The organism is Bradyrhizobium quebecense, from assembly GCF_013373795.3.
Taxonomy (GTDB): Bacteria; Pseudomonadota; Alphaproteobacteria; order Rhizobiales; family Xanthobacteraceae; genus Bradyrhizobium; species Bradyrhizobium quebecense.
In genome coordinates this window covers 390,864-618,582 of the sequence record NZ_CP088022.1, presented here as the reverse complement: position 1 = coordinate 618,582, position 227,719 = coordinate 390,864, and the positions used below count along the sequence as shown (strand labels likewise).

At 65.1% G+C, this 227,719-nt stretch carries 216 protein-coding genes, 1 tRNA gene and 2 pseudogenes (2 of these 219 only partly in view); 97 read left to right on the top strand and 122 right to left on the bottom strand.

The features are described from left to right. A protein-coding gene (locus HU230_RS03090; protein WP_176532993.1) for a DUF1045 domain-containing protein crosses the window boundary here: on the top strand, positions 1-498 show its 3' portion. Its footprint begins 246 nt before the window's first position; 498 of the gene's 744 nt are visible here — the last part of the coding sequence; its start codon lies beyond the left edge, outside the window; the stop codon is at positions 496-498. Positions 499-534: 36 nt separating this feature from the next. Here the strand turns inward: HU230_RS03090 and HU230_RS03085 are convergent, their stop codons facing one another. Beyond that, positions 535-1,485, bottom strand: coding sequence for a LysR substrate-binding domain-containing protein (locus HU230_RS03085; RefSeq protein ID WP_224942927.1), 951 nt, complete (start codon positions 1,483-1,485; stop codon positions 535-537). A 170-nt stretch (positions 1,486-1,655) separates the two neighbouring features. Here HU230_RS03085 and HU230_RS03080 point away from each other — a divergent pair, with 170 nt between their 5' ends. Continuing rightward, positions 1,656-2,786: an aromatic ring-hydroxylating oxygenase subunit alpha gene (locus HU230_RS03080; protein WP_224942925.1), complete on the top strand. Its 1,131-nt coding sequence runs from the start codon at positions 1,656-1,658 to the stop codon at positions 2,784-2,786. Between the two features lie 32 nt (positions 2,787-2,818). Further along, positions 2,819-3,607, top strand: a complete 789-nt coding sequence (locus HU230_RS03075; protein WP_176532995.1) for a crotonase/enoyl-CoA hydratase family protein — start codon at positions 2,819-2,821, stop codon at positions 3,605-3,607. A gap of 26 nt (positions 3,608-3,633) precedes the next feature. Here the strand turns inward: HU230_RS03075 and hemC are convergent, their stop codons facing one another. The 8 genes from hemC to cnbZ all read right to left on the bottom strand — a co-directional run bounded on the left by hemC (position 3,634) and on the right by cnbZ (position 11,080). Continuing rightward, positions 3,634-4,578 (bottom strand): hydroxymethylbilane synthase, encoded by a 945-nt coding sequence (hemC, locus tag HU230_RS03070; protein WP_234633905.1) that lies wholly within the window; start codon positions 4,576-4,578, stop codon positions 3,634-3,636. Positions 4,579-4,708: 130 nt separating this feature from the next. Next, the gene (gene pncA / locus HU230_RS03065; RefSeq protein ID WP_176535164.1) at positions 4,709-5,329 is read right to left on the bottom strand and encodes a bifunctional nicotinamidase/pyrazinamidase; all 621 of its coding nucleotides are present in this window, start codon (positions 5,327-5,329) and stop codon (positions 4,709-4,711) included. Further along, the gene (locus HU230_RS03060; RefSeq protein WP_176532996.1) at positions 5,329-6,147 is read right to left on the bottom strand and encodes an aspartate dehydrogenase; all 819 of its coding nucleotides are present in this window, start codon (positions 6,145-6,147) and stop codon (positions 5,329-5,331) included. Before HU230_RS03060 ends, pncA begins: the two co-directional genes overlap by 1 nt. After that, entirely contained in the window at positions 6,147-7,565 is a 1,419-nt protein-coding gene (locus HU230_RS03055; protein WP_210284282.1) for a M20/M25/M40 family metallo-hydrolase, read from the bottom strand. Before HU230_RS03055 ends, HU230_RS03060 begins: the two co-directional genes overlap by 1 nt. A 130-nt stretch (positions 7,566-7,695) precedes the next feature. Next, a complete protein-coding gene (locus HU230_RS03050) occupies positions 7,696-8,184 on the bottom strand; it encodes a Rid family hydrolase (protein ID WP_176532997.1) in 489 nt (162 codons plus the stop codon). Positions 8,185-8,203: 19 nt separating this feature from the next. Further along, entirely contained in the window at positions 8,204-8,533 is a 330-nt protein-coding gene (locus tag HU230_RS03045) for a c-type cytochrome (protein WP_224942922.1), read from the bottom strand. Positions 8,534-8,610: 77 nt separating this feature from the next. Beyond that, complete coding sequence (locus HU230_RS03040) at positions 8,611-10,203, bottom strand: NAD(P)/FAD-dependent oxidoreductase (protein WP_176532999.1); 1,593 nt, start codon at positions 10,201-10,203, stop codon at positions 8,611-8,613. A gap of 124 nt (positions 10,204-10,327) precedes the next feature. Next, positions 10,328-11,080, bottom strand: a complete 753-nt coding sequence (gene cnbZ / locus HU230_RS03035) for a 2-amino-5-chloromuconate deaminase CnbZ (RefSeq protein WP_176533001.1) — start codon at positions 11,078-11,080, stop codon at positions 10,328-10,330. A 217-nt stretch (positions 11,081-11,297) separates the two neighbouring features. Between cnbZ and HU230_RS03030 the strand changes: the two genes are divergently transcribed. Then, complete coding sequence (locus HU230_RS03030; protein ID WP_176533003.1) at positions 11,298-12,302, top strand: IS30 family transposase; 1,005 nt, start codon at positions 11,298-11,300, stop codon at positions 12,300-12,302. Positions 12,303-12,637: 335 nt separating this feature from the next. Here the strand turns inward: HU230_RS03030 and HU230_RS03025 are convergent, their stop codons facing one another. The 6 genes from HU230_RS03025 to HU230_RS03000 form a co-directional block, all read right to left on the bottom strand. Further along, on the bottom strand, positions 12,638-13,858 hold the full coding sequence (locus HU230_RS03025) for an ABC transporter substrate-binding protein (RefSeq protein ID WP_176533005.1): 1,221 nt from the start codon (positions 13,856-13,858) through the stop codon (positions 12,638-12,640). Positions 13,859-14,077: 219 nt separating this feature from the next. After that, a complete protein-coding gene (locus HU230_RS03020) occupies positions 14,078-15,508 on the bottom strand; it encodes an amidase family protein (protein ID WP_224942919.1) in 1,431 nt (476 codons plus the stop codon). Between the two features lie 39 nt (positions 15,509-15,547). Further along, entirely contained in the window at positions 15,548-16,966 is a 1,419-nt protein-coding gene (locus tag HU230_RS03015; protein ID WP_176533007.1) for an amidase family protein, read from the bottom strand. A 44-nt stretch (positions 16,967-17,010) separates the two neighbouring features. Beyond that, positions 17,011-17,805: a FadR/GntR family transcriptional regulator gene (locus HU230_RS03010; RefSeq protein ID WP_176533008.1), complete on the bottom strand. Its 795-nt coding sequence runs from the start codon at positions 17,803-17,805 to the stop codon at positions 17,011-17,013. A gap of 128 nt (positions 17,806-17,933) precedes the next feature. Then, entirely contained in the window at positions 17,934-19,055 is a 1,122-nt protein-coding gene (locus tag HU230_RS03005; protein ID WP_176533010.1) for an amino acid ABC transporter permease, read from the bottom strand. A gap of 1 nt (position 19,056) precedes the next feature. Continuing rightward, positions 19,057-20,193, bottom strand: a complete 1,137-nt coding sequence (locus HU230_RS03000) for an amino acid ABC transporter permease (RefSeq protein ID WP_210284587.1) — start codon at positions 20,191-20,193, stop codon at positions 19,057-19,059. 171 nt (positions 20,194-20,364) lie between these two features. Here HU230_RS03000 and HU230_RS02995 point away from each other — a divergent pair, with 171 nt between their 5' ends. From HU230_RS02995 to HU230_RS02980, 4 genes are all read left to right on the top strand, one after another. Next, entirely contained in the window at positions 20,365-21,240 is an 876-nt protein-coding gene (locus HU230_RS02995) for a MurR/RpiR family transcriptional regulator (protein WP_176533013.1), read from the top strand. Between the two features lie 17 nt (positions 21,241-21,257). Then, complete coding sequence (locus tag HU230_RS02990; protein WP_176535168.1) at positions 21,258-22,607, top strand: aspartate aminotransferase family protein; 1,350 nt, start codon at positions 21,258-21,260, stop codon at positions 22,605-22,607. A 12-nt stretch (positions 22,608-22,619) separates the two neighbouring features. Further along, complete coding sequence (locus HU230_RS02985; RefSeq protein ID WP_176533015.1) at positions 22,620-23,630, top strand: amino acid ABC transporter substrate-binding protein; 1,011 nt, start codon at positions 22,620-22,622, stop codon at positions 23,628-23,630. Between the two features lie 92 nt (positions 23,631-23,722). Next, positions 23,723-24,358 (top strand): aspartate/glutamate racemase family protein, encoded by a 636-nt coding sequence (locus HU230_RS02980; protein WP_176533017.1) that lies wholly within the window; start codon positions 23,723-23,725, stop codon positions 24,356-24,358. Between the two features lie 22 nt (positions 24,359-24,380). Here HU230_RS02980 and HU230_RS02975 read toward each other — a convergent pair whose 3' ends face one another. Next, complete coding sequence (locus HU230_RS02975) at positions 24,381-25,025, bottom strand: hypothetical protein (protein ID WP_224942916.1); 645 nt, start codon at positions 25,023-25,025, stop codon at positions 24,381-24,383. A 17-nt stretch (positions 25,026-25,042) separates the two neighbouring features. Continuing rightward, positions 25,043-27,742, bottom strand: coding sequence for an ATP-binding protein (locus HU230_RS02970; RefSeq protein ID WP_224942913.1), 2,700 nt, complete (start codon positions 27,740-27,742; stop codon positions 25,043-25,045). Between the two features lie 139 nt (positions 27,743-27,881). Between HU230_RS02970 and HU230_RS02965 the strand changes: the two are divergent. After that, positions 27,882-28,073, top strand: a pseudogene (locus HU230_RS02965) (transposase); the annotation flags it as partial. A 134-nt stretch (positions 28,074-28,207) separates the two neighbouring features. Here the strand turns inward: HU230_RS02965 and HU230_RS02960 are convergent. Continuing rightward, the gene (locus tag HU230_RS02960) at positions 28,208-29,542 is read right to left on the bottom strand and encodes an MFS transporter (RefSeq protein WP_176533021.1); all 1,335 of its coding nucleotides are present in this window, start codon (positions 29,540-29,542) and stop codon (positions 28,208-28,210) included. A 326-nt stretch (positions 29,543-29,868) separates the two neighbouring features. Between HU230_RS02960 and HU230_RS02955 the strand changes: the two genes are divergently transcribed. Next, the gene (locus tag HU230_RS02955; protein ID WP_210284588.1) at positions 29,869-31,068 is read left to right on the top strand and encodes a multidrug effflux MFS transporter; all 1,200 of its coding nucleotides are present in this window, start codon (positions 29,869-29,871) and stop codon (positions 31,066-31,068) included. A 62-nt stretch (positions 31,069-31,130) separates the two neighbouring features. Here the strand turns inward: HU230_RS02955 and HU230_RS02950 are convergent, their stop codons facing one another. Beyond that, positions 31,131-31,565: a DUF983 domain-containing protein gene (locus HU230_RS02950; RefSeq protein ID WP_234633849.1), complete on the bottom strand. Its 435-nt coding sequence runs from the start codon at positions 31,563-31,565 to the stop codon at positions 31,131-31,133. 81 nt (positions 31,566-31,646) lie between these two features. On the opposite strand from HU230_RS02950, the gene HU230_RS02945 reads away from it, so the two are divergent. Both HU230_RS02945 and HU230_RS02940 read left to right on the top strand, forming a co-directional pair. Beyond that, positions 31,647-33,023, top strand: a complete 1,377-nt coding sequence (locus tag HU230_RS02945) for an aminotransferase-like domain-containing protein (RefSeq protein WP_176533027.1) — start codon at positions 31,647-31,649, stop codon at positions 33,021-33,023. Positions 33,024-33,128: 105 nt separating this feature from the next. Further along, positions 33,129-34,427: a serine hydrolase domain-containing protein gene (locus HU230_RS02940; RefSeq protein ID WP_210284283.1), complete on the top strand. Its 1,299-nt coding sequence runs from the start codon at positions 33,129-33,131 to the stop codon at positions 34,425-34,427. Between the two features lie 121 nt (positions 34,428-34,548). Here the strand turns inward: HU230_RS02940 and HU230_RS02935 are convergent, their stop codons facing one another. Then, positions 34,549-34,752: a hypothetical protein gene (locus HU230_RS02935; protein ID WP_176533032.1), complete on the bottom strand. Its 204-nt coding sequence runs from the start codon at positions 34,750-34,752 to the stop codon at positions 34,549-34,551. 209 nt (positions 34,753-34,961) lie between these two features. Here HU230_RS02935 and HU230_RS02930 point away from each other — a divergent pair, with 209 nt between their 5' ends. Beyond that, complete coding sequence (locus HU230_RS02930) at positions 34,962-36,029, top strand: NHL repeat-containing protein (RefSeq protein ID WP_176533034.1); 1,068 nt, start codon at positions 34,962-34,964, stop codon at positions 36,027-36,029. A gap of 521 nt (positions 36,030-36,550) precedes the next feature. Here the strand turns inward: HU230_RS02930 and HU230_RS02925 are convergent. After that, positions 36,551-37,783 carry a rhodanese-like domain-containing protein gene (locus HU230_RS02925; protein WP_176533036.1) on the bottom strand — a complete coding sequence of 411 codons (1,233 nt, stop codon included), beginning with the start codon at positions 37,781-37,783 and terminating at the stop codon, positions 36,551-36,553. A 247-nt stretch (positions 37,784-38,030) separates the two neighbouring features. Between HU230_RS02925 and glgC the strand changes: the two genes are divergently transcribed. Both glgC and glgA read left to right on the top strand, forming a co-directional pair. Continuing rightward, positions 38,031-39,293: a glucose-1-phosphate adenylyltransferase gene (gene glgC / locus HU230_RS02920; protein WP_176533039.1), complete on the top strand. Its 1,263-nt coding sequence runs from the start codon at positions 38,031-38,033 to the stop codon at positions 39,291-39,293. Next, entirely contained in the window at positions 39,290-40,744 is a 1,455-nt protein-coding gene (gene glgA / locus HU230_RS02915; RefSeq protein ID WP_176533041.1) for a glycogen synthase GlgA, read from the top strand. Before glgC ends, glgA begins: the two co-directional genes overlap by 4 nt. 7 nt (positions 40,745-40,751) lie before the next feature. On the opposite strand, the gene HU230_RS02910 is transcribed toward glgA, so the two are convergent. The 4 genes from HU230_RS02910 to HU230_RS02895 form a co-directional block, all read right to left on the bottom strand. Then, entirely contained in the window at positions 40,752-41,084 is a 333-nt protein-coding gene (locus HU230_RS02910) for a hypothetical protein (RefSeq protein ID WP_176533044.1), read from the bottom strand. A gap of 151 nt (positions 41,085-41,235) precedes the next feature. Beyond that, complete coding sequence (locus tag HU230_RS02905) at positions 41,236-42,366, bottom strand: serine hydrolase (protein WP_176533046.1); 1,131 nt, start codon at positions 42,364-42,366, stop codon at positions 41,236-41,238. A gap of 529 nt (positions 42,367-42,895) precedes the next feature. Next, positions 42,896-43,384, bottom strand: a complete 489-nt coding sequence (locus HU230_RS02900) for a DUF417 family protein (RefSeq protein ID WP_176533048.1) — start codon at positions 43,382-43,384, stop codon at positions 42,896-42,898. A gap of 164 nt (positions 43,385-43,548) precedes the next feature. Beyond that, a complete protein-coding gene (locus HU230_RS02895; RefSeq protein ID WP_176533050.1) occupies positions 43,549-44,184 on the bottom strand; it encodes a TetR/AcrR family transcriptional regulator in 636 nt (211 codons plus the stop codon). A gap of 252 nt (positions 44,185-44,436) precedes the next feature. Here HU230_RS02895 and HU230_RS02890 point away from each other — a divergent pair, with 252 nt between their 5' ends. The 8 genes and pseudogenes from HU230_RS02890 (at position 44,437) to HU230_RS02855 (ending at position 53,195) form a co-directional block, all read left to right on the top strand. Continuing rightward, positions 44,437-45,747, top strand: a complete 1,311-nt coding sequence (locus tag HU230_RS02890) for a phytoene desaturase family protein (RefSeq protein ID WP_224942908.1) — start codon at positions 44,437-44,439, stop codon at positions 45,745-45,747. Positions 45,748-45,752: 5 nt separating this feature from the next. Then, complete coding sequence (locus HU230_RS02885; RefSeq protein WP_176533053.1) at positions 45,753-46,607, top strand: ABC transporter ATP-binding protein; 855 nt, start codon at positions 45,753-45,755, stop codon at positions 46,605-46,607. Further along, positions 46,604-47,395, top strand: a complete 792-nt coding sequence (locus HU230_RS02880; protein ID WP_176533055.1) for an ABC transporter ATP-binding protein — start codon at positions 46,604-46,606, stop codon at positions 47,393-47,395. Before HU230_RS02885 ends, HU230_RS02880 begins: the two co-directional genes overlap by 4 nt. Continuing rightward, the gene (locus HU230_RS02875; RefSeq protein WP_176533057.1) at positions 47,395-49,329 is read left to right on the top strand and encodes an AMP-dependent synthetase/ligase; all 1,935 of its coding nucleotides are present in this window, start codon (positions 47,395-47,397) and stop codon (positions 49,327-49,329) included. Before HU230_RS02880 ends, HU230_RS02875 begins: the two co-directional genes overlap by 1 nt. After that, positions 49,330-50,202 carry a branched-chain amino acid ABC transporter permease gene (locus HU230_RS02870; protein ID WP_176533059.1) on the top strand — a complete coding sequence of 291 codons (873 nt, stop codon included), beginning with the start codon at positions 49,330-49,332 and terminating at the stop codon, positions 50,200-50,202. After that, positions 50,202-51,247, top strand: a pseudogene (locus tag HU230_RS02865) (branched-chain amino acid ABC transporter permease). Before HU230_RS02870 ends, HU230_RS02865 begins: the two are co-directional and overlap by 1 nt. 36 nt (positions 51,248-51,283) lie before the next feature. Then, positions 51,284-52,444 carry an ABC transporter substrate-binding protein gene (locus HU230_RS02860; RefSeq protein ID WP_176533062.1) on the top strand — a complete coding sequence of 387 codons (1,161 nt, stop codon included), beginning with the start codon at positions 51,284-51,286 and terminating at the stop codon, positions 52,442-52,444. A gap of 4 nt (positions 52,445-52,448) precedes the next feature. Then, positions 52,449-53,195 carry an NAD(P)H-dependent oxidoreductase gene (locus HU230_RS02855; protein ID WP_176533064.1) on the top strand — a complete coding sequence of 249 codons (747 nt, stop codon included), beginning with the start codon at positions 52,449-52,451 and terminating at the stop codon, positions 53,193-53,195. Between the two features lie 12 nt (positions 53,196-53,207). On the opposite strand, the gene HU230_RS02850 is transcribed toward HU230_RS02855, so the two are convergent. The 9 genes from HU230_RS02850 to HU230_RS02810 form a co-directional block, all read right to left on the bottom strand. Beyond that, positions 53,208-54,401 (bottom strand): acyl-CoA dehydrogenase family protein, encoded by a 1,194-nt coding sequence (locus tag HU230_RS02850; protein ID WP_176533066.1) that lies wholly within the window; start codon positions 54,399-54,401, stop codon positions 53,208-53,210. Continuing rightward, positions 54,398-55,333 carry an alpha/beta hydrolase gene (locus tag HU230_RS02845; protein ID WP_176533067.1) on the bottom strand — a complete coding sequence of 312 codons (936 nt, stop codon included), beginning with the start codon at positions 55,331-55,333 and terminating at the stop codon, positions 54,398-54,400. The genes HU230_RS02850 and HU230_RS02845 overlap by 4 nt, the downstream gene beginning before the upstream one ends. 1 nt (position 55,334) lies before the next feature. Next, positions 55,335-56,087, bottom strand: a complete 753-nt coding sequence (locus HU230_RS02840) for an SDR family NAD(P)-dependent oxidoreductase (protein ID WP_224942897.1) — start codon at positions 56,085-56,087, stop codon at positions 55,335-55,337. Positions 56,088-56,090: 3 nt separating this feature from the next. Further along, entirely contained in the window at positions 56,091-56,885 is a 795-nt protein-coding gene (locus HU230_RS02835; protein WP_176533068.1) for an enoyl-CoA hydratase/isomerase family protein, read from the bottom strand. A 13-nt stretch (positions 56,886-56,898) separates the two neighbouring features. Beyond that, the gene (locus HU230_RS02830) at positions 56,899-57,396 is read right to left on the bottom strand and encodes an aromatic-ring-hydroxylating dioxygenase subunit beta (protein ID WP_176533069.1); all 498 of its coding nucleotides are present in this window, start codon (positions 57,394-57,396) and stop codon (positions 56,899-56,901) included. Continuing rightward, positions 57,396-58,655, bottom strand: a complete 1,260-nt coding sequence (locus HU230_RS02825) for an aromatic ring-hydroxylating oxygenase subunit alpha (RefSeq protein ID WP_176533070.1) — start codon at positions 58,653-58,655, stop codon at positions 57,396-57,398. Before HU230_RS02825 ends, HU230_RS02830 begins: the two co-directional genes overlap by 1 nt. 187 nt (positions 58,656-58,842) lie before the next feature. After that, positions 58,843-59,352 (bottom strand): hypothetical protein, encoded by a 510-nt coding sequence (locus HU230_RS02820; protein WP_176533071.1) that lies wholly within the window; start codon positions 59,350-59,352, stop codon positions 58,843-58,845. After that, positions 59,349-60,377, bottom strand: coding sequence for a phosphotransferase family protein (locus HU230_RS02815; RefSeq protein ID WP_176533072.1), 1,029 nt, complete (start codon positions 60,375-60,377; stop codon positions 59,349-59,351). The genes HU230_RS02820 and HU230_RS02815 overlap by 4 nt, the downstream gene beginning before the upstream one ends. A 29-nt stretch (positions 60,378-60,406) precedes the next feature. Next, positions 60,407-61,960: an acyl-CoA synthetase gene (locus HU230_RS02810; protein ID WP_176533073.1), complete on the bottom strand. Its 1,554-nt coding sequence runs from the start codon at positions 61,958-61,960 to the stop codon at positions 60,407-60,409. 202 nt (positions 61,961-62,162) lie between these two features. Here HU230_RS02810 and HU230_RS02805 point away from each other — a divergent pair, with 202 nt between their 5' ends. The 7 genes from HU230_RS02805 (at position 62,163) to HU230_RS02775 (ending at position 70,773) form a co-directional block, all read left to right on the top strand. After that, positions 62,163-63,386 (top strand): ABC transporter substrate-binding protein, encoded by a 1,224-nt coding sequence (locus HU230_RS02805; RefSeq protein ID WP_176533074.1) that lies wholly within the window; start codon positions 62,163-62,165, stop codon positions 63,384-63,386. Between the two features lie 54 nt (positions 63,387-63,440). Then, a complete protein-coding gene (locus HU230_RS02800; RefSeq protein WP_176533075.1) occupies positions 63,441-64,556 on the top strand; it encodes an Rv3169 family protein in 1,116 nt (371 codons plus the stop codon). Further along, positions 64,556-65,482 (top strand): acyl-CoA thioesterase, encoded by a 927-nt coding sequence (locus HU230_RS02795; RefSeq protein WP_176533076.1) that lies wholly within the window; start codon positions 64,556-64,558, stop codon positions 65,480-65,482. Before HU230_RS02800 ends, HU230_RS02795 begins: the two co-directional genes overlap by 1 nt. 211 nt (positions 65,483-65,693) lie before the next feature. Further along, entirely contained in the window at positions 65,694-65,927 is a 234-nt protein-coding gene (locus HU230_RS02790) for a hypothetical protein (protein ID WP_176533077.1), read from the top strand. 278 nt (positions 65,928-66,205) lie between these two features. Then, on the top strand, positions 66,206-68,539 hold the full coding sequence (locus HU230_RS02785; RefSeq protein ID WP_176535170.1) for a TonB-dependent siderophore receptor: 2,334 nt from the start codon (positions 66,206-66,208) through the stop codon (positions 68,537-68,539). Between the two features lies 1 nt (position 68,540). Further along, positions 68,541-69,566 (top strand): extracellular solute-binding protein, encoded by a 1,026-nt coding sequence (locus HU230_RS02780; RefSeq protein ID WP_176533078.1) that lies wholly within the window; start codon positions 68,541-68,543, stop codon positions 69,564-69,566. Further along, a complete protein-coding gene (locus tag HU230_RS02775; protein WP_176533079.1) occupies positions 69,559-70,773 on the top strand; it encodes a PepSY-associated TM helix domain-containing protein in 1,215 nt (404 codons plus the stop codon). Before HU230_RS02780 ends, HU230_RS02775 begins: the two co-directional genes overlap by 8 nt. A gap of 9 nt (positions 70,774-70,782) precedes the next feature. Here HU230_RS02775 and HU230_RS02770 read toward each other — a convergent pair whose 3' ends face one another. Beyond that, positions 70,783-71,310: a DUF4269 domain-containing protein gene (locus tag HU230_RS02770; protein WP_176533080.1), complete on the bottom strand. Its 528-nt coding sequence runs from the start codon at positions 71,308-71,310 to the stop codon at positions 70,783-70,785. A gap of 226 nt (positions 71,311-71,536) precedes the next feature. Beyond that, on the bottom strand, positions 71,537-73,174 hold the full coding sequence (locus HU230_RS02765) for an isocitrate lyase (RefSeq protein WP_176533081.1): 1,638 nt from the start codon (positions 73,172-73,174) through the stop codon (positions 71,537-71,539). A 145-nt stretch (positions 73,175-73,319) separates the two neighbouring features. On the opposite strand from HU230_RS02765, the gene HU230_RS02760 reads away from it, so the two are divergent. Beyond that, the gene (locus HU230_RS02760; RefSeq protein WP_176533082.1) at positions 73,320-74,759 is read left to right on the top strand and encodes a helix-turn-helix domain-containing protein; all 1,440 of its coding nucleotides are present in this window, start codon (positions 73,320-73,322) and stop codon (positions 74,757-74,759) included. Between the two features lie 9 nt (positions 74,760-74,768). Here HU230_RS02760 and serA read toward each other — a convergent pair whose 3' ends face one another. From serA to HU230_RS02745, 3 genes are all read right to left on the bottom strand, one after another. Next, positions 74,769-76,022, bottom strand: a complete 1,254-nt coding sequence (serA, locus tag HU230_RS02755; RefSeq protein ID WP_176533083.1) for a phosphoglycerate dehydrogenase — start codon at positions 76,020-76,022, stop codon at positions 74,769-74,771. Positions 76,023-76,409: 387 nt separating this feature from the next. After that, the gene (locus tag HU230_RS02750) at positions 76,410-76,778 is read right to left on the bottom strand and encodes a BA14K family protein (protein ID WP_176533084.1); all 369 of its coding nucleotides are present in this window, start codon (positions 76,776-76,778) and stop codon (positions 76,410-76,412) included. 43 nt (positions 76,779-76,821) lie between these two features. Next, positions 76,822-77,118, bottom strand: coding sequence for a hypothetical protein (locus HU230_RS02745; protein WP_224942893.1), 297 nt, complete (start codon positions 77,116-77,118; stop codon positions 76,822-76,824). 536 nt (positions 77,119-77,654) lie between these two features. Between HU230_RS02745 and HU230_RS02740 the strand changes: the two genes are divergently transcribed. Then, complete coding sequence (locus HU230_RS02740) at positions 77,655-78,653, top strand: helix-turn-helix transcriptional regulator (protein ID WP_224942891.1); 999 nt, start codon at positions 77,655-77,657, stop codon at positions 78,651-78,653. A gap of 33 nt (positions 78,654-78,686) precedes the next feature. Here HU230_RS02740 and HU230_RS02735 read toward each other — a convergent pair whose 3' ends face one another. From HU230_RS02735 to deoC, 8 genes are all read right to left on the bottom strand, one after another. Then, entirely contained in the window at positions 78,687-79,778 is a 1,092-nt protein-coding gene (locus HU230_RS02735) for an ABC transporter ATP-binding protein (protein ID WP_176533085.1), read from the bottom strand. An 82-nt stretch (positions 79,779-79,860) separates the two neighbouring features. Then, positions 79,861-81,300 (bottom strand): extracellular solute-binding protein, encoded by a 1,440-nt coding sequence (locus HU230_RS02730; protein WP_338077484.1) that lies wholly within the window; start codon positions 81,298-81,300, stop codon positions 79,861-79,863. Positions 81,301-81,349: 49 nt separating this feature from the next. After that, complete coding sequence (locus tag HU230_RS02725) at positions 81,350-82,387, bottom strand: carbohydrate ABC transporter permease (protein ID WP_176533087.1); 1,038 nt, start codon at positions 82,385-82,387, stop codon at positions 81,350-81,352. Then, positions 82,384-83,259, bottom strand: a complete 876-nt coding sequence (locus tag HU230_RS02720) for a carbohydrate ABC transporter permease (RefSeq protein WP_176533088.1) — start codon at positions 83,257-83,259, stop codon at positions 82,384-82,386. Before HU230_RS02720 ends, HU230_RS02725 begins: the two co-directional genes overlap by 4 nt. A gap of 7 nt (positions 83,260-83,266) precedes the next feature. Beyond that, entirely contained in the window at positions 83,267-84,190 is a 924-nt protein-coding gene (gene rbsK / locus HU230_RS02715; protein ID WP_176533089.1) for a ribokinase, read from the bottom strand. 4 nt (positions 84,191-84,194) lie between these two features. Next, on the bottom strand, positions 84,195-84,650 hold the full coding sequence (locus HU230_RS02710; protein ID WP_176533090.1) for an RbsD/FucU family protein: 456 nt from the start codon (positions 84,648-84,650) through the stop codon (positions 84,195-84,197). Between the two features lie 177 nt (positions 84,651-84,827). Beyond that, positions 84,828-87,215 carry an aldehyde dehydrogenase family protein gene (locus HU230_RS02705; RefSeq protein WP_176533091.1) on the bottom strand — a complete coding sequence of 796 codons (2,388 nt, stop codon included), beginning with the start codon at positions 87,213-87,215 and terminating at the stop codon, positions 84,828-84,830. Between the two features lie 10 nt (positions 87,216-87,225). Then, on the bottom strand, positions 87,226-88,143 hold the full coding sequence (gene deoC / locus HU230_RS02700; protein ID WP_420840926.1) for a deoxyribose-phosphate aldolase: 918 nt from the start codon (positions 88,141-88,143) through the stop codon (positions 87,226-87,228). Between the two features lie 349 nt (positions 88,144-88,492). Between deoC and HU230_RS02695 the strand changes: the two genes are divergently transcribed. Further along, positions 88,493-89,287, top strand: coding sequence for a DeoR/GlpR family DNA-binding transcription regulator (locus tag HU230_RS02695; RefSeq protein WP_176533093.1), 795 nt, complete (start codon positions 88,493-88,495; stop codon positions 89,285-89,287). Between the two features lie 80 nt (positions 89,288-89,367). On the opposite strand, the gene HU230_RS02690 is transcribed toward HU230_RS02695, so the two are convergent. From HU230_RS02690 to HU230_RS02680, 3 genes are all read right to left on the bottom strand, one after another. Beyond that, on the bottom strand, positions 89,368-90,519 hold the full coding sequence (locus HU230_RS02690; RefSeq protein ID WP_028339629.1) for a substrate-binding domain-containing protein: 1,152 nt from the start codon (positions 90,517-90,519) through the stop codon (positions 89,368-89,370). A 74-nt stretch (positions 90,520-90,593) separates the two neighbouring features. After that, the gene (locus HU230_RS02685; protein ID WP_176533094.1) at positions 90,594-91,586 is read right to left on the bottom strand and encodes an ABC transporter permease; all 993 of its coding nucleotides are present in this window, start codon (positions 91,584-91,586) and stop codon (positions 90,594-90,596) included. Beyond that, positions 91,583-93,163, bottom strand: a complete 1,581-nt coding sequence (locus HU230_RS02680; RefSeq protein WP_176533095.1) for a sugar ABC transporter ATP-binding protein — start codon at positions 93,161-93,163, stop codon at positions 91,583-91,585. Before HU230_RS02680 ends, HU230_RS02685 begins: the two co-directional genes overlap by 4 nt. Positions 93,164-93,425: 262 nt before the next feature. Here HU230_RS02680 and HU230_RS02675 point away from each other — a divergent pair, with 262 nt between their 5' ends. Beyond that, a complete protein-coding gene (locus tag HU230_RS02675) occupies positions 93,426-95,258 on the top strand; it encodes an outer membrane protein assembly factor BamB family protein (protein ID WP_176533096.1) in 1,833 nt (610 codons plus the stop codon). Positions 95,259-95,548: 290 nt separating this feature from the next. Here the strand turns inward: HU230_RS02675 and HU230_RS02670 are convergent. Then, a tRNA-Pro gene (locus HU230_RS02670) sits at positions 95,549-95,625 on the bottom strand. A gap of 79 nt (positions 95,626-95,704) precedes the next feature. Here HU230_RS02670 and HU230_RS02665 point away from each other — a divergent pair. The 4 genes from HU230_RS02665 (at position 95,705) to HU230_RS02650 (ending at position 99,286) form a co-directional block, all read left to right on the top strand. Continuing rightward, on the top strand, positions 95,705-96,691 hold the full coding sequence (locus tag HU230_RS02665; protein WP_173641297.1) for an L-threonylcarbamoyladenylate synthase: 987 nt from the start codon (positions 95,705-95,707) through the stop codon (positions 96,689-96,691). A gap of 111 nt (positions 96,692-96,802) precedes the next feature. Further along, on the top strand, positions 96,803-98,230 hold the full coding sequence (locus HU230_RS02660) for an FAD-binding oxidoreductase (protein WP_176533097.1): 1,428 nt from the start codon (positions 96,803-96,805) through the stop codon (positions 98,228-98,230). A gap of 14 nt (positions 98,231-98,244) precedes the next feature. Further along, complete coding sequence (locus HU230_RS02655) at positions 98,245-98,685, top strand: GNAT family acetyltransferase (protein WP_176533098.1); 441 nt, start codon at positions 98,245-98,247, stop codon at positions 98,683-98,685. Positions 98,686-98,704: 19 nt separating this feature from the next. Beyond that, on the top strand, positions 98,705-99,286 hold the full coding sequence (locus HU230_RS02650; protein ID WP_176533099.1) for an NUDIX hydrolase: 582 nt from the start codon (positions 98,705-98,707) through the stop codon (positions 99,284-99,286). Between the two features lie 407 nt (positions 99,287-99,693). Here the strand turns inward: HU230_RS02650 and HU230_RS02645 are convergent, their stop codons facing one another. Beyond that, positions 99,694-100,134, bottom strand: a complete 441-nt coding sequence (locus tag HU230_RS02645; protein WP_176533100.1) for a lipid-binding SYLF domain-containing protein — start codon at positions 100,132-100,134, stop codon at positions 99,694-99,696. Positions 100,135-100,393: 259 nt separating this feature from the next. Here HU230_RS02645 and HU230_RS02640 point away from each other — a divergent pair, with 259 nt between their 5' ends. Then, positions 100,394-100,648: a hypothetical protein gene (locus HU230_RS02640; protein ID WP_176533101.1), complete on the top strand. Its 255-nt coding sequence runs from the start codon at positions 100,394-100,396 to the stop codon at positions 100,646-100,648. Positions 100,649-100,735: 87 nt separating this feature from the next. Here HU230_RS02640 and HU230_RS02635 read toward each other — a convergent pair whose 3' ends face one another. Next, positions 100,736-101,134 (bottom strand): hypothetical protein, encoded by a 399-nt coding sequence (locus HU230_RS02635; protein ID WP_224942889.1) that lies wholly within the window; start codon positions 101,132-101,134, stop codon positions 100,736-100,738. Positions 101,135-101,333: 199 nt separating this feature from the next. Between HU230_RS02635 and HU230_RS02630 the strand changes: the two genes are divergently transcribed. Then, positions 101,334-102,101 (top strand): SDR family NAD(P)-dependent oxidoreductase, encoded by a 768-nt coding sequence (locus HU230_RS02630; protein WP_176533103.1) that lies wholly within the window; start codon positions 101,334-101,336, stop codon positions 102,099-102,101. Between the two features lie 169 nt (positions 102,102-102,270). Next, positions 102,271-102,531 (top strand): helix-turn-helix domain-containing protein, encoded by a 261-nt coding sequence (locus HU230_RS02625; protein WP_021076090.1) that lies wholly within the window; start codon positions 102,271-102,273, stop codon positions 102,529-102,531. A gap of 3 nt (positions 102,532-102,534) precedes the next feature. Here the strand turns inward: HU230_RS02625 and HU230_RS02620 are convergent, their stop codons facing one another. Further along, positions 102,535-103,521: a hypothetical protein gene (locus HU230_RS02620; protein ID WP_224942887.1), complete on the bottom strand. Its 987-nt coding sequence runs from the start codon at positions 103,519-103,521 to the stop codon at positions 102,535-102,537. 129 nt (positions 103,522-103,650) lie between these two features. Here HU230_RS02620 and HU230_RS02615 point away from each other — a divergent pair, with 129 nt between their 5' ends. Continuing rightward, the gene (locus HU230_RS02615; RefSeq protein ID WP_176533104.1) at positions 103,651-104,181 is read left to right on the top strand and encodes a collagen-like domain-containing protein; all 531 of its coding nucleotides are present in this window, start codon (positions 103,651-103,653) and stop codon (positions 104,179-104,181) included. Positions 104,182-104,237: 56 nt separating this feature from the next. Here the strand turns inward: HU230_RS02615 and HU230_RS02610 are convergent, their stop codons facing one another. Together HU230_RS02610 and HU230_RS02605 are read right to left on the bottom strand one after the other, a co-directional pair. Next, on the bottom strand, positions 104,238-104,465 hold the full coding sequence (locus tag HU230_RS02610) for a hypothetical protein (protein WP_176533105.1): 228 nt from the start codon (positions 104,463-104,465) through the stop codon (positions 104,238-104,240). A gap of 98 nt (positions 104,466-104,563) precedes the next feature. Then, positions 104,564-104,830, bottom strand: coding sequence for a DUF2277 domain-containing protein (locus HU230_RS02605; RefSeq protein WP_176533106.1), 267 nt, complete (start codon positions 104,828-104,830; stop codon positions 104,564-104,566). A 119-nt stretch (positions 104,831-104,949) separates the two neighbouring features. Between HU230_RS02605 and HU230_RS02600 the strand changes: the two genes are divergently transcribed. Next, positions 104,950-105,195 carry a DUF2188 domain-containing protein gene (locus tag HU230_RS02600; protein WP_173641286.1) on the top strand — a complete coding sequence of 82 codons (246 nt, stop codon included), beginning with the start codon at positions 104,950-104,952 and terminating at the stop codon, positions 105,193-105,195. Positions 105,196-105,212: 17 nt separating this feature from the next. Here the strand turns inward: HU230_RS02600 and HU230_RS02595 are convergent, their stop codons facing one another. Beyond that, positions 105,213-105,902: an ArsR/SmtB family transcription factor gene (locus HU230_RS02595; RefSeq protein ID WP_176533107.1), complete on the bottom strand. Its 690-nt coding sequence runs from the start codon at positions 105,900-105,902 to the stop codon at positions 105,213-105,215. A gap of 139 nt (positions 105,903-106,041) precedes the next feature. Here HU230_RS02595 and HU230_RS02590 point away from each other — a divergent pair, with 139 nt between their 5' ends. The 4 genes from HU230_RS02590 to HU230_RS02575 all read left to right on the top strand — a co-directional run bounded on the left by HU230_RS02590 (position 106,042) and on the right by HU230_RS02575 (position 107,939). Next, the gene (locus HU230_RS02590) at positions 106,042-106,443 is read left to right on the top strand and encodes a nuclear transport factor 2 family protein (RefSeq protein WP_176533108.1); all 402 of its coding nucleotides are present in this window, start codon (positions 106,042-106,044) and stop codon (positions 106,441-106,443) included. 62 nt (positions 106,444-106,505) lie between these two features. Beyond that, positions 106,506-106,853, top strand: coding sequence for an MmcQ/YjbR family DNA-binding protein (locus HU230_RS02585; RefSeq protein ID WP_176533109.1), 348 nt, complete (start codon positions 106,506-106,508; stop codon positions 106,851-106,853). A gap of 156 nt (positions 106,854-107,009) precedes the next feature. After that, entirely contained in the window at positions 107,010-107,363 is a 354-nt protein-coding gene (locus tag HU230_RS02580; protein ID WP_176533110.1) for a hypothetical protein, read from the top strand. A gap of 162 nt (positions 107,364-107,525) precedes the next feature. After that, the gene (locus HU230_RS02575; RefSeq protein WP_176533111.1) at positions 107,526-107,939 is read left to right on the top strand and encodes a hypothetical protein; all 414 of its coding nucleotides are present in this window, start codon (positions 107,526-107,528) and stop codon (positions 107,937-107,939) included. A gap of 97 nt (positions 107,940-108,036) precedes the next feature. Here HU230_RS02575 and bfr read toward each other — a convergent pair whose 3' ends face one another. Beyond that, positions 108,037-108,525: a bacterioferritin gene (gene bfr, locus HU230_RS02570; protein WP_050406821.1), complete on the bottom strand. Its 489-nt coding sequence runs from the start codon at positions 108,523-108,525 to the stop codon at positions 108,037-108,039. Positions 108,526-108,753: 228 nt separating this feature from the next. Continuing rightward, entirely contained in the window at positions 108,754-109,026 is a 273-nt protein-coding gene (locus HU230_RS02565; protein ID WP_016843730.1) for a (2Fe-2S)-binding protein, read from the bottom strand. 382 nt (positions 109,027-109,408) lie between these two features. Here HU230_RS02565 and HU230_RS02560 point away from each other — a divergent pair, with 382 nt between their 5' ends. After that, positions 109,409-109,714 carry a hypothetical protein gene (locus HU230_RS02560; RefSeq protein WP_050422015.1) on the top strand — a complete coding sequence of 102 codons (306 nt, stop codon included), beginning with the start codon at positions 109,409-109,411 and terminating at the stop codon, positions 109,712-109,714. Positions 109,715-109,950: 236 nt separating this feature from the next. Next, positions 109,951-110,235: a hypothetical protein gene (locus HU230_RS02555; protein WP_176533112.1), complete on the top strand. Its 285-nt coding sequence runs from the start codon at positions 109,951-109,953 to the stop codon at positions 110,233-110,235. A gap of 87 nt (positions 110,236-110,322) precedes the next feature. Here the strand turns inward: HU230_RS02555 and HU230_RS02550 are convergent, their stop codons facing one another. Next, positions 110,323-111,555, bottom strand: a complete 1,233-nt coding sequence (locus HU230_RS02550; protein ID WP_176533113.1) for a lytic murein transglycosylase — start codon at positions 111,553-111,555, stop codon at positions 110,323-110,325. A gap of 243 nt (positions 111,556-111,798) precedes the next feature. Here HU230_RS02550 and HU230_RS02545 point away from each other — a divergent pair, with 243 nt between their 5' ends. Beyond that, a complete protein-coding gene (locus HU230_RS02545) occupies positions 111,799-112,911 on the top strand; it encodes a toll/interleukin-1 receptor domain-containing protein (protein ID WP_176533114.1) in 1,113 nt (370 codons plus the stop codon). Positions 112,912-112,941: 30 nt separating this feature from the next. Here HU230_RS02545 and HU230_RS02540 read toward each other — a convergent pair whose 3' ends face one another. Next, positions 112,942-113,526 carry a TIGR00645 family protein gene (locus HU230_RS02540; RefSeq protein WP_176533115.1) on the bottom strand — a complete coding sequence of 195 codons (585 nt, stop codon included), beginning with the start codon at positions 113,524-113,526 and terminating at the stop codon, positions 112,942-112,944. A gap of 166 nt (positions 113,527-113,692) precedes the next feature. Then, positions 113,693-115,342 carry an energy-dependent translational throttle protein EttA gene (gene ettA / locus HU230_RS02535; protein ID WP_092124590.1) on the bottom strand — a complete coding sequence of 550 codons (1,650 nt, stop codon included), beginning with the start codon at positions 115,340-115,342 and terminating at the stop codon, positions 113,693-113,695. A gap of 271 nt (positions 115,343-115,613) precedes the next feature. On the opposite strand from ettA, the gene HU230_RS02530 reads away from it, so the two are divergent. Together HU230_RS02530 and HU230_RS02525 are read left to right on the top strand one after the other, a co-directional pair. Beyond that, positions 115,614-115,856 carry a hypothetical protein gene (locus HU230_RS02530; protein WP_176533116.1) on the top strand — a complete coding sequence of 81 codons (243 nt, stop codon included), beginning with the start codon at positions 115,614-115,616 and terminating at the stop codon, positions 115,854-115,856. Positions 115,857-115,983: 127 nt separating this feature from the next. Further along, on the top strand, positions 115,984-116,946 hold the full coding sequence (locus HU230_RS02525; protein ID WP_176533117.1) for a D-2-hydroxyacid dehydrogenase family protein: 963 nt from the start codon (positions 115,984-115,986) through the stop codon (positions 116,944-116,946). Positions 116,947-117,019: 73 nt separating this feature from the next. Here the strand turns inward: HU230_RS02525 and HU230_RS02520 are convergent, their stop codons facing one another. Next, the gene (locus tag HU230_RS02520) at positions 117,020-118,267 is read right to left on the bottom strand and encodes a L,D-transpeptidase (protein WP_176533118.1); all 1,248 of its coding nucleotides are present in this window, start codon (positions 118,265-118,267) and stop codon (positions 117,020-117,022) included. 328 nt (positions 118,268-118,595) lie between these two features. On the opposite strand from HU230_RS02520, the gene HU230_RS02515 reads away from it, so the two are divergent. Then, on the top strand, positions 118,596-119,426 hold the full coding sequence (locus HU230_RS02515; protein ID WP_176533119.1) for a hypothetical protein: 831 nt from the start codon (positions 118,596-118,598) through the stop codon (positions 119,424-119,426). Between the two features lie 10 nt (positions 119,427-119,436). On the opposite strand, the gene sseA is transcribed toward HU230_RS02515, so the two are convergent. The 3 genes from sseA to HU230_RS02500 all read right to left on the bottom strand — a co-directional run bounded on the left by sseA (position 119,437) and on the right by HU230_RS02500 (position 122,039). After that, positions 119,437-120,294 carry a 3-mercaptopyruvate sulfurtransferase gene (gene sseA, locus HU230_RS02510; RefSeq protein WP_176533120.1) on the bottom strand — a complete coding sequence of 286 codons (858 nt, stop codon included), beginning with the start codon at positions 120,292-120,294 and terminating at the stop codon, positions 119,437-119,439. Positions 120,295-120,394: 100 nt separating this feature from the next. Beyond that, entirely contained in the window at positions 120,395-120,808 is a 414-nt protein-coding gene (locus HU230_RS02505) for a rhodanese-like domain-containing protein (protein ID WP_016847778.1), read from the bottom strand. 55 nt (positions 120,809-120,863) lie between these two features. Beyond that, positions 120,864-122,039: a vWA domain-containing protein gene (locus tag HU230_RS02500; RefSeq protein ID WP_050632069.1), complete on the bottom strand. Its 1,176-nt coding sequence runs from the start codon at positions 122,037-122,039 to the stop codon at positions 120,864-120,866. 167 nt (positions 122,040-122,206) lie between these two features. Between HU230_RS02500 and HU230_RS02495 the strand changes: the two genes are divergently transcribed. The 4 genes from HU230_RS02495 (at position 122,207) to HU230_RS02480 (ending at position 127,003) form a co-directional block, all read left to right on the top strand. Next, positions 122,207-124,120: a diguanylate cyclase gene (locus HU230_RS02495; protein ID WP_176533121.1), complete on the top strand. Its 1,914-nt coding sequence runs from the start codon at positions 122,207-122,209 to the stop codon at positions 124,118-124,120. Between the two features lie 114 nt (positions 124,121-124,234). After that, positions 124,235-124,480 carry a GlsB/YeaQ/YmgE family stress response membrane protein gene (locus HU230_RS02490; RefSeq protein ID WP_176533122.1) on the top strand — a complete coding sequence of 82 codons (246 nt, stop codon included), beginning with the start codon at positions 124,235-124,237 and terminating at the stop codon, positions 124,478-124,480. Positions 124,481-124,585: 105 nt separating this feature from the next. Beyond that, entirely contained in the window at positions 124,586-125,428 is an 843-nt protein-coding gene (locus HU230_RS02485; protein WP_092124583.1) for an AAA family ATPase, read from the top strand. Between the two features lie 72 nt (positions 125,429-125,500). Further along, positions 125,501-127,003, top strand: coding sequence for a flavin-containing monooxygenase (locus HU230_RS02480; RefSeq protein ID WP_176533123.1), 1,503 nt, complete (start codon positions 125,501-125,503; stop codon positions 127,001-127,003). A 206-nt stretch (positions 127,004-127,209) separates the two neighbouring features. Here HU230_RS02480 and HU230_RS02475 read toward each other — a convergent pair whose 3' ends face one another. The 6 genes from HU230_RS02475 to HU230_RS02450 all read right to left on the bottom strand — a co-directional run bounded on the left by HU230_RS02475 (position 127,210) and on the right by HU230_RS02450 (position 136,051). After that, entirely contained in the window at positions 127,210-128,853 is a 1,644-nt protein-coding gene (locus HU230_RS02475; RefSeq protein ID WP_176533124.1) for a GMC family oxidoreductase, read from the bottom strand. Positions 128,854-128,881: 28 nt separating this feature from the next. Next, a complete protein-coding gene (locus tag HU230_RS02470) occupies positions 128,882-129,475 on the bottom strand; it encodes a GNAT family N-acetyltransferase (RefSeq protein ID WP_176533125.1) in 594 nt (197 codons plus the stop codon). A 138-nt stretch (positions 129,476-129,613) separates the two neighbouring features. Further along, positions 129,614-130,540: an SMP-30/gluconolactonase/LRE family protein gene (locus HU230_RS02465; RefSeq protein WP_176533126.1), complete on the bottom strand. Its 927-nt coding sequence runs from the start codon at positions 130,538-130,540 to the stop codon at positions 129,614-129,616. 401 nt (positions 130,541-130,941) lie between these two features. Then, positions 130,942-131,829 carry a 4-(cytidine 5'-diphospho)-2-C-methyl-D-erythritol kinase gene (locus tag HU230_RS02460; protein ID WP_176533127.1) on the bottom strand — a complete coding sequence of 296 codons (888 nt, stop codon included), beginning with the start codon at positions 131,827-131,829 and terminating at the stop codon, positions 130,942-130,944. 220 nt (positions 131,830-132,049) lie between these two features. Further along, the gene (locus HU230_RS02455) at positions 132,050-133,837 is read right to left on the bottom strand and encodes a tetratricopeptide repeat protein (protein ID WP_176533128.1); all 1,788 of its coding nucleotides are present in this window, start codon (positions 133,835-133,837) and stop codon (positions 132,050-132,052) included. A gap of 555 nt (positions 133,838-134,392) precedes the next feature. Continuing rightward, positions 134,393-136,051 (bottom strand): electron transfer flavoprotein-ubiquinone oxidoreductase, encoded by a 1,659-nt coding sequence (locus HU230_RS02450; protein WP_092124577.1) that lies wholly within the window; start codon positions 136,049-136,051, stop codon positions 134,393-134,395. Between the two features lie 192 nt (positions 136,052-136,243). Here HU230_RS02450 and HU230_RS02445 point away from each other — a divergent pair, with 192 nt between their 5' ends. Continuing rightward, positions 136,244-137,053 carry a uracil-DNA glycosylase gene (locus tag HU230_RS02445; RefSeq protein WP_176535174.1) on the top strand — a complete coding sequence of 270 codons (810 nt, stop codon included), beginning with the start codon at positions 136,244-136,246 and terminating at the stop codon, positions 137,051-137,053. Positions 137,054-137,086: 33 nt separating this feature from the next. On the opposite strand, the gene HU230_RS02440 is transcribed toward HU230_RS02445, so the two are convergent. From HU230_RS02440 to HU230_RS02425, 4 genes are all read right to left on the bottom strand, one after another. Further along, the gene (locus tag HU230_RS02440) at positions 137,087-138,592 is read right to left on the bottom strand and encodes a glycosyltransferase family 39 protein (protein WP_176533129.1); all 1,506 of its coding nucleotides are present in this window, start codon (positions 138,590-138,592) and stop codon (positions 137,087-137,089) included. 324 nt (positions 138,593-138,916) lie between these two features. Further along, positions 138,917-139,693 carry a ribonuclease HII gene (locus tag HU230_RS02435; protein WP_176533130.1) on the bottom strand — a complete coding sequence of 259 codons (777 nt, stop codon included), beginning with the start codon at positions 139,691-139,693 and terminating at the stop codon, positions 138,917-138,919. Between the two features lie 78 nt (positions 139,694-139,771). Next, positions 139,772-140,218, bottom strand: a complete 447-nt coding sequence (locus HU230_RS02430) for a VOC family protein (protein WP_176533131.1) — start codon at positions 140,216-140,218, stop codon at positions 139,772-139,774. Between the two features lie 107 nt (positions 140,219-140,325). After that, positions 140,326-141,492 (bottom strand): PA0069 family radical SAM protein, encoded by a 1,167-nt coding sequence (locus tag HU230_RS02425; protein ID WP_176533132.1) that lies wholly within the window; start codon positions 141,490-141,492, stop codon positions 140,326-140,328. A gap of 163 nt (positions 141,493-141,655) precedes the next feature. On the opposite strand from HU230_RS02425, the gene HU230_RS02420 reads away from it, so the two are divergent. Both HU230_RS02420 and HU230_RS02415 read left to right on the top strand, forming a co-directional pair. Continuing rightward, positions 141,656-142,225: a glycosyltransferase family protein gene (locus HU230_RS02420; protein WP_176533133.1), complete on the top strand. Its 570-nt coding sequence runs from the start codon at positions 141,656-141,658 to the stop codon at positions 142,223-142,225. A gap of 93 nt (positions 142,226-142,318) precedes the next feature. Further along, positions 142,319-143,260 (top strand): bifunctional helix-turn-helix transcriptional regulator/GNAT family N-acetyltransferase, encoded by a 942-nt coding sequence (locus tag HU230_RS02415; protein ID WP_176533134.1) that lies wholly within the window; start codon positions 142,319-142,321, stop codon positions 143,258-143,260. A gap of 65 nt (positions 143,261-143,325) precedes the next feature. Here the strand turns inward: HU230_RS02415 and moaB are convergent, their stop codons facing one another. The 3 genes from moaB to HU230_RS02400 form a co-directional block, all read right to left on the bottom strand. Next, positions 143,326-143,886, bottom strand: a complete 561-nt coding sequence (gene moaB, locus HU230_RS02410) for a molybdenum cofactor biosynthesis protein B (RefSeq protein ID WP_176533135.1) — start codon at positions 143,884-143,886, stop codon at positions 143,326-143,328. 187 nt (positions 143,887-144,073) lie between these two features. After that, positions 144,074-145,009, bottom strand: a complete 936-nt coding sequence (gene ypfJ / locus HU230_RS02405; RefSeq protein ID WP_176533136.1) for a KPN_02809 family neutral zinc metallopeptidase — start codon at positions 145,007-145,009, stop codon at positions 144,074-144,076. Next, positions 144,999-145,280, bottom strand: coding sequence for a hypothetical protein (locus tag HU230_RS02400; RefSeq protein WP_176533137.1), 282 nt, complete (start codon positions 145,278-145,280; stop codon positions 144,999-145,001). Before HU230_RS02400 ends, ypfJ begins: the two co-directional genes overlap by 11 nt. 108 nt (positions 145,281-145,388) lie before the next feature. On the opposite strand from HU230_RS02400, the gene HU230_RS02395 reads away from it, so the two are divergent. The 3 genes from HU230_RS02395 (at position 145,389) to HU230_RS02385 (ending at position 147,982) form a co-directional block, all read left to right on the top strand. Continuing rightward, the gene (locus HU230_RS02395; protein WP_176533138.1) at positions 145,389-146,522 is read left to right on the top strand and encodes a site-specific DNA-methyltransferase; all 1,134 of its coding nucleotides are present in this window, start codon (positions 145,389-145,391) and stop codon (positions 146,520-146,522) included. 313 nt (positions 146,523-146,835) lie between these two features. Continuing rightward, on the top strand, positions 146,836-147,162 hold the full coding sequence (locus HU230_RS02390; protein ID WP_176533139.1) for a hypothetical protein: 327 nt from the start codon (positions 146,836-146,838) through the stop codon (positions 147,160-147,162). A gap of 133 nt (positions 147,163-147,295) precedes the next feature. Further along, the gene (locus tag HU230_RS02385; RefSeq protein ID WP_176533140.1) at positions 147,296-147,982 is read left to right on the top strand and encodes a glutathione S-transferase family protein; all 687 of its coding nucleotides are present in this window, start codon (positions 147,296-147,298) and stop codon (positions 147,980-147,982) included. Between the two features lie 67 nt (positions 147,983-148,049). On the opposite strand, the gene HU230_RS02380 is transcribed toward HU230_RS02385, so the two are convergent. Next, on the bottom strand, positions 148,050-148,205 hold the full coding sequence (locus HU230_RS02380) for a DUF1127 domain-containing protein (protein ID WP_176533141.1): 156 nt from the start codon (positions 148,203-148,205) through the stop codon (positions 148,050-148,052). 2 nt (positions 148,206-148,207) lie between these two features. Further along, the gene (locus HU230_RS02375) at positions 148,208-148,651 is read right to left on the bottom strand and encodes a nuclear transport factor 2 family protein (RefSeq protein ID WP_176533142.1); all 444 of its coding nucleotides are present in this window, start codon (positions 148,649-148,651) and stop codon (positions 148,208-148,210) included. A 152-nt stretch (positions 148,652-148,803) separates the two neighbouring features. Between HU230_RS02375 and HU230_RS02370 the strand changes: the two genes are divergently transcribed. Continuing rightward, complete coding sequence (locus tag HU230_RS02370; RefSeq protein ID WP_176533143.1) at positions 148,804-149,718, top strand: LysR family transcriptional regulator; 915 nt, start codon at positions 148,804-148,806, stop codon at positions 149,716-149,718. Between the two features lie 68 nt (positions 149,719-149,786). Here HU230_RS02370 and HU230_RS02365 read toward each other — a convergent pair whose 3' ends face one another. Continuing rightward, positions 149,787-150,407, bottom strand: coding sequence for a glutathione S-transferase family protein (locus tag HU230_RS02365; protein ID WP_176533144.1), 621 nt, complete (start codon positions 150,405-150,407; stop codon positions 149,787-149,789). A 172-nt stretch (positions 150,408-150,579) separates the two neighbouring features. On the opposite strand from HU230_RS02365, the gene HU230_RS02360 reads away from it, so the two are divergent. Next, complete coding sequence (locus tag HU230_RS02360) at positions 150,580-151,848, top strand: flavin-dependent oxidoreductase (protein ID WP_176533145.1); 1,269 nt, start codon at positions 150,580-150,582, stop codon at positions 151,846-151,848. A gap of 162 nt (positions 151,849-152,010) precedes the next feature. Here the strand turns inward: HU230_RS02360 and HU230_RS02355 are convergent, their stop codons facing one another. Together HU230_RS02355 and mutY are read right to left on the bottom strand one after the other, a co-directional pair. Next, positions 152,011-152,430, bottom strand: a complete 420-nt coding sequence (locus HU230_RS02355) for a PaaI family thioesterase (protein WP_176533146.1) — start codon at positions 152,428-152,430, stop codon at positions 152,011-152,013. Positions 152,431-152,496: 66 nt separating this feature from the next. Further along, the gene (mutY, locus tag HU230_RS02350) at positions 152,497-153,609 is read right to left on the bottom strand and encodes an A/G-specific adenine glycosylase (RefSeq protein WP_176533147.1); all 1,113 of its coding nucleotides are present in this window, start codon (positions 153,607-153,609) and stop codon (positions 152,497-152,499) included. Between the two features lie 162 nt (positions 153,610-153,771). On the opposite strand from mutY, the gene HU230_RS02345 reads away from it, so the two are divergent. The 8 genes from HU230_RS02345 (at position 153,772) to HU230_RS02310 (ending at position 163,684) form a co-directional block, all read left to right on the top strand. After that, positions 153,772-154,251, top strand: a complete 480-nt coding sequence (locus HU230_RS02345) for a DUF721 domain-containing protein (RefSeq protein ID WP_176535175.1) — start codon at positions 153,772-153,774, stop codon at positions 154,249-154,251. Positions 154,252-154,373: 122 nt separating this feature from the next. Then, positions 154,374-155,030, top strand: a complete 657-nt coding sequence (locus HU230_RS02340) for a DsbA family protein (protein WP_176533148.1) — start codon at positions 154,374-154,376, stop codon at positions 155,028-155,030. A 346-nt stretch (positions 155,031-155,376) separates the two neighbouring features. Next, the gene (gene smc, locus HU230_RS02335; RefSeq protein WP_176533149.1) at positions 155,377-158,841 is read left to right on the top strand and encodes a chromosome segregation protein SMC; all 3,465 of its coding nucleotides are present in this window, start codon (positions 155,377-155,379) and stop codon (positions 158,839-158,841) included. Between the two features lie 122 nt (positions 158,842-158,963). Next, a complete protein-coding gene (locus tag HU230_RS02330; RefSeq protein WP_176533150.1) occupies positions 158,964-159,929 on the top strand; it encodes a small ribosomal subunit Rsm22 family protein in 966 nt (321 codons plus the stop codon). A gap of 246 nt (positions 159,930-160,175) precedes the next feature. Further along, the gene (locus tag HU230_RS02325) at positions 160,176-160,736 is read left to right on the top strand and encodes a LemA family protein (RefSeq protein WP_176533151.1); all 561 of its coding nucleotides are present in this window, start codon (positions 160,176-160,178) and stop codon (positions 160,734-160,736) included. A 34-nt stretch (positions 160,737-160,770) separates the two neighbouring features. Then, complete coding sequence (locus tag HU230_RS02320) at positions 160,771-162,003, top strand: M48 family metallopeptidase (protein ID WP_176533152.1); 1,233 nt, start codon at positions 160,771-160,773, stop codon at positions 162,001-162,003. Positions 162,004-162,166: 163 nt separating this feature from the next. Further along, on the top strand, positions 162,167-162,910 hold the full coding sequence (locus tag HU230_RS02315) for a P-loop NTPase family protein (RefSeq protein ID WP_173641235.1): 744 nt from the start codon (positions 162,167-162,169) through the stop codon (positions 162,908-162,910). A gap of 105 nt (positions 162,911-163,015) precedes the next feature. Then, positions 163,016-163,684: a P-loop NTPase family protein gene (locus HU230_RS02310; protein WP_176533153.1), complete on the top strand. Its 669-nt coding sequence runs from the start codon at positions 163,016-163,018 to the stop codon at positions 163,682-163,684. Positions 163,685-163,739: 55 nt separating this feature from the next. Here HU230_RS02310 and HU230_RS02305 read toward each other — a convergent pair whose 3' ends face one another. Together HU230_RS02305 and HU230_RS02300 are read right to left on the bottom strand one after the other, a co-directional pair. Continuing rightward, on the bottom strand, positions 163,740-164,279 hold the full coding sequence (locus tag HU230_RS02305; protein WP_074131621.1) for an adenine phosphoribosyltransferase: 540 nt from the start codon (positions 164,277-164,279) through the stop codon (positions 163,740-163,742). A 14-nt stretch (positions 164,280-164,293) separates the two neighbouring features. Further along, entirely contained in the window at positions 164,294-166,459 is a 2,166-nt protein-coding gene (locus HU230_RS02300; protein WP_176533154.1) for an anthranilate synthase component I, read from the bottom strand. Positions 166,460-166,790: 331 nt separating this feature from the next. Between HU230_RS02300 and HU230_RS02295 the strand changes: the two genes are divergently transcribed. Then, on the top strand, positions 166,791-167,789 hold the full coding sequence (locus HU230_RS02295; protein ID WP_224942885.1) for a VOC family protein: 999 nt from the start codon (positions 166,791-166,793) through the stop codon (positions 167,787-167,789). A gap of 218 nt (positions 167,790-168,007) precedes the next feature. Then, the gene (locus tag HU230_RS02290) at positions 168,008-168,460 is read left to right on the top strand and encodes a hypothetical protein (protein ID WP_176533155.1); all 453 of its coding nucleotides are present in this window, start codon (positions 168,008-168,010) and stop codon (positions 168,458-168,460) included. A 92-nt stretch (positions 168,461-168,552) separates the two neighbouring features. On the opposite strand, the gene HU230_RS02285 is transcribed toward HU230_RS02290, so the two are convergent. The 3 genes from HU230_RS02285 to petA form a co-directional block, all read right to left on the bottom strand. Further along, the gene (locus tag HU230_RS02285) at positions 168,553-169,227 is read right to left on the bottom strand and encodes a dienelactone hydrolase family protein (protein ID WP_092126885.1); all 675 of its coding nucleotides are present in this window, start codon (positions 169,225-169,227) and stop codon (positions 168,553-168,555) included. 165 nt (positions 169,228-169,392) lie between these two features. Then, complete coding sequence (locus HU230_RS02280) at positions 169,393-171,465, bottom strand: cytochrome c1 (protein ID WP_176533156.1); 2,073 nt, start codon at positions 171,463-171,465, stop codon at positions 169,393-169,395. Positions 171,466-171,537: 72 nt separating this feature from the next. Next, positions 171,538-172,068, bottom strand: a complete 531-nt coding sequence (gene petA, locus HU230_RS02275; protein WP_173641229.1) for a ubiquinol-cytochrome c reductase iron-sulfur subunit — start codon at positions 172,066-172,068, stop codon at positions 171,538-171,540. A gap of 277 nt (positions 172,069-172,345) precedes the next feature. On the opposite strand from petA, the gene HU230_RS02270 reads away from it, so the two are divergent. The 6 genes from HU230_RS02270 to HU230_RS02245 all read left to right on the top strand — a co-directional run bounded on the left by HU230_RS02270 (position 172,346) and on the right by HU230_RS02245 (position 175,921). Beyond that, entirely contained in the window at positions 172,346-172,861 is a 516-nt protein-coding gene (locus tag HU230_RS02270) for a tRNA (cytidine(34)-2'-O)-methyltransferase (RefSeq protein ID WP_176533157.1), read from the top strand. Between the two features lie 10 nt (positions 172,862-172,871). Next, the gene (queE, locus tag HU230_RS02265) at positions 172,872-173,504 is read left to right on the top strand and encodes a 7-carboxy-7-deazaguanine synthase (protein WP_176533158.1); all 633 of its coding nucleotides are present in this window, start codon (positions 172,872-172,874) and stop codon (positions 173,502-173,504) included. Positions 173,505-173,538: 34 nt separating this feature from the next. Then, the gene (locus HU230_RS02260) at positions 173,539-173,904 is read left to right on the top strand and encodes a 6-pyruvoyl trahydropterin synthase family protein (RefSeq protein WP_092126881.1); all 366 of its coding nucleotides are present in this window, start codon (positions 173,539-173,541) and stop codon (positions 173,902-173,904) included. Between the two features lie 2 nt (positions 173,905-173,906). Beyond that, entirely contained in the window at positions 173,907-174,803 is an 897-nt protein-coding gene (hemF, locus tag HU230_RS02255) for an oxygen-dependent coproporphyrinogen oxidase (RefSeq protein WP_176533159.1), read from the top strand. Further along, the gene (locus HU230_RS02250) at positions 174,794-175,534 is read left to right on the top strand and encodes an HAD family hydrolase (RefSeq protein ID WP_176533160.1); all 741 of its coding nucleotides are present in this window, start codon (positions 174,794-174,796) and stop codon (positions 175,532-175,534) included. The genes hemF and HU230_RS02250 overlap by 10 nt, the downstream gene beginning before the upstream one ends. A 111-nt stretch (positions 175,535-175,645) precedes the next feature. Further along, positions 175,646-175,921, top strand: coding sequence for a YodC family protein (locus HU230_RS02245; protein ID WP_176533161.1), 276 nt, complete (start codon positions 175,646-175,648; stop codon positions 175,919-175,921). 70 nt (positions 175,922-175,991) lie between these two features. Here the strand turns inward: HU230_RS02245 and HU230_RS02240 are convergent, their stop codons facing one another. From HU230_RS02240 to HU230_RS02220, 5 genes are read right to left on the bottom strand one after another with little or no spacing between them, the layout of a single operon-like run. After that, complete coding sequence (locus tag HU230_RS02240; RefSeq protein ID WP_176533162.1) at positions 175,992-176,756, bottom strand: sulfite exporter TauE/SafE family protein; 765 nt, start codon at positions 176,754-176,756, stop codon at positions 175,992-175,994. Then, a complete protein-coding gene (locus tag HU230_RS02235; protein ID WP_176533163.1) occupies positions 176,753-178,009 on the bottom strand; it encodes a CCA tRNA nucleotidyltransferase in 1,257 nt (418 codons plus the stop codon). The genes HU230_RS02240 and HU230_RS02235 overlap by 4 nt, the downstream gene beginning before the upstream one ends. Further along, positions 178,006-178,269 carry a DUF6111 family protein gene (locus tag HU230_RS02230; RefSeq protein WP_176533164.1) on the bottom strand — a complete coding sequence of 88 codons (264 nt, stop codon included), beginning with the start codon at positions 178,267-178,269 and terminating at the stop codon, positions 178,006-178,008. Before HU230_RS02230 ends, HU230_RS02235 begins: the two co-directional genes overlap by 4 nt. Beyond that, entirely contained in the window at positions 178,266-178,901 is a 636-nt protein-coding gene (locus HU230_RS02225; protein WP_420831886.1) for a CoA pyrophosphatase, read from the bottom strand. Before HU230_RS02225 ends, HU230_RS02230 begins: the two co-directional genes overlap by 4 nt. Positions 178,902-178,933: 32 nt before the next feature. Further along, positions 178,934-179,590 carry a DUF1285 domain-containing protein gene (locus HU230_RS02220; protein WP_224924287.1) on the bottom strand — a complete coding sequence of 219 codons (657 nt, stop codon included), beginning with the start codon at positions 179,588-179,590 and terminating at the stop codon, positions 178,934-178,936. A 229-nt stretch (positions 179,591-179,819) separates the two neighbouring features. Between HU230_RS02220 and HU230_RS02215 the strand changes: the two genes are divergently transcribed. The 6 genes from HU230_RS02215 to HU230_RS02190 all read left to right on the top strand — a co-directional run bounded on the left by HU230_RS02215 (position 179,820) and on the right by HU230_RS02190 (position 189,769). Further along, positions 179,820-180,824: an AAA family ATPase gene (locus HU230_RS02215; protein ID WP_176533166.1), complete on the top strand. Its 1,005-nt coding sequence runs from the start codon at positions 179,820-179,822 to the stop codon at positions 180,822-180,824. Further along, positions 180,824-181,765, top strand: a complete 942-nt coding sequence (locus HU230_RS02210; protein WP_176533167.1) for a DUF58 domain-containing protein — start codon at positions 180,824-180,826, stop codon at positions 181,763-181,765. The genes HU230_RS02215 and HU230_RS02210 overlap by 1 nt, the downstream gene beginning before the upstream one ends. Further along, positions 181,765-184,575, top strand: a complete 2,811-nt coding sequence (locus HU230_RS02205; protein WP_176535178.1) for a DUF4159 domain-containing protein — start codon at positions 181,765-181,767, stop codon at positions 184,573-184,575. Before HU230_RS02210 ends, HU230_RS02205 begins: the two co-directional genes overlap by 1 nt. Before the next feature lie 67 nt (positions 184,576-184,642). Continuing rightward, the gene (locus tag HU230_RS02200; RefSeq protein ID WP_176533168.1) at positions 184,643-186,706 is read left to right on the top strand and encodes a hypothetical protein; all 2,064 of its coding nucleotides are present in this window, start codon (positions 184,643-184,645) and stop codon (positions 186,704-186,706) included. 161 nt (positions 186,707-186,867) lie between these two features. Next, entirely contained in the window at positions 186,868-187,290 is a 423-nt protein-coding gene (locus HU230_RS02195) for a DUF2946 family protein (RefSeq protein ID WP_176533169.1), read from the top strand. 112 nt (positions 187,291-187,402) lie between these two features. Further along, the gene (locus tag HU230_RS02190) at positions 187,403-189,769 is read left to right on the top strand and encodes a TonB-dependent receptor (protein ID WP_176533170.1); all 2,367 of its coding nucleotides are present in this window, start codon (positions 187,403-187,405) and stop codon (positions 189,767-189,769) included. Between the two features lie 59 nt (positions 189,770-189,828). Here HU230_RS02190 and HU230_RS02185 read toward each other — a convergent pair whose 3' ends face one another. The 3 genes from HU230_RS02185 to HU230_RS02175 all read right to left on the bottom strand — a co-directional run bounded on the left by HU230_RS02185 (position 189,829) and on the right by HU230_RS02175 (position 191,301). Next, entirely contained in the window at positions 189,829-190,146 is a 318-nt protein-coding gene (locus HU230_RS02185; RefSeq protein WP_092124536.1) for an EthD family reductase, read from the bottom strand. A gap of 114 nt (positions 190,147-190,260) precedes the next feature. Then, on the bottom strand, positions 190,261-190,773 hold the full coding sequence (locus tag HU230_RS02180; protein WP_176533171.1) for a GNAT family N-acetyltransferase: 513 nt from the start codon (positions 190,771-190,773) through the stop codon (positions 190,261-190,263). Positions 190,774-190,812: 39 nt separating this feature from the next. Beyond that, the gene (locus HU230_RS02175) at positions 190,813-191,301 is read right to left on the bottom strand and encodes an NUDIX domain-containing protein (protein WP_176533172.1); all 489 of its coding nucleotides are present in this window, start codon (positions 191,299-191,301) and stop codon (positions 190,813-190,815) included. 147 nt (positions 191,302-191,448) lie between these two features. Here HU230_RS02175 and HU230_RS02170 point away from each other — a divergent pair, with 147 nt between their 5' ends. Beyond that, positions 191,449-192,336, top strand: a complete 888-nt coding sequence (locus HU230_RS02170) for a metallophosphoesterase family protein (protein ID WP_176533173.1) — start codon at positions 191,449-191,451, stop codon at positions 192,334-192,336. On the opposite strand, the gene HU230_RS02165 is transcribed toward HU230_RS02170, so the two are convergent. From HU230_RS02165 to HU230_RS02155, 3 genes are all read right to left on the bottom strand, one after another. After that, positions 192,333-193,097: a glycine-rich domain-containing protein gene (locus HU230_RS02165; protein WP_176533174.1), complete on the bottom strand. Its 765-nt coding sequence runs from the start codon at positions 193,095-193,097 to the stop codon at positions 192,333-192,335. The two genes, HU230_RS02170 and HU230_RS02165, sit on opposite strands and share 4 nt — an antisense overlap. Before the next feature lie 74 nt (positions 193,098-193,171). Further along, a complete protein-coding gene (locus HU230_RS02160) occupies positions 193,172-193,747 on the bottom strand; it encodes a hypothetical protein (protein ID WP_176533175.1) in 576 nt (191 codons plus the stop codon). 288 nt (positions 193,748-194,035) lie between these two features. Beyond that, positions 194,036-194,245 carry a DUF4170 domain-containing protein gene (locus tag HU230_RS02155; RefSeq protein WP_016839740.1) on the bottom strand — a complete coding sequence of 70 codons (210 nt, stop codon included), beginning with the start codon at positions 194,243-194,245 and terminating at the stop codon, positions 194,036-194,038. Between the two features lie 241 nt (positions 194,246-194,486). Here HU230_RS02155 and HU230_RS02150 point away from each other — a divergent pair, with 241 nt between their 5' ends. Further along, positions 194,487-195,929 carry a helix-turn-helix domain-containing protein gene (locus tag HU230_RS02150; protein WP_176533176.1) on the top strand — a complete coding sequence of 481 codons (1,443 nt, stop codon included), beginning with the start codon at positions 194,487-194,489 and terminating at the stop codon, positions 195,927-195,929. Between the two features lie 2 nt (positions 195,930-195,931). On the opposite strand, the gene HU230_RS02145 is transcribed toward HU230_RS02150, so the two are convergent. The 3 genes from HU230_RS02145 to HU230_RS02135 form a co-directional block, all read right to left on the bottom strand. Then, positions 195,932-196,189 (bottom strand): iron oxidase, encoded by a 258-nt coding sequence (locus tag HU230_RS02145; protein ID WP_176533177.1) that lies wholly within the window; start codon positions 196,187-196,189, stop codon positions 195,932-195,934. Positions 196,190-196,649: 460 nt separating this feature from the next. Next, positions 196,650-197,081, bottom strand: coding sequence for a hypothetical protein (locus HU230_RS02140; protein WP_176533178.1), 432 nt, complete (start codon positions 197,079-197,081; stop codon positions 196,650-196,652). 78 nt (positions 197,082-197,159) lie between these two features. Then, complete coding sequence (locus tag HU230_RS02135) at positions 197,160-197,930, bottom strand: S1 family peptidase (RefSeq protein ID WP_224942882.1); 771 nt, start codon at positions 197,928-197,930, stop codon at positions 197,160-197,162. A gap of 299 nt (positions 197,931-198,229) precedes the next feature. Here HU230_RS02135 and HU230_RS02130 point away from each other — a divergent pair, with 299 nt between their 5' ends. After that, positions 198,230-198,643 carry a nuclear transport factor 2 family protein gene (locus HU230_RS02130; protein WP_176533179.1) on the top strand — a complete coding sequence of 138 codons (414 nt, stop codon included), beginning with the start codon at positions 198,230-198,232 and terminating at the stop codon, positions 198,641-198,643. A gap of 264 nt (positions 198,644-198,907) precedes the next feature. Here HU230_RS02130 and HU230_RS02125 read toward each other — a convergent pair whose 3' ends face one another. Next, entirely contained in the window at positions 198,908-199,243 is a 336-nt protein-coding gene (locus tag HU230_RS02125; RefSeq protein ID WP_176533180.1) for a GYD domain-containing protein, read from the bottom strand. Positions 199,244-199,612: 369 nt separating this feature from the next. On the opposite strand from HU230_RS02125, the gene HU230_RS02120 reads away from it, so the two are divergent. Further along, positions 199,613-200,038 (top strand): cupin domain-containing protein, encoded by a 426-nt coding sequence (locus tag HU230_RS02120; RefSeq protein ID WP_224942881.1) that lies wholly within the window; start codon positions 199,613-199,615, stop codon positions 200,036-200,038. A 245-nt stretch (positions 200,039-200,283) separates the two neighbouring features. Beyond that, positions 200,284-201,234: an aldo/keto reductase gene (locus HU230_RS02115; RefSeq protein ID WP_176533181.1), complete on the top strand. Its 951-nt coding sequence runs from the start codon at positions 200,284-200,286 to the stop codon at positions 201,232-201,234. Positions 201,235-201,440: 206 nt separating this feature from the next. Here the strand turns inward: HU230_RS02115 and htpX are convergent, their stop codons facing one another. After that, the gene (gene htpX / locus HU230_RS02110) at positions 201,441-202,373 is read right to left on the bottom strand and encodes a zinc metalloprotease HtpX (RefSeq protein WP_176533182.1); all 933 of its coding nucleotides are present in this window, start codon (positions 202,371-202,373) and stop codon (positions 201,441-201,443) included. Between the two features lie 225 nt (positions 202,374-202,598). Continuing rightward, the gene (locus tag HU230_RS02105; protein ID WP_176533183.1) at positions 202,599-204,251 is read right to left on the bottom strand and encodes an ATP-binding protein; all 1,653 of its coding nucleotides are present in this window, start codon (positions 204,249-204,251) and stop codon (positions 202,599-202,601) included. A gap of 217 nt (positions 204,252-204,468) precedes the next feature. Between HU230_RS02105 and HU230_RS02100 the strand changes: the two genes are divergently transcribed. The 5 genes from HU230_RS02100 to HU230_RS02080 all read left to right on the top strand — a co-directional run bounded on the left by HU230_RS02100 (position 204,469) and on the right by HU230_RS02080 (position 209,983). After that, the gene (locus HU230_RS02100) at positions 204,469-205,785 is read left to right on the top strand and encodes a lytic murein transglycosylase (protein ID WP_176535181.1); all 1,317 of its coding nucleotides are present in this window, start codon (positions 204,469-204,471) and stop codon (positions 205,783-205,785) included. 456 nt (positions 205,786-206,241) lie between these two features. Then, a complete protein-coding gene (locus HU230_RS02095; RefSeq protein WP_176533184.1) occupies positions 206,242-206,745 on the top strand; it encodes a DUF1993 domain-containing protein in 504 nt (167 codons plus the stop codon). Positions 206,746-206,852: 107 nt separating this feature from the next. After that, the gene (locus HU230_RS02090; RefSeq protein WP_176533185.1) at positions 206,853-207,713 is read left to right on the top strand and encodes an SDR family NAD(P)-dependent oxidoreductase; all 861 of its coding nucleotides are present in this window, start codon (positions 206,853-206,855) and stop codon (positions 207,711-207,713) included. An 88-nt stretch (positions 207,714-207,801) separates the two neighbouring features. Further along, a complete protein-coding gene (locus HU230_RS02085; protein WP_176533186.1) occupies positions 207,802-208,905 on the top strand; it encodes an alkene reductase in 1,104 nt (367 codons plus the stop codon). Positions 208,906-209,170: 265 nt separating this feature from the next. Then, positions 209,171-209,983, top strand: coding sequence for a tetratricopeptide repeat protein (locus tag HU230_RS02080; protein WP_176533187.1), 813 nt, complete (start codon positions 209,171-209,173; stop codon positions 209,981-209,983). Here the strand turns inward: HU230_RS02080 and HU230_RS02075 are convergent. The 16 genes from HU230_RS02075 to HU230_RS02000 all read right to left on the bottom strand — a co-directional run. Then, positions 209,972-210,682 (bottom strand): hypothetical protein, encoded by a 711-nt coding sequence (locus tag HU230_RS02075; RefSeq protein ID WP_176533188.1) that lies wholly within the window; start codon positions 210,680-210,682, stop codon positions 209,972-209,974. The genes HU230_RS02080 and HU230_RS02075 overlap by 12 nt on opposite strands. A 171-nt stretch (positions 210,683-210,853) precedes the next feature. Next, the gene (locus HU230_RS02070) at positions 210,854-212,596 is read right to left on the bottom strand and encodes an ABC transporter substrate-binding protein (protein ID WP_171948230.1); all 1,743 of its coding nucleotides are present in this window, start codon (positions 212,594-212,596) and stop codon (positions 210,854-210,856) included. Between the two features lie 108 nt (positions 212,597-212,704). After that, positions 212,705-213,031 carry a DUF2160 domain-containing protein gene (locus HU230_RS02065; RefSeq protein ID WP_176533189.1) on the bottom strand — a complete coding sequence of 109 codons (327 nt, stop codon included), beginning with the start codon at positions 213,029-213,031 and terminating at the stop codon, positions 212,705-212,707. Between the two features lie 192 nt (positions 213,032-213,223). Then, complete coding sequence (locus tag HU230_RS02060) at positions 213,224-214,030, bottom strand: carbohydrate ABC transporter permease (RefSeq protein WP_021075985.1); 807 nt, start codon at positions 214,028-214,030, stop codon at positions 213,224-213,226. Beyond that, positions 214,030-214,932 (bottom strand): carbohydrate ABC transporter permease, encoded by a 903-nt coding sequence (locus HU230_RS02055; RefSeq protein ID WP_092124514.1) that lies wholly within the window; start codon positions 214,930-214,932, stop codon positions 214,030-214,032. The genes HU230_RS02060 and HU230_RS02055 overlap by 1 nt, the downstream gene beginning before the upstream one ends. Beyond that, positions 214,932-216,017 (bottom strand): ABC transporter ATP-binding protein, encoded by a 1,086-nt coding sequence (locus HU230_RS02050; protein ID WP_176533190.1) that lies wholly within the window; start codon positions 216,015-216,017, stop codon positions 214,932-214,934. Before HU230_RS02050 ends, HU230_RS02055 begins: the two co-directional genes overlap by 1 nt. Positions 216,018-216,029: 12 nt before the next feature. Beyond that, the gene (locus HU230_RS02045; protein ID WP_176533191.1) at positions 216,030-217,169 is read right to left on the bottom strand and encodes an ABC transporter ATP-binding protein; all 1,140 of its coding nucleotides are present in this window, start codon (positions 217,167-217,169) and stop codon (positions 216,030-216,032) included. After that, positions 217,166-218,710 (bottom strand): glycerol-3-phosphate dehydrogenase, encoded by a 1,545-nt coding sequence (glpD, locus tag HU230_RS02040; RefSeq protein WP_176533192.1) that lies wholly within the window; start codon positions 218,708-218,710, stop codon positions 217,166-217,168. The genes HU230_RS02045 and glpD overlap by 4 nt, the downstream gene beginning before the upstream one ends. Before the next feature lie 345 nt (positions 218,711-219,055). After that, positions 219,056-219,886 (bottom strand): DeoR/GlpR family DNA-binding transcription regulator, encoded by an 831-nt coding sequence (locus HU230_RS02035; protein WP_176533193.1) that lies wholly within the window; start codon positions 219,884-219,886, stop codon positions 219,056-219,058. A gap of 145 nt (positions 219,887-220,031) precedes the next feature. Further along, complete coding sequence (locus HU230_RS02030; protein WP_176533194.1) at positions 220,032-220,703, bottom strand: HAD family hydrolase; 672 nt, start codon at positions 220,701-220,703, stop codon at positions 220,032-220,034. An 82-nt stretch (positions 220,704-220,785) separates the two neighbouring features. Beyond that, complete coding sequence (locus tag HU230_RS02025; RefSeq protein ID WP_176533195.1) at positions 220,786-220,980, bottom strand: hypothetical protein; 195 nt, start codon at positions 220,978-220,980, stop codon at positions 220,786-220,788. Positions 220,981-221,147: 167 nt separating this feature from the next. Next, positions 221,148-221,501, bottom strand: coding sequence for an acyl-CoA thioesterase (locus HU230_RS02020; protein WP_224924806.1), 354 nt, complete (start codon positions 221,499-221,501; stop codon positions 221,148-221,150). Between the two features lie 89 nt (positions 221,502-221,590). Continuing rightward, positions 221,591-223,687, bottom strand: a complete 2,097-nt coding sequence (locus HU230_RS02015; protein ID WP_176533196.1) for a 3-hydroxyacyl-CoA dehydrogenase NAD-binding domain-containing protein — start codon at positions 223,685-223,687, stop codon at positions 221,591-221,593. Positions 223,688-223,689: 2 nt separating this feature from the next. Beyond that, positions 223,690-224,973 carry an acetyl-CoA C-acetyltransferase gene (locus HU230_RS02010; protein ID WP_176533197.1) on the bottom strand — a complete coding sequence of 428 codons (1,284 nt, stop codon included), beginning with the start codon at positions 224,971-224,973 and terminating at the stop codon, positions 223,690-223,692. Beyond that, positions 224,973-227,240 carry an acyl-CoA dehydrogenase gene (locus tag HU230_RS02005; protein WP_176533198.1) on the bottom strand — a complete coding sequence of 756 codons (2,268 nt, stop codon included), beginning with the start codon at positions 227,238-227,240 and terminating at the stop codon, positions 224,973-224,975. Before HU230_RS02005 ends, HU230_RS02010 begins: the two co-directional genes overlap by 1 nt. A 222-nt stretch (positions 227,241-227,462) precedes the next feature. Beyond that, a protein-coding gene (locus HU230_RS02000) for an SMP-30/gluconolactonase/LRE family protein (protein WP_176533199.1) crosses the window boundary here: on the bottom strand, positions 227,463-227,719 show its end. Its footprint extends 1,009 nt past the window's final position; 257 of the gene's 1,266 nt are visible here — the last part of the coding sequence; its start codon lies off the right edge, out of view; its stop codon occupies positions 227,463-227,465.

Sequence of the window (227,719 nt, the reverse complement as noted above, 5' to 3'; positions counted from 1 at the left end):
GCTGCCTTCGCCGGGCGCGGGCGGCACATTCCCGTGATCGCGCCTGTGGTCGATGCCATCAGCGGCTTCATTGCCGTGATCCCGGCGAGCCGCTCGGATGATCTGCAACAGCTTGCCGCCGATTGCGTCACCGAATTCGACGCCTTCCGTCCGCCGCTGACGCCGGAAGATCGCGCGCGGCGCAGGCCCGAACGGCTCACGGAGCGGCAGCGCGACTATCTGGATCGCTGGGGCTATCCTTACGTCATGGAGGAATTTCGCTTCCACATGACCCTGACGGGACGCCTGAGCGAGGAGCGGCGCGGCCCGATCGTGGCGCGGCTGCGCGAGCGGTTCGCGGTGATCGACCTTGCGACGCTCGCAATCGACCGCATCGCGCTGTTCAAGCAAGCCGACAGCGCATCCCGCTTCCGCATCATCGGCAGCTGGCCGTTGCGGGCGAGAGCGTTTTCGAGCGAAGTGGACACCGGTTCGCGTGAAGAAAACACGTCAGAATGAGAGAGCTTCGGTACTGATCGGATCGGAACCGAAGCGCTAGTCGGGCCTCGCGAGCTCGACCAGCAGCCACTTCTTGAATGTCTGCAGCGCGCGATTGCGCTGCGCACCCGGCGGATGAACCAGCCAATAGCTGCCGGTCACATGGCCGACCGGAAAGAGCCGGCGGATCGTACCGCGCCGCTCACTTTCCCCGATGAAGGGTTCCAGCGCGAGCGCCACGCCGGCGCCGCGTTCGGCAGCCTGCAGCGCGGCCACAAAGCTGTCGACCGAGATCGCGCGCGTTGCGGGCGGCACTGGTTCGCCGGCATGCCTGAACCAGAGCGGCCAGGCTGCGGGGAATGTCGTCACATGGATCAGGGCGGTGCGGCCGAGGTCGCCTGCGGTGCGCAGCTTCAACCGCCGCGCCAGCGCCGGCGCACCGACCGGAACGGTCCTCACCTCCATCAGGCGATTTGCGACGACGCCTTCGGGCTTGTCGGGGCCGAAGCTGATGCCGGCGTCGAAAGTCTCGGTGTCGAAATCGACATTGCGGTTCGAGGTCTCGATCGCGAGATCGATCCCGGAATGCTGGGTGAGGAACGAAGACAGCCGCGGGATCAGCCAGGACGACGCGAATTGCGGCAGCACCTTCAGCCGCAGCCGGTGCTGGCCGGCCGCCTCGACGGCCGACTCCGCCTGCGCCAGCAGCGCGAAGGCGCGGCCGGTCGCAGCGGCCAGCTTCTCGCCGGCATGGGTCGGTCTAACAACGCGATGGGCGCGGTGAAAAAGCGCGACGCCGAGATGGACTTCGAGATTGCGGATACGGTGGCTGATGGCCGAGGCGCTGACGTTCAGCACGCCCGCGGCCTCCTTGAAGCTGCCGAGCCTGACTGCGACATCGAACGCCTGCAATGCCAGCAGATGCGCCGGCCGGAGGCTTGCAGCGGCGAGGTCGTCCCTCCCCTGCGACGGTGGCCGGCGCCCCGGCCTCGGATTGTTCCTGCCCATCAGCCGATCCTAGCGGCCGGCCGACGTCGATGTCGCGCGAAAAGTAAGTTCGGATGAATGTCATTCATCCGAACCCGGCTCGTTTCGCTTGTCATGTGGGGCACAATACGAAATCCTGTCGCTCGAAGCGGACCGGCGGCAAGCCCGGCCAACACGGCGGGAGGACGGCGATGACGACACAGCTCGCGGACGAAGCGTCGATCATCGACCGCATCCTCAGGCATATCGACGCCAAATCGACCGATCTCAGCGACGGCGTCTGGCATGAAGCCGTCGAGCATTATCTGTCGCAGGAGCGCTTCGCGGCCGAGATCGAACATGTGTTCCGCCGCACGCTGACGCCGTTCTGCCCGTCGGCTGCGCTCGCGGAGATCGGCGCCTATGTCGCGCGTGACGCGGCGATGACGCCCGTTGTCGCGATCCGCGGCGCGGACGGCGTCGCGCGCGCCTTCCGCAATGCTTGCCGCCACCGCGGCGTGCAGCTGGTGGACGGCGCCGGCTGCCGGAAGGCACTGACCTGCCGTTATCACGGCTGGACCTACGGCCTCGACGGCCGGCTCCGCGGCATCCCCGATGAATACGGCTTTCCCGGCCTCGACAAGAGCACGCACGGCCTCGTGCCGGTCACCTGCATCGAGCGCGACGTCCTGGTGTTCGTCTCGCAGGACGATCCCGCCGCAACGTCAGACGCCAGCGACACGCCAGCGCTATTCGGTGACGACTGGACGCTCTACGCGACCACCTCGCAGGAGGTCGAGGCCAACTGGAAGATCGTTGCTGAAGGCTTCCTCGAAGGCTACCACATCCGATCGACTCACCAGGATACGTTCTATCCGCTGCAATACGACAATCTCAACGTGATCGAAGCCTTCGGCCGCAACAGCCGGATCAGCTTCCCCTATCGGCGCATCGAGAAGCTGCGCAATGTGCCCCCGGGCGAGCGCAGCACGACCGGCATGTTGACGCATGTCTATCACCTGTTTCCGAACGTGATGCTGTCGACCTTTCCGACCAACCGGTTGATGACGGTGCTCGAGCCGCTCGCCGCGGACCGCACCCGGCTCGTCACCTACACGCTGTCGAACCGGATCGCCGCGGAAGATGGCCGTGCCGCGGTCGCCCAGGGACGCGACTTCGTCACCGCGGGCGCGGCCGAAGATCGCGAGATGGCCCGCGCCGCGCAGCGCGGGCTCGCAGCGCGGGCGAATGCCCACTTCACCTTCGGCCTGTTCGAGGGCGCGATCAGGCATTTTCACCAGAACCTGGCTGCGATCATCGAGAGCCGCACTGGCGCCCGCTGATCCGCTCCGACACTGCGGACCGAGGACCGAGCATGCTGGACCACCCGACCGTCAAATACCGAACCGAGCAGGCCATCGCGATCGTGACCATCGATCGCTATGACGCGGCGCGCAACGCGGTCAATCCGGAGACCGCCCAGGGCCTGGCACAGGCCTTTCGTAGCTTCGATCGCGACCCGTCGCTGTCGGTCGCGATCCTGACCGGCGCTGGCGGCGCGTTCTGCGCCGGCTTCGACCTGAAGCGTACCGCGGCCGGTCATCGCGGCCACCGTGTCGAGAACGGCGATGGCCCGATGGGCCCGACCCGGATGAAGCTGTCGAAGCCGGTGATCGCCGCAGTCGAGGGGCCGGCCGTGGCGGGCGGGCTCGAGCTTGCGATCTGGTGCGATCTCCGGGTCGCCGCGCGCGACGCCACCTTCGGCGTCTATTGCCGGCGCTTCGGCGTGCCGTTGATGGATCTCGGCACCGTGCGCCTGCCGCGGCTGATCGGACACAGCCGCGCGATGGACATGATCCTCACCGGACGTGGCGTCTCCGGCGAAGAAGCCGGACGGATCGGGCTCGCCAACCGCGTCGTCGCACCTAGCACGGCGCTCGCCGAGGCGCGCAACCTCGCCCAGGATCTGTGCCGCCTGCCGCAAGCGGCGTTGCGCAGCGACCGGCTCTCCGCGATCGAGCAATGGGAGCTCGGCTGGGACCAGGCCACGCTGAACGAATTCCGTCTCGGGCTTGCGACGGTTGCGAGCGGCGAGACCGAGGCCGGCGCACGCCGCTTCGCGGCCGGCAAGGGCCGGCACGGCGATTTCGCCGACATTGCCTGAGCAATCGATCGCGACGACGGCGGACGCTACTCGTCCACCCGGGTGCGGGCGATGATCTCGGCGGCACCCTTCGCGAGCAGCTCCATCCCGACGGCGCGACCGAGTTCGCGCGGCCGGTCCGCCGGTCCGCGCCGCGTCACCTCGATGAAGCCGGCACCGGCCTCGTCGAGCACGGAGGCCCGCAGCGTCATCTCGTTTCCGGCGAGCGTGGCGTGGCCGGCGATCGGCGAATTGCAATGGCCGTTGAGCACCCACAGCACCTCGCGCTCGGCCTCGGCGGCGAGCCGCGACGGCGCATTGTCGATGCCGGCGAGGCGCGCCCGCGTCGCCCAGTCGGTCTCGACGCATTCGACCGCGACGATGCCCTGACCGACCGCCGGAAGCATCTCGTCGACGGAGAAATCATGCGCGATGCGCGCGGTCATGCCGATGCGCTCGAGGCCGGAACGCGCCATCACCAGCGCATCCGCCGGCCCCACCTCGCCGCCATCGGGCAGCCGCTGCTTGGCAGCGCGATCGAGTTTTGCAATTCGCGTGTCGGCGGCACCGCGGAAATGAATGACCATCGCCTCCGGAAACAGCCGCCGCAGATAGGCGGCGCGGCGCACGGCATTGGTGCCGATCATGAAGCCCTTGCCGCGCGAGGCGCGAAACGCATCCAACGTCAGGCCCGGCCGCAACACGAGGCTGTCATTGGCCGCATCGCGCGGCAGCATCGCGGCGAGGACGAGACCCGGCGTCTCCTCATTGCCCGGCACGTCCTTCAGCGAATGCATCGCCGCCTGCAGCGTGCCGGCACGCATGGCTTCGCGGATCTCGGCGACGAAGGCGCCGCCCTTGCCGCCGTGACGCAACAGCTTGCTGGTCTGGTCCTGGTCGCCGCGGGTCTCGAACGTGACGATTTCGACGGCAAGGTCGCCCGCCGACGCGCGCAGCAGCCGCGCGACCTCGTCCGTCTGCGCGAGCGCCATCGCGCTCTTGCGCGTCCCTATCCGCAAAACCTGTCCCGACACGAAAGCTCCGCTGGCGTGATCATCAACGGCTGGGGATTAGAACAAAAGGCCAGTCAAAACAATGGTTTTTGCCCCGGCCCGGCCGTGCTCAGGGAATCTCCTCGACGAGCGCCACGCCGGCCTCGCGCATCGCCGCCGTGGCGGCAGCAAGCGAACCGCCGAGATCGATGGCGCGGCAGCCCGGCAGCACGACCGTGGTCTCGAACCCGAGCCGCCGCGCATCGAGCGCTGAATATTGAACGCAAAAATCCGTCGCGAGCCCGGCCATCACGACGCGCTTGAGGCCGCGCTCGCGCAGATAGCCGGCGAGCCCGGTCGGTGTCTTGCGGTCGTTCTCGCAGAACGCCGAATAGGAATCGATCGCGGCCCGAAACCCCTTGCGGATCACCAGCTCGGCCCGGTCGGTTGCGAGGTCGGGATGAAACGCGGCGCCGACTGTGCCCTGGATGCAATGATCCGGCCACAGCGTCTGCGGCCCATAGGGCATGGTGACCGAGGAGAACGCCGCCGCGCCTGGATGCGAGCTCGCAAACGAGCTGTGGCCTGCCGGGTGCCAGTCCTGGGTCAGCACGACGTGATCGAAGCGCCCGGCGAGCCGGTTGACGACAGGCACGACGGCATCGCCGTCGGCCACCGCCAGCGCGCCGCCCGGGCAGAAATCGTTCTGCACGTCGATGATCAGCAAGAGATCGTCGGGCCCGATCTTCATCACGTCCCGATCCGCAAGGACGCGCGCAGCTTGCGCAGGCAGGCGATCACCGATAGCGCCGTGATGCGGCCGGTCTTGGGGTTCTCCGAGGGAATGTTCTCGATCATCATCGAGAACCGCGCGGAATCGGAATCGACCTCGATCCGGTGGGTGTTGCGTGTCACGGTCGGATCGGCCCAGATCTCGACCCTTGTGCGATCGGGGCCGATGCCGGCGAGCGACAGCGCCACCGCGACGTTGAGATTGGCCGGAAAGCCCTTTGCCGCATCGCGCGCGCTGCCCTCGAAGATGCGCAGCGGCTCGGTGATGTCATCGATCCGGATGTTGTTCTCGACCAGATGCGGCGCGCCGATGAGGCCCGCGACCGGCTTCCGCGTCACGAGCCTTGCCGAATGGATGGTCCCGACCGCAGCCGCAGTCACGGCATCGAGCCCGATCAGCGCGCCGGTCGGCACGATGATCTGGCCGCCATGCGCCTTCGCGAGGTCGACCAGATCCTCGTTCTGCAACAGCGCGCCGACGCTGAGCAGGACCGCGGTCTTGCCGCGCTCGACCACCGGCGCCACGATCGCGCGCACCAGCTTGCTCGGCGCACACTCGACCACGATGTCGGCGAGCTCGGCAAGCTCATCGATCGGCACCAGCTTCGGCGCAGATTTGAGCTCGGCGATCCAGCCGCGGTGCTTGTCCGGACTGTTCGCCGACACCGCAACCAGCGTCAGGCCCTCGATGCCCTGATCGAGCGCCTTGACGACGTCGGTGCCGATCGCGCCGAGGCCGGCGACCGCAACCCGCATCTTTGCCTTGTTGTCAGCCATCATTTCCCGCCGGCGAGCATCTTGACCAGGCGATAGAGATACTCCTCGCCCTCGTAGAATGATTTTACGAGCACGCGCTCATCCTTGCCATGGTTCCGGTTGTCGTCGACATCGGCGCCGAGCCCTGAGTGACCATAGGTCGGAATTCCGGCATTGCGCAGATAGCTGCCGTCGGTGGCGCCGGTGCTCATCACGGGGACGATTTCGGCATTCGGCCAGAACTCCTTCGACAGCTTCTCGACCGATCCCATGATCTCTTCGTTCAAGGGCGAAGGCGGGCTCAACACGGCCTTGCCGGTCGGGGTCACTTCGATCTGCTTGTCGGCGAGCACGCGCTCGATCGTCGCCTGAACGCCTTCGACCGGCTCGCCGGGCAGAATCCGGCAATTCACCTTGGCGGTTGCCAGCTGCGGTAGCGCATTGATGGCGTGGCCGCCTTCCAGCATGGTCGCGACGCAGGTGGTGCGGAGCTGCGCGTTGTAGCCGGGATTCTCCGACAATCGCGCCAGCGCCGCCGGGTCAGGCTGCGGCGCCAGGATCGCCTTGATATCGTCGGCATGCGACTTGTCGACCTCGGCCGTCTTGGTGAAATAGATCCGCGTCGTCTCGTTGAGATTCATCGGGAAGTCGTATTTGGAGAGCCGCACCAGGCCTTCGGCGAGCCGATAGATCGCATTGTCCTTGCGCGGCAGCGATGAGTGCCCGCCGCGATCCTTCACCGTGAGCTGGTAGCCGATCGAGACCTTCTCGCTGGTCTGCACGCTGTTGCGGATCGCCTTGCCGTTCTTCAGGCCGACGCCGCCGCCTTCATTGAGCGCGAACTCGGCGTCGATCAGGTCGCGGTGGTTCTTGATCAGCCACTGCATGCCGAGACCGTTGGCATCGAGGATCTCCTCGTCGGTCTCGAGCGCGACGATGATGTCGCGGTCCGGCTTGTAGCCCTCCTTCTTGTAGCGGATCAGGTTGGTGATGAAGGCCGACGCCATGTATTTGTCGTCGCTCGAGCCGCGGCCATAGAAATAGCCGTCCTGCTCGGTGAGTTTGAACGGATCGACCGACCAGTCCTCGCGGAGGGCGGGGACGACGTCGATATGGGCGACCAGCAGGATCGGCTTGCGCGCACCGGAGCCGTGCAGCCGTGCCACCAGATTGCCCTTGTGCGGGGCGGGCGAGAACACGTGGACGTCGCCCTCGGGAAAGCCCGCCGCGCGCAGCCGCACGCCCATCGCTTCCGCCGCCTTCTGGGTATCGCCGGTCGCGGTGGTCGTGTTGATCTCGACCAGCTCCTGGTAGATGCCGCGGGCAAATTGCTGCTGCTCGGTCAGTCCCTGCGCGCCGGCGCCGGACACGAGCAGGACCGGAGCGAACGCCGCCGCGATCTGCAGCGATCGAACCATGTTTCGGGCCTTGTGCGACATCGTGCTCTCCCAGAATTCCACCACCTGATTGGAGATGAATTCAGACAGGCGGCACGCGCTTTGGCAAGACGGCGAGCCCTTCAATTTCCGCGCGCATGCTCCGCGCTTTCGCGCACGCCATTTGGCGTCCTTATTTGGCGTCCTTGGCCGCAATCACCTCGATCTCGACCAGGAAGCCGGGATTGGCGAGCGCGGCGACGCCGACCACCGAGCGCGCCGGCAGGTTCGGCTGGCTACCGCCGAAGAACTGGGTGTAGCCCTCCATGAAAGCCTTGAAGTCCATCGGCGCAGCCGTGTTGTGGACCAGGAACACCTGCATCTTGACGACATCGCCCATGCCGAGCCCCTGACCTTCCAGAATGGCCTTGATGCGGTTGAGCACGCCGACGGTCTGGGTCTTGGTGTCGCCATAGGCCTGCGGGCTCGACGGATCGGCATCCTTGTTGGCGACCGGCGGCACCTGGCCGCTGACATAGACCGTCGTGGTGTTGCCGGTGACGGTCACGGCCTGCGCGATCGGGAATGTCGAGTTGGGAATCGGATGCCTGACCACATCAGCCGAGGCAGCGGTCGCCATCGCCGACAGCGCGGCGCCCAGTGCAATACCGATGAATTTCATCGAACTCTCTCCAAAGTGGTTAGCGGCGGGCGTCCTGGACGTCCTTGGTCGTCACCGCGTCCTGATAGGTGTTGCCGAAATGCGTTCGCAGATAGTTCACAACAGCGGCGACTTGACCATCGGTCATCATGTCGCCGAACGCCGGCATGCCGCGGCGGCCGTTGACGACGAGGTAGATCGGATAGCTGCCGGTCTCGAGATTCTTGTTGCCGGCGAGCGAGGGATAGGTGCCGGCGCCGCTCGCGCCCGTCGCATCCGGCATGTGACAGCCCTGGCAGACATTGCCGAACAGCTCCTCGCCGGTCATCTCCACGAAACGGTAGCCTGAAGAGAAGGTGCGCTTGGTCACCCCGCTGTCCTGCCCAAAGGCTGCGGTCGCCGACGCTAGTGCCAGCGCCGCGATAACCGATGTTCCTGTCCGCACCATCATGTCTTCACCACGCGTTCGTGCAATCGGGTAATCGCATCGAGCGCGGACAGGATTGCGCCCTCCTGCCAGGCCGGCAGTTGCGAAGCGTGCTCGCCCGCCAGCGCGATGCGGCCGTCGATCTGGCAGAGATTGCGGTAATGCTGCGCCCGCCCGGCCTCCGTCCATTCACCGGCGCAGCCGAGCGTGAACGGCACCCGATGCCACGCCACCGCGACGCCGTTCTCGAACTCGCTTTTGTACTGCGGATGGATCTTGGCGCCGAACTCGACCGCGCTGGCGACCCGCTCGGCCGGCGTCATCGCCGTGAACTCGAAGGAATTGGCGCCCTCATACAAATAGGCGCCGAGCAGGACGCCGCGGCCGCCGCGGTTGAAACCATAGTTCGGATAGCCGATGTTCCGGATCGGCAGGTCGGTGTAGCTGATGCCGCCGTAGATCGCCTCATCCTCCTCCCAGAACCGCCGCTTGAACTGCAGCCCGACCTTCACCGAGGCGGCGTAGGGCAAGGAATCGATCGCATTCTTCATCGGCCCGCCGACGTCGATGGGCAGCTGGCTCAGGATCGGCAGCGGGATGGTGCAGATGCACCAGTCGGCGGTCGCCTGCTGCACCGCGGATGGGCTGGCGGTGTCGACATAGCTCACGGTGACGCCGGAGCCGTTCTGCTGGATCTGCGTGACTTTGGCATTATAGCGGATGAGATCGCCGACTTCGTGCGCGAACGCCTTGCCGATCATGTCCATGCCGCCGACCGGCTGGAACATGGTGGTCTGGAAATCGTAGTGGGCGAAGCTCTGCACATAGCGCCACATCCGCGACCGCAGCAGTTCCTGCAGCGAGATCGGGTCGCTGGGCAGCGGATCGCCCATCAGGCCGCCGCCGGGATCGCGTGCATAACCGCGCACGTCGGCCGAGCGGAGATTGGCATTGTACTTGTAGTCGCGGTCCAGTGCGCCCCACTCGCGCAGCGCCTGCAGCAGGATCTCCTGGTCTTCCTTGCTGACGAATTCGTCGAGCCGGCCCTGCTGGCTGACTTTCGCGAGCAGCTCCGACACTCCGCCCTGGAAGTCCGCCTTGATGCTGCGAAAGCGTTGCGGCTTGCCGTCGAATGCACGCGTCGCGTGCAGATAGGCATTGTGGTTAAGCTGGATGAAGGGTTCCAGCGTCACGTTGAGCCGGCGGCAGTAATCGAGCAGCGCGCGGTGATGATAGGGAATCCGCCACGGGCCGGGATTGAGATAGAGCCCCTGCTCGAACTGGCAGGTCTGCTTGAAGCCGCCGAGCTCGGTAAAGCTGTCACCGCCGCGGATCGACCAGTTGCGGCCGCCGGCGCGGCTGTTGAATTCGAGGATCTGGACCTTGTAGCCGGCCTTGCGCAGTTCCAGCGCCGCCGTCATGCCGGCAAGCCCCGCGCCGAGAATCAGCACCGAAGCGCCCTTCACGTCGCCCGCGAGCTTGAGTGGCCCCTTGTAGGCGGACTCGGATGCGAAGCCGAGGCTCGTCATCGCCTGATACATCGCCGAACTGCCGGCGATGGTCCCGATCAGCGCCAGCAAGTCCCGCCGCCTGATCACAGATTCGTTCTGCACCCGCGTTCACCCAGCCGCTGATTTCGATGGCGAAGGGAAACGGTTGACGCGACCCGTGTCAAGAAAGCGCACGCGCTTACACATGGGCCCACACGCGCTTTTGATGCGTCACGCGACCGATACATCACACCACGCGTTCGAGTTGCACGCGCCGGCAGTCCATTTCATAGTCTAATCCAACCACCGGCGGCCGGTCGAAATGCCAGGTCAGGCCATTGCGAAGCACGCCACGGCGGCCGAGCTCGCTTTCGAGCACCGGATAGGCATCGTGCACTGTATAGAGCTGCACCGCCGTGGTGTCGCGCCAGGAGCCGCCGAACGCGCTCATCCGGCGTTCCATCTCGCCAAGCACGAATTTGGCCTTCGCCAGGATGCCGGCCGGGCTGGTGTCGCCGGGCGCGACAGTATGATCGCGATAATTGGCCTTGCCCTCGACCGACTCGCCGCTGCCGGCGACGACGAAGCTCGTCGGTGCATCCTTCGCCGCCGGCACCGTGTAGCAGAACGCGTGGAACGACGGCTCGGCGGGCGGATCGAGCTTTGGACAGACGTTGCTGCGGGCCACCGGATTGACGCCGTCGCGCATCACGCCCCAGGCGATCAACGTCTTGATGTAGATCTCGTTGAACGCCTTGAACCCGTCCTCGGTGAACGGCGCCGGCGAACGCAGTTCGCAGGCAGCGAACGCCGTCAACGGGCGGCCCGCGTCCCTGATGATCTCGGCTATCCGTTCAAAACCCGCGCTCAAGGGTACCGGTTCGGAGAACCTGACCCGCTCGATGGCATAGCCGGGCAGCGCACCGACGCCGCAGGAATACTGACTGACGCCGGGCATGAAGCGGTAGCCGCCGTCGGGAGCCTCGATGGTGTTGGTCATGTTGCCTCTCGATATGAGCGCCGTGCTACGGCCGCCACGATTACATTCCGCTTGATTTCATCACAGCCGTCGTCCCTGCGAAAGCAGGGAGCCATACTCCGCGGCGGATGTTGTTAAGGGGACTCGTCGTTCCAGCGGCGCGCAACAATAACCATTCGTGGTAATGGGTCCCTTGGGTTCACGACACAAGTGCAACACCTGCTAGGGTGTTGTGGCGATGGGACAATGTTATGGCCAGCTCAGCCTTGAAGAGCGCGTTGAGATTTACCGCCTGCATGTAGGCGGTAAATCTCAAAACGATATTGCGTCTGCGCTTGACCGCGCGACGTCGACGATAAGTCGGGAGCTGAAGCGCAACTCGCGGCCTACCAAGGTCTGGAAGGGCGGTTACGAACCGGTCCGGGCTCAACAATTGGCCGAACGTCGGCGACGGCAGGATGGCCGCTTCAAGCTGGCGCGCCAGCCGGCCCTGCGGGACTGCGTCGGCAAAAGCCTTGCGATGGGACATTCGCCGGAGCAGATCGCTGGTCGACTGGCGCGAGAACATGGTCGCGTCATGATCAGCCACGAGTCAATCTATCGTTTCATCTATCATTGTACGGCCCAGAAGGATTACTGGCACCGCCTGCTGCCGCGCCATAAACTCAGGCGAGGGCGCCGGCGACGCCCAGGCGGCAGCCCTGCCAGCTTCATTAAACAACGGCGCTCGATCGATGAACGACCCTCCGAGGTCGAAGGCCGCGGGACGCCGGGTCATTGGGAAGCCGACTTCATGCTGTTCGCGCGATATGGCCAAGGATTGCTGGTTCTCCACGAGCGACAAACCCGCTTCAGCATCGTGCTGCACCCACGCGATGGGAAAGCTGTCCTCACCGCTCGGACCATCGCCCGTCAACTCGGCAAGCTTCCACAGGCGATCCGTAAAACCATCAGCTTCGACAACGGAACCGAGTTCGCCGAGCATCACAGGCTTCACAACGCCCTCGGCGTCCAAACCTTCTTCTGCGATCCCCATAGTCCCTGGCAAAAAGGCGGCGTGGAAAACTCCATCGGGCGCTTACGACGCTCTCTGCCACGCAAAACTGACCTCAGGTTCATCACGGCAGCCGCCCTCAGGCGCCTCGCTCAGCGCCTCAACGATACCCCACGCAAATGCCTCGACTTCAAGACCCCCGCCGAGGCATTCTCCAAACTCAAATCAATCGTTGCACTTCAAACGTGACTCCATCTCCCTGCTTTCGCAGGGACGACATCGAATGCTGAAGAGGGCGCAGCGAAAGCGAAGGGGCTTGCGCCGTCGGGCAACTCAGTGGGCGCGCGTGAGGGACGCACCGGCGGCCGGGTTCCCTCCCCCCTTGCGGGGGAGGGTTAGGGAGAGGGGTGCCACACGACGGGCTCTCTCCGAATTCGTCACAGCGATGAGTGAACGCGATTGCGCGGTTGGTGCCCTGATCGTTCAGCTCGCCCGGGGCCACCCCTCTCCCCACCCTCTCCCGCAAGGGGAGAGGGAGCCTGAGAGGCGTGCTCACCTCACAGCATTCTGCGGCGTCTCGCTCCCTAATGCGCCTTGGCGACGTAGGGGCAGCCGCCTTCATCGAGCGGACGGAAGGCCTGGTCGCCCGGCACCGTCGCGAGATATTCGTAGAGATCCCACTTGCTCTTGGACTCTTCCGGCTTCTTGATGCGCATCAGATACATGTCGTGCACCATGCGGCCGTCCTCGCGTACCACGCCGTTCTGGGCAAAGAAATCATTCACCGGGGTCTTGCGCATTTGCGCGATCACGGTCTCCGAATCCACCGAGTTGGTCGCCGCGACCGCCTTGAAGTAGTGCCGCAGCGCCGAGTTGACGCCGGCCTGGTAGGCCGTCGGCATCGCGCCATGGCGCTTGAAGAATTCCTGGGCGAAGACGCGGGTCTCGGGCGTGCGATCCCAATAGAAGGAATCGGTGAACAGCAGATCGTGCGCATGCGCGAGGCCAAGCGCCGGCACGTCGGTAAGCGTCACCTGCAGCGCGACGAGCTGCATGCTCGCGCGGATGTTGAACTCGTCGGCCTGCGACACCGCGTTGCGGAAGTCGGAGCCGGCATTGGCGAGCGCCAGGATTTTTGCGCCGGAGGACTGGGCCTGCAGCAGGAAGGACGAGAAATCGGCGGTGTCGAACGGATGCCGAACCGCGCCGAGCACCTTGCCGCCGGCCGATGTCACGGCCTTGCTGGCATCGCGCTCCAGCGCCTGGCCGAACGCGTAATCCGCGGTGAGGAAGAACCAGGGCGTGCCGCCACGCGCAACCACGGCCTTCGCCGTCGCGTTCGAGGAGGCATAGGTGTCGTAGGTCCACTGCACGCTGGTCGGCGAGCATTGCTTGCCGGTGAGGTCGGATGAACCGGAGCCCGAGATCAGAAAAAGCTTCTTGCGTTCGCGGGTCACCGTCTGGATCGCGAGCGCCACCGCGGAGTTGACCCCTTCGGCGATCACGTCGACACCCTTGTTGTCGATCCAGTTGCGCACGATGCCGGTCGCCACGTCAGGCTTGTTCTGGTGATCGGCGGAGATGATCTCGATCTTGCGTCCGGCGACCGTGCCGCCGATCTCCTCCGCGGCCATTTGCGCCGCGATCACCGATCCCGGGCCGTTGCCGTCGGAGTATTGCCCGCTCATGTCGGTGATGATGCCGACACGCAGGACGCCATCCTCCGCGCGAGCAGCGCCGGCCGCAAGGGAGAGACACGCGGCGGCGATTACGACCAGGACAGGCGAGCGTTTCGTGATGGACATTTCGTTCCCAAAGGTTCGGATGGTTCGAATGATCTCCTGAAGCAATCAGGGATCGCCGACAACCCCGTGGCCGGCATGGCGCCCTGCGATTCCGCGCGAGAATTCCGGGAGGAGGAACATGGCCGGGGCGCCGACACGCGCGCGTCGCCGATCATGCGAACGCCGCGACGAGATCTCGCCGCGGCGTCCTTTACAGTGCCGGATGGTTTCGAAATCGCCTCAGCGCCGCTCCCACAATTGCCTGACTAGGATGCCGACCTTGCGCTCGATCGCCTCGGCCGCATCGAGACACATGTCCTCGCGATAGCGCGAGCCGACGATCTGGACGCCGACCGGCAATCCCTCATGCAGGCCGACCGGCACCACGGCCGCCGGCAGCCCCAGCACGTTCATCGACGAAATGAAGCGCAGGTCGTTCCAGAACAACTCCTTGACGCGCTGGTCGCCGCCGAGATCGGCATTGACCTCCGGCGTCTGGCGCACCGAGGTCGGCATCAGCACCAGCGGATACTGCTCGAGGAACATCATCCAATTCCTGATGTGGCGCGACCGCTCGGCGATCGCCTTCATGTAGCCGGCCTGGTCGAGCGGGTTGGCCAGCGCCATGAAGCCGCGGAACGTCTTCTGGAAGTCGGCACTCGTCGTCGCCAGCATCTGGTCCTGCTGCAGGACGCGGGTCTCGGTCATGATCAGATCGCACCAGAGCTGCCAGACCTTGTTGAGATCGGGCACCTCGACCTCGCTGACCGCATAGCCCGCATCGGCCAGATGATCGGCCGCCTTGCGCTGAAGCGCGATCACGCCGCGATCGGTCGCCATGTCTTCAGGGATCCTTGCGAGCGCGACCTTGACCGGTGCGGCCGGCTTCGGCCCCGTCGACGGCGCCAGCACGTACCAGGGATCGCGTGGGTCGCGCTGCGCCATCACCTCGAGGCCGAGGCGCACGTCGGCGACGTGGCGCGCCAGCGGTCCTTGCGACGACATGAACTGCGCCATCAGCGGCCGTTCTGCGGTGGCGCTGGGATTGAACGCCGGAATTCGGCCCTGGGTCGGCTTGATGGTGGCGATGCCGTTGCAATGCGCCGGCCAGCGCAACGAGCCGCCGATGTCGTTGCCATGCGCGATGGTGCCGATGCCGGCCGCGATCGACGCGCCGGCGCCGCCCGAAGATCCGCCGCAGGTCACGTCGGCATTCCAGGGATTGCGCGTCAGGCCGTGCAGCGGATTGTCGGTGAAGCCGCGGAGCGAGAATTCCGGCGTGTTGGTCAGGCCGATGATGATTGCGCCGGCCTTCTTGAGATTGGCCGTCACCGGCGAATCGCCCGGCGCGATATTGTCCTTGAAGGCGACCACGCCGTTCGAATTGGCCTGGCCCTCGACGTCGATGTTGATCTTGATCGTGACCGGCACGCCGTGCAGCGATCCGACGGCGCCGCCCTTCCCTTTGCTTGCCGTCAGCGCTTCGTCGGCCGCCTTGGCGGCCTTCAGCGCAGCGTCACCGAGATCGATGACGACGGCGTTGAGCGCCGGATTGGCCGCGTGCATGCGGTCGAGATGGGCGCGAACCACCTGCTCCGAGGTCACTTCGTTGTTCCTGATCGCCGCGGCCGTCTCGACGGCGGACCATTGCCAGATCGGTGCATTCGTCACGTGTTGTTCTCCGGTTGTGTTGAGTGCTTTGTTGTTGGTTCAGTCGCGCGGATCGATCGGCGTCAGCGTCGACGCACGCGCCTCGATCACCTCGGCGACGGCGAGACAGACGTCCTCGCGGAAACGGCGGGCGATCACCTGCACACCGACCGGCACGCCGCCGGCGGTCCCCGTCGGCACCACGACCGATGGAAAGCCGAGCGCGGGGACGGCGAGCAGCGGCCGCTGCGCATCGAGCAGCGCCCGCACCGCCGTTGCGTCCTCCTGATCCTGATCGAAGCGGAACGGCAGTTGCGCCGAGACCGGCAGAATGATGACCGGGCAACGCTCCTGGAACAGCTGCCAGGCCCGCACAATCGCCAGCCGCTGCTCGAAGCAGGCCAGCACCTGATCCCCGTCGAGCTCAGGCGCATACGCAATATGGCAGTCCAGATTGTAGCGGCTCCGATCGTCGCCGAACTTGCGGATCATCGGCGCCAGCACGCGCCGCTCCTCATTGATGACGAGGCGATGCCAGAGATCGGCAGCCTCCGCGAGCCGCGGCGGCACGGCCTCCTCCACGGCAAAGCCGGCCTCGGCGAGCCAGCGTCCGGCGGCGCGCACCGCCGCGCTGACCTCCGGCGCCTCGTCTCCGAACGGCGCCGCCGCGATCGCAACGCCGACCGGACGCTTGAGTGGCGCGCCTTGCAGAGGCACCGGCAGCCATGTGCCGTCGCGCGCGTCAGGCCGCGCCATCGCGGCGAGGCCTGTGCGCAAATCGGCGACCGAGCGCGCGAGCGGCCCCTGCACCGACATCATCTGCGCCGTGATCGGACGATCGGAAGTCGCCGATGGATTGAACGAGGGAATTCGTCCCGGCGTCGGACGCAGGCCGGCGACGCCGCAGGCATAGGCGGGATAGCGGATCGAGCCGCCGAAATCATTGCCGTGTGCGATCGCGCCCATGCCGGAAGCGACGGCCGATGCGGCGCCACCGCTGGAGCCGCCCGGCGTCAGCCGCCGGCTCCAGGGATTGTAGGTCGCGCCGTGCAGATCGTTGTTGGTGAACCAGCGGTGCGAGAACGCCGGCGTGTTGGTGCGCCCGACAATCACGGCACCCGCTTTGCGGAAATTCGCGACCACCGGGCTGTCGTCGGTCGCGATGACGTCGCGGAAGGCGACGACGCCGTTGGTGGTGGCGTGGCCGCGCTGATCGACATTGACCTTGATTGTGACCGGCACGCCGTGCAGCACGCCGAGCTCCGCGCCGGATTTCACCGCTTCATCCGCCGCATCCGCCGCAGCCAGCGCTTCATCGGCGAGCACCTCGACGATGGCGTTCAACGCCGGATTGACCTGCGCGATCCGGTAGAGGCTGGATTGCACGGCTTCCCGGCTCGAGATCACACGCGTCGCGATCGCGCGCGCCAGATCGACGGCCGACCAGCTCCACAATTCATTCTCGCGCCGCGAGACCATTGTTGTTTCCTCCAACGCGTGATGCAGCAGTCAGCCGATGCGGTTCAGTCGAGCCGCAACGGCTGGTGAAAGACGGGCAGATCCATGCGGCGATCTTCCGCGGGGACCACCACGGCTTCGGCGCTCAGCACATGGTCGAGCATCACGCGCCGAGCGCGCGCGGCATTGCCGGAGCGGAACGCGGCCATCAGGCGCTTGTGAAACTCGATGTTCTCGCAGGTGAAGCTGGATGCGAATTCCTGCACGCCAAGCTTGCCGATCAAATGCCGGATCGCCTCGTTGACGAAGCGGGCGACCAGGCCGAGCAGCGGATTGGGACAGGCCTCGATCAGGATGTCGTGGAAATCGATCTCGGCGTGGCGGTGGTGCTCCCAGTCCGCGATGCCGCCGGGATGATGCTCCTGCACCGCGATCGCCTTGTCGAGCGCCGCGAAATGCGCCGCTGTGAGGTGGCCGACCACGCTGAAGGCGAGCTCCGGCTCGATCAGGCGGCGGATCTGGTAGATCTGCGCAGTGCTGATCGACTGGAAATAGAAATAGTTGCTGAGCAGGCCGACGATCCGGTTGATCGACACCGGCGCCACCCGCGCGCCGCCGCCGGGACCGGTGGTGTTCTGCACCAGCCCCTGCACTTCCAATGATTTGAGCGCCTCGCGGATGGTCGAGCGGCTGCAGCCGAACATCTCGATCAGTTCGACCTCCTGCGGCAGCCGGTCGTTCGGCTGCAAGCCGGCTTGGAAGATGTGGCTGCGGATCAGATCGGCGACCGCGTCCGAGCGCTTGCGCTTGATCGAGGCGCGCCGCGACGGGTCTAGGGAGGGGAGAGCCAATTTATCCATTTTATGATCATAAATAGGATTGAGACGGCTTGGCAAGGGGCGATCGCCCCAAAAAGGTCATCGTACCCGGGGCTCATCCCGGGCATGACGGCCGACCCAACATTCAGGAATTGGCGAGAGACGATCGCTCAGTTGGTCCCGCGCTGTGCCTCGAGGCCGCGGCTGTAGCGCGACATCGCAAAGCAGAACACGAAGTAGATCACCCCGACGAAGACGTAGACCTCGACGCTGAACGACTGCCAGGCCGGATCGACGATTGCGGTCTTGGCGGTGGTCAAGAGGTCGAAGATGCCGATGATCAGGACCAGGCTGGTGTCCTTGAAGAAGGCGATGAAGGTGTTGACCAGCGGCGGGATCACGTGGCGGATCGCCTGCGGCAGCACGATCAGCGCGTTCTTCTCCCAGTAGGACAGCCCGAGCGCATCGGCGGCCTCATACTGTCCGCGCGGCACCGCCTGCAGGCCGCCGCGCACGACCTCCGCTAGGTAGGCGCCGGCATAGAGGATGAAGGCGATCTGCGCGCGCAGCAATTTGTCGATGTTGACGCCGTCGGGCATGAACAGCGGGAACATCACGCTCGCCATGAACAGCAAGCTGATCAGCGGCACGCCGCGGATCAGCTCGACATAGAGCACGCAGAGCGAGCGGATTGCCGGCAGCTTCGAGCGTCGGCCGAGCGCCACCAGGATGCCGAGCGGGAAGCCCAACGCCAATCCGAAGGTCGCGAGGATCAAGGTCACCGGCAGCCCGCCCCAGCGGTCCTGTGTGACAAAGGTGAGGCCGAGGAAGCCGCCCCACATCAGGCATCCGATCGCGCTCAAGGCCGCGGCCCACAGCAGGAACAGCTCCTTGCGCCAGAAGCTGCGGCGGCTCGAGACCGCGAACAGCGCGATGAAGATCAGGACCCCGAGCGCCGGCCGCCACTGCTCGTCGAACGGATAGGTGCCGAACAGGATGAAGCGGTACTTCTCGGGGACGACGGCCCAGCAGGCGCCGACGCCGCGCAGCGCCCGGCAGGCGCTGCTGTCGTTGCCGGAAACGATCCAGACCGCGTTGGCAATACCCCATTGCCAGAGGCCGATGCACGCCTTGCCGAGCACGAACAGCAGCAGCAGCGTCATGATGCTGGACGGGATCGAGGCGAACAGATTGGCGCGCAGCCACGCGGTGAGATGTCCACCGAGCGCCCGTGGTGCGGGCCGCGGCCCGATCGGCAGCGGATCCTGCGGAAGGTGCGCGACCGAGCTCATGTCAGCGCTCCACCAGCGCGATCCGCGCATTGTACCAGTTCATGAACAGGCTGATGCCGAGGCTGATGGTGAGGAACACCATCATGATCAGCGCGATCGACTCGATCGCCTGCCCGGTCTGGTTCAGTGTGGTGTTGGCGATCGAGACGATGTCCTGATAGCCGACCGCGACCGCAAGCGACGAATTTTTCGTCAGGTTCAGATACTGGCTGGTCATCGGTGGGATGATGACGCGCAGCGCCTGCGGCAGCACGATCTGCTGCAAGACGAAGCTGCGCTTCAGCCCGAGCGCCTTGGCGGCGTCCCACTGGCCGCGCGGCACCGCCTGGATGCCGCTGCGCACGATCTCGGCGATGAACGCCGAGGTGTAGGTGACGAGCGCGATCAGCAGCGCAAAATATTCCGGTGCCAGGGTGAGCCCGCCGACGAAGTTGAAGCCGCGCAGCTCCGGCAGCGTGATGCTCCAGCTCGCGCCCGAGAGCCACGACACCAGCGCCGGCAGCGCGACCACGAGGCCGAGCGCGTAAGGCCAGGCCGGCCGCGCCTTGCCGTCGAGCATCTGCTGCGCGATCAGGCGGCGCCTGACGAGATGGAGCACGACGAGGCCTACGACCAGCGCAAGGATCGTCCACCAATTGGCCTCCTGCAACGGGACCGACGGCAAGATCAGCCCGCGGTTGGAGAGGAACACGCCCTCGACCGGCTTCCACGCCTGACGCGCCGCCGGCAGCCCCTGCATCAGCACGTACCAGAACAACAGCTGCAGCAGCAGCGGCAGGTCGCGCAGCACCTCGACATAAACAGCGGCAAGCCGCGCCAGCAGCCAGTTCGACGACAGCCGCGCGATGCCGACCAGCGTGCCGATCACGGTCGCCAGCACGACGCCGATGACAGCGACGCGCAGCGTGTTGACGATGCCGACGATGAAGGCGCGCAGGTAAGTGTTCTTCGGCGAGTAATCGATCCAGGAATCCGCGATCGGCATGCCGGCTTCGCGGCCGAGGAAGGCAAAGCCGGTCGATATGCGCCGCACCGAGAGATTATGGACCGCGTTCGACCACAGCCAGGCGACGATGGCGACCGCGATGGCGACCACCAGGACCTGCCAGAACAGGCCGGCGACACGGGGATCGCTCAGCGAAAGCCGCCAGGACCGACTTGGAGCCCGGGCGGGAGTGCGTTTCGGCGTCGATGTCGTCACAGCACAAGGATCCCAGTGAGAAGCGATCTTCTGCCATGCGCAAGAGCGTATTCGGGGCTGCGCACTTCATATGTTGCACCAAATTGATATTCGTGCAACATATGTTTCATGGCCCAGGGTCAGCCGAAACCATCGCCCCTGAACGAATTGTGCAGTGCATTGCCGTCGCTGCCGATGCGTTTGCAGGAAGTCGGGCGCTTTGTCGCAGCCAATGATTTCGACGCCACCACCCGCTCGATGCGCGAGCTCGCCTCGGTCGCCGGCGCCGATCCTGCATCCTTCACCCGTCTTGCCAAGGCGCTCGGCTATTCCGGCTGGGACGAATTGCGCGCCGCACTCACCGAGGCGCGACGGCCGGCGCAGGGCTCGCCCTTCTCCGGCCGCGCCAAGGGCCGCCGCGCCGGGCCGAATGCCGATGTCAAACTGGTGCACGACAAGCTCGAGGCGGAAGCCGCGGGGCTTGCACGGATTTCCGCGAGCGCGATCGCCGACGCCGCGCGGGCGCTGCACGCCGCTGATCGGATCTGGATCACCGGCTTTCGCAGCTGCCGCAGCGTTGCGGAACTCCTGACTTACCAGCTTCGCCTGTTCCGCCCCGATGCCGTGCAGCTTGTCGGCGGTTCGGGCCCGTTCGATCTCGACCACGGCGCCTTCCGCTCCGGCGACGCCGTGGTCGTGATCGGCTTTGCGCCCTACACATTTGTCAGCGTCGAGACCGCGCGTGCGGCGCATCAGGCGCGCGCCACGCTGATCGCGATCGCCGACACGATCAGCGCGCCGATGGCCGAGGGCGCCGATCATCGCTTGCTGTTCGAGGCCGCCTCCTCGCCCGGCTTCTTCCCGAGCCTCACCGGCGCGATTGCGGTGGCGCAGTCGCTGGCCGCCGTCGCCTTCACGCTGGGCGGCGCGGGTGCGAAGCGCAAGCTGGAGGAGACCGAGGGCCGGCTTGCCGCGATGTCGCAATATTTTGTCGAGAAAGGATAAGTGTCATGGCAGTCCCCTTGGCCGCCAACAAGAGCCGCGTGATGCATCGCAGCCTGCGCGAAACCCCGCCGAAAGCGGTCGGCGGCGACGGCGTCTGGTTGATCGCGGAGGACGGCCACCGCATTCTGGATTCCTCCGGCGGCGCCGCGGTGTCCTGCCTCGGTCATCAGCATCCGCGGATTCTCGCCGCGATCGCCAAGCAGGCATCAAAGCTAGCCTATGCGCATACTGGCTTCTTCTCCTCGGAACCCGCGGAAGAGCTCGCCAAGCGGCTGGTCGGCCACGAGCCCGGCGGTCTCGGCTATGTCTACTTCGTCAGCGGTGGGTCGGAGGCGATCGAGGCCTCGATCAAGCTGGCGCGGCAATATTTCATCGAGCGCGGCGAGCCGAAGCGCGCCCGCTTCATCGCGCGCCGCCAGAGCTATCACGGCAACACGCTGGGCGCGCTGTCGGCCGGCGGCAATGCCTGGCGACGCGAGCCCTATGCGCCGCTGTTGTCGCCGGCGTTCAGCCATGTCACCCCGGCCTTCGCCTATCACGAGAAGCGCGACGATGAATCGGAGGCCGCGTTTGTGGCGCGGCTCGCCGCCGAGCTCGAGGCGGAATTCCAGCGGCTCGGCCCCGAGAACGTTGCCGCCTTCATCGCCGAGCCCGTGGTCGGCGCGACCGCCGGCTGCGTGCCGGCGCCGGAAGGTTACTTCAAGGCGGTGCGCGAGATCTGCAACCGTCACGGCGCGCTCCTGATCCTCGACGAGGTGATGTGCGGCATGGGCCGCACCGGCACGCTGCATGCGTGGGAGCAGGAAGGCATCGCGCCCGACATCCAGGCGGTCGCCAAGGGGCTCGGCGGCGGCTACCAGCCGATCGGTGCGATGCTTGCGAGCGGTACAATCGTCGACACCGTGCGCAACGGCTCCGGCGCGTTCCAGCACGGCCACACTTATCTCGCGCATCCGCTCGCCTGCGCTGCCGCGCTCGAGGTGCAGAAGGTGATCAGTGAGGAGAAGCTGCTCGACCAGGTCAAGGAGCGCGGCCGCCAGCTCGAGCAGCGGCTCACCGAGCGCTTCGGCAATCACCGCCATGTCGGCGACATCAGGGGCCGGGGCCTGTTCTGGGCGATCGAGCTGGTCGCCGACCGCGGCACGCGGCAGCCGTTCGATCCCAAGCTGAAGCTGCATCAGCGGATCAAGTCCACAGCGTTTGCCGGCGGGCTCGGCTGCTATCCGTCGGGCGGCACCGCCGACGGCCAGCGCGGCGACCATGTGCTGCTCGCGCCGCCCTATATTGCGACTTCCGGCGACATCGACATGATCGTCGAAAGGCTCGGCGCTGCGGTAGACAGCGCGTTGAAAGATGTTGGTCATTAGGAGGAGGACAGGATGAGGAAAATATTGGTCGCGGCGAGCCTGCTCGCCGCAAGCATCACGGGCGCAAGCGCGGCGACGCTCGACACCGTCAAGCAGCGCGGCACGCTGGTGTGCGGCGTCTCGACCGGGTTTGCCGGCTTCTCGGCGCCGGACTCACAGGGCAACTTCAAGGGCCTCGATGTCGACTATTGCCGCGCGCTTGCCGCAGGCATCCTCGGCGATGCCAATAAGGTGCGCTACGTCGCGCTGACCGCGCAGAACCGCTTCACCGCGCTGCAGTCGGGCGAGATCGACGTGCTCTACCGCAACTCGACGCAGACCTATCTGCGCGGCACCACGCTCGGCCTGCGCCAGGGCCCGGTCAATTTCTACGACGGCCAGGGTTTTGTGGTGAAGAAGGACCTCGGCGTGAAGGAGCTGAAGGATCTCAAGGGCGCCACGGTGTGCGTCGCGCAGGGCACCACGCATGAGGTGACGCTCGGCGATTACGGCCGCGCCAACGGCATCGACTGGAAGCCGCTGGTGTTCGACCGTCCCGACACCATGTACCAGACCTTCTTCGGCGGCCGCTGCGATGCCATGACCCAGGACGCTTCGGCGCTCGCCGGCGCGGTCGCGACCGCCGCGCCAAAGGCGGAAGATTACGTCGTGCTGCCGCAGACCATCAGCAAGGAGCCGCTCGGCCCGTTCACCCGCAACGGCGACGAGGTCTGGAGCGACATCATCACCTGGTTGCATTACGGCCTCGTCGAGGCCGAAGAGCTCGGCGTCACGCAGGCCAATGTCGACGAGATGACGAAGTCGCAGGTCCCGGCGATCCAGCGCCTGCTCGGCGCGTCCGGCGATCTCGGCAGTCGGCTCGGCCTCGACAACAAATGGCTGGTCGCCGCGATCAAGGCGGGCGGTAATTACGGCGAGATCTTCGAGCGCAATGTCGGCAAGGCGAGCCCCTTGAAGCTCGAGCGCGGCCTCAACGGCACCTGGAGCAAGGGCGGGTTGATGTACGCGATCCCGTTCAAGTAACGCTTCTTACCTCGCCCCGATTGCGGGGAAAGAGCCCCTCACCCCAACCCTCTCCCCGCGAAGAGCGGGGAGAGGGAGAACAAGAAACATCGATGCGTATCACCCTCATTCACGCACTGAAGCATTCGATCGTCCCGATCGAGGCCTCGTTCGCACGCCATTGGCCGGAGGCGCGGCTGATGAACCTGCTCGACGACAGCCTGTCGGCTGACCTTGCGCGCGACGGCAAGCTCAGCGAGCGCATGACCGAGCGTTTCCTCACGATGGGCCGCTACGCCGTCAGCACCGGCGCCGACGGAATTCTCTTCACCTGCTCGGCGTTCGGCCCCTGCATCGAGGCGGTGGCGCGCGCACACGCACCGATGCCGGTGCTGAAGCCGAACGAGGCGATGATTGAACAGGCAGTCGCGAAGGGAAAGCGCATCGGCCTGCTCTCGACCTTCCCGCCGACGCTGATGTCGATGCCGCCGGAGTTTCCAGCGTCGGTCATGCTGGTGCCGAAACTCGCCGAGGGAGCGCTGGCGGCGCTCGATCGCGGCGACCGGGCCGAGCATGATCGCATCGTGGTCGAGGCAGCCAGGGATTTGCGCGACTGCGACCTGATCGCGCTCGCGCAATACAGCATGGCGCCGGCGGCCGAGCGCGTCGCGGAAGTCACCGGCCGCGAGGTGCTGACGACACCCGACAGCGCGGTCAAAAAGCTGAAGGCGATGGTCGGGTGCGCCTAGAGGCCGTTTCGAAATTGATTTGTCAGGTGTTCAGCTCGTCCAGTAGTGCCTTGGCTTGCTTCAAATCGAGCGTATCGAAGCCCTCGGTGAACCAGCCGTAGATCGAGGCAAGAAGATTATGGGCCGCCGGTCGCTTGCCTTGGTCGCGCCAGAGCCGTGCAAGGCTTGTTGCCGTGCGAAGTTCCCATGATTTGGCCTTCTGTCCGCGCGCCACCGTAAGGGAGCGCTCGAAACAGGCTTCGGCCTTGGTCTCGTCGGCCTCAGCAAGCATCAGCGCGATCTCGCCAGCGGTACGGTGCATTTCCGACTCGGCCCATTTTTCCTGGCTCCTTTCCGCTCCTGCGATCGCATCGTCGATGTGATGCCAGGCGTTAGGGAAGTTCCCTAGTTCCGCATGGGCGCGCGCCAAGTGCAGCGACACGAAAGGCATATAAATTGTTGCCGCGGTCGATCGGTAAGCTGCGGCTGCTGTGGTGAGTATCTCGATCGCATCCAACGACCGGCCAGTCAGCGCCGACAGGCAGCCCTGCCAGATCAATCCATTCGCCTTCCAGTACAAAGAGCCTTTTTCTTCCGCCAGATCGACGAGTTCGGCTGCTCGGACGCTTGCAGACTTGTAATGACGACAGAGAATCAGGGTGGCAATCGAATGGGCCAGAGCATGCATCAGCGTGGCAGCCTGACCTATCTCTCGCGCCCCCCTAAACGACTCGTCGACGTCCTTGAGGGCAGCATCGGGGTAACCCTGGAGCCATAGCGTCCGCGAACGCCACTCCAGGATAGCGACCCTTGCGTCGGTGCCAAAACGCGTTGCCAGTGCGCGGTGCTCCGCGGGATCATAAAGCGCGAGCGCCCGATCAAGATGCCTTCGTCCTGCGACCTGGTCCCGGTGGACATCGCGGTCATTCCGACCATACGGTGCGCAAGCATCAGCGGTCCCGTAATCCGTTGCTTTTCGGCGAGGGCCATGAACTGGGTTGCAAGAGCGCCGGCAGCTTCACCGTTGAACGCGGCCACATTAAGCACCCAGGCGCCGTAGAGTACGGAGAACAGCAACAGCGGGTCCTCGGAAGGCTCACCCTGCGCCTCGGCCTTCTCGATCAGAAGGCGGGCATGATCGACCGCCGCCTTGGTATCCGGCGCCCCATAACCTTTGACATGCATAAGGACGGTCACGAGCTCGATCTGGTACTTGATCTGCTCGCGGCGCAGCGCGGATGTCTCTGGCAGGCTTGCCATCTGGCTCACCGCGCGGCTCAGTTGAGCGGCTGCCTCGGCCAGCGCAGAGCGAGAGATTGAGCGCTGGCCGGCAATTCCCCAGAGCTTCGCTGCCCGCTCGATCATTCCTGCCTCCGAGTAGTGGTGCGCCAACAACTCGGGGCGATTTTGAGCGGCTTCCGGGAAAGCGCCTTCCATGGCCCCCGCTATGCGAGCGTGCAGGTTGCGACGCGGCTCGCGCAAAAGAGAGCCGTAGGTGGCGTCGCGCACCAGCGCGTGCTTGAACAGATAGGAGGCTGCGGGCGGCACGCCCTGCCGGAATAACAGCCCAGCGTCCAGGAGTTGATCCAGCGCAGCACACAGGCCGCGCTCGTTCCGCATCGCAACGGCGGCCAGCAAGGCATGCGAAAATTCCCGCCCAATCGCTGCGCCGATTTGTGCGATCTCCTTCGCTGACCCAAGGCGGTCAAGTCGCGCCATCAGCGTTGCGTGCAAGCTTGAAGGGACAGCCAGGACCGAGGATGGGACCGCAGCAGCGGTCCCTCGTGCTTCGCCTTCGCTCTCAGCCTCCAACACCGCCTTGGTCATTTCCTCTACGAACAACGGGACACCGTCGGTGCGGTCGATGATCTCGGCCACGACATCTGCCGGCACCTGCCTGCTGCCGACCAGGCCTGCAACGATGGCGGTTGCTTCGTTCTCCGCAAGCCGGTTCAGCTTCAGGCTGGTAACATGCGATTGCCCGGCCCAGGGCGCGCTGAACTCGGGACGGAAAGTCACGATGAGCAACACCGGGAGAGTCTTGATTTGGTCCACCGTCCGACCGAACACTTCCAGACTCGTCGGATCGACCCAATGTGCATCCTCGACGATCATCAGCACCGGCTGCCGCCCGGCCAATCCGGCGAGTTGTGTCGTCAAGGCCTCCAGGGTTCTTTGCCGGCGCTGTTCCGGAGTCAGCTCAAGCGCGGTATATCGTCCATCATTCGGCAGCGACAGCATCTCGGCCAAGAGCGCGACGTCCGGGATGGAGGTTGACGTCTGCGCGAGGACGGCATTGAGCTTGTCGAGCTTAGCTTGCGGGGTGTCGTCGTGCGCTAGGCCCGCGGCGCGCTCCATCTGCCCGATGACCGGATAAAGCGCGCTGTCAGTATGCTGCGGCGAACAGAAATAGCGCAAGCGCTTGTGCGGTTCGCCGGCGAGGCTTTCCAGCAGCGCGGCCGTGAGTCGTGATTTACCGATACCGGCCTCGCCGGAAATGAGCACCACCTGGCCTTCGCCGGTCCTTGCTCTCGACCAGCGCCGTTGCAGCAACTCGAATTGTTCTTCCCGCCCGACCAGCGCGGTCAGGCCGGCCGCGTGCAGCGCCTCGAAGCGACTTGCCACCGAACTCGTCCGGAGCACGGCCCAGGCCCGTACCAGCCCGCCGATGCCCTTAAGATCCTTCGGCCCGAGGTCCGTGAGCTCAAAGCGATTGCCGAGAAGTTTTCGCGTGCTCTCCGCGATGACGACCATGTTCGGCTCGGCGATCCCCTGCAAACGCGCCGCGAGGTTCGGCGTCTCGCCAACGATGCCGCGCTCCTGTGCCTCCCCCGATCCGATCAGGTCGCCGACTACAACGAGGCCGGTTGCAATGCCGACGCGGGTTCGCAACGAAACGGGTGACTTGAGTGCGCTCACCGCAGCGACCAGTTTCAGCCCCGCCCGCACTGCCCGCTCGGCGTCGTCCTCATGCGCCTGCGGGTAGCCGAAATACACGAGCAAGCCGTCGCCCATGTACTTGGCCACGAACCCGCCAAAGCGGCGCACGGCTTCGGCGACGCATTTCTGGTAGGCGAAGATGATATCGCGCAGGTCTTCCGGGTCCATACGGGTGGAGAGGGCTGTCGAGCCGACAAGGTCCGCGAACATCACCGTGACCTGGCGGCGCTCGGCAGCATCCTGCGCCTTCGGTCCAATCAACGCAGGCTGCAGCGACACCGGAACGGCGGCAAGCCCGGCAATAGCTTCCAGCAGCTTCTTGCGATGACCAAGCGATGCGACGCCGAGGTCCTTGAGGTCGTCGTTGGTCAGCCGGCCTAGCAGCTCGATGTCGATGTCGTTGGCACGGAACATCTCGGCATACTGGGCGAGGCCGATCCCACGGAGCCAACCGTCGATGTCCAATTTCAATCCCCTGGGCCTTGTCAAAGGCAGTTCTTGAAAATGGGTTGTGTCTTTGGCACCCGCCGTGATTTCCAGGGGCTTCCCGAGCCAATCTGGATTCGCCGGGTGGACGCCAACTATTCGACACTAGCATAACCGCATTGTCACCCGGTACCAGACCGATCTGACGTACGCAGAGTGGCGCTGATCGCGCCGCACTTGCCAAAGCCTAGCGCGACAGGCAGGCCGCGCGAGATCATCAACGGCATCTTCTGTGTCACGCGAGCGGGCTGCTCGTGGCGCCTGCTGCCGAACGACTTTGCCGCCATCGAGGACGATTTACCGCTGGTTCGCGTTCAGAATGCGTACAGAAGCGACGTCCGCCGACCCTTCGAATTTGGGTTCACGCTGTAGGCAAGGGCGTAATCTACCGCGACAAGGAGGCGGATTACGCCTTGACGCTAATCCACCCCATCTACAGAGCCACTACGCGCCCGCGTCATTCACGTTGAGATCGACGCCCTGCGGATCCTTGATGGTCGACACCGTGATCAGCGAGATCAGCGACAGCACCGCGATATAAACGCCGACGCGCCAGGACTGGCCGTAGGTGCCGATGATCCATTGCGCGATCATCGGCGCGAAGGCGCCGCCGAAGATGGCGCCGAGCGCGTAGCCGATCGAGACGCCGGAATAGCGCACCTTGGCCGGAAACAGCTCGGCATAGAGCGCCGCCTGCGGGCCATAGGACAGACCGAGCGCGATGGTGAGGCCGACGGCGCTGACGAAGAACAGCAGCAAATTCTTGCTGTCGATCAAAAACCACATCGGCACCGCCCACAGCACCATCAGCCCATAGCCGATCTGGAAGCAGCGCACGCGGCCGATTTTGTCGCCGAGGATGCCGCCGAGCAGCGTAAAGATGAACCAGCTCACCGCCGCCAGCGTGCCGATCAGAAGCAGCTGTTCCGACGGCATCTTCAGCGTGTTGGTGCCATAGCTGATGATGAACGCGATCAGGATGTAACCGGCCGCATTGTTGGCCATGAAGATCAACGCGGTGCGCAGGATCTCCTTGCTGTGGTTGCGCATCAATTCGCGCAGCGGCGCCGAGGATTCCTTATGCCGGCGCTGCATCGCCAGGAACACCGGAGACTCTTCGACCGTGCGGCGGATCACGATGCCGACGACGATCAGCAGGATCGAGAGCAGGAACGGAATCCGCCAGCCCCATTCGATCATCGCCTGCTTGCCGAGCGAAGCTGTCAGCGCCCACAACACGCCGGTTGCCAGGATCATGCCGAGCGGCGTGCCGATCTGCGGGAACGAGCCGAAGAAGCTGCGCTTGTCGCGAGGCGCCGATTCCACCGACATCAGCGCCGCGCCGCCCCACTCGCCGCCGGCCGAAAAGCCCTGCAGGATGCGGAGCAGAATAAGGAGCGCCGGCGCCCAGGCGCCGATCTGCGCGTAGGTCGGCAGCAGGCCGACCAGCGCGGTCGCAGCGCCCATCAGCAGCAGCGTGACGACGAGCATGTTCTTCCGCCCGAAGCGGTCGCCGAGATGGCCGCAGACGATGGCCCCTAACGGGCGGAACAGGAATGAGAGGCCGAGCGTCGCAAACGAGACGATCTGCGCCAGCAGCGGATTGTTCGCGTTCATCGGCGCGAAGAACAGCGCGCCGAACACCAGGCCCGCCGCCTGGGCGTAGACGAAGAAGTCGTACCACTCGATCGTGGTGCCGACGAGCGTTGCGGTGAGGACCTTGCGCTCCTCATCCGACAGCGTAGCGCCGCGCGAGCGCGCGGAGACTTCGATGGACATTTGGCCTCCCCAAACCCGTTCTTGAGCCCGTTCTTGGCCGTGCGGGCATGATCGGCCGCGATGCGCCTGTCCCGCACGGAGCTGGTACCGGGATAGCAGAGCTTCCCGCGCAGGACGAGCAAAATAGTTGCAGAAGCAACGATATAGCACCAGCCGGCGGCCGCGCGGCCGGTTCCATGACCCGGCTACCTCACCCGCCGCCGACGGTCTCCCATCCCAAAACGACGATTGTGCAATGCAGCACGACCGCTATGCTAGGCATCTCCAAGAGGTTCTAAGTGTCTGACATCAATGCCGATGCCTGGGTGTCCTCAGGCCACCGCCCGATGGGCTTTCCCGAATTCGTCGTCGTCATCGCTTCCATCATGGCGCTCAACCCGCTGGCGATGGACATGATGCTGCCGGCGCTGCCGAACATCCGTTCCGCGTTCCAGATCGCCGACGCCAACCGTCCGCAGATGGTGCTGTCGATCTTCCTGGTCGGCTTCGGCGTCGGCCAGTTCGTGATGGGCCCGCTGTCGGACCGCTTCGGCCGCCGCCCGGTGCTGCTCGGCGGCATGACCGTCTACACCATCGCCGGCCTGCTCGCGATCATGGCACCCTCGTTCGAGACGCTGCTGCTGGCGCGCGCGCTGCAAGGGCTCGGCACCGCGGCAACCCGCGTGATCGCCACCTCGATCGTGCGCGACTGCTACGCTGGACGGCGCATGGCGAGCGTGATGTCGCTGGCGATGATGGTGTTCATCGCCGTGCCCGTGATCGCGCCGTCATTCGGCCAGGCGGTGATGCTGCTGACGCATTGGCGCGGCATCTTCGTGCTGCTGATGATCTACGGCGTGATCGCGCTGGCCTGGAGCGCGATGCGAATGCCCGAGACGCTGCCGCTCGAATTGCGCAAGTCGCTGGCGATCCCCGAGGTGCTGTCCGCGTTCCGCCAGACCATCACCAACCGCCAGACGCTCGGCTACGCGCTCGCCGCCGGCGGCGTGCAGGGCTCGCTGTTTGCCTTCGTGTTCTGTTCGCAGCAGATCTTTACCGAGATCTTCAAGCTCGGGCATTACTTCCCGGTCGCCTTCGCGGCGTGCGCGGTCGGCGTCGCGATCGCCGGCTTCCTCAATTCGCGCATCGTCGGCCGGATCGGCATGCGGGTGATCTCGCACGCCGCGCTGACCGGTTTTGCCGTGGTCGCCGGCGCGCTGTTCCTCGCCGTGAAGACCGACACGCTGTCGCTGCCGCTGTTCATGGTGCTGGCCGGCCTGATGATGTTCGCGTTCGGGCTGATGATGGCAAACTTCACGGCGCTCGCGATGGAGCCGCAGGGCAAGATCGCCGGCACCGCGTCATCGCTCTACGGCACCATCACCACCCTCCTCGGGATCGGCGTCGGCACCACGATCGGCCAGGATTACGACGGCACGCTGCTGCCATTCGCGACCGGCTTCTTCCTCTGCACGTTGGCCGCGCTCGCCGTCGTCCTGGTGACGGAAAAGGGCCGCATGTTCCGGCCGCATCATCATCCGATTTGATTTCGTAGGGTGGGTTAGCCGAAGGCATAACCCACCATCTTTCTCGCGAGTAGAACGGCGGATTACGCTCCGCTAATCCGCCCTACAGAGCCGGCGTTGGTCCGCGCCCGCACCGGCGCGGCGACACGCCGCGTCGCCGCAAACCCTTCCATAGCAAGCTGCCACTGCAGGCCGACGATCGCGCCCTTGGTCGGCTGCAGCAGTCCGAGCGCGCTGAACAGCGTGAACGGCAGCCAGATCGCCAGTTGCAGCCAGGCCGGCGGCGCGTAGGTCATTTCCATCCAGAGCAGCGCCGGCACCACGACGTGGCCGACCACGACGATCACGAGATAGGCCGGGAAATCGTCCGCGCGCTGCGGGGTGAAGTCCTCGCCGCACGCCTCGCAATGATCCGCCACCTTGAGGAAGCGGCCGAACAGATGGCCGCGCCCGCAGTTCGGGCACTTCATCGTGAAGCCGCGCCACATCGCCTTGGGAAGGGAAACCGTCTCGGTCATTGTCGTTGTCCTTGACCTGATCTGATGATCCATACAATATGAATTGTGGAGCATACAATCAAAGACAAATTGCCGAATTGCATGGACTGGATCCCTACAGTTTCCGAATGGCACGGCCCGATGTTCCTGCGCATCGTCGATGCGCTCGCCGCCGATATCGCGAGCGGCCGGCTGGTGCGCGGCCAGCGGCTGCCGACCCATCGCGCGCTGGCGTCGGCGCTCGACATCGATCTCACCACGGTGACGCGCGCCTATGGCGAGGCGCGGCGGCGCGGGCTGCTCGACGCCCGGGTCGGCCAGGGCACTTTCGTCTCGGAGACCACCGCGCGCGCGGCGTCCGACCTGCCCGCCCCCGTCAACATCGACCTGTCGATGAATCTGCCGCCGCAGCCGGTCGAGGCCAATCTCGATCTGCGGATCGCGCAGGGACTTGCCACCATCCGCTCCGAGGCCGGGTTCTCCGCCTATCTCGGCTATGCGCGTCCCGGCGGCACCGCTGACGAGCGCGACGCCGGCGCTGCCTGGCTGCAGCCGCGCGTGCCGCAGGCATCGGCCGAGCGGATCGTGATCTATCCGGGATCGCAGGCGATCATCTTCAACGCGCTGCTGGCGCTGACGTCGCCCGGTGATGTCGTGGTGACGGAGGCGTTGACGTTTCCCGGCATCAAGGCCGCGGCCGCGCGGCTCGATGTCCGCCTCGTGGGTGTTGCGATGGACGCCGAGGGGGCCAGGCCCGACGCGCTCGACGACGCCTGCCGCAAGCTCAAGCCGAAGGCCGTCTATCTGGTGCCGACGCAGCAGAATCCGACCACGGCGACGATGAGCGCGATCAGACGCAAGGCGATCGCCGACATCATCAGGAAGCGCGGCTGCGTCCTGATCGAGGACGACGTCTACGGCCCGCTCGAACCGCAGGTGGCACCGATCGCCACGCTGATTCCCGAACGCACCTACCTTGCCGCGAGCATCGCGAAATGCATCGCCCCGGCCTTGCGCGTCGCCTATCTGCTGGCGCCGGATGCCGCCGCCGAACAACGGATGCGCGCCGGCATGCAGGCCACCATGCAGATGCCGCCATCGCTGATGGTCGCGCTGGTGACGCAATGGCTGCGCTCCGGCGTCGCCGCCGACATCATCCGCGCCATCCGCAACGAGGCGGCCGCGCGCCAGCAGCTCGCGGCCCGCTTCCTCAAAGGCGTCAGCTACGCGGCGCGGCCGGCGAGCCACCATCTCTGGGTGCCGTTGCCAAAACATTTCGACGGCACCGACCTGCTGTCGCATCTTATGCGCAATGGCCTTGCCGTGGTCGGCGAAGACGCCTTTGCGGCCGGCGATGCCGCGCCGCGCGGCTTGCGCGTCTCGATCGGCGCCGCGCGCAATCGCGCCGAACTGAGCCAGGCGCTGCAGGTGCTGTCGAACGCCGTGCGCACGCCGGTCGGCGCCACGCAAATTGTATAAATTTCAACCATCGTGAGGGAATAAACTCGCCCGAAAATGATTATGGTGCGGGGGCGCCTGCGCTAGAACTGCGGCGTTCAGGGCATCAGGCAGGGGCGGCTTTCAATGTCATGCGGATACGATCGAGCACTCCACACTGCCGTGCGGACGCTCCGTGAGGCAGTGACCACGATCGCGTGTCTTGCACTTGTCACATCAAGTGCGGCGCGCGCCACCGAGGCCCCTGCCCCGTCGCCGGACAAGCTCGAACGCATCACCGCGTTCTTCAACAACGAGGTTGCGACAGGAACAATTCCAGGCGCCGCCATCCTGATCCAGCAGCACGGCAAGCCGGTCTATCTGAAGACCTTCGGCTATCGTGACGTCACGACCAAGTCGCCGATGCGGCCGGACACGATGTTCGCCCTGCATTCGATGACCAAGCCGATCACCAACACCGGCGCGATGATGCTGGTCGACGAAGGCAGGCTGTCGCCGCAGGATCCGCTGTCGAAATACATTCCGGCGTTCGCCGACGTGAAGGTCGGCATCGAGCCGGATGGCGGCAACGATCTCGGCAAGCTCGAACTGGTGCCGCCGATCCGCCCGGTCACCATCGAGGACCTGATGCGGCATACCTCGGGCATCACCTACGAATATATCGGCGCCGACTGGATCCAGAAGCTCTACCGCGCAGGGCATCTGTTCGACGGCAAGTTCGACAACAAGGAATTCGTCGCGCGGCTCGCCAAGCTGCCGCTGTCGCGGCAGCCGGGTACGATGTGGCGCTACGGTCATTCCACCGATGTGCTCGGCCGGGTGATCGAGATCGTCACGGGCAAGACGCTCTATCAGTTCGAGAAGGAGCGCATCTTCGATCCGATGAAGATGAACGACACCAGATACGTGCTCGATGCGGAGACCGAACGGACGCGGCTGGCCGAGCCGCTGCCCTCGGACACGATCCTGATCGCGGGGGAGAACGACCGGCGCGTGCATCCGGAGTGGGAATCCGGCGGCGGCGGCCTGGTGTCGACCATCCTCGATTATGCACGGTTCGCGCAGATGCTGCTCAACGGCGGCGAGCTTGACGGCAAGCGCTATCTCAGCCCTGCCGCCTTCAAGACCATGACGACGGACCATATCGGGCCGGGCTCCGGCGTCGGCCGCGACTATTGGTACTTTCCGGGCGACGGCTTCGGTTACGGCTACGGCATCGCCGTGCGCACCGATCCCGGCATCGCCAAGCCACCGCCGCCCGGCTCGATCGGCGAATTGAAATGGGACAGCGGCAGCGGCACCTATTTCGGCGTCGATCCGAAGCTCGACATGATCTACATCATGCTCGAGCAAACCCAGAACGAACGCCAGCGCATCACGCCGGCGTTCCGGAAGCTGGTGTACGAAGCGTTCAGCCCGGATTGAGTGAAGATCGGCAGCTCCGTCATTGCGAGCGCAGCGAAGCAATCCATCTCGCCGCATGGGGATAGATGGATTGCTTCGTCGCTTGCGCTCCTCGCAATGACGGAACCAGAAGCATTTCGCTTTACGACTTCCGCCGAACCACTTCCTGCCTGCGCCGTGCTGCTGCCGCGATCAAGCTCGCGGTGCATTCGTTGCGGACGAACGCACGCTCATCCGCAAACAGGCCGATCCGCGGTTCGAATCCGATCGCACCATCGTCGGCCAGCCCATCGATGACGCCGCCGCAGCACACGCATCGGTGGCGTGACGCCAGTTCCCACTCCATGACGCGCCCTCCGGCCGTCGCAGCTTCCCGCTCCGCAGCTTCCTCTCTCTGCAGCTTTCCTTGCGCTATATACTAGCGTATATATCGAGACGACAAGGCAGGCGGGTGAACAATCCGGTCGGGAACCCTGCAGACAACAACCATCGACCGGAGACGATCGCCTCACAATTCCTGCCTGGTCCAACCAGGTTCATTGAGGAAACGCGATCATGATAAAAAAGAACGGCGACGCGGGACATCCGCGCGCAACGGGAGAACTGCTCAAGATCCGCCGCGCATCGGCGGAGCGTTTTCGAGCGAAGTGGATGCCGGTTCGCGTGAAGAAAACGCGTCAAAATAAGAATCTAGCGCGCGCCGCGGCCACCATCCTTGCGCTCGGCATGGCCGGTATAGCCCGCGCCGAAACCGCTCCGGTCGGAGTTCCCGACAAGAGTTTCCCGGAGAGCGTGACCTCGACCTCCGACGGTACGCTTTATGTCGGCAGCTTCAACCATGGCGGGGTGACCAAGATCGCCGGCGGCAAGGCCGAGCAACTGGTCAAGCCGGGTGCTGCAGACAGCCGCTCGACGCTCGGCGTGCTCGCCGACGAGAAGAGCGGAACACTCTGTGTCTGCTCCAACGACATCAGCGCCATGGGCGTCGCGGGGCCGAGCGACGTCAAGGGCGCCTGGCTGAAGACCTTCGATCTGAAGAGCGGCGCACCGAAGGGCAGCTTTGCCCTGACCGATCCGAAATCGTTCTGCAACGACATCGTGGTCGGCGCCGACGGCACCGCCTATGTCAGCGATTCCTTCGCGCCTTTCGTCTACAGCGTGAAGCCCGGCGGCACGGCGCTCGCGACCTTCGCGACCGATCCGCAGCTCGCGCCGGCCAAGGACGGCGTCGGGCTCGACGGCATCGCGATCGGCGCCGACGGCAACCTCTATGTCACGACCTTCGTTCCGGCAAAGCTGTTCAAGATCGAGATGAAGGACGGCAAGGCCGGCGCCGTGACGGAGCTCAAGCCGTCGCGGCCGCTCGACCACGCCGACGCGCTGCGCGCCCATGGCGGCGGCTTCCTGCTGATCGAAGGCAATGGCAAGCTCGACAAGGTCACCGTGAAGGGCGGCGATGCCACCATCGACACCATCAAGGATGGTCTGGCCGAGCCGGTCTCGGTGACGCAGGTCGGCGATGTCGGCTGGGTCGCCGAAGGCAAACTGTCCTACGTGATCGGCGACAACAAGGGCAAGGACCCCGGCCCGTTCAAGCTGACGCCGGTGGTGCTGCCGAAGTGAAGACCGAGAGTATCGCGATCTCCCTCCACTGACTCACTATACCTCTCCCGCTTGCGAGGGAGGTCGACACGCGACGAACGACGCGAAGCGTCGTCCGGAGCGTGGCCGTATATCCTCGTCCATCGCTGTCATCGCCCGGCTCGACCGGGCGACCCAGTACGCCGCGGCCTATCAGTTCGAATACTGACACCTCTGGAATACTGGATCACCCGCATGAGCGGGTGATGACACTGAGCAAGCTGAGCAATCACCCCGTCACCCTGTGAGCCCGCCAACGGCGGGCGTCTCGAAGGATGGCCACAAGGAAGCGACGCGCCAAGGTTTCCCATGCGAGGGACGTGTGCCACGATTTCTGAATAATGGAAGAATGCCGCTGATTTGCCCGACGAGTCAAGTTGCCGTGTCCCCCGGCAGCCACCGGCTACTTTGCATGGGGTTGTTTTCGATATTTTGGCAGTGCGCCCCTGCGACGGCAGGCTATCGCATCCGATGCGGTCGCACCGCCGTCACCACGTCATCCGCTAGATCACATAAAACCCATGCGTGCCGTCGCGGCGCAGCTGGTCGACAAGGCCGTACTCCCAATCGAGATAGGCCTGCATCGCCTGCTCCGCGACGCCGGTGCTTTCATAGGGACGCCGGTAGCGGTGCGCGGGATCGGGCCTCGGCACGACACGCGACTGTCCGACTTCAAGCGGGCCGTTATAGCAGCCGTCGAGCACATAGACCTCCCAGCCCATCTGCGCGAGCCAGGACGCCGTCATGTCGGCGCGGATGCTCTTGTCGTCGGTCAGCACGATGCGGGCGCCGCGCACCGGCGCGGCCATATCGATTTCCTGCACCAGCTGGCCGCCCGCATAATGGCGGAAGCCGGCCAGATGGCCTGCGGCGTACTCCTCGGCGTCGCGCACGTCGAAGCGATACAGCGTGCGGCGTGCGTCCTTTTCCAGCGCGGCGAGTTCAGCCGCGCCGATGTGGCGGACGCCCGCGCGATAGGCGACCTCGCGTGCATTGTCGGCGGCCCCCGCGAACGGCCCGATGCCACCGCGCTGGCCGGCGCCGTGTTCGAGATCGTGTTTCGCGAGCGTCCAGCCGATCGTACCGTTGCGCAGCGCCCACACCTTGTTGGGCAGCGCGGCATTGATCAGCGACTGCGTGCCGATGATCGAGCGGGTGCGGCCGGCGCAGTTGACGATGATGGTGGTGTCGGGATCGGGTGCCGCGCTCCCTGCGCGCAGCACCAGCTCCGCGCCGGGCACGCTGACCGAGCCCGGGATGTTCATGGTGGCATATTCGTCGAAGCGGCGGACATCGAGGATCGCGATGTTGGCCTTGTCGGCTATCAGCGCGGCGACCTCGTCGGCGCTCAGCGAGGGCGTGTGCCGGCGCGACTCGACCAACTCGCCGAAGGCCTTGGCGTAGGAATTGACGTCCTCGAACACCTCGTAGCCGGCCGCCTTCCAGCCCTGCAGGCCGCCGGCGAGCGCCGCAACGTTGCTGTAGCCCAGCGCCTGCAACTCGCCAGCCGCGGCAGCGACCAGTCCCTCGCCATTGTCATAGAGAACGATCGGCACGTCCTTGCGCGGCAGTCGCAGCTCGGCTTCGAGCGCGATCCGGCCGGCCGCCATGTTGGCGGCAAACAGCGGATGGCCCGTGGCGAATTCGGCCTCATGCCTGACGTCGAGCAGCGCGATCTCGTGGCGCAGCAGCAGCATTGCACGGATGTTCTGGGGCGTGACGGACAAAACTGTCATGAGATGCCGGCCTTGGGCAGGAAATGCGCAGGCCTGCTCTAGGCCGAAATCGCGCGCCGTCAATAGCCTTAACCGGCCCGCAACCCCGATCTTCAGAGGCCGGGATCCGGGGAACGAAAATCCGCCATCCCGCTTTGCCCAACCGGGGCGCGCTTGCTACGTTCCGATCGGCCCCGTTGGCGCCCGATCAGGCCTTCCGGACAAGAGAAGGTAGCGGGGCCACGCCTGAAGTTCTGGGAGGATGACCATGAGAAGTGTCGGAAATGAACCATTGTCGCGTCACGCCCTCGCCTATGTGCTGGCCGGCGGACGCGGCAGCAGACTTCAGGAGCTCACCGACAGGCGCGCCAAGCCGGCGGTGTATTTCGGCGGCAAGTCCCGCATCATCGATTTCGCGCTCTCCAACGCCGTGAACTCGGGCATCCGCCGCATCGCGGTGGCGACCCAGTACAAGGCGCACAGCCTGATCCGACATCTGCAAGGCGGCTGGAACTTCTTCCGCCCGGAACGAAACGAGAGTTTTGACATCCTGCCGGCAAGCCAGCGCGTCTCCGAGACCAACTGGTATCTCGGCACGGCGGACGCCGTGTATCAGAACATCGATATCCTCGAGGCGCACGGCACCAAATACATCCTGGTGCTCGCCGGCGACCACATCTACAAGATGGACTACGAGGTGATGCTGAAGCAGCATGTCGAGAGTGGCGCCGACGTCACGGTCGGCTGCCTCGAGATGCCGCGCACCGAATCCAGCGGCTTCGGCATCATGCATGTCGACGACAACGGCCTGGTCCAGTCGTTCCTGGAGAAGCCGGCCGATCCGCCGCCGATGCCCGGCAAGCCCGACAAGTCGCTGGCCAGCATGGGCATCTACGTGTTCGACTCGCAATTCCTGTTCGACGAATTGCGCCGCGATGCCGCCGATCCGAATTCCAACCACGATTTCGGCAGGGACATCATCCCCTATATCGTCAAGCACGGCCGCGCGGTGGCGCATCAGTTCAACGATTCCTGCGTCCGCTCCGGCGACGATCCCCGCTCCTACTGGCGCGATGTCGGCACCGTCGACGCCTATTGGGGCGCCAACATCGATCTCACCGACGTCGTGCCGGAGCTCGATCTCTACGACCGCGCATGGCCGATCTGGACCTATGCCGAGATCACCCCGCCCGCCAAATTCGTCCACGACGAGGACGGACGGCGCGGCCAGGCGGTGACCTCGCTGGTCTCGGGCGCCTGCATCATCTCGGGCGCCGCGCTGCGCCGGTCGCTGCTGTTCACCGGCGTTCACGTCAATTCCTACGCCAATGTCGAGAACGCGGTGATCATGCCCTATGTGAATGTCGGCCGCGGCGCGCGGCTCAGAAATGTCGTGATCGATCGCGGCGTGCGGATTCCGGAAGGGCTGGTGGTCGGCGAGGATCCCGAGTTCGACGGCAAGCGATTCCGCACCACCGAGAACGGGATCACGCTGATCACGCAACCGATGATCGACAGGCTCCCGACATGACGCCCATCCGCGTCCTCGCGGTCGCCTCGGAAGTCTACCCGATCGTCAAGACCGGCGGCCTCGCCGACGTGGTCGGCGCGCTGCCGGCGGCGCTGAAGCAGCACGGCGTCACGACGCGGACGCTGGTGCCTGGCTATCCCGATGTGCTCAAGGCGCTGACCTCCGCGGAGACGCTGCTGAACTGGGGAGAATTTTACGGCGGGCCGATCCGCGTGCTCGGCGGTACCCATGACGGCCTCGATCTTGTTGCGCTCGACGCGCCGCATCTCTATGCGCGCCCCGGCAATCCCTATGTCGGTCCCGACGGACGCGACTGGCCCGACAACGGCATCCGATTTGCGGCGCTGTCGCGGATGGCGGCCGAAATCGGCCGGGGTGCGATCGAGGGCCTCGTCCCCGACATCGTGCATGCGCATGACTGGCAGGCCGGGCTCGCGCCGGCCTATCTGCATTACGGTGAGCAGCCGCGGCCGGGCACGGTGATGACCGTGCACAATCTCGCCTATCAGGGGCAATTCTCGCCGGACATGCTGGCTGCGTTTGGTCTTCCGGGTGAGGCCTATTCGCTTCACGGGGTCGAATATTACGGCACCATCAGCCTATTGAAAGCCGGCCTGCAATTCGCCGACCGCATCACCACGGTGTCGCCGACTTATGCGCAGGAGATCCAGAGCGACGAAGGCGGCATGGGGCTCGGCGGCCTGTTGCGCGAACGCTCCGACGTGCTGAGCGGCATTCTCAACGGTATCGACATCGATGTGTGGAATCCGGCCACCGATCCCGACATCGCCGCGCGCTTCAGCGCCGGACAAATGGTGGGGCGCGCAGCCAACAAGGCGGCGCTGCAGCAGCGCTTCGGGCTTGATCCGGCACCGGACGCGATGCTGCTCGGCGTCATCAGCCGGCTGTCATGGCAGAAGGGGCTCGACCTGCTGCTGGAGAACATTCCGACATTGCTCGGCGAAGGCATTCAGCTCGCGCTGCTCGGCAGCGGCGATCGCGATCTGCAGGATCGCTACGCCGAGCTGGCGCGCGACAACCCCGGGCGGATCGCGGTCGTGATCGGCTATGACGAGGCGCTGGCGCATCTGATCCAGGCAGGCGCGGATGCGCTCGCGGTGCCGTCGCGGTTCGAGCCGTGCGGCCTCACCCAGCTGTGCGCGCTGCGCTACGGCGCGGTCCCGATCGTTGCCAATGTCGGCGGCCTTGCCGACACCGTGCAGGGCTTCGACGAAGCCGCGGTCACCGGCAGTGCTGCGACCGGCGTCAAGTTTGCACCCGTGACCTCGGAAGCGCTCGCCCATGGCTTGCGCACAGCGAACCTGCTGTTCAACGACAAGGTGACGTGGCGCCGGCTGCAGCAGGCCGGCATGGCCACCGACGTCTCCTGGCACAATCGCGCCGGCCGCTACGCCGCGCTCTACCGCGAGCTCGCCGCCGCGCGAGGATGACGCGCGATCAATTCAACAGATCGCAGGACGCGATGCGGTTGATGTCGGCGAGGCGCCGGTCGGGATTGCCCTTGAGATCGAGGCTCGCGACCAGATCGAGCAGGCGGCCATAGGCGCGGTCGGCGACCGCGACCGGCAGCGGCTCCTCGTCAAAAGCCTCGATGTAGTTGCCGACGAGACCGCTCAGCAGCCGGCACATGGCCCGTTGCTCCGGCTGATGCCTGCTCAAGGTCTCGAGTTTTTCCTGGAGGGTCCGGTAGGTTCGCAAGCCGTGCGGCTGTTGCGAAAGCCAAGTATGCAAATCAGGGGCGTGCAAATCAGAATTTTGTAAATCAGTCATATCAGCCTCTTCAAGCAGGAGAAGAAGCTACCGGTTTGTATAGCCGATCGCGGTTCCGCGCCATGACGATTTTTGCATGCATCCCCTGCTCGGCCGCGCAGGCCGTGTCATCGGATTGGCACGCGGCATAGCTAAAGTATCTTGGTTTTGATCAAAGTCGCGCGAGTGCCGGCAGGATCCTGTAGCGCGCGATCTCGTGCGGATAGTCGCCGCGATTGGCGAGCAGCACGATGCCGAACCGGCGCGCCGGCACCAGGCCGATATAGGCCGAGGCATTGTTGAGACCGCCGGGTTTGTCGATGACGGTGACACCGTCCAGCCGCACATGCTCCCACGCCATCGCCTGCCCGAACGTCGCATCGACACGAAAACTCTCGCGCATGGTCATCTGCAATGCCGCGCGCAATTCGGGATCGATCACCGCGCCGTCGAGACAGGCGCGCAGCAGCATGCCGAGATCGCGCGCCGACGAGAACATCTGGCCGGTGCCGGAAAAATCGTAATAGCTCTGCTGATTGCCGGGTGGACCGATCGCCGTTCCGTCATGGGAGTAGCCCTGGACCATGCGCTGCATGATCTCCGGCGCCATCGCCGCGCGATTGTCCTCGCCACGATCCGGAACGAAGGTCGAGGTCATGCCGAGCGGCCTGAGGATACGGCTCTCGATCAACGTCGTGATCGGCATGCGATAGCGCTGCTCCAGCACCAGTTGCAGCAGGACATAGCCGGCGTGGCTGTAGATGCGCTGCTTGCCCGGCTGCTCTCCTTTCTGGGGCGTCCAGGCATTGAGCATCGCGATGAACTGATCGCGGCTGAAGGCCTCGTTCGGCCAGGGCGGATGATCGGTTGGCAGCAGCAGCCCCGATGTATGGTCGACAAGCTCGCCGACCGTGACGCGGCTGATATAGTCGCCGTGCAACTCCGGCAGATACTTGCCGACGGGATCGTCCAGCCGCAATTCGCCGCGCTCGGTGCCGAGGGCAACCAGTGTCGCCTCGAACAGCTTGCGCAACGAGGCGAGATTGAACAGCGTGTCCGAGGTGACCGGCCGCTTTGCGGCAGCGTCGGCGAAGCCGTAGTTGAAGAAGGCGACCCGACCGCCGGCATAGACCGCCGCGGCAAGGCCGCCCGGATCGGCCGCGGTCGCGGTTGGCGCCAGTTCCGTCGTGACGATGTCCCTGATCTGCGCATCCATGTCGGAATCAGCCCGCGCTGCCGTCAGCACGCTAGCGGCAACGGCAAGCAGGACGGCCGCGATCCGGACGAAGAGCCATTGTCTCATGTAGAACGAATTCGGGACGATGTTGCGGTATGACCCGCGGGTGGACCTGTTCAGCCATCGAGAGATGGCGACATCGCGATCCTAGCGATGGAACCCACGTGTCCGAATTCACGATCGCGCGTCTTGCACCGTGACCCGTTCCGGCTGGGGAACGGCGGCCCGATCGCTGCTCCGGCGGTCACTCCCGGAACCCGCGATCGCGACCGCCCTCCCACTCCAGCCACGGCGCGGGAACTGCAATGGAACTAAAAAATGCGGGACGTTTGAAAATACGAGAAATGTGCAGCGACGGAGAGGCAATACCGACGCTTGCCGGACTCGCCGCCGATATGTCTGACTTCGCCACATTCCGCTCCCAACCCGGGGACGGTTTCTTACTAGCAACAATTCGTCAATCAAGGGTTGCATATGCCCATGGGATTCGATTTGCAAGACACGGCTGCATGCGACGGATTGTCCTGTTCCCGATGCAGGGCGCGCGCGATGCCGTGGTTAAGCATGGCTTAACTATTGAACGCACGGCGCGCGCCTATCCGCTTCGCAACCGGACGATCGACCGCGGCAACGACGCCAGCAGCAGCACGAGGCAGACGCAGAGCAGCACGATGTCCTTGAACAGGAACTCGCCGGCCAGGTTCCAGGCCATCGGGTCGGTCGACAGGCTCCATTTCACCACCCCGGGTGTCGTAAAGAAGAACGACCAGGTCACCGCAAAGGTGATCACGCCCATCAATGCGCCGATCGCGGACAGGATCGGGCTGAACGCGCCGGCGGCAAGCAGCACGGCGATGCCGAACTCGGTGACGCCGAGCACATAGGCCTCGCCGCGAAGGCCGAACACCGACAGCCACGAGACAAACGGGCTGTTGCTGATGAATTGCACGATGCCTTGCGCCGATTGCAGCGTGAACTTCTGCATGCCGAACGACACGAAGATCACCACCATGACCCAGCGCAGGATCGTGAGCAGACGATAAGACCCCTCGCCTTGTTCGGCGATGTTGAACGACAGATTCATGCGGGATGTTTCTTCCCTCGCTGCGATGCCACCATCAGCCGCGGTTACGGCGTTCGTGGCAAACTACGCGGCGCGCCGCGCGCGCGTTACGCGCGGGAGACGCTCGCAGCCTTCACGATCATGTGCAGACAAGGTGATCAAGATCGTCGCTCGCCGCGATGGTCCTACGCGCGCTGGCGTAGCGGCCGCGCGGCGTCCTTGACCGGCACCGGCATGGTGAAGCCGTACAGGAACAGGTCCACCACCATGTCGGCGAACTCGCTGGGGTCGACGCCACCCTTCGGGTCGTACCAGGTGTGGCTGAAGTTCAGGATGCCGAACAGCATCATGCTGTAGATCTTCTTGGTCCGCCTGACGATCTTGCCTTCCTTGTCGAGCTTGACCAGAAGCTCCGAGACCGTGTCGACGAGCTGGCGCTCCAGCGCCTTGATCGCATCCTGCTCGGTCTCACCGAGGAACGAGAGGTCGTTGAGGATGACGCGCTGCTCGTCGCTCGAGCGCGCATTCAGTGCGACGATGGCCTGGATCGCGGCACGGAACTGCTCCAGCGTTGCCGCCTTGCCGGCCATCGCGACCTCCACGTCCGCGATCATCTCGCGGATATGCGCATCGAGGATCGCGAACAGGATCGCTTCCTTGGAGTCGAAATAATGATACAGCGCGCCGCGCGACAGCTTGCAGGCGTCCGCGAGGTCCGCGATCGAGGCACGCATGTAGCCCTGGCGCGCGAACAGGCCGCAGGCGGTGGTGAGAATGCCCCGCTGGATCTCGTCGTAGTTTTCTGAGCGCGTCCGCGCCATACCCGTCTCTCTCGTCCACCGCTAACGCCGCCGGAATCGGGCGGCTTCCGTCTCTCTATACTATAGCCGTCGCGCTCTCCTCCCCTTTGCGGGCACCGTCCACCAGAACTCATCAACCCTGGCGCTGCGGGATCATTGACCTGTGTCAAAAAATAATTTGAACGACCGGTCGGATTATATTATCGTGACCATCATCAAGCAAGTGGATTGCGCATGCCGGGGCCAACCCGGCGGCATCGAGGGAGGCTGCGCGTGGATGCTCATAAGGTCGATGCTGTCGTGATCGGAGCCGGCGCCGGCGGGCTGTGCGCCGCGGCGCGTCTCGCCCATGGCGGGCTTCATACCCTCGTCGTCGACGACAAGGACCGGCTCGGGGGGCGCGCCTCGACCGAGGAGATCGACGGCTTCAAGGTCAATATCGGCGCAATCGCGATCGAGTTCGGCGGCGTGTTCGAGGAGACCTTCCACACCGTCGGTGCGCCGCTCGATATCCGCGCGCCGGAGCCTGCGAGCTCATTCTTCATCGACGGCAAGGTGATCGATGTCGGCCGCGGCGGCTGGTCGCTGCTGCTCGGGCAACTGACCAAGCAGGCCTCGCGGATCCTGGAGAAATTCGCCGACGCCCGCTCCGGCAACCTGCCCGACGGGCGGCAATCGACCGAGGACTGGCTGAAGGGCTACACCAGCAACTCGACAGTGCACGCGCTGTTCCGCAACCTCTGCGCGGCGATCTTTGCCTGCAACGCCGCCGAGCTGCCGGCCCGCGCCTTCCTCACCTATTTCACCAGCAAGGGCGCTTTCAAGAAGTTCGGCTTCTGCCCGCAAGGCACGATCGGCGTCTGGAACAGCCTCGGCGGCGCGATCAAGCGCAATGGCGACATCTGGCTCGGCACGCCGGCGACCACGATCCACACCGCCAACGGCCGCGTCGAAGGCGTTACCGTTCTCAGGAATGGCGAGCGGGTGCGGATCGACACCGATCTCGTCATCAGCAACGCGGGACCGAAGGCCACTGTCGCGCTTGCCGGCAGCGAGGTCTTTCCAGCGGATTACATCGCCAAGGTGAAGAACGACCTTCGCCCGGCCGCCAATATCGTGATCAATGTCGCGAGCCGCGAGCCGCTGATCAACCATCCCGGCATCGTCACCTTCGGCAAGACGCGCCGGCTCTGCAACATGGCGAACCTCTCCGCCACCTGCCCGGAACTCGCTCTGCCGGGCTGGCATCTTTACGTCGCCTACGCCGTGCCGGTGCCGGCGCTCGGCGATTTCGACGCGGATGCCGAGGTCGCGCTCGCGCTCGAGGACCTCCGCGAGCAGTTCGCCAATTTCGATCAGGCGAAAATCCTCTCGATCCGGGTGATGCGCGACGACTGGCCGGCGCAACGCAGCTGCGCTGGTTACGATCTGCCGCGCGAGACCGGCATCGAAGGCCTGTGGTGCGTTGGCGACGCGGTGAAGCAGTATGGCAATGGCGGCACCCAGGCTTGCGCCGAGACCGCCAAGATCGTGACCGATGCGATCTTCGCCGCGCGACCGCGCCGGTCGGCCGGCCGGGTCTAAACGCGATGCCGACGACCATTCCGCATCCGACGCCGCCGGTAGCGCCCCAGGCCGCGCCGGCGCGGGAGTGCCTGCTCGAATTCCGCAACATCCGCATCGTCTACGACAACGCCATCGAGGCGATCCGCGATGTCTCGATCGCGGTGCCCGAAGGCAACATCGTCGCCCTGCTCGGCTCCAACGGCGCCGGCAAGTCGACACTGCTGAAGGCGATGTCCGGCATCCTCTATACCGAGGAAGGCGCGATCGAGAACGGCAGCATCCGCTTCCGCAATGACGAGGTGCATCACCTCGCGCCGGACGAGCTGGTGCGCCGCGGCATCGTGCAGGTGCCGGAGGGCCGCCGGGTGTTCGCGGCGCTGACCATCGACGAGAATTTGCAAATGGGCGGCTACACCAGGACCGGCGCCGAGGCGCGCGAGCGCCGCGACAAGGTGTTTGCGCTGTTTCCGCGACTCTATGAGCGGCGCGACCAGATCGCCGGCTACATGTCCGGCGGCGAGCAGCAAATGCTCGCGATCGGCCGCGCGCTGATGACCGATCCGGCGCTGCTGGCGCTCGATGAGCCGTCGCTCGGCCTCGCGCCTCTGATCATCGACCGCATCTATGAGGTGATCGTCCGCCTGCGCGACGAGCTGAAGATGACCGTGCTGCTGGTGGAGCAGAACGCGCAGCGCGCGCTCGATATCGCCGATTACGGCTACATCCTGGAGACCGGCCGCGTCGTGCTCGACGGCACGGCCGCGAAGCTCACCGCCAACGAGGACGTTCGGGAATTCTACCTCGGCGTCTCCTCCGCGGGCCGCAAGAGCCTGCGCGACGTCAAGCATTACAAGCGCCGCAAGCGGTGGCTGTCGTGACGGCGCTGCTTGCGATCGATAACCTCTCAAAACGCTTCGGTGGCCTGCAGGCGGTCGCCGATGTCAGCCTTGAAGTCGCGGCGGGCGATATCTGCAGCGTGACTGGCCCGAACGGCGCCGGCAAGACCACGCTGTTCAACATGATCTCGGGCGTGCTGCGGCCGAGCGGCGGCCGGATCACCTTCGACGGCATCGACCTTTCGACCATTTCGCCGTGGAAGTTCGCCGCTGTCGGCATCGGCCGCACTTTCCAGAATCTGGCGCTGTTCAAGCACGGCACCGTGGTCGAGAACATCCTGACCGGCCGCCACACCCATCTGCGCTCGACCGTACTCGATGCCGTTGTGTTCTTCGGCCGCACCCGTAAGGAAGAAATCGCGGCCCGCCAGCGCGTCGAGCACATCATCGAGTTCCTCGAGATCGAGCATATCAGGGACGCCGTGGTCGGCACGCTGTCCTACGGCCAGCAGAAGCGCGTCGAGCTCGCGCGCGCTCTTGCCTGCGAGCCGAAACTGCTGCTGCTCGACGAGATGGTTTCGGGCATGAATCAGGAGGAGACCGAGGACATCGCGCGCTTCGTGCTCGACATCCGCGACGACCTCGGCATCACCGTCGTCATGATCGAGCACGAGATGCGCATCGTGATGGACATCTCCGACCGTATCCATGTGCTGAATTTCGGCCGTAAGATCGCCGAAGGCACGCCCGACGAGGTCAGGCGCGATCCGGCCGTCGCGGAGGCCTATCTCGGCGGCCAGCGCGCCGAAGCGATGAAGGCAGGCGCGTGATGTCGACGATGGACAGCCTGCGCACCACGCATCCGCCGCTGCAAGCCAGCGCCGCGCACAGCGCGCCTGCGGCAGGCACCGACGCGCTGCAGGCGACGCTTGCGGATGCCGCCATCACCATCCCGCAATTGCTGCGGCAGCGCGCCGTCATGCATGGCGACGCATTGGCGCTGCGGGAGAAGGACTACGGCATCTGGAATCCCTATTCTTGGCGGTACTATTACGAGACCGCGCGCGCGGTCGCGCTCGGCCTGCTCGCGCTCGGGATCAGGCCCGGCGACCGCGTTGCCATCGCCGGCGAAAACACGCCGGAATGGTTTTACGCCGATCTTGGCGCCCAGATGATCGGCGCGGTCGCGGTCGGCATCTATCCGACCAATCCCTGGGTCGAGCTGCAATATATCGTCAAGCATTCCGGCGCCCGGGTCGTCATCACCGGCGATCAGGAGCAGACCGACAAAGTGCTCGACGCAATGGCCAGCAATGGCGGCCTGCCGGATCTGGAGGCCATCGTCTGCATCGACATGAAGGGCCTGCGGCACTACCGCCAGTCCGAGCTGATGTCGTTCGCAGCGCTTTGCGAACGCGGCAAGGCCTACGCCGACGCGAACCCGGAGGCTAACGCCACCCTCGACCGCCTGATCAGCCAGGGCGCACCCGACGATGTCTGTATCCTCGTCTACACCTCGGGCACAACGGGCCCGCCCAAGGGCGCGATGCTGACCCACCGCAATCTCGTCTACGCCGCCTATGCCTACGCCAAGACCGTCGGCATTGCCGACAAGCGGTTCGAGGCGGTGAGCTATCTGCCGCTGTGCCACGTCGCCGAGCGCTGCTACGGCACGGTGACGCATTTGGTGCTCGGCGGCACCGTGTCCTTTGCAGAATCGATCGACACCGTCGCGATCAACATCCGCGAGATTGCACCAACTTTCTTCGTCGGTGTGCCGCGCATCTACGAAAAGCTGCAGCAAGGCTTCCTGTTCAGGCTCGGCGAGAGCGGCCGGCTGCGGCAGGGCTTCACCAAGGCCTGCCTCGGCTGGGGCCGCACGCTGTCCGACCGCCGGCAGACCGGCAAGGAAGGCTGGCTCGATCACGCCGCCTACGGGCTGCTTTACCTCCTGATGTTCCGCAATTTGCAGCGTCATCTCGGCTTCGCTTACAGCCGGCACCGGCTCTGCGCCGGCGCATCGATCTCGCCGGAGACGCTGCGCTTCTTCGACATCATCGGCCGTCCGGTTTCGCAGGGCTATGGGCTGACCGAAAGCGGCGGCGTCGCCTTCATCCAGACCGAAAGCCATCACCGGATCGGCGGCTGCGGCGTGCCGTTGCCGCAGACCGAATGGAAACTCGATAGCGACGGCGAGATCCTGCTGCGCAACCCCGGCGTCTTCAAGGGCTACTTCCTCGACGAGAAGGCCTCCACCGCTTCGCTCGAACAAGGCGGCTGGCTGCGCACCGGTGACATCATCGACGTGCTCGACAATGGCGAGATCGCCGTGGTCGACCGCAAGAAGGCGATCATCATCACCGCCGGCGGCAAGAACATCGCCCCGTCGGAAATCGAGAACGCGCTGAAGGATTCCGAATTCATCAAGGAAGCGATCGTGGTCGGCGAGGCCAAAAAATACCTCGGCGCGATTGTCCAGGTCGATTACGACAATGTCGGGCGCTGGGCGCGCGATCGGGCGCTGGCCTACACCAACTACAAGTCGCTGTCGCAGCTGCCTGAAGTGCACGAGCTGGTCGAGCGGATCGTCAACGAGACCAACAAGCGCTTCGCCCGGGTCGAGAACATCCGCCGCTTCGCGATCCTCGAGAAAGAGCTCGACCACGACGATGGCGAGCTCACCGCCACGCAGAAGGTGCGCCGCGCCATGATCGAGAAGAAGTTCGCGCGCGAGCTCGCCATCATCTACCAGTCGGAGGGCTGAATGCAGTATCTCATCCAGCTCCTGATCTCCGGGCTGGCGATCGGCGCGATCTACGGCCTGATCGCGATGGGCTTTGCCGTGATCTACAAATCTACCGGGCTGGTCAATTTCGCGCAGGGCGAGATGACCATGATCACCGCCTATATCGCCTGGACGATCTCGACCACGGTCAGCGGCAATGTGTTCGTCGTCGCGGCGGGCGCGATCTTGGCCGCAATCCTGCTCGGCCTCATCATCGAGCGCCTGGTGATGCGGCCGATGCTGGGCGAGCCGGTGTTCGCCACCGTGATGGTCACGATCGGGCTCGCGGTGATCCTGCGCTCGGCCATCAACTTCATCTGGGACGCCTATCCGCACGGCCTCGATGTCGGCATGGGCCGCGGCATCGTGCATCTCGGCGGCATCGGCGTGCGCACCGGGCAAATCGCCGTCATCGTCACGCTGCTTTTGCTGCTCGCTGCGATCTGGGCGTTCTTTCGCTACAGCAAGGTCGGCGTCGCGATGCGCGCGGTCGCGGCCGACGATCGCACCGCGCTCTTGATGGGCATCAGCGCCACGAAGGTCCATGCGCTGGCCTGGGCCGCGTCGTCGGTGATCGCCGGCATCGGCGGCGTGTTCTTCGCGCTGTCCTACGACCTGTCGCCGGCGATGTTCCAGCTCGGCCTGAAGGCGTTTCCGGCCACGATCCTGGGCGGGCTCGACGCCGTGCTCGGCTCCGGCCTCGGCGGCCTCCTGATCGGCATCACCGAAAACCTCGCCGGCGGCTATCTCGGCTCCGGCATGAAGGAGGTGGCGGGCTTTGCCATGATCATCGTCGTGCTGATGATCCGCCCGTTCGGCATCTTCGGCGAACGCGACATCGAGAGGGTCTGATGCGCACCGGTGATTACAAGCAGAGCTATGGCGAACTGGTTGCGCTGATCGATTCACCGCCGGTGTGGCTATGGTCGGCCGTGCTGCTGCTGGCGCTGATTGCAGCACCTTATCTGCTGAATTCCTACGCGCTGTCGTTCCTGATGATCATCCTGATCACGGTGACCGGCGCGCTCGGGCTCAACATCCTGACCGGCTACACCGGCTTGATCTCGCTCGGCCATGTCGGCTTCCTCGTCACCGGCGCCTATGCCTACGCGGTGCTGGTCTCGAAGTACCACATGCCGCCGCTGGTCGGCTTCTTCGGCGCCGGCGTGGTGCCGGCGCTGGCAAGCCTGATCGTCGGCGCGCCGTCGCTGCGGCTGAAGGGGCTCTATCTCGCCATCACCACACTCGCCTTCTCCTTCATCATCAACACCGTGATTCTGGAGATGCGCTGGCTCACCAACGGCGCGCGCGGCATCCAGGTGCAGCGGCCGGAGATCTTCGGCATCAGCTTCGACAGCGACGCCGCCTTCACCTATCTCTGCCTCGCCTTCGCAGCCTCGACGCTATTCGCCACCCTCAACATCCGCCGCAGCCGGATCGGCCGTGCCTTCGTCGCGATCAGGGACAACGACACCGCGGCCCGCGTCATGGGGATCAACCTGCACGCCTACAAGCTGTTCGCCTTCGTCACATCGGCCTTCATCATCGGAATCGCCGGCGCGCTCTACGGCATCTACCTCTCCTTGTCAGCGTCGAGGGCTTTCCGTTCCTGCTCTCGATCGAGGCGCTGGCGATCCTCATCGTCGGCGGGCTCGGTTCGGCGCTCGGCGCCGTGCTCGGCACCGTCCTGATCGTGCTGCTGCCGGAAGCGACAAGGCTCGTCTTCAGCCTGTTCAGCGCTCAGATGGACGCGACCTTCACGACCGGCGCGCAGGAGCTGAAGAGCATGCTCTACGGCCTCGTCATCATCCTGTTCCTGCGCTTCCAGCCCCGCGGGCTGGTCGGCGCCTGGCACGACATCAAGCGGACCTGGGTGCACTGGCCGCTGCGCTACTAACCAATAAAAGAGACACAGCACCATGAGGAGGAGACAATGATCAGACATCTGGCGGCGGCTTCGCTGCTGCTTTCCACGGCCTGCCTTGGCATCGGTCCCGTTGCCGCCGCCGACCCCGGCATCACCGACACCGAGATCCTGATCGGCGACGTCGAACCCCTGACCGGCCCGCCGGCGCTGCTCGGCGTCGCGGCCTCGATCGGCCACAAGATCGCAATCGCCGAGGCCAATGCCGCCGGCGGCATCAACGGCCGCAAGATCAAATACGTGCTGGAGGACGACGGTTATGTCACCGCGCGAACCATCCAGGGCGTCAAGAAGGTGATCGACGTCGACAAAGTGTTCGCGATGATCGGCATCTCCGGCTCGGGCCAGTCGATCGCTGTGATGCCGGTGCTGGAGAAATCCGGCATCCCGACCGTGATCGACGTCGCGCCGGTGAAATTCCTGTGGGAGCCGCCGCGCAAGAACGTGTTCGTGGTCGGCCAATCCTACGAGGAAGGCATCATCCACCTCGTCAATTTCCTCGCCGACAAGAATCCCGGCAAGAAATGGGGCCTGATCACCCAGGACGACGATTACGGCATCACCGTGCGCGACGGCTTCGATACCGTCGTCAAGGCCAAGAAGCTGAACGTCGTCTACAGCGGCAACTACAAGAAGGGCCAGCAGGACTTCTCGTCCGACATGCTGCAGCTGAAGGATTCCGGCGCCGAGGTGTTCCTGGCCGGCGGCATCATCGGCGAGAACATCGCGATGATGAAGGAGCTCGAGAAGCTCAGCATCAAGCCGGTGACCGGCATTTTCTGGCCCGGCCGCATCGAACCGGTGCTGAAGCTGATGGGCCCGGCCGGCGACGGCATCTATGCGGTCGACTATGTCGAACCGTTCGCGGGCGCAGCCGGCAAGGCATTTCTGGAGAAGGCCAAACCGCTGGTGTCGGAGGCCGAGTTCAAGGGCATCAACCGCTACACCATGACTGGCTATGCCGCCGCGAAGGTCCTGATCGCAGCGATCGAGCGCTGCGGCAAGCAACCGACGTGGGCTTGCACCATCGCGGAGCTGGAGAAGACCAAAAATGTCGAGACGGGCGTGATGGCGCCGATCGGCTTCGGCCCCGGCGTCCGCTTCTCCAACCAGAAGCTGCAGATCATGCAGGCCGATACGGCGACGCTCAGCTTCAAGCCGGTGAACTAGAACGATGAAGGTCCTGATCGTCTTTGCCCATCAGGAGGCGCAATCCTTCAACGCTGCGCTGCTGGCGCGGTCGGTGGCGGAACTGACCGCGCTCGGGCATACGGTCAGGATCTCCGATCTTTACGCCATGCGCTTCAACCCGGTGGCGACCGCCGAAGACTTCGGCGAGCGGCGGTTCCCCGACCGGCTGCAATATGATCGCGAGCAGAAATACAATCTGCAACAGGAGTCGCTCAGCGGCGACATCGTCGCTGAGATCGAGAAGCTATTGTGGTGCGACCTCTTGATCCTGCAGTTTCCGCTGTGGTGGTTCTCCGTTCCCGCGATCATGAAGGGCTGGATCGACCGCGTGTTTGTCAACGGCGCGGTCTATGGCGCCGGCCGCCGTTACGACACCGGCGGCCTCGCCGGCCGACGTGCCATGGTCGTGACCTCGACCGCCGCCTATCCCGGGATGTGCGCGCCCGACGGGCTGATCGGCGCACTCGATGTGGTGCTGTGGCCGATCCAGAACGGCACCCTGGCCTATGCCGGCTGCAAGGTACTGCCGCCCTTCGTGTCGTATTCGGTGAACTTCGTCGACGAGGCGACGCGGCGCCGCTATCTCGACGGCTACGCCGAGCGGCTGCGGCAGCTCGAGACCACCGAGCCGCTGTTCTTCCATCCGCTCGCAGATTTCGGCGAGGACTGGCGGCTGAAGCCAGGGATCGCGGCACAGACGGTCGGCCAGGGTAAGGCGGCGGCGACTTAACGGCCGCCCTCTTTACATCCGCTTGGCAACCTCTTCCAGCATCACCTCGGTGGCGCCGCCGCCGATCGTCAGCACCCGCGCGTCGCGCACCATGCGCTCGATCGGGGTGCCGCGCATGAAGCCTGAGCCGCCATGCAGTTGCAGGCAGCCATGCACGACCTCGTGCAGCACCTCCGGCGACAGCGCTTTCACCATCGACACTTCGCGCAGACACTCCTGACCGGCCGCCGCAAGCTCGGCCGCCTGATAGGCCAGTGCGCGCGCCGCGGCCGCCTTCGCCGCGAGCTGGGCGAGCTTCAGCCGCACGCCCTGCTGGTTCCAGAGCGGCCCGCCGAACGCCTGTCTCGTCTTCACATAATTCGTCGTCAGCTCGATCGCCTTGGCGGACTCGCCGGCGCAGATGCCGCCGATGCAGATGCGCTCGTTCTGGAAGGTCTCCATGATGCCATAGAAACCCTTGTTCTCCTCGCCGAGCAGGTTTTCCGCCGGGACGCGCACGTCCTGGAATGAAATCTCGGCGGTATCCGAGCAGAGCCAGCCGTGCTTGTCGAGCTTGGTCGCCGTGATGCCCGGCGTGTTGCGCTCGACGATGAACAGCGAGATGCCGCGGCTGCCCTTGGCATGCGGATCGGTGCGCGCGGCGACGATCAGGATGTGGCCATAGACCGCATTGGTGATGAACATCTTGGCGCCGTTGATCACCCAGCTATCGCCGTCGCGCCGCGCGCGCGTCTTCAGACCTGCGACGTCGGAGCCCGCGTCCGGCTCGGTCACCGCGATCGAACAGACCGTCTCGCCGCGGATGATCGCCGGCAAATATTTCTGCTTCTGCTCCGGCGTGCCGCGCAGGCTGATGTGCACCGCCGACATGTCGGTATGAACCAGGATCGACGAGGTGAAGCCGCCGAAGCTCGAGCGCCCGAGTTCCTCGGCGAATACCATCGAGGCCAGCGGCCCCATGTCGGTGCCGCCATATTCGGCCGCATGGCGCATGCCGAGGAAGCCGAGCGCACCCATGCGGCGATAGATCTCGCGCGGGATCTTGCCGTCGCGCTCCCAAGCGTCGGCATGCGGCACCACTTCCTTCTCGAAGAAGCGGCGAACCTGCTCGCGCAGCATGCGCAGCTCCTCGGGCAGGTTGGGCTGCTCCGGGAAATGGAACTCGCTTTCGGTGAGGTGGCGCGGATCCGAGGTCATGACGTTCATTGTGGCGCCCTCTCATGGCCGATGTGAAGATGGTTGCGCAGAAAAACTGCAAGGGATGCGATCGCCTCTCGCGTCTGCGGAATCTCGGGGAACATCTGGAAGACGTGGATCATTCCGTCCCAGACCTGCAGCTCGACGTCGGCGCCGGCAGCCTTGGCGCGCGCGGCAAGGTCCACTGAATCGTCGCGCACGGTCTCGCGGTCTCCGACCTGAACCAGGAGGGGCGGCAGACCGTTGAGATCGGCATGAAGCGGCGAGGCCAATGGATTACGGGGATCGCCGTCCTTGCCGAGATAGTTCTTGGCGAGCGCCAGGATCATTGTGCGCTGGTGGATCGGATCGGCCTCGGCCCTGCTCTCGTAGCTCGCGCCAGCAGCGGTGAGATCGGTCCAGGGCGACATCAGCGCGCCGGCGGCGGGGAGCGGCAGGCCGCGGTCTCTCGCTGCCAGCATTGCAGCGAGCACGAGATTGCCGCCGGCCGAGTCCCCGGCGAAGGCAATATCGGCCGGACGCAGTCCCTGACCGCGGAGATACTGATAGGCAATCAGCGCATCATCGAGCGCCGCCGGAAACCGGTGCTCCGGCGCCAGGCGATAATTGATCGAAAGCACACGGCAGCCGGACGCATCGGCAATTCGCGCGGCTAGGTCGCGATGCGAGGTGACCGAGCCGATGCGAAAACCGCCGCCGTGAAAATAGAGGACCGCTTTGCCGCGCGGTGCGCCGGACGGCACGAGCCATTCGCCATCAACGCCGCCGGCGGAAACCGGCTCGCACCTCACCGGCACCGAGCAGCCGGCAAAGGCCGCATCCCAATCGCTGCGCATCTGCGCCACTGATGTGTCGCGGGTCCAGCCGCGATAGATCGCGCGCAGGCGCTCGATTGCGCGATCGACCGGCGTGATGGCGATATCGTTGCCTGTGCTGGCCATCTCAGCCGCCAATGCCCATACCGCCGGACACGCCGAGCGTCTCGCCGGTGATATAGGCCGCCTGGTCGGAGGCCAGGAACAGCGCGGCCGCCGCAACCTCCTCCGGCTCGCCGAGCCGGCCGAGCAGTGTCGCGCCGGTCATCGCCTGCAGGATCTTATCGCCGCCCTTTGCGACGGCTTGCTCCAGCATCGGCGTGCGGATCGGTCCCGGCGCGATCGCGTTCGCGGTGATGCGAAAGCGTGCATTCTCCCGCGCGATACTCCTGGTGAAGGAGATCACGCCGCCCTTGGCCGCGGAATAGACCGCGCCGCCCTTGGAGCCGAGCCGCGCAGCCTCCGAGGTGACATTGATGACGCGGCCGAACCGTGCCGCCTGCATCGCCGGCAGCGCGGCGTGGGTGCAGGCCAGCACCGAGGTGAGATTGACCGCGATCAGCCGCGCCCAATCATCCGCCGTGGTGTCGGTGAAGAATGCGTGCTGATCGACGCCGGCATTGTTGACGACGATGTCGAACGGGCCGTCCTGCGCTATCACGGCCTGCACGGCGGTGGCATCGCTGACGTCGAGCCCGGCAACCACAGCGCCCGTCTCGCGCGCAAGTTCCGAGGCCGCGGCGACGTCGAGATCGGCGATCACGACCCTGGCGCCTGCGCCGGCAAAGCTGCGGACGATCGCCGCGCCGATGCCGCGCGCGCCACCGGAGACGAAGGAGCGGCGGCCATCGAGACGCCCGAACGGCAAGGTGCCCACCACGTCTCAGCGCCCCGTGAAGACGGGCTTGCGTCGCTCGATCACGGCGGCGAGCCCTTCGCGCGCGTCGGCCATTCCCGAGAGCTCGGCAACGGTGCGCGCCTCCTCCGACAGGCACTGCTCGATGCTGGTGCCGGTGCCGGCCCAGACCAGCCGTTTGGTCGCCGCCAGCGCCTTCGGCGCGCCAGCCGCGAGCTCGCGCGCCAGCGCGAGCGATGCATCGGCAAGCTCGGCATCGGGTACGACCTTGGTGACGATGCCCATCTGCAGTGCTTCCGCAGCCGGGATCACCGGGTTGGTCAGCAGGATCGACATCGCCCGCCGCAACCCGACCAGCCGCGACAGCGTGACGGAGACGCCGGCATCCGGCGCCATCGCCACCCGCGTCGCACCGGCGAGGAATTTTGCCGACTCCGCCGCAATCACGATGTCGGAGGCGCAGACCAGGCCGAAGCCGCCGCCGCCCGCCGCAAAGCCCTGCACCGAGGCGATCACCGGCGCCTCCAGCCGCAGCAATCCGCTCACCGCATTCTGCAGATACGCGGTGGCCTGCCGGATATAGTCCGGCAGCTTCTCGCCCTTGGAGGCAAAGGCGCGGACATCGCCGCCCGCACAGAAATTCGCGCCCTCGCCGCTCAGGACCACGACACGAAGGTCGGGATGGCCGTGGCAGACCATGATGGCGTCGCACAGCGCGCTCAACAGTTCGGCGCTCATGCCGTTGGCCGCGTCAGGCCGGTTGAGCCGCAGCCGCGCGATGCCGTCGGCGATGTCGAGCAGAACGGGGCCCTTGTGGATCATGGCGAAACCTTCCCTAAACCAGGAATGACAGCGTGTAGATCGCCTTGTCGTTGTTGACGAGGATGACCTTCTTGCTGGCCATCCGCAATTCGCCATCGACATGGCGCAGCCGGTATTCGCTGCGCGCCGCCCACAGCATGTCGTCGCGGAGGCTCGATTCGAAGATCAGGCTGTTGCTGGCGACCGCGATGTCGCCATTGTCCGGCTGCTCGTCCATCAGTTCGATGTTGGAGATCAGCCGTCGCAGGTTCGACTGCGGCGTCTGGGTGAAATGCTTGCCGGTCATCAGCTGGCGGACGCGCAGCGCGATCCGCGAGCGGTTGTCGTAGATGATCGACATCTGCCGCTCCGGATCGATGTCGGCGCCGTTGGCCGGCACCCAATACACGCCGTCGTCGGTCCAGAGCTTTTCCCAGGCCTCGTATTGATGCTCGTCCTGCAATCGCGCCTCGCGATAGAGGAAGGCGGTGATGGCGCTCATCAATGTGGCGCTGCTCTCGCGCGACAGCATCAGGCTGCCTCCATCAGCTTGCGATAATGGGCCCAGATGCCGCGCGACGGCACCTCGTCGGTGACGTGGCCGACCGTGAAGCCGAGTTCGTCCTGCCGCTGGCGCTTCTCGCCGCGGCCGAGGAATATCCATTCCGGATTGCGCGCCAGCACGCCGCGATGGCAGCGCTCATACATCTCGGAATCATCCGCCAGCAGGAAGCCGGCCGGGCCGACCGAGCCCATGGTCTGCTGGCGCAGCCTCCGGTTCAGATCGGGCGCGCCTTTGAACTGCAGCGCGGTGACGTGCTGCACGCTGTCGTCGACGCCGAGCGGCTGGATGACGAACATCTGGATCTCGGCGATGAACAGGTTCGGGAAAATCATTACATGCGGCGTGCCATCGATCATGATCTCGCGCGCCGCGGTGTCGCCATAGGCGGTCTTCATCCGCGCGGTGTAGTCGGGCAGCCGTTCCTCGCTGGTGCCGAACCAGCTCATCGGCGCGTCGCGCTTGCGGAACTCGGGACGCAAATCGATCTCGGTATGGCCGTTGCCGTAATCGCGCGTCAGCGCGGTCGAGGTGCCGCCGTAGAGCTTGCCGATCATGCTGTCGGCGACGCCGAAGATCGACGTGTGCACGAAGGCCGGGTGATAGCCGTCGCACTCGTTCTCCAGGATGAACTTCCAGTTCGCCTTGACGCGGTGCTTGAGGAAGCCCGCGGTGATCTCGACCTCGCCCTCCGGCGAAGTGCGCACCAGCCGATCGATGGTCTCGGCGGCGCCGCCGAGATGCTCCTTCAGGGTCGGACCATCGGCCGCGAACGAGCCGAACACGAAGCCGCGGTAGGATTCGACGCGCGTCACCCGCCCGAGCGCGAGCTGCGACTTGTCCTGTCCTTCATAGCCGTCGGGAAAGGCATAGCCGACCAGGCGGCCGTCATTGGCGAAGGTCCAGGAGTGGAACGGACAGGTGAACGAGCGCGCATTGCCGCGCTCAAAGGAACAGACCTGGTTGCCGCGATGCGAGCAGCGGTTGAGCAGCAGATTGACCTTGCCCTGCTCGTCGCGCGTCATGATCACGGATTGCGGACCGATCGACTTGACGACGTAGTCGTTGGCGTTCGGTACCTCGCTCTCGTGCCCGACATAGACCCAGGTCCGGTACCAGATGTTCTTGAGCTCGGCCTCGAAGATCTCGGGATCTGTATAGAGCGATCCATGCACCCGGTCGGGCCGGATCAATCGCTCCCATGGCGAGACGCCGGTCATCATGTTCATCGCTCCGTCTCCCTCGCCGGCCGCTTGCGCGGATGCCTTCACCGGCCGCCAATAATAATCCGGACAACCGTTCGGTTAATTAATAACACGTGTGAGACGGGCCGGCAAGCTTCTTTGCAAACACCGCGGCTGAGTTCCGGAGCAGCGCGCAATGATGCAATTCCGGGTGGACCGCTGCGTGACTGCCTCAGCCCTGCGCCGCGCCGCCATCGCGTTCGCCGCCCGCGATCTGCTGCAACATCGACTTCGGCGTCGTCGCAAGCTCGACCTTGAGCTGGTCGCAGATCGAACGCCGTAGCAGCCGCTCGATCTCGGCCGCGGCATCGCGATTGGCCGCACGCGCGTCCGCGCCGCTCGCCCAGAGCAGAAGCTGCCCCAGCCGCCGGTCGCCTTCGTCGCGCAATGCCTCGATCGCGGCAGCGTCGGAGATGTCGCTCGCGAGGCGCGGCGTCGCTGGGATCTCCGGATGCGCCGCGCCATCCGCCAATCGCTCGACCGCAGCAAAAGTATCGTCCTGCAGACGCACCTGCTCGAGCAGCGGTCCGGCCTTCCAGTCGGCCGCGAGCTTCAGGCCATTCAGCGCGTAGATCGCGGAGAACACCTGGCCGCGGACGAAATCATCGTTGCTGTTCGACACGACGTGGATTTGCAGGGCATCGATGATGCCGTCGACCAGCCGCTCGAAGGATGCACTCATGCCGCGGCCTCCAATGCGCGCTCGAAGGCCCGCACGATCGAGGGCATCTGGCTTGCCATCACCGCAAGCCGCAGGTCGTTGAAGCGATCGACCTCGAAGGCGCGCACCGCACACATCTGGATCGCCGCCGCCTGATACAGCGCGTAGGCCTCGTAGAAGGCGAGGCTCTTGTCCGAGACCGCAATGCCGGAGGCGCGCTGATAGAGATCGATCACCTCGGTGCGCTCGAGCACGCCATACAGCTTGCGGCTCCTGGCATTGAAGGTCGGCATCATCGCCCAAGCCAGATCCTCATGGGGATCGCCGAGGTGAGTGAGCTCCCAATCGAGAATGGCGGTGATCCGCCCATTGTGCTCGATGAAGTTCCCGATCCGGTAGTCGCCATGCACGATGGTGCGGCATGGCGGCTGTGGGCAGTTGTCCTCAAGCCAGCGTCCGCCCCAATCGAGCAGCGGATAATAGCGCGCGGTCGGACGCGCCAGCGACGCGCGCCAGCCGGCGATCGCGCGAACTTCGGCGCGCTCTCCGCCCTGTTGCAGCGATGCAAAAGGGGTTGCGCTCGGGTCGATCCGGTGCAGCGACGCCAGGATCTCGACGAATTGCCGGGCGATCGAGCGCTTGTGGTCCGGATCGAGTTCGCTCGCCGTCCATGGTGCGGGCACGTCGCCCTCGACATGCTTACAGATGAAGAACGGGAAGCCGAACTCGGCGCCATCCTGTTCAAACGACACCAGCGCCGGAACCGGCACGCCGGAGCCGGCAAGCGACTGCAGCGCATAGACCTGCGACAGCACCGAATAGGGCGCAAACAGCCCATTCGGCGGACCGACGCGCAGGATCAGCATGCGGTCTCCGTCAGCCGCAGAGCGCGCCACGAAAACAAAGGTGATCCAGGAGAAGCCCGACGATTTGCGGCCGAAGCTCGTGATCTCCGTCCGGCTCCCAGATATTCGCGACAGATGCTGCGCGAGCGCCGTCCGCACGGCGTCGTCGTTCACCACGGCCGGGCGGACGGGCTCCGACACATCATCGGATCGTTTGGTAGCCTCCTGCATCAATTGACCGACCTCGTATAGCCCTGCCACTTCTCCTCGCGCAGCGCCGACTTCATGATCTTGCCGGAGCCGGTCAGCGGCAGCGGCTCGAGGCGGATGTCGACCGATCGCGGGCATTTGTAGCCCGCGATCAGGGTGCGGCAATGCGCGATCACCATGTCGGAATCGAGCCGTGCGCCGTCCTTCGGCACCACTATCGCGTGGACCGCCTCGCCCCATTGCGGATCGGGCACCGCGATGACTGCGCATTCCCTGACTTGCTCGTGCTGGAAGATTGCGTTCTCCACCTCGCCGGAATAGACGTTCTCGCCGCCCGAGACGATCATGTCCTTGAGGCGATCGACGATATAGACGAAGCCGTCCTCGTCCATCCAGGCGCCGTCGCCGGTGTGCAGCCAGCCGTTGCGCAGCACCCGCGCGCTCTCTTCGGGCTTGCGCCAGTATCCGAGCATCACGCCGGCGCCGCGGATCGCGATCTCGCCGACCGTGCCGCGCGGCACTTCGTTGCCCGCGAGATCGACGATACGGACTTCGACACCCGGCGCCGCTCGCCCTGCCGATTTGCGCTTTCCCGCCAGCGGTCCTTCCAGCGCGTGGTACTCCCACGGCAGGATCGTCGCCAGCGCCGCGCTCTCGGTCATGCCGTAGCCCTGGTGAAAGCGCCAGCTCGGCAGCACGCGCATCAGCTTGACCAGCAGCGCATCCGGCATCGGCGAGGCGCCATACTCGCAATCCCTGACGCTGCTCAGATCATAGCTGCCGAAGGACGGATGATTGAGCATCATGTTGAGCATGGTCGGCACGAACAGGCAGTAATCCACTCTGTGCTCGGCGATGGTCCGCATCGCGAGCTCGGGCTCGAATTTCGGGATCGTGACATGGGTGCCGCCGACCAAAGTCAGCGCGATCATCGGCGAGGTGCCGGCCAGATGGAACATCCCGGCCGAGTGCAGGTATCGCGTGTCTTCCCGGAACCGGAGCGCATAGATCCAGACCAGCGATTCATAGATGATATTGGCATGCGACAGCATCACGCCCTTGGGAAAGCCGGTGGTGCCGCCGGTGTAGAAGATGCCCGCGAGATCGTTATAGGCGCCCGATGCATCCTCGATCGGCGCGTTCGCAACAAGCTCGTCATAGCCCTGCATGCCGTCGGGAACCTCTCCCTCGTCCAGATAGACGATCGCGGTGAGTGATTTTGCGCCACGCAGGCCCGACGCGATCTCGCTAAAGGTCTTGTCGACCAGCAACAGCTTTGGCGTGGAATCGTCGACCGCATAGGCATTCTCGGCGACCGCCCAGCGTGTGTTGAGGGGCACTGCGACCGCACCGGCCCAGGCGATGGCATAGAGCGCCTCGATATAGAGGTCGCTGTTGTGCGCGAGGATCGCAACGCGATCGCCGGCCTCGACGCCGAGCCGCCGCAGTCCGCCTGCGGCGCAGGCGACGCGACGGCCGATCTCCTTCCAGCTTCGCGACCGTCCCGCATGGATGGTGCCGGGCGCATCCTTGCGCAACTGCACCGCCGAGATGAGCGCCTGCGTCAGCTTCATGTTTCCTCCTCACCGCCATGCGGCCGCGCGCGCCTGCGGATGTTTCCGTCATGCGTGAAGCCGATACGCTGCCCGGAGATTTCAGTTGATAATCCGGACAGACGGTCTATTATTACACAGCCAACGCGACGGGTAAAGCCCTTGAAGGCACCGCCGCAGGGATCAACGAGCCCCGCGAAAGAGGGCGTCATGGGAGGGGAAGATGCGGAAGCCAATCGTCACGCTTGCCGTGTGGGCGTTCGCGCTCACCGGCGCGCTCGGAACAGCGAATGCCCAGAAGGCTTATGGTCCCGGGGTCAACGACACCGAGATCCTGCTCGGCGCCAATGCGCCCTACAGCGGACCGGCGTCGATCTATGCGAGCTTCCCGAAGACCATGCTCGCTTATTTCACGATGCTGAACGAGACAAGCGGCATCAACGGCCGCCACATCAATTTCGTAACCCGCGACGACGCCTATAGCCCGCCAAAGACCGTCGAGGTGACGCGCGCGCTGGTCGAGAACGACAAGGTGCTCGCCATCATGGCGCCGTTCGGCACGCCGACCAACGCCGCGATCCAGAAATACCTCAACAGCAACGGCGTCCCGCAGCTCCTGGTGCAGAGCGGCGGCACCCGCTGGAACGATCCCAAGCAGTTTCCCTGGACGACGCCCTACTCGCCGACCTACGTCAACGAATCCCGGATCATAGCGCGCTACGTCCTGCGCGAGAAGCCGGACGCCAAGATCGGCGTGCTCTTGCAGGCCGACGACATCGGCAAGGATTTTGTCCTTGGCCTGAAGGAAGGACTGGGCGCAAAAGCCGACACGATGATCGTCAAGGAGGCGATGTATCAGTCGACCGAGCCCACGATCGACTCCCAGATCGTGAATTTGAAGGCGTCCGGTGCCGATACCATCCTGATCGCCGCGCAAAACAAATTTGCCTCGATGGCGATCCGCAAGATCCACGAGCTCGGATGGAAGCCGCTGATCTTCCTCGGCTCGACTGCGAATTCGATCGCCGGCGTGCTGGTGCCGGCGGGGATCGAGGCCTCGACCGGCATCCTGACTACGACCTCCTACAAGACGCCCAACGATCCGGCCTGGGCCAATGACAAGGGCATGACTGACTATCTCGCCTTCGCCGCGAAATATATGCCGGGCATGGACCCGAACGACGTGATCGCGGTGACCGGCTACACCACGGCCCAGCTCGGCGCGATCATCCTGCAGCGCTGCGGCGACAATCTCACGCGGGAGAACGTGCTGAAGCAAGCCACCAACTTGAGCGGCATCGCGCTGCCGATGCTGCTGCCGGGCATCACCATCCAGACCACGCCGCAGGATTACGCAGCGATCACCGAACGACGCTTCGCCCGATTCGACGGCAAGACCTGGGTGCTGTTCGGCGACATCGTGGGCGCGGGCCCGGCCAAAGACTGATCCTGCGCCTCGCATCCGACTGACCGAGCCGGCTCAAACACAAGGACAAGAACAATGCTGACAGCCCAGGACGATCTCATCGGCCACCAGACGCCGCAGCCGTTTGCCAAGGCAGGCGGCGGAGACATTAGATTTACCGAGCGCTACTGGTACACCGCGCATCCGATCGACAGCAGCGAACTGCTGATCGACATCGGGCTCGGCTATTACCCGAACCGCAACGTGATGGACGGCTTTGCCGGCATCACCATCGGCCGTCGCCAGCACAATTTCCGTGCCTCGCGCCGGCTCGGGGCGCGTCCGCTGGAGACGGAAGTCGGTGGGCTCAGGATCGAGATCGTCGAGGGCATGGGCCTGCATCGGCTGTCGCTCGCCGACAATCCGTCCGGAATCAGCTTTCAGCTCGAGTTCAAGGCGAGCTTTCCGGCGGCGCAGGAGAAGCAGAATTTTCGCGAGCGCAACGGCGTCGTCGAGGAAGACCTTGCGCGCGTCTCGCAATTCGGCCGCTGGCGCGGCTGGATCGTCGCCGACGGCAAGCGCACCAACATCGAACCCGAACTGTGGTGGGGACAGCGTGACCGCTCCTGGGGCCTGCGCTCCGAGATGCGCACCGACGAGACCAGGCCGCCGGTTGCAACCCATCGCAATTTCTTCTGGACCTGGTCGATGTTCCAGTTCGAGACGTCGGCGCTGTCGATCTTCATCAAGGAGCGCACGCCGGGCAAACCGCATTACCTCTCGGGCAGCGAGTTCCGCCGCGAAGCCGACGGATCTGTTTCGCATCGCGAGGTGACCTCGGTCGAGCACGCGATCGAATGGGTCGACGATCCGCTCGGCCAAACCATCGCTGTCGCCGACTTCACCTTCGGCTTCGATCGCGGCGAGCCGCGCCGCATCAGGATGCACGGACTGCCGACGCGATTTTATCTCAAGGCCGGCATGTATGGCGGCCTGCAAGGCTGGACCCATGGCGACGACCGCGGCGAGAACCATGCCGCCCACGACATCTGGAACCTCGACGACGCGGCAACGCGCGCCATCGCGCGGACGCTGTCGGACCATGTCGTCCGACTCGAAAGCGGCAACGAGACCGGCTTCGGCATCAGCGAGTACGGCGTCGCCGCCGGCTACCCGCTCTATCCGGGACCGCAGAAATTCCCGGCGATGTGATGGACGGGCAAGGCATCCGCGTCGCGGAGGAACACGGCGACACCTGCGATTCCTGGGACGACAAGGCGGCCGAGGCACTGGTCTCGCTCGAGACCATCGCGCCGCTCCGCTATCGCAGCCGCTTCGGCGACGGCAATCTCAACGGCCGTTCGTATGGCGGCCAGATCCTTGGCCAAGCGATGATGGCCGCGACGCTCAGCGCGCCCGAAGATCGCCCGGCGGCGATGCTGCAGCTCTTGTTCCTGCGCGGCGCCGATCCCACCCGGCGCATCACCTTTGACGCGGAGGTTCTGCAGGACGGCAAGCGGTTCTCCTCCCGCCATATCGTCGGCAGCCAGGGTGACGGGCGCACCGTGTTGAGCGCGCAGGCTACGTTCTGCGCAGCCCAGCCGGGCCCGCGACACGCAGAGCCGTTTGCACCGCCGGAAGATCCCGAAAGCCTGCCCGATCTGAGCGTGATCCCCGACGAGCTGATGGCGCAGTTGCGGCCGCTCGGTCCTTATTCGCCGCAAATCAAGCCGAGCATGGATTTCCGCATCCCCGAGATCGAACGTCAGCTCTCGGCCGCGACGGCAGGGCCGCGACTGCGCTTCTGGATCAGATGTCGGCAGCCGCTCGCCGCCGGTTCCCGCGCCCAGGCCGCGGTGTTCGCCTATCTCTCGGATTGGTGGCTCAACTTCTCCAGCGTCGGCGGCCATCTCCGCGACCTGCAGTCGCGCGCGCCGCTCTATCTGTCGAGCCTCAACCATTGCATCTGGTTTCATCGTGCATTCTCGCCCGACGCCTGGATGCATGTCGAAACCGAGAGCCCATGCGCCGATGGCGGCCGCGGGCTGTCGATCGCCCGCGTCCATGACCGCGATGGGTCGATGCTCGCAACCTCGATCCAGGAAACCTTGATGGTGCATCCCGATGGCGATGCGTAGGTCACGCAGCAACAGCTGAGACGGCGCCGTGATCGCGGCTGAGTTGGAGCCGCTGTTCATCACCGGTTCCATGACCTGTTGAATCCCGGCAACACCGGCAGACAAAATGCGCGATCGTGCAGATTGCGCGTTTTGAACCACGACTGTGCCGCATCTCGGTCCAATCCTGCCTGCGGGTGGCGCAACAAAAACACGATTGGGGAAAACCTACATGCAGCAGGCACCGTCGGGCGCACGGAGCGCGGAATCGTCTGGATATGTTCTCTACTTCCAGCTTGCCAGCAATGGCGCGAGACGCGCGTGCAGTCTGACGATCCAGGCGGAAAGTGCCAACGAGGCAGCGCGAATCTTCCGCGAGAACTGGAGCGCAATCGAATCGATGGCACGCGACGGCGTCAGCACGGGGATGGTCGGCTCGGCGCCCGTCCTCCTGGCGATGTCGTGAAGCGCACCGCGCCACATGAGTCATCCTGCGCTTGAGGCGTGACAGGACAACGACCGCTCACCTCATGCGAGGATCGCGCGACCATTTGACGCGCTAACGTGACATCAAGTCATGAGATGCGGAGCTCGCGCACACGCGCGAGCCCCGTTGCGTCTTAGAACGATTCAAATCCAATCCGGTTAGAGGGATTCAAGTCTGCTCCGGTTCTTTTCGCGCGCGCCGACTGCTAGAGGCGCGGCGTGAATGAATTCGCGTGAATCGGAAGTGCAAGAGTGCCTGTGATTGCCGATGGCCGGATTGTCGGCGACCGTCGAAATGCCGCCGACAAGGGCCATACCCATCTGCTGATCGGCGCAGCATTCCTGCTCGCCGACATCTCCTCGGCGGTGACGCCGGCAAGCGCCCAATCGAGCGTCCCCTTGCCGCCGGTCACGGTCGAGCAACCGACACAGAAGCGCAAGCCCGCAGCCAGTTCGGCGCGGTCGGCACAGCGAACGCAGTCGGCCGCCGCGGCACGGCAGCGCAGCCGGAATGCCCCGCCGACGCCCCCGATACCATCGGAGCGTGCGGCAGCTGCCGGCGCCGTGCTGAACGAAGCCAAGCTGCACTATCGCGCGATGCCGAGCTCAACCACCTTGCGCAGCGGCGCCTCGCCGCTCGACACCGCGCAGACGGTCAACGTCGTGCCGGAACAAGTGCTGAAGGATCAGCTGCCGCGCAATCTCTACGACGCGCTCGCCAATGTCAGCGGCGTCACCCAGGGCAACACGCTGGCCGGCACCCAGGATGCGGTGATGCGCCGCGGCTTCGGCGACAACCGCGACGGCTCGATCATGCGCAACGGGATGCCGCTGGTGCAGGGCCGCAGCCTCAACGCTGCGGTCGAGAGCGTCGAAGTGCTGAAAGGCCCGGCGTCGCTGCTCTACGGCATCATGGATCCCGGCGGCATCGTCAACACGATCAGCAAGCGCCCCGAGCTGTATCAGCATGGCTCGGTCACCCTGCTCGGCTCGACCTTTGCCAACTCGAGGACTGGCGCCGACGGCACCATCGACATCACCGGCCCGATCGGTAGTGGCGGCCTCGCCTATCGCTTCATCGGCTATGGCGTGAGCGAGGACTATTGGCGCAATTTCGGACGCCATCGCGAAATGCTGGTCGCACCGTCGCTGGCCTGGTACGGCGAGAACACCACCGTCCAGCTCAACTACGAGCACCGCGAGTTCATCACGCCGTTCGACCGCGGCACCGCGTTCGATTCCGTGACCAAGGTGCCGCTGGCGATCCCGGCGACGCGCCGGCTCGACGAGCCCTTCAACAACATGTGGGGCACCTCGGACCTGATGCAGGCCTCGGTCGAGCACCGCCTGAACCAGGACTGGAAGCTGTTCGCGGCCTACAGCTACAACACCGAGACATTCAGCGCCAACCAGCTCCGCATCACCGGCATCAACACCAAGACCGGCGTCGAGACCCGCAGCAATGACGGCACGCAGGGCTCGCTCAGCAATTCGAGCTACGGCACCTCCTACCTGCTGGGCAATGTCTGGCTCGGCGGTTTCCGCAACGAGGTGCTGTTCGGCGGTGACGGCCAGTACCGCACGATCTACCGTGACAATCTGATCCGGCAGGCGGCGCAGAGCTTCAACTTCTATAATCCGGTCTATGGGTTGATCACGCCGGGCACCACGGTCTCCGCCGTCGACGGCGCCCAGACCGACAAGCTTGGCCAGTGGTCGCTGTTCTTCCAGTACACGCTGCATCTCACCGAGCGCTTCGCGCTGGTCGGCGGTGTGCGCTACATGGACTACGACCAGATCGCGGGCAAGGGACGGCCCTTCATCACCAACACCAATGTCTCGCAGGACAAGGCGCTGCCGCTCGGCGGCGCGATCCTCAAGCTCACCGACGAGGTCTCGCTCTATGCAAGCTACACCCAGTCGCTGAAACCGACCTCGACCATCGCGCCGCTCACCGGCGGCGTCGTGATCGGCTCCAACATCGCCCCGGAACAGGGCACCCAGTGGGAGACCGGCGTCAAGTTCGACTTCAACAAGCGGATCTCCGGCACGCTTGCGCTTTACGATATCGACAAGAAGAACGTGCTGGTCTCGCAGCTCAACCCTGCCACCAGCATTGTCGAGTACCGCACCGCCGGCAAGGTCCGCTCGCGCGGCGTCGAGTTCGACGTCACCGGCCAACTGACCGACAATTGGAGCATGATCGGCAGCTACGGCTATACCGATGCGCGCGTCACCGAAGATCCGGTGCTCATCGGCAAGGCGCTGCAGAACGTCGCGCTCAACACCGCCTCGCTCTATCTGGTCTATGATTTCGGCACCACCCTGCCCGGCCGGCTGCGTCTTGGCGGCGGCGCACGCTATGTCGGCGACCGGCCCGGCGATGCCACGAACAGCTTCGTGCTGCCGGCCTACACCGTCGCGGATGTCTTTGCGACCTATGAGACCAAGGTCCAGACGTTCCCGGTGGTCTATCAGTTCAACGTCAAGAACCTGTTCGATACCGTCTACTATCCCTCGGCCGTCAGCAATCTGGCCGTGGCGATGGGCGACGCGCGGCGCTTCTCGCTTTCGGCGACGGTGAAATTCTAACATGGCTACGGCACGGACAGCGATCGGACTGCTGGCCGTCCTGGCGACGACCGCCTTCGCCTGCGTCACCGCCCGCGCCGACGAGCTCACGCTCTACTCGACCCGCGAAGCCAATCTGGTCGAGCCTGTCATCGCGGCCTTCACGGCAGCGACCGGCACCAAGGTCAACACCGTCTTTGTCGAGGACAGCCTGGTCAACCGCCTGACCTCCGAAGGCGACAATTCGCCCGCTGATGTCCTGCTCACCATCGGCCTCGACAAGACGACCCAGCTTGCCGCGCGCGGGCTGACGCAGGTACTGGCATCGCCGACGCTTGACCAGGCGGTGCCGGCGAACCTGAGCGGCAACAACGGCCAGTGGATCGCGCTCGCAACCCGTCCGCGCGTGGTGTTCGCACGCAAGGACAACCCGCTCGCCGCGATCGCCTATGAAGAGCTCGCCGATCCCAAATGGCGCGGCAAACTGTGCATGCGGCCGGCCGCTCACCAGAACAATGTCGCGCTGATCGCAGCCTATCTCGCGCATCACGGAACAGATGCGACGGAGAGCTGGCTCGCCGGGCTGAAGGCCAATCTCGCCCACAAGCCGAAAGGCAAGGACAACGACGTGATCCGCGAGATCGCGGAAGGACACTGCGACATCGGGATCGGCAACACGGTGGCGCTCGCCCAGCTCCGCGACGGCCGCGAAGGCAATGACTTTCGCACATGGGCGGACGCCGTGAAGGCCGTTCCGACTGCGTTCGCGGGCGGCGGCAGTCACGTCAACCTGACGGGCGCGGCGATTGCCCGGCACGCACCGCACCCGGCCGCGGCACGCGCGTTCCTCGAATTCCTCGTCACACCCGAGGTCCAGACGATCTTCGCCACCGCCGAGCTGGAATACCCCGTGCTTGCGACCGCAAAGCGGGCGGCGATCGTGGAGGGAATCGGATCGTTCGCTGCTGATGCTCTCCCCATCGACGAGATCGCCGCGCATCAAGCGGCCGCAATCGCACTGATCCGAAAGGCCGGATTCGATGAATGATGTCCGCCGCCCGATCAAGGCCGCGCTGCTGCAGGTCCACTCCCTCGCCGGCCTCGCGCTGGCGCTGCTGTGGGCTGTGGTCGGCATCACCGGCGCGACGATGGCGTTCGAGGACGGGATCGAGGCCAGCCTGAACAGCCACATCATGCGCGTCGACGCCAGTGCGACGCGGCGGCTGACACCGGATGAACTGGTCGCACGGCTGCAGTCGGCCGGCGACTTCGGCCGGCCCTCCGCCGTGACGATGGCGAGCGACCCGTCAGCGGCCGCACGCATCCGTTTCGCCCGCAGCGAAGGCGGCGCGCGTCCCTCCTCGGTCTATGTCGATCCCTATGACGGACATTTACTCGGCTCGCCGCGCGGCGAGGACTTCTTCGCCACCGTCCGCAAGCTGCATCGCTGGCTGCTGTTGCCCGGCGACGGCAATGGTATCGGCCGCAAGATCACCGGGTCAGCCGCGATCTGCCTGATCGTGATGCTGATCACCGGCCTCGTGCTGCGCTGGCCGCATCGCGCGCGCAGCGTGAAGATGTGGCTGAAGCCAAACCTCGGCCTGCGCGGGCGCGGCCTGCACCGCTCGCTGCACGCTGTGATCGGCACCTGGGTGCTGCCGGTCTATCTGGTGATGACGCTGACCGGCCTGTGGTACTCGTTCGAGTGGTACAAGGCCGGCGCTAACTGGCTCCTGGCGCGGCCTCAAGCCGCGGATGCGGCGATGCAGCCCAAGCCACCACGCGGCGCGGCGGCCGCCGCGGGCAAGGGCGAAGCCAAAATCGAAGCGAAGGCGGAAGCAAAGCCGCTCGCCTTCGATCGTGTCTGGACCACGTTCCTGCAGCAGGAGAACAACGATTACGGACGGGTCCTGCTGACCCTGCCGGCCGGCGCGGGCACGGCGGTACGTGTGCGGTCATGGCCGCGGGATTCGTCCCTCGAGAGCGTGCGCGACGAATTCCGGATCGACGCCGTCACCGGACGCGTCATCTCGTCGGACCGCTACGCGGACAAGACGTTTGGCGAGCGCGTCCTCGCCGGCGTGCTCGACATCCACCGCGGCGCCATCCTGGGTTGGCCCGGCAAGCTCGTCTTCATGCTGGCCGCCGCCATGATGCCGCTGTTCGCCGTGACCGGCCTGCTGCTCTATCTGTCCCGCCGCAGGCACCGGTGCCTCGCGCGACAGCCGATGGGCCACCTCGTTCCGGGTGAATGAACCTCGCGATCAGCCGACGCCGCACGCCGCGAGCCGGGCGCGCAACGAGGCGTCCGCTTCGGCAGCGAGTTCGAGCAACCCGCGATAGGGATCGCCCGGTATCCCGAGCAAGGCGGCGAACGCAGGCTCGGTCTTGAGGCCATCTGCCCGCAACTTGCCGACGGCTTGCCGCAGCCGTCCGTCATCAAGCGCGAGCAACCGCCGCTCGACCTCGAAATGGATCCAGCCCTGCTGCTGGTTTACCGGACGCAGGTCACCGAACAATTCGAACGGCCAGCCATCCCACACAAAGCGGGCAATGGCCTGCCGCGTTCCCTTGGCCCATCGGTACAGCACGAAATCATCGGCCGATTGGTAGTGGGTCCAAACGATGTCCGCGAAAGCGTTCGGATCGGGCGCATGACAAACGATATCGATGTCGCTGCCCGGCACGGCAAGGCCGAGCGGCAGCGTTCCGACGATGCGGGGATCGAACGGCTTGAGCAGCTCCATCACAGCGGAGCTGGTGACGGCGGATGCATAGTGCCCGACAGTCATCGCGTGGCATGCCCCCAATGGTCGCAGTGACGCAATACCACGCTGGCAGGGAACGGGGGAACCTCGACAGCGGGGACGAAGCCTGACGGGAACGGTCTTGCAAACGCTACGGGGCGAATTCGACCGCGTCACCGTGGTCGAAATCGCCCGGCCAAACGAGCAGACAGGCGAGACTGCTTTGCAATCCCGCCTGTCCAGCCGATGTCTAAATGACCTATTCGATCGATTAGCCGAACTGGTTCATCGTGTTGTGCGCGCCGCCCGCCTTGAGGGCGGCCTCACCGGCGAAGTACTCCTTGTGATCGTCGCCAATGTCGGAGCCTGCCATGTTCTGATGCCTCACGCAGGCGATGCCCTGACGGATCTCCGCGCGCTGCACGTTCTTGACGTATCCGAGCATGCCCTGCTCGCCGAAATACTCCCTTGCGAGATTGTCGGTCGACAGCGCAGCCGTGTGATAGGTCGGCAACGTGATCAGATGGTGGAAGATGCCGGCGCGCTTGGCCGAATCCGCCTGGAAGGTACGGATACGCTCGTCGGCTTCCTTCGCCAGCGGCGTCTCGTCGTACTCCGCCTTCATCAGCTCGGCGCGATTGTACTTGCTGACATCCTGGCCGGCTTCCTTCATCGCGTCGTAGACCTGCCAACGGAAGTTGAGCGTCCAGTTGAACGACGGCGAGTTGTTGTAGGCCAGCTTCGCGTTCGGAATGACCTTGCGGATGCGATCGACCATCGAGGCGATCTGCTCGATATGCGGCTTCTCGGTCTCGATCCACAACAGGTCAGCGCCGTTCTGCAGCGAGGTGATGCAGTCGAGCACGCAGCGATCCGCACCGGTGCCGGGACGGAACTGGTAGAGATTGCTGGGCAGACGCTTCGGGCGCATCATCTTGCCGTTCTGGTTGAGGATGACGTCGCCATTGCGCGCATTGGCAGCCGTCACTTCCTCGCAATCAAGGAAGCTGTTGTACTGGTCGCCGATGTCGCCGGGCTTGTGGCTCACGGCAATCTGCTGCGTCAGGCCGGCACCGAGCGAGTCGGTACGGGTCACGATGATGCCGTCTTCGACGCCGAGCTCGAGGAACGCATGGCGGCAGGCGCGGATCTTCGCGATGAACACCTCGTGCGGCACGGTGACCTTGCCGTCCTGGTGGCCGCACTGCTTCTCGTCGGAGACCTGGTTCTCGATCTGCAGGGCACAGGCGCCCGCCTCGATCATCTTCTTGGCGAGCAGATAGGTCGCCTCGGCATTGCCGAAGCCCGCGTCGATGTCGGCGATAACCGGCACGACGTGGGTCTGGAAGTTGTCGATCTTCTCGATCAGCGCCTTTTCCTTGGCCTTGTCGCCTTCCTTGCGGGCCGCATCGAGCGCGCGGAAGATGTCGTTGAGCTCACGCGAATCCGCCTGGCGCAGGAAGGTGTAGAGCTCTTCGATCAGCGCCGGCACCGAGGTCTTCTCGTGCATCGACTGGTCGGGCAGCGGTCCGAACTCGGAGCGCAGCGCAGCGATCATCCAGCCGGACAGATAGAGGTAACGGCGGTCGGTCGTGCCGAAGTGCTTCTTGACCGAAATCAGCTTCTGTTGGGCGATGAAGCCGTGCCAGCAGCCGAGCGACTGGGTGTACTTGGTGCTGTCGGCGTCATAGGCGGCCATGTCGGCGCGCATCAGCGCAGCCGTGTAGCGGGCGACATCCAGACCGGTCTTGAAGCGGTTCTGCAGGCGCATGCGCGCCACGGCCTCGGCGGTGACGCCGTTCCAGGTGTCCTTGGTCTTGAGCAGCGCTTCGGCCGCCTCAAGCTCGCTCTGATACGAAGCCGGTCCCTGGATGGCCCGGTCGCTGATCCCGCGCGGTTGGAAGTTCATGTCCGTGATCCCTTCGGTGACGAAATAACTGCACCATTTGTGACGCGCGGCGTCATCGGGAGCTAGACCTGGCGCGGAAAACTTGTCATAACTTACAAGAAACTGATGTATTATTGTAAGAATCTTACAAACCTTGGATGAGGCGATGGTAACCTCAAGCGCCCGTTCCGTTTTCATGGGCCCGCGGCTGCGGCGGCTGCGGCGCGATCTTGGGCTGACCCAGGCGGACATGGCAGCCGATCTCGAAATCTCGGCACCCTATGTCGCGCTGCTGGAACGCAATCAACGGCCGGTGACGGCGGATATGCTGCTGCGCCTTGCCCGGACCTACAAGATCGATCTGGCCGATCTCGCCGGCGACGGCGGCGCGGATCACACCGCGCGCATGCAGTCGGTGTTGAAGGAACCGATGTTTGCCGACATCGACATCCCCGCGCTTGAGGTCAGCGACCTCGCGGTCAGCTATCCCGGGATGACCGAAGCGTTCCTGCGCCTCTACACCGCCTATCGCGAAGAACAGCTGGCACTTGCGGAGCGACGGGCGCCAGACCTGGTGGGTGGCGGGTCCCACCCGGGGCAGGAGAACTTCGACGCCAACGATCCCGTCGCGGAAGTCAGGCGATTTCTCGCCGCCCGCCGCAACAATTTCGCCAACCTCGACGATGCCGCCGAGCGTCTCGTCCATGAACCGGCCGGACCAGCCGGATTTATCGAGCGGCTTCGCGAGCGTCACAAGCTCCAGGTCCGCTACCTGCCGCCGAACGTCATGCTCGGCTCGGTCCGGCGACTGGACCTCCATCGCCGACAATTGCTGCTCGAGGATTCGCTCGATACCGCAGGCCTCAATTTTCAGCTGGCCAAGCAACTCGCCTATCTGGAGCTGGAAGGCGAGATCGGCGCGGCGGTGGAAGACGGCAAGTTCACCAGCAAGAGCGCCGAGCTGCTGGCCCGCCGGGCACTCGCGGCCTATGCAGCGGCCGCGCTGATCATGCCGTATTCCGTGTTTGCCAAAGCGGTCGAGACGCGTCGCTACGATCTCGAGGCGCTGGCGCGCCAATTCGGCACCAGCTTCGAGCAGACCGCGCACCGCGTCACGACCCTGCAGCGGCCGGGGCTCGAGAAAGTGCCGTTCTTCCTGATCCGCGTCGATCCCGCCGGCAACATTTCCAAGCTGCTCGATGGCGCAGGGTTTCCGTTTGCCAAGCACGGCGGCGCCTGTCCGCTATGGTCGGTTCACGATATCTTCAAGACGCCGCGCCAGATCGTCACGCAATGGCTGGAATTGCCCGACGGACAGCGGTTCTTCTCGATCGCCCGCACCGTGACCGCCGGCGGCGGCGCGTTCGGGGCCATCCGCGTGGAGCGGGCGATCGCGATCGGCTGCGCCGCCGAGCATGCAAGCCAGCTGATCTACACGCGCGACGGACAGGGGCCGAACGCGGATGAGCCGACCCCGATCGGCGTCGCCTGCCGGGTCTGCCATCGCCCGCGATGCGCAGCGCGCTCGGCGCCTCCGATCGGACGCGAGATTCTTCCCGACGATTTCAGAACCTCGAGCGTCCCGTTCGGCTTCTCGGCGGATTGACGCGGTCGATCACCCCTGCGGCCGGTTTGCGTCATACAGCACCCGCACCCGGATCGTGCCGTCAATGGCTTTCAAATCGGCCAGCAGCCCCTCGCCCTCGCCGCCGACCACGTCGGTCTCGAGCACGACATAGCCGACTTCCGGATCGGTCTGCAGATATTGCGCCAGGATGTTGATCCCGTGCCGGGAGACCGCGTCGTTGACCTGACGCATGACACCCGGAACATTGCGGTGAACATGGATGAAACGCGTGCCGGTCGGTCGCGCCGGCAATTGCACCTGCGGAAAATTGACCGCGCCGAAGGTCGACCCGACATCGGAATAATCGATCAGCTTGCGTGCGACTTCGCCACCAATGCGATCCTGCGCTTCCTCCGTCGAACCGCCGACATGCGGCGTGAGGATGACGTTGGAGAGGCCCTGCAGCGGCGAGACGAAACGCGCCTCGTTCGACACCGGTTCGACCGGGAACACGTCGACTGCGGCACCTGCCAGCCGGCCCTCACGCAGGGCGCTCGCCAGCGCATCGAGATCGACCACGGTGCCGCGCGAATTGTTGATCAGATAGGCCTCGGGCTTCATCAGTTGGAGCTGGGCTGCGCCAATCATGTTGGCGGTGGTCGGCGTCTCCGGCACATGCAGCGAGACGACGTCGCTCGCTGCCAGCAGCGCGTCAAGCGATTCAGCGGGCTCGGTATTGCCGTGGCGGAGCTTGTCGGTCTGATCGAAATAGATCACGCGCATGCCCATGGCTTCCGCGAGGTTCGACAGCTGCGATCCGATGTTGCCGTAGCCGACGATGCCCAGCGTCTTGCCGCGCACCTCACGGCTGCCTTCGGCGGACTTGTCCCAGCCGCCGGCATGTGCGGAAACCGAACGCGGAAATATCCGGCGGAACAGCATGACGATCTCGGCGATGGTCAGCTCCGCCACGCTGCGGGTGTTGGAATATGGCGCGTTGAATACGGGGATGCCGAGCTTTCGCGCGGCGTCGAGATCCACCTGATTGGTGCCGACCGAAAAGCAGCCGACAACGAGCAGCCGGTCGGCAGCCTCGAGGATTTCCGCGGTCAACTGGGTCCGCGACCGAATTCCCAGCATATGGATACCCGACAGCGCTAGCCTGAGTTCTTTCGGTCCTAGCGCCTTGGGCAGGCGTTGCAGCTCGGTATAGCCGTTCGCCTCGAACATCCGGGCTGCGGAATCATTCACGCCCTCCAGCAGCAGCACGCGTATTTTGGTCTTGGGCAGCGACAACATCATCAAGATCCAGGCTCGTAGGTTCGGGCAGGTTAGGCACGAACGCAGTTTCGACGGATCAGGTGATAACATGGAAAACAATCGCGTCAGAAGCCGCCATGGGCGGCGCGCCCTGCGATTTCCGACGAAGCCCCCTCGATTCGCGCCTCCAGACACTGAACGGGAACCGATTCGGCCACTTAAGCCATATGTCTTGGTCAACACGCCGGCAGACGCGCCGCTGCGGCTCCTGGGGCGTTCGAACGCCTGCCTGCTCCGGCTCACCGGCCGGAGCGCTGCCATCCCGTTCGTGCTCAGCTCTTCGCCGAGGGGCGTATCCGGAGCGGAGGTTTGACTTCCCCGTTCCGGTACCCGCAAGCCGGCTGCAGTCGCGGCTTGCATCTCACCTGCTCACTGGCAGGGATAGCGCCGGCCGTCCTTTGCCTGGAACGTATTCGACGCCGGATCGTAGGAGCGATAGCGCTGGGCGCAAGACGTCGCGTGCTGCTGGGCGGCGGCGGCTTCCTGCTGCGCGGCGGCGTTGGCCGCACCGGCCGCGATGACGCCCCCGATCAGGCCACCGACCAGTCCGCCGACGGCAGCGCCGCCGCCATTGTCATAGCAAGACCCGTAACGGCACCAGACCTTCTCCGTCACTGCCGGCGCCGCGGCCGCAACGCCGGCACCGTGCTGTAACGGAGCCGAAATCGCGGAGGCGGAAAACACCACCGCACCGGCGGCGGCCATCAAAACCACTTTCAGAATGTGAGCGCTACGCATTGTCTCTCCTGCTTGATTGCTTGGGTTCGCCGATCGGCGGAGCTCATTGGCCGGCTGCATTGACGACACGGCAAAGGTTGTCGCCGACACCTGGAGCCAATTGTCCGGGAGGCAAGATGAACGTCGCATCGACGCGGCTACCTTTGCCGTCCTTGCGGACGACGACTTGCAACGTCTGCGGCCGGCCGGATCCGGTGGTCTCCTGCTGCGTGGTCACGGTGCCAAGCTTCTTGTCGACATTCACACCGACAAAGCCCTCGGCCAGAACGGCGCGGGACACCTTGTCAAGGGCGACACCCGAATTGACCGACGGGAAGATCATCCAGGTCTTGTGGGTCATGCCCGTCACCATCGGAACGCCAGCACTCTGGACGTGATCTGCGCAGCTATCGGCCAACGCAGCAATGGACGAAAGAACCGTGAGCGCGAATGCGCAAGTTATCCTTGTAAGCATGCTTTCATAACCCGTTTGAGTAGGTCGAAAGCATTTAGGCCAAATGGGCTATGAGTCCATGGACGGCATCGCATTCCGGATGGAGGCATTCGGATTGTGGCTAGCAAGATCGGTCGCGAACGTTGCGCATTCGCGCGTGCTCTCAAACGTCAGCGCGGCGCGACCAAATCGGAACTTTCGCACGATCCAGGCGTGCGAATGAGATCAAATGTTACCTTCCGCACCTCGATTGCGTGATCTGGATATCTCGTTCGAAAATCGGATACCGGAGGGATCACGAAGGAGAGCGCGGGCCGAACTCAGCAAAGCTGTGCTAGGGTGATGCGGTCTATGCGTGTGACGGACGCCCTGAACGATGGATACCCCATCCTGATGGATCGGGTCATTTCGCGGACAGCAAACATCTGCTGGTTGGGAATTTGATGGTCGAAGACATACTCGTTGCACCTCCGACGCGATCGGGATCATCGTTTGAGGAGCTGCTGGAAATGCTCCAGCCGCACGGGATCAATGCCCACTCCTCGCCCCGGCCTGACGAATCGTTTCGCTGGCATGCGGATATCGCAATTGGAGCGGAAATTGACGTCGTGCGGGCGGAACTGTCTGCGGGTTGGGATTGGCACTATTCGTACGAGAGTACGTCGGGTGAGCTTGCGATAAGCCTGCTGAATGCTGGCAAGGCCGAGATGCGCATTGCAGGAAAGGGCGTGCAACGAACGCCCGCCGAGATCGCGATCGTGCCGCTTCCGACGATGCAAGCACAGCGGGTGGAAGCGGTCGATGGACGATACGCGAGCGTCACGCTCACCTTGCACACGGGCATGGTGACAAAGGTGCTGTCCGCGACGTTCGGGAGCGCAGCGCTGGAAGACCTCAATCTGACACCGATCGTCGATCTGTCGACCGGCGTCGGGCAGACGCTTCTTCAGCTCGTTCGTGCGAGCGCGACCGGCTTGCATGACGGCATCCTGGCGCGCTCTCCGAAAGCGAGCGCCCTGCTGTCCGAAGCTGCGATACAGCTCATCCTTGAGAACGTCCCGCATCGGCTGAGCGACCGGTTGAATCGCCATCCGTTCGATGCGCCGCCGCGTTACATTCGGCGGGCTGTCGAGTATATGCGGGCCAATCCTCATCTGCCGCTGACGATATCAGATATTGCCGCGACGGTTGGTGTCAGCAGCCGGCTGCTGCAATTGGGCTTCCGCAAAATTCACGGCACCACGCCTGTCGCCTATTTGCGGAAGATTCGACTTGAAGCGATCCACGATGAGCTGTCACGACCGGAGAACGTGCTCCCGATCAGCGAAGTTGCGCTGAAATGGGGCTTTACGCATATGGGCCGTTTCGCTTCGGTGTACCGCTCCGCATTTGGCCTTTATCCGTCCGATACAGTGCGGCGAGCCCGAGGGTTCTGCAGCTAAGAGAGCCACTGTCGCGCTCAACGCCGCGGCAAATCAGGAAATGGCCATCCCTGACGCCCTGTCGAACAAATGCGTTCGCTCGAGATCGAGCGCGACGTCGATGACATGATCCGGCTCCGCGGCGACACCGACCGGCATTTGCGCCGTAAACGCAAAGCCAGCGACGGTCCCGATCACCAGCGTGTGCGGCCCCAGCGGCTCCACGTCTTTCACGAGCAACCGGACGGAAGACCCGTCCGGCGCGCCTTGCCGCAACACATGATCGGGCCGCACGCCGAGCACCACCGGCCTGCCGACGCTGCCCGCATAGGTCGCCTCACGCGACTTCGGCACGCGCAACGCCGTGCCCGATGGCGCGGTGAAGGTGAGCGCGCCGTCGCGAGCGATGATCTCGCCATCGATGAAGTTCATGCTGGGCGCGCCCATGAAGCCCGCGACAAAGAGATTAGAGGGCTTCTCGTAGATCGTGATCGGATCGGCCGCCTGCTCGATCCGGCCTCTGTTCATCACCACGACGCGATCGGCCATCGTCATGGCTTCGACCTGGTCGTGGGTGACATAGACGATCGTCTTGGCGAGACGGCGATGCAGCGCCTTGATCTCGGTCCGCATCTCGATGCGGAGCTTGGCGTCGAGATTGGACAGCGGCTCGTCGAACAGAAACACGTCCGGGCTGCGCACGATGGCACGGCCGATCGCTACGCGCTGGCGCTGTCCGCCGGAAAGCTGCTTGGGCCGCCGCTGCAAATATTGCTCGAGGTCAAGCACGCGTGCCACGTCATTGACGGCCTTCTCGATGCTGGCGCGCGATTCGCCCCGCACCTTCATGCCATAGCCGATGTTCTCGCCGACCGTCATGTGCGGATAGAGCGCGTAGTTCTGGAACACCATCGCGCAGTTGCGCAAGCCGGGGCGCAACTGCGTGACGTCGCGGTTGCCGATGCGGATGGTTCCGCTGGTGACGGCCTCCAGTCCGGCGATCATGCGCAATGTCGTGGTCTTGCCGCAGCCGGACGGGCCGACCAGCACGACAAATTCCTCGTCGGCCACGTTGAGGTCGAGCCCCTCGATGATCTTGTAGGGTCCGTATGCCTTGCTGACGTTCTCGATCTCGACGTGCGCCATGGAATCCTTTTCCGTCCTTTCGTCGACGGCTGGTCAAGCCCCGGATGACGCTCGCGCATCATCCGGAGGTCTCACTGGAAAGCTAGTTCTTGGGCGGGAGGCCCATCGCGGCGCGATAGGCGGCAAGCTGCTTGGCCCGGCCGAATTCGTCGGTCAGGCGATTCCACTCCTTCGCCATCGCGTCGAGCGCCGCCTGCGGCGTGGTCTGGCCGGCCAGCGCCTTGCCGAGCTCGATCTCCACCACCTCGGTGTAGGAGAAATAGCCGGGTAGACGCATGTCGAGCGCGACGTTCTTGGCGTTGATGGAGTCCGATTGCGCGCCGAGATATTCCCTGGCCTCTTCCGGCGAGAAGATCTTGCTCCACAGTTGCAGATTGGCGGTGTGCGATTTGCGATAGGGATTGACGCCGCTGCCGCCGGTGATCGCCGCCTGGCCCGACACTTCGGGGCTCGTCAAGGTCTTGACGAAGTCCCACGCCGCTTGCTGGTTCTTGCCGGCCTTCGGCACCGCGATCTGCCAGCCGCCGAATGCCATGAACGGGCCCGGAAGCACGCTCGGGAACTTGTCCCACTTCTTTGTCTTGGCGTTCCAGATCTCGTCCGAACCGGGCAGCATCGCCGAGCCGACCTTGCCGGAGATCTTCGACTGCTTCGGATCGGCCGCGATCACACCGGTGTCGCCCCAGCCGATCGATTCCGCCACCTGACCGCCGGCCACCGCAGCGTTCACCTCGCCGAACGAGAAGTTCAGCGCGTTGGGCGGCCCGAGCTTCGAAGCCCTTATGTATTCCTCGAGCCCCTTCACCCAGCCCGGGTTGTTGATCTGCGCGTCCATCGTCTCGGGGTCGAAGAACATCGCACCCGGATAGTTCGGATTGTTCGCATACGCCGCGGCATGGCTGAAGAAGAACCAGAACTGCTGACCGCCGCGACGGAACGCTTCCGCCGTTCCCCACAGACCCTTGTCGGGCCGCTGGAAGAATTCCGCAATGTCGAGATATTGTTTCCAGGTCTTCGGCGGCGCGAGGTCGTAGCCGTACTTGGCCTTGAACGCGTCCTTCTCCTTGGGATCGCTGAACAGGTCTGTGCGGTAGGTATAGGTGTGGACATCGCCGTCCATCGATTGCGAGTAGATCTTGCCTTCCCACACCATCAGGCGTTCGCGATAGGCCGGCTCGATGTCGTCCCAATCCTTGCCGGACTGCATCTCCTTCGGCATCTCGCTGAGATAGGGCACGAAATCCGGCAGCCAGGCCGGTGCGAAGCTGACGAGGTCGAACGTCGCGTCCGACGCGGTGAGCGATGTCGCGATCTTCGGATAGAGCTCGGACCATGGAAACTCGACGACGTTGACCTTGCCGCAGGTCTTCTTGGCCCATTCGTCCGCGCCGAGCTTGAGCGCGGATGCGATATAAGGTCCGGTCTGCGACGCCACCGTCAGGGTGACGCCGGTGTAATCCGGGCTACAGGCAGCATTCGCCTGGCTCGCGGCACAGGCCATCGCGAGCGAGGTGGTCAACATCAGGAACGTCCGTCGCAACATCGTCTAGTCCTCCCTACAAGGTTTTTTGCTATTTGATGGCCCCGAGCAGCAGGCCCGACCGCATCATCCGGCTGAGCAAGCCCGCCATGATCATCATGGGAACGATTGCGACGAGCGCCGCAGCTGATATCGCCCACCATTCGTCGCCGCGCTGGCTGTTCTGTCCTGCCACCAGGATGGGCAGCGTCTGCCATCTGGAATTGGTCAGGAACAGCGCGAACAGAAACTCGTTCCAGACGAAGGCCAGCGTGATCATGAACGTCGCCAGCAGCCCGTTCATCGACATCGGCACCACGATGCCGAAGAAGATGCGCCAGCTCGGCACGTTGTCGACCATCGCCGCCTCTTCGACCTCGATCGGCACGGCCTCGAAGAAGTCGCGCATCAGCCAGACCACGATCGGCAGCGAGAAGGCGACGTAGCACAGCGTCAGGCCGACGAAGCTGTCGATCAGCTGGAAGCCCAGCCGGCCGATCTCGCTATAGAGCAGATACAGCGCAAAGGCCGTGACGATCGGCGGGAACATGCGCTGGCTGACGAACCAGAACAGGATGTCCTCGTTGCCGAGGATCGGTCCGGGCAACGGCAGGCGATTGGCAACGACAGCAGCGATCAGCGCGATCGGAAACGCGATTAGCAGCGCCTGCGGCCGGGTAAATCCGAACGTCGCGTTGAAGAGCAGATAGCCGCCGAGTGCGAGCAGGAAGAACACGAGGCCCGCACCAAGGCGTACCCTGAACTCGAACCGCACCAGCGCATAGGCCGCCATCGCGCCAATCGCAGTGGCGATGGCTGCCGCAGACAGGCCGACGATGGTCGAATTCAGGAAGGTGTGGAAGAACTCGCCGCGGATTCCCTGATAGAGATCGATGAAGGGCTGCAACGTCGGCGTGAAGTCGATGAACGGCAGATAGGTCGGTCCGCCGACCACGCCCGGCGGCGTCTTGAACGCGGTCACCACCACCCAATAGAGCGGAAACACCGTGATCAGGCACCAGGCGAGGACGCCGACCGCGACCAGGCGGCGGCTCCATGGCGACAGTCCGGTCAAGCCCTGCCCGCTCATCGGCGTTTCTCCAGATGAGGCCGCAGCAGCGCCAGATAGGTGACGCCGATGATCGTGATCGCGATCAGGAACAGGAAGCTGAGCGCCGACGTGTAGCCAAGATTGAACTTCTTGAAGCCTTCCTGATAGGCGAACAATGTCAGCGTCTCGGTGTCCACGCCCGGGCCGCCGCCCGTCATCACGAACACCGTGTCCATGATCTTGTAGCTCTCGATCAGGCGGATGAAGACGATCGCGGCCGAGATCGGCAGCAGCATTGGAAAGGTGATGCCCCAGAACTGCTGCCAGGCGCTGGCGTTCTCGAGCTCGGCGGCCTCATAGACATCCTCGGGCAGCGTTTGCAGGCCGGCCAGCATCATCAGAATGACGAACGGGGTCCACTGCCAGACCTCGACCGCGATGATGCAGGCGAGCGCCCAATGTCCATTGGTGAGGAACGGCAGGTTGACCAGGCCGAACTTCGACAGGAACTGGTTGAGCGGCCCCATCGTCGGGTTGAACATCATGCGCGCCACCAGCGCGACCGCGACGGGCGCGAGCAGCATCGGCAGCAGCAAGGCGACGCGAAACAGCCGCTCGCCCGGCACCCGCGCGTTCAGCGCCAGGGCGACGCCGAAACCGATCGCGTATTGCAGTCCGACCGCGATGAAGGCAATCAGCGTCGTGGTGTAGATCGCGTTCCAGAACCGCGGCTCCTGCAACAGCGTGGCATAGTTGCCGAGCCAGACGACCCGCGGCGGGATCGGCGGAATCAGGCGGTAGCTCAGGAAGCTCGTGGTAAGCGAATAGATCAGCGGAAAGATCGAGATCGCCAGCACGACGAGCACCGCCGGCCAGATGAAGACATGCTTGATCGGATCATTCCGCATCATCGCGCGATCATCCCTTCAGCAGCGCGTCGATCTCCGCGCGCCGCGGCATCGCGGGTGCGGTGCCCGGTCGCGTCACCGAGATTCCGGCCGTGGCCGAACCGAAGCGCGCAGCCTCCTGCGGATCGGCGCCGTCGGCGAGCGCCGCCGCAAAGCCGCCGACGAAGGCGTCGCCTGCGCCGGTGGTTTCGACCACCTTGCCTGCGGCGAAGGGCGGCACGTGCACCGAGCGATCCCGCGCATGAAACAAGGCGCCGCGCTCGCCGAGCGTGATCAGCGCCGTTCCTGCGCCTTTCGCCAGCAAGGCATCGCCGGCGCGGCGGGCACCGGCGAGATCGCCGACCGCGATGCCGGTCAGCGCTTCGGCCTCGGTCTCGTTGGGGACGACATAATCACAGAGCGCAAACAGGTCAGAGTCGAACTTGATAGCCGGCGCCGGGTTGAACACGGTGATGCTGCCGGCGGCGCGCGCGATCTCGAGCCCGCGCCGCGCCGCATCGACCGGCTGCTCGAGTTGCGTCACGAACACGCGGCTGTCGCGAATGGCGTCGGCCACCGCGTCGATGTCGGCCGGACCGATCCCGCCCGCCGCACCCGGCACGACGATGATCGCGTTATCGCCGCGCGTCTCGTGGACGTAGATGAACGCAGCTCCAGTCGGCGCGTCCGCCGTCCTGGTCACGCGCGGCCGGATTCCCTCGGCCTCCCAAGTCTTGATAGCGAGCTCGCCGAAGGCGTCGCTGCCGATCCGGGAGATGAAGCTCACGCTGGCGCCGGCCCGTGCGGCCGCGACAGCCTGGTTGGATCCCTTGCCGCCGGGCCCCATTGCGAATCCCGATCCGGCGATCGTCTCGCCGATCGCCGGCATGTTGCCGGCGCGGAACGCGAGGTCGACGACGAACACGCCGAGGACGGCGACGCCCTGCTTGCTCATGTCGTCACTCCCCGTCCGGCGCAATGACGCCCTTGCTGAACAGGAAGCAGCCGTAGAAGCGGCGCTCGCCGGTCGCGATCACACAATAGGCCGTCTTGGCCTTCTCGTAGAACGCATGGCGCTCGACGCCGACCAGGGGCCAGGATCGTCCCTCGGCGCGATCGATCGCGGCCTGCACCTCGCGTTGCACGGGAGGCACTTCCTGAGGCTGTCCGACGATCTCCATCCGGATCGCGGCATCGTCGACGAAGGTATCGAGCGGCATCACCGAGAGAACGGCTTCGACCGCCCTGGCGGCACTCACATTGTCGATGCGCAGCAGCCTGCCAAGCACGCTCTGGCGCGCGATCGAATCGGCCGGAAAATTGGTGTCGCACACCACCAGGCGATCGCCGTGCCCCATCGCCCGCAGGGCGTAGAGCACGTCGGCATTGAGCAGTGGATTGATGCCCTTCAGCATGTTGCGTCCCTCCCTTGTCGTCTAAATCGCCGAACTCTGGCGGTCCGGATCCCCATCCCTATCACCGCAAGGTGACGTCTCTAGTGCCTCGTTCCGATTGGATCTGACCGGGGCACTCGATTCTTGTTTGACGCGTTTCCTGCACGCGAACCGGTACCCACTTCGCTCGAAAACGCTCTAGTCGCCATACGGAATCCAGATGTTCTTCACCTGCACGGCATGGCGGAGCAGGATCGGGCCCTCGCTCGCGGCCTTGTCGTACCAGTCGATCGCGAGGCCTTGATCGACCAGCGTGCGCTTGAGATTACCGATCGAGTATCGTTCGGCCGCCGTCGAGGCGTCCTGCGACCCGAACGCCCAGAGCGCGTCGACATCGTCATGCTCGGCAAGGACCTTGACTAGTTCGTCGCGATCGCCGGTAACGATGTTGACTACGCCGCCCGGGACGTCCGAGGTCTCGAGCACCTGGTAGAAGTCGGTCGCGGCGAGCGGATGCCGCTTGCTCGGCACCGCGACGACCCGGTTGCCCATTGCGATCAATGGCGCCACGAGACTGATGAAGGCAAGCAGCGGCGCCTCGTCCGGACAGGCGACACCGACCACGCCGATCGGCTCATGCATCGCGAGCGCCACGCCGCGCAGCGGTGGCGCATGGATGGATCCCTCGAATTTATCCGCCCAGGCGCCATAGCTGAACAGCCGCTCGATGCTGGCATCGACCTCCGTGCGCGCCTTTGCTGCCGACACGCCGGTCATGTCGGCGATGTGCCGGGCGAACTCGTCGCCGCGCGCGGAAAGGTTTTCGGCAAGATAGTACAGGATCTGGGCGCGATTATGCGCCGACGCCCGCGCCCATCCCTCGGCGGAGCGCGCCGCGGCGACCGCATTGCGGATATCCTTGCGATTGCCCTCGCCTGCCTCGCCGAGACGCCGGCCCTTCGGCGAGAGCACCGTGCGCGAATAATTGCCGTCCGGACGGACCTGCTTGCCGCCGACGAACAGTTTGGCCGTTCGATCGATCGGCGGCACGTCGAATCCGGCGCTGGCGCCGGACGCCGTCGGCAGCGGCGATGGCTTGGCCCGGGCCTTGCGCCCGCTCCAGGCCTTCGGCTTGAGATACTCATACATGCCTTCACGACCGCCCTCGCGGCCGAAGCCGGACTCGCGATAGCCGCCGAAGCCGACGCTGGCGTCGAACAGATTGGTCGCATTGACCCAGACCACGCCGGCCAGGAGTTTCGGCGCGATGTCGAGCGCCAGCCCGATCGTCTCGCTCCACACGCTGGCAGCAAGGCCGTAGCGCGTGTTGTTGGCGAGCATCACGGCCTCGTCGGGCGTACGGAACGTCATCGCCACCAGGACAGGGCCGAAGATCTCTTCGGTCGCAACCGTCGAGGACGGATGCACGTTCCAGAGCAGGGTCGGCGGATAGAACGATCCCTCCGTCGGCATCGTACAGGACGCCTGATATTTCTCGGCGCCTTCCTTCACCCCGGTCTCGACCAGCGACTTGATCCGTTCGAGTTGCACTGGGGCTACCACCGCACCCATGTCGATCGCCTTGTCGAGCGGCATGCCGACGCGAAGCGTCTCCATGCGGCGGATCAGGCGCCTGCGAAAAGTCTCCGCAATCCCCTCCTGCAAAAGCAGCCGCGAGCCGGCGCAGCAGACCTGGCCCTGGTTGAACCAGATGGCGTCGACCACCCCTTCCACCGCGCCATCGAGATCGGCATCGTCGAACACGATGAACGGCGATTTCCCCCCAAGCTCCAGCGTCAGCGATTTTCCGGTCCCTGCAGTCGACTGGCGGATCAGGCGCCCGACCTCGGTCGAGCCCGTGAAGGCGATCTTGTCGACACCGTGATTTTCGACGAGCAGCGCACCGGTGGCACCGTCACCGGTGACGACATTCAATACGCCCGGCGGCAGGCCGGCCTCGGCCGACAGTTCGGCGAACAGCAGCGCGGTGAGCGAGGTGAACTCCGCCGGCTTCAGCACCACCGTATTGCCTGCGGCGAGCGCCGGCGCGATCTTCCAGGCCAGCATCAGCAGCGGGAAATTCCACGGAATGATCTGCCCGATCACGCCGATCGGCAGCTGATCGGCGAACTCCCGGTCCTGCAACTGTGCCCAGCCGGCATGATAGAGGAAATGGCGCGCGGCGAGCGGCACGTCGAGATCGCGGGTTTCCCGGATCGGCTTGCCATTGTCGATCGCCTCCAGCACGGCGAACAGCCGGGCGTGACGCTGCAGCATGCGCGCCAACGCATAGAGATGACGCGCGCGGCCATGGCCGCCAAGCTTTGCCCAGGCTGGCTGCGCGGTGCGCGCGGCGTTGACCGCCGCCTCGACATCGGCAGCATTGCCCTGCGCGATGCGCGCCAGCGCCTTGCCGGTGGCAGGCTCGCTTGTCGTGAGGTGCTTGCCCGCATGCGGCGCTGTGAACTTGCCGGCGATGAAATGCCCGAACGTGGCGCCATGCCGCGCCAGCCAGGCACGCGCCTCGCCGTCCGCCTCGGGCGCGGGGCCATACTCCATGGTCTCGAAATAATTGGCGACGCTCATCGCTGGAGTCTCATCCCACGGGGTGGCGGTTGAAAGCCGAGTAGTGGCCGGTCACATGATGCTCGAGCTGCCGCTCGATGTCGGCGAGCAGGCTGGAGGCGCCGATGCGGAACAGATCCGGCTCGAGCCAGTCGCGTCCGAGCTCCTCCTTCATCAGGAACTGGTAGTTGAGCACGTCCTTTGCCGTCGAAATGCCGCCGGCCGGCTTGAAGCCGATCTTGTAGCCGGTGCGCTCCTGATAGAGGCGGATCATCCGCAGCATCGCCAGCGTCACCGGCAGCGTCGCGTTGACGCCTTCCTTGCCGGTGGAGGTCTTGATGAAGTCGGCGCCGGCCATCATGCAGACCATCGAGGCCTTCGCGACATTGCGCAGCGTCTTGAGATCGCCGGTGGCCAGGATCGTCTTCAGATGCGCGTTGTCGCAGACCGCGCGGAAATCCCGGACCTCGGCGTAAAGCGCCCGCCAATCGCCGGTCAGCACGTGCTCACGCGTGATGACAATGTCGATTTCCTGCGCGCCATTCCGGACCGACGCCTCGATCTCCTTCAGCTTCAGCTCATGCGGCACGAGGCCTGCGGGAAACCCGGTCGAGACCGCGGCGACAGGGATGCCGGATCCATCGAGCGCTTCGACAGCGGTGCCGACGAACCGATGGTAGACACAGACCGCTCCGGTATGCAGCTCGCGCCCGGCAAAGCCGAGCTGCTCGAGAAGGTCGCCGCGCACGGGCGCCTTCGCCTTGGCGCAGAGCCGCTTGACCCGTTCGGCGGTGTCGTCGCCGTTCAGCGTCGTCAGGTCGATGCAGGTGATCGCCTTGAGCAGCCACCCCGCCTGTGCGTCCTTCTTGACCGTGCGCCGGCCCGGCAGGCTCGCGACCCGCCGTTCGGCGGCCGACAGGTTGATCCTGATGTCGTCGACCCAATCCATCTCGAGCGCACGGCCGCTGTTGCGCGGCAGCGGATGCAAATGCTCGCCGCCCGGGGAAGGCGATTGCACGGCCAACGGGGACGGATTCTGGATGAAGACGCTCTGCGTCATGGAAACGCCTTGCGGTCCTAGCGAATCGACGAGGTGGCCAGATAGATTGAATGTGTCGATCGCAACATGTGATCCTCCCCTGACCTTGCCGCCGGGTTTGCCGCCTGCCGAGGACGATATCGTCTCGACACCGGATCAGCCCGCCGGACCGGATGTTATTATTGTAACAAATCGACGTTGATAAACTCACAACATTGTAAGATCATTGTCAATCGGATAAGCAAGCTCGGCGATCAAAATGGCTGAAACCTCCAACGCACGACCAAGCGAGACTCGCGTCCAGCGCCTGCAGAGGCTGCGCCGCGCCGTCGAATCGAGTGGTGCGCTGCACCTGAAGGACGCCGCCGAGCTCCTCAAGGTTTCCGAAATGACGGTGCGGCGCGACCTCGCTGGTCCGGAGGCTGCCCTCGCTTTGCTCGGCGGCTACGTCGTCAATGCGGCGTCGCCGACCGGCATCAAGTACACGTTCGAGCAGGAAATCGACCAGCACACCCAGGACAAGCGCCTCGCCTGCCGGGCTGCCGCCGCCTCCATCAGGCAAGGCGACACGATCTTCATCGACTGCGGCACCACGATGCAGTCGCTGGCGGACTGCCTGCCCGACGATCTGCCGCTCTCGGTGATCTGCTATTCGATGAACGTGGCGTCGATCGTGACCCGGCGGCCGGGCACGCAGGTGATGCTGATGGGCGGGCTCTATCATCCCTCGTCGCAGTCCTTTGCGTCGGAAGACGGCCTGTCCTATCTGCGGCGGCTCGGGATCAACAAGGCCTTCATCTCCGCGGGCGGCGTGCACTGGACGCGCGGCGCGAGCTGCTCGAACTTTCACGAAGTCGCGGTCAAGCAGGCCGTCATCGAGACCGCGATGGAGAGCACCCTGGTGATCGACGCGAGCAAGCTCGGCAGTCTCAAGTCGGCATTCTTCTCCGATATCGCCGCGTTCTCGCGGATCATCGTCGGCGGCACGGCGTCATCGGAGATGCGCAAGCACTTCCGCAGCCTTCCTGTCGAGTACGTGACCAGCGCAACCTGATCCGAGCGGGGGCTGGCACGCCCGGATCAGGCTGCTCACGATGCGCGGGCTCGCGGGACCGCGCATCGAACTCCTGCGGCTCAGTTGCAGGCAGGCTTTGCCTTGTTGCAAGCGTCGGTCAGTTCCGGCGGCGGCTCCTTCTTGAACACCGTCTTGTAGGATTCCAGCACGTTCGACTGTGTCACCGGCAGCGACTGCACGCCGATCCAGCCGGGCGTTTCCTTGCCGAGCAACGCGTTCATCATCGCCATCGCTTCCGCGACGCCCTGATCATACGGGCGCTGCGACCCGGTCGCCTTTAACGGACCGCCCTTGGCGATCTCGATCGCCGATTGCAGGCCGAGGTCGACGGTCGTAACCGGAATGTCGATGCCCTGCGCGCGCATCGAGCTCAGCGTATCGAGCGCCGGCTGATCCCAAACCGCGAACAGGCCCTTGATGTCAGGATTGCCGGTGAGGAAGTCACCTGCGATCTGCGACACCTTCGGCGGATCGGTGAAGTCGACCTGCTTCATCTTGATGTCGGGACGGTTCTTCTGCATCCACTCGCGGACACCCTTGGTGCGCTCGTTGGTGCTGAAGTAATCGACGCCGAAATTGACGAGGCCGATGGTGCCGCCCTGCGGCATACAGGAGGCCAGGATCTGGGCCGCGATCTGGCCATTGCCCTGGCTATCCGCCGAGATCATCGAGGCATATTCCTCCGGATGCTTGAGGCCGGTCGGAATGCTGTCCATCAGCACCAGCTTGATGCCGGCCTTCGCGATCTTCTTGTAGGTCGGCGCGGTCGCCGTGAAATCGACCGGGATCGAGATGATGCCGTCCGGGTGCTGCTGGATGGTGTTCTCGATGTCGGCGATCTGCTTGTCGACCTGATATTCGGCGGACGCGACGCCGGTTACCGTCACGCCATACTTCTTCAGCGTGTCGGTGATGCCCTGGATCTGCAGTTGCGCCCAGTCGAGGTTGACGGTCTGCATGGAGATACCGACCTTGAAATGCTTCTCCTTGATCTTGGCGGCGTCGGCGTCCGACAGCGCGAGCACCTCCGGCGACGCGGCCTTCTCGCCGTGCGGCCCCTGGCCGACGATCGATTTCGGTCCGAGCGTCGCGAGATCGACGCCCTTGACGCAGGTTGCCGGCACTTCGGCGCGGGCCGAGGGGGCGATCGAAATGGCCGTCGCCGCGATCAGCGCGGTCAGCGGCAGGGTTTGTCGCAAGATTGGCTTCATTGTTTCCTCCCTTTTTTGGCCGCCGATTGACCGGAGGCCGGCGACCTTGCCCCTACACTTTTCAGGATCGTGCTCTAGCGTTTCGTGAAGGCGACCGCGGCCACGATGATCGCTCCCTTGATGACGAGCTGCATCGGCGAGCTGACGCCGAGCAGCACGAGGCCGTTGTTGAGCGTGCCGATGATGAGGCTGCCGAACAGCGTTCCCAGGATGTAGCCGCGCCCGCCGAACAGGCTGCAGCCACCGAGGATCACGGCGGCGATGACGTCGAGCTCCATCCCCTGCACGACGTCGGGCCGCGCGGCATGTGAGCGCGCGGACAGCACCAGCGCCGCAAGCCCGGCCAGCGCGCCGGTCAGCACAAAGGCCGCCGTCGTCACCCATTTGGTGTTGATGCCGGAATAGAGCGCCGCGGTCGGATTGCCGCCGACCGCATAAATGCGACGGCCGAACACGTTGTAGTGCAGCAGCAGGATGCCGACGATCATCGCCACCAGCGTCCAGGCAATGGGAACGGGTATGCCCAGGAACGTGCCTTCGCCGAAGATCGCAAAATAGGTCTCGTTGGTGATGATGACAGGCTTGGTGTTGGTCACCATCATCGCCAGCCCCCGCGCCATGCTCAACGAGCCGAGCGTGACCAGGAAGGACGGGATCGAGAGCTGCGTGGTCAGGATGCCATTGAGCAGCCCGACCAGCGCGCCGGTGCCAAGCCCGGCAATCGCGCCGACGATCCAGCTGTTGCTGATCTGACTCATGGCGAGCGCCGCGGCCATGCCGGATAGCGCCAACGTCGATGCGACCGACAGATCGATCTGACGTGCGATGATGACGAAGGTCATACCGACCGCGATGATCGACACCAGCGTCGTCTGGCGTCCGATATTCAGGAAATTGTCGAGCGACAGGAACCAGGGCGAGGACAGGCTGAAGACGACCAGGAGCACGACGAAGGCGATGTACAGCATGTAGGGCCGCTCGCCGCGCAGCATGTTCTGCAGCAGCTTGCGGCGGCGATCGGTTCGGGTCGACGAGGCGACGACATTTGGCGCGGTCAGTTCGGTCATGCGGGCAGCTCTTGCAATACGCCTTGTCCTGAAGCTTGGTACATCTGCAGAAGATGATGGAGCTCTTCGGCATCATCGATCTCGCCGCGCGCCAGCGTTCGCGCCACGCGTCCATCGACGATCACGGAGATGCGGTCGCAGAGTTCGATCAACTCGACGAGATCCGATGAGACGATCAGGACGCCGCTACCGTCGCGGGCGGCATTGCGGATCACGCCATAGATTTCCTCGCGTGCGCCGACGTCAACGCCGACCGTCGGTTCGTCCAGCAGCAGCACGCGCGGCCGCGGATCGTTCCATTTTCCGAACACGACCTTCTGCTGGTTGCCGCCGGACAGTGTCCTGACCAGGCTGGAAGCGCCCTGCGCCTTCACCGAAAGCCGCGCGACCGCGGCGTCCGCACGCCGGGCGGCGGCGCGTTGCTGCATGAAGCCCCAGCGCGAGAAATGCGGAATCCGTGGCAGAGTGATGTTGCGTTCGATCGAATGGTCGAGCACCAGGCCTTGCACGTGCCGATCCTCCGGCACCAGTGCGATGCCCTGATCGATTGCATCCGCCGCGCTCTTCGGCAGCCATGGCCGGCCCTCGATCTCGAGCGTGCCGCTTTCGGCCGGCCGAAGTCCGAAGATGGTCTCCAGAATCTCGGTGCGCCCGCTGCCGATCAATCCGGCAAGGCCGTGGATCTCCCCCTTCATCACCGACAAGTCTACGGCCGACAGCCGGTCATTCGACACACCCGACAGCGACAGAACCGGCGATGAATCGAACGAACGCACTGCCGCGGGCGCGGCGCGCGATGCTGCCGGCGCCAATCGATCGGTGCCGATGATGGCGTTCACCAGCCGCTTCATGTCGGTATCGGCGGTGACGAACGTGCCGGCGTTGGCGCCATCGCGCAGCACCGTGACACGCTGCGAGATCTCGAACACCTCGTTGAGCCGATGGGTCACGTAGATCACGCCGACGCCGCGGCGCGTCGCCTTGCCGATCGCGTCGAACAGGATGCGGACCTCATCCGACGTCAACGAGGATGTCGGCTCGTCGAGGATCAGGAGCCGCACCTCGCCCATCAACGCCTTGGCGATCTCTGTCATCTGTCGGTAGGCGAACGGCAGCGAGCCGACCGTCGCGCGTATATCAAGGGGAATGCCGAGCTCCCCCAGGAACGCTTCGGCTTTGGCCATCAGCTCGCGCTTCCGGACAAAGCCGAACCGCGCGCGCGGCTCGCGGCCGAGCAGCAGATTGTCGGCGACGCTCAGCGATTCGACGAGGCTGAGGTCCTGGTAGACGACGGCAATCCCCGCCTCGCGCGATCTTGCCGGGCTGTCGAACGTCACTGGTTTGCCGGCGATCTCGATCGTGCCGCTGTCGGCGGCATGAACGCCGCTGAGGATCTTGATCAGCGTGGATTTTCCGGCGCTGTTCTCGCCCAGCAGCGCATGTACCTCGCCGGAGACGACCTCGAGGTTGACGTCGCGCAGCGCGCGCACGCCGCCAAAGCGCTTGCTGATGCCACCGACCGTCAAAAGCGACGCCGGCGGCCGAGGCTCTGCCGCGATCGAACCCGACAATTCCATTTTCCTCCCATCGCCGCGCGGAACGCTGATGCGATGATGACATCTTGTTATTTTTGCAACTTATTGTGTTATAATTCTATCACATCGGGCGGCCTGTCAATGGGGATCACGCCGTCAGGCGCTCGATTTGGGGGCGGCCAGTCGCGACCTGGTCCGGCACCGCCCGATACACGCCGCCAGCCTCCCCAAGCACGATGGAAGCCGGCAGGTTGTGCTACGCTCCAGTCGCTCATCTCATCAAAGCCAACGCCGGTGAACCACGATGAAACTGAGTGCCGCGATTGCCGTCGTCCTGATCTGGTCCTGCCTTCCCGCGACTGCGCAGCAAAGCGGAGCCGCCCTCTACGCGCAACGCTGTGCGCAGTGTCACGACAGCAGCAACACGGATATCCGCGCGCCGAGCCGCACCGCGCTGCAATCGAGGTCGTTCGATGAGGTCCTGGGTGCGATCACCACGGGCGCGATGTCATCCTTCGCGCAGGGGCTGAGCAATGACGAGCGGGCGGCGATCGCCTCGCTCGTCACCGGCAAGGCCGCCTCGCATGCGTCGGCCGACAGTGCAGGGCAATGCGCGCAGAGCGAGACCGGTTTCCCGCAACCGATCGATGGGCCACGGTGGATCGGCTGGGGCGCGGATCTCAACAACAGCCGGTTTCAGCCGGCCGCGATGGCCGGCCTCACGCCAGACCAAGTCCCGCGGTTGCGTTTGAAATGGGCCTTCGGATTTGCTGACACTTCCAACGCCAACGCTCAACCGACTGTGGTCGGTGGCTTGCTGTTCGTGGGTGGCGGCGACCGCAAGGTCCACGCGCTCGACGCCAAGAGCGGATGCACCCGCTGGGTGTTTCCGACCGAGGCGCCGGTCCGGGCGGCCATCAGCGTTGCCCCGCTGGATAATGGCCTGTCCGCCATTTTCTTTGGCGATGTGCGCGCCAACGTCTACGCCGTGAACGCTGCGACCGGCGCGCTCATCTGGAAGAGCAAGGTCGACGATCATCTGGCCGCCCGGATCACCGGTGCCCCAACCTTCCACGCCGGCGTCGTCTATGTCGGCGTCTCATCGATCGAAGAGGCCATCGGGTCCCGCCCCAACTACCAATGCTGCACGTTTCGCGGCAGCGTCGTTGCGCTGAAGGCCGAAACCGGTGCGCAGATCTGGAAGACCTACACCATCCCTGAAGCGCCGCATCCCACCCGGACCAACGCCATCGGGACGCAGCTGTTCGGGCCGGCCGGCGCGTCGGTCTGGTCCGCACCGACGATCGATGTTCAGCGCCAGGCGCTCTATGTCGCGACGTCGAACAGCTATGCCGACCCGGCAACCGATACCAGCGATGCCATCCTCGCGTTCGATCTCGCGACCGGGCGAATGCTTTGGCACCAGCAGGCGACGCCCAAGGACAGCTTTGTCGTGGCGTGCTTCGGCACCGACCAGACCAACTGTCCGCAGGACCGCGGCCCCGACCACGACTTCGGACAATCGCCGATCCTGGTGACCTTGCGTGACGGACAACGCGTGCTGGTGATCGGCCAGAAATCCGGCGTGGTGCATGCACTCGATCCCGACCATGAGGGCAAGATCCTGTGGCAGACGCGGATCGGCCGAGGTGGCCCATTGGGAGGAACCGAGTGGGGCTCCGCCGCGGACCAGGAGCGATTTTATGTCGCCAATTCCGACGTGCGGTTTCTGAGGGACGGCTCGAGGCGCCTCAACTCAAGCGAAGGTGGCGGCCTGTTTGGCCTCGATCTTGCGACCGGGAAAATCGCGATGCAGGTGGCGCCGGTTGCCTGTGGCGATCGTCCCCAATGCAGTCCCGCCCTCTCCGCAGCGATCACCCTCGTTCCCGGCGTCGTCTTCTCAGGTGGCGTGAGCGGTTTCTTGCGCGCCTACGCCACCGATGATGCGCGGCTGCTTTGGGAGATCGACACCGCGCGCGACTACACCACGGTGAATGGCGTACCGGCCCGTGGCGGCGCCATGGACGGCCCCGGCGCGGTCGTCGTCGATGGCATGCTGTATGTCAATTCCGGCTACGCGCAATGGGGCGGCCTGCCCGGCAACGTTCTGCTGGCCTTCGAGGTCGGCAACCCCTGACGAGCGCAATGTCAACATTTGCGACGGCACGTTGAGCACTACTCGCCACGGGCTATTCGTGCTTTGATGTCGGCCAGGATCGACTGATAGGTCCGACGGGAGGCCTTCTGGTGCTTGGTGACGTGCTACCCAACATCACGTCAGGCGGCTTTTCCCCCGCGCCCAACAATCGTCGCGCGTCAGGTTCCGAGCGGCGTCGAATCGAATCGACGGACATGGCTGCCGCGCCCGAAATCGATGCGCATGTCGTTGCGCACAAAAAACACAGAAACTATAAGTGCTTGGAAGAATGGTCGGAGTGGCAGGATTCGAACCTGCGACCCCTGCGTCCCGAACGCAGTGCTCTACCGGGCTGAGCCACACTCCGACTAAGAGGCCGGCTTATAGCGTCGGGTTACGGGGACCGCAAGGGACCACGAGGCACCCAATTGAGGAATCTAGTCACAGTGGATACAGGCCTGAAAACGCACATTTTGCCCGCCGGCGCCGCCGCCACGGCGACCGCGGCCGGGGTTCTGGCCGAGGGCGGCCTGGTGGCGTTTCCAACCGAGACGGTTTATGGCCTCGGCGCCGACGCCGGCAACGCCGCCGCGATCGCCCGGCTCTACCAGGCCAAGGGGCGGCCGGCCTTCAATCCGCTGATTGCCCATGTCGCCGATCTCGGCGCCGCGCGCCGGATCGCCCTGTTCGATGGGCAGGCGTTGCGACTGGCGGAAGCGTTCTGGCCCGGTCCCCTCACCCTGGTGCTGCCGAAGGCGCTCTCCTGCCCGGTCGCCGAGCTCGCAACCGCCGGGCTCGATACAGTCGCTATACGCATTCCGGCCCACAAGGTGGCGCGCGACATCATCAAGGCGTTCGGCGGTGCCGTGGTAGCGCCGTCGGCCAATCTCTCCGGCCATGTCTCGCCAACCACAGCAGAGCATGTGAACGGCGATCTGGCGGGCCGGATCGACCTGATCGTCGACGGCGGCCCGGTCGAGGTCGGCGTCGAATCCACCATCGTCGGCTGCTTCTCCGATCCCGTGCTGCTGCGGCCGGGCGGGCTGACGCGCGCCGAGATCGAGCGCGTGCTCGGCCATCCGCTGCAATCGCCGCCGCCCGATGCGGAAGGCGACGCCCAGCCGATCGCCCCAGGCATGCTCGCGTCACATTATGCACCGCGGACACCGGTCCGGCTCAATGCGAGCGATGTCCATGTCGGTGAAGCCTTGCTGGCGTTCGGGCCGGTCAAGGTCGGGCGGCGCGAATGCGCGTCCGTGGAAATGAACCTGTCCGAGCGCGGCGATCTCGCCGAGGCCGCCGCCAATCTGTTCGGCTACCTTCGCACGCTCGACACGAGAAACGCAGATGCTATCGCCGTGATGCCCATTCCCGAGGACGGGCTCGGCGAAGCCATCAATGACCGGCTGCGCCGCGCAGCGGTTGGGCGGTAGCAAGCATGACCCGGAAAGGTGCGAGCCGGTTTTCGCCGCGACAAACGCCAGGCGTTTGCGCAGAGGTCATGCCTCGATAAAGATCCCGACTGAGTGAAAGACCAAGAAAAAATGAACATCGTCCAATCAGCGGTGCCGCCGCTTCCGCCCGAATTGCTTGCAAGATTCCGCGCCATCGTCGGCGACAAATATGCCGTGACCGATGCCGCCGACATCGAGCCTTACGTCACCGAGGAGCGCGACCTGTTTCACGGCCGCTCGCCGCTGGTGCTGCGCCCGGGCTCGACCGCCGAAGTCGCCGCGATCTGCAAGCTTGCGAGCGAGCACAGGATCGCGCTGGTGCCGCAGGGCGGCAACACCGGCCTGGTCGGCGGCCAGACGCCGCATCATGGCGAGGTCGTGGTGTCGCTGCGGCGCCTCGACAAGATCCGCGACATCGACGTCGAATCCAACGCCATGACCTGCGAGGCCGGCGTGGTGCTGCAAATCGCGCAGCAGAAGGCGAGCGACGTCGACCGGCTGTTCCCGCTGTCGCTCGGCGCCGAAGGCAGCTGCACCATCGGCGGCAACCTTTCGACCAATGCCGGCGGCACCGGAGCGCTCGCCTATGGCGTGGCACGCGAGATGGCCCTCGGCGTCGAGGTCGTGCTCGCGGATGGCCGCGTGCTCAATGCCTTGTCCAAGCTAAAGAAGGACAACACCGGCTACGACCTGCGCAACCTCTTCATCGGTGCCGAAGGCACGCTCGGCATCATCACCGCGGCAACCTTGAGGCTGTTTCCGAAGCCGCGTGCGGTCGAGACCGCCTATGTCGGCCTGAAGTCGCCGGCGGCGGCATTGAAGCTGCTGTCGATCTCGCGCAACGAGGCGGCAGGCAGCCTGACGAGCTTCGAATTGCTCGCCGACATCGCGGTCGATTTCTCGATCCGCCACGGCATCGATATCCGCGATCCGCTGGAGGGCAAGCACCCCTGGTACGTGCTGATGGAATTGTCGTCGTCGCGCGACGATGCGCGCGACGCGCTGGAGGCGATCCTCGCCCAGGGCATGGAAGACGGCATCGTCGATGACGCGGTGATCGCCGCCAATCTGAGCCAGCGCCAGGCGTTCTGGAAGCTGCGCGACGAGATGTCGGCGGCGCAGAAGCCGGAGGGCGGTTCGATCAAGCATGACATCTCGGTGCCGGTCGCAGCCGTTCCCGCCTTCATCGCGGAGGCCAATGCGGCGGTCGTGAAGCTGATCCCGGGCGCGCGGCCGGTGCCGTTCGGCCATCTCGGCGACGGCAACATCCACTACAATGTCAGCCAGCCGGTCGGCGCCAATGCCGCCGACTTCCTGGCGCGCTGGCACGACGTCAATGCCGTGGTGTTCGAGATCGTGCTGCGGATGGGCGGCTCGATCTCGGCGGAGCATGGTATCGGCGTGCTCAAGCGCGACGAGCTGCCTGACGTCAAGGACAAGGTCGCGATCGAGCTGATGCGGCAGGTCAAGGCGATGCTCGATCCGCTCGGCATCATGAACCCGGGCAAGGTGTTGTGATCGTGCAGGCGACAATGCCCTCCTCTCTCGCCATTGCAGAGATCACCGACGCCGACGTCGCCGCTGTCGTCGCGCTGTGGCGGGTGTGCGGCCTGACGCGGCCGTGGAACGATCCGGCTGCCGACATCGCATTGGCACGACGCGGACCGAGCTCGGCCGTACTGGTCGGCCGCAACTCGGACGCGATCGTCGCAACCGCAATGGTCGGTCATGACGGCCATCGCGGCTGGGTCTATTACGTCGCGGTCGACCCCAACCTCCAGGGCAAGGGCCTTGGCCGCACCATCATGGCGGCGGCCGAGGATTGGCTGCGCAACGCCGGAGTGCCGAAGCTGCAATTGCTGGTGCGCCGGGAGAACGCCAAGGCCGGCGCATTCTACCAATCGCTCGGCTATGAGGAGTCGACCTCCGTGATGCTGGCCAAATGGCTCGACGGCCGCGAAGCCACGCCGTGACAGAGTTGAGGATCGACGCATGAGCATCGCCGACCGCGTCCGCGTCAAGGACGTCCAGCTGCTGTCGAAGCGCCGCTACGAGCTGAAGAGCGCGACCTTCGACTACCGCCGCAGCAATGGCGAATGGCAGACCCAGGTGCGCGAGGTCTACGACCGCGGCAACGGCGCCACGCTATTGCCCTATAATCTCAAGACCCGGACCGTGGTGCTGGTGCGCCAGTTCCGCTACCCAGCGTTCGCCAGCGGCTATGACGATCTCCTGATCGAGGCCGCCGCCGGCATGCTCGACGATGCCGCGCCGGAAGCACGCATCCGCGCCGAGGCGGAGGAAGAGATCGGCTACCGGCTCTCGCATGTGCGCAAGGTGTTCGAAGCCTTCATGACGCCGGGCGCGGTAACCGAGAAGCTGCATTTCTTCGTCGCCGAATACGACGCCGCGATGCGCGTCAGCGATGGCGGCGGGCTCGCGGACGAGGGCGAGGACATCGAGGTGCTGGAGCTTGCGATCGACGACGCGCTCGCCATGATCAGCGACGGCCGTATCGTCGACGGCAAGACCATCATGCTGCTGCAGTACGCAGCGCTGCATCTGTTCAGGTAAGCACCGCCGCGGTCACGCGCAGGGAGGTGCGTTGCCAAATTGTCGAAAACAACCCCATGCAAAGGAGCCAGCAGCGGCGGCCGGCGTTCGACCAGGCCACTTGACACGTCGGGCAACTCACGGCTACGATTCTAATATTCCGAAATCACGCAGGCGCGCACACTGCCCGCTAGAGCCGTTTCGTTCCGACGGGATCGCAACGCGGCTCTCGATTCCTCTTTTGACGCTTTATTTCACGCGAAGCCGGTAGCCACTTCGCTCGATAATGCTCTAGCCGCGCCATCCTGAGGTGCGAGCCTCGTCGGCGAGCCTCGAAGGATGAATCGGCCACCAGCCGGGCCGTGCATCCTTCGAGGCTCGCAAGTGCTCGCACCTCAGGATGACGGGGATAGATTGGACAAAACGCGCTACTGCATCGTGATCGCAAGTCCGCTCAGATCGGCGTTGGCCATCAGGCCGACCTGGTGGCCGGTCAATTCGAGCACCGCGCCCTTCTGATTGGTCAGCACGATCGCGCGCGCGCCGCGGCCGAGGGCAAGCCCGGCGCCCGCCGCGCCATAGACGCCGGCAACGTCGGACGGGCGGTTGATGTTGCTGACGCGGCCGCGCAGCACGGTCTTAGAGCCGCCGAACACCAGGCCGTAGTCGAGACCGCCGGTGGACAGCCGATAGGAGCGGCCGCGGAACGTCAGAACGCCACTGCCGCCGGAGCCGCCGATGAACCATCCGGCCTTGTAGATCGTGAGCGTCACGAAGCCGCTGTCGGCGCGCGCGGCGGTGGAGACAGCGAGGCCGGTGAAGGCCATCAGTGCAACCAGCGCCGCGCGAAGGGTGGATGAAAGTTTCATGTGCGGTCTCCCCGGGATTGGCTCACGTCGATTTGCTCGCGTCGCGACGCGGGCACGAATCGCAATGCGCCGACTGTAGCAAGCGCGTCGTCAGGCGCATTTTGGCACAGCAGGCGTCCATTGGTGACGGGAATGTCCGCGCAAGCGGCGTTGAACCTGTTCCCGGGGTTGCAACACTCACTGCATGTCCGGGGCGATCGGCCCCTGAGCTCCAGGATTTCCCCGCGGAGCGTTCACTTTTTCAAACCGGAGATTTTCCATGCGTCGTCTTGCGATTGCCTGTGCCGCCATGGCCGCCGCTGTGTCCATGCTTGCCGCGGCAAGCCCAGCCAGCGCCACGCCCTACCATCTGATCCGTTGGCAAGACACCGGCTTCTGCCAGATCTGGGACCAGAGCATTCCGACCACGCCTTGGCCGGCGAACTTCGCCGTCGTCAGCGAGGAGCTGCCGAGCTTCGACGCCGCGTTCAGCTACAAGACCGGCCTCCTCAACAACGGCACCTGCTCGTTCTGAGCGCCGCCCCCGATCACGCACAGGGCAGACACGCGGCAACAACGCGGCGTCCGCCCTTGTGCTGTCAGGCCGTAGCGCCATCGCGCGTCAGTGATGCTTGATCAGCGCGTCACGCGCAGCGGCGAGTTCGAGGAATGCCGGGCCGTTGCCGCCGCCGTCGGGATGCACCGTCTTGGCGGCGCGCTTGAACGCCTGGTGGACCTCGTTCGCCGCGAGGCGGCGGCCGAACGGCAGGCCAAGCAACTGCCGGTAGCGCTCTTCCTGCGTCAACGCCTTCGGCGTCAAGCCACGCCGGCCGAACTGCGGCGCGGACAGCATGTGCAGCGCATCGCTGACGATGCCGAGACGGCGCAGCGCCATCGATCTGGTCCGGCGGTCGGCCGATTTCAGCGCCGCCTGGCGCAGGATCGGCAGCACCTGCGCGGCCGCATGCCGCAGCGTTTCGTCGATGTCGGTCGTGGCGATCTCGGCGATCATTCTGGCCATTTCGCTATAGTCGGGATCAGGCGCCGCGCAGAAGCGAGCGATTGCACCTTTCCAATGTCCGATATGCGGGTCCATGATCGGTCCGTACTGTCATCCGAATCCGGATAACAGCAACGCGCAAACGCGGCTTGGCGTTTCTGTTGGCGCAGTTTTGAATAGTGTTGTCGACAACGCTCATAAATCAGAACGAGGAAACACCATGGCCCTTCTCGACAATCACATCGCCGTCATCACGGGTGCAGGCTCGGGCATCGGCCGTGCCATCGCCGCGGGCTACGGCCGCGAGGGTGCGCGCGTGGTGCTGCTCGACATGAACGGCGATGCGGCGGCGGAAGCGGCCAAGGAGATCCGAGACGCCGACGGCAAGGCGGAGAGCTTTGCGCTCGACGTGACCAATCTCGACGCCTGCATCGCGATGGCGAAGCAAATCGCCGACAAGGTCGGACCTGTCTCGATCCTGGTCAACAATGCCGGCATCGCTCGCCGCAACGGCATGCTCGGCGCCGACGAGGCCGTGATCAAGGATTGGGAAGACATCATCTCGATCAATCTCACCGGCGTCTTCAACGTGACGCATTCCTTCCTCGCACCGCTGCGCAAGAACAAGGGCCGCATCGTCAATATCGGTTCGATCCAGTCCTTCGTGCATCTGCGCACCCCGAGCTCACCGGCCTACACCGCCTCCAAGCACGGCGTGCTCGGCTTCACCAAGGCATTGGCCGCCGAGCTCGGCAAGGACGGCGTGCGCGTCAACGCGATCGGCCCCGGCTTCATCGAGACGCCGCTGAACGAGAAGGTGCGCGCCTCCAATCCCGACCTCGTGAAAGTCTTCATGGACCACACCCCGCTCGGCCGCGCCGGCAAGCCCGAGGACATCGTCGGCCCCGCGATCTTCCTCGCCTCGGACCTCTCGGCCTATGTCTCGGGATCGATCGTGATGGTCGACGGCGGCTACCGGACACTGTGACGGATGGAACCGCAATCGTGGCGATTTCTGGGTATTTTGCTTACAAAGCAGGGAGTTAGGGGCGCGTTAAGGAATTGTTAACCAAACCGGCACACCGTTGATTTACGGGGTAGTTGGTTCTCGATGTCTGCGCCTCATCGACGAGGCGGGCGTTGATCGGGAGGAGTTCATGTCTTACGCATCCACCGTACCGTCGCCGGAAGCACTGCTGCCGTCGCTGGCTCCAAATGAAATCGTTCCGCTGCTGATCGGCGCGACCGTCGATGAAGTCGAGCGGGAACTGGTGCTGCAAACGCTCGCGCGCTGCGACGGCAACCGCACCCGTGCCGCGCGCGTACTCGGACTGTCGGTGCGGACGTTGCGGAACAAGATCCGCGAATATTCGGCCGACGGCATCGACGTGCCGCACAGCGAGCACGCCGCGGCGTAGGGGTCAGATCGGCAGATCGATCGCAAGACGCCGCCAGCGCGACAGCAACGCGCTGGCATCGTCATCGAGGCAGCGTGCGAGACGCACGTCGGTCGTCGCAGTCCGTTGCAGCGTCCCGGCCACCAGTGCGGTCGCATAGTCCCAATAGTCGCGCCGGCCGTTCGGATCCGCCGCAACCAGGGATTTTGCGAGGATCTCGACATAGATTGCGGTGGCAGCCTTGTGCCAGAGCTGACCTGCGCGCAGCTCCGCTGCGGGCGCGCTGGCCCGCGCCCGCCACATCAGCCAGTAGTTTTCCTCTCCATTTGCCCAACCCGATGACGGCGGAGTCGGATCAAGACATGGCGAGCTGCACGCAAGCGGCCGCATCGTGCGCGCGTCGCAGAACACGGAATATTCGAGCTTGTGGTACCAGCTTGCGCGCAGCAATCGGCGGATCTCGTCCCGCTCATCCGTCGCGAGCTGCCGCCTGCCGGTCCGCTCGAGATCGGCGATGATCGCGGCCACGCGATCGCGATCGAATGGCTCGACCTCCAGCACCACGCCGATATTGTTCGGAAACAGCGCATCGAGCATGGCGACCATCTCGCGATAGAACGCGCGCGCCAGGCCGCCGCCGCGCCACGCCTTCGCGATGCCGACATGGTTGCAAAAGATCAGGTCGCTTGCGTGATCGTAGGTGAAGAAGCCGAGCCCGACCGCGCGCCCGGCGCCGGCGCGCAGGATGAAGCAGCGCGAGTCGAGACGATAGGACATCTCGTGGCCGCCGACGCTGAAGCGTCGCCGCTCGCCGACATCATCCGACAACAGCCAGCGCACAATGTCGTCGGGGCTGTCGCGCTCGCTCGCGGGAAAGAGCTCTTCATAGAGCTCGAGCACACCCGTGCTGCGAAAGGCGGCTTCGTCGAACACATCGTGCCGCGTCACGACGATGTCGAGCGATTGCGGTTCGCTCGCGCCTTCGCGGTACATGCCGTCCAGAACCCGCAACACGCCCTCCGTTGTCATATGCGCATGGAATTATGACTGTTGATCGGTTGCATCGGCGTCGGCAGGCAGAATTGAAGCCGTGCTCCAACCTCTGTTACAAGCGGCTTCAAATCGCGACGGAGCATATCAGTGGCTGACGAGACAACTTCCCGCCAGGGGCAACGGGGACCACAGGGGCCGCAGGGCCGTCAGGGCGAGCCGGGAAAGCCCGGACCGCAGGGACATCCGGGACGGCCCGGGCCGGAAGGTGCGCGCGGCAAGCCGGGTCCGCAGGGCAAGGCGGGCGCGGTCGGAAAGGCAGGTCCCCAGGGCAAGCCGGGAGCGCAGGGCAAGGCTGGCGTGCAGGGGCCGCGCGGCGAAGCTGGTCCACAGGGGCCGCAGGGTCCGGCCGGCCCACGCGGTGAAGCCGGCCCGCCCGGACAATTGCCGTCGATCGAGCAGGTGATGCCGTGGCTGCACATGATCTTCGACGCCTGGGAGGACTACAAGCGCACCAAGGAGCGTGAAGCCGCCGAGCTTGCCGAGCGCGATGCCGCAGAGCGCGCGGCAGCGGAGGCGATCGCCCTTGACGTCGACGCGGTCGATTTCGCTGATGATGATGACGACGAGGACGACGATCACAAGAAAAAGAAGAAGCACCGCAAGAAGGACAAGAAGTAACCCTTCTTGTCCTCACGCCGCGACTCGGCCAGCTGTGTCCGTGTCGCGCTCGATGCTCATCGCTCGGTGCCCGGATTGGCCGGAGGATCGGACGGCCGGGCGAGTTGCATGAGCTGAAAGACCCAGCGCATCGCGTAGTACCAGGCAACACCCGCGAACGCCCCGCAGGCCGACAGGATCATGACGTTGGCGAGGTCGATCGTGCCGCTCGACCACAGCATGCCGCAGGTCCAGAGCACGGCGAACGCAATCGAACAGAATGTGAGCAGGGCGGCAGGCTTCATGGCGTTTGCTCCGGGACCGGGGTGAACGGCCATGATACCTGGGGGCATGGCGCCATACCGTGACCTGCATCACGGAATGCGCGAGCCTCAGCCTGGCCTCAGCCGAACCGCAGCCGCGAACGCTCCCTCGCCTTCTCAGCCTCCACCTCGCGATCGCGCGCCGGCGACGTGGTCTGCAACGAGATCAGGAGCCTGCGCGCGGCGTCCGAGACCTCGGTCACGGCAAGGTTGAAGGCGACCTCATTGGCCTGCGACGGCTTGTTGAAGCCGGACAGTTTGCGCACGAATTGCAGCGCCGAGGCGTGGATCTCGTCCTCGGTGGCGGGCGGCTCGAAGTTGAACAGCGTCTTGATATTGCGGCACATGTCGGTTTCCCTCGCCCGCACCTCGGGGCTTGTGTCTCAAGGACGATCGGCTGCTGCAAAATACGACATCGTGGTCTATTCTGGCAGCCTCATCGTCCACGATGGAAACGAGGTTCCGGATGAGCCACGTGATCTACAAGGTCGTCCAGCACGACGGCGGCTGGGCCTATACCGTCGACGGGGTGTTCTCGGAGCCGTTTCCAACCCACGCCGCGGCGCTTGCGGCCGCCCGGCGCGCCGCCAACGAGCAGCGTGTTCCCGGGCGCACCGAGGCGATCCAGTACGAGACGTCGGACGGCAAATGGCTGACCGAAACCGCCTCCGGCAATGACCGCCCGGAGACCGAGGTCGAGGACGGCCGCTAGTATCACATTCGGCGGCTTCAGAACGGGACCTGCACGCCGAGCCGGTCGAAGAACGCCCGCCCCCGGTCGGTGATCCGCAATGCGCGCGGAATCCGATGCGGCGCAACGCCGCGCATCGTGACCAGCCGCGCCAGCACGGCATTGGCGAATGGGCCCGCGAGATGCGGCACGCGCTCAGTCCAGTCATTGCAGAGCCGCAGGTGCAGCTGCCGCGCCGGATCGAAATCGATCTCCTCGGCGCTGCACCAAGCCAGCCCCTGCTCCGTCACGCGACCATCGCGGCCGTCGATGACGACGAGGCGACGCCGCACCAGCGCATTCGACAGCAGCACGCCGAGCTGGCCCGCCAGATGATGGTAGCAGGTGCGCGATTGCCTGAGCTGCTCGGCGGGCATCGCGCGCTTGCGCCCGGCCGTGGCTTTCGCCGCAAGATCGACCAGGTTCTCGATCAGCGCCGCGACGTCGTCGTCCCTGATCCGGTAATATCTGAACCTGCCCTGTGCCCACACCGACAGCACGCGCGCATCCACCAGCTTCTGCAGATGCGCACTGGCGCCTTGCGGCGAAATGCCGGCCACCGCAGCTAGCTCGCCGGCCGGCAGCGCCTTGCCGTCGGCCAGCGCACTGACCATGGCCTCGCGCACCGGATCGCCCAATGCCTCGGCGATCCGCGAAAATCCCGTCTGCACGGATTGGGATGATCTCACCGCATCGTCCTCCAGATCGCGCAACAACGTCCTAGCCGCATTCGCCGTGCCGTGAAACTCATTTCAGTTTTTCCTGAAACGTTGCGCCGACCTTCTCCGCTCAAATCGGTGCCATCAGACGAAACGCAAGGGAACAATCATGACAGCCAACAATACCGACGCAGAACGCATCTACAGGCTCTGGGACGAGGCCCTCGGCAACAAGGACCTCGAGGCGGCGCTGGCGCTCTATGCGCCCGATGCTTCGATCGAAAGCCCGCTGGTCCAGCACCTGATGCAGACCACGGACGGGATCGTCCAGGGCCGCGCCGCGCTGCGCGCGTTCATCACGCGCGTGTTCCGCACCAACCCGCCGCAGCGGCGGCGCTTCAAGCAGGGTTTCTTCAGCGACGGCCGAATCCTCACCTGGGAATATCCGCGCCAGTCCCCGGATGGCGATCAGATGGACCTCGTCGAGGTCATGGAGATCGAGGACGGCCTGATCCAGCGTCACCGTGTCTATTGGGGATGGTATGCGCTGAACGTGCTGAGGGCGAGCTAGCTGGACACGCCTCCATCAGCAACACGTGTTAGGCTCCGCCGACGAGATCGAGGTCGGCGACCATGTCCGCAACCCGCTTCCGCCGCACAGCGCTGAGCCTGCCCGAGGTGATTGAGGGCGCGCATCACGGCACCGCCGACTTTCGCGTCGGCAACCGCATCTTTGCGACGCTCGGCTATCCCGACAAGGATTGGGGCATGGTGAAGCTGACGCCGGAGCAGCAAGCGATAGTGGTCGAGGCCGAACCAGAGATCTTCCGGCCGGTGCCGGGCGGCTGGGGCAAGGGCGGCAGCACCAATGTCCGTCTCGCGAAAGCCGATCAGGTCACGCTGCGCAGCGCGCTCACAATGGCGGGGGACAATATCGCGGCGAAGCCTTCGAAGACGACGCGCGCGAAAAAGCGATCCTGAACTCCGCGATCCCGCACTGCATCAAGCAGGACTGCGCCGCTCCGCCGATTCTTTGAGCATGCATCCCGCGTGCGGTTCGTGCCTAATCGCGCCAACACCGGATTCGCGCAGCGGACGTTGCGCGGATCACGCAGAAGTTTTCGCCGGAGGGATGCAATGCGAAGGCTCACGCATGGCGCGGTGCTTGCGTGGCTCGCCATGATGGCGGGCGCAGCGCTGGCGTTCGACAACGGCCAATACGACAACGTACCGCCCGATATCCGCGCCTGGTTCAAAAGCGTGATCGCGCCCAACGGCGTGGCGTGCTGCGATATCTCCGACGGCCATCGCACGAGCTATGACGTTCGGGGCGGCGCCTATTGGGTGCCGATCGAGGGCGAATGGATGATGGTGCCGGAGCGCGCGATCATCCGCGATCGCGGCAACCCGGTCGGCGAGGCTGTGGTGTGGTACGTGCACCACCGCGGCAACATCATAATCAGCTGCTTCGTTCCCGCGGACGCGGTCTGACGCGCCGCCACGCAATCGCATCAATTTGAAACATATACCTCCTGTTAACCTTACTTTTTAACCAATAATTAAGGATGAGTTTGCGGGCGCCCTCAGGTGCGGCCTAGCGTCTGCACAGATGCTCCGTAACCGCGAGTGGTGCCGGCCATGGCTTGTCGAACAATGGCGTATCGAACATATGGGGCGCTGATGGCGTCCCTCGGCGTTGCAGCGCTGCTGCTTGCTTCCTCGACCGCGACCCATGCGAGATCCGGGACGGCGCCGCGCGGCACGTTTTCCGCGCACCATCCGGCTTTCCGTCATCATGTGCGCGTGCCCGGCATCGTGTTGCCGGGGACAAGCGGATATTACGAGGACGCCGTCGCCGGCGTTCCCTTCGCCGCAGAGGTCCCGGCGCCGGCGTCGAACGACGTTCGCTACACCTACACCCAGGACGTGCCCTGGGATTGGGCGCATCGATATCCGCCGGCCGTCGTGCCGTCGGATCGGCCTTATGTATCGAGCTGCCCCACCGAGAGCGTGACGGTGCCTGGCCGCGGCGGCGATCGCACCATCAACATCATCCGCTGCTACTGACCGATCGCTTCATCCGGATCGCGAAAACGAAAGAGGCCGCTCGCAAGGACGGCCTCTCGCATTTTTGAAAGCCGCTCTCCGAGCGCGACGAGGCCGATCAGGACTCCTCGCCCTTCAGATGACCGACGTGCTTCTGGGTGTAGAGTTCAAGACCGATGCGCTTGATCAGGTCGAGCTGGGTCTCGAGAAAGTCGATGTGATCTTCCTCGTCCTTCATCAGCTGCTCGAACAGGTCGCGGCTGACATAGTCCTTGACGCCGTGGCAGTAGGTCGCCGCCTCCTGATAGAGCGTGCGGGCGCCGATCTCGGCGGCCAGGTCACACTCGATGATCTCCTTGACGTCCTGGCCGATCTTCAGGGGATCGAGCACCTGCAGGTTCGGGAAGCCGTCGAGGAACAGGATGCGATCGACGAATTTGTCGGCGTGCTCCATCTCCTCGATGGACTCCTTGCGCCAGACCTTGGCCATCTCCAGCAGGCCCCAATTGTTGAGCATCCGGTAGTGCAGCCAGTATTGATTGATGGCAGTCAGTTCGCTGCGCAGCCCCTTGTTCAGATAATCGATGACCTTCGGGTCGCCTTGCATGATCCACTCCACCTGTCGCGGCCAAGATAGGCCCGCACTGAATTTAGAATGCTTCTAAATCAGATTACCGGAGAGAGCAACCCGTCGCGGAAGCAGCGCGTGGATAACCGGTTTCGGGCGATTTGCGGAGGCAGAGAGCTTCCGCCGACGCGGCAGCCGGATTGCATGAAGAAAACGCATCGAAACGAGAAAGCTTCGGCTCTGCGTCGATCAGAACCGAAAATGGCCCTAGCAGGCCGCGAGCGCGAATTCGGCCGGCTCGGCGTCTTCGTTGGCGGCATGCGGATGGCCGCTGTGGGGGCAGCCGGAGCAACAGGCCTTGGCGCAGGGGCCAAGCGCCTCGTCGATGATCGCCTTGATGGTGCGCGCGCAGCGGCCGCATTCGGCGCTACAGCCGAGGCAGCCATACACCTGCTTTGCATTTCGTGTCACAGACCCGCCGCCATTGACGGCATTGCGGACATCGTGGTCGCTGAGGACGTTACAGGAACAGACAATCATCAGAGGAGGCGGGTCCAACGGGTGATGCTCGCCAATATGGATATTGTCGGCCCCGCCCGGATGCAAAAGGAAAAAGCCGTTCTTGTAGCAATTCCAAACTGATGCGGGATTCATATTGGAATGAATCTAAATCGTCCGGTCCCGCCTTTCGGGAATAAGAGATCCATCAGGCCGGTCTCCCGAGCCAATCCCGGCTTCCACCGCAAGCACCAGTTCACTGCGGCTACAAGCTTGTGCGTTGCAAGATAAGCCAAAAGCTGCAAGCATTTGGACCCGAATACGGCAGCGTCGTTCATTGATCATTCAAGCGGAATATGGAACCCTTAAGGCGAGACAGATCGCCCACGTACGCTGTCCCTGCTCCCGTGAGAAAGGTGAGGTCATGAAGAAGACATTGCTGGCGCTTTGCGCCGCCGCCACTCTGGCGGTTTCGGCTGTGGCGGTGCCCGCCCCCGCCCAGGCACAACGCGGTGTCGCCGCCGGCGTCGCTGCGGGATTGATCGGTGGCGCCATCGTCGGTGGCGCGATCGCTTCGCAGAACGGCTACTACGGTCCCGGCTATGGCTACTACGCGCCCGGTCCGGCCTATGTCGCCGAGCCCGGTTACGGTCCCGATTGCTTCTGGCAGCGCCAGCGGTTTTGGGACGGCTACACCTGGCGCGTTCGCCGCGTGCGCGTTTGCGATTGATCGCCGTTCATCTCGATTAATTCGAACCAGATGTCCCGGAAAACCGACTGTTTCTCCGGGACATCTACTGTAGAAGGCCAGAAAAAACCGCTTTTCTGCGCGATGAGCCTGCGGACGTTTACTTTCGGTTGACTGTTCTGCGCTGTTTAGCAAGACAGCAGTTCGAGATCAGCGTGTGAGTCACCTAAACCCGGCGCCGAACCACGTCGCCACCATCTTCCAGGAGAGCCAAAGACATGAAGAAGACTTTAGCTGCCCTTGTCGCCGTTACCACGATTGCCGGCTCGCTGGCGGTTGCTCCGGCTGCCAAGGCTGGTGACGGCGGCGCCGTCGCGGCCGGCGTTGCCGGCGGCCTGATCGGCGGCGCCCTGCTCGGCGGCGCGATCGCAGGCGCCCGTCCCGCCCCGGTCTATGTTGCGCCGGCACCGGTTTACGTCGAAGAAGCTCCGTGCCGCTGGGTTCGTGAGCGCTTCTGGGACGGCTACGGCTGGCGCTTCCGTCGCATCCAGGTTTGTGACTGATCGACCGACACGCTTTCAGCATCACCCTCGAAAACCCGGCCTCGCGGCCGGGTTTTTGTTTTTCGCCACCAGGCAGGCTTGTGGAGGTCAGCGCTGCCCGTTCATCGCGCGCAGCACCGCCTCGCTCGGCCAGCAATCGACCTTCAGCCCGGCCTGCTTCTGATAGGCGCCGAGCGCGGCGCGGGTCTGCATCCCGGCCTTGCCGTCGAGCTTGTCCTTGTAGAGCCCGATCTTCGTCAGCTGCTGCTGCATCGCCTCGACGTCGGCCGAGCGCAGCTGCTTCGATGCCGACCATGGCGTCGCGAATGGCTGCGGGCTCGTCATGCGGTCGGCGAGATGGCCGACGAACAGCACGTAGAGATCGGAGAAATTGTACTCCTTGATCACGAAGTAGTTCGGCGTGGTCAGGAAGGCCGGACCGTAGATGCCTTCAGGCTGCAGCAGCGAGGCCGATTGCGCCTGCTCGGTGGCGCTGAGCTTCTGCCCGCGCACCGGCACGAAGCCTGCCCGCAGCCACTGGCTGATCGGCTTGGTCACTTCAGGCACGCCCATCGTGCAATCGGCATTGCCCGGCGCCTGCACCTCATAGGCCCAGCGCACGCCGGGCTGCCAGCCCTTGTTGACAAGCTGCTGCGCGGCAGAAGCGAGCGCGTCCGGCACCGAGTGCCAGATGTCGACCCGGCCGTCGCCGTCGAGGTCGACGCCGTGCTTGTAGTACTCCGACGGCAGGAACTGGGTGTAGCCGGTCGCCCCCGCCCAGGATGAGCGCAGCTCCTTGCGCGTCACGGCGCCCTCACTGAGGATCTTCAGCGCGAGGATGAACTCGGTGCGGTACTGATCCTTGCGGCGGCCGACATAGGCCTGCGTCGCCACCACGCGCAACGTGTCGTAGGGCAGTGAATAGCGGCCATAGTCGGTCTCGCGGCCCCAGATCGCCAGCACGATGGTGGCCGGCACGCCGAACCGCTTCTCGATCGCGTCGAGCGACGGACGATACTTCTGCAGCAGCCGCTGCCCCTCCGCGGCGAGCCGCGCGATCGAGGCCTCCTTGATGTAGTCGGCCGGCACCTGCACGAACTCGGCCTGCGCCGGCGCGCCCGTCTTCGGCCGTCCCGGCAGGATCAGGTCGGGCAGCTTGTAGTCGGGCTCGAGGGAGCGCGTCTCGCGATCGAAGGTTTCGCGCGACACGCCGGCCGCCTCGGCCTCCGGCCATAGCGAGGCGATGAACTGGGTGAACGCGGCGTCGGCGGCGGATGCGGGCCGCTGCAGCGGCACACACAGCAGCACCGCGCATGCGACGATGGTGGCTGGCCATTTCATGATCGATCTCACCTGGTGTCTCGAATCCGAAGTTCGTATCATTCGCCGCACCTTCGGAGCGAACTTCGGCTTCGACAAGGACACTAGCAAACTTATGATTCTAGTGTGCTTTATGAATGCGAAGGTCGTGAAAGCGGCTGCCGCGAAATCGCACGAACTTCGCATTCAGCACACTAGCGGAAACAGGCATTGCAACGTGGATTCGGCAATGTCAGAATTCAATTCTGGGTGGTAAGTTTTGCCATGCGCATATTTTTGTCATTTCCCTCCGAATTGGAATCGCAGGCTGACAACATTGCTCAGTCCCTGCGTAATTGTGACCATGACGTCTTCTTTTCGCACGACGATCTCCCGCCGGGCGACAGCTTCGATGCGCGCGTCGAAAAAGCCATCGAAAGCAGCGATTTTATGGTGTTCCTGATCAGCCCGGCATCGGTGACCAAGGGACGCTACACCTTGAGCGAACTCGCCTTTGCCCGAGCCAAATGGCCGAACCCGAGCAATCGCGTGCTGCCGGTGATGATGGCGCCGACCCCGCTCGACCAGGTCCCGGCCTATCTCAAGGCGGTCACGATCCTGGAGCCGCAGGGCAGTGCCGCGGCCGAGACGCGCGCCGCGGTGGACCGCATGCTGGCGGCCGAGCGCGCGCAGTCGCGCGGCCGATCCAGTTGGCCCTTCGTCGTGCTGGCGCTTTTCTCGGTTGTCGGCAGCTTCATTACCGTGAGGTATGCCACCGGCGTTCTGCAATATTCGTTCGTGGATTCCACGCCGACCGGTGGAATAACGATCCTGCCCGGTGTGATATTTGGATTGGTGATCGCGACCTGCAACTTCATCTTTGGCGTCAAGGACCGGTTCCAGCTGGCACTGGTGGTTGCGGTGACGGCAGCGGCCTGGATCGCGGCCTACGATGCCAGCAGCGTCACGCTTCAGTCACTCGGCCAGTATTCGAAAGCTGTCGCCACCGCTGACGCCGGTACCGCCGACACAACCGCCACCCCCGCCGAGGTCAGGGACACGCTCGGCAATAATCCGTTCATGGGCTACGTCATCGGCAGCGTCGGAGGAGCCGTTGGCGGCGCGATCACAATTCTTGGCGTCCTGCTGACCAATCCCGGCTTCAGGCGGCTCGACAGCGTTGTCGTGAACTGGATCGCTGCCATAGCTGCCGGAGCCGTTTACGGCGCGATCGTCAAATTCCCGGACTGGCTGGCCTGGCTGGTGCTATTCGGCGTCTGGCAGACCACATTCATCCTCGCAATGGCGCGCGGATTCCCGCGCGGGGCCGAGGAAATCCCGGAATGGCTGGGCAGGATCACCACACCGGCATTGTTCGGCCAGCGCGCGGCGCGATGACGCCGCGCCAGCCATTATTAGTTGTCCCGGCTAATGCCCAACCTGCTGCTTGGCACCCTCGATCGAGTCGTTCGACAGCCTGTCGACGATGGCGATGCCGATCGCCGACAGGATGAAGACGCAGTGGATGATGGTCTGCCACATCACGCCGGTCTCGGTGTAGGTGCCCTTGCCGGACGACAGCGCACCGGCCTCGATGAAGGTGCGCAGCAAGTGGATCGAGGAGATGCCGATGATCGCCATCGCCAGCTTGATCTTCAGCACGCTGGCATTGACGTGGCTGAGCCATTCCGGCTCGTCCGGATGTCCCTGCAGATTGAGGCGCGACACGAAGGTCTCGTAGCCGCCGACGATCACCATCACCAGGAGGTTCGAGATCATGACGACGTCGATCAGGCCGAGGACGGCCAGCATGATCTGCTGCTCGCTGAAATCGAAGGCATGGGCGAACAGGTGCCACAGCTCTTTCAGGAACAGCACGACATAGACGCCCTGGGCGATGATCAGGCCGACATAGAGCGGCAATTGCAGCCAGCGCGATCCGAAGATCAGCATGGGAACGGGACGCAGCGGCCGGCCCTTCGAGCGGGCGGGCGCGTCTGATAGTGCGGACATGTTGGGGGGCTCGCGGAATTGAGAATTGCGGAGCGCTCTATCTACGCAATCCCGCGCACTTGAAAAGCGACAACTGGCCGCAGATTGCGCCGCGATGCCGTCACGATCCTGCAAACGGGGAACAGTCGAACGCGGCAAGATGGCCGCGTCGACCGCTTGAACCGATTCAACGCGTCAGCTTCTTGTACTTCACGCGGTGCGGAATGATGCTGTCCTGGCCGAGCCGGCGCATCTTGTCCTTTTCGTAATCCTGGAAGTTGCCTTCGAACCATTCGACATGGCTGTCGCCCTCGAAGGCCAGGATGTGGGTCGCGATGCGGTCGAGGAACCAGCGATCGTGGCTGATGATGACGGCGCAACCGGCAAAATCCTCCAGCGCCTCTTCCAGCGCACGCAACGTGTCGACGTCGAGGTCGTTGGTCGGTTCGTCGAGCAGCAGCACGTTGGCGCCCGACTTCAGCATCTTGGCGAGATGCACGCGGTTGCGTTCACCGCCCGACAGCGCGCCGACCTTCTTCTGCTGATCGGCGCCCTTGAAGTTGAACGACGAGCAATAGCCGCGCGAGTTGACTTCCTTCTTGCCGAGCAGGATCAGCTCGTTGTTGCCTGAGATCTCCTCCCACACCGTCTTCTTGCCGTCGAGCGCGTCGCGCGACTGGTCGACATAGCCGAGATGTACGCTCTCGCCGACGGTGATGGAGCCCTTGTCCGGCGTCTCCTGCTTGGTGATCATCCTGAACAGCGTGGTCTTGCCGGCGCCGTTGGCACCGATCACGCCGACGATGCCGCCCGGCGGCAGCTTGAAGGTGAGATCGTCGATCAGCATGCGGTCGCCAAAACCCTTGCTGAGGCCTTCGAAGTCGACAACGTTCTGACCGAGGCGCTCGGCAACCGGAATCGTGATCTGCGCGGTCTGGGTCTGCTTTTCACTGGCCTGTTTCAGCAGCTCCTCATAGCGCTGGTAACGTGCCTTGGACTTGGCCTGACGCGCCTTTGGCGAGGATGCGATCCACTCCTGCTCGCGGGCCAGCGTCTTCTGATGCGCGGCGTCCTCGCGACCTTCCTGCTCGAGCCGCTTCTGCTTCTGCTGCAGCCAGGACGAATAGTTGCCCTCGTAGGGGATGCCCTTGCCGCGGTCGAGCTCGAGGATCCAGCCCGTGACGTTGTCGAGGAAGTAGCGGTCGTGGGTCACGATCAGGATCGCGCCGGGATAGTTGCGCAGATGGCCTTCCAGCCACGACACCGACTCGGCGTCGAGATGGTTGGTCGGTTCGTCCAGCAGCAGCAATTCCGGCTGGTCGAGCAGCAAGCGGCACAGCGCGACGCGGCGGCGTTCACCGCCCGAGAGCTTGGTGACATCGGCATCGTCGGGCGGGCAGCGCAGCGCGTCCATCGCCTGGTCGACCTTGCTGTCGAGATCCCACAGGCCCTGCGCCTCGATCTCGTCCTGCAGCTTGGTCATCTCGTCAGCCGTCTCGTCCGAGTAGTTGACGGCCAGCTCGTTGTAGCGGTCGAGGATCGCCTTCTGCTTGGCGACGCCGAGCATGACGTTCTCACGGACGTTGAGTGCGGAATCGAGGTGCGGCTCCTGCTCGAGATAGCCGACGCGGGCGCCCTCGGCGACCCAAGCCTCGCCGTTATACTCCTTGTCGAGGCCGGCCATGATCTTGAGCAGCGTCGACTTGCCCGAGCCGTTGACGCCGAGCACGCCGATCTTGGCGTCCGGATAGAAGCTCAAATGGATGTTATCGAGCACCTTCCGGGTCGGATACGCCTTGGTCAGACCCTGCATGAAATAGATGAACTGGCGAGCCATCCGCTGTCCCTGGAATTGATCCGATTTGTGGAAATTTTGCTGCCGCCGATGTAACGGCCGGCCCCCGAAAGCGCAACCGCGGGGCGGTCGTTTTCCATCCGTTCACCACGTTCCGTCCATTCGCCACGGGTGATTACGGGTTCGACGCCGTGTGCGCGCCGAATCACGACAATTGAAACTATCTTTTAATAAATCAGGCCAAAACTCGTTCTCAACGCCGAAAACGGCGATTTTCGCGGCAGAACCGCGACCAAACAGTTGAGGCCACGTCATGGCTACCATCATTTCAGCCCCTCTTTCGCGCCCGACGACCAAACGCGAGGCGATGCTGTTCGCCGAATTTAGCGCCTTCTGGCGGGCTTTCGTTGCCAAGGCTTTCAATCCCTACCGGCCGGAACTGCACTATATGCGTGGCCCGGGTCCGGCCTGCCGCGCCAAGCAGATGGCGCTGTCGCCGGCGGTCCGCTCGATGCTCGCCGATATCCGCACCGCGAAGACGCGCAAGCCATCCTGAGCCATCTGGCAATCGCCTCTTTTTGAGACCGCGGCCGCTTGCGCGCCTGCCGATTGCGCGCGACCATCCAGGGCTCCCCGACGGTTGACTGGCCGCCGTCGCCCCTCACCCTGAATGGACCTTTCCGATGACGCGGCTCCGCTGTGCAATCCTCGACGACTATTTCGACATCGCGCTTTCGCTGGCCGACTGGCCGTCGATCAAGGACCGCGTCGAGGTCACCGTGTTCGACAAGCCGTTCGCGAGCGAGGCGGAAGCAGCGGCCAAGCTGAAGGATTTCGAGATCATCTGCGCGATGCGCGAGCGCACGGCGTTCCCGCGCAGCCTGCTCGACGCGTTGCCCAGGCTGAAGCTGCTGATCACGTCGGGCATGCGCAACGCCGCGATCGACATGGAGGCCGCCAAGGAGCGCAACGTGGTGCTGTGCGGCACCCAATATAGCCGCGATCCCACCGCGGCCCTGACCATGGGCCTGATCCTGGAATTGACCCGCGGCATCGGCCGCGAGAATGCGCGGATGCACGCCGGCGAGGCGTGGCAGAGCTTTGCCGGCACCGAGATCGAGGGCAAGACGCTCGGTGTCATCGGCCTCGGCAAGCTCGGCAGCAAGGTCGCCGGCATGGCCAAGGCGTTCGGCATGGACGTGATCGCCTGGAGCCCCAACCTGACGCCGGAGAAATGCAAGGAGACCGGCGTCGGCTACGCCAGCAAGGACGAGCTGTTCGCGACATCAGACATCATTACCATCCATGTCGTGCTGAGCCCGCGCTCACGCGGGCTGGTCGGCGCCGCCGATCTCGCCCGCATGAAACCATCAGCCTATCTCGTCAACACCGCACGCGGGCCGATCGTTGACGAAGACGCGCTCCTTGCGGCACTGCGCGAGAGGAAGATCGCCGGCGCCGGCATCGACGTGTTCTCGGTCGAGCCGCTGCCGTCAGATCACCCGCTCCGCAAGCTCGACAATGTCGTGATCACGCCGCACCTCGGCTATGCGACCCGCGAGAGCTTGCAGACGCACTATCAGCAGATGGTCGCGTGCATCGACGCTTTCACCAAAGGCAGCGAGCCGCCGCGGCGGCTGGCCTGAGATCGGACATCGATCGGCAAATAAAAAAGGCGCGCTGTTCGCGCGCCTTTTTCTTGAAGAATTGCCGGTTGGCCTAGCGCACCGTGACCGGCGCGGGCAGCGGCTGGACCGAGGTCGGCTGCGTGCCGGGCAGCGGCGCGGCCTGGGCCTGCGTCGGCGCGGGAGCCATCGGGTTGGGCGGCGGCGCGGCGGAAGCCGTCGTCGTTCCCGGCGGCGGGCCACCTGGCAGCACGACCACGCGGGTGCCGACCTTGGCGCGTTCGAACAGGTCCGAGACGTCCTCGTTCAGCATGCCGATGCAGCCCGACGAGACGAACTTGCCGATGGTCGATGGCTGGTTGGTGCCGTGAATGCGGTACACAGTCGAGCCGAGATACATCGCGCGGGCGCCGAGCGGGTTGCCGGGGCCGCCTGCCATGAAGCGCGGCAGATAGGGCTGACGCTCGATCATCTCGGTCGGCGGATGCCAATCCGGCCACTCGGCCTTGCGGGTGATCTTCTGCACGCCGGTCCAGGTGAAGCCGTCGCGACCAACGCGGACGCCGTAACGGATCGCCCGGCCATTGCCGAGAATGTAATAGAGGTAGGTGTTCGCCGTATCGACGACGATGGTGCCTGCCGGCTCCTTGGTCGCGAACGCCACTTCCTGGCGGCGCAGATTCGGGGACAGTTGCGCCGGACCGTCTTCCGGCTGCTCGTCCGGCGGTAGCGCCGCGATCTGCACCGGCTTGCCATTGGCATCGACCGGAGCCTGCTGCTGCGGCACCGCTCCGGTAACGCCCTCGGGCGGGCGCATGCCGCCGCGGTCGTCGCCGTAGGACACGCCGGCGGCCGGAACGCCGTTGTCGCGATTGGCCTGCTGCGCGCCCGGACGATCGCCATAGATCACCGGCGGCGGTCCCATCGGCCGGCCATAGCGCGGATCGTCGGGCGACATCACTGGACCGGTCGGCGCACCACGGTCGGAGTAGACCGGCTGGGAATTCATCGGGCGGCCGTAGCGCGGATCGTCCGGCGACATCACGGGACCGGACGGCGCACCACGATCGGAATAGACCGGCGCATTCATCGGGCGGCCATAGCGCGGGTCATCCGGCGACATCACTGGGCCGGGCGGCGGCAGTCCGGCCGAATTGCGCGGCGAGTCTTCATCGTCGAGCGAGTCGAAATCCGGCATGCTGCCCTGCGAGTAGGGCTGCGGCGCGGCCGAATAGACCGGGCCCTGGGGAGCCGGATAGCTCTGCTGCGCACGCGCAAGTGAGGTTCCCGCCACGCCGAGAGCCGCGGCAGCGCAAATCGTCAGAATGCGGTTGATCATCATTGCTCTGTTATAGTCCCCAAGCCACACCGGACTGTTAACGGCCCAATGCAGGAAGATAGCGGCGCATTCAAGACAAATCCGCGAAATCCGGGCCATTTCGGGCTTTTGTGATGTGCCGTCAGCGCTGCGGCAAAGATGTCTCATGGGTCGGGAATGTTTGTCCACCTGCCCAAAGTCATCAATCACCCGCATTTTGTAACAAACAGTCTCCGAGGGTTGCGATATCTTCGAATCGGCCTGATTCGCGCTCGCGACGCTGGCTTTCTTGTGTGGTCACCGCGTTCCCTCGACATCAAAGACCCTCCCGCAGAAGGGGGAACCCGCGCCCATGCTCCCCGGCCTTCGTTTCTTGTTCGCCGCGATCGTGCTGGCCACGTCGCTTCTGGTGTTCGGGTTAGGGGCAGCCGCGCTGTTTCGCGCGGCGCATGAGGAATTCGCCAGCATTCCGGCCCGCCGGGCCCCGCCCGAGCCGCAATTCGCGCAGCAGTCCGAGGCCCCGCCAGTGCTCGCCATGGTGCGGGTCGACCCGCCCGCGGCCGACAAAGCGACGGCCGACAGCCCGGCGCCCGCGACACCCTCAGAGCCAGTCGAATCCGAGCCGGCTGCTCCTGCCGAAGCCTCGCCTCCTACCGAGCCGGCGAAGCTCGCCTCCGTGAAGGCGGATGACGCACCGCCGGCACCGCCGAAGCTGGAAGCCCAGACGGTCGAAACTCCTGCACCAGCGCAGTCCGCTGAGGTCGCTCCACAGCCTCCGGCCGCGGATCCCTCGCCCGCATCGCAGCCCGCACCGGTTTCCACTGAAGCTGCACCGGCGCCAGCCGAGGCCAAGGTCGCCGCGGTGGCCGATCCGCCTGCCGCACCCAGCGAACCCGCGCCCGCCGCAGCGGCGCCCGCGATGGCAGCACCGGAGCCGGCACCGCCGTCGTCACCCGAGGCCATCGCAGCCGCGAGCAGGATCGCAACGCTGGGGGGACCCGAAGTTGTTGTCGAAGCGCCGAAGGCCACCGAGGCGAAGAAGCCGGAGCGCAACGCGACCGGCAAGCCGGCGCATCGCAAGGAGCGCCGGCGGGTCGTCCGCGCGCCGCCGGTGCGGCAGGCCGTTCGGCAGCAGCTCGACCCGTTTGGCAACCCGACCCTGGTGCCGCTCACCCGGCGTTAGAAGGTATTTATCAGACCGGCCCCGTCGCGATCGGCGGGCCGCTCGCCTGTCCCCATTCCGACCACGAGCCGTCATAGAGCGCGGTGTCCGTGACGCCGAGCCGGTACAGCGCAAGCGTCAGCACACCGGCCGAGACACCGGAGCCGCAGCTCGTGACAACAGGCGCGTCGAGCTTCACGCCGGCACCGCTGAACGATTTGCGCAGATCGTCGAGCGGCTTCATCTCGCCGGTCGCGGCATCGAACAATTGGTTGTAGGGCACGTTGCGGGCGCCCGGGATGTGGCCCGCGCGGATGCCCGGCCGCGGCTCCGGCGCACGGCCCTCGAAGCGTTCGGCGGCGCGCGCATCGATCACCTGCTCGGCGCGGCTTTCGACATTGGCGATCATCTGCTCGATGCTGCGCACGCGCTTCGGATCGTAGCTCGCCTTGAAGGTCGCAGGCTTCGGCTTCACCTCGCCGCTCTCGACCGCCCTGCCCTCGGCGCGCCACTTCTTCAGGCCGCCGTTGAGAATGCGCACATTGCGATGGCCATAGGACAGGAACATCCACCAGGCGCGCGGCGCGGCGACCCAGCCGCCGGCGTCATAGATCACGACTGTGTCGGTATTGCTGACGCCGAGCCCGCCGACGTCGCGGCCGAACTGCTCGGCGCTCGGAAACATGTGCGGCAGCGGATTGGAATGATCGGATACCGCGTCGACGTCGAAGAACACGGCGCCGGGCAGATGCGCGGCGAGATAGTCGTCCTTCGGCAGCGGCAGCACGCCGGGCAGCTTGAAGGTCGCGTCGAGCACTTTGACGTTGGCATCGCCGAGATGCGCAGCCAGCCATTCGGTCGAAACGAGCGGATCGTCGGTGGTCGTCATCTTACCTGTCTCTCCATCGTCATTGCCGGACTTGATCCGGCAATCCGTCTTGCTTCGAAACGATGGACACGCGGGCCAAGCCCGCGTGTGACATCTTGGCTTAGCCCTTCTTCTTCGGCTCCCACGCCTCGATCGGACCGCCGGCCTCGCGCCAGGCGGCGAAGCCGCCGCCCATATGGGCGACCGGCTTCAGGCCCATGTCCTTCGCGGTCTTGGCGGCGAGCGCCGAGCGCAGGCCGCCGGCGCAGTGGAAGATGAACTTCTTGTCTTCCTGGAAGATCGGCTTGGCGTAGGGGCTGTTCGGATCGATCCAGAACTCGAGCATGCCGCGGGTGCAGGAGAACGCGCCGGGGATCTTGCCGTCGCGCTCGATCTCGCGGGGATCGCGGATGTCGACGATGACGACGTCGTTCTTGCCGATCAGCGTAATCGCATCTGCTGCGCTGATGGTCTCGATCTCGGCATTGGCCTCGTCGATCATCACCTTGATGCCGCGGTGGATGTTCTGGGGCATGGAGCTCTCCCTGGATGTTGTTGGCGCGCCTGCCGGCGCGCGACGCGTTGTGCGTTTAGCGCACCAGCTCCCGCATCGCGTTCTCCAGACCTTCAATCGTGATCGGATACATGCGCTCGGAGAACAGGCGGCGGATGATGGTGGTCGATTCCGAATAGTCCCAGTGCTTCTGTGCCACCGGATTGAGCCACACCGCGTGCGGATAGGTGCGGGTGATGCGGTCGAGCCAGACCGAGCCGGCCTCTTCGTTGACATGCTCGACCGAGCCGCCTGGCACCATGATCTCGTAAGGCGACATCGAGGCGTCGCCGACGAACACCACCTTGTAGTCGTGCGGATACTTGTGCAGCACGTCCCAGGTCGGCGTGCGATCGGTGAAGCGCCGCTTGTTCTGCTTCCAGACGCCCTCATAGAGGCAGTTGTGAAAGTAGAAATATTCCATGTGCTTGAACTCGCTCTTGGCGGCCGAGAACAGTTCCTCGACCTGCTCGATATGCGAATCCATCGAGCCGCCGATATCGAAGAACACCAGCACCTTGACCGCGTTGCGCCGCTCGGGCCGCATGTGCACGTCGAGATAGCCGTGGTTGGCGGTCTCCTTGATCGTGGTGTCGAGGTCGAGCTCATCGGGCGCGCCGGTGCGCGCGAACTTGCGCAGCCGCCGCAGCGCGACCTTGATGTTGCGGATGCCGAGCTCGACATTGCCGTCGAGATCCTTGAACTCGCGCTTGTCCCACACCTTCACGGCGCGGTTGTTGCGGTTCTTCTCCTGCCCGATCCGCACGCCCTCGGGATTGTAGCCATGGGCGCCGAACGGCGAGGTGCCGGCGGTGCCGATCCATTTGCTGCCGCCCTGGTGGCGGCCCTTCTGTTCCTCGAGCCGCTTCTTCAAGGTCTCCATGAGCTTGTCCCAGCCCATGGCCTCGATCTGCTTCTTCTCTTCCTCGGTGAGATATTTCTCGGCGAGCTTCTTCAGCCACTCCTCAGGGATCTCCGCCTTGCCCATGGCGTCGAGCAGGCTCTCGAGCCCCTTGAACACAGTGCCGAACACGCGGTCGAACTTGTCCAGATTGCGCTCGTCCTTCACCAGGGCGGCGCGCGACAAATAGTAGAAGTTCTCGACGGTCTGTTCGGCGAGATCGGCGTCAAGCGCTTCCATCAAGGTCAGATATTCCCGTAGCGTCACGGGGACCTGGGCGTCGCGCAGCGATGTGAAGAACTGCAGGAACATATTTACTTAAATCGCCCGCCCTGCCGGTGCCGTCAAGGGCCCCTGCCCCGGTTGCGGCTGCGGATCAGCCATTCACTTTCACTTAACCACCCCGGCCAGCTTCGGCTCCCGGCGGAGAAACGTGACGTTAAGATGGGACGTTGATCACTGGAGGTAGCACGCTGCCCGTGGACCCGATCGACTTGCCCAACAGCCCTGCCAAGCTGCCGAAACTGTTCTCGCCGACAGCGATCGTCGCCGCCGTGGTGACGGCGATGAGCATATTCGTGCTGGGTCTGTTGATCTGGAAGGCGGTCGAGGCGCGCACCATGGCGCTCGCCCAGGGCGAGCGCGACATCCGCAACCTTACCCATTCGCTGGCGGAACACGCCTCGCATTCGGTCCAGGCGATCGATGTGGCCATGAACGCCATGGTCGACCTGCTGAAATACCAGAAGCCGCGCGTCGACCGCTTCAACGCGGCCTTGCGCAAGACCGCGGACGCGCTGCCGCAGATCCGGGAAATCGGCGTGATCGATCCCGACGGCAACCGGATCTACTCGTCGGCCGCGGAGTTGCCGGCCCACAACAATGCCGACCGCAGCTATTTCATCGGCCATCGCGACTCGCCGGATGCGACGTTGCATATCAGCGAGCCGTTGCAGTCGCGGCTGACCGGGCATCCGACCATCGTGCTGTCGCGGCGCGTCACCAGGGAAGATGGCAGCTTCGGCGGCGTGCTGTTTGCGACCATCGAAAGCAGCTACTTCGACAACTTCTACCAGGCCTTCAAATTCGGTCCGCATGCAGGAATTACCCTGCTTCGCCTCGACGGCATCGTTCTGGCGCATTGGCCGGCGGGCAAGTGGAACAAGGAGGTGTCCGCGGCTTTCAAGGCGCAGATCGAGCAGGACCGGGCAGGCTATACCAAAACCACATCGCCATTCGATGGACGCGTCAAATATCTCGGCTTCGAGCGCGCATCCCAATATCCGATCGTGGTCACGGTCGCGTTGCCGGAAGCCCAGGTGCTCGCTGCGTGGCACGAGGATCTGCGCAACGACCTGTTTGTCGCTGTGATCCTGATGGGAAGCGTCATCCTGTTCGCCATCCTGCTGGGCAGGGAGTTCGCCAAGCGGACCAAGGTCGCGCGGATGCTCAGGGAACGCGAGGCGCGCTACCGGCTGCTTGCCGACAACATCGCCGACGTCGTGATCCTCTTGGACCGCAACGGCCGCTTCCTGTTCGTGTCGCAGTCGGTCGAGACCATCCTCGGCCGCAAGCCGAACGATCTGATCGGCAAATCCTGCTTTGAGTTCGTGCATCCCGATCACCTCGCCGACGTCGCCAGGGCGACATCGGAATTGACCAACTGGACGACCACCAAGACCGTCGAATTCAAGACCTTCCGCGCCGACGGGAGCGAGGTCTGGGTCGAGATCAACTTCAAGCTTGCCGGGATCGCGGAAGACCATCAGGCCATCGAGGTCGTCGGCGTGCTGCGCGACGTGACCGAACGCCGCAAGATGGAGGACGAGCTCAACGCGCTGAACATCCGCCTGTCGGAGCTTGCGACGACCGACGGCCTGACCGCGCTCGCCAACCGCCGCAGCTTCGACAGCGCGCTGCCGCGCGAGTTCCGCGACCGCGAGCAGATCTCGCTCATCATGCTCGATATCGATCACTTCAAGGGTTTCAACGATGCGCAGGGCCATCAGGCGGGCGACGAATGCCTGAAGCGCGTGGCGCGCGTGATCGCGGACGCCACCATCAACACGACGGCGCTGGCGGCGCGATATGGCGGTGAGGAGTTCGCGATCATCCTGCCCGGAATCGGCGAGCAGGACGCGCTGAAGGTCGCCGAAGCGATGCGCCTCACGGTGCGATCGCTGGCGATCGCCAATCCGCCGGCGCGGCGCGGCGTGGTCTCGATCAGCCTCGGGATCGCCAGCCGGTCGGCTGCGACCGCAGACGAGAGCGATTTGCTCGGCCAAGCCGACCTAGCGCTCTACGAGGCGAAACGCTCGGGGCGCGACCGCACGGTGCTGGCCTCGTCGCTCGCGGGCGGCAATCATTCCGCAGGACGGAAACAGTACGCCTGACATACTATGCGCCGGATGCCGTTCAGGGTACCGCTGCGCTGCGGAATCCGCCCTAGACCGCCCCGCGTTTTCAATTACAACTGCGCCTGACAAGACATTGGGCAGGACGTTTGAATGGGCATCATTGCGGCACTGGTGATCGGTGCGATTGCCGGCTGGCTCGCTGGGCTGATCGTGCGGGGCGCGGGCTTCGGGCTGATCGGCAACATGGTTGTCGGCATCATCGGCGCGCTGGTGGCAAGCTGGCTGTTGCCGCGCCTTGGCGTCGGCCTTGGCGGCAGCGCGATCCGCGACATCATCAACGCGACGATCGGCGCGGTCATCGTGCTGGTGATCCTGTCGCTGATCAGGCGGGCCTGATCGAACAATTTGCATTTCCGGCGGCCGCTGCGAGAGCGGTCGTTTCATGTTGAGGCCCAAGGTGAGATCCATGCGGCCGACGAACGAAGCAAGGCAAACAGATCGATGAAATTCACGGGTACCAAGGACTACGTCGCCACCGATGACCTCAAGGTCGCCGTCAATGCCGCCATCGTGCTCGAGCGCCCGCTGCTGGTGAAGGGCGAGCCCGGCACCGGCAAGACCGTGCTGGCCGAGGAAGTCGCCAAGGCGATCGACGCGCCGCTTTTGACCTGGCACATCAAATCGACCACCAAGGCGCAGCAGGGGCTCTACGAATACGACGCGGTGTCGCGCCTGCGCGACAGCCAGCTCGGCGATGCGCGCGTGTCCGACATCAAGAACTACATCAAGCGCGGCAAGCTGTGGGAAGCCTTCACCCACGAGAAGCGCCCGGTGCTCTTGATCGACGAGATCGACAAGGCCGACATCGAATTCCCCAACGACCTCCTGCTCGAGCTCGACCGCATGGAGTTCCACGTCTACGAGACCGGCGAGACCATCAAGGCGAAGCTGCGCCCGATCGTGATGATCACGTCGAACAACGAAAAGGAACTGCCGGACGCCTTCCTGCGCCGCTGCTTCTTCCACTACATCAAGTTCCCCGACGCCGACACCATGAACAAGATCGTCGACGTGCACTTCCCCGGCATCAAGAAGCGGCTGGTGGAAGAAGCGCTGCGCATCTTCTTCGAGGTCCGCGAGGTGCCGGGCCTGAAGAAGAAGCCCTCGACCTCGGAACTGCTCGACTGGCTCAAGCTGCTGCTGAACGAGGACATCACGCCGGAAATGCTGCGCGAGCGCGATCCGCGCAAGCTGATCCCGCCGCTGCATGGCGCGCTGCTCAAGAACGAGCAGGACGTACACCTGTTCGAGCGGCTGGCGTTCCTCAGCCGCCGCGAAGTCTAGTACACGCAAGCGCCGGGGCATTCGCTCCGGCGTTTTGCTGAACCGCTCCAACCAACAAGAAGACCAGGGAAGATGAACGTCCAGACCCAAATCCGCGCCGCCGAGCCCGTCACGACAGAGCATTTCGACGTCCTGATCGCAGGCGCCGGCATCTCCGGCGTCGGCGCCGCCTACCACCTCACCACGCAATGCCCGGGCACCAGCTTCGTGGTGCTGGAGACGCAGAAGACTTTCGGCGGCACCTGGTCCACCCACCGCTATCCCGGCATCCGTTCCGACAGCGACCTGCACACGTTCGGCTACCGCTTCAAGCCGTGGACCAGCGCCCCGATCGCCAGCGCCGCCGAGATCCTGAAATACATGGGCGAGGTGATCGACGAGAACGACCTCGCCCGCCACATCCGCTATCGCCACACCATCACCGCGGCGAACTGGTCGAACGAGACCAATCTCTGGACCATCGATGCCACCCGCATCGACACCGGCGAGCAGCTGCGCTTCACCACCAACTTCTTCTGGATGTGCCAGGGCTACTACCGCCATGACGCGGGCTACACGCCCGAATGGACCGACATGGCGAAGTTCAAGGGCACGGTGGTGCATCCGCAGACCTGGCCCGATGATCTCGACTACAAGGGCAAGCGCGTGGTCGTGATCGGCTCCGGCGCAACGGCCGCGACCCTGATTCCGGCGATGGCCAAGGACGCCGGCCATGTCACCATGCTGCAGCGTTCGCCGACCTATTTCCGCACCGGCCGCAACGCGATCGAGATCGCCGAGGAGCTGCGCAGGCTGCAGGTCGACGAGGCCTGGATCCACGAGATCACCCGCCGCAAGATCCTGTTCGAGCAGGACGCCTTCACCAGGCGGACCTTCGCCGAGCCCGAGGGCGCCAAGAAGGACCTGCTGGCGGCGGTCGAGGCCGTCCTCGGCAAGGACTACGACATCGCCACCCACTTCACGCCGCGCTACCGGCCGTGGCGGCAGCGCATCGCCTTCATTCCGGATGCCGACCTGTTCCACGCCATCAAGGGCGGCAAGGCTTCGGTCGTCACCGACGAGATCGAGCGCTTCACCGAGAAGGGTATCCTGCTCAAGTCCGGCAAGGAGCTCGAGGCCGACATCATCATCACCGCGACCGGCTTCCACCTCTCCGCCAATGGCGGCATCGACTTCGCAATCGACGGCAAGCCGCTCGACTTCAAGGACACCGTGACCTATCGCGGCATGATGTTCACCGGCGTGCCGAACCTCGTCTGGGTGTTCGGCTATTTCCGCGCCAGCTGGACCTTGCGCGTCGACCTGGTCGGCGACTTCGTCTGCCGCATGCTCAAGCACATGAAGGCGACCGGCGTGAGCAAGGTGACGCCGGCTCTGCGCCCCGAAGACCACAACATGCCGCTGCTGCCGTGGATCGATCCGGAGAACTTCAACCCCGGCTACATGATGCGCGGCATGCACCTGCTGCCGAAACGCGGCGACAAGCCGGAATGGCAGCACAACCAGGATTACTGGGCCGAGAAGGACGAATTCCCGGCGATCGACCTCGAGGACAAGGCGTTCGTCTACGGCTGAGCTCCTTCAAGTTTCCCGTCATCCTGAGCTGCTAACGGCCACACACTCGCTGCTGTCGTCCCGGCGAACGCCGGGACCCATACTCCGCGGCGGGTGCCGTCGACGGGACTCGTCATTCCACCGGCACGCAACAATGACCATCGGTGGTTGGGTCCCGGCCTTCGCCGGGACGACGCTGAACGGTTATCGTCGTACGAATCAACTCCTCACGCATACTCCGGCAGCTTCGCAGCCGCCTCGGGCTGCTTGCCGCGGATCATGTCGGAGGCCTTGTCGGCGATCATCAAGGTCGAGGCGTTGAGGTTGGCTGAGATCATCCGCGGCATGATCGAGGCGTCGATCACGCGCAGGCCCTCCATGCCATGGACCCGAAGCTGGTCGTCGACCACGGCCCAGGACGCGTCGGCCGGGCCCATCCGGCAGGTGCAGCCGGGATGGAAGGTGGTGGTGCCGCGCTGGGTCGCGGCCGCGAGCAGCTCCTCGTCGCTCGTGACCTTCGGGCCGGGAAAATCCTCATAGGCGAAATACGGCTTGAGCGGCTCGGAGGCGAGCAGCCGGCGCGCCAGCTTCATGCCGGCGACGACGACGCGGCGGTCGATCTCCTCGGCGAGATAATTGGTCTGGATGATCGGCGGCGCAAACGGATCGGCGGAGCGGATCCGGACATAGCCGCGGCTCTCCGGCCGCTGCTGCCATGAGGCCACCGTCATGCCGGGTTCGTCCTCGAGCTGGCCCTGCACGCCCTCCTTGTAGCTCGCCGGCGTGAAGGTGAGCTGCAAATCGGAGCTCTCGGTGGTCTCGCCGGAATGCCAGAAGCAGTAGACCATGGTCGGCGACAGCGACAGCAGGCCGCGCCGCGTCGTCGCCCATTTGATCGCCTCGCCCCACAGGCTGAGGCCGCGGCGCAGCTCGTTGATGGTCCGGATGTTCTTGACCCGCGCCACCGAGCGCGGCGCGTAGTGATCCTGCAGGCCCTCGCCGACACCGGGCAGCGCGTGGCGCACTTCGATGCCGTGCGACTTCAGGAGGTCGGGGGAACCCACGCCGGAGAGCTGCAACAGCTGCGGCGAGTTGTAGGCGCCGCCGGAGAGGATGACCTCCTTGGTGGCGCGGATCTCGAGCGGATCGCCGTGCTTGCCGCCGCGGTTGTAGCGCACGCCGACCGCGCGCTTGCCCTCGAAGATGATGCCGGTGACATGGGCGTGCGTGCGCACGTCGACATTCGGGCGCTTTCGCGCCGGATGCAGGAACGCGGTCGCGGCGCTGACCCGAAGGCCGTTCAGGATGGTGCGTTGGCAGTACGACACGCCCTCCTGGATCTGGCCGTTGTAGTCAGGATTGCGCGGAATGCCGAGGCTGACCGCGCCCGCCATGAAGGCCTCGCAGAGCGGGTCCTGCCAGTCCATCGTGGTGACGGTGAGGTTGCCGTCGCGGCCGCGATAGGTGTCGTCGCCCTCGCCGATCCTTCTCTCCATGCGCCGGAAATAGGGCAGCACGTCGGGATATCCCCAGCCGCGATTGCCGAGCTGCGCCCAGGTGTCGAAATCCTGGCGCTGGCCGCGATTGTAGATGTGGCCGTTGATCGAGGACGAGCCGCCGAGCGTTTTGCCGCGCGGCGCGTAGATGCTGCGGCCGCCGGTGTAAGGGCCCACCTCCTGCTGGTAGGCCCAGTTCACGCTCTTCATGTGGAAGGTCTTGATGAAGCCGGCCGGCAGATGGATGTAGGGATGCCAGTCGCTCGGCCCCGCCTCCAGCACGCAAACCTTGACAGCAGCGTCTTCACTCAACCGGTTGGTCAGCACGCTCCCGGCGGAGCCTGCGCCGATGATCACATAATCGAACGTTTCCATCGTCTCGTTTCTGGCGCCGACCAACGTGTCAGCGCGGCTTTTCGTTGAGTTGATAGTTGAGATGCGCCTTCACCGTCGGCCATTCGCTGGCGATGATGCTGTAAACCACGGTGTCGCGCAACGTGCCGTTGGGCGCGATCTGATGGCTGCGCAGGATGCCGTCCTGCTTGGCACCCAAACGCTCGATGCCGCGCCGGCTCTGGTGATTGAAGAAGTGCGTGCGGAACTCGACCGCGATGCAATCGAGCTTCTCGAAGGCGTGCTGGAGCAGCAGCAGTTTGCACTGCGTATTGACCGCGCTGCGCTGCACACGCTTGGCGTACCAGGTCGAGCCGATCTCGACGCGGCGGTTCGGCGTGTCGACGTTCATGTAGGTCGTCATGCCCGAGATCCGGCCGTCGGCATCGAACACGGTGAACGGCAGCATCGATCCGGCCGCCTGCAGGCCGAGCCTCCGGTCGATCTCCTTGGCCATGTTCTCCGGCTGCGGGATCGAGGTGTACCAGAGTTGAGAGAGGTGGCCGTCCTTCACCGCTTCGACGAGGCCGTCGCGATGATCGTGCGAAAGTGGTTCGAGCCGCGCACGCGCGCCGCGAAGGGTGACCGGTTCAAGCCAGGGCATTTTGATTCCTTTCCGTCATTGCGAGGAGCGAAGCAAAGACTTGTCCGCCGAAGCCTTGGCGAAGGCGGAAGCAATCCATTCCCTCCGTGTTCGTGGCGGCATGGATTGCTTCGCTTCGCTCGCAATGACGTTCTTACGTCACTTGTTCAGAAAATTCAGCGGCAATCCCGGCCGCGACCAGTCCATCGCGATCAGTTCGCCCTTGCCGGACAGCGTGATGTAGGCGGTCTTCAGGTCCGGTCCGCCGAAGGCGATGTTGGTAGTGACACGGTCGCCGGTCGACACCTGTTCGACCACGGTGCCGTCAGGCGCGATCACCGAGATGCAGCCCGAGATCAGCGTCGCGACGCAGACATTGCCCGATGCTTCGACGGCGAGCGAATCGAACATCTGGTAGCCGCCGAGACCCGCGATCGGCTTGCCGCGCTCGCCGCGATAGATCACGTCGCGCGGCTTGATGGTGCCGGGCTCGGACACCTCATAGGCCCACAGCCGCGCCGTCGGCGTCTCCGCGATGTAGACGGTCTTCTCGTCCGGCGACAGGCCGATGCCGTTGGCGGGCAGGATGCCGTGCACGGCCTCGACGATCTCGTTCATGCCGGGCTTCAGATAATAGAACGCGCCGACATCCATCTCGCGGGCGCGGCGCTTGCCGAGATCGGAGAACCACAGGCCACCGTGCCTGTCGAACACCAGGTCGTTCGGCCCGCGCAGCTCATGCTCGCCGCACTTCGTCACGACGGTCTCGACCTTGCCGGATTGCAGGTCGACGCGCTGGATCGAACCGCCGAGATAATCCTCCGGCTGCGGTCCCGGCATGATCATGTTGCGAGTCGGGATCCAGGAGAAGCCACCATTGTTGCAGATGTACATCTTGCCGTCGGGGCCGAGCGCCGCGCCGTTCGGGCCGCCCGGCACCTTGGCGACGATCTCCTTGCGCCCGTCGGGATAGACCCGGGTCAGCCGCCGGCCGCGGATTTCGACCAGCACGACCGAACCGTCGGGCATGACGACGGGACCTTCGGGAAACTCGAGATCGGTGGCGAGAACTCGGATATTGGCCATGGCATCCTCCCGGCTCATTGGCTGCAGGCGGATTCCGAACGGTCCCGCACGCGCAACGTTGTTGTTTCATCCTGTTATGGCAAACGGGGTTTGGCTTGCCAAGCAATCAGGGGCGCAACTCTGCCCGGCGTTGGCGTCGCGGTGCCAATCTCGCTCGCTGTCACCCAGAATAGCCACGGTGTCATCACCCGCGCATGCGGGTGATCCAGTATTCCAGAGACGCCAGTGCTTGAGCCGAGAGGCCGCGGCGTACTGGATCGCCCGGTCGAGCCGGGCGATGACAGTTGAAGTTGGGGACGCGGCTTCGCGTTCTCGCCGCACCTCTCCTTCGTCATTCCGGGGCGTGCGAAGCACGAGCCCGGAATGACGATGGAGAGGAAGCCGCAGGCCGCGTGATCGCGTCAGCTCAGCGCACCCGCATGCACCCACCAACCGGGGTGAGCGGCGCGGAGCTGTTCGCCGGCGGCCTGCGCGTCGGCGTCGGTGGCGAACACGGCAAAGCAGGTCGCGCCGGAGCCCGACATGCGCACCAGGCGAACGTCCTTGGTCGCACGCAGCGCGGACAAGACGTCGCTGATGACGGGCTCGATGCGCGCGGCGGGGGCTTCGAGATCGTTGGTGCCGCGCGAAAGCGCCGTGATCCAGTCGTCGACCGCGCGGCCGGCGTCCGGCCAGGACGGCGCCTGCATCATGACATCGGTGGCGCCGATCAAAAGCTCGCCATGGCGCAGGCCGAGCGCATTGAAGACATCCTTGGTCGCAACCGGCACGCGCGGATTGACCAGCACGCAGGGCATTTTCGGCAGGTCGAGCGGCAACAGGCCCTCGCCGACACCGGTCATGTCGCAGGCGCGCGAGGCGACGCACACCGGCACGTCGGCGCCGGTCTGCAGCGCGACCTCCATAATCCTGCTATCGTCGAGCGAGAGTTCGTTGAGCCGCGCCAGCAGCCGCAGCGCAGCCGCGGCATCCGCCGAGCCGCCGCCGATGCCGGCCGCGACGGGCAGCACCTTCTCCAGCGTGAAGTGGCCGACCTCGAGGTCCGCGACGCGCTCGCCGAGCAGCCGCGCGGCCTTGAGCACCAGATTATCAGATGTATCGCCGCAGGCATCGGCCAGCGGCCCCAGCATCGAGAGCGACAGCTCAGGCCCCGGCTCGAGCGTGAGACGATCGGCGCAATCGGCAAACGCGACGACGCTCTCCAGGTCGTGAAACCCATCGACACGCCGCCCGACAACCCTGAGCGTCAGGTTGACCTTGGCACGCCCTTCTTCAATCAGCGCCGGCACGGCGATAAACCCCTAAAGACAAACATCGTGCTGCGATTAGCGTAAATCGCCTCACGATCCTATCCCTTTGTTTGCACGGAAATTCCGCCCTTGGCATGCGCTGGGCGCGGGCAAACCGTCATGGTCCGGCCATCTGCGAGTTCAGGCCAGAAACATCGATGCCCGGGACGAGGCCCGGGCATCACGGTATTTTCCGGAAATGCAGTGCGCGGACGGCCGATCAGCCACCCTTGCCGTCGTCGTCCTTCTTCTTGTCGGCGGAGGCGGCGTTCGAGGTGTCGTCCGGCAGGCCGTTATCGATCTTGGCCTGGATCTTCGGCAGCTCTTCCGGCTCGGGCTTGAGGTCGCGGGCATGCGCCCACTGGAACTTGGCTTCCAGCGTGCGGCCGACGCGCCAGTAGGCGTCGCCGAGATGGTCGTTGATGGTCGGATCTTCCGGCTTCAGGTCGATCGCGCGCTCGAGGTTCTTCACCGCCTCGTCGTAATTGCCGATCCGGTAAAACGCCCAACCGAGGGAATCGACGATGTAGCCGTCGTCAGGGCGCTGATCGACGGCACGCTTGATCATCTTCATGCCTTCGTCGAGGTTGATGCCCTGGTCGATCCAGGAATAGCCAAGATAGTTCAGCACATGCGGCTGCTCGGGCTGCAGCTCGAGCGCCTTGCGCATGTCGGCCTCGGCCTTGTTCCACTGCTTGGAGCGCTCCTCGCAGATGCCGCGGTAGTAATAGGTGACCCAGGCGTTCTTGTCGCCGCCGGCGGCCGGCAGCGCGTCGATCGCTTGCGAATAGGTGGTGGCGCAATCGGCGAACTTCTTGCGGCCGCGCTCGATGTTTCCGAGCGCCAGGATCGCCTCGATATCCTTCGGCTGATCGGAGGTGACTTCCTTGAGGATCTTGATCGCCTCGTCGCTGCGGTCGGCGGCGTCGAGATTGGTCGCGAGCTGGATCTGCGCGTTGCGCTTCAGCGGCGAGGACGCCGGCATCCGCTCATAGACCTTGATCGCCATCTGCGGCTTCTTCACCGATTCATAGAGATCGGCGAGCGACAGCAGCGCCAGCGGATGGTTGGGCTGCAGATAGAGCGCGAGCTGCAGATAGACCAGCGCGAGGTCCTCGCCGCCGCGGCGGGTCAGCGTCGCACCGATGCCGTACAGCGCCTCGGCGGCGCCGGCCTGCGGTGAATCGATCAGCGGCGGCAGCTTCTTGCCGGCCTTGGTTTCCTTGATGCCTTCCAGCACCAGCGGATGACGCGGCAGCTTCTTGTCGAACGCCTCGTACATCGCGGTCGCGGCGGCGGCATCCTTGTTGCGCGAGGTCCAGCGCGCATATTCATCGACCGTGCGAAGCATCGAATCGTCGAGCTTGTAGACCTTCTCGAAGCGGGCGCCGGCATCCTTCTCCTTGCCGGACAGCTCGTAGATCATGCCGGCGTGCAGATCCTTGAAGATCGGATACCACTCGGGGCCGGTCAGCTTGTCGATCGAGGCGACCGCGCCCTTGCTGTCGCCGGCGCCATAGGCCGCCCAGGCCGACAGCAGCGTCGCCACCAGATCGGTGATCGGGCCGCGGACCGACTGGTTGATGTTGGACTGCGCGGCGGCGTATTTCTTAAGCTTGAGGTCGCGCACGCCGACGACGAGGCGCGCGACGCGGTTGGCCTTGTCCTGGGTCAGGATGCGGTCGGCGAGCTTCACCGCCTCCTCGATGTCGCCGTCGGCGAGCGAGGAGATGAAGGCGCGATCGAGCAGCTCGGAATTCTTCGGATCGGTGCGCAGCGCCGAGCGGTAGAATGCCGCGGCCGAAGTCGCATCGCGCTCGACACTGGCGTGGCGGGCTGCAAGATAGCTGCCGGAGGTGGTCAGCGACTTCAGGTCGGCCTTGCTTGGGAATTGCGCGGTGTTGTCGGTCGGATGGTTTGGTGTCTGCGCCGACAGCTGCGCAGGCACGGCAAGCGCCGCGGCAGCAAGAACGGCAATCGTCAGGCGGTTGAAACGGGTGGACAGCATCACGGTCGCCTTGCTCCAGGGGTTTAAGGCCACGAAGGATTTACGGCCAAGATCTTCGCGACAAGATCCTGCGATCAGTCTCAAAATGCGAACCCAAGCGGCGGCATCCCGGCGAGCGACAATGCCGCTTTTGGCGTTTATCCGCAAGGATCGCCCAAAGGTAACCCATGCCGAATCGATTGGCAGATTAGGCCGTTAGGCCTGCCGATCCAGCCAGCCCACCGCAAGACCCTCCCACTATGGCGGTATCGTGACCGGCCCGGGCATATTCGCGTGCGGAAGCAAAAAGCGCCTCGGGAGGCTCGCCACGCAGCCAGTTCCACCTCTCCCCTTGCGGGAGAGGTCGGAATTCAAGCGAAAGCTTGAATTCCGGGTGAGGGGTTCAGGTCTATCCTTCGGTCGAAGTCCCTCCATGGACCGGTACCCCTCACCCGGATTGCATCTGTCGATGCAATCCGGCCTCTCCCACAAGGGGAGAGGCCAGGCGCAGGTTGCGGCACAGACGCGATCGACCTCACGCAAATTTGGTCGGCCGCGTCAGCCTCACCCTTGGCCTTACATCGCCTCGTAGTTCGGTCCGCCGCCGCCCTCCGGAGGAACCCAGGTGATGTTGCCGTTGGGGTCCTTCACGTCGCAGGTTTTGCAGTGGACGCAGTTCTGGGCGTTGATCTGGAAGCGCGGGCCGGCCGATTCCTCGACCCACTCATAGACACCGGCCGGGCAATAGCGGTTCGAGGGACCGGCGAACACGTCGTGCTCCGACGTCTTCTGCAGGTTCATGTCGGCGACCTTGAGATGGACCGGCTGGTCCTCCTCATGGTTGGTGTTGGACAGGAACACCGACGACAGTTTGTCGAACGAGATCTTGCCGTCCGGCTTCGGATAGGCGATCGGCTGGTGCTGCTTGGACGGATCGAGCGTCTTGCGGTCCGGCTTGGCGTGCGACTGGGTGCCGAACAGCGAGAAGCCGAGCGTGTTGCACCACATGTCGAAGCCGGAGAGCGCCATTCCGAGCAGGTTGCCGAACTTCGACAGCAGCGGCTTGGCGTTGCGGACCTTGAACAGGTCCTTGCCGATCGCTGAAGAACGCCAGGCATTCTCGTACTCGACGAGCTCGTCGTTGGCACGACCGGCGCCGAGCGCGGCTGCGACGTGCTCGGCGGCGAGCATGCCGGAGCCCATCGCATTGTGGACGCCCTTGATGCGCGGGACGTTGACGAAGCCGGCCGCGCAGCCGATCAGAGCGCCGCCCGGGAAGGAGAGCCGCGGCACCGACTGGTAGCCGCCCTCGGTGATGGCGCGCGCACCATAGGCAAGCCGCTTGCCGCCTTCGAACAGCTCGCGGATATCGGGATGCGTCTTCATGCGCTGGAATTCGTCGAACGGCGACAGGTACGGGTCGTTGTAGTTCAGGTGCACGACGAAGCCGACCGCGACGCGGTTGTCGTCGTAATGATAGAGGAACGAGCCGCCGCCGGTCTTGTCGTTCAGCGGCCATCCGAGCGTATGCTGAACCCGTCCCTTGCGGTGCTTGGCCGGATCGATCTGCCAGACTTCCTTGAGCCCGATGCCGAATTTCGGCGGCTCAGAGTTGGCGTCGAGCTTGAACTTCGCGATCAGCTGCTTCGACAGCGAGCCGCGTGCGCCTTCGGCGAACAGCGTGTACTTGCCGAGCAGCTCCATGCCGCGGGTGTAGGAATCCTTGTGGCTGCCGTCCTTGGCGATGCCCATGTCGCCGGTCGCGATGCCGCGCACCGCGCCCTTGTCGTCATAGAGCACCTCGGTGGCGGCGAAGCCCGGATAGATCTCGACGCCGAGCGCTTCCGCCTTTGGTGCGAGCCAGCGGCAGACATTGCCGAGCGAGCCGATATAGTTGTGATGATTGTGCATCAACGGCGGCATGATGAAGTTCGGAATGCGGAACCAGCCTTGCGACGTCGTCCAGTAGAAGCGGTCTTCCTTGACCTGCGTCTTCAGCGGACAGTCCGCGTCCTCGCGCCAGTCCGGGATCAGTTTGTCGAGCGACACCGGATCGATCACCGCACCCGACAGGATGTGCGCGCCGACCTCGGAGCCCTTCTCCACCACGACGATCGAGAGCTCGGGATTGAGCTGCTTCAGCCGGATCGCGGCCGACAGGCCCGACGGGCCGGCGCCGACGATGACGACATCGAATTCCATAGACTCGCGCGGGGGAAGGTCTTCAGCACTCATGATCTTGATCTCAGCCCATTGAGAACGCTTCTAAGCTTTTCAAAAGTCGTTGTTTCCGATTTTTGGCGGAAGGACAACCATGGAATTGCGCTTCCATGGCTTGGCACGGCCCGGATACCGCAGAGAATAATCTTTTCCGAAATCGAGCCTCCACTTTTCTCCTCCATGCTCTAGATTGCAGCTATCATGGCCCTGACGCCCGAGCCCACCCCTACACTGCAGCAATTGCTGGCCTTTTACCTCGAGGCCGGGGTCGATTGCGCGCTTGGCGACGAGCCGATCAACCGGCTGGAAGAGCCCGAGCCAGTTCCCGCCCCCGCCGCGCCGCGTCCAGCTGCGCTCAATCCGCTGCGCCCGCCACCGATGCCGGCCGTTCCGCGCAGCGAAATCACCATCGCGCCGGACGCCGCAATCGCCTCCGCGCGCGAGGCCGCACGCACCGCGCCGACGCTTGAAGCCTTGCGCACGCTGATGGAGACATTCGACGGCTGCGCGCTGAAGCACACCGCGACCCGGCTGGTGTTCGCCGATGGCAATCCACAGGCGCGCGTGATGTTCGTCGGCGAGGCGCCGGGGCGCGACGAGGACATCGAGGGGCTGCCGTTCGTCGGCCGCTCCGGCAAGCTGCTCGACCGCATGATCGCGGCGATCGGGCTCGATCGCAGCAAGGCCTATATCGCCAACGTCATCCCGTGGCGGCCGCCGGGCAACCGGACGCCGACGCCGCAGGAGACGCAGGTCTGCCTGCCCTTCATCCAGCGCCATATCGAGCTGGTGAATCCCGACGTGCTGGTGACGCTCGGCAATCCCTCGACGCAGGCGCTGCTCGGCACGCGCGAGGGCATCATGCGCACGCGCGGCAAATGGATCGATTACGACACCGGCACGCGCACGATCCGCGCCGTCGCCACCTTCCATCCGGCCTATCTGCTGCGCTCGCCGTCGTACAAGAGATTGTCGTGGCAGGATTTGCGTGCGATCGCGAAGGTGCTTGCTTCGTAGGATGGGTAACCCATCCTACAAATCTGCGGATTCTTACCCCTTCGGCCGTACGATCGCCCAGCCGATCCGCAGCACCGGCTGCCGGCCGTTGACCAGCCGATCGAATGAGCGCGGCACTTCCGGCACCAGGCCAGGGAAGCGCTGCGCGAGTTCGGGCGGCGGCGTGCCGGCGGTGTCCTGCGCGCGCCAGACCACGACGCCGCCGGTCTCGTTGAATTTTGCGACCGACAGCCACGGCGTCCGTTGCGGCGCGGCGTCGAGCAGCAGATGCGGACGGCGCCCGTTCATCGCAATCAGGCTGGCGAGTTCGGGATCACCGGCGACCGCGCGCAGGCGGTGGTTGGTACGGCGTTCATAGCTGTCGTCGAAGAAACGTCCCATCGCGGCTGCCGGCAGCGCGGTCGGCACCTCGGTGGTGCTGGTCCAGGGCAGGAACAGCGCCGCCGCCAGCGCGACCGCGGCGGGCGCAGCGACAGCGAAGGCCCACACCGAGCGCAGCAGCCGCTGCCGCCTGAGATGGATCAGGTCGCCGGTCGCGACGACGACCGCGAGCCCCGACATCAGGAGCGCCACGCCGGCGCCGCCGAAGGCGCGATCCAGATCGAACAGCCCGGAGACGAAGCTGCTCACGATTGCCGGCGCGAACGCGAAGAAATAAACGAAGTGCTGCGCCAGCGGACTGACCGGCGGACGGTAGATGATCGGGGCATCCTCACGGTCGCGGGCGAACCAGCGCGAATTGAGGATCGCCAGCAGCACGATCGCACCCGTCGCCACGATCAGCCCGCCGAGCACGACGCCCCAGCGCAGCGCGCGCGCCTTGAGATCGGCAGCCGCGGGCAAGGCCGGCAGCGCCAGCACGTCGGCGCGGACCAGCCAGATCAGATAGGGCAGCGCCAACACGATGATGACCAGCAGCGCATAGAGCGGATCGACCGCGCGCAGCGTGCGTCGCCCGCGCTCGGTTGCGAGCGCAAAGCCGACCACGAGCAGGATCATACCCAGCGCCGCCGGCGTCGTCAGCAGCAGCAGGCCGCAATCGATCGACCAGGCGAACCAGGCAGCGCGCCGGTCCAGCCCGATCAATTGCCAGGAATGCAGCAGCAGGAGCGCCCACAGCGGACGCGCCAGGATCAGCGGCCCGAACTCGACGCTTGGCGAGGAAAACACCACGACCGTCATCGACAGCAGCACCGCCAGCACGCCCTGCGGACCGCCGACGATGGCACGCGCCAATTGGTAGAAGGCGATGAAGGTGGCGATCTCGCAGACCTGCGCCAGCAGATAGACCCCGAACACGTGATTGCCGGCCGCGCGGAAGGCGATGTCGGCGAGCCAGAACGAAAGCGGCGGCCCCATGTCGGTGCCGACCTGATATTCGCGGCCGAAGGCGAGGACGGTGGCGAGATTGCCGGGCGGGCTGCCGTAGAAGATCAGCGGCACGAGCAGCCAGATCGCGGCCTGCACCAGCACCACGACCCACACCACGAGGCGCGGCCGGGCGCGGATCAGTTCGACAACCAGGGAGGTAAACCGCATGAAACGCCTGAAATGCCCCAGCCACCGCGTCAGCGGCGCCATCTGATCCCTGAAGGTTTTGATAAACGGCGGCGGCGGTCGAGGCAACCGGGCGCGGATGGATCCACGGTGCAAAGTTAAATGCAGGTGTCATGCCCCGCGAAGGCGGGGCATCCAGTACGCCGCGGCTTCTCGATCGAAAACGACTGTCTGTGGAGTACTGGATCGCCCGGTCCCCTCTCCGCCAAGGCTTCGACGAGGCCACGCACCCCTGGCGCGCCGAAGCTTTTGCGGAGGCGGCAAGCCGGGCGATGACAGCGGTGGGTGGATTGGCGCCGTCGCGCGCTATGCCGCCGCGGATGCCGCGGCTTCGCTTTCGGCGTCCACCTTGAACAGGTCAGGCTCGGCCGGGACCGGGAAGTGCTTCAGCCGCGCGGCGACGACGGGGGCGAAGAAGCTGCGGTGATGGCTGCTCGGCCCGAGCCGGTCCAGCGCCTCGAGGTGCTCGGGGACGCCATAGCCCTTGTGCTGCTCGAAACCGTAGCCGGGGCAATCCAGCGCCAGCGCGCACATCAGGCGGTCGCGCGTCACCTTGGCAATGATCGAGGCCGCCGCGATCGAGGCCACAATGCCGTCGCCGCCGATCACGGCATCACAGTCGCAGGGGGTCGCGAGCTTGTCGCGGCCGTCGACGAAGACGTGTTTCGGCATTTCCGGCAGCGCATGGACGGCGCGCGCCAGCGCCCACAGCGAGGCGCGCAGGATGTTGTCGCGGTCGATTCGCGCCGGCGAAGCCACCGCGACCGAGAACGCGGCGGTCGCGCAAATCTCCTCGAACAATTCCTCGCGGCGCTCGGCGGTCAGCCGCTTGGAATCATCGAGCCCCTTGGGAACGCGAGCAGGATCCAGCACCACGGCGGCGGCGACCACCGGACCAGCCAGCGGGCCGCGCCCGGCCTCGTCGCAGCCGGCGACCGGCCAGACGCCCCGCTTGAACAGCGCGCGCTCGCGCCGAAAGCTCGGCCGCGTCACGGCGATGACGCGCTTGTCCGGCCCGGCTGATTTGGCCGGCGCCTTTTTCGACGTGGCTTTTGACGCGCTTTTGGAGTTATCCCGAATCATGCGGGGATGGTGATCAAGCCGGCTCCCCGGCGCAACCGGGAACCCGTCGCCCTTCCCCGTTATTCAATTCGGCTCGCTCTAATCCGGGATGGACACCCGCCTGTTCTCGAGAACCTCGAAGCCTGGCGCGCGCACCACTTCCCAGGCGTGGCCGTCGGGATCGCCGAAATAGCCGCAATAACCGCCATAGCTCGTCGGTTGCGCGGGCTTGAGCAATGTGGCGCCTTTCGACAGCGCAAATGCCATCACGCGATCGACCTCGGCATCGTCGTTGCAGTTCCAGGCAATCGCAACGCCGTGGAACGCTGAAGGCCGCGGCTGATCCGGCAATCCGGCATCGGCGGCGAGCAGATGCCATGGGAACAGCCCGAGCACGCTGCCGCCGGTCTCGAAGAAGGCAACCTCCTCGCCGGTCGCGCGCATCTTTCTGGTGAAGCCGAGCGATTCGTAAAAGGCGATGCTGGCGCGCATGTCGCTGACGCCGAGCGTGAGGACGGTGAAGCGGGCGGGCGGGGCGTTACTCATGTTTACCTTTCCCGTCATTGCGAGCCAAGCGAAGCAATCCATCGTACCGCATATACCTGAGCGTGGATTGCTTCGTCGCTTCGCTCCTCGCAATGACGCCTGTGGTATCAGAACAAACTGAGCTGCAGCCCGCTGCGCTTCGGCTTGGCGAAGTGATCGGTGGTCAGCTTGGTGCGCCGCTTGTTGAGGCCGAGCTTTTCGCAGGCGATCTCGAAACGGCGGCCGATCATCCAGGCCATCGGGCCGGTGCCCTTCATCCTTGTGCCCCATTGCGAGTCGTAATCGCGGCCGCCGCGCATGTCGCGGATCAGCGTGAAGACATGACGATAGCGGTCGGGATAGTTCGCCATCAGCCATTCGCGGAACAGATCGCGCACCTCGAGCGGCAGCCGCAGCAGCACATAGCTCGCCTCCCTGGCGCCGGCATGCACGGCGGCATCGAGGATGCGCTCGATCTCGGAATCGTTCAGCGCCGGGATCACGGGCGCGACCATCACGGTGGTCGGGATACCGGCATCCGCGAGCCGCTTGATCGCCTCGAGCCGTTTCGACGGGGTCGAGGCGCGCGGCTCCATGGTGCGGGCGAGTTTCGGGTCGAGCGTCGTCACCGAGAGCGCGACCTTGGCGAGATTGCGCTTGGCCATCCGCGCCAGGATGTCGATGTCGCGGGTCACCAGCGCCGACTTGGTGACGATGCCGACCGGGTGACCGGCGCGCTCCAGCACCTCGAGGATGCCGCGCATGATCTTCCGTTCGCGCTCGATCGGCTGATACGGATCGGTGTTGGTGCCGATCGCGATCATCCGCGCCTCGTAGCCTGGCGCGGCAAGCTCCTTCTCGAGCAACTCGGGTGCGTCCGGCTTGGCGAACAGCTTCGACTCGAAGTCGAGGCCCGGCGACAGGCCGAGATAGGCGTGGGTCGGCCGCGCGAAGCAATAGACGCAGCCGTGCTCGCAGCCGCGATAGGGATTGATCGAGCGGTCGAAGCCGATGTCGGGCGAGTCGTTGCGGGTGATCACCTTGCGCGAGGTGTCGAGCGCCACGGTGGTCTGGAACGGCGGCAGGTCGTCGAGGCTCTGCCAGCCATCGTCGAAGGCAACCCGCGCCTCGGCCTCGTAGCGGCCGCTGGCGTTGGACTGCGCGCCGCGGCCGCGCCGCCGCTCGCGCTCGATCGCGACCGCAAGCTCGGGAAAAGGGGTGGCTGCACCCGCCGGGTTATCGGAGGGCGCCGTTACCGGCGGGTGCTTGAGGGCATGAGAGGATGCTCGGCTCATGCTTTGAAGCTAACACAGCCCGAGAACAAATCAAGAACGCGAGCTGAGAAAATCCACAAAGTGATGGCGTAAAAATCTGCAGGCGAAAAGGCTGCTTTGAATATGACAAGGTGATAACACGGCCGGAGTTTCTCCACCGTTTGAGCCAGCGAAGCCTCAAATCATGCTGAGCGTGATCATCCCCACCGACGGAGTCGAGCGCACCGCGGTCGCAACGCTGGCCGCGCTGGTGCCGGGCGCGGCCGCCGGCGTCATCCGCGAGGTACTGCTGGTCGACCGCGCCAATAGCGACGTGATGGAGCGCGTTGCCGACATCGCCGGCTGTCACTTCCTGCGTTTCGAGGGCACGCGCGCCGCGGCGCTCGCGGCAGGCGCCAGGCAGGCGCGTTCGCCCTGGCTGATGTTCCTGCATCCGGGCGCGGTGCTCGATGCCGGCTGGATCGAGGAGACCACCCAGTTCATCCAGATGGTGGCGGCAAGCGGCAAGGACCGCGCCGGCATCTTCCGCTACGCCCGCGCGCCCTACACCGACCCCGGTCTGCGCGACGGCCTCAAATTCGTGGCCCGGATGATCACCGGCCCCTCGGCCGAACAGGGCCTTCTGATCGCGCGCGAGCATTACGAGCGGATCGGCGGCTACCGGCCGGACGCCCGCCGCTCCGAGGCGCGGCTGCTGCGCCGGCTCGGCCGCTCCTCCCGCACCATGCTGCGCAGCAGGATCATGGTGGCGTAAGGCATAGTCAAGCCAAGCAGGCACCGGTTCGCGCCAAGCAACCGCGTTAGAAAGCGCTTGCGGATTATTTGATTCCGTCAAATAATATGTTTGATGAAATCAAACTCCCATGACGCCGCTCTCGAGAGCCAGGTCGCCGCGGTCCGCGGCTTCAGCCGGTTCTATACCCGCAAGCTCGGCATCATCGAGCCGAAGCTGCTGCATTCCCCGTTCACCTTGCAGGAAGCGCGGATCATCTACGAGCTCGCGCATCGCACGGATTGCACCGCGACCGATCTGGTGCGCGATCTCGACCTCGATGCCGGCTTCGTCAGCCGCACGCTACAGGCACTGCAGCGCCGCCAGATCGTGACCCGCAAGCCGTCAAAGGCCGACAAGCGCGTCAACGAGGTGGCCCTCACCGCCAAGGGCCGCACTGCTGCCGCCGATCTCGACCGCCGCTCGCGCAACGAGGTCGGCGCGCTGCTGAAGCAGATGGACGGCGACCGCCGTGCGGCCGTGGTGAGCGCCATGAGCACGATCGAGCAGTCGCTGGAGCCGCCGGCCGGGAAGCCGGTGGGTTTCCTGCTGCGCAGTCACCGCGTCGGCGACATCGGCTGGGTGATCTCGCAACAGGGACGCGCCTACGCGGAGGAATATGGCTGGGACATCAGCTACGAGGCATTGGTGGCCGAGATCTGCGCGCAGTTTCTGCGATCGTTCGATCCGGCCCGTGAGCATTGCTGGATCGCGGAGGTCGACGGCGAGCCGGTCGGCTCGGTCTTCCTGGTCAACGGCGGCGACGGAATCGCCAAGCTGCGGCTGCTGGCGGTGGAGGAGAAGGCGCGCGGGCTCGGCGTCGGCCGCGCGCTGGTCGAGCAATGCATCCGCTCCGCACGCGAGATGGGCTACGGGAAGATGACGCTGTGGACCCAGAGCATCCTGCTCGCCGCGCGCGGCATCTATGCACGTGCCGGCTTTCAGCGGGTTAAGGAAGAGAAGCACCACAGCTTTGGCGTCGACCTGGTCGGGGAGACGTGGGAGTTGGATCTTTAGAACTTCATATCTCGTCATTCGGGGATGCGCCGTTAGGCGCAGGCCCGGAACGACGACGGTGGTGTCTACACGCTCGCGCCCTTGGCCTTCGGGCGGCGCAAATGTTCATCCAGCCGCGGCATGATCTCGACGAAATTGCAGGGCCGCGTGCGGTAATCGAGCTGCGCGGCCAGGATGCCGTCCCAGCCGTCGCGGCAGGCGCCGGGCGAACCGGGCAGGCAGAAGATGAAGGTCGCGCCCGCAACGCCGGCGGTGGCGCGGCTCTGGATCGTCGATGCCCCGATCTTGGCATGGCTCAGCATGTGGAAGGCGATCGAAAAGCCGTCCATCCGCTTCTCGAACAGCGGCTCGACTGCCTCCGGCGTCACGTCGCGGCCGGTAAAGCCGGTGCCGCCGGTGGTGATGACGGCATCGACGCCCGGATCGGCGATCCAGCGCCGGATCAGGGCGCGGATCGCCTCGACGTCGTCGGTGACGATCTCGCGTGCCGCGAGCTTGTGGCCGGCCGCGGTGAGACGGTCGGCCAACGTGGTGCCCGACTTGTCATCCGCCAGCGTGCGGGTGTCGGAAATCGTCAGCACCGCAATGTTGAGCGGGATGAACGTTTTGGATTCGTCGATCGACATGGCTTGCTCTCTCGCTCCCTCTCCCGCTTGCGGGGGAGGGTTGGGGTGGGGGTGTCGCCGCGAGTCGGAGCCTTTGCGAGGAGAGAGCCCCCACCCGCATCGCATCTGAAGATGCGATGCGACCTCCCCCGCGAGCGGGAGAGGTGAACCGAAATCGCGGCTACACCCGGCGATCAATCAACAATGACTAGCCGTTGCCGCCGAACGTGTTGCAGGCCTGCACGGTGCCCTGCTGGTAGCCAGTCATGAACCATTGCTTGCGCTGCGCGGCGGAGCCGTGGGTAAAGGAATCAGGCACCACCCTGCCCGTCGCCTGCCGTTGCAGCGTGTCGTCGCCGATCGCGTTCGCCGTGGTCAGCGCGGCGTCGATGTCGCCGGCCTCGAGGAAGCCCGGCCGCTTCTTCTCCTCGCGGTTGACCCAGATGCCGGAGAGGCAATCGGCCTGCAACTCGACCTTGACCTGAAGCGCGTTGGCCTCGGCCTTGCTGCCCGCCTGCTGCTGCAGCCGGTTCACCCGCGGGATGATGCCGAGCAGGTTCTGGATGTGATGGCCGGCCTCATGCGCGATGATATAGGCCGCAGTGAACTTGCAGGCGTTGCCGGAGCAGCCGCGGAAGCGCGTCTCGACCTCGCGGAAGAAGCCGGTGTCGAGGAATATGGTCTTGTCCGGCGGGCAGTAGAACGGTCCCATCGCCGACTGCGCCATGCCGCAGCGGCCGCCATTGGTGGCGTTGCGGAACAGCACGATCTTCGGACCGGTGTAGGTCTGGCCCGAGGCCTGGAAGATCTCGCTCCAGCGATCGTCGATCTCGCCGAGGATGCCGGCGATCATGCTGCCCATCTCGTCGGTCGGCGCGCCGCGTTTGGCCTGCCCGCCCGACGACTGCCGATCGGTCTGATAGGTCGGAGCCTGGCCGCCGCCGGTGAGAATCTCGGCGCCGCCGATCAGGATCCGCGGATCGATGCCGAAGGCATAGCCGAGCAGGCCGAGCACGATGACCGTGCCGATGCCGAGCCCGCCACCGCCGCCCATCGGAATCCCGAAGCCGCCACCACCGCCGCCGCCGCTGTCGTCGCGACGGTCTTCGATATCGTCGCTGCGGCGGAAATCATCATAGCGCATGGCGGTTTCCCTTCATTCCAGTCGGCGCCCCAATGCGGGACACACCACCTAAAATTTCCATTCTGTTAATCAATATCCTGCCCGGCAAAAATTGCCTAGTCGTTAGACGCGCATCCTTTGCAGTGCGAACCGCTGCAAGCAGCGGCAATTTACCGGCCGAATCGTGCCGGTTTGATGATCCGCAAAATTTTTCGCCGAACGCGCTGATGTTGCAGCACAACGCCAACGACAATGCGCCACGCCGTTCGAAAGCTGCTGCAATCTTTTGCATGAACATTTCCAATTAAGTCGATTTTTACTTTGCCGGGTCAATGTGGCGCCAGTCGGTTGTTTAGTCCCGCGTCGCCGACAGCGTCGCCTGAGTCAGAGTTCTTGAGTCATGGTAGTGTCGCGTCGCGGGGCGTCTGCAAGGGCGCCCCGCACTAAATTTGAGAGTGCCCCGTCGAGCCACATCGTCATTGGCGATTGCGTGGCCGAGTTGTCGAAGCTTCAGGCCGGCTCGGTCGACCTGGTCTTCGCGGATCCTCCCTACAATCTGCAGCTCAAGGGCGATCTCAAACGCCCCGACGAATCGCATGTCGATGCCGTCAACGACGACTGGGACAAGTTCTCGTCGTTCGCTGCCTATGACGATTTCACCCGCGCCTGGCTGCTCGCCTGCCGCCGCGTGATGAAGCCGTCGGCAACGCTCTGGGTGATCGGCTCCTATCACAATATCTTCCGCGTCGGCGCGATCATGCAGGACCTCGGCTTCTGGCTCCTGAACGACATCGTGTGGCGCAAGTCCAATCCGATGCCGAACTTCCGCGGCCGCCGCTTCACCAACGCGCACGAGACCATGATCTGGGCCGCGCGCGACGAGAAGGCCAAGGGCTACACCTTCAATTACGAAGCGCTGAAGGCGTCCAATGAGGACGTGCAGGCGCGCTCCGACTGGCTGATCCCGCTGTGCACCGGCGAGGAACGCCTCAAGGGCGACGACGGCAAGAAGGTCCATCCGACGCAGAAGCCCGAGCAGCTGCTCGCCCGCGTGCTGCTGTCGTCGTCGAAGCCCGGCGATCTCGTGATCGATCCGTTCAACGGCACCGGAACGACAGGCGCGGTCGCCAAAAGGCTCGGCCGCAACTATATCGGCTTCGAGCGCGACAGGACCTATGCCGCCGCCGCCGAAGCCCGTATCGCCGCGATCGAGCCGCTGCCGGTCGAGACCTTGGCCCCGTTCATGACCGCGCGCGAGGCGCCGCGGGTGGCATTCTCCGAACTGATCGAACGCGGCATGATCGTGCCCGGCGCGAAACTCGTCGATGCCAAGAAGCGCCATGGCGCACTGGTGCGCGCCGACGGCGCCATCATGCTCGGCGACAAGGTCGGCTCGATCCACCGCATCGGCGCGGTCGCGCAGGGCTCCGGCGCCTGCAACGGCTGGACCTTCTGGCACGTCGAGACCAAGACCGGCCTAAGGCTGATCGACGAGTTGCGCGCCGAGATCCGCTCCGAGATGGCGGTGGGCTGAGCGGCCGCGAATGCGGCACCGCAGGATGGGTAGAGCGAAGCGAAACCCATCGCCTTCGTGCCGTGTGATCGATGGGTATCGCTTCGCTCCACCCATCGTACGGTCCTCTATCGCTGTCATTCCGGGGCTCGCGAAGCGAGAACCCGGAATCCATCGCGCCACATAAACTGCGGCCTGATGGATTCCGGGCTCGCCGCTTCGCGGCGCCGCGGAATGACAAAAGATGACGCCGTCTTGAACGTGGCCGCCTTGTTGCGCCGCGGCGCCGGGCCTAGATTGACGTCCGTCACTTGCCGTTTCGATTGGTCGCCCGATGCGAAGACAATCCGAGACCTTGCTGCTGGTGCCGCTGTTGCCGGTCTTCCTGCTCGGCATGTTTCCGATGCTGCTGATCGGCCTGCTCGGATTCTTCGGCCTGATCATTTTCGGCATCCTGCTGGTCTGCGTCGGCCTGACGCTCGCCCTCGAGGCGCATGGCGAGTTCAATGAAGAGATCATCGTGCACGGCTATGCCCGCGGCTCCGAGCGCGCGACGCAGCTTTCCAACCTGCACGCCGCGACCCGCTCCGCCGCCGTGCTGGACGTCGCGGGCGTTGCGCTGATCGTCGCGGGTATCCTGGGCTTCTTCTGGGGCAGTTGACCAGCGCGCCACGCGACCCTGATTCACAAACTCGTCGCTTGCGCATTGCAGCGAATTTTGCGCATGAGGGGCCAAGCGGCCTTGCCCCGCCGCGTCCCGATCTCGCCGGTCACAGAACCAAGGGAGTCCCTTCATGATCAAATTCTATTTCAACGGCGCGCCGAACCCGAACAAGGTTGCCCTGTTCCTGGAAGAATCCGGCCTGCCGTTCGAGGCGATCCCGGTCGACACCCGCAAGGGCGAGCAGTTCGCGCCGGAATTCCTCAAGGTCAACCCGAACGGCAAGGTGCCGGCGATCGACGACGACGGGGTGCTGGTATTCGACTCCAACGCCATCCTGCTTTACCTCGCCGAGGAGAACGGCAAGTTCCTGCCCGCCAACACGCCGGCCAACCGCGCCGCGACGCTGTCCTGGCTGATGTTCATCGCGACAGGCCTCGGCCCCTATTCCGGCCAGGCGGTGCATTTCAAGCATTTCGCGCCGAAGGACCTCGACTACGCCAACAACCGTTACCAGTACGAGGCGCATCGCCACTACAAGATCCTCGACGATCACCTGGCGAAACAGCGCTACATGGTCGGCGACAGCTACACGATCGTCGACATGGCGTTCTGGGGCTGGGCGCGGATGGCGCCGTTCATTCTCGGCGAGGAAGGCTACGCCAAATATCCGAACGTGAAGCGGCTGGTCGACGAGATCTCGGCGCGGCCGGCGGCGGCGCGCGCGATCGCGCTGAAGGACAAGCACACCTTCAAGGCGGAAATGGACGACGCGGCCCGCGACATCATGTTCGGCCACCTCAAGTCCAAGGTGGCGTAAGCACTGCGCAGGGTGGGCAAAGACGCACAGCGCCATGCCCACCCTGCATGCTGCGATCCTTTCGCTCTCACGGTGGCCAGTACGGCCTGCCCTTGTCATACCGGCCGTGGTCGACGACGTCGACGCGGCAGATACCGATATCCTGCAACTCGCGTTCGCTCATGGCAGCAAGCTGCCGCCATGCGCGCCGGTTCTCACGCCACTGCCTGATCCAGGCGAGCACACCTAACCCGCCGCGCGAACCGCGGCCGCCGGAAGCGGACCAAGCGCCTTCTCGGTCAGCACCGAGTCGCAATATTCCCGGATCTCCTTGATCCGGCCGCCGTCGAAGCGAAACACCAGGCAATAATCGTTGTCGTAGCGCTGGCCGTCCTTGGTGAGGTTGTTGCCCTTGGCCTCGACCGCGACGATGTCGCCGTCGGCGATGAAGCGGTGGGCGATGGTGCGGCCACGCTCCACCAGCCTGGAGCGGACGTGCCCGTGCAGGTCGTTCATGATCGATTGCTTGCCGGTGAAGGTGCGCGACCAGGAATATTGCCCGGTCACGGTCCAGATCGCGTCGTCGGCGAGATTGGCCACCAGCAGCGATTTCTCGCGCACCGCGGGATCGGGATCGCCCGCGATCGCGAATATCTCCTGCACCAGTTTCTTGTTGTCGGCTGCGCTCATGGCGCGTCTCCTTGTGTTGGATTGGCTCTGATTTTCAGGCACTTCCCCGAGCGAAGCGCTATTCGCTTCGCGTGAGAACGCCTTGCCCCCGGATCATGCGGCGCCGGCGCACATTCTTCCAATCGATAGGTGGTATGATATATATTCACCTGATGAATTTGAATTCGCTTGACCTCAATCTGCTGGTCGCGCTCGACGCCCTGCTGCGCGATGCCAATGTCAGCCGCGCCGCGATGCGGCTCAATCTGTCGCAGCCCGCGACAAGCCACGCGCTGCAGCGGCTGCGCGACCTGATCGGCGATCCGCTGCTGGTGCGCAACGGCGCGCGAATGGAGCTGACGCCGCGGGCGCAGGCGCTGCGTTCACCGCTGGCACAGGCGCTCGACCAGGTGCGCACGCTGTTCGTATCTGATGATTTCGACCCCGCGCGCAGCGAACGGCATTTCCGCCTGATGATGCCCGACCTCGCGGTCGAGCTGTTGATGCCGCGGCTGATGGAAAAGGTGACGCAGCTGGCGCCGAACGTCACCATCGATGTAGTGCCGTGGCGGAGCTCCGCGATCTTCACGCCCGAGTTCGCCCGCACCATCGATCTCGTGATTTCGATCGGCAATTCCTTCAAGGGATTTCACCGCCAGCGGCTCTACACCGATATCGATGCGCTGGCAGTGCGGCGCGGTCACCCCGCCGGCGTCAAACTCAGGAAGCGCGAGGCGTTCCTCGCCGCGCGGCATATCGCCGTGATCATCCGCGGCCACAACGAGGATCTGATCGACACCTGGCTGCGCGCCAAGGGCATCCAGCGACGGATCGCGCTGGTGGTGCCGGGCTATATCGAGGCGCTGCACGTCACGGCGCGCACCGACCTCGTCGCCTTCGTGCCGCGCCGGCTGATCTCCGCGCTGGCGAAACAATTATCGCTGGTGACGGTGACGCCGCCGCTCGATCCCGGTATCGACGAGCAGCATATGTTCTATCCGACACGAGCCCAGATGGATCCCGGCTCGATCTGGCTGCGCCGGCTGATGCTGGAGACCGGACGGGAGCTGGAGACGCGCAAGGTGTAGCGGCGCGCTCCACATCTCGTCCCGGCCTTCGCCGGGACGACACCGACTTCTTGGCTTAGCTTATCCGCTTACACCTTCTGCTCGGCCAGCACCTTCTGGACCGCCGGCCGCTGCTCCATCGCGGCGCGATGCGCCTTCACCTTGGGCAGGGTCGCGATGTCGACGCCGTCGCCATCGAGCCAGAGGGTCAGCGTGTAGAGATAGGCGTCGCCGACCGTGTAGCTGTCGCCCATCACCCACGGGCCCTTCAGCATGTCGCGCTCGATCAGGTTGAAGCAGGCGCCCATGGTCTTCGGGACCATCGACTTCATGTCGGCGAACGACGTCTCCTGGGTCGCCCAGCGCGCGCCGCGCATCTTGTGGGCGTGGCAGACATGCACCGTCGAGCAGAGGTAGGAATTGAAGGCCTGCAGCTTCGCGAACGCGAAGGCGTCGTCGAGCGGCGCGAGCTTCGCCTGCGGATAGGTCTGCGCGATGTAGGCCAGCATCGCCGGCGTCTCGGTGAGCACGCCGTGGTCGGTCACCAGCGCCGGAACGCGGCCCTTCGGATTGATCTTCAGATACTCCGGGCTGTTCTGCTGGTTGATCTTGAAATCAAGCCGCTCGACCGAATAGGGCGCGCCGGCCTCGGCCAGTGCAATGTGGGACGCGAGGGCGCAGGTGCCGGGGGCGGTATAGAGCTTGAGCATGTCGTTGTCCTCTGCGGGCCTTGTCGGTTCGGTGCGAACCCGGCCTGGCTTGTTTTGGGATGCGGCGGACGTTAGCGGCAGCCCCCCTTGCCGTCCACCCCGCGCGGTGCCGCGGACCTTGCCCGCAGCGGGGCCGCCATGCGATGACCATGACCAATCGAGGGGGGGGGTCATGACTGTACTGATTGCAGGTGGCGGAATTGGCGGGCTGACGCTGGCGCTCAGCCTGCACCAGATCGGCGTGCCCTGCCGCGTGTTCGAGAGCGTGCCCGAATTGCGGCCGCTCGGCGTCGGCATCAACGTGCTGCCGCATGCGGTGCGCGAACTGATCGAGCTCGGCCTGCACGATGTGCTCGACGCATCGGCGGTGCGCACCCGCGAGCTCGCCTATTTCTCCAAGCACGGCAAACCGATCTGGAGCGAGCCGCGCGGGCTCGAGGCCGGCTATAAATGGCCGCAGTTCTCGATCCATCGTGGCCGGTTGCAGCAGCTGCTGCTTGACGCCGCGACCGAACGGCTGGGACGTGAGAACATCCTGACCAGCCATCATCTCACCGGCTGGACCGAGACCGCTGACGGCGTCCGCGCCGACTTCATCGACAAGGCGACCGGCAAGCCCGCCGGCAGCTATGACGGCGCGGTGCTGATCGCCGCCGACGGCATCCATTCGGCGGTGCGCGAGAAGCTCTATCCGCAGGAAGGGCCGCCGATCTGGAACGGCCGCATCCTGTGGCGCGGCATCACCCGCGGCAATGCCTTCCTGACCGGCCGCACCATGATCATGGCCGGCCACGAGACCCTGAAATTCGTTTGCTATCCGATCTCGAAGGAGGCCGGCCCCGACGGCAAGTTCGACATCAACTGGGTCGCCGAGCGCCACATGCCGCCGACCTATCAGTGGCGCCGCGAGGACTATAACCGCACGGCAAAACTCGACGAGTTCCTGCCGTGGTTCGAGAGCTGGAATTTCGACTGGCTCGACGTGCCCGGTTTGATCCGGAACTGTCCGCATGCCTACGAATATCCGCTGGTCGATCGCGATCCGATCCCGCAATGGACCTTCGGCCGCGTCACGCTGATGGGCGACGCCGCGCACCCGATGTACCCGATCGGCTCCAACGGCGCCTCGCAGGCGATCCTCGATGCGCGCACGCTGACGCGCGAGATCCTGGCGCATGGCCCGACGCAGGCGGCGCTGTTAGCCTATGAGGCCGAACGGCGCCCGGCAACCACCGATCTCGTGATGCTGAACCGCCGCAACGGGCCCGAACAGGTCATGCAGCTCGTCGAGGAGCGCGCACCCGACGGCTTCGGCGTCGTCACCGAGGTGCTGTCGCAGCAGGAGCTTGAAGACATCGCCGCCAACTACAAGCGCGTCGCCGGCTTCCAGGTCGAGGGGCTGAACGCCAAGCCGCCGATCGTGCAGCGGGCGGGAGCCTAAGTGCTGCGTGCATCAAAGCGCCGCTCTATGATTCCGTCACCCTGAGGAGCCGCGAAGCGGCGTCTCGAAGGGTGCACGGCCCGCGCTGGTGGCCGTGCATGCTTCGAGGCTCGCTCCGCTCGCACCTCAGCATGACGGGTTTGCTATAGCGCGCACGCCGCCCTAGCGCAGCGCCCGCGACGCTTCCACCAGGCGGATGCTGCTGCTCGCCGTCGCGAGCAAAGTGCCGTCCGCGGCGGTCAACCGGCCCTCGACAAAGGCGATGGTCTTGCCGAGCTGCGTGACGGTCGCCTCGCCGGTGATCGGTCCGGGCTTGGCAGGCGCGAGGAAGTTCACATTCATCGTGATCGTCGTGGTGAAGAGCCTGCCCTCGGTCATGATGAACACCGCGGGGCCCATCGTGTCGTCGAGCATCGCCGAGAGCATGCCGCCCTGGACGAAGCCGGCCGGATTGCAGAAGTCCGGCTTGCCGTCGAACACGATCCTGATCCAGCCGTCCTGCGGACGTGCGTCAGCCACGTGCCAACCCAGCAGCTTTGCGACTGGCGGCATCGGGATGCGGTCGAGTGCGGTTGCGATCATGGCGGCCTCCATTTGGGACGTCGTAGCCGAGACCTGCTGCCAGCATGGTGTCAGCAGGTCTCCCCCCTAGAGATCCAGCCCGTGCGCGATGGCCTTGCGCATCACATTGGGAAACGCCTCGCCGTCCAGCGTCGCCACCGGCACCCAGCGCATGCCGTCCGGCGCGCGGGTCCGCGGCGGAACATTGGCCGTATAGACCACGAGCTCGAGCGGGAAGTGCGTGAACACATGGGTGACCACGCCGGTCTTGCGGTGCCAGCGCGTGACGCCCTTGAGCTCCGGCGCCTGTGCCAGCGCGGCGGCATCGGCCTGCCCGGCAAGCCATTGCGATCCCGGCACTTCGGTCATGCCGCCGAGCAGGCCTTTGTCTGGGCGCGAGCGCACCAGGAGTTCGGCGACGCGCGTCACCACGAAGGCGGCGCCGCGGCGCAACGTACCGCTCTTCTTCGGTGCCTTGCGCGGGAACGTCTCCTGATCGCCGCGGGCGCGGCCTGCGCAATCGTCATTCAGCGGACACAATGCGCAAGCCGGCTTCTTCGGCGTGCAGATGGTGGCGCCGAGATCCATCAGCGCCTGGGCGCTGTCGCCGGCGCGAGAGTTCTTGTCGCCGGCACGGGACGGGCCGAGCAATGTCGCGGCCATCTCCTTGATCAGCGGCTTGGCCTGCGGCAGCGCCGCCTCGATGGCGTAGAGCCGGGTGACCACGCGCTCGATGTTGCCGTCGACCGGCATGGTGCGGCGGTCGAATGCGATCGCGGCGATCGCCGCCGCGGTGTACGGCCCGATGCCGGGCAGCGCACCCAGGCCCTCCTCGGTGTCCGGAAAGGCCCCGTCATGGGTGTTCAGCACCGCAACCGCGCAGGCGTGCAGGTTGCGCGCGCGCGAATAATAGCCGAGCCCGGCCCACATCCTGAGGACATCGTCGAGCGAGGCGCGGCCGAGCGCAGTCACGTCGGGCCAGCGCGACAGGAATTTCTCGAAATAAGGTCCGACCGCCCTGACCGTGGTCTGCTGCAGCATGATCTCGGACAGCCAGACACGGTACGGATCGGCCCGCTCCCCCGCCTCCGCGCGCCACGGCAGCCGCCGCCGATGCCGGTCATACCAGGCAAGCAGCCGCGCCGGGCGGTCGGCTTGCTGGTCGGTCGGTTTGGTTTTGGCGGCCGCGCGCGAGCTCATGATGTTACTCTAGGACAGATCTTGCCCCGTCATGCCCGGGCTTGACCCGGGCATCCACGTCTTTCTTTGTCCGGGGAAACAAAGGCGTGTATGGCCGGGACAAGCCCGGCCATGGCGGCAGGAACGTTCCTCACCGAATTGCGGGATGCTATAACCCCACCCATGCCCAGACCCGGCCCGATCAGCGCAAAGCCCTTGTCGATCCTGCTCAGCGACGTCTTCACCGACGCCTATGCCAAGCAGGGCTTTGCCGCTCGCGAACTGGTGACGCGCTGGACCGAGATCGCAGGCGAGCGGATCGCGGCCTATTGCGAGCCCCTGAAGATCCAGTGGCCTCGGCCGGTCGAGGGGCAGCCGCAGGAGCCGGCCACGCTGGTGCTGCGGGTCGAGGGGCCGATGGCGCTGGAGATCCAGCACTCCTCCGACGTCATCCTGGAGCGGGTGAACCGCTTCTTCGGCTGGCACGCGGTCGGCCGCCTGACGATCCGGCAAGCGCCGCTTTTGCGCCGCGGCCGCCCCGCCCGGCCGCGCCCGCCCGACGCCAAAGACGTGGCCCGGGAGGCGGCAAACCTGGGCGCCGTCGAGGACGACGATCTGCGCGCCGCGCTGGCCCGCCTGGGTGCCTCGATCAAGCGAAATTGACGCTTTTCGCAGGCTCGGCCGCGAGATCCCGGCATTGCCACAATGGTCGTTTCAAGCTAGCGAAGGCTTCTTTTCGGGACCCCCTTCATTCTGGCGTGAATGCGCCAATCCGGGAGCTGACCTTGATCATCACGCGCCGCGCTTTCACCACCGCTCTCTCGCTGACCGGGCTTGCCGCCCTCGCCGGGCTGTCGCCGCTGCGCCTGATCACGGACGCGTTCGCGCAGACCGCCGCCGAGGTCGCCAAGCCGCAGTCGCTGCCCGACATGGGGCTCGGCCCGCAGGACGCCAAGGTGACCATCATCGAATACGCCTCGATGACCTGCCCGCACTGCGCCAATTTCAACGAGACCGTGTTCCCGAAGATCAAGTCGACCTACATCGATAGCGGCAAGGTCCGTTACGTGTTCCGCGAATTCCCCCTCGACATCAAGGCCGCCGCCGGCTCGATGCTGGCGCGCTGCATCGCCAAGGACGACGCGCCGAAATTCTTCGCGGTGATCGACCTGCTGTTCCGCCAGCAGAACGACTGGGTGGTCAAGAACACCACCGAGACGCTGACGCGGATCGGCAAGCAGGCCGGCCTCAGCCAGCAGCAGGTCGAGGACTGCCTGAAGGATCAGACGCTGCTCGACAAGATCGCCGCCGACCAGAAATACGCCAACGAGGTGCTGAAGGTGAACTCGACGCCGACCTTCTTCGTCAATGGCGAGATGCTGAAGGGCGAGACCTCGTTCGAGGAGTTCAGCAAGCACATCGACCCGCTGCTGAAGAGCTGATCCCGCGCCCGCGAATCTGACGTCATCATACCCGCGTTCGAGGCGCGGCACGATAATTGTGGATGATTTGCGATCACGGCATGCCGCCGTCGCATTATTTGGTTGTTGAAAACCTGATTCGCGCGATGCGAATCTTCGAGGACATGCAGAGGCCGCAAAACCCCTGTAAATCCCTTGCAAATCCCTTGGGAAAAGCTTGGTCAAGCGGTTGCCCTGACGCACCGGCATCGCCATTGTCGCCGCTCATGAGAGCTGCACGCAGCTATTCACCCCAGACACCGACATTGCCATCCATGGTATTGTCACGGCAGGGAGATTCGCGCCCGGCCAAACGAGATTTGTGTACATGAAGCTCACGCGCCTCCGCCTGCACGGTTTCAAGTCGTTCGTTGAACCCACCGATTTCATGATCGAGCCGGGCCTGACCGGCGTCGTCGGACCGAACGGCTGCGGCAAATCCAATCTCGTCGAAGCGCTGCGCTGGGCGATGGGCGAGACCTCGCACAAGTCGCTGCGCGCCGCCGACATGGATGCGGTGATCTTCGCCGGTTCCGGCAATCGTCCGGCGCGCAACCACGCCGAAGTCGTGATGACGATCGACAATTCCGATCGCTCCGCACCGGCCGCGATGAACGACAGCCAGCTGCTCGAAATCTCCCGCCGCATCGAGCGCGAGGCCGGCTCGGTCTACCGCATCAACGGCCGCGACGTCCGTGCAAGGGATGTGCAGATCCTGTTCGCCGACGCCGCCACCGGCGCGCGTTCGCCGGCGCTGGTCCACCAGGGCAAGATCGGCGAGATCATCCAGGCCAAGCCCGAGCAGCGCCGCCGCGTGCTGGAAGACGCCGCCGGCGTTGCCGGCCTGCACGCCCGCCGCCACGAGGCGGAACTGCGGCTGAAGGCGGCCGAAACCAACCTCACCCGCGTCGAGGACGTGATCGGCCAGCTCAGCGGCCAGATGGAAGGTCTGAAGAAGCAGGCGCGCCAGGCGATTCGCTACCGCGAGGTCGCCGCCAAGGTGCGCAAGTCCGAGGCCATGCTGTTCCATCTGCGCTGGATCGAGGCCAATGCCGACGTCAACGACGCCGCGCACACCCATGACATCTCCGTGCGCGAGATGGCCGAGCGCACCCGCGAGCAGGCCGAATCCGCCCGCATCCAGGCAATCCGCGCCGCCGAATTGCCGGCGCTGCGCGATGCCGAGGCGCGCGCCGCCGCCGGCCTGCAGCGCCTGACCAATGCGCGCGAGATGCTCGACCGCGAGGAGCAGCGCGCCAAGGAGCGGGTCGGCGAACTCGATCGCCGCCTCACCCAGTTCGCCCAGGACATCGCGCGCGAGCAGCAGCAGACCTCCGATGCCGACATCGCGCTGCAGCGGCTCGACACCGAAGACGCGGAGCTGAAGGAAGAGATCAAGTCGCGCGTCGAGAAGCGCTCCGGCGTCGACGAGCGCGTCTCCGAGGCCGAGGAGATCCTGGCCGCGACCGAGCGCCAGTTCTCCGAACTGACCACGCAGCTCGCCGACCTGACCGCCAAGCGCAACCAGCTCGAAGCCGGCGTGCGCACGCACCGCGACCGGCTGGCGCGGCTCGATCAGGAGATCGCCAACGTCCAGGCCGAGGAAACCAAGCTCGCGCAGGAGACCGGCAATCTCGGCGACATCGACGCGCTCGCCGCCGCCATGGAGATGGCGCAGCAGACGCTCGCCGAATCCGAGGCGGCCGTGCAGTCCAGCGAGGCGCATCACGCCGCCGTGCGGCAGACGCTGGAAGCCTCCCGCAATCCGCTCGCCGAAGCCGAGAAGCGGGTGCAGCGGCTCGAGACCGAAGCCCGTACCATCTCCAAGCTCGTCACCAGCGAGACCAAGAATCTGTGGCCGCCGATCATCGACGGCATCACGGTCGCCAAGGGCTATGAAAAGGCGATCGGCGCCGTGCTCGGCGACGACCTCGACGCGCCGGTGGATTCCTCTGCGCCGATGCGCTGGACCAATGTCGGGGAAGCCGCGGGCGATCCTGCGCTGCCTGACGGCGTCGAACGGCTGGCCGATCACGTCCAGGCGCCGCCGGAACTGGCGCGCCGTCTGGCCCAGATCGGCGTGGTGGCCAAAGAACGCGGCGCCGCGCTGGTGTCGCAGCTGAAGACCGGCCAGCGGCTGGTGTCGCTCGAAGGCGACGTCTGGCGCTGGGACGGCTTTGTCGCCGACGCCCATGCTCCAACTGGCGCCGCCCGCCGCCTCGCCGAACGCGCCCGCCTGGTCGATATCGAGCATGAGCTGGAACAGGCCCGCATCGATGCCGCCGCCAAGCGCCAGGCCCTGGAGACGGCTGAAGAAGAATTGCGCTCGGCGTCCGCCGCCGAAGGTGCATCGCGCGAAGCCGTGCGTGCCGCCCGCCGTGAGACCGACGCCGCGCGTGAACGCCATGCCGCGACCGAACGCGAGATCAACCGCCACTCTGCGCGCAAATCGGCGCTGACCGAGGCGCATAGTCGCGTCGCCGCCGACCGCGCCGAGGCCGAAGCGGCGCATGAGAACGCAGTTGCCGCGCTGTCCGAATTGCCGCCGGGCGTCGAGACCGAAGCCCAGCTCGCCGCGGTTCGTGCCGAGATCGACAACCAGCGCCGTGCCGCAGCGCAAGTCCGCGCCGAGGCGCAGGCGCTCGCCCGCGAGGCCGAGCTCGCTGACCGCCGCGTGCAGGCCATCGTTGCCGAACGCAACGAGTGGCAGAGCCGCAAGACCAGCGCCGCCTCGCAGGTCGGGACCATCGAGGAGCGTATCGCCGAGGTGTCGGCCGAGCGCGAGGAACTGGCCAATGCGCCGGAAGTGTTCGCCGAGAAGCGCAGCGCGCTGATCACGGAGATCGAGCACGCCGAGGGCGATCGCCGGATCGCCGCCGATGCGCTGGCGACGGCGGAAGCAGCGATGGCGGAAACCGATCGCCTCGCCAAGACCTCGCTCGAAGCGCTCTCCTCCTCCCGCGAAGCCACCGCGCGCGCCGAAGAGCGCATGGAAGGCACCCGCCGCCGCCTCGCCGACATCGAGCGCGAGATCCACGACATGCTCGAGGTCGAGCCCAGCGCGGTCGTCGGCATGGCCGAGATCGAGCCCGGCGCGGAGCTGCCGCCGGTCGCGCAGGTCGAGGAAGAACTTGAAAAGCTGCGCCGTGATCGCGAGCGCTTGGGCGCGGTCAATCTGCGCGCCGAGGAAGAGTTGAAGGAAGTCGAGACCCAGCACACCGCGCTGACCACCGAACGCGACGACCTGGTCGAGGCGATCAAGCGGCTGCGGCAGGGCATCCAGAGCCTCAACCGCGAAGCGCGCGAGCGTCTGCTGACCTCGTTCGAGACCGTCAACAACCACTTCAAGCGGCTGTTCACCGAGCTGTTCGGCGGCGGCGAAGCCGCGCTGCACCTGATCGAGAGCGACGATCCGCTTGAGGCCGGCCTCGAGATCATCGCCAAGCCGCCCGGCAAGAAGCCGCAGACGCTGTCGCTGCTGTCCGGCGGCGAGCAGGCGCTGACGGCGCTGGCGCTGATCTTCGCGGTGTTCCTGACCAACCCGTCGCCGATCTGCGTGCTGGACGAAGTCGACGCGCCGCTCGACGACCACAACGTCGAACGGTTCTGCACCCTGCTGAACGAGATGACGGCGTCGACCGAAACCCGCTTCATCATCATCACGCACAATCCGATCACGATGGCGCGGATGAACCGGCTGTTCGGCGTCACCATGGCGGAGCGCGGCGTGTCGCAGCTGGTGTCGGTCGACCTGCAGGGCGCGGTCGATATCCTCGACCAGAACGTGGCGTAACGCACTCAGGCGTCATCCTGAGGAGCCGCGCATTCGCGCGGCGTCTCGAAGGATGGGCCGCGACTCGTGATTGTCATCCTTCGAGGCTCGCAAGCGCTCGCACCTCAGGACGACGGCGAACCATGACTTCACCCGATCTCCCTGCCGAACTGCGCGCCGCCCTCAACGCCAGGCTCGAAGGCCTGTCGCGCAGCGATGCCGCCGGCCGCGCCGCCGTGATCTCACAGACCTATCGCGAGGGCGGCGGCTCCGGGACGATCCGGACCGAAACCGATGCGCTCGCCTATGCGCTGGCGCGGATGCCGGCGACCTATGCGGCCGTGGTGGCGAGCCTCAATGCGCTGACGGAGATCCGGCCGGATTTTGCGCCAGCGAGCCTGCTCGATGTCGGTGCCGGCCCCGCGACCGCGACCTGGGCGGCGGCGGAGACGTTCACATCGCTAAAGGGCTTCACCCTCCTCGACGCCAACGGCGCGTTGCGAACGCTGGCCGAAGGGCTGTTTCAACGCACCACACGCCTGCACGACGCCAGCTACCAACTCGGCCAGGCCCGCGCCTTGCTGGACAAGGCCGACCCAGCCGACCTCGTCGTCGCCAGCTACATGATCGGCGAGCTCGGCGAGGCCGAGCGCGCAACACTGGCCGATGCGCTGTGGTCCAAAGCTCGCGACACGCTGCTCGTCGTCGAACCCGGCACGCCCGCGGGCTATGCGCGGATCATCGCACTCCGCGCCCGATTGATCGCCGCCGGCGCGCATGTCACAGCCCCCTGCCCGCATGACGGCAGCTGCCCGCTGGTCGCACCCGACTGGTGCCATTTCTCGCAGCGCCTGCAACGCTCGCGCGCGCACAAGCAGGTCAAGGGCGTGGATGCCCCGTTCGAGGACGAGCGCTTCGCCTATGTCGCGCTGAGCCGCGCGCGCATTGAGAACCGGCCATCGCGGGTGCTGGCGCAGCCCGATGTCGGCAAGGTCGAGGTTGCGGCCAAGCTGTGTACGGCGGAGGGCGTCGTAGTCGCCAGGGTGCCCCGCCGCGCCAAGGCCGATTACGCCAGCGCCCGGCGCTGGCGCTGGGGCGATGCGGTTTAGCTATTTGCGTCGTCCCGGCGAAGGCCCGGACCCATAACAACCGATCCGGTTGCGAAGCGAAGCCGACGCCGCGTGTGCCCTTTCCGCGGCCGCGGCGTATGGGTCCCGGTCTACGCCGGGACGACGCCTTTGAACTAATTGCACACCATCGCGACCAACGATTGCCCACCTTTTCGCGGCGGGCTGCCCTGCGCCCCAATCTTGGGCTACGGTGCCGCCGTTTCGTCCATCAGGAGCTGCCCTGTCATGTCGACCAGCTGGATCGTTATCGGCGTCATCGTCCTTCTCGTGCTGTTTGCGTTCGGCGCCTACAATCGCCTCGTCGCGCTCGGCCAGCGGGTCAGCCAGGCCTTTGCCGACATCGATGTGCAGCTCAAGCAGCGCCACGACTTGATCCCGAACCTGGTCGAGACCGTGAGGGGCTACGCCGCGCATGAGCGCGGCACGCTCGACGACGTCATCAAGGCGCGCAACTCGGCGATCTCGGCGCAGGGACCGGCCCAGGTGTCGGCGGCCGAGAACCAGCTCTCCGGCGCGCTCGGCCGGCTGATCGCGCTGTCGGAGGCCTATCCGGACCTCAAGGCCAACGCCAATTTCCAGCAGCTCGCCTCGGAGCTTTCCGATCTCGAGAACAAGATCGCCGCCAGCCGTCGCTTCTTCAACAACGCGGTCCAGGAATACAACACCGGCATCCAGCAGATGCCGGCCGCACTGTTCGCCGGCATGTTCGGCTTCACCCGCAAGGATTTCTTCGACCTCGGCGCCAGCCGCACGGAGGTCGAGGCGGCACCGAGCGTGAAGTTCTGAGGCGCAACGCGCGCCGGCGAGAGGCTGCTCCGTCATGGCCGCCTATGGTCTCTACACGCACATCGCATCGAACAAGTTTCGTTCGATGCTGTTGCTCGCCGGGCTGTTCCTGCTGATCTACGTGCTGGTCTATGCCGGCGCGCTGGTCGCGGAGGTGATGATCGATAGCGGCCGCACGGCCGATTACTATCTGACCCATGCCTCGCGCGATCTGGTCTCGGCCTTCCCATGGGCGACGATCGCGGCGGTGGCCTGGATCGTGATCGCCTATTTCTTCCACCAGAAGATGATCGACGCCGTTACCGGCGGCGAAAGCGTGACGCGCCAGCAGCAGCCGCGGCTCTACAATCTGCTGGAAAACCTCTGCATCTCGCGCGGCATCCCGATGCCGAAGCTGAAGGTGATGGACAGCCCGGCGCTGAATGCATTCGCGACCGGACTGAACCCGCGCCAATACGCTATCACCGTCACCACGGGTCTGTTGAGGGCACTGAACGACCAGGAGATCGAGGCCGTGCTCGGCCACGAGCTCACCCATATCAAGAATGGCGACGTACAGCTGATGGTGGTCGCCGTGATCATCGCCGGCGTGGTCGGCTTCTTCGGCGAGCTGTTCTTCCGCCTGTTCACAAATCTGTCGTGGAGCGGCGGCCGCGGCGGAGGCGGCTGGTCGTCGTCGTCATCCTCCTCATCGTCATCCTCATCCTCGGACCGCGACAGCAAGGGCTCGGGCGGCGGCGCGATCATCGTCATCATCATCGCGGTCGCATTGATCATGCTGGCCTGGCTGCTGTCGCAGGTGGTCAAGCTCGCATTGTCGCGATCGCGCGAATTCCTCGCCGATGCCGGATCGGTCGAATTGACCAAAAATCCCGATGCGATGATCTCGGCGCTGCGCAAGATCGAGAACCGCGGCGAGTTGCCGGGCGCCACCTCGGCGGTGATGGAACTCTGCGTCGACAATCCGCGCGAGGGTTTTGCCGACCTGTTTGCCACCCATCCATCGGTGAAGTCACGGGTCGATGCCCTGGTGAAATACGCCGGCGGCCACGATCCCGGACCGCTGGCGCTGCCGGATGAGACGGAGCCGCAGGACCAGCCGTCCACGGCAGGTGACCAGCCCCCGCCGGCGACCCATGGCCCGTGGGGTGACACGCAGCCCGCACAACCGAACAATCCGCCGCCGCTGCCGGGCACGGGCCCCAGGCAGGGGCCGTTTGGTCCGCTTCAAGGTCCGATCCAGGGCCCCTGGGGCCCGCACCGCTGATCGTGCCCTAGGTTACTCAGTCCATTAAGGAAATCCCCACCAAGCCGGTCATGGGCACCTTAAGGAATTGAATTCTCCCTCGTTTCTGCCATGTTCGCGCCCAAAGCAGTATGGGGACTTGCCGATCGCCATCGCGGTCGGGAGCGCGCTTTAAGGGACTTCCATGGCAAAGCCGGTTGTGATCGTGGTGGGCGCTGACAAGGGCGGGGTCGGCAAGACCACCGTCTCGCGGACGCTCCTGGACTATTTCAGTGCCAATAATGTGCAGACCCGGGCGTTCGACACCGAGTCGCCGCGCGGCACGCTGAAGCGCTTCCATCCCGACATCACCGAGATCGTCGACATGACGACGACCGCGGACCAGATGAAGATCTTCGATACGCTGAACGCCGGTTCCTCGGTCACCGTGATCGACGTCCGCGCCGGCCTGCTCTCGCCCGCGCTGGCCTCGCTGCGCGATATCGGCTTCCTCGACGCCGCGCGCTCCGGCCAGATCACCTTCGCCGTGTTCCACATCCTCGGCCCGTCGATCGCCTCGCTGGACGAGATCGCCGAGACCGCCAACTTCATGGGCGGCGCGAAGTACTTCCTGGTGAAGAACTTCATCAACGACACCCAGTTCTTCCAGTGGGACCAGGCGACCTACAATTCCTACTTCCACCGCATCAAGGATGCCGTCGACCTCACCATCCCGAAGCTCAACGAAATGGCCTACGAGCAGGTCGAGGTCTCCTCGGTTCCGTTCCTGAAATTCGTCGCCAACAAGGGCATCAACGACGACGCCGCCAACTACTCCTTCGTGCTGCGCGGCTATGTCCGGCATTGGCTCGCCAATGTCTGGAGCGAGTACGACCGGATCAAGCTGACCGACCTGGTCGGCGCCAAGTCGGCCAAGGGCGAAAAATAGTCGCGCGCAAGGGCAGCGAAAAGTCGCGCTCGGTAGCGAAAAAATCGCGCCGGGGGGCGGCGATGGGGCTGGATTGGGCGAAAATTTGGCCTGATATAGCGGGCGATGTCGTCCACGCCCGTTTACATCATCTGCTCGCCCCGCCCGCAGGTCGGCAAGACGCTGATCGCGCGGCTGCTCGGCGAATTCCTGCTGCTCAAGAACGGCGACGTCGTCTGCTACGACATCAATCTGAAGGAGCCGTCGCTGCTCGACTATCTGCCGCGGATCACCGAAACCGCCGACGTAATCGACACCTACGGCAAGATGCAGCTGATGGACCGCGTCATCGTCAATGACGGCATCGCCAAGGTGATCGACCTCGGCTACCACGCCTTCGACGAATTCTTCAAAATGGTCGACCAGATCGGGCTGATGAAGGAGGCGCTGCGCCGGCGCGTCTCGCCTGTGATCCTGTATGTGGCCGATACCGACCGCGCCTCGGTGCACGGCTACCAGACGCTGCAGGGCATGATCCCGCCGAACGCCCTCGTCGTCATCGACAACGAGTTCGTGGTGCGCGGCGAGCTGCCGCCCGTCATGACCGGCAGCCGGGTGCTACGCTTCCGCGCCCTGCCGGTGTTCCTGAAGACCTATATCGACCGGCTGACCTTCTCCTTCACCGGCTATCTGCGCCAGGAGAAGGACTCATCGACCGAGCTGCATCAGTGGATCCGGCGGAATTACACCACCTTCCGCGATCTCGAGCTGAGCATGCTGCTGCAACGGGGATGACTGTCGTCCCGGCCAAGCGAAGCGCGAGCCGGGACGACGTGTGGAGGGAGTGCCGCTAATGCCCCTCGAACGCCATCAGCGTGCGTACCGGAACGTCCATCGCGCGCAGCTTGGCGGCGCCGCCGAGATCGGGCAGGTCGATGATGAAGCAGGCCGCGACCACATTGGCGCCGATCTGGCGCAGCAGCTTCACCGCGCCCTCCGCGGTTCCGCCGGTCGCGATTAGATCGTCGACCAGGATCACGCGCTCGCCGGGCTGCACGGCGTCGGCATGCATCTCCATCTCGTCGATGCCGTATTCCAGCGAGTAGGCGATCCGTACCGTGGTGTGCGGCAGCTTGCCCTTCTTGCGGATTGGCACGAAGCCGGCCGAGAGCTGATGCGCCACCGCGCCGCCCAGGATGAAGCCGCGCGCCTCGATCCCCGCGACTTTGTCGACCTTCGCCCCCGCCCAGGGATGCACCAGCTCATCGACCGCGCGGCGGAAAGCCCGGGCATCGGCAAGCAGCGTCGTGATGTCGCGAAACAGGATGCCCTTCTTCGGGTAGTCCGGGATGGTGCGAACGGTCGCCTTGATGTCGTGGTCGAAGGTCATTGGTCTCGCAATCCTCAATTGGCCGGCGGATTAAGCCGGAATGCATTCTCGACAATGCGCAGGCCCACCTCGTTGCCGAGCGACATCAGCGATTCCGGATGGAATTGCACGCCGCCGACCGGCAGGGTCTTGTGCTCGATCACCATCGCGACGCCGTCTTCGGTGGTCGCGGTCACCGCCAGCACCTCGGGCACGCTGTCGCGCTCGACATAGAGCGAATGATAGCGGCCGATCACGATCTCATTGGGCAGATTGTGCATCAGCCTGCCGCCGCGGACCCGGACGCGCGAGGGCCGGCCATGCGCGGGTTGGCCGAGCTGGCCGAGCTGGCCGCCGAAATATTCGCCGATCGCCTGCACGCCGAGGCAGACGCCGAAGATCGGCAGCTTCTTTTCCAGCGCGGTGTCGATGGTCCTCGCGATGCCGAAATCCTCCGGGCGCCCCGGCCCGGGCGACAGCACCAGCAAGTCCCATCCCCGCTGCTTCAGCATGTCCTGGGCATGGATGTGCCGGACCACGGTCACGTTGGCGCCGACCTGGCGGAAATAGTCGGCCAGCATATGCACGAAGCTGTCGTCGTGATCGATCAGGAGCACGTTCTTGCCCGAGCCGGTGGCGTCAGGCGCAAAATCCGACAGCGGCTTCGGCGGATCGCCGCGCAGCGCCTGGAACAGCGCCGCAGCCTTGACCTGGCATTCGCGGTCCTCGGCGGCCGGATCCGAGTCGAACAGGCAGGTGGCGCCGACGCGCACCTCGGCGAGGCCGTCCTTCATGCGGATGGTGCGGATGGTCAGGCCGGTGTTGATGCTGCCGTCGAAGTTCACGCAGCCGATCGCGCCGGCGTACCAGCGCCGCGGCGACCGCTCATGATCCTCGACGAACTGCATCGCCCACAATTTCGGCGCGCCGGTCACGGTCACGGCCCAGGCATGGGTCAGGAAAGCATCGAGCGAATCGAAGCCCGGCCGCAGCATGCCCTCGACGTGATCGACGGTATGAAACAGCTTTGAGTAGGTCTCGATCTGCCGCCGCGCCAGCACCTTGATGGTGCCGGGCACGCAGACGCGCGCCTTGTCGTTGCGGTCGACGTCGGTGCACATGTTGAGCTCGAACTCGTCCTTTTCCGAGTTCAGGAGCTTGCGGATCTGCTCGGCATCGCCGATCGAGTCCGAACCGCGCGCGATGGTGCCCGAGATCGGGCAGGTCTCGACCCGGCGGCCGTCGGAGCGCACGAACATCTCGGGCGACGCGGAGACCAGGAATTCGCCGTCGCCGAGATTCATCAGCGCGCCATAGGGCGACGGATTGATACGGCAGAGCCGCTGGAACACCTCCGCCGGCGAACGCTCGCAGGGCTCGGCAAACAGCTGCCCGGGCACTGCCTCAAACAGATCACCGCGGGCGAACGCCGCGCGCGCGACTTCAACCGTCGCCTGGTATTCGCCCGGGGCGTGATCGGCAAAGCCCTGCCGCCCGGTCTTGGCGTAGAGGCTCGGCGCGGTCTCGTGCGACTGGCCGGCGGTCGATTTGCCCTTCCACGCAAACTCGTAATTCAGCGCCACGCCGCGGCCGGTGGCGCGGTCATAGGCCAGCAGCCGGTCCGGCACGTAGAGCACGATGTCGCGCTGGTCGGCCTCGCGGGTGCGCTTCTGCACGAGGTCCTCGATCTGGAAGACGAGGTCGTAGGCGAAGGCGCCGAACAGGCCGAGCAGCGGATCGGCATTGGAGGTGAACGCCGCCACCATGTCGCGCACCAGCGACATCACGCTGGCGCGGCGGGTGCGCTGGTCTTCCTCGACCGGCGCGGCGCCGCGGATGATATGACCGGCGAGCCGCGTTGCGCTCCGCTCCGTGATCACGACGCAGGGCTCGCGCAGCACGTCGCCAAGGAAGGCGATCAGGACCTCGCCGCGCGGGTTCAGCGCCTGCAACGAGAAATCGGTACCTGAGGTTTCCAGCACCAGCGGCGGGTCGGCAAAGCCGAGGTCAAAGCTCTCGTAGCGGCCCGGCACTGTCGTGCCCGAAGACAGCACCACGCCGCGGCGGCGGTCCAAGAGCGCGATCAGCTCGTCGAGGCGGTTGGCGCCGCCGGTGAACTGCTCGACCACGCGCGCAACCGCAAGGCCGCCATTGGTGAGGTATTCGCTTCGAGCCGGCAGGGAGAAGACTGTCCTGTTCATGTGATCCTCTTACGAAACTTGGGAAGAGAGCGCCACACAGGACAAACGAAGGGAGACCGTCGCACTGCGATGGCGACCTTCGACGTTTCTGAGAAATGAAAACGCACCGGCCACCTATGAGAAGGTGGGCCACCAACGACGGGATGGACTGGCAACGGTGCTCATGGCCGCTACTCACCACCCGACGCGTGCCGTGTCAAGGGATGGCCCGACACCCCTGCCCCAAGGCGGGACGGCATTTTCGGGGTTTGAAGCGACCGGAATCCGCGTAGGATTTGTCGAAATAGCGGTGACCAGCCGCCCAAAAAACAGACAGATGGTGGAGGCGCAGATGGCGATTTTGGGTCTCGGATATGCCGGCTTCGGCTCCGACGCGCTCGACGACTGGCGGCAATTCGGTACCGGCCTGGTCGGGCTGCAGTCGATCGAGCGCGGCAACTCGCTGCTTGCCTTCCGGATGGACGACCGCAAGCAGCGCATCGTGATCGACCGCGCGCAGGGCGAAGGGACAAGGTTCTTCGGCTGGGAGGTGGCGGATGCCGCAGCCCTCGACGCGCTGGCGGCGCGGCTTGAGCATGCCGGCGTTGCCGTGACCGCCGAGCCGCAGGCGCTCGCCGATACCAGGCGGGTGCGCGGCCTGATCTCGTTTCGGGATCCCGCCGGCAACCGTATCGAGGCGTTTCATGGCGCCGAGATCGACGACACGCCGTTCCGGCCGGGCCGATCGATCTCCGGCTTCCGCACCGGGCCGCTCGGCCTCGGCCACGCCGTGCTGACGGTCGAGAATCTCGCCCCTGTCATGAGCTTCTATGTCGACGTGCTCGGCTTCGGCCTCAGCGACTACATCGAAAAGCCGTTCCGCGCCTATTTCTTCCACGTCAATGCGCGCCACCACTCGCTGGCGCTGATCGAGACCGGCAGCAACGGCATGCATCATCTGATGGTGGAATTGTTCTCGCTCGACGATGTCGGTCAGGCCTACGACATCGCGATGAAGGAAGACCGGGTCAACGTCACGCTCGGCCGCCACACCAACGACCTGATGACCTCGTTCTACGCCAAGTCGCCGTCAGCCTTCATGGTCGAGTGCGGCTGGGGCGGCCGCGAGATCGATCCGGCGAACTGGACGCCGTTCGAGATGCATGACGGCCCGAGCCTGTGGGGCCACGAACGCGTCTGGCTGTCGCCGGAAGACCGTGCCGTCGCGCGCGAGATGCGGATGCGCGCCGCCTCGGAAGGCAAGCGCGCGCCGGTGCAGGTGCTGGAAGGCAATTTCAAGCTGATGTCGGGGACCTGCCCGTGGTGGGACGGGGTGAGGCGACCTGGCTGATTCGGTGAGCTATTCCTGCCAACCGTGATTATTTCAGAGCTGTTCAACCGACCGCTACGGTCGGTCATTGACAGGCCATCATTCAATCTGAGATAGCACCAAGATGCCGGGTAAACTGTCAATACCATATTGATCATCGCGTGTGACTTCGGAGGTGTCCCCTGCTTTTTTCCAGCGACGCCGAACTGGCAAACCTGTCACACTTTGCGGGACGGCATTTGGCTATTGCCAGTCGAATTATTCTTGATGACGGTTTCTTGCTTCCGTTCGGACTGAAATTGACACTGAGCTTCTGGAGCGGCGCAACAGAAGAAATCGTCGGACTGCGAACGGACGACCCCAACCTCATACTAGAGATGGCGGAAAGCTGGTTCATGACGGATCACAAGAAAGCAAAATTCGTCAGTGTCGCGATCGACAGTTTCAGCACGGTCGACGGCGCTCGAACAGCCGCCGTCATCATATCGGCGCGCCCCAAGGACTTCTCGAGCAGAATTCTGGTTTTCCTGCCCTACACACCGAAAACCGAGAACTCGCCAACCGTTTTGCGGGCTCCGCGTGTCGATTTCCCGGCAGAAAGCGTCTCGCTTATGCCGAAACGGGACTTTGTCCTGACGAATCTGTTGCGGGGGCGCGAGAGCCATCCAGTGAGCAAACCGGGTGTGCAATAACAACCCGGCGGATCAGTTCGCCGTGGACGCCGACCTCCGCAGCATTCACGTTTCCCTTTTCAAACGGGTCGGCGACGTATGCCGTCTCGATCTCACCCGAGATGCTTCCTGAAGAAGTCCGTCGCGCGGTCCCAGGCCAGTTCGGCGCACTGCCGGTCGTGCACCGACAGGCGCTGCTCGTTGCCGAAACCGTGCTCGGCGTCATAGCGATACAGCTCCAGCGACTTGCCGGCGGCCCTCATCGCCTTCTCAAAACCATCGACCAGTGCCGGCGTGCACCAGTCGTCCTTGGTGGCGAAATGGCCTTGGAGCGGAATTCTCACGTCCGCCGGCTTGGCCGCCTGCTCCGGCGGAATGCCGTAGAACACCACACCGGCGGTCAGCTCCGGGATCTTGGTGGCGCCGATGATGGTCACCGCGCCGCCGAGGCAGAAGCCGGTCAGGCCGACCTTGGCGCCGTTCTTGCCAAGATATTGCGCGGCGCCGCGCACCGTCTGCGTGGTGGCGTCCATGAAGTCGAGCGAGTTCATCTCTTTGCCGGCCGCGTCGGTGTCGTGATACGGCACCACCTTGCCCTTATAGAGATCGGGCGCCAGCGCATCGAAACCGGCCCGCGCGAAGCGGTCGCACATTCCCTTGATCTGGTCCTGCAGCCCCCACCATTCCTGGATCACGACGACCCCGGGCGCGTTGCCGCGCGCGGCGTTGGCGAGATAGCCTGACGCTTCCTTGCCGTCCGGACGCTTGAAGTTGATGCTGGTACCCATGAGTTCCTCCGCAATGTTTGCCGGCCGATTGGCCGGCATTTTGTCCGCACTACAGCCAGGAAGCAATCAATTAGCCGTCATTGCGGGCCAACGGCTCGCAATGACGGGAGCAAACAAAAAAGCCCCCGAAGGGGCTTTCTCAAACGCGCGATACCATGCCCGAGGTCAGTGAGCGTCGGCCCAGACCTTGCGCTTGGTGAAGTACATCAGGATGGCGAAGATCACGAGGAAGAAGAACACCTGCATGCCGATCCGCTTGCGCTCTTCCATGTGCGGCTCGGCGGCCCACATCAGGAACGTGGTGACGTCGTGCGCGTACTGCTTGACCGTCGCCGGCGAACCGTCGTCGAAGGTCACCTGACCGTCGGACAGCGGCTTCGGCATCTTGATGGCATGGCCGGGGAAGTACTTGTTGTAGTACGAGCCTTCCGGGATCGTCACGCCGACCGGGACCTTGTCCTCGAAGCCCTGCAGGATGGCGTCGACGTAGTCGGGTCCCTGCTCCTGGTACTGGCTGAAGAAGTCGATCACGAATTGCGGGAAGCCGCGCTTGTAGGACCGTGCCTTGGTGATCAGCGAGAGGTCGGGCGGCGCCGCGCCGCCATTGGCCGCGCGCGCGGCCTGCTCGTTCGGGAACGGCGCCGGGAAGTAGTCCGCTGGGCGGCCCGGACGCTCGAACATCTCGCCCTGGTCGTTGGGGCCGTCCTTGATCTTGTACTCGGACGCAAACGCAGCCGCCTGCGCCTCCGAATAGCCGGGGCCGCCGGCATCGGCGAGGTTGCGGAACGCGACATAGGACAGGCCGTGGCAGGCCGAGCAGACTTCCTTGTAGACCTTCAGGCCACGCTGCAGCGAGCCGCGGTCATACTTGCCGAACGGGCCGGAGAACGACCAGCTCTGCGCCGGCGGGGCGTCGCCGCCCTCCTCGGCCTTGGCGTTCTGGGTGCTGCCGGCGAACAGGCCGCCAGCCACCACCAGCGCGAGCATGACGGAGGCTGCGGTCGCGGCCCTGCCCTTGCTCTTCGCCAGCACGTCGTCGGCGATCGAGTTCGGCACCGGGCGCGGCGTCTCGATGCGGGCGAGCAGCGGCAGCACGATCAGGAAGTAGGCGAAGTAGCACACCGTCAGGATCCGGCCGGCGATCACATAGATGCCTTCCGGCGGCTGCGAGCCGAGATAGCCGAGCAGGATGCAGACCACCACGAAGATCCAGAAGAACTGCTTGGCCAGCGGACGATACTTCGACGAACGGGTCCGTGCGCTGTCGAGCCAGGGCAGGAAGCACAGGATGATGATCGCCGAGAACATCGCCACGACGCCGGCGAGCTTGTTCGGGATCGAGCGCAGGATCGCGTAGAACGGCAGATAGTACCATTCAGGCACGATGTGCGCCGGGGTCACGCCGGGGTTCGCCGGGATGTAGTTGTCGGCGTCGCCGAGATAGTTCGGCATGTAGAAGATGAACCAGGCGAAGAAGATCAGGAAGCACGACACACCGAACGCGTCCTTGATCGTCGCATACGGGGTGAACGGCACGGTGTCCTTCTCGGTCTTGGCCTCGACGCCGGCCGGGTTGTTCTGCCCCGCGACATGCAGCGCCCAGACGTGCAGCACGACCACGCCGGCGATCACGAACGGCAGCAGATAGTGCAGCGAGAAGAAGCGGTTCAGCGTCGGATTGCCGACCGAATAGCCGCCCCACAGCAGGGTCACGATGCTCTCGCCGAAATACGGCACGGCCGAGAACAGATTGGTGATGACGGTGGCGCCCCAGAAGCTCATCTGGCCCCACGGCAGCACGTAGCCCATGAAGCCGGTCGCCATCATCAGCAGGTAGATGATGACGCCGAGGATCCACAGCACCTCGCGCGGCTCCTTGTACGACCCGTAATAGAGACCGCGGAACATGTGGATGTAGACGGCGAAGAAGAACATCGACGCGCCGCAGGCATGCATGTTGCGCAGAAGCCAGCCGTAGTTGACGTCGCGGACGATAAGCTCGACCGACTTGAAGGCGAGATCGGCGTGCGGCGTGTAGTGCATCGCCAGGATCACGCCGGTCAGGATCTGCAGCGCCAGCATCATCGAAAGGATGGCGCCGAAGGTCCACCAGTAGTTCAGGTTGCGCGGCGTCGGATAGGCCACGAACGAGGAGTGGACGAGGCCGAAGATGGGAAGGCGCCGTTCGATCCACTTCAAGGCGGGGTTGCTCGGTTGAAAATCAGATGGTCCGCTCATTGATGCGATCCTGAAGAAGAAAAACGACGCGATGGGTCCAAGGGGAAGCCGAAGTCCCGTGATGTCCGGGACTTAGCCGATCTGGATTTTGGTGTCGGTAAGGAAGGCGTAGGGCGGCACCGGCAGGTTGGCGGGTGCCGGCCCCTGGCGGATACGACCGGAGGAGTCGTACTGCGAGCCGTGGCAGGGGCAGAAGAAGCCGTCGTAATTGCCCTCATGGGCGATCGGGATACAGCCGAGATGGGTGCAGATGCCGATCACGACCAGCCACTGGTCGTGGCCTGCCTTGACGCGGGCCGAGTCGGGCTGCGGATCGGGCAGGCTCGAGAGCGCGACGCTCTGGGCCTCCTGGATCTGCTTCTTGGTACGGTGGCTGATGTAGATCGGCTTGCCGCGCCAGAAGACCTTGATGTCCTGGCCCTCGGCGATCGGCGTCAGATCGACCTGGATCGGCGCGCCGGCCGCGATCGTCGCGGCATCCGGGTTCATCTGGGCAACCAGCGGCCAGACGGTCGCGGCTGCGCCGACGACGGCGGCAGCTCCGGTTGCAACAAAGAGAAAATCACGGCGTGTCGGATGGTCCGCCGAAGACGCTGTCGTCACGATTCCTAGCCCTTTCTTTTCTGCAGCCGGTGGAACCGCCCCGGAGACGCAGAACGCGCCCCAAGAAAGGCTGCCGGCGCCCGCGGCCCCCGCGGCGGCAGAAAACCGCTATTCCCCACCCCAAATGGCGGAACAGCAGTCCAGAATCGTTCTATTGGCACCCTTGCCGGACGAGCGCAAGCCCGCTATCGGCTCGCACACGTGCAATGCACGAAATCCGCGCCAAGCGATGTTTTATTGAGACAATTTCATCCGGATTTCACAGGTCGCCCGCACCATGCAGATCGCGCTGTTCCAGCCCGACATCCCCCAGAATACAGGGACGATTCTGCGCCTCTGCGCCTGCCTGGACGTGGCAGCCCATATCATCGAACCGGCAGGGTTCGACACCTCGGACCGGAATTTCCGCCGGGCGGGTATGGACTATCTCGACCATGTGCGGTTGAAGCGTCACGACTCATGGTCGAAATTCGAGGAATGGCGGGCCGAGGCCGGATGCCGGCTGGTTCTGTTCACGACCAAGGCAGCGAAATCCTACCTTGATTTCGCGTATTCGGCCTCCGATGTGCTGCTGTTCGGGCGCGAAACGGCAGGGGTGACCGACGCGGTTGTGGCCGCCGCGGATGCGCGGCTGCTGATTCCGATCAGGCCGTCCCTGCGCTCGCTCAATGTGGCGGTCACCGCGGCCATGGCAGTCGGAGAGGCGCTGCGGCAGACGGGTTCAGGACTTGCCGGTTCAGGACTTGCCGGCTCAGGACTTGCCGGCTCAGGAACTGCCGGTTCGGTAACTTAAGGGATATTTGGTGAGCTACGCGGTCAAGGAGATATTTCTCACCCTGCAGGGCGAAGGCGCCCATGCGGGCCGGGCCTCCGTGTTCTGCCGCTTCGCCGGCTGCAATCTCTGGAGCGGCCGCGAGCAGGACCGCGCCGGCGCAGTCTGCTGGTTCTGCGACACCGATTTCGTCGGCACCGACGGCACGCTCGGCGGCCGCTATGCCGACGCGACCGAGCTCGCCGGCACCATTGCCGCGCAATGGACCGGGGGCGAAGCCGACCGCTACGTGGTGCTGACCGGCGGCGAGCCGCTGCTGCAGGTCGATAAAGCTCTGATCGAGGCCCTGCACGGCCACGGCTTTGCGATCGCGATCGAGACCAACGGCACCATCGCCCCGCCCGACGGGCTCGACTGGATCTGCGTCAGCCCCAAGGCCGCAACCGAGCTCGTGGTGCGCAAGGGACACGAGCTCAAGCTGGTCTATCCGCAACCGGAAAACGCGCCGGAGGACTTCGCCGGGCTCGCCTTCGAGCGCTTCTCGCTGCAGCCGATGGACGGCCCCGACGTGATCGAAAATACCGAGCGGGCGATCGAATACTGCCTGAAGCACCCGCAATGGCGCCTCAGCGTGCAGACGCACAAGACGCTCGGCATTAGATGAACTCTACTTTGTCAGAACTGGATTGTTGAACGAGATGTGGGAATTGACGAAAGCGTTTCGGTTCGAGGCTGCGCATGCGCTATCCGGAACGACCTTTGGCACCGCCAGCGAGGAGATCCACGGTCACTCGTTTCGAGCCGAGGTTACCGTCCGCGGCACGCCCGATCCGAAAACCGGGATGGTGGTCGATCTCGGCCTGCTCGAACGCGCCATGGCCGAGGTGCAGAAGACGCTCGACCACAAGTTCCTCAACAAGATCGAGGCGATCGGTGTCCCGACGCTGGAGAATCTCTCACGCTTCATCTGGGAGCGATTGCAACACGCGGGCAAGCTGACCCGCGTCAGCGTCCATCGCGACAGCTGCAACGAGAGCTGTACCTATTTCGGCCCGCAAGGTTAGCCATGCTGCCAACAGACCCCACCATCATAGAGGACCGCAAGGCGCGTGCGCGCAGCTGGTTCGAGGCGCTGCGCAACGAGACCTGCGCGGCCTTCGAGACGCTCGAGGACGATGCCCCCGCAGCGCTTTATCCCGGCAACGCCGGCCGGTTCGTGCGCACGCCTTGGGACCGCACCGACCACACCGGCAAGCCCGGCGGCGGCGGCGTGATGTCGATCATGAAGGGCCGGCTGTTCGAGAAGGTCGGCGTGCACTGCTCGACCGTGCATGGCGAGTTCGCTCCCGAATTCCGCGCGCAGATTCCCGGCGCTGCCGACGATCCGAGGTTCTGGGCGTCGGGCATTTCGCTGATCGCGCATTTGCGCAATCCGAACGTGCCCGCCGTGCACATGAACACCCGCTTCGTCGTCACCACCAAGGCCTGGTTCGGCGGCGGCGCCGATTTGACGCCGGTGCTGAACCGGCGACGCACCCAGCAAGACCCCGATACGGTCGCCTTCCATGCCGCGATGAAAGCGGCCTGCAGCGGACCGAACGGCGTCGCCGACTACGACAAGTACAAGAAATGGTGCGACGACTATTTCTATCTGCCACACCGCAAGGAAGCCCGCGGCATCGGCGGCATCTTCTATGATTGGCACGACAGCGGCGATTGGGAAGCCGACCTCGCCTTCACCCAGGACGTCGGGCGCAGCTTCCTGAATATCTATCCCGACCTGGTGCGGCGCAATTTCGAGGCCGCCTGGAGCGCGGAGGATCGCGACGAGCAGCTGATCCGCCGCGGCCGCTATGTCGAATTCAACCTGCTCTACGATCGCGGCACCATCTTCGGCCTGAAGACCGGCGGCAATGTGGATTCGATCCTGTCGTCGCTGCCGCCGGAGGTAAAATGGCCGTAATGAACCTGCCGCGCGCGATGCTGATCGACATGGATGACACCATCCTGTCGGCCTATGGACGTCCCGAGATCGCCTGGAACACGATCACCACCGAGTTCGCCGCGGAGCTCGCTCCCCTGCCCCCTGACGTGGTCGCGACCGCGCTGTTGGCCTCTGCACGGCAATTCTGGTCGACCGCCGAGCCGATCTGGCGGATCAAGCTCGGCGAGGCGCGTCGGCTGACCGTGAAGGGCGGCTTCGCTCAGCTTGCGGCGGCCGGCCACCGCGCGCTGCCGGACGATCTCGCGGACCGCATCGCCGATCGCTTCACCGCCTATCGCGAGGAGGAGATGTTCATCTTCCCCGGCGCGCATGAGGCGATCGATACATTCAAGGCGCTCGGCATCAAGCTCGCGCTGGTCACCAACGGCGCCGCCGACATGCAGCGCGCCAAGGTCGAACGCTTCGCGCTCGGCCATCGCTTCGATCACATCCAGATCGAGGGCGAGCACGGCTTCGGCAAGCCCGAGGAGCGCGCCTATCTGCACGCGATGCAGGCGCTCGGCATCACCGCATCGGATACCTGGATGATCGGCGACAATCTGGAGTGGGAAGTCGTGGCGCCGCAGCGGCTTGGCATTTACGCGATCTGGATGGACGTGCACGGCGTCGGGCTGCCGCCGGGATCGACGATCAAGCCCGACCGCATCATCCGCTCGCTGACCGAACTGGTTCCGGCCGCGCGCAAATAACGCAGCTTCTGTTTTCACAGCAAATCGGCCGTGCCAGGCGCCGGCCGTGATCGCACTGTCATCACCGGTCGCTAGCTTGCCGTCCGCGTCATCCAGCGCGGAGGGAAAATCATGGAACTGAAACCAGGCGATGTCGTCATGCTGAAATCCGGCGGCCATCCGATCACGGTGGTCGAAGTCGACGAGGACAAGGTCGAGTGCCTGTGGATGGGCACGGACGGCGATCTGTTTCGCGAAACCCTGCCGCTCGTCGCACTCGAATCGACCGAGATCGATCCGGAAGATGACGAGGAAGACGACGAAGAAGAGGATGACGAGGAAGACGACGAGGAAGAGGAGGACGACGACGAGGACGGCGACCGCAAGAAGAAGCGCAAGGCTGCTTGACAAGGCTGCGTGAGATGTCTTCAGGCGATGCTGCCCGGCGCGCCGCCGGCAGCGTCGCCTCCACTTCTCGTCACAACGCGCGCAGCGCGCTCGAGATCATCACCACGCCGCCCGTGATCACGGCGGCATCGAGGATCGCGGTGTGGATATGCACCGGCATCCGCTCGACAAAGGCCTTGGCCAGGAACGCGCCGGGAATGGCGACCAGCCCGATCAGGAGCGCAAGCGCCAGCACCTGCGCGGTGATGACGCCGGTCAAGCCGAACACAGAGATCTTGACCGCGGCACTTGTGAGCGAGATCACCGCATCGGTTGCGACCACGGCAGCGCCCTCGAGGCCCGCCGCCATCAACAGCGACAGCAGAATGACACCCGAGCCCGCGGTGCCGCCGACCACGATGCCATAGCCGACCGCGCCGGCCGCAAGTCCCCGCTCACCGATCCTGACACTGTGCCTGCGCAACAGCCGCCTCAGCGGGACGCTCAGGATCAGCATGCTCCCGATCACCAGCGAGGCGCCGGCGCTGCTGAGCCGCGTGTAGCCGTAGGCGCCGAGCGCCGTGGAGAACAGCGCGCCCACGATCACGATGATCGCCTTGCGGCGGTCGGCAAATCTGACAAAGGCGAGGAAGCGGCTGGAATTGGTGAAGATCGACGAGATCGCGATGATCGGCACGACCGGCTCGGCGCCGACCATCGGCACCAGCACCAGCGGCATTAATGCGCCGGTGCCGTAGCCGGCGAGGCCTCCGATCACGGAAGCAAACAGGGCAACGGCTGCGACAAGAAATATTTGAAGGAGCGAGATGTCGGAGAAGCCGGAGAGAAAGTTCACAGTCGATGATCGCGGGTGAAGCGGGAAACGGTCTGGTCGGCGATGCCAGACAGCACCTGCGGATCCAGCGGGAAATCCGCGGCAAGCCAAGCATCCTCGGCCAGGGTCAGTACATGCCCGAGCGCAGGTCCTTCGGCAATCCCGCGCGCGATGAAATCCGACGCCCTCAAGGGAAAGTGAGGCGCGCGCCAGCGTTGCGGCAGCGTGGCGAGCGCGTGCCACTGCTCGACGTCGCGGTTCGCGCCGGTTCGCGCCCAGGCGAGCAGCAGCCGGTCGCGATAGGGCTCCTCGTCGAGCCGGTAGAGCCTGCGCTTGGCACGCGCCTCGTCCATGCCGGGCAGGCGCCACCAGCGATGGCCCATCGAGTCGAGCGCCTTGGCTTCGGCGTTGGAGAGCCGCAGCCGACTCGCGATGCGCCGCGCGTCCTCGGTCACGGCGACCGTGAGCGCGGCGAGCCGGCGCGTCGCGCTCGGCGCGAGCCCCATCAGCCCTTCGATCTCGATCATCGCCGCGAACGGCCCGGTATAGGCGACCCCGCCGAACAGCGGCAGCAGCAATCCGCCATCGCCCATCGCGACCACCGCGCCGGCGGCGCCGTTCGCGACCACGAGCTTGAGCATCTCCATCCGGATGCGCTCGGCCGAGAGGCCGGCAATCCCGGCGCGCCCGCTGATACAGGCGAGATAGCCGGCGCGATCAACCTCGCCTGCGCCATAGGCGGCGTGGAAGCGGAAGAAGCGCAGGATGCGCAGATAATCCTCGGCAATCCGCTGCGCGGGATCACCGATGAAGCGCACGCGCCTCGCTTCGATGTCGGCGAGACCGCCGACGTGATCATGCACGACGCCCGAAGCGTCGACCGACAGACCGTTGATGGTGAAGTCGCGCCGCTCGGCGTCGCGCACCCAGTCGCGCCCGAACGCCACCTTGGCCTTGCGGCCATAGGTCTCGGTGTCCTCGCGCAGCGTCGTCACCTCGAAGGGATGGCCGTCGACGACCAGGGTCACCGTGCCGTGCTCGATCCCGGTCGGCACGCTCTTGATGGCCGCCCGCTTGGCGCGGCGGATCACCTCCTCCGGCAATGCCGTGGTGGCGATGTCGATGTCGGCGAGCGGAATCCGCATCAGCGCGTTGCGCACAGCGCCGCCGATCACCCGCGCTTCCTCGCCGTTGGCATTGAGCAGGCCGAGCACGCGCGCCGCAGGCCCCGAAGCGAGCCATGGCGCGTCGGACAACAGGCGCACCTCGCTCATTTCTCAGCTCCCGGCACCAGCCTGCCGTTCTCGATATGGGCGGGAACGTAGGTGGAGTTCGGCGGCGCCCCGGTCAATTCGGCCAGCAGCACGAAGCTCACGATCACCAGCACCAGCGCCGCCAGCGTCAGCTTCGCGATCATGTCGAGCGGCCAGGATGCCGGCAGCGTCACGCCGGACCGCGTCGCGATGAGGAAGATGGCATAGACCGCGAAAGGGATCAGAAAGACTCCGACCTCGGTCAACACCGTGCGGATCATGACAGGTAGATCCGCTCATACAACACCCGAAGGATGCCGGCGGTCGCGCCCCAGATGTAGCGCTCAGCGAACGGCATCGCGTAGTAGGACCGGTCCATGCCGCGGAATTCCTTGGTGTGGATCTGATGATTCTCGGGGTTCATCAGGAAAGCGAGCGGCACCTCGAACGCATCGACGACCTCGGCCTCGTTGATCTCTAAGGCAAATCCCGGCTTCACCCTGGCGACCGTCGGCAGGATGCGGAAGCCGAACGCGGTGCCATAGAGGTCGAGATAGCCGACAGGGTCGATGAATTCCCGCTTCAGCCCGACTTCTTCGCAGGCTTCGCGCAGCGCTGCATCGAGCGGCGAGGCGTCGGTGGCGTCGATCTTGCCGCCGGGAAACGAGATCTGGCCGGCGTGGCTCGACAGGTTGGGCGAACGCTGCGTCAACAGCACGGTCGGCTCGGGATGATCGACCACCGGGATCAGTACCGCCGCCGGCCGCACCGGCTGCTCCTGTGCGACGATCTCAAGCATGCGATCGTTGCCGGAATCTCCGGTGCGCGGAATGATATTCGGATCGACCAGACCCGGCGGCACTTCGAAATCGAGCCGCGTGCGGGCTCGCGCGAAGAATTCCGTCGAGCTGATCGTCGCCGGCTTCACCTTCAGCAACGGCTCGTTCAAAGTGCGCCCCTCACCTGGCTGGCATCGGCCATCGCGAAAAATTCGCCGCCGGACTCGATGCCGAACATCTCCTGACCATCGACCATCCGCTCCTCGCCCATGTCAACCAGATCGTAGTAGAGCGCGCGGGTGACTTTGGCCCACAGGTCGGCGCGGACATGCAGATAGGGCGTCAATCCGCCATCCTCGGCAGCCTCGAATCTGAGGCCGTGGCCCTTCTCGCAATCGACCCAGTCGTCGACATTGGTGCGGAACCGGAGCAAACGGCCGCGCGCGTCTTCCTGCGTCTGCATTTCGACGGCAAGGAACGGCGCGTCGTCGACGCGGATGCCGACCTTCTCCACCGGTGTCACGAGAAAGTGCTTACCGTCCTCGCGCTTCAGGATCGTGGAGAACAGCCGCACCAGCGCGGGGCGTCCGATCGGCGTTCCCATGTAGAACCAGGTGCCGTCGGGCGCGATTCGCATGTCGAGATCGCCGCAGAACGGCGGATTCCATAGATGAACCGGCGGCAGGCCCTTGCGTCCGGCTGGACCCGATGTCGCGGCCTGATTGGCGGCAGTGGTCAGCCCTTCGAGGCCCTTGCCTCCGAGGGCCTTCGTTTCGAGCCCCGTAGTTTCACTGCCGGAATCGCTCTGCCCTTGCTTCGCCATTGTTTGCCCTGAAGTTTCCTACCCTCAATCTGGCACATTTGGTGCACGTATCCTGAGATGTGGTCGGGATGTCATTCTCGCCACATCGTGATGCCGTTCATACCCTGAAATACCGATAAGGTGGGGATAGTTTAATTCAACGAATACATGGCCTTCGCATAGGTTTAGCATGCGGTCCATGTGGTGACGACGCGAGAATCGAGCGCATCGTCAAGAAGGAGCGGATCGAATGGCCGGTGCAGACAGCGTCGAAAAACTGGAGGATGTGATCGTCCGCTCGGCCGAGCAGGTCGCGGGCCAGATCAAGGCTGCCAAGGAAGCGGTCGCCACCGTCATCTTCGGCCAGGACCAGGTGATCGAAAACACCCTGGTGACGATCCTGTCCGGCGGCCACGCGCTGTTGATCGGCGTCCCCGGCCTCGCCAAGACCAAGCTGGTCGAAACGCTCGGCGTCACGCTCGGGCTCGACGCCAAGCGCATCCAGTTCACGCCCGACCTGATGCCGTCGGACATTCTCGGCGCCGAAGTGCTCGACGAGAGCTCCGCCGGCAAGCGTTCGTTCCGCTTCATCTCGGGTCCGGTGTTCGCGCAGCTCCTGATGGCCGACGAGATCAACCGCGCCAGCCCGCGCACCCAGTCGGCGCTGCTGCAAGCCATGCAGGAGCAGCACATCACCATTGCCGGCGCGCGGCACGACTTGCCGAAGCCGTTCCATGTGCTCGCGACGCAGAATCCGCTCGAGCAGGAAGGCACCTATCCGCTGCCCGAGGCGCAGCTCGACCGCTTCCTGATGGAAATCGACGTCGACTATCCCGATCGCGACGCCGAGCGGCGCATCCTGTTCGAAACCACCGGTGCCGATGAGACGCTCGCCAAGGCGTCGATGGACGCCGAGACGCTGATCACTGCGCAACGCCTGGTGCGGCGCCTGCCGGTCGGCGATTCCGTGGTCGAGGCGATCCTGACGCTGGTGCGCGCCGCGCGCCCCGGCACCGAGGGCGGCGAAGCCGGCAAGCTGATCGCCTGGGGACCCGGTCCCCGCGCCAGCCAGTCGCTGATGCTGGCGGTCCGCGCCCGCGCGCTGCTTGACGGAAGGCTCGCACCGTCGATCGACGACGTGCTCGATCTCGCCGAGCCCGTGCTCAAGCATCGCATGGCGCTGACCTTTTCGGCGCGCGCCGAGGGCCGCACCATTCCTGACGTGATCAAGCAGTTGAAGACGCGGATCGGTTGATGGCGGCAGACAACAGGCACCGGAACGAGGAGATCCTGGCGGTTCGACGTGCCGATGGCGAAAGCCGAACGCTCGCCGCATCGCTGCCGCGTCTTGTGCTTGAGGCCCGCCGCGTCGCCGCCAACGTCATCCATGGCCTGCACGGCCGCCGCCGCGCCGGCTCGGGCGAGAATTTCTGGCAATACCGCCGCTTCGTCTCCGGCGAGCCGTCGCAGCGCGTCGACTGGCGCCGCTCGGCGCGCGATGACCATCTCTATGTCCGCGAGCAGGAGTGGGAGGCCGCGCACACCGTGTGGATCTGGCCCGACCGCTCGCCTTCGATGGCCTTTACCTCGCGCGAAGCCCGCGACAGCAAGCTGGAGCGCGGACTGATCGTCGCCTTCGCGCTCGCCGAGCTGCTCGTAGCGGGCGGAGAACGCGTCGGCATTCCCGGCCTGCTGAACCCGACCGCGAGCCTCAACGTGATCGACAAGATGGCGGAAGCGATGTTGCACGACGAGAAGGCGCGCGCGAGCCTGCCGCCGTCCTTCGTGCCGTCGTCGCTGGCCGAAATCGTCGTGCTGTCGGATTTCTGGTCGCCGATCGCGGAGATCACGGCGATGCTGGGCGGGCTTTCCTCCTCCGGCGCGCACGGCACCATGATCCAGGTCGTCGATCCCGCCGAAGAGACCTTTCCCTATTCGGGCCGCGTCGAATTCGTCGAGCCCGAGGCCGGCAGCGTCATCACCGCGGGCCGCGCCGAGAGCTGGGCGAGCGACTATGTCGCGCGCGTCGCCCTGCATCGTGAGCAGATCCGTGCCGAGACCAATCGGCTCGACTGGCTGTTCTCGACCCACACCACCAGCCGCTCCGCGGCCGAACTGCTGCTGTTCCTGCATGCCGGCATGATGGTGAGCAAGGGCGGCGGCCGCTCAACCGTCAAGGCGGGACGCAGCGCATGATCGCAGGCCTCCCGCTCTCCTTCGCCGAACCATTGCTGCTATTGGGGCTGGTCAGCCTGCCGGTGCTGTGGTGGATGTTGCGCGTGATGCCGCCGCGGCCGCGCCGGATCGAATTCCCGCCGACGCGGCTGCTGTTCGACATCGCGCCCAAGGAGGAGACGCCGTCGCGCACGCCGTGGTGGCTGACGCTGCTGCGGCTCGCCGCCGCCGCGCTGGTCATCTTCGCCGCCGCCGGGCCGATCTGGAATCCGCAGACCGGCGTTGCCGCCGGCAAGCAGCCGCTGGTGATCCTGCTCGACGACGGCTGGAGCGCGGCCTCGAGCTGGGATGCGCGGATCAAGGCGGCGGACGAGCTGGTCACCAATGCCGACAGCGACCGCCGCGGCGTCGCGCTGGTGCCGCTGTCCGAGCCGACGCGCGACATCACGCTGATGCCGGCCGGCGCTGCGCGCGTCGCGCTGCGCCAGCTTGCGCCAAAACCCCACTCGATCGATCGCGTTGAAACCCTGGCGACGCTGGAACGTTTCCTCAAATCGACCGGCGACTGCGACATCGCCTGGCTGTCCGACGGCGTCGACACCGGTCGCGGCAGCGAATTCACCGAAGGTCTCGGCAAGGTGATCGAGAGCCGCAATCTGACGATCTATGCCGGCGGCGCGCAGTCGGCGCAGGCGCTGGTCGCGGCCGAGAACGCCGCGGCCAAGATGACGGTGAAGGTGTTGCGCACCGAGAGCGGCATCGCGGCGGGAACGGTGCGCGCGGTCGACGCCAAGGGCTCGCCGATCGGCGAGGCCCGCTACGCATTCGGCCCGCAGGAGCGCGAGACCGAAGCCGCCTTCGATCTTCCGGTCGAACTGCGCAACGACATCGCGCGGCTCGAAATCTCCGGTGAGCATTCGGCCGGCGCCGTGCAGCTGCTCGACCGGCGCTGGCGCCGCCGTGCCATCGGCGTGGTCTCGGGTGCGAGCAACGACACCGCCCAGCCGCTGCTGGCCTCGACCTTCTATCTCTCCCGCGCGCTGTCGCCCTTCGCCGACGTCAGGCTCGGCGATCGCGGCGCGCCGCAGCAGGTGATCGGGCAATTCCTCGACCAGCGGCTGCCGATGATCGTGATGGCTGATGTCGGCACGCTGTCGCCGGAGATCCGCGACCGGCTCAATGCCTGGATCGAGCAAGGCGGCGTGCTGGTGCGCTTCGCCGGCCCCCGCCTCGCGCAGGCCGATGACGACCTCGTTCCCGTCAAGCTGCGCCGCGGCGGACGCACGCTCGGCGGCAGCCTGACCTGGGAGAAGCCGCAACACATGGCCTCGTTTGCCGCCGACGGCCCGTTCACGGGCCTCACCGTGCCGAAGGACATCACCGTCAGCCGCCAGGTGCTGGCCGAGCCCGACGCCGTGCTCGCGACCAAGAGCTGGGCCTCGCTCGAGGACGGCACGCCGCTCGTCACCGGCGAGCGTCGCGGCAAGGGCGTGGTCAGCCTGTTCCATGTCGGCGCCGACATGCGCTGGTCGGACCTGCCGATGTCCGGCACCTTCGTCGAGATGCTGCGCCGGCTGATCGACATGTCCGGCTACACCTCGAAGCCCGGCCCCGGCGTCGCCAGTGATCCCAATGCCGAGACGGTGGCGCCGTTGCGCACGCTCGACGGCTTCGGCGCCTTCGGCCCGCCGCCTTCGACCGCCAAGCCGATGTCGGCGGACTATCGCGACCGCGGCACCGCGGACCACCCGCCTGGCTTCTACGGCACCGCCGAGAGCCCGATCGCGGTCAACACGCTGGCTTCCGCCGACCGCATTGCGCCGCTCGACACCTCCGGCCTGCGCGCGAAGCATGCGACCTACACCAATACCGAGCCGCGTGACCTGCGCGGCATCATGCTGTCGACGGCGCTGGCGCTGTTCCTGCTCGATGCGATCGTGGTGGCGATGCTCGGCGGCGGCCTTGCCGCACTGATCCGGCGGCGCGCCGCGCCGGCGGTGCTTGCGTTAGCCTTCGTCCTTGCCACCATGATGGTGCCGTCGCCGACGCGCGCGCAGAACGCCAGCAGCGACGACTTCGCCATCAAGGCGGTGTCGCAGACGCGGCTGGCCTATGTCGTGACCGGCAATGCCGACGTCGATTCCATCGTCAAGTCCGGGATGTCCGGACTGACGCTGTTCCTTGGGCAGCGCACCGCGCTGGAAGCCGGCGATCCCGTCGGCATCGATCCCGCGCGCGACGAACTGGCATTCTTTCCGCTGATCTACTGGCCGATCGTGCCGGGCGCGCCGAAGCCAGCGCAGGACGCCATCAACAAGATCGACGCCTACATGAAGCAGGGCGGCACCGTGATCTTCGACACCCGTGACGCCGTCGAGGCGCCGCCGGGCGACAATGGCGCGTCGCAGACGCCGGGCATGCAGACGCTGCGCGAATTGCTGTCGACCCTCGACGTGCCCGAGCTCGAGCCGGTGCCGCGCGAGCACGTGTTGACCAAGACATTCTATCTGCTGCGCGACTTCCCCGGCCGCTTCAACACGGGCCAGACCTGGGTCGAGGCGCTGCCGCGCGAAGACGACGAGGAGGCCGCGCAGCGCCCGGCACGCGGCGGCGACGGCGTCTCGCCGATCATCATCACGTCGAACGACCTCGCCGGCGCCTGGGCGATCCGTCCCGACGGGCAGCCGATGCTGCCGCTGACCCCGGGCGAGCCGCGCCAGCGCGAATTCGCGTTCCGCGCCGGCGTCAACATCGTGATGTACACGCTGACCGGCAACTACAAGGCCGACCAGGTACACGCGCCTGCCTTGATCGAGCGGCTGGGACAATGAGCATGATCCGGAAAAGTGGGAACCGGTTTTCCGAACAGATCATGCTCACAACGAATAGAAGCAAGCCATGAACTACGGTATCGCGTTCACACCGCTGGTTCCCTCGATCGTGCTGTGGATCGCGCTCGGCGCGATCGTCGTCATCGCGGCGCTGCTGTTGCTGTCGCGCGCGCGCGGCGCCGCGGTGCGTGTCGCCGCGCTGGCACTGATCCTGCTTGCGCTGGCCAATCCCTCCTTCACCCGCGAGGACCGCGAGCCGCTATCCTCGGTCGCGGCCGTGGTGGTCGACAAGAGCCCGAGCCAGAATTTCGGCACGCGCAACCAGGAGACCGACAAGGCACGGCAGGCGCTGGTCGACAGCCTGAAGCAGATCAAGGGCCTCGAGGTCCGCGTCGTCGAGGCCGGCCAGGCCGACGGCGAAACCGACGGCACCAAGCTGTTCGGCGCGCTGACGTCGGCGCTGTCGGATGTTCCGGTCGAACGCGTCGCCGGCGCGTTCATGATCACCGACGGCCGCGTGCACGATATTCCCGCCAACGCGCAGGCGCTCGGCTTCCAGGCACCGGTGCACGCCTTGATCACCGGCCGCAAGGACGAGCGCGACCGCCGCATCGCGATCACGGCCGCGCCGCGCTTCGGCATCGTCGGCCAGACCCAGACCATTACCTACCGGCTCGACGACCAGGGCGTCACAGGCGAGCGCGCCAAGGTCACGATCCGCCGCGACGGCGAGGTGATCAACGAGCGCACGCTGACCAGCGGCCAGACCTCGAGCGTCGATATCGACATCAAGCATGCCGGGCCCAACATCGTCGAGATCGAGGCCTCGCCGCTCGAGAACGAGCTGACGCCGGTCAACAACCGCGCCGTGGTGGCGATCGACGGCGTGCGCGACAAACTGCGCGTGCTGCTGGTGTCCGGCGAGCCGCATGCCGGCGAGCGCACCTGGCGCAATCTGTTGAAGTCCGACCCCAGCGTCGATCTCGTGCACTTCACCATCCTGCGTCCGCCGGAGAAGCAGGACGGCACGCCGATCAACGAGCTGTCGCTGATCGCGTTTCCGACCCGTGAGCTGTTCCAGCAGAAGATCAACGAATTCCAGCTGATCATCTTCGACCGCTACGCCCGCCAGGGCGTGCTGCCGATCGCCTATTTCGACAACATCGCGCGCTATGTCCGCTCCGGCGGCGCGGTGCTGGTCTCGGCCGGTCCCGATTACGCCTCGACCACCAGCATCTGGCGCACGCCGCTGGATTCGGTGCTGCCGGCCGAGCCGGTCGGCGTGACCGAGAAGCCGTTCTACGCGCATTTGAGCGATGCCGGGAAACGCCATCCGGTGACGCGCGGGCTGGAAGGCTCGAATGCCGAGCCGCCGCATTGGAGCCGGTTCTTCCGCACCGTCGACACCCGCAACGCGATCAACCCACCGGTCATGACCGGCGCCGACGGCAAGCCGCTGCTGCTGCTGTCGCGGTTCGGCGAAGGCCGCGTCGCGCTGCTGCTCTCCGACCAGATCTGGCTATGGGCGCGCGGCTATGAAGGCGGCGGACCGCATCTCGATCTGTTGCGGCGGGTGTCGCATTGGCTGATGAAGCAGCCCGACCTCGACGAAGAGGCGCTGCGCATGCAGGTGCAGGGCAAGGATCTCATGGTGGTGCGGCAGACCATGGCCGACACCGTCGCGCCGGTCACCGTGACGTCGCCGAGCGGCGCCACGCATGAACTGACCTTGACCGCCGGCGATCCCGGCGAGTGGCGCGCCACGTTGCCCGCGAGCGAGCTCGGCCTGTGGCAGGCCACCGACGGCACGCTGAAGGCGCTGATCAATGTCGGCCCGACCAACCCGAAGGAATTCTCGGAAGTCACCTCGACCACCGACATGCTGAAGCCGCTGGCGCAGGCGACCGGCGGCGACGCACGGCGCATCGTCGACGGATCGAGCCTCGACATGCCGCGCATCGTCCCGGTGCGCGCGTCGACGATCTTCCGCGGCGACGGCTGGCTCGGCGTCAAGATGCGCGACGCCAGCGTGGTCAAGGGCGTCGGCGTGCTGCCGATGTTCGCCGGCCTAGCCGGCCTGCTGCTGTTGCTCGGCGCATTCGCGGCAACCTGGCTGCGTGAGGGACGCTGAGCCCGGTCGGGGCTGGCGTCTGCGTTGCGGCAAACACACACCGGAAACACATCGACACAGTGTGTCCGAACGTTGGTTGACATCGCGTCCGCCATCCGATGTTATAATGTAACATCGGGACCGCAGGGGTATTCGCGCCCCGACTGGGTGGGCGCTATCGCATGAAGTGGTTCCGGAGACGCATCAAGACTGGCTCGCGGCTGGCGCTGTTCGCGCTCGCCGTCCAGTTTGTGCTGTCGTTCGGGCACTTCCACCCCATTGCGGCCGCGCAAGCGGCGCCCGCGGTCCAGACCGGCCTGTCGCTGCTCGATCTCGCCTATATCGGGACCTCGGCGACGCCGGACCTTGCGGTCCAGGTGACCGGGACCGAGCCGCCCACGAGGCACGACAACGACCGGCATCCGGCCGACAATTGCGCGATCTGCACCGTCATCTCGCTCGCGAGCAGCATGCTGTTCACGGCGCCGCCGGTACTCCTGTTGCCGGAAGCCGTCGAGCTTCTGTTCCGCACCACCAATGCCGAATTCATCCATCTGAAATCGGCGCCTGCGGCCTTCCACTCCCGCGCGCCTCCCCTGTCCTGACATCGACTGATTGCTGCACGCCCTGAGCGGGCGGCCGCGTCACAGTTGCGGCCTGCTCCAGCAGGGCAAATCGGGATCGATCCGTCATTTCGACGGCACCTGGATCGGGACAATGACACTTCAGAAGAAACGAGCACTCCACATCGGAGGCGCGAGCTGGCTGCTGCTCGGCGCAATGCATGGCGGCGCGCTGGCCGATGACCCGCCGACGCAACTCCCTGACATCACGGTGACGGCGCCAAGCCCGATCCAGCGGCACCGCACCGCGCCGACGCGCGCGCCGGTTCACGTCGTCCGGGCTGCGCCGAGCCGCAACCGCGAACGCGCCGCAGCCGTGCAACCGCCGCAAGCGGCACCGGCGCCCGCACCACAGCAGGGCGTGTTGCCCGTCGTCACCGACCAGTTCGCAACCGTCACCGTGGTGCCCAACGAGGAACTGCGGCGCTCCGGCGGCGCCACGCTCGGCGATCTCCTGTTCTCCAAGCCCGGCATCACCGGTTCGAGCTTCGCGCCCGGCGCATCGAGCCGGCCGATCATCCGCGGCCTCGACGTCAATCGCGTCGGCATCGTCGAGAACGGCCTCGGCGGCGGCGGCGTCTCGGATCTCGGCGAGGATCATTTCGTGCCGATCGATCCGTTCTCGACCAACCAGATCGAGGTGGTGCGGGGACCTGCCGCGTTGCGCTACGGCTCGACCTCGATCGGCGGCGTGGTGAGCGCCACCAACAACCGGATACCCGACGCGATGCCGACCTGCGCGGCGGCACCATTTCAGAGCTACGGATTGCCGGTGAAGGCACCGCTGGCCGACGCAGGCGGTCAGGGTTGCCTCAATGTCGAGACCCGCACGTCCGTCAGCTCGGTCAATCGCGGCGTCGAGGGCGGCATGCTGCTGGATGCCGGCGACAACAATGTCGCCGTACATGCCGACGTCTATGGCCGCACCACCAGCGACTACAGCATCCCGAGCTACCCGTATCTTTTCGACCAGACCCGGCCGGTGAACGGCCGCCAGCCGAACTCGGCAACCCAGTCGGACGGAGCCTCGGTCGGCGCGTCCTATTTCTTCCAGGGCGGGTATATCGGTGCGTCGATCACCCAGAACGACTCGCTCTACCACATTCCGGGAATCGACGGCGCCGATCATCGGACCCGGATCGACGCGCACCAGACCAAGATCGCGGTCAAGGGCGAGTACCGGCCGGATGCGGCTGCAATCGACGCCGTGCGGTTCTGGGTCGGCGCGACCGACTATCGGCACAACGAGCTCGGGCTTGCCGATCCGACCGACCTGTTCAGCGACGGCGTACGCCAGACCTTCACCAGCAAGGAGCAGGAGGCCCGCTTCGAGGTGCAGATGATGCCGTTCAACGCGCGCTTCGCCACGGTGACCACGGCGTTCGGCCTGCAGGGCGGGCATCAGGAGCTGACCGCGCCGAGCCCGGACAACCCAGGCGCGCTGTTCAACGGGCTGTGGAGCCCGAACAACAACAACCGCATCGCGGGCTACGTGTTCAACGAATTCAAGTTCACGGATTCGACCAAGGCGCAGGTCGCGGGCCGCATCGAGCATGTCGACCTGCACGGATCGACGCCGGATTTCCCGACGGACTTCCTGCCGGACGGCGCGCCGCAAAGCTCGTTTTCACGCAATCCGTCCTACACGCCGGTCAGCGGCAGCGTCGGGCTGATCCAGAACCTGCCCGGCGACCTCGTCGGCAGCATCACGGCGCAGTATGTCGAGCGCGCGCCGAAACCCGCCGAGCTGTTCTCGCGCGGCGCGCATGATGCCACCGCGACCTTCGACATCGGCAATCCGAACCTGACCATCGAGACCGCGAAATCGGTCGAGGTCGGCCTGCGCAAGGCGACCGGCCCGTTCCGCTTCGAGGTCACCGCCTATTACACCCGCTTCAGCAATTTCATCTATCGCCGCCTGACCGGGGTGATGTGCGGCAGCGATTTCGATTCCTGCGGCAATGGCGATCCCAGCAACGAGGGCCGGCAGGCGGTGTATTCGCAGCGTGATGCGACCTTCCGTGGCGCCGAGTTCCAGAGCCAGCTCGATATCGGCCCACTCAACGGCGGCATCTGGGGCATCGAGAACCAGTTCGACGTGGTGCGCGCCACCTTCACCGACGGCAGCAACGTGCCGCGGATTCCGCCGGTGCGGCTTGGCGGCGGCGTCTACTGGCGCGACAGCAACTGGTACACCCGGATCAACCTGGTGCACGCGTTTGCGCAGAACGACATCGCAGTCATCGGCGAGACGCCGACCGCGGGATACAATTTGCTGAACGCGGAGATCACCTACAACACCAAGCTCAATCAATCATGGATCGGCGCGCGCGAGATGACGCTTGGCCTGGTCGGCAACAATCTGCTCAACCAGAACATCCGCAACTCAGTGTCCTACACCAAGGACGAGGTGCTGATGCCGGGCCTCGGCGTGCGGGCCTTCGCCAATCTGAAGTTCTGAGACAAGCATATCCCTCTGCCGCTTGCGGCAGAGGGATCGATGCTCTAACGCCTGCGCCATCAGTGACCGACGACGACTTCGCTGATCTGAATCACCGGCTGCAGATCGGTATAATTCGGAATGTCGCCCATGATCTCCTGGGCGTGCTTGCCCATACCGGCCGCGAAGGCCTCAACCGAGTCGCAGAAGATGTGACACATCCCGACATAGGTTGCGGGCGTCCCCGGTGCGCCGCCGGCAAGACCCTTGTCGACGGTGTAGTATTTGCAGGCGTCGCCGAGGCGCGCCTTCACCAGCGGCATGTGCTTGTCGCGATAATACTCGTGATCAAAGCGTGCGCCTGGATTGTTCGGATACATCACACTGACCTTGATCATGGCGCGCACTCTCCCTGTTGATATGACATGCGCCGGTCTTGTCCCGGCGCTTGCCTCAACTGTGCTTCAGTTTCCGACAGCGCGCAACCGTTCCGGGCGACGCTCGCGCGGATGTCAGATCGCCTTGCTCCAGTCCGGCTGGATCGGTCCGGATACGCTCTCGGCAGCGCCGTCGACCAGTTCCATGACAAGCAGGCGACTGTAGTCGACGGGGCCTGGCATCGTCATCCGCCCCTTCGGGACCGGCTTGAAGCCGACCCGCGAATAGTACGGCGCGTCACCGACAAGGACGATGAGCCGATGGCCCTTGGCGCGGGCGTCGTTGATCGCACGCTCGAGCAGCGCGCGGCCGACGCCGCGGCTGCGGAACGGCGGCTCGACCGTCAACGGCCCGAGCATCAGGGCCGGCGTATCGCCGATCGTGACCGGGAGTTGGCGCACCGAGCCGACCAGCAGCGTGCCGATCCGCGCCGTGAAGGAGACGTCGAGCAGATGATCGACATGCTCGCGCAACCGGTAGGCGCTGAGCGCGAAGCGGCCGGGCCCGAAGGTGCGCTCATGCAGGCGCTCGATCGCCTGGGCGTCTTTTGGGGTCTCGGGCAGGATGGTCAGGGACAGTTCTGTCATTGTGGGGCGCGGGATAGCATCTGGCGCGGGCGCGGTCCATCACCGCCATGTCGCCGGCGGCGGCTTGCCCTCGAGCACCTCCGCGATCCGCAGCCGCGTACCGGGGGTGGTGTCATCAGGCAGATCAGCCGGATCGAAGAAGCCGCAGGCCACGATCTCGCGATTCGGCTCCGGCAGGCGGTCCTGCCGGTAGTTCCTGACGACATAGACCGCGACATGGTCGCGCGGCGAGACGTGGCTGTTGTGGAAGATGCCGTGCAGCACCGGCATGCCGTCGAGCTCGATCCGCCCCTCCTCTTCCAGCTCGCGCCGCAGCGCTTCGATAAAACTTTCACCAACCTCGACCCCGCCTCCGGGCAGATACCAGCCCTGGACGTAGCTGTGCTTGACCAGGAACACCTTGTTATCGGCGTCGAGCACGACGGCGCGGACCCCGAGTGTCATGCTGCGGGCCAGCCGCCAGTAGAAATGAAACACCCACCTGATCTGCGGCTCGTAGCGCTTGCGTAAATCGAGCAGGACCGTCACTGAACCCTCGACATCATGGTGTTTGATCCGTGCTTTGATCCTTGCGCGCTTGCGCAGCTCTTGCCAATACAGGGCAGGACGTTCGGGATAGCACGACATGACCGGCTGCCGGCCACTTTTCACCGACAATCCGAAGGGAATCGCGTGATGGCGGTGTTCCGTCTGGCGCATTTGTCGGATCCGCATCTGCCGCCGCTGCCGGCTGCGCGGCTGCGCGATCTCGCCGGCAAGCGCGCCTTCGGCTACCTGAACTGGACGCGCAACCGTCACAAATATCATCGCCGCGACGTGCTCGACACGCTGGTATCGGACATGCAGGCACAGCAGCCGGACCATGTCGCCGTGACCGGCGATCTCGTCAACCTGGCGCTGGATGCCGAGTTCAATCCGGCCCGGCAATGGCTCGAGGGCGTCGGCGGCGCTGCCGACGTCACCGTGGTCCCCGGCAATCACGACGCCTATGTGCGCGCGACCCGGCATCGCTTCGTCAGTCACTTCGGCGACTATCTGCGCGGCGACGCCGATGGCGCGGCATCGCATTTTCCGTTCGTGCGCCGCCGCGGGCCGGTGACGCTGATCGGCGTCTCCTCGGCGGTGCCGACGCCGCCGCTGATGGCCACCGGCTGGCTCGGCCATGCCCAGCTCGGCGCGCTGGATACGATCCTCGCACGGCTGTCGCGGGAGGACGCCTTCCGCGTCCTCCTGGTGCACCACCCGCTGCACTCCGACGGGCGCGCCAAGCGGCTGACCGACTCGCATCAGCTGCTGGCGCTGCTCAAGCGGCACGGCGTCGAGCTGGTGCTGCATGGCCACGACCACATCCATTCGACGATGTGGTTCGACGGCCCCGAGCGGAAGATCCCGGCGATCGGCGTGCCGTCGGCATCGGCGCTGGCGCGCAAGCACTATCCGGCGGCGGCCTACAATCTGTTCTCGATCGAGCGCGACGGCAATGGCTGGCGCTGCGAGCAGACCGTGCGCGGCATCGGCGCTGACGACGGCATTCGCGAGCTGAAGCAAGTGCGGCTATCCTAATCACCGCCCCCGCCGCCGCCACACCCACCACCGCAGCCGCCTCCGCTGTCACCGCCACCTCCATCACCGCCGCCGTGGCCACCCCCGTCGCCACCATGGCCGCCATGGCTTCCGTCACTGCCGGCATCGCCAAAACCCGCCGACGATCCGTCGATCGACGAGTCGGCGAAATCGCCGCCGCAATACGGACTGTTGCCACCGATGCCGCTGCGGCGCAGCGCCTCGCAGTCGGTGTGATAGATGAAGCCGTTCGCTATGCTGAGCTTGGCGTCGAGCGCGAACAATAGCGGCAGCCGCGTCGGCCTGACCGGATCGATGTTCTCGTACTTGCAGCAATACCACCAGACCCGCCGCAGCCCTTCATTGCTCCGGCGCCGCTCCTTCACCAGCACGACCGCGGGCGTGTGGTGCAGGAAGGATCCGAAGGCACGGCGGCAGAACGCGTCGTATTCGCGGGTGTAGAGAATGAATTCGTGCCAGAGGTCGTCGGCCGCTTGCGACGGCATCGAGACGTAACGCTTGCCGCTCATCAGATAGGCGAGGAAGAACTGCCGCAGGCCGCGCGACACCAGCGCGCTGTCCTTGCGGGCGAAGCCGGGGTGATGCTTCTCGAGCCGGGCCAACAGGCCGGCCGGCCACTTGAAGGTGCGGATATATTCGGCGCGCCGCAGCGTCTGCCATTTGCCGAACAGCACGGCACTGCCGACCACCGCGGCCGCCGCCAGGATGCCGAAAAATGCCGAGGCGGGAGTTACGACCACGATGCCCCCCGCCCTTCCCTTATTTGAGCATGATCTCTTTCGGAAAACCGCTTCGCACTTTTCCGGATCATGCTCTAAAAGTTCTGCAAGCTCGCCAGCAGCGCGAAGCCGAACAGCGCCAGCGCGCCCAGGACGAAGCCGAGCACGAACATGCCGATCCCGCCGCGGCGCTTCGGCGCCACCACCGGCACGGGCGGCGGAGCCGGCGGCTCGGCAACCGGAAGCGGCGTTGCCACCATCGCATGCTCGCGTTCGATCATGCGCCGCGCGACATAGTCGGTGACCGCATCGACCATCACGGCCACGTCGTGCGATTCGGCAAGCACGATGCGGCCGAACCTCGTGTCCTGCACAAAGCGGTAGATGCGCTTGTCGCGGCCCATTAGCACATGCGCGACCACGTCGATCCAGAGCCGCGGCGTCTCGCCCTGGCTGATGCCGCGGTCGAACAGATCGACCTTCTCCGGCACCTGCGCAAACAAGGGATCGAGCGCGTCGTTGAGGATCTCGAGCCGCGCCACTTCGGCATCGCGCAACTCGACGACGACGCCGGTGCGATCGGCCGCCTCGATCCGCGCCCGCCGCAGCGCCTCTCGCAGCGTCGGCCGCATCTCGCGCGCCTCGCTGCCGTTGTTCTGCGGATCGGACATGCCTTACGGCCTCGTGGTGACGGGTTGCCTTTCCTATTAACCTATCAGCAACCATGACGTCCGCAAAGGACGTTGGTTCCCAAGCACTTAGGTTGCCGCTTATCCCCAGATGAAAGATCCCGGCCCTGTCCCAAAAGCGGTCGACCCCACCCGGATGAACCGGATGGGGCCGCCGTCCTTGGACGTTTCTTAGCTCAGTCACAATGCGATTGCGTATCGCGGCGTTATCTCTTGTTTGAGCATGATCTTTTCGGAAAACCGGTTCCCACTTTTCCGGATCATGCTCGCTTAGGCCGATACCCGCGACGGCTCCTCGACGATCGAGAAGCGCACGCCGGCCTTGTGGCGGCTCTCTTCCGAGACTTCCTTCCAGCACTCTTCGGCTTCCTTGCGGGTCTTGAACGGACCGCGGACCTGGGCCGAGCCTTCGACGAGCTTGTGGAAGTTCATCGAGCCGAATTCGCCGCCGATCACCCAGAAATTGCTGCCCTTGCTCATCGTCAGTCTCCTCTGAAAATCCTGCTGCCCTTGCTCAGCCGCCTGAATTCTGATCTCCGCGACCTGCTCGTCATATCGACATTATTGACAGAGCATCACGAAGTGCGTGTCAGGAGATAAACGCGAAAACAGGAAGTTCGTACAGATACCTTGTTTTCTATTGGTGATGTCATGTAACATCTGAACTTGTAATAAATGTTAATTTGTAAATTTTGTCACAAAATGGGTCAGGAAGGCTGCCATGCCGGGCGAGTCCGGAAAGAAGTTGTTCGTCGGTCCGCGCTTTCGGCGGATCCGCCAGCAATTGGGGCTGTCGCAGACCCAGATCGCCGAGGGGCTCGGCATCTCGCCCTCTTACATCAATCTGATCGAGCGCAACCAGCGCCCGGTGACGGCGCAGATCCTGCTGCGGCTGGCCGAGACCTACGACCTCGATCTGCGCGACCTCGCCACCGCCGACGAGGACCGCTTCTTCGCGGAACTCAACGAGATCTTCTCCGATCCCCTGTTCCGCCAGATCGACCTGCCGAAGCAGGAGCTGCGCGACCTCGCCGAGCTCTGCCCCGGGGTGACGCATGCGTTGCAGCGGCTTTACGCCGCCTATACCGAGGCGCGCCGCGGCGAGACGCTGGTGGCGGCGCAGATGGCCGATCGCGAAGGCTCGCAGTTCGACGCCAACCCGATCGAGCGGGTGCGCGACCTGATCGAGGCCAACCGCAACTATTTCCCGGAGCTCGATACCGCGGCGGAAAATCTGCGCGACGAGCTCAACGTGCCGACCGAAGGCCTGTTCACGGCACTCGCCACGCGCCTGCGCGAAAAACATTCGATCGTCACCCGCGTCATGCCGGTCGACGTGATGCGCGAGACGCTGCGCCGTTTCGACCGCCATCGCCGTCAGTTGCTGATCTCCGAACTGGTCGACAGTGCCGGCCGCAGCTTCCAGCTCGCGCTGCAGATCGGCTATGTCGAATGCGGCGCCGCGATCGATGCGATCGTCAGCCGCGCCGGCCCGCTCGACGACACCGCGCGCAGGCTGTACCGCATCACGCTCGCCAATTATTTCGCGGCAGCCGCGATGATGCCCTACCAGGCATTTCATTCCGCGGCCGAGGCCCTGAGCTACGACGTCCACGTGCTGGCGCAGCGCTTCAACGCCGGCTTCGAGCAGGTCTGCCACCGCCTCACAACGCTGCAACGGCCGAACGCGCGCGGCGTGCCGTTCTTCCTGCTGCGGGTCGACAATGCCGGCAACGTGTCGAAGCGGTTTTCCTCAGGCACCTTCCCGTTCTCCAAATTCGGCGGCACCTGCCCGCTCTGGAATGTGCATTCGACCTTCGACATGCCCGACCGCCTGCTGAGCCAGGTGATCGAGCTGCCGGACGGCACGCGCTACTTCTCGATCGCGCAGACGGTGCGGCGGCCGGTGGCGCCCTATCCGCAGCCGCAGCCGCGCTTTGCAATCGGGCTCGGCTGCGAAATCCGTCATGCGGCAAAGCTCGTCTACGCGACCGGCATGGATCTGGAGAAGGTCGAGGGCACCCCGATCGGCGTCAACTGCCGGCTCTGCGAGCGCGAGAACTGCAGCCAGCGTGCCGAGCCGCCGATCACGCGCACCCTGATCCTGGACGAGACCACGCGGCGGGTGTCGTCGTTCGCGTTCTCGAATGCACGGGAGTTGTGAGATCAATGGACCGCGGCAAAGGCCTTGCACCAGCCGTCCTTGCTGATGGCACCCTCCACCACCTTGCAGCCCTCGGGCGCGACGAACAGCGTGCACAGCCCGCAGGAGTAGATGCCGTTCGGCGTGTCCCGATATTCCGCTTGCGGCTTTGTCATTTTGTCGGAGGCCGCTGCCGTTCGCGGCAGGCGTGCCGCGGGAATTCCTGCGATGGCGACGCGAATCAAGGTGCGCCGCGAACGTTCGGACTGTTGTTTGGCCATGGTGTCCACCCCATGCGTCGTCCCGGCGAAGGCCGGACCCATACTCCGTGAAGAACATTGTAGACGAGACTCGTCGTCCCAGTATCGCGCAACGAACAGCATTTGTGGTTATGGGTCCCGGCCTACGCCGGGACGACACTGAGTTTGTTGAAACGCCTATGAGTCATACTTCCGCATTCTCGCGACATGTTTTGTCCGAGCCTTGCTCTTCGTTCCGCCCTCTCTTGAACAGAGGGCGCAGGGAAAGCCGGGTGCCGATCGCACCCGCGCTAGGGGCGCGCGCATGTCTCCCCCTCGTCATTCCGGGGCTCGCGTAGCGAGAACCCGGAATCCATCAGGCCGCATCATGTGTAGTGAAATGGATTCCGGGCCCTCGCTTCGCTCGCCCTCAGGTGCGCAATTGCGCACCGGGGAATGACGAAGAGCGAGGACCCCAGAATGCAGATGCGTAGCCAGCCGCTCAGGGTTTGCGCAGATTGAGCGAGAAGCGCAGGTTAAGCGGCTGCAACATTTCCGGCGGCGGTGCCTCGCCGACATTGCCGCGCTTCAGGATGGTGCGCAGGTCCTCGGTCGCGCCGGCATCATTGAGCGCCGGAAACGTGACGCGCTCGACGGTGCCGTCCGGATTGAGCCAGGCCCGCACCACGAGCGTCGGCGGCGGCCCGTTCTCCTTGCCGGAATGCTCGATGACCCAGTTGCGGAAGCGATTGGCAACCGTCTCGTCGGCCGCGATCCATTCCTCGAACCGGTATTTGACCAGCTTGGCAAACTGCGCCCATGACGGCGGCGCCTGTTCCGGATTGCGAAAGTTGGCGTCTTGAGCGTGGCCCGGCGCTGGGGACAGGATCAAGAGGCCGAACGAGAGCGCGAGCGTGCCCCGCAAGATGAGCATGGTTCTGGACAAGGTTGACCGCGGACAGCCGGCTGACAGGACAACGCGAGAGTATTAGCGCTTGCAGCAACTAGTCGCTCATTGTTGCAGGCATGTGACGCGTGCCGAGATGCTGGCGGCGCGATGCGCGCGTGACGCGGTGCCGCTCATCTGCGGCCGGTCGTCTTCCTGGAAGCGCACGCCGTGCTCGGCAAGAAAGGATTTGGCGTGCACGGCATCGACCGCCAGCACGCGATCGACCGTGGTCCTGCGGCTCACCACGCCTTCGACGAGGCCGCGGGAATCCAGCACCGGCGCTCCGCTGGTGCCGAAAGTGACATTCGAGCGCAGCACGAGGTGCTCGGGATCGCGCAGGGTGGTATCGACGAACGCATTGCCGAGCGATCCACCATGCGCGAGCATCGGCTTCAGGCGGTCATAGGCCTCGGCAAACACCATGTCGTTGGCAACGGACGTGTTGGCGCGCGGGAATACCGCCGCAAGGCCCAGCGTGCGCGGCACCTTGATCAATGCAATGTCGCTCGCGGCCAGCGCCACCACGCGCGCCGCGACGGCCCGGCCCTCCTTGCTGACGACAATGCGGGCGCAATCCGCGACCGCGTGACGCGCGGTCAGCATGTGGCCGAGATCGTCGACAAAGAATGCGGTGCCGTCGAGCCGCTGGCTGGCGGCCGGCGGACCGGTGACGTCACGCGCCAGCGGCTTCGCAGCCTCCATCTGTCGCACTGGTTGAAACGGGGAGAATGGCACCTGCGCCGCCGCGCGTTGCGGAGCGAAGCCATTGATGGCGCAACCGATCACCAGGCCGTAGGCCAGCCGGACAATGCGGACAAGCAATCCCGCGCGCACCGTCGACGCCGCGCTCAAAACCGAAACCGAGTGATGCACCTTCAGACCCCAACCCCGCAGACCCCAAGCGCCTGCCCTTCAACGCCGCCGCGCAAATCGCTTGGCGGCAACGTTTGTACATGCACCGCACTGAAAGGTGGCTGAAGAGGGCTCGACGTACGATGAGGCGCGCCAAAGCGTTTTCGACCGCAACGCCGTCACGTCGAAGCATCAAAATGTTAAACGATGACTTTCCATCATTGCCGTTTCGGAACGGCGGCTGCGACCACATGATTTCAGTTATCACATGGAGGTCTCAGATGAACGAGCATGCCAGCAAGACGAGTGTCGCCTCCTCCGCGGGCTCAGATGTGAGCGTGATCGAAACGCTGCTGACCCGCAATCTTCCGGAGGTTTTCGGCGAACGCGATCCGGTGCGCCGCAGGGCCGCAATTGAAGAGCTCTACACCGCGGATTGCGTGCTCTACGCACCGCCGGGCATTCTCGTGGGCCGCGATGCGCTCGACAAGTTCGCCGGCGATCTCCGCGCGACGCATCCGCACTTTGTTTACACGCCGCATGGCGCGCCGCAGGCGCTGCACAATTCTGGACGCCTGGCGTGGGGCTCCGGGCCGAAAGGCGAAACACCGGTCTATACCGGCGTGGATTTCATCATCGCGCGGGACGGCAAGATCGCGGCGCTTTACGTGTATCTGGACTCTCCGCCCTCGTGAGCGGCGGTGGCGTGGTGCTGCGATCGCCGCGCCGAAGACACGCTGAACGAGGCGGCGGACGTCATGCGACGGCACAACCGGCCGGGGCTTGCGAACCGGCATGCGCGCGCGACATCCGCCCGAGCGACTGCCCGTCCGTTGAACGCCCCGGATCGGCGGCACTCAACGGCCCTCGTCTCGACGCGGGACGCTGCGAAGCGCCGCCGCGCGCGAGTGACAGCGGTCGTCAGATCATTCTGCGCCGCGTTTCGTCGTTCGTGCCTGCTAGCTTCCCGGAGGCGAGTAGGCGGCCTTGAGCTTGCTCGCGTGCTGGCGCACCACCTTGATCTCGTCCTGCGTGAAGAGCCGGACCAGCTTCACATTCTGGATGGCGCCGGACGCCACGACCACGCCGGTGATGGCGGGTGCGACGGTCGGATCCGGCACGTCGAAGATCACCATCACGCCGGGGCCATCGGCCGCCATGCTGTACATCGAAATCAATTTTCCGCCGGCCGTCTCGATCAGCTTTTTGGCCGCCTCATACCGATTGGTTGTCGGGTTCTCCATGATGTTGTTGATGGAACGCGGTGTGTATTCCCCTGAGAGACAGAAGTGCATGGCAATCGCTCCACTTGGCTGGGGATGAAAAAAAGCTTTCACCCGGGCGTGACCCAGGCAGAAGGTTCTTCGTACTGAAAATGAGACCATAAGGCCTGCCGATGGCCATGAGCGCTGCCGCTCATTCTCCGGACTTCGGCGTAACCGGTGGCAGCTCGCCGCGCAATCTACATCAAATGACCGGCAAATGAAATTGCGTTTCGTCGCTCCTGAAAAAATCACCCGGTCGTCGACCGGCCCTGAAGGGCAGGCCGCCTGACCTGACGCGCAAGCCGGCACGGCCGATCGTCTCGAGCGGGCCGCCGACGCAAACGACGCCCCGACGCGGAGGACGGAACGAAGCTCGTGGCGTGAGACGTCCTGTGGTAAGTGTCAGCGGCGCTCATTGCCGAGCGCATAGCGATTGGACAGGAGTTTTCAGATATGAATTTCCGTGCATTTGGTTTTTCAATTGTTGGATTGCTTGCGGCGGTCTCCGCGACGGCGGCTGCGGATTCTCCGCCGAGCTATCAAGGCGATCCCGACACCTACAAGGTGATCTTCGAAGACCAGAGTTTCCGCGTCATTGCCGCGACATGGAAGAAGGGGACGACAGACAAGCCGCACTCGCACCCGGTGCCGTTCGTGGTCTATCCGCTGACCGACTGCACCATTCGTCTGCACAATGCCGACGGCACCACGCGAGACAGCCCCAGCAAGGCGGGCACGGCGTTTGCGGGGCCAATCGTGGTTTCCCACACCGCCGAGAACATCAGCAGCGACGACTGCAAAGCGATATTCGTCGAGCGCAAGTAGTCGAGCCGGCGGCGGCGAATTCTCCGTGATCATCCGTCGGCATCCCGACAGGGAATGCCGACGGATCCCGCGACAAATGACGCGCAACGTTGCTCACCACGCCGGCCGGCAGCGTTGCGCGCTCGTGGCTGGCGGTGGTCGTAACTCGCCCGGAAACGGCGCAATGCGGACGCCGCGCCTTGCAAACAAGGCCGATCTGCCTCAGTGTCCCGCGCCTCCCGTCAAGAACAAGAGAGAGAACACTCATGAAGCATCGCGCGCTCGGCCGTTCCGGCCTCACCGTCCCTCCCCTCTGCTTCGGCTGCAATGTGTTCGGCTGGACGGTGGACGAGGCGTCGTCGTTTCGCCTGCTCGACACCGTGCTGGAGCATGGACTGACGTTCCTCGATACGGCCGACGTCTATTCGCGCTGGGTGCCTGGCCATCACGGCGGCGAGTCCGAGACGATCATCGGCAAATGGATGAAGGCGCGCAGCAACCGCAACCGCATCATCCTCGCCACCAAGGTCGGCATGGACATGGGAGGCGGCAATGTCGGCCTGAAGCCGGACTACATCGCGCGCGCCGTCGAGGACTCGCTGCGGCGGCTGCAGACCGACCACATCGATCTCTACCAGTCCCATAAGGACGATGAGACCACACCGCAGGAAGAGACGCTCGCGGCCTATGGCAAATTGATCAAGGCCGGCAAGATCAGGACGATCGGTGCCTCGAATTTCTCGGCGGAGCGGCTCAAGAGCGCGCTGGATATTTCCAAAGCCAACGGGCTGCCGCGCTACGAGAGCATGCAGCCGGAATACAGCCTGGCGGAGCGATCGAGCTACGAAGGCGCGCTGCAACGCATCTGTGTGGAGAACGACGTCGGCGTGATCACGTTCTTCTCCCTCGCCGCCGGATTCCTGACCGGCAAATATCGCTCGGAGAGCGACTTCGCCAAGAGCCCGCGCGGTGCGCGCAGCATTCCGAAATACATGAACCCGCGCGGCATGCGCATCCTGGCCTGCCTCGACGAGGTCGCCGCGGAAACCCGCGCCGAGCCGGCTGCGGTCGCGCTCGCCTGGCTGATGGCGAAGCCCGGCATCACCGCACCGATTGCCAGCGCCACCAAGCCCGAGCAGGTCGCGACGCTTGTGGCTGCGGCGAGGCTCGAGCTGAGCAAGGGTCAGGTCGAGCGGCTGGACGCCGCGAGCGCGTAGCGGGGCAGGCTACGCCTGCTGGCTCTGGCCGCAAAGGCGGAGCGCTCCCTCTCCCGCTTGCGGGGGAGGGCTGGGGTGGGGGCTCTCTCCGCGAGTCGTATCATGGAGATAGCCCCCACCCGCCGCGCTGCGCGCGTCGGCCTCCCCCGCAAGCGGGAGAGGCGAAGGAAATGTACGGCTGCAGTTCAAGATGATTTCACCTCGCCCTAGCCCCACGGTCCGCGCTGGCCTGAGGCACCGCCCCACGGGCTGCGCGGCGGGTAGCTGGCGCCGGCCGGCCGTGGCGCGGTCTGGGTGCCGAGCTCGGCGGCGAGCTGTTGCAGCGCGGCGATGCGGTTCGCGGTCGAGGGGTGGGTGGCGAACAGATTGTCGACGCCGTGGCCCGACAGCGGATTGACGATGAACATATGCGCGGTGGCCGGATTGCGCTCGGCCTCCATGTTCGGCACCTGATGCGCGGCGTTCTCGATCTTCGCCAGCGCGGATGCCAGCCACATCGGCTGACCGACGATGCGCGCGCCAAAATTGTCGGCGCCGTATTCGCGGGTGCGGCTGATCGCCATCTGCACTAGCGCAGCGCCGAGCGGCGCCAGGATCATCATCGCGATCGAGCCGATGATACCGGGGCCGTTGTTGTTGCGGTTGCCGCCGAAGAACATGCCGAACTGCGCCAGCATCGAGATCGCTCCGGCGATGGTGGCCGTGATCGTCATGGTCAGCGTGTCGTGATGCTTGATATGCGCGAGCTCGTGCGCGATCACGCCGGCGAGCTCCTCGCGGCTGAGCTGCTGCATCAACCCTGACGTGACGGCAACCGCGGCGTCCTCCGGATTGCGGCCGGTCGCGAATGCATTCGGCTGCGCCTCGTCCATCACGAACACGCGCGGCATCGGCAGGCTCGCACGCTGCGCGAGCTCGGCGACGAGATTGTAAAGGTCCGGCGCCGAACGCGCATCGACCTGATGGGCGCCGTACATCGACAGCACCATGCGGTCGGAATTCCAGTAGGTGAACAGATTTGTCGCAGCCGCAACGATCAGCGCGATCACGGCGCCGGTGCCGCCGCCGATGAGATAGCCGACGCCCATGAACAGCGCAGTGAGGCCGGCAAGCAGGAGCGCGGTGCGGAAATAGTTCATCGTGGTTCCCTCACGGCGAGCGGAATGCTGCCACAACTGACGCCGCTGAGGTAGGGATTTTGCCGTCGAAGCCGCAAGGGGAACGCGTGCGTCGCAGCGACGCGGCGCGGGTTAACGATTGGTCATGTCGGTCGTCGTAGCCCGGATGAGCGCAGCGATATCCGGGGCAGTGTCTCCGCATATCGCAGCGCTCACGCGGGCGACAAGCCCGCTACGGCATCGTGGCTACTCCGCCGGCTCCTGCGCACGCGCGGTTTCCTGCTCGCGCAGCGCGACCCGCAGCATGCGGGCGAGCTGGGCGCGGCTGTAGGGCTTGGCCAGGAACAGGATGCCCTGCTCGAGCTTGCCGTCCTGGTCGATGGCGTCATCGGTGTAGCCCGACGTGAACAGCACACGCAAACCAGGCCGCCGCGTCTGCGCTTCGGTGGCGAGGTCGCGTCCGTTCATCGCACCGGGCATGATGACGTCGGTAAACAAGAGATCGACCGGCGCGCCGCCGTCGAGCACGGCAAGCGCTTCGCCGCCATTGTTGGCCGCCAGCGTGGTGTAGCCGAGGCTCTCGATCTGGGTCAGCACGTAGGAGCGCACCAGTCTGTCGTCCTCGACAACCAGCACGATTTCTTGCGCGCCGCGCAGCTCCGGCTGCCGCCGTTCCGGCACCACGGCCGGCGAGAGCACCGCCGCGCGCGGCAGATAGAGCATCACCCGCGTGCCGCGGCCGACCTCGCTGTCGAGCGCGATGTGGCCGTTGGACTGCTTGACGAAGCCGTAGACCATGGAAAGCCCGAGGCCGGTGCCCTTGCCGACGTCCTTGGTGGTGAAAAACGGCTCGAACACTTTGGCGAGATCGGCTTCCGCGATGCCCTGGCCGTTGTCGATCAGGGCGATCGCGACATAGTCGCCGGCGGCAAGTCCGTCATGGCCGTGCACGTCTGATGGCTTCAGCTCGGCAGTACGGGTCTCGATCCGCAGCCTGCCGCCCTTCGGCATCGCGTCGCGCGCGTTCAGCGCCAGATTGATGATCGCGGTGACCAGCTGGTTGGAATCGACCAACGCACGCGGCAGATCCGGCATCGGGCGAAAATCGATGTCGACATGGTCGCCGATGGTCGGCCGCAGCAGCTCGATGGTGTCGACCATCAACGCATTGACGTCGACATCGCTCGGCTGCAGCGGCTGCTTGCGCGCGAAGGCGAGCAGATGCCGCGTCAGCGACGCACCGCGCTCGGCGGCGTCGCGGATCAGACTGGTGATCTCGGTGAGTTGTCGGTTATGGGTGACCGCCTCGGCCAGGATGTCGATGGTGCCGGTGATGACGGTGAGGATGTTGTTGAAGTCGTGCGCGATGCCGCCGGTGAGCTGGCCGACCGCTTCCATCTTCTGCGCCTGGCGTATCTTGCTCTCATTGACCTCGGCCTCGCGGAAACGCTCGAGCAGGACTTCCGAGCGCTGGCGCTGCCGCCCCTCTTCGGCCAGCGCGACATGGGCCTCGCGCAGCTGCGCCTCGGTCGGGATCGCCAGGATTTTCGGGATCAGCGGCCAGAGCAGCACCGCGGTGAAGATCGAGGCGACAGCGGTGAGCGCCTTGACTATTCCTTCGAGCCCGTAGATCGGCACCCACAGCGTGTAGATCGAGAACACATGCGTGAGGCCGCAGGCGAGGATGAACGCGGCGAACGGCCAGGCCATCCAACCGAACTGGAAGTCGCGCCGCTTGGAGACGAGGATCGCCAGCGCAAACGGAATCGAGAAATAGGAAGCGGCAATGATCGCGTCTGAAATCACGTGCAGCCAGATCAGCTCGGGCTCCCACAACAGGCAGATACCGTGTGGCGAAAACGTCGACGAATCCAGCAAACGCTCGAGAAAACTCCACATCGGCCGCTCCGGGCGTGATCGATCCGCCGACACCCCTGCCCGCGAATCACCTGGCCGGATCATAGCGGCGGCGTCTCAACCTGCCGAAGCCCAATTGGTCTAAGACCGGCACCCCCGTTGTTGCCCGGTATCGCCCTGGTGTATGCAGATCGGGCCTTGATCCCCCCTTTGCCAGCCGGTGACATCGATGCCAGCATCTCCCCTCCGCGCCCCGATCATGATCGCAGCGATCGCGGGGGTGCTGGCGCTCTCCTCGCTGGGTCAGGCGCAACAGCCGCTGCCCAGTCCCGCAGGCTCCGCCCCGGTCAGGCCGCGCCCGGCCGCGGTGGCGTCGCCAAGGGCTGCGTCCTGCCACAACGGGCAGAGCTTCGATCGCTTCCTCGCCGAGCTGAAGCAGAAGGCGGTCGCCGCCGGCGTCTCGCAGCGCACGATCGCGGAAGCGGCGCCCTACCTGGTCTACGACCAGGGCATCGTCAACCGCGACCGCGGCCAGCGCGTGTTCGGCCAGATCTTCACCCAGTTCGCCGGCCGCATGGCTGCGAACTACCGGATGCAGCAGGGCCAGCAGTACATCCGGACCTATGCCGCCGCGTTCGCGCGCGCCGAGAAGGAGTATGGCGTGCCGCCGGCGGTGATCGCCGCGTTCTGGGGACTGGAGAGCGATTTCGGCGCCCAGATGGGCAATCTGCCGACACTGAAATCGCTGGTGTCACTGGCCTATGATTGCCGCCGCTCGGAGATGTTCCAGGGCGAGACCATCGCGGCGCTGAAGATCATCGAGCGCGGCGACCTGACGCCCGACGAGATGATCGGCTCGTGGGCCGGCGAGCTCGGCCAGACGCAATTTTTGCCGACGCACTATTTCAACTATGCCGTCGACTATGACGGCGACGGCCATCGCAATCTGCTCGCCAGCGGCCCCGACGTGATCGGCTCGACCGCAAATTACATCGCCAACGGATTGAAGTGGCGGCGCGGCGAGCCGTGGCTGCAGGAGGTGCGCGTGCCGCAGGCCGCGAATTTTCCTTGGGACCAGGCCGACCTCACCGTCAAGCTGCCGCGTTCGAAATGGGTTGCGCTCGGCGTCAGCCTGACCGACGGCAAGCCGTTGCCAAATGACGAGATGCCGGCCTCGCTGCTGCTGCCGATGGGCCGCATGGGTCCGGCGTTCCTCGCTTATCCAAACTTCGCCGCCTACACCGAGTGGAATAACTCGCTGATCTACTCGACCACCGCCGGCTATCTCGCCGGCCGCATCGCAGGCGCGCCGCCGATGCAGCGGCCGCACGCGCCGGTGGCGCAGCTACCGTTTGGCGAGATCAAGGAGCTGCAATCGCTGCTGGCGCGCACCGGCTACGACGTCGGCAAGATCGACGGGGTGCTCGGCCAGGCGAGCCGCAGCGCGGTGAAGGCGATGCAGATGAAATACGGCCTGCCGGCGGATTCCTGGCCGACCGCGGAGCTCTTGGCGCGGATGCGCGGCGGTAGCCGCACGCAGCCGGCCGCAGACGCCGCGATGCCGCCGATGCGGTAGGGACGTCGTCGGGCTTTCTGCGTAGCTAGCAGCGCTTTTGAACCGTCACCCTGAGGAGCGCGAAGCGCGTCTCGAAGGGTCGACGGCCACCAGTAGCAGTCTCGCTGCTCATTCTCCGTAGCTCGGATGGAGCGAAGCGAAATCCGGAAGGACAACCAACGCGGCCCCCGGATCGGGCTGCGCTCCATCCGGGCTACGCAGAATCTGGTGATCCGTCATCCTGAGGTGCGAGCGGAGCGAGCCTCGAAGGATGAATCGGCCACATCGGGGCCGTGCATCCTTCGAGGCTCGCCGAAGAGGCTCGCACCTCAGGATGACGGATCAATATCCGGCAGCACACGCAGAATATTTGACGAAGTGTTACAGCCGTCCGCAGTTGTATTCTTCCCTTCGCGGCCCCATGTGCAGCATCGCCGTTCGGCAGATCCGGATTTCATCAGAACAAAGAGCATCCACATGTCCTTTTATGACGCCGTCGTCCCCGCTTACTTGCAGATCCTCAACAGCCTCACCGGCGAGCTGACCAAGGCCGAGGCGCATTGCGAAGCGAAGAAGATCGCGCCCGAGGTGCTGCTGGGATCGCGGCTCTATGCGGACATGCTGCCGCTGACCAAGCAGGTGCAGCTGGTCTGCGATCACGCCGCACGCGGCTGTGCGCGGCTGACCCATAGCGAGGTGCCGTCGACGCCCGACACCGAGAAGAGCTTCGGCGAACTGAAGCAGCGGCTGGCGAAGACGATCGACTATGTGAAATCGTTCAAGCCGGAGCAGTTCGACGGCGCCGACGCCAAGGACGTCACCTTCCCGATCGGCGCAGATCGAACCATGACCCTGAAGGGCCAGCAATTCGTCAGCGCCTTCTCGTTCCCGAACTTCTATTTCCACGCCGTCACCGCGCACGGCATCCTGCGCCACAACGGCGTCGAGATCGGCAAGCGCGATTTCCTCGGCGTGAGCTGACGCGATATTCCCCACCGCGGGATTTTCCCGCTACGGCGAACACGTCGCCTCGCACGCCCGGCCGTGCTACTGCTCCCTGACAACAACAAGACGTCAGGGAGCACGCCATGCCGACCACAACCCGCGCACCGCAAGCCATCGATCCGTCCGCCTCGCTGCATGCGGAATCGCTCGGACTTGCGACGAACCACGGCCGCCTGGCCGGCCGGCGCATCATCGTGGTCGGTGCGGGCCAGCGCACGACCGTGGATGAAGCGCCGCCGATCGGCAACGGCCGCGCGATGAGCGTGCTGTTCGCGCGCGAAGGCGCCTCGGTCGCGTGCCTCGACGTCAACAAGGCAGCCGCCGACGACACCGTCGCGCAAATCACGGGCGAAGGCGGCAAGGCCTTCACCGATGTGGTCGATGTCTCCGACATCGCGGCGATCGCGCCCGCGGTCGAACGCTGCGCCGAGAGGCTCGGCGGGCTCGACGGGCTGGCGCTGAATGTCGGCATTTCTTCCGGCCTGTCGCTGCCGAAGATGACGGCGGAAGCCTGGGACCGCGACTACGCAGTCAATGTGCGCAGCCACATGCTGTTCGCGCAGCAGGCGCTCGAGGTGATGGCGCCGGGCGGCGCGATCATCCTGATCTCCTCGATGGCGAGCCAGCGCGCCGGCGGCCGCAACCCGGCCTATGAATCCTCCAAGGCGGCGCAGATCGCGCTCGGCCGGGCGATCGCGCGGGCCGGCGAGGACAAGGGCATTCGCTGCAATGTGATCGCGCCCGGCTTCATGGACACGCCGATGGGCCGCGATGCCAGCCGCAGGCGATCGGACCGCGCCGTGACAGTGCCTTTCGGCCGCCAGGGCACCGGCTGGGAGGTCGCCTATGCTGCGCTGTTCCTGATTTCGAATGAATCCTCCTATGTGAATGCGCACACCTTGTTCCTCGATGCCGGCCACATGGGCGGAATCGTGCGCAGCTAGCCTGCAAACTGGGCATATCCCGGCCATTGCGCTCGTCGCGGCAATGCACAACTCTCTCCTCATCGATCATTGTCTGGAACCGTTTCACATGAGCCAATCGACCAAACTTCTCGAGCCCTACAAGCTTGGCCCACTGACGCTGCCGAACCGCTTCGTGATGGCGCCGCTGACGCGTAATCGCGCGGTGCCGCCCGGTATGGTGCCAAGCCCGCTCGCGGTGGACTATTACGGCCAGCGCGCCTCCGCCGGCCTCTTGATCACCGAGGCGAGCCAGGTCTCGCAGCAGGGCCAGGGCTATCAGGACACCCCCGGCATCTATTCGAAGGAACAGGTCGCGGCCTGGCGCAAGGTCACCGATCGCGTGCATGAGCGCGGCGGCCACATCTTCATCCAGCTCTGGCATGTCGGCCGTATTTCGCACACCTCGCTGCAGCCGAATGGCGGTGCGCCGGTGGCGCCGAGCGCGATCCGCGCCAAGACCAAGACCTTCGTGAACGGCACCTTCGCCGACGTGTCCGAACCGCGCGCGCTCGAACTGTCGGAAATCCCCGGGATCATCGAGGATTTCAAGCGCGGCACCGCGAATGCGCTGGCGGCCGGCTTCGACGGCGTCGAGATTCATGGCGCCAACGGCTATTTGCTCGACCAGTTCGCGAAGGACGGTACCAACAAGCGCACCGACGCCTATGGCGGTTCGATCGAGAAGCGCGCCCAGCTGATGCTGGAGGTCTCCAAGGTGGTCGCCAAGGAGGCCGGCGCCGAGCGTACCGGCATCCGCATCTCGCCGGTGACGCCGGCCAACGACGTCTCCGACTCCAATCCGCAACCGCTGTTCGACTACATCGTCGACCAGCTCAATGCGCTCAAGCTGACCTATATCCACGTCATCGAGGGCGCGACCGGCGGCCCGCGCGACGTCGCGCCGTTCGACTACGCCTCACTGCGCAAGCGCTTCAAGCAGGCCTATGTCGCCAACAACGGCTACGACTTCGCGCTGGCGGAGAAGGTGCTGGAGGCAGGTGCCGCCGACCTGATCGCGTTCGGCAAGCCGTTCATCTCGAATCCCGATCTGGTCGAGCGGCTCAAGGCCGGCGCCCCGCTCAACGACTGGGACAAGGCGACCTTCTACGGCGGCGGCGCCAAGGGCTACACGGATTATCCGACGCTAAAGGCGACCGAAGCGGCGGAGTGAAACCCGGTCCGCTCTCTCTCCACACCGTCATTCCGGGATGCGCCGCCAGGCGCAGACCCGGAATCCACTGATCCGCATCACTTGCGTCAGGATGGATTCCAGGCTCGCGCTTCGCGCGCCCCGGAATGACGAAAGAGAATCCTGGAATTGCGACAAAAGAAAAAGGCCGGGAGCGCTCCCGGCCTTTCTTCAGGCGCTGGTCATGATCCCCGGCGGCGCATAGCATGGTCCATAACGGACAAGCCTATAGTTGGTCGCGCACGGAATGAACAACAACAACGCCGAGGATATCGTTCGCCGCGCGACCGTCGCCTTCAATGGCGGCCGGCATGGCGAGGCGATCGAGCTCTGCGAGCGCGGCCTTGCGCGCCAGCCCGGCGAGCCGATGCTGAGCCATCTGCTCGCTGCCGTATTGTTCGCCAAAGGCGAGATCGCGCCGGCCCGCAGGCATATCGAGACCAGCCTGGCGCGGCGCCCGGACAATGCGGCGGCGCGGCTGCTCGCGGGGCGCCTCGCCCGCAGCGGCGGCGAATTCGATGCGGCACTGACGCATCTCGACCGCGCCATCGCGCTCAAGCCGCAACGCGAAGCTTTCCTCGAGAAGGCACGCACGCTGGAACTGGCCGGCCGCAAGGCACAGGCCCGCGAGGCCTGGGAGGCGATCCTCAAGGCCATCCCGGAGCATCAGGAAGCCAACGCAAGACTTGGCCGGCTGGCCTGGGAGGATGGCGACCTCGCCAAGGCCGCAGGCCTGCTCGAGCACGCCGTTGCGAGCGCGGCGCCGGCCTCGGTGTGGTTCGATCTTGGCGTCGCAAGGCAGGATATGCGCGATCACGACAGCGCCGCACGCGCCTATCGCAAGGCGCTCGAGATCAAGCCGGATTATGCCGAAGCGGCACTCAATCTGGGGATCACGCTGCAGGAAAGCGGCGAGCCCGACGCCGCGATGCAGGCCTTCGCGCGCGCCTATGCCCTACGCCCACAGCTGTTCGGATCGATCGCGATGGCGCTGACCTCGGCCCCGCACGGCCGGCTGTGGCTCGATGAGCGCGCGCTGCGTGCAACGTTAAGTCACTAACCGGCCGCGCTTGGCGCGGAAATGCTTGCGATAGACATTGGGCGCAGCCAGCACCTCGCCGACGACTTTCGAATAGGCCTCGCGATGCGCATCGTCGAACGCCTCGAACACCAGTTCGGGAGCCGCGCGCGGCACCGCGAAGCATTGCACGACCGGCGTCCCCTTCGGCAGCACGCCGGCGAAATCAGGCTGGGTCCAGACCGCCGGGAAATTGATGCCGCCATCGTGAAACCGGTCGGCGTCGACCAGCCCCGAGATCACTCGGAACGGCAGGTCGTCGCGATTGACCGGATGCGTCGCGAACAGCGACCAGCCCGGCTCGAGCTCGATGGTCCAGAAGCTGTTGAATTTCAGCGCGGCCTGCCCGTTGGCGAACGGCGCGCCGGCGAATTGCGCGACGGGATGAAAGCTGAGCGGCGCGCGCGGATGGCCCTCCGTTGCCGGCTCCGGAATGTCCCAATCCCAGGCGAATGCGCCGCGCTCGACCCTGACATCGCAAGGCAACGGGATCATGACCCCATGGGCCATCGCATCGACGAAGGGCGGGCATTGCTTGACCGTGCGGATCTCGCGGTCGTGGATGTCTGAATGCGCCTTCGCCGGCATCGCACGCAGCCAATCGGGCAACGCAGTGCGGGCCGGGAACGGCCGCGGCAGATGATCGGCAAGCCGCGGGTCGCAGCGGAAAGTCATGCGCATGGCGAAACTCCGGGATCATGATGCGATGACGGCAGACGCATATGATCTCATCGCGTCATTTGAGCACAATCCTGAACCGGTCTCCACAGCCGCAGATCCAGCAAAAAAGGCCGGGATTGCTCCCGGCCTTTTGCAGTTTGCGGATGGCGTGGGCGGTCAAGCCTTACCGCCTTACTTAGCTTCGGCGCGCTTGGGCGGGCTCGCCGGCCACGACTTGATCAGCGTGTCGTAGTCGATCGTTTCGCCCTTCGGCTTTTCGTTCGCGAGCTTGCGCTGCGGAGCGATGGTGCCGTCCTTCTCGGCCTTCTTGTACCAGTACTCGGCGGTTTCCTTCTTGTTCAGCTTCGGTCCGCAGGCACCCTGCACACCGGACTTCTCAAGACGCTCCATCACCGAATCCTGGGCCGCGGCGAGCGCGTCCATCGCAGCTTGCGGCGTCTTCGCACCGGACGACGCATCGCCGATGTTCTGCCACCAGAGCTGAGCGAGCTTCGGATAGTCAGGCACGTTGTTGCCGGTCGGGGTCCACTGCACGCGCGCAGGCGAGCGGTAGAACTCGATCAGACCGCCGAGCTTCGGCGCGCGCTCGGTGAACGACTTGTCCCAGATGTCGGATTCACGGATGAAGGTGAGACCGACTTGGCTCTTCTTCAGGCTCGTCGTCTTGGAGACGATGAACTGCAGGTAGAGCCAGGCCGCCTTGCGGCGGTCGACCGGGGTCGACTTCAGCAGCGTGGCCGAACCCACGTCCTGGTAGCCGAGCTTCATGCCGTCCTTCCAGTACGAGCCGTGCGGCGACGGAGCCATACGCCACTTCGGCGTACCGTCCGCGTTCATCACGGCAATCCCCGGCTTCACCATGTCGGCGGTGAAGGCTGTGTACCAGAAGATCTGCTGGGCGATGTTGCCCTGCGAAGGCACCGGGCCCGACTCGGAGAAGGTCATGCCCTGCGCCTGCGGGGGAGCATACTTCTTCATCCAGTCGAGATACTTGACGATCGAATAGACCGCCGCCGGGCCGTTGACGTCGCCGCCACGCTCGACCGACGAGCCGACCGGACGGCAGCCTTCCATGCGGATGCCCCATTCGTCGACCGGCAGGCCGTTCGGGAGACCCTTGTCGCCGTTGCCGGCCATCGACAGCCAGGCGTCGGTGAAACGCCAGCCGAGCGAGGGGTCCTTCTTGCCATAGTCCATATGGCCGTAGACCTTGACGCCGCTGATCTCCTTGATGTCGTTGGTGAAGAAGTCGGCGATATCTTCATAGGCCGACCAGTTCACGGGCACGCCGAGGTCGTAGCCGTACTTGGCCTTGAACTTGGCCTTGTATTCCGGGTTGGTGAACCAGTCGTAGCGGAACCAATAGAGGTTCGCGAACTGCTGGTCGGGCAGCTGATAGAGGTGACCGTTCGGTGCGGTCGTGAACGACTTGCCGATGAAGTCGTCGACGTCGAGCATCGGATCGGTGACGTCCTTGGCTTCGCCCTTCATCCACTCGGTCAGGTCGACGGCCTGGCCGTAACGGAAGTGGGTGCCGATGAAGTCGGAGTCGTTGATCCAGCCGTCATAGACGTTCTTGCCGGACTGCATCTGGGTCTGGATCTTTTCGACGACGTCACCTTCCTGGATGATGTCGTGCTTGACCTTGATGCCGGTGATCTCCTCGAACGCCTTGGCGAGCGTGCGGGATTCATATTCGTGCACCGTCAGGGTCTCGGAGACGACGTTGATCTCCATGCCCTTGAAGGGGGCGGCGGCCTTGATGAACCACTGCATCTCCTTCATCTGGTCGTCCTTGGAGAGGGTCGACGGCTGGAATTCGCTGTCGATCCACTTCTTGGCGGCCGCCTCGTCGGCGCGGGCCGGCGCGACAAGAGTGACCGATGCTGCGACGAGCGCGACCGCGCTGGTCATCGTCAAAAGCTTATCTTTAGTCATTCGTAAATGTCGCATTAGATTCCTCCGGTTGCAGCGACTAAATCAGGCCCGGGTAGACCCCGGATCTGCTCTTTTTCGCGTTCTTCAGACGGTGCGAAAAATCACCACGGCTGAAAGAAGCGAAATTACCGTTCCGAGCCACAGGCTCGAAATCTCGACGCCCTCCCCGATCGGCAGGGTGAAAATCGGATCGGTGCCGACGAGGCCGACCCACAGCAGGTGGATCACCGCCGCCAGCACCAGCGAGACGAACAGACGGTCGCCGCGCGTGGTCGGAATGCGCAGCGCGCCGACCCGCTCGGCTTCCGGATAGGCGATCGCGAGCCAGGTCATCATCCCGAGCGTAGAGGCAAGCAGCACGAAGAAGACCGCGGTGGGCCAGGTCCATGCCATCCATGCGATGCTGTCCATGTCTCAGCTCCCTCCGTACGGCACACTGCGCCCCCTCTCCCATGGGGAGAGGGCCGGGTTGAGGGGGTACGGTCCATCGATAGAGTGAAACCCCTCACCCGGATTTGCCGCTTTGCGCCAAATCCGACCTCTCCCTTTTGGAGAGGTGAAACCCGACGTTGAGCTGCCACAGCGTGATCGCATCGTCATCCCTCACACCCGGCCGAGCGCGAAGCCGCGCGCGATGTAATTGCGGACGAACCAGATCACGAGCGCGCCGGGGATGATGGTGAGCACGCCGGCCGCGGCAAGCAGGCCCCAGTCCATGCCGGCGGCCGAGACCGTGCGCGTCATGATCGCGGCGATCGGCTTGGCCTGCACCGAGGTCAGCGTGCGCGCCAGCAGCAGCTCGACCCAGGAGAACATGAAGCAGAAGAACGCGGCGACGCCGATCCCGCTCGCGATCAGGGGCACCAGGATCTTGATGAAGAAGCGCGGGAACGAGTAGCCGTCGAGGAAGGCGGTCTCGTCGATCTCGCGCGGCACGCCGGAGACGAAGCCTTCGAGGATCCACACCGCCAGCGGCACGTTGAAGATGCAGTGCGCGAGCGCAACCGCCCACGGCGTATCGAACAGGCCGATCGCCGAGTACAGGTTGAAGAACGGCAGCGCGTAGACCGCCGCCGGCGCCATGCGGTTGGACAGCAGCCAGAAGAACAGGTGCTTGTCGCCGAGAAAGCGGTAGCGCGAGAATGCATAGGCCGCCGGCAACGCCACCGCGATCGAGATCACGGTGTTGATGACGACATATTCCAGCGAGTTGATGTAGCCCGAGTACCAGCTCTCGTCGGTGAAGATGCGCCGGTAGTGCTGCAGCGTCGGCGTATGCGGCCACAGCGTCATCGTCGAGACGATCTCGGCGTTGGTCTTGAAGCTCATGTTGACGAGCCAGTAGATCGGCAACAGCAGGAAGATCAGGAACAGCGCCATGATCAGGCGGCGGCCGGGGATCGAGTGCATCACGCCGCTCCTTCCTTGACCGGACGCTCGGAGCCGGCATTGGTCATCACGGTGTAGAACACCCAGCACACGATCAGGATGATCAGGTTGTAAACCAGCGACAGCGCCGCGGCCTTGCCGAGGTCGAACTGGCCCAGCGCGATCTTGACGAGCTCGATCGAGACGAAGGTCGTCGAGTTGCCGGGACCACCGCCGGTGACCACGAACGGCTCGGTGTAGATCATGAAGCTGTCCATGAAGCGCAGCAGCACCGCGATCAGCAGCACGCGGTTCATCTTCGGCAGCTGGATCGCCTTGAACACCGCCCAGCGCGAGGCGCCGTCGATCTGCGCCGCCTGGTAGTAGGCGTCGGGGATCGACTTCAGGCCGGCGTAGCAGAGCAGCGCGACGAGGCTGGTCCAATGCCAGACGTCCATCACGATCACCGTGACCCAGGCGTCGACCTCGTTGGAGACGTAGTTGTAGTTGAAGCCGAGGTGGTTCAGCACATAGCCGAGCAGGCCGATATCGGGCCGGCCGAAGATCTGCCAGATGGTGCCGACCACGTTCCACGGGATCAGCAGCGGCAGCGCGAGGATGACGAGGCAGGCCGCGACGCTCCAGCCCTCGCGCGGCATCGACAGCGCGACGATGATGCCGAGCGGCACCTCGATCGCAAGGATCACGGCAGAGAAGAACAGGTTGCGGCCGAGCGAGGCCAGGAAGCGGCCGCCGAGATCGGTCGAGGGATCGAGCAGCTCCTTGAACCAACCGACGCCGTTCCAGAAGAACTGGTTGTTGCCGAAGGTGTCCTGCATCGAATAGTTCACGACGGTCATCAGCGGCAGTACCGCCGAGAACGCGACCACCAGGAACACCGGCAGCACCAGGAACCAGGCTTTTTGGTTGATGGTCTTGTCCATCAGGCGACCCCTTCGACCAAATGGCTGTCGGCATAGACGTGAACGTTGGCGGGATTGAAGATCAGGCCGGCGGTATCGCCGGAGATCGAGAAGCCGGGGGGCACGCGCGCCGCGAGTTTGGTGTTGCCGACGCGGACGCGGGCGAACTGGATGCGACCGAGATCGTCGATCCGCTCGATGGTGGCCGACAGCAGCCCGGACGCGGGTGCCGCGACATCAACAAATTCAGGCCGCACGCCGATCTCGATCTTCTTGCCGGCCGGCAGCACACCATAGTTTCGATGCAGGCCGATGACATGGCCGTCGATCCGCGCCTCGTGGCCTGAGACCTCGGCGGGCACGATGTTCATGCCGGGCGAGCCGATGAAATAGCCGACGAAGGTGTGCGCCGGCTTGTCGAACAATTCGGCCGGCGTGCCGCTCTGCACCACGCGGCCGTCATGCATGACGACGACGGTATCGGCAAAGGTCAGCGCCTCGGTCTGGTCGTGGGTGACGTAGATCATCGTGAGGTCGAGTTCGCGATGCAGCGCCTTCAGCTTGGAGCGCAGCTGCCATTTCAGCTCGGGATCGATCACCGTCAGCGGCTCGTCAAACAGCACGGCGGCGACGTCGGAGCGCACCAGGCCGCGGCCGAGCGAGATCTTCTGCTTGGCGTCGGCGGTGAGCCGCGTCGCCTTGCGATTGAGGTACGGCGTGAGGTCGAGCAAATCGGCGATCTGCCTGACCCGCGCATCGACCTCGGCCTTGGCGACGCCGCGGTTCTTCAGCGGGAAGGCCAGGTTCTGGCCGACCGTCATGGTGTCGTAGATCACCGGGAACTGGAACACCTGCGCGATGTTGCGCTTCTGCGTCGACAGCGGCGTGATGTCCTGGCCGTCGAACAGGATCTTGCCGCGCGACGGCGTCACGATGCCGGAAATCAGGTTCAATAGCGTGGTCTTGCCGCAGCCGGAGGGCCCAAGCAGCGCATAGGCGCCGCCCTGCCGCCAGGTCATCGTCACCGGTTTCAGCGCAAAGGATTCCAGCGGCGCGTCATTGCCGCTGTAGGATTGCGCGAGATCGACGAGGTCAATGCGAGCCATCGGGCATCTCCCTCAATTGCTCTTGCTGGCTGACGTGCGTGCCGCAAGCGAACTGCCATACAGTTCGCTTGCGAACGCGGTCGCGGGCGACGCGACCAGGCGGTCGGCGGCGTCAAATACGAAGATATTCTCGGGATCGAGCGCGGCTTCAAGCACCTGCCCGGGTTCATATTCGTGCACGCCGTGCAGCACCGCGACCCAGTTCGAATCGTGGACGTGAACGTGCACAAAGCTCTCCGACCCGGTGATCTCGGTCACCGTCACGGTGGCGGAGAATTTGTGGCGGCCGGGCACGACGCTACCGACCTCGAGCTGGTGCGCACGGAAGCCGATCTTGTACGTGCCGTCAGGCAGCTTGGCATACAGCCCAGCCGCGGGCGCCTGCTCGCCGCCGGCATAGATCACCCGGTCACCCTTCTTCTCGATGCCGATGACGTTGAGCGGCGGATCGGAGAACACCTGCGCGACGCGCAGCGAGTCGGGATGGCGGTAGACTTTCGGCGTCGCGCCGGTCTGCAGCGCCTGACCTTCCCACATGCACACCGTGTCGCCGCCGAGCAGCAACGCCTCCGACGGTTCGGTGGTGGCATAGACGAAGATCGCACCCGATGCCTCGAAGATCCGCGGCAGCTCGGCGCGCAGCTCCTCACGCAGCTTGTAGTCGAGATTGGCGAGCGGCTCGTCGAGCAGCACGAGGTCCGCGCCCTTGACCAGCGCGCGCGCAATCGCCGTGCGCTGCTGCTGGCCGCCGGAGAGCTGCAGCGGCGTCCGCTTCAGATAGGGCTCGAGCCGCAACAGGCTGGCCGCCTCGGCCACCCGCTGCTCGATCTCGGCCTTCGGCTTGCCCTGCACCCGCAGCGGCGAGGCGATGTTCTCGTAGACCGTCAGCGAGGGATAGTTGATGAACTGCTGATAGACCATCGCCACCGAGCGCTGCCGCACGTCGGCGCCGGTGACGTCCTTGCCGTCGACCAGCACGCGGCCGGTGGTCGGCTTGTCGAGGCCGGCGAGCAGCCGCATGATCGAGGTCTTGCCCGACAGCGTCGGCCCGAGCAGCACGCTGAGCGTGCCACGCTCCAGCGTCAGCGAAACATCGCGAATGGTCTGAATGCCATCCACGGTTCGCGTGACGTTCTGCAGTGTAACGCTCATGCCCGTCCTCCCGCTTCGCGGAGGGGACGTTCACCTGACACGCGGTTGGCGACCATCCACTCGTCGAGCGCGGCGATTTCACCCGCCGTCATCCGCAAGCCCAGCTTGGATCGTCGCCAGACGACATCGTCCGCGGTCCGCGCCCATTCGTTCGCCATCAGGTACCGGACTTCACTCTCCGTCAAGGTGGCGCCGAAGGCGCGGCCGAGATCATCAGCCGTTGCTGCATTGCCCAAGACCTTGCTGGCGCGTGTGCCATAGGCGTGGGCGAGACGGTTGGCGTGGGACTGCGCGAGGAACGGATAGTTACGAACCAGCTCGGCGCTCAGCGCCGCGACCGCGGAGACATCCATGTCGCCGCCGGGCAGCGGCGCCTTGCCGGTCCAGCCCTCCTGCGCTTTCGCGCCGCGGAGATAGGGCGACAGCCGCTCCAGCGCCTCTTCGGAGAGGCGGCGATAGGTGGTGATCTTGCCGCCATAGATCGACAGTAGCGGCGCACCGCCGGGCGTATCGAGCTCGAAGACGTAGTCGCGAGTCGCGGCCTTGGCTTCGCTCGCACCGTCGTCATAGAGCGGACGCACGCCGGAGTAATTCCAGACCACATCCTCGGGCTTCACCGGCTTGGCAAGGTATTCGCTGGCGGAGGCGCAGAGATACTCGATCTCCTCGCGCGTCGCCTTCACCTTGGCCGGATCGCCGTCATAGTCGCGATCGGTGGTGCCGATCAGGGAGAAATCGTTCTGGTAGGGAATGACGAAGATGATGCGGCCGTCGGCATTCTGGAAGATGTAGGCGCGGTCGTGGTCGTAGAGTTTCGGCACGACGATATGCGAGCCCTGCACCAGCCGCACCTTGGCCCGCGCGTTGACGCCGACACCGGTAGCGAGCACCTGCTCGACCCAGGGACCGCCGGCGTTGACCAGCACGCGCGCCTTGATCGTGTCGCGGGCGCCAGTTGCGCCATCTTCGACCGTGACGTGCCAGACGCCGTCGATCTGCCTGATCTCCACCGCGCGGGTGCGGGTGCGAATCTCGGCGCCGCGATCGGCGGCATCGCACGCGGTCAGCGCCACCAGCCGCGCGTCGTCGACGAAGCAATCGGAATATTCAAAGCCCTTGGTGTAGCGGCCCGGGATCAGCGGCTTGCCGACCACGTCGCGCGTCAGGTCGACCGAGCGCGTCGCCGGCAGCAGATGCCGGCCGCCGATGTGGTCGTAGAGGAAGAGGCCGAGCCGCAGCAGCCAGGCCGGGCGCAGGCCCGCATGGTGCGGCAAAACGAAACGCAGCGGACGAATGATATGCGGCGCGATCTGCCAGAGGATCTCGCGCTCGATCAGCGCCTCGCGCACCAGGCGAAACTCGTAATACTCGAGATAGCGCAGGCCGCCATGCACCAGCTTGGTCGACCAGGACGAGGTTCCACTGGCCAAATCATTCATTTCACAGAGGAAAACAGAATTGCCCCGGCCCGCCGCATCGCGCGCGATGCCGCAGCCATTAACGCCGCCTCCAATGATGGCGAGGTCGTAAATTCGGTCCAAAGAACGCTTCCCCCGGCAACCGTTTTCGCTTTGACGGTTTTCCTTTCGGATTGGAGTAGATCACAACCGAAAACGAAAGCAAAGTGAAAACAGGGAACTTTCGCTGGGGATTTTTTGGGCGGACTGAGTGCGGAATGGTGGACAGGCTCACCCGACCTGCCCCCCGCGCGATCACTTAACCCGTCACCCCTGAGGTGCGAGCGGAGCGAGCCTCGAAGGGTGCGAGGCCCCAGTGTGGCCGTTCACCCTTCGAGGGCCGCTGAAGAAGCGGCTACCTCAGGGTGACGGTGAGCGAGTTGTTGTGCGGGGACGATGGGCCGACAGCGGCGATATCGTTGAAATCGACTAAGCGCTGCGCAGCGTCGCGGGTGCGGCGTCGGCGCCATTGTCGTCGATATCGGCCTGCGGCTTGTCCATCGCGACGACCACCTCGATGCCACGGCTGTGGCAGATGTTGGCGAGGCCAACGGGCAACGGCGAATCGGTGACGAAGGTCTGGATCTGGCTCATATGCGCGATGCGCACCGGCGCGCTGCGGCGAAGCTTGGTCGCATCCGACACCAGCATCACGTTGCGCGCGTTGGCGATGATCGCCTGCGCCACCTGCACCTCGCGATAGTCGAAGTCGAGCAGCGCGCCCTCCTCGTCGATCGCGGACGCGCCGATGATCGCGTAATCGACCTTGAACTGGCCGATCAGCTGCGTCGCGGTCGAGCCGACCACCGCACCGTCGGCGCGGCGCACCGTGCCGCCGGCCACCACCACCTCGATGCGCGGATGGCGATACAGCAGCATCGCGACGTTGAGGTTGTTGGTGATGACCAGCAGGTCCTCATGCGAGGTCAGCGCACTGGCGACCTCTTCCGTCGTGGTGCCGATATTGATGAACAGCGAGCAGCCGTTCGGAATCCGCGCGGCCGCGGCGGCGCCGATCGCCTTCTTCTCCTCGGCGGCCACAAAGCGGCGCGCCTCATAGGCGAGGTTCTCGACGCCCGAGGCGATGATCGCGCCGCCATGGATGCGGGTCAGCGACCGCTCGTCGCAGAGATCGTTGAGGTCCTTGCGGATGGTCTGCGCCGACACCTCGAATCGCTTGGCAAGGTCTTCGACCATGACCCGGCCAAAAGCGCGTGCGATGTTGAGGATTTCAGTCTGGCGGTGGGAGAGTCCGGCCACGGCGGCCCCCTTGAAACGGCGAATGACCCATGGTGCGACCGTTCGGCGCGGAGGTCAACGAGCTAGCATCGACGGGGTTAAGGACTGCGTTGCAGCAATGTCGAGCCGGCAACGTTTCGGCACACTGCCTCACCACGCCGTTTCCTCACCACGCCATGGCCGAAGCAACAAGGCGAATCAATTCCGGATCATCAAACGCCCGGGCGCTGGCGACCGCGCCGGCCGCGAGCAGATCGGCATGACCAAGCCCGGTTCGCATCCCGATCGTCGCGATGCCCGCCGTCGCGGACTGAATGCCGGAGCGCGAATCCTCGAACGCGAGCGAAGCCGGTGCCGACGCGCCTGCGAGGCGCAGTCCCTCCAGATACGGCAATGGATGCGGCTTGCCCTGCGCCAATTCATCGCCGATCACGACAGCCTTGAAACGGTGCGCGATACCCAGTCCCGAGAGCAGCAGTTCGGCGTTCGGGCGCGGCGCATTGGTCACCGCCACCATCGGCACGCCGGCGCGATCGGCCCGGTCGAGCAGCGCCATCAATCCCGGCACCGGCACGATCTGGCCAGAGACCAATTCGCGGAAGATCCGCTCCTTCTCGCCAAGGATGCTGGCGCGGCGGTCGGCCGGCTCGTGGGTGAGGAAACGCTCGCCGATCGACGCGTTGGAGAAGCCTTGCAGTTCCTTGCCGAAGCGCGCGTGATCGAAGGTGTGTCCGTGGGGGCCGAGCACCTGGTTGAACGCGGCGAGGTGAATCGGGTCGGTGTCCGCGAGCGTGCCGTCAATGTCGAACAGCAGCGCCTTGCCTTGTGTCTGCGACATCCGAAAAAAGGTTTCCGTGAGTTCGGATGCATCAATACAGACTCTTGCGGCGCGCGCAAACGGCGCGCCGCGTGGCTCCTCATCAGGAGGCCATCTGCAGATCCTGGCCGGTGACCAGCCGTCGCGCCGCGCGCTCGGCCTCGCGTGCGTTGCGGAAGATTTGGCCCTCGAGAGCTTGGAACCGGTGCGAAGCCGCGAAAAACGCGTAACCCCTGGTATCGCGCACCACGATACCCGCGGTCTCGGAACTTACTTCGATGACGTAGCAGTCTGACATTATCGGCCTCGGTTTGATTCCGCGCCGACAACGGCATCGCCGCCCGTTTGTTCCTGAGTTTTTTGCGAAGCGAAGCGCCGCTTTTTTACAATCGAGCGGCGCTCCGGTCTCAGTTTCGACGCGTTTTCTCTCGCGCCGAATCAGCGGCGTTTTTCGCGCAAAAGACGTCAGGTCGAAATCGTCGCACCATCGCGCTGGATCGGTTGCGGACGGCCCTGATCGTCGATCGAGACGTAGGTGAAATTGCCGTCGGTGACGAGGATCGACTGCTGCTCGCGGCGGCGCAGTACCCAGGCTTCGAGATGCACCGTGATCGAGGTGCGACCGACACGCACGAGATTGGCGTGCACCGAGACGAGATCGCCGACATAGACCGCCTTGCGGAAATTCATCGCTTCGATCGCGACCGTCACGGTGCGGGACTTCGCCACCTTCGAGGCGAACACGCCGCCGCCAACGTCCATCTGGCTGAGCAGCCAGCCGCCGAAGATATCGCCATTGGCGTTGGTGTCGGCCGGCATCGCCAGCGTGCGGATGCAGAGGTCGCCCTGCGGCTCGTTGCCGCTGATCGGCGGTGCGTGAGCATGCGTTTCGGGCGCTTGGGTGTCAGTCACTTGAAGGTCTCCCAGCCTGCATCGGGTGCGAAACGATCGCCGAATTTCTGCGTCAATGCGCGCAGCGCGGATACGACACTGTCAACGCCGCGCGTGCGCGCGTAGTTGAGCGGGCCGCCGCGGAACGGGGCATAGCCGGTGCCGAAGATCATCGCGCCGTCGACCATATCGGGGTCGTCGACGATACCCTCGCGTAAGGCGGCGACGCAGACATTGGAGATCGGCAGCACCAGGCGGTCGATCATCTCGTCGCTGACTTTCGGACCGGTCTCCGGCAGCGGCGCCTTCTCCGCCTTGCCGTCCTTCCAGGTGTAGAAGCCCTTGCCGGTCTTGCGGCCGAGCTCGCCCTTGGCGACCTTTTCGCGCAGCCAGGCCGGCGTCGGCGGCAAGGTGTCGCCGAATTTCGAGCGCAGCATGTCGCCGACATCGAGGCAGATATCGAGGCCGACCTGGTCGGCGAGTTCGATCGGACCCATCGGCATGCCGAACTCGACGGCAGCCGCGTCGATCAGACGCTGGTCGGTCTTCTCGTCCAGCATCATCATCGCTTCCAGCATATAGGGCGTCAGCGCGCGGTTGACGAGGAAGCCCGGCGAGCTCTTCACCGGCAGCGGAAGACGGTCGATGGCGCCGACAAAGGCGCGCGCCTCCTTGAGCATCGCGGCATCGGTGCCGTCATGGCTGACGACCTCGACGAGCTGCAGCCGCGACACCGGGTTGAAGAAATGCAGGCCGAGCAGCCGCTCCGGCCGTGCTAACGTGGTGCGCAGATCCTGCAAGGGAATGCTCGACGTATTGGTGGCGAGGATCGCGTCTTGTTTCATCTTCGGCTCGAGCGAGGCATAGACCTTCTGCTTGAGCTCAAGCTTCTCCGGCACCGCCTCGATGATCAGATCCGCATTGCGGACGCCCTCGCCGTCCATGTCGGGGATCAGCCGGTCCAGCGCGTCGCGCTGGTCGATCTTCCTGCGCATGATCTTGCCGAACAGCTCGGCGGCGCGCTTCATGGCGCCAGCGATCGGTTCGCCCTTCATGTCGGCGAGCGTGACGCGCATGTCCTGGCTGGCGCACCAGGCCGCGATATCGCCGCCCATCGCGCCGGCGCCGATGACATGGACGTGCTGCACCTTGTTGCCGCTGCCGGCCGCCTTCTTCATCTGCTCGCGCAGGAAGAACACGCGGATCAGATTCTGCGCGGTCGGCGTCACCATCAGATTGGCGAAGGAGGCCTTCTCCGCATTCAGCATCGCCGAGCGGTTGCCGGCGTGCTTCTCCCAGAGCTCGATCAGCGCATAGGGCGCCGGATAATGCTTGCGCGGCGCGGCCTTCTCCGCCTCGCTGCGCATACGTGAGGCAAGCAAGCCCCTGACCGGACCAAGATTGAGGATCGCGTTGAGCATGCCGGGCTTGGCGCGCTTCAGCCGGCCGAACACCGCATCCTTCACCGCGTTGCGAACGTGGCGCTCCTGGGTGACCGCGTCGACCAGGCCGAGCGACTTCGCGCGGCGCGCGTCGATCGTCTTGCCGGTCAGCATCAAGGTCATCGCCTGCATCGGGTTGACCAGCTCCGTGAAGCGCACGGCGCCGCCGAGGCCGGGATGCAGGCCGAGCATCACCTCGGGGAAGCCGAATCTGGCATCGTCGATCGCGATCCGCATCTGGCAGGCCAGCGCAACCTCGAGGCCGCCGCCGAGACAGAAACCGTGGATCACGGCGACCGAGGGCACGCGCAGAGCCTCGAGCCGGTCGATCACCGCATGCGCGCGGCCAATCTCGGTCTCGACCGCCCGCGGGTCGCTGGCGCCGCGAAATTCATTGACGTCGGCACCGGCGATGAAGCCGCTCTTCTTCGCCGAGCGCACCACGAGGCCGGTCGGCCGCTGGTTCTCCAGCGCCGCGACCGCGGCATCGAGCTCGTCGAGCAGATCGGCGGACAGCGTGTTGGCGCTGGTGCCGGCGCGGTCGAACAGCAGCCAGGCAATGCCGTCCTCGTCACGCGTCAGCTTGAAATTCTTGTACGGGCTGTCGGCGGCCGGCTTCGGCCCGAGCTCGAGCACGCGGTCGGCGAGAACGTCCATGATCCGTGAATCCATGATCACACCGTCTCTATCAACATCGCGCCGCCCTGCCCGCCACCGATGCATTCGGTGGCGACGCCGCGCCTGGCGCCGAGCCGCTTCATCGCGTTGACCAGATGCAGCACGATGCGGTTGCCGCTGGTGCCGACGGGATGGCCAAGGCTGATCGCGCCGCCGTCGACGTTCAACCTCGCGCGGTCGATCTCGCCGGCCGCGCCATCGAGCCCCAAAATCTCGCGGCAGAATTTGTCGTCGTTCCAGGCTGCGAGACAGCCGAGCACCTGCGTCGCAAAAGCCTCGTTCAGCTCCCAGGTCTCGACTTCCTGCAAGGTCAGCCCGTTGCGCTTGATCAGTGCGCTCGCCGACAGCACCGGACCGAGACCCATGATCGACGGATCGAGCGCCGACCACTGGCTGTCGAGGATGACGGCCTTCGGCGTCAGCCCGTGCTTTGCCACCGCGGTCTCGGATGCCAGGATCACCCAGGATGCGCCGTCGGTGATTTGCGAGGAATTGCCGGCGGTGACCTGACCCCACGGGCGCTCGAACACCGGCTTCAGCTTTGCCAACGTCTCCGGTGTCGAGTCCGGGCGGACGCCGTCGTCATGATCGTAGAACTTGCCGTCGCGGGAGAACGCGGTCTCGACCTCGCCCTTGAGGAAGCCTTGCTTCTGCGCGTTGGCGAGCCGCTGATGGCTCTCGGCGGCGTAAGCGTCGGACTGCGTCCGCGTGATGCCGAAGAGATGGCCGACCTTCTCGGCGGTCTGCCCCATGTTGAGCTCGGTGATCGGATCGGTCAGCCCGCGCTCGAGGCCGATGATCGGCTTGAAGTAGCTCGGCTTCACCTTCAGCGCCGCGGCGATCTTGGCACCGATGCCCTTGGCGCCGGCAAAGCCGGCAAACCAGCGCACGCCGGAATTGGGCCAGACCAGCGGTGCGTGGCTCAACGCCTCGGCGCCACCGGCGAGGATCAGGTCGGAGATGCCTTCGCGGATGTAGCGGTAGCCGGTGTCGATCGATTGCATGCCGGAGCCGCAATTGATCTGCACCGTGAAGGCGACCATCTGCTCGCCCATGCCGAGCCGGAGGGCTGCGACCCGCGCCGGGTTCATCTCGTCGGCGATCACGTTGACGCAGCCGAGGATGACCTGGTCGAAAGCGGTGGGCGCGAAAGGCTGCCGCGCCAGCAATGGCCGGCCGCATTGCACGGCGAGGTCGACCGGGGTGAACGGGCCGGGACCGGAGCGCGCCTTCAGGAACGGCGTCCGGCTGCCGTCGACGATAAAGACTGGTCGCGCCATCAGCTCGCCGCCCTCTGCTCACCAAGCTCCTGGAAGAACTGATGCACGTCGGCGGTTTTCTTGTAAATCGGGGACAGCGCCTCGGGCGCAAAATCATCGACTTCGATGACCTTGGCCACGGCCTCATGGGCGGCGGCGAGCTTCTCGCCGTCGGCCTCGGTGATGACGCCTTTCTTGACGGCCTCCTTCCAGTCGTGCAGCCGCGCCGCGCGCAGCTGCTTGGCCGCATCCTCGGACTCGGTGACGAGGCGGAAGGCCTTTTCCAGCCGCGCAATGCCGCCGTCATCCTCGACAAAGGCGAGATCCGGCGTCAGGCGGTCGCGCGCTGCCGACGGCGACAGCACGAGTTGTGCGCAGAAATGCACGACGCTATCCGACGGACCCGTGACGCGCGCGCCGAACGGCTGGATCAGGAATTTCAGCATCCATGCCACCGGACGGTTCGGCAGGTTGGCGAGGATCTCCGCAAAGCGGTTCTCGATGGTCTTGAAGCCGGATGCCATGCACCATTGGAGCGCAGGAAGATCCTCCTTCTGCCGCCCCTCGTCCTGCCAGCGTTTGAGCGCGGCAGAAAGCAAGTAAAGCTCCGACAGGATGTCGCCGAAGCGCGCCGAGAGCATTTCCTTGCGCTTCAGCGCGCCGCCGAGGGTGAGCAGCGCCATGTCGGCGCACAGCGCGAACGCCGATGAATAGCGCGAGAGCTGGCGATAGAACTCCGTTGCATCGCCGGCATCCGGCGCCGGTGCGAACAGGCCAAAGGTCCAGCTGCGGCCCCAGGCGCGGAACATGGTCGCGAAGCTGTGGCCGACATGGTTCCAGAACGCGGTGTCGAACGCAGTCAGGCCCTTGTCGCGATCGGTCTCGCTGAGCGCGTTCATCTCCTGCAAGAGATAAGGATGCGCGCGGATTGCGCCCTGCCCGAACACGATCAGATTGCGGGTCAGGATGTTGGCGCCCTCGACCGTGATGCCGACCGGTACCGAGCGGTAGAGCCCGCCGAGATAGTTCTGCGGCCCGTCGATCACGGCCTTGCCGCCATGGATGTCCATGGCGTCGTCGATTGCGATCCGCATCCGCTCGGTGGCGTGCAGCTTCATGATCCCTGAGATGACAGCGGGATGATGCCCCTCGTTCAGCGCCGCGCAGGTCAACCGCCGCGCGGCATCGAGCAGATAGGCGGTGCCGGCGATGCGCGCGAGCGGCTCCTCGATGCCCTCGAATTTCGAGATCGAGATGCCGAACTGCTCGCGGACGCGGGCATAGGCGCCGGTGGTGCGCGCGGCGTAGGCGGCGCCGGCGGCCGACAGCGACGGCAGCGAGATGCCGCGGCCGGCGGCGAGCGCCGTCATCAGCATCTTCCAGCCCTGGCCCAAGCGTTCCTGGCCGCCGATGATGTAGTCGAGCGGGATGAAGACATCGCGGCCCCAGTTCGGGCCGTTCTGGAACACTTGCATCGCCGGCAGATGGCGCTGGCCGATCGAGACGCCGGGCAGATGGGTCGGGATCAGCGCGACCGTGATGCCAAGCTCGTCCTCGCTGCCGACCAGGTGGTCGGGATCATAGGCCTTAAAGGCGAGGCCGAGCAGCGTCGCCACTGGCCCCAGCGTGATGTAGCGCTTGTGCCAATTCAGCTTCAGCCCAAGCACCTCGCGGCCTTCGAAATTGCCCTTGCAGATGATGCCGGTGTCGATCATCGAGGCGGCGTCCGAGCCGGCCTCCGGGCTGGTCAGCCCGAAGCAGGGAATGTCCTGGCCGGCAGCCAGGCGCGGCAGCCATTTGTCCTGCTGCTCCTTGGTGCCGAAGCGCATCAGGAGTTCGCCCGGCCCAAGCGAGTTCGGCACCATCACGGTGACGGCCGCGGTCAGCGAGCGCGAGGAAATCTTGCGCACCACTTCGGAATGCGCATAGGGCGAGAAGCCGAGGCCGCCGAATTCTTTCGGGATGATCATGCCGAAGAATTTCTTCGCCTTGATGAAGCTCCACACCTCGGGCGGCAGGTCGCGCCACTCCCAATTGATCTTCCACTCGTCGAGCATCGCGCAGAGCTCATCGACCGGACCGTGCAGGAAGGCATTCTCCTCCTCGGTCAATCTGGCCGGCGCAAACGCCAGCAATTTCGACCAGTCAGGATTGCCGGTGAAGAGATCGGCGTCCCACCAGACGTCGCCGGCTTCCAGCGCCTCGCGCTCGGTGTCCGACATGGTCGGCAGCACGCCACGCGCCCAGGAGAAGATCGGCTTGGACAGGTAATCGCGGCGGAAGCTCATGGTGGGGCCCTCATGAAACGGCAGCGCGGATGGGTGATGATCCTATCGGAAAGTGCCGTTCACCGGTGAACACTTCGCTGTTCAAATAAAGCGAAATTGACGCGGCCAAGCCGCCGTTTGTTAACGGCAGACCACGCGTTCAGTTCCGAAAGCTGAGCTGCGACAATCAGGTAGCCGAAGGGGGGGCGCCGGCAGGTCGTGCCGGCGCCCCTCTCCCGTGCGCTAGGCCGGCCCGGCGCCCTGGGTCGCGGTATAGACCGCATAGAGCGACTGGCTTGCGGCCATGAACAGGCGATTGCGCTTGGGGCCGCCGAAGGTGATGTTGCCGCAGACCTCGGGCAGCCGGATGCGGCCGAGCAGCTTGCCTTCCGGCGACCACACCGTCACGCCGTTGTAACCGACCGCGCGGCCGGCATTGCTCGAGCACCAGACATTGCCGTTGACGTCGCAGCGGATGCCGTCCGGTCCGCACTTCACTC

Excerpts from the sequence above, each read along its gene's own strand:
- HU230_RS03085 (WP_224942927.1), bottom strand. The coding sequence starts at position 1,485 with ATGGGCAGGAACAATCCGAGGCCGGGGCGCCGGCCACCGTCGCAGGGG.
- HU230_RS03080 (WP_224942925.1), top strand. The coding sequence starts at position 1,656 with ATGACGACACAGCTCGCGGACGAAGCGTCGATCATCGACCGCATCCTC.
- HU230_RS03075 (WP_176532995.1), top strand. The coding sequence starts at position 2,819 with ATGCTGGACCACCCGACCGTCAAATACCGAACCGAGCAGGCCATCGCG.
- hemC (WP_234633905.1), bottom strand. The coding sequence starts at position 4,578 with ATGGCGCTCGCGCAGACGGACGAGGTCGCGCGGCTGCTGCGCGCGTCG.
- pncA (WP_176535164.1), bottom strand. The coding sequence starts at position 5,329 with ATGAAGATCGGGCCCGACGATCTCTTGCTGATCATCGACGTGCAGAAC.
- HU230_RS03060 (WP_176532996.1), bottom strand. The coding sequence starts at position 6,147 with ATGGCTGACAACAAGGCAAAGATGCGGGTTGCGGTCGCCGGCCTCGGC.
- HU230_RS03055 (WP_210284282.1), bottom strand. The coding sequence starts at position 7,565 with ATGTCGCACAAGGCCCGAAACATGGTTCGATCGCTGCAGATCGCGGCG.
- HU230_RS03050 (WP_176532997.1), bottom strand. The coding sequence starts at position 8,184 with ATGAAATTCATCGGTATTGCACTGGGCGCCGCGCTGTCGGCGATGGCG.
- cnbZ (WP_176533001.1), bottom strand. The coding sequence starts at position 11,080 with ATGACCAACACCATCGAGGCTCCCGACGGCGGCTACCGCTTCATGCCC.
- HU230_RS03030 (WP_176533003.1), top strand. The coding sequence starts at position 11,298 with ATGGGACAATGTTATGGCCAGCTCAGCCTTGAAGAGCGCGTTGAGATT.
- HU230_RS03025 (WP_176533005.1), bottom strand. The coding sequence starts at position 13,858 with ATGTCCATCACGAAACGCTCGCCTGTCCTGGTCGTAATCGCCGCCGCG.
- HU230_RS03015 (WP_176533007.1), bottom strand. The coding sequence starts at position 16,966 with ATGGTCTCGCGGCGCGAGAATGAATTGTGGAGCTGGTCGGCCGTCGAT.
- HU230_RS03010 (WP_176533008.1), bottom strand. The coding sequence starts at position 17,805 with ATGGATAAATTGGCTCTCCCCTCCCTAGACCCGTCGCGGCGCGCCTCG.
- HU230_RS03005 (WP_176533010.1), bottom strand. The coding sequence starts at position 19,055 with ATGAGCTCGGTCGCGCACCTTCCGCAGGATCCGCTGCCGATCGGGCCG.
- HU230_RS02995 (WP_176533013.1), top strand. The coding sequence starts at position 20,365 with ATGGCCCAGGGTCAGCCGAAACCATCGCCCCTGAACGAATTGTGCAGT.
- HU230_RS02985 (WP_176533015.1), top strand. The coding sequence starts at position 22,620 with ATGAGGAAAATATTGGTCGCGGCGAGCCTGCTCGCCGCAAGCATCACG.
- HU230_RS02980 (WP_176533017.1), top strand. The coding sequence starts at position 23,723 with ATGCGTATCACCCTCATTCACGCACTGAAGCATTCGATCGTCCCGATC.
- HU230_RS02975 (WP_224942916.1), bottom strand. The coding sequence starts at position 25,025 with ATGCATGCTCTGGCCCATTCGATTGCCACCCTGATTCTCTGTCGTCAT.
- HU230_RS02960 (WP_176533021.1), bottom strand. The coding sequence starts at position 29,542 with ATGTCCATCGAAGTCTCCGCGCGCTCGCGCGGCGCTACGCTGTCGGAT.
- HU230_RS02955 (WP_210284588.1), top strand. The coding sequence starts at position 29,869 with ATGGGCTTTCCCGAATTCGTCGTCGTCATCGCTTCCATCATGGCGCTC.
- HU230_RS02950 (WP_234633849.1), bottom strand. The coding sequence starts at position 31,565 with ATGACCGAGACGGTTTCCCTTCCCAAGGCGATGTGGCGCGGCTTCACG.
- HU230_RS02945 (WP_176533027.1), top strand. The coding sequence starts at position 31,647 with ATGGACTGGATCCCTACAGTTTCCGAATGGCACGGCCCGATGTTCCTG.
- HU230_RS02940 (WP_210284283.1), top strand. The coding sequence starts at position 33,129 with ATGTCATGCGGATACGATCGAGCACTCCACACTGCCGTGCGGACGCTC.
- HU230_RS02935 (WP_176533032.1), bottom strand. The coding sequence starts at position 34,752 with ATGGAGTGGGAACTGGCGTCACGCCACCGATGCGTGTGCTGCGGCGGC.
- HU230_RS02930 (WP_176533034.1), top strand. The coding sequence starts at position 34,962 with ATGATAAAAAAGAACGGCGACGCGGGACATCCGCGCGCAACGGGAGAA.
- HU230_RS02925 (WP_176533036.1), bottom strand. The coding sequence starts at position 37,783 with ATGACAGTTTTGTCCGTCACGCCCCAGAACATCCGTGCAATGCTGCTG.
- glgC (WP_176533039.1), top strand. The coding sequence starts at position 38,031 with ATGAGAAGTGTCGGAAATGAACCATTGTCGCGTCACGCCCTCGCCTAT.
- glgA (WP_176533041.1), top strand. The coding sequence starts at position 39,290 with ATGACGCCCATCCGCGTCCTCGCGGTCGCCTCGGAAGTCTACCCGATC.
- HU230_RS02910 (WP_176533044.1), bottom strand. The coding sequence starts at position 41,084 with ATGACTGATTTACAAAATTCTGATTTGCACGCCCCTGATTTGCATACT.
- HU230_RS02905 (WP_176533046.1), bottom strand. The coding sequence starts at position 42,366 with ATGAGACAATGGCTCTTCGTCCGGATCGCGGCCGTCCTGCTTGCCGTT.
- HU230_RS02900 (WP_176533048.1), bottom strand. The coding sequence starts at position 43,384 with ATGAATCTGTCGTTCAACATCGCCGAACAAGGCGAGGGGTCTTATCGT.
- HU230_RS02895 (WP_176533050.1), bottom strand. The coding sequence starts at position 44,184 with ATGGCGCGGACGCGCTCAGAAAACTACGACGAGATCCAGCGGGGCATT.
- HU230_RS02885 (WP_176533053.1), top strand. The coding sequence starts at position 45,753 with ATGCCGACGACCATTCCGCATCCGACGCCGCCGGTAGCGCCCCAGGCC.
- HU230_RS02875 (WP_176533057.1), top strand. The coding sequence starts at position 47,395 with ATGTCGACGATGGACAGCCTGCGCACCACGCATCCGCCGCTGCAAGCC.
- HU230_RS02870 (WP_176533059.1), top strand. The coding sequence starts at position 49,330 with ATGCAGTATCTCATCCAGCTCCTGATCTCCGGGCTGGCGATCGGCGCG.
- HU230_RS02860 (WP_176533062.1), top strand. The coding sequence starts at position 51,284 with ATGATCAGACATCTGGCGGCGGCTTCGCTGCTGCTTTCCACGGCCTGC.
- HU230_RS02855 (WP_176533064.1), top strand. The coding sequence starts at position 52,449 with ATGAAGGTCCTGATCGTCTTTGCCCATCAGGAGGCGCAATCCTTCAAC.
- HU230_RS02850 (WP_176533066.1), bottom strand. The coding sequence starts at position 54,401 with ATGAACGTCATGACCTCGGATCCGCGCCACCTCACCGAAAGCGAGTTC.
- HU230_RS02845 (WP_176533067.1), bottom strand. The coding sequence starts at position 55,333 with ATGGCCAGCACAGGCAACGATATCGCCATCACGCCGGTCGATCGCGCA.
- HU230_RS02835 (WP_176533068.1), bottom strand. The coding sequence starts at position 56,885 with ATGATCCACAAGGGCCCCGTTCTGCTCGACATCGCCGACGGCATCGCG.
- HU230_RS02830 (WP_176533069.1), bottom strand. The coding sequence starts at position 57,396 with ATGCTGTCGCGCGAGAGCAGCGCCACATTGATGAGCGCCATCACCGCC.
- HU230_RS02825 (WP_176533070.1), bottom strand. The coding sequence starts at position 58,655 with ATGAACATGATGACCGGCGTCTCGCCATGGGAGCGATTGATCCGGCCC.
- HU230_RS02820 (WP_176533071.1), bottom strand. The coding sequence starts at position 59,352 with ATGAGTGCATCCTTCGAGCGGCTGGTCGACGGCATCATCGATGCCCTG.
- HU230_RS02810 (WP_176533073.1), bottom strand. The coding sequence starts at position 61,960 with ATGAAGCTGACGCAGGCGCTCATCTCGGCGGTGCAGTTGCGCAAGGAT.
- HU230_RS02805 (WP_176533074.1), top strand. The coding sequence starts at position 62,163 with ATGCGGAAGCCAATCGTCACGCTTGCCGTGTGGGCGTTCGCGCTCACC.
- HU230_RS02800 (WP_176533075.1), top strand. The coding sequence starts at position 63,441 with ATGCTGACAGCCCAGGACGATCTCATCGGCCACCAGACGCCGCAGCCG.
- HU230_RS02795 (WP_176533076.1), top strand. The coding sequence starts at position 64,556 with ATGGACGGGCAAGGCATCCGCGTCGCGGAGGAACACGGCGACACCTGC.
- HU230_RS02790 (WP_176533077.1), top strand. The coding sequence starts at position 65,694 with ATGCAGCAGGCACCGTCGGGCGCACGGAGCGCGGAATCGTCTGGATAT.
- HU230_RS02780 (WP_176533078.1), top strand. The coding sequence starts at position 68,541 with ATGGCTACGGCACGGACAGCGATCGGACTGCTGGCCGTCCTGGCGACG.
- HU230_RS02775 (WP_176533079.1), top strand. The coding sequence starts at position 69,559 with ATGAATGATGTCCGCCGCCCGATCAAGGCCGCGCTGCTGCAGGTCCAC.
- HU230_RS02770 (WP_176533080.1), bottom strand. The coding sequence starts at position 71,310 with ATGACTGTCGGGCACTATGCATCCGCCGTCACCAGCTCCGCTGTGATG.
- HU230_RS02765 (WP_176533081.1), bottom strand. The coding sequence starts at position 73,174 with ATGAACTTCCAACCGCGCGGGATCAGCGACCGGGCCATCCAGGGACCG.
- HU230_RS02760 (WP_176533082.1), top strand. The coding sequence starts at position 73,320 with ATGGTAACCTCAAGCGCCCGTTCCGTTTTCATGGGCCCGCGGCTGCGG.
- serA (WP_176533083.1), bottom strand. The coding sequence starts at position 76,022 with ATGATGTTGTCGCTGCCCAAGACCAAAATACGCGTGCTGCTGCTGGAG.
- HU230_RS02750 (WP_176533084.1), bottom strand. The coding sequence starts at position 76,778 with ATGCGTAGCGCTCACATTCTGAAAGTGGTTTTGATGGCCGCCGCCGGT.
- HU230_RS02745 (WP_224942893.1), bottom strand. The coding sequence starts at position 77,118 with ATGACCCACAAGACCTGGATGATCTTCCCGTCGGTCAATTCGGGTGTC.
- HU230_RS02740 (WP_224942891.1), top strand. The coding sequence starts at position 77,655 with ATGGTCGAAGACATACTCGTTGCACCTCCGACGCGATCGGGATCATCG.
- HU230_RS02735 (WP_176533085.1), bottom strand. The coding sequence starts at position 79,778 with ATGGCGCACGTCGAGATCGAGAACGTCAGCAAGGCATACGGACCCTAC.
- HU230_RS02730 (WP_338077484.1), bottom strand. The coding sequence starts at position 81,300 with ATGTTGACCACCTCGCTCGCGATGGCCTGTGCCGCGAGCCAGGCGAAT.
- HU230_RS02725 (WP_176533087.1), bottom strand. The coding sequence starts at position 82,387 with ATGAGCGGGCAGGGCTTGACCGGACTGTCGCCATGGAGCCGCCGCCTG.
- HU230_RS02720 (WP_176533088.1), bottom strand. The coding sequence starts at position 83,259 with ATGATGCGGAATGATCCGATCAAGCATGTCTTCATCTGGCCGGCGGTG.
- rbsK (WP_176533089.1), bottom strand. The coding sequence starts at position 84,190 with ATGAGCAAGCAGGGCGTCGCCGTCCTCGGCGTGTTCGTCGTCGACCTC.
- HU230_RS02710 (WP_176533090.1), bottom strand. The coding sequence starts at position 84,650 with ATGCTGAAGGGCATCAATCCACTGCTCAATGCCGACGTGCTCTACGCC.
- HU230_RS02705 (WP_176533091.1), bottom strand. The coding sequence starts at position 87,215 with ATGAGCGTCGCCAATTATTTCGAGACCATGGAGTATGGCCCCGCGCCC.
- deoC (WP_420840926.1), bottom strand. The coding sequence starts at position 88,143 with ATGGATTGGGTCGACGACATCAGGATCAACCTGTCGGCCGCCGAACGG.
- HU230_RS02695 (WP_176533093.1), top strand. The coding sequence starts at position 88,493 with ATGGCTGAAACCTCCAACGCACGACCAAGCGAGACTCGCGTCCAGCGC.
- HU230_RS02690 (WP_028339629.1), bottom strand. The coding sequence starts at position 90,519 with ATGAAGCCAATCTTGCGACAAACCCTGCCGCTGACCGCGCTGATCGCG.
- HU230_RS02685 (WP_176533094.1), bottom strand. The coding sequence starts at position 91,586 with ATGACCGAACTGACCGCGCCAAATGTCGTCGCCTCGTCGACCCGAACC.
- HU230_RS02680 (WP_176533095.1), bottom strand. The coding sequence starts at position 93,163 with ATGGAATTGTCGGGTTCGATCGCGGCAGAGCCTCGGCCGCCGGCGTCG.
- HU230_RS02675 (WP_176533096.1), top strand. The coding sequence starts at position 93,426 with ATGAAACTGAGTGCCGCGATTGCCGTCGTCCTGATCTGGTCCTGCCTT.
- HU230_RS02660 (WP_176533097.1), top strand. The coding sequence starts at position 96,803 with ATGAACATCGTCCAATCAGCGGTGCCGCCGCTTCCGCCCGAATTGCTT.
- HU230_RS02655 (WP_176533098.1), top strand. The coding sequence starts at position 98,245 with ATGCCCTCCTCTCTCGCCATTGCAGAGATCACCGACGCCGACGTCGCC.
- HU230_RS02650 (WP_176533099.1), top strand. The coding sequence starts at position 98,705 with ATGAGCATCGCCGACCGCGTCCGCGTCAAGGACGTCCAGCTGCTGTCG.
- HU230_RS02645 (WP_176533100.1), bottom strand. The coding sequence starts at position 100,134 with ATGAAACTTTCATCCACCCTTCGCGCGGCGCTGGTTGCACTGATGGCC.
- HU230_RS02640 (WP_176533101.1), top strand. The coding sequence starts at position 100,394 with ATGCGTCGTCTTGCGATTGCCTGTGCCGCCATGGCCGCCGCTGTGTCC.
- HU230_RS02635 (WP_224942889.1), bottom strand. The coding sequence starts at position 101,134 with ATGGCCAGAATGATCGCCGAGATCGCCACGACCGACATCGACGAAACG.
- HU230_RS02630 (WP_176533103.1), top strand. The coding sequence starts at position 101,334 with ATGGCCCTTCTCGACAATCACATCGCCGTCATCACGGGTGCAGGCTCG.
- HU230_RS02625 (WP_021076090.1), top strand. The coding sequence starts at position 102,271 with ATGTCTTACGCATCCACCGTACCGTCGCCGGAAGCACTGCTGCCGTCG.
- HU230_RS02610 (WP_176533105.1), bottom strand. The coding sequence starts at position 104,465 with ATGAAGCCTGCCGCCCTGCTCACATTCTGTTCGATTGCGTTCGCCGTG.
- HU230_RS02605 (WP_176533106.1), bottom strand. The coding sequence starts at position 104,830 with ATGTGCCGCAATATCAAGACGCTGTTCAACTTCGAGCCGCCCGCCACC.
- HU230_RS02600 (WP_173641286.1), top strand. The coding sequence starts at position 104,950 with ATGAGCCACGTGATCTACAAGGTCGTCCAGCACGACGGCGGCTGGGCC.
- HU230_RS02590 (WP_176533108.1), top strand. The coding sequence starts at position 106,042 with ATGACAGCCAACAATACCGACGCAGAACGCATCTACAGGCTCTGGGAC.
- HU230_RS02585 (WP_176533109.1), top strand. The coding sequence starts at position 106,506 with ATGTCCGCAACCCGCTTCCGCCGCACAGCGCTGAGCCTGCCCGAGGTG.
- HU230_RS02580 (WP_176533110.1), top strand. The coding sequence starts at position 107,010 with ATGCGAAGGCTCACGCATGGCGCGGTGCTTGCGTGGCTCGCCATGATG.
- HU230_RS02575 (WP_176533111.1), top strand. The coding sequence starts at position 107,526 with ATGGCGTATCGAACATATGGGGCGCTGATGGCGTCCCTCGGCGTTGCA.
- bfr (WP_050406821.1), bottom strand. The coding sequence starts at position 108,525 with ATGCAAGGCGACCCGAAGGTCATCGATTATCTGAACAAGGGGCTGCGC.
- HU230_RS02565 (WP_016843730.1), bottom strand. The coding sequence starts at position 109,026 with ATGATTGTCTGTTCCTGTAACGTCCTCAGCGACCACGATGTCCGCAAT.
- HU230_RS02560 (WP_050422015.1), top strand. The coding sequence starts at position 109,409 with ATGAAGAAGACATTGCTGGCGCTTTGCGCCGCCGCCACTCTGGCGGTT.
- HU230_RS02555 (WP_176533112.1), top strand. The coding sequence starts at position 109,951 with ATGAAGAAGACTTTAGCTGCCCTTGTCGCCGTTACCACGATTGCCGGC.
- HU230_RS02550 (WP_176533113.1), bottom strand. The coding sequence starts at position 111,555 with ATGAAATGGCCAGCCACCATCGTCGCATGCGCGGTGCTGCTGTGTGTG.
- HU230_RS02545 (WP_176533114.1), top strand. The coding sequence starts at position 111,799 with ATGCGCATATTTTTGTCATTTCCCTCCGAATTGGAATCGCAGGCTGAC.
- HU230_RS02540 (WP_176533115.1), bottom strand. The coding sequence starts at position 113,526 with ATGTCCGCACTATCAGACGCGCCCGCCCGCTCGAAGGGCCGGCCGCTG.
- ettA (WP_092124590.1), bottom strand. The coding sequence starts at position 115,342 with ATGGCTCGCCAGTTCATCTATTTCATGCAGGGTCTGACCAAGGCGTAT.
- HU230_RS02530 (WP_176533116.1), top strand. The coding sequence starts at position 115,614 with ATGGCTACCATCATTTCAGCCCCTCTTTCGCGCCCGACGACCAAACGC.
- HU230_RS02525 (WP_176533117.1), top strand. The coding sequence starts at position 115,984 with ATGACGCGGCTCCGCTGTGCAATCCTCGACGACTATTTCGACATCGCG.
- HU230_RS02520 (WP_176533118.1), bottom strand. The coding sequence starts at position 118,267 with ATGATGATCAACCGCATTCTGACGATTTGCGCTGCCGCGGCTCTCGGC.
- HU230_RS02515 (WP_176533119.1), top strand. The coding sequence starts at position 118,596 with ATGCTCCCCGGCCTTCGTTTCTTGTTCGCCGCGATCGTGCTGGCCACG.
- sseA (WP_176533120.1), bottom strand. The coding sequence starts at position 120,294 with ATGACGACCACCGACGATCCGCTCGTTTCGACCGAATGGCTGGCTGCG.
- HU230_RS02505 (WP_016847778.1), bottom strand. The coding sequence starts at position 120,808 with ATGCCCCAGAACATCCACCGCGGCATCAAGGTGATGATCGACGAGGCC.
- HU230_RS02500 (WP_050632069.1), bottom strand. The coding sequence starts at position 122,039 with ATGTTCCTGCAGTTCTTCACATCGCTGCGCGACGCCCAGGTCCCCGTG.
- HU230_RS02490 (WP_176533122.1), top strand. The coding sequence starts at position 124,235 with ATGGGCATCATTGCGGCACTGGTGATCGGTGCGATTGCCGGCTGGCTC.
- HU230_RS02485 (WP_092124583.1), top strand. The coding sequence starts at position 124,586 with ATGAAATTCACGGGTACCAAGGACTACGTCGCCACCGATGACCTCAAG.
- HU230_RS02480 (WP_176533123.1), top strand. The coding sequence starts at position 125,501 with ATGAACGTCCAGACCCAAATCCGCGCCGCCGAGCCCGTCACGACAGAG.
- HU230_RS02475 (WP_176533124.1), bottom strand. The coding sequence starts at position 128,853 with ATGGAAACGTTCGATTATGTGATCATCGGCGCAGGCTCCGCCGGGAGC.
- HU230_RS02470 (WP_176533125.1), bottom strand. The coding sequence starts at position 129,475 with ATGCCCTGGCTTGAACCGGTCACCCTTCGCGGCGCGCGTGCGCGGCTC.
- HU230_RS02465 (WP_176533126.1), bottom strand. The coding sequence starts at position 130,540 with ATGGCCAATATCCGAGTTCTCGCCACCGATCTCGAGTTTCCCGAAGGT.
- HU230_RS02455 (WP_176533128.1), bottom strand. The coding sequence starts at position 133,837 with ATGCTGTCCACCCGTTTCAACCGCCTGACGATTGCCGTTCTTGCTGCC.
- HU230_RS02450 (WP_092124577.1), bottom strand. The coding sequence starts at position 136,051 with ATGAGTGCTGAAGACCTTCCCCCGCGCGAGTCTATGGAATTCGATGTC.
- HU230_RS02440 (WP_176533129.1), bottom strand. The coding sequence starts at position 138,592 with ATGCGGTTTACCTCCCTGGTTGTCGAACTGATCCGCGCCCGGCCGCGC.
- HU230_RS02435 (WP_176533130.1), bottom strand. The coding sequence starts at position 139,693 with ATGATTCGGGATAACTCCAAAAGCGCGTCAAAAGCCACGTCGAAAAAG.
- HU230_RS02430 (WP_176533131.1), bottom strand. The coding sequence starts at position 140,218 with ATGAGTAACGCCCCGCCCGCCCGCTTCACCGTCCTCACGCTCGGCGTC.
- HU230_RS02425 (WP_176533132.1), bottom strand. The coding sequence starts at position 141,492 with ATGAGCCGAGCATCCTCTCATGCCCTCAAGCACCCGCCGGTAACGGCG.
- HU230_RS02420 (WP_176533133.1), top strand. The coding sequence starts at position 141,656 with ATGCTGAGCGTGATCATCCCCACCGACGGAGTCGAGCGCACCGCGGTC.
- HU230_RS02415 (WP_176533134.1), top strand. The coding sequence starts at position 142,319 with ATGAAATCAAACTCCCATGACGCCGCTCTCGAGAGCCAGGTCGCCGCG.
- moaB (WP_176533135.1), bottom strand. The coding sequence starts at position 143,886 with ATGTCGATCGACGAATCCAAAACGTTCATCCCGCTCAACATTGCGGTG.
- ypfJ (WP_176533136.1), bottom strand. The coding sequence starts at position 145,009 with ATGCGCTATGATGATTTCCGCCGCAGCGACGATATCGAAGACCGTCGC.
- HU230_RS02400 (WP_176533137.1), bottom strand. The coding sequence starts at position 145,280 with ATGCAAAAGATTGCAGCAGCTTTCGAACGGCGTGGCGCATTGTCGTTG.
- HU230_RS02395 (WP_176533138.1), top strand. The coding sequence starts at position 145,389 with ATGGTAGTGTCGCGTCGCGGGGCGTCTGCAAGGGCGCCCCGCACTAAA.
- HU230_RS02390 (WP_176533139.1), top strand. The coding sequence starts at position 146,836 with ATGCGAAGACAATCCGAGACCTTGCTGCTGGTGCCGCTGTTGCCGGTC.
- HU230_RS02385 (WP_176533140.1), top strand. The coding sequence starts at position 147,296 with ATGATCAAATTCTATTTCAACGGCGCGCCGAACCCGAACAAGGTTGCC.
- HU230_RS02375 (WP_176533142.1), bottom strand. The coding sequence starts at position 148,651 with ATGAGCGCAGCCGACAACAAGAAACTGGTGCAGGAGATATTCGCGATC.
- HU230_RS02370 (WP_176533143.1), top strand. The coding sequence starts at position 148,804 with ATGAATTTGAATTCGCTTGACCTCAATCTGCTGGTCGCGCTCGACGCC.
- HU230_RS02365 (WP_176533144.1), bottom strand. The coding sequence starts at position 150,407 with ATGCTCAAGCTCTATACCGCCCCCGGCACCTGCGCCCTCGCGTCCCAC.
- HU230_RS02360 (WP_176533145.1), top strand. The coding sequence starts at position 150,580 with ATGACTGTACTGATTGCAGGTGGCGGAATTGGCGGGCTGACGCTGGCG.
- HU230_RS02355 (WP_176533146.1), bottom strand. The coding sequence starts at position 152,430 with ATGATCGCAACCGCACTCGACCGCATCCCGATGCCGCCAGTCGCAAAG.
- mutY (WP_176533147.1), bottom strand. The coding sequence starts at position 153,609 with ATGAGCTCGCGCGCGGCCGCCAAAACCAAACCGACCGACCAGCAAGCC.
- HU230_RS02345 (WP_176535175.1), top strand. The coding sequence starts at position 153,772 with ATGCCCAGACCCGGCCCGATCAGCGCAAAGCCCTTGTCGATCCTGCTC.
- smc (WP_176533149.1), top strand. The coding sequence starts at position 155,377 with ATGAAGCTCACGCGCCTCCGCCTGCACGGTTTCAAGTCGTTCGTTGAA.
- HU230_RS02330 (WP_176533150.1), top strand. The coding sequence starts at position 158,964 with ATGACTTCACCCGATCTCCCTGCCGAACTGCGCGCCGCCCTCAACGCC.
- HU230_RS02325 (WP_176533151.1), top strand. The coding sequence starts at position 160,176 with ATGTCGACCAGCTGGATCGTTATCGGCGTCATCGTCCTTCTCGTGCTG.
- HU230_RS02320 (WP_176533152.1), top strand. The coding sequence starts at position 160,771 with ATGGCCGCCTATGGTCTCTACACGCACATCGCATCGAACAAGTTTCGT.
- HU230_RS02315 (WP_173641235.1), top strand. The coding sequence starts at position 162,167 with ATGGCAAAGCCGGTTGTGATCGTGGTGGGCGCTGACAAGGGCGGGGTC.
- HU230_RS02310 (WP_176533153.1), top strand. The coding sequence starts at position 163,016 with ATGTCGTCCACGCCCGTTTACATCATCTGCTCGCCCCGCCCGCAGGTC.
- HU230_RS02305 (WP_074131621.1), bottom strand. The coding sequence starts at position 164,279 with ATGACCTTCGACCACGACATCAAGGCGACCGTTCGCACCATCCCGGAC.
- HU230_RS02300 (WP_176533154.1), bottom strand. The coding sequence starts at position 166,459 with ATGAACAGGACAGTCTTCTCCCTGCCGGCTCGAAGCGAATACCTCACC.
- HU230_RS02295 (WP_224942885.1), top strand. The coding sequence starts at position 166,791 with ATGGCGATTTTGGGTCTCGGATATGCCGGCTTCGGCTCCGACGCGCTC.
- HU230_RS02285 (WP_092126885.1), bottom strand. The coding sequence starts at position 169,227 with ATGGGTACCAGCATCAACTTCAAGCGTCCGGACGGCAAGGAAGCGTCA.
- HU230_RS02280 (WP_176533156.1), bottom strand. The coding sequence starts at position 171,465 with ATGAGCGGACCATCTGATTTTCAACCGAGCAACCCCGCCTTGAAGTGG.
- HU230_RS02270 (WP_176533157.1), top strand. The coding sequence starts at position 172,346 with ATGCAGATCGCGCTGTTCCAGCCCGACATCCCCCAGAATACAGGGACG.
- HU230_RS02260 (WP_092126881.1), top strand. The coding sequence starts at position 173,539 with ATGTGGGAATTGACGAAAGCGTTTCGGTTCGAGGCTGCGCATGCGCTA.
- hemF (WP_176533159.1), top strand. The coding sequence starts at position 173,907 with ATGCTGCCAACAGACCCCACCATCATAGAGGACCGCAAGGCGCGTGCG.
- HU230_RS02250 (WP_176533160.1), top strand. The coding sequence starts at position 174,794 with ATGGCCGTAATGAACCTGCCGCGCGCGATGCTGATCGACATGGATGAC.
- HU230_RS02245 (WP_176533161.1), top strand. The coding sequence starts at position 175,646 with ATGGAACTGAAACCAGGCGATGTCGTCATGCTGAAATCCGGCGGCCAT.
- HU230_RS02235 (WP_176533163.1), bottom strand. The coding sequence starts at position 178,009 with ATGAGCGAGGTGCGCCTGTTGTCCGACGCGCCATGGCTCGCTTCGGGG.
- HU230_RS02230 (WP_176533164.1), bottom strand. The coding sequence starts at position 178,269 with ATGATCCGCACGGTGTTGACCGAGGTCGGAGTCTTTCTGATCCCTTTC.
- HU230_RS02220 (WP_224924287.1), bottom strand. The coding sequence starts at position 179,590 with ATGGCGAAGCAAGGGCAGAGCGATTCCGGCAGTGAAACTACGGGGCTC.
- HU230_RS02215 (WP_176533166.1), top strand. The coding sequence starts at position 179,820 with ATGGCCGGTGCAGACAGCGTCGAAAAACTGGAGGATGTGATCGTCCGC.
- HU230_RS02210 (WP_176533167.1), top strand. The coding sequence starts at position 180,824 with ATGGCGGCAGACAACAGGCACCGGAACGAGGAGATCCTGGCGGTTCGA.
- HU230_RS02200 (WP_176533168.1), top strand. The coding sequence starts at position 184,643 with ATGAACTACGGTATCGCGTTCACACCGCTGGTTCCCTCGATCGTGCTG.
- HU230_RS02195 (WP_176533169.1), top strand. The coding sequence starts at position 186,868 with ATGAAGTGGTTCCGGAGACGCATCAAGACTGGCTCGCGGCTGGCGCTG.
- HU230_RS02190 (WP_176533170.1), top strand. The coding sequence starts at position 187,403 with ATGACACTTCAGAAGAAACGAGCACTCCACATCGGAGGCGCGAGCTGG.
- HU230_RS02185 (WP_092124536.1), bottom strand. The coding sequence starts at position 190,146 with ATGATCAAGGTCAGTGTGATGTATCCGAACAATCCAGGCGCACGCTTT.
- HU230_RS02180 (WP_176533171.1), bottom strand. The coding sequence starts at position 190,773 with ATGACAGAACTGTCCCTGACCATCCTGCCCGAGACCCCAAAAGACGCC.
- HU230_RS02170 (WP_176533173.1), top strand. The coding sequence starts at position 191,449 with ATGGCGGTGTTCCGTCTGGCGCATTTGTCGGATCCGCATCTGCCGCCG.
- HU230_RS02160 (WP_176533175.1), bottom strand. The coding sequence starts at position 193,747 with ATGTCCGATCCGCAGAACAACGGCAGCGAGGCGCGCGAGATGCGGCCG.
- HU230_RS02155 (WP_016839740.1), bottom strand. The coding sequence starts at position 194,245 with ATGAGCAAGGGCAGCAATTTCTGGGTGATCGGCGGCGAATTCGGCTCG.
- HU230_RS02150 (WP_176533176.1), top strand. The coding sequence starts at position 194,487 with ATGCCGGGCGAGTCCGGAAAGAAGTTGTTCGTCGGTCCGCGCTTTCGG.
- HU230_RS02145 (WP_176533177.1), bottom strand. The coding sequence starts at position 196,189 with ATGGCCAAACAACAGTCCGAACGTTCGCGGCGCACCTTGATTCGCGTC.
- HU230_RS02140 (WP_176533178.1), bottom strand. The coding sequence starts at position 197,081 with ATGCTCATCTTGCGGGGCACGCTCGCGCTCTCGTTCGGCCTCTTGATC.
- HU230_RS02130 (WP_176533179.1), top strand. The coding sequence starts at position 198,230 with ATGAACGAGCATGCCAGCAAGACGAGTGTCGCCTCCTCCGCGGGCTCA.
- HU230_RS02125 (WP_176533180.1), bottom strand. The coding sequence starts at position 199,243 with ATGCACTTCTGTCTCTCAGGGGAATACACACCGCGTTCCATCAACAAC.
- HU230_RS02115 (WP_176533181.1), top strand. The coding sequence starts at position 200,284 with ATGAAGCATCGCGCGCTCGGCCGTTCCGGCCTCACCGTCCCTCCCCTC.
- htpX (WP_176533182.1), bottom strand. The coding sequence starts at position 202,373 with ATGAACTATTTCCGCACCGCGCTCCTGCTTGCCGGCCTCACTGCGCTG.
- HU230_RS02105 (WP_176533183.1), bottom strand. The coding sequence starts at position 204,251 with ATGTGGAGTTTTCTCGAGCGTTTGCTGGATTCGTCGACGTTTTCGCCA.
- HU230_RS02100 (WP_176535181.1), top strand. The coding sequence starts at position 204,469 with ATGATCGCAGCGATCGCGGGGGTGCTGGCGCTCTCCTCGCTGGGTCAG.
- HU230_RS02095 (WP_176533184.1), top strand. The coding sequence starts at position 206,242 with ATGTCCTTTTATGACGCCGTCGTCCCCGCTTACTTGCAGATCCTCAAC.
- HU230_RS02090 (WP_176533185.1), top strand. The coding sequence starts at position 206,853 with ATGCCGACCACAACCCGCGCACCGCAAGCCATCGATCCGTCCGCCTCG.
- HU230_RS02085 (WP_176533186.1), top strand. The coding sequence starts at position 207,802 with ATGAGCCAATCGACCAAACTTCTCGAGCCCTACAAGCTTGGCCCACTG.
- HU230_RS02080 (WP_176533187.1), top strand. The coding sequence starts at position 209,171 with ATGAACAACAACAACGCCGAGGATATCGTTCGCCGCGCGACCGTCGCC.
- HU230_RS02075 (WP_176533188.1), bottom strand. The coding sequence starts at position 210,682 with ATGCGCATGACTTTCCGCTGCGACCCGCGGCTTGCCGATCATCTGCCG.
- HU230_RS02070 (WP_171948230.1), bottom strand. The coding sequence starts at position 212,596 with ATGACCAGCGCGGTCGCGCTCGTCGCAGCATCGGTCACTCTTGTCGCG.
- HU230_RS02065 (WP_176533189.1), bottom strand. The coding sequence starts at position 213,031 with ATGGACAGCATCGCATGGATGGCATGGACCTGGCCCACCGCGGTCTTC.
- HU230_RS02060 (WP_021075985.1), bottom strand. The coding sequence starts at position 214,030 with ATGCACTCGATCCCCGGCCGCCGCCTGATCATGGCGCTGTTCCTGATC.
- HU230_RS02055 (WP_092124514.1), bottom strand. The coding sequence starts at position 214,932 with ATGGACAAGACCATCAACCAAAAAGCCTGGTTCCTGGTGCTGCCGGTG.
- HU230_RS02050 (WP_176533190.1), bottom strand. The coding sequence starts at position 216,017 with ATGGCTCGCATTGACCTCGTCGATCTCGCGCAATCCTACAGCGGCAAT.
- HU230_RS02045 (WP_176533191.1), bottom strand. The coding sequence starts at position 217,169 with ATGAGCGTTACACTGCAGAACGTCACGCGAACCGTGGATGGCATTCAG.
- HU230_RS02030 (WP_176533194.1), bottom strand. The coding sequence starts at position 220,703 with ATGTCGCAGACACAAGGCAAGGCGCTGCTGTTCGACATTGACGGCACG.
- HU230_RS02025 (WP_176533195.1), bottom strand. The coding sequence starts at position 220,980 with ATGTCAGACTGCTACGTCATCGAAGTAAGTTCCGAGACCGCGGGTATC.
- HU230_RS02020 (WP_224924806.1), bottom strand. The coding sequence starts at position 221,501 with ATGCCGGCCGACACCAACGCCAATGGCGATATCTTCGGCGGCTGGCTG.
- HU230_RS02015 (WP_176533196.1), bottom strand. The coding sequence starts at position 223,687 with ATGGATTCACGGATCATGGACGTTCTCGCCGACCGCGTGCTCGAGCTC.
- HU230_RS02010 (WP_176533197.1), bottom strand. The coding sequence starts at position 224,973 with ATGGCGCGACCAGTCTTTATCGTCGACGGCAGCCGGACGCCGTTCCTG.
- HU230_RS02005 (WP_176533198.1), bottom strand. The coding sequence starts at position 227,240 with ATGAGCTTCCGCCGCGATTACCTGTCCAAGCCGATCTTCTCCTGGGCG.